We start from the raw sequence: 228,608 nt of genomic DNA on the forward strand, positions 1-228,608 counted from the left end.
CCGGTTCAGCAAGGGACACGAGGATTTTCGCCGTTTCGCCGAGATTACCTACACCGCGTTTCCCGATATGCGATTCGAGGCGACCGCCGCGCCACTGATCGCCTTGGACGGCAACCGCATCGTCATTCCGTGGCGGGGGTCCGGCACCCTCTCCGGTGGCATCTCGGGCTGGCCGCCGGAGCACCCCGAGCCGCCGGTCGCGGCAACCGGCCGCCGGTTCGATATGGAAGGCATGGATACCTACGAATTCCGTGACGGCAAGATCTGCTGGTGGCGCATCAGCTACGACAACTTCGAGATGTCCAAGCAGCTCGGGCTGATGTCCTGATGGTTCCCGCCGGACGCCGCGTGGGTGAACTCGCGCGGCGCCCGGCGCGGAATCCGATCGAGCAGAGCAAGGGATTCGCATGGCGGACAACCTTCGATTCGAAACACCGGCACGGCCGGATCAACGCAAATGGATCCGCCAGTTCGGTCCAGCCCCCGACGCCCCGGATCGGCTGGTGTGTTTTCCGTATGCCGGCGGATCCGCGACCTATTTCCATCGTTTGATGCACGCGCTGGCACCGGAAATCGACGCGGTCGCCGTGCAATACCCGGGACGGCAGGAACGCCGCACCGAAACCGTCATCGACGATATCGGCGAACTCGCCGATCACATTGCTTCGGCGGTAATTCCGTGGATCGATCGGCCCACGGCATTCTTCGGGCACAGCATGGGCGCGATCCTCGCGTTCGAAGTGGCGGCCCGATTGGAAGCTGCCGGTGTCGAGCTCACCGAGCTGTTCGTCTCGGGGCGGCGCGGGCCCGGTACCAGCCGGAACGAGACGACCTACCTGGCCGGTGACGAGGAACTGCTGGCCGACGTCGCCCGCCTCGGCGGGACCGAATCGACTGCGCTGACCGACCCCGACATCGCGGCGATGATACTGCCCGCCCTCCGCGGCGACTACCGCGCGATCGAACGCTATCGGTGGGCGGGTGGCCCGAGATTGCGATGTGGCATAACAGCTTTCACCGGAGAGGCCGATCCCAAGGCATCCGTCGAGGAAGTCTCGGAGTGGCGGTCGCACACGAGCGGCACGTTCGAGATGCGGCAGTTCCCGGGTGGGCACTTCTTCGTCAATCAGCACGCCGATGCGATCACGGCCGCGATCCGAGAGCGGGTCACCGGCCGTCCGGCGCGGACTCGATAATCGGTAGGTAATCGGGGCCAACAATTCGATACGCCGCGTACCGGACGGTCGCGGCGTATTTGTTGTGCGCGGAAGCCTCGGCCACCGCCTGTAACTCCGTAATTACCAATGGATTACCCGCTCGTGCTGAGCGAATTACCGAGTCGTGCCACATGTTTGGTTACGTTGAAGTCACGCCCTCGACGGCGAGAGTGTCAACCATATCCCGTGGCGACAAAGGGGAGAGTTGTTTTGAGTTCGACACCTGTAACCGACAATGCCGAAATCGCCGTCATCGGATTCTCGTGCCGCCTTCCGCAGGCCGACAGCCCGGCAGCGTTCTGGGAACTGTTGCGGTCGGGAACCAGTGCCATCTCCTCCTGGCCGCAGAACCGGATGGAGTTCACCGGCTCGGCGGACCGGCCGGAGCGGCGGGGGGCGTTTCTCGCCGACGTCGAGGGATTCGATGCCGCGTTCTTCGGCATTTCCCCGCGCGAGGCCGCCGCGATGGATCCACGGCAGCGACTGGTCCTCGAACTCGCCTGGGAGGCACTGGAAGACGCCGGCACCCTGCCCGACGACCTGCGCGGCAGCGACGCCGCGGTCTTCGTGGGCACCCACCGCGACGACTACGCGACACTGCTCGGGACGCTGTCCGACGATGCGATCACCCATCACACGCTGACCGGTGTGAGCCGGGGTGTGATCGCCAATCGGATCTCCTACTTCCTCGGGCTGCACGGGCCGAGTCTGACCATTGATTCGGCGCAGTCGTCGGCCCTGGTGGCCGTGCACCTGGCGTGCCAGAGTCTGTGCGCGGGCGAGGCGTCCGCAGCGCTGGTGGCGGGTGTGAACCTGCACCTGTCCGCGGCCGCCGCGGTGGCAACCGAACGATTCGGCGGCCTCTCGCCCACCGGCACCTCGGCCGCGTTCGACGCGCGCGCCGACGGTTTCGTGCGCGGTGAAGGCGGGGTCGTGCTGCTGCTCAAACCGCTGGCCGCCGCGGTGGCGGCCGGTGACCGCATTCACGGTGTGATCCGGGGGAGCGCGGTCAACAACGACGGTGCGACCGACGGGCTGACGGTACCGGGGCAGGCCGCCCAGGAGCAGGTCCTGCGGGAAGCGTATCGGCGTGCCGGGGTGACCGCCGAGCAGGTCCAGTACGTCGAAACGCACGGCACCGGCACGCCGGTCGGTGACCCGATCGAAGCGGCCGCACTCGGCGCGGTGCTCGGTGCGGGCCGGGCGCATCCGCTGCCGATCGGATCGGTGAAGACCAATATCGGGCATCTGGAAGGCGCGGCGGGGCTGGCCGGTCTGCTCAAAGTGCTGCTCTGCCTCCGGCACCGGCAGCTGCCACCCAGCCTGAACTTCTCGATGGCAAACCCGGCCATACCGCTCGATCAGCTCAATCTCGCTGTCCAGACCCGGCTTTCGGCATGGCCGGATGCTGACGCGCCGCTCGTCGCCGGGGTGAGCTCATTCGGGATGGGCGGCACGAACTGTCACGTCGTCGTCGGTGCGGGCCCGGAGGTTGCGGCGCCGCGCGAGCCGCGCCGCCCCCTAGCGGTTGTGCCATGGGTGCTCTCGGCGCGCACTCCGGAAGCGTTGGCGAGCCAGGCGAAACGGTTGCAGGACGTGGCCGTCGAGCACGAACCCGCCGATGTGGGATGGTCACTGGCGCGCACCAGGACGAACTTCGATCACCGCGCCGTTGTCACCGCGGCCGACGGCCCGGCGTTGCGCCGCGCACTGGCGGCACTGGCGGACGGATCGCCGTCCGCACAGGTCAGCACCGGCGCGGTCGAACCGGGAGAGCTGGCGGTGGTGTTCTCCGGCCAAGGCAGCCAGCGGACCGCTATGGGTATGCAGCTGTACCGCGAATTCCCCGTCTTCGCGGAGGAGTTCGATGCCGTCGTGGCGCATCTCGACCCGACTCTCGACCGGCCGCTGCGCACCGTCATCGCCACGGGCGACGGTCTCGATCAGACCGGCTACGCCCAGCCCGCGTTGTTCGCGCTGCAGGTGGCGCTGTATCGGCTGGTGCAATCATGGGGTATCACACCGGAATTCGTCGCGGGCCACTCCATCGGTGAGATCGCCGCGGCGCACGTGGCCGGTGTGCTCTCGCGCGCGGACGCGGCCACGCTGGTGGCGGCGCGCGGTCGGCTCATGCAGGCGCTGCCCAGCGGCGGCGCGATGATCGCGCTCGAAGCCACCGAGGCCGAGATCGCGCCACTGCTGGCCGGGACGCCCGATCTCGGGATCGCCGCGATCAACGGGCCGCGCGCGGTCGTGGTCGCGGGGCAGGAGGCGGGAGCGCTGGACATCGCCGCGCGGGTCGCCGAATGGGGACGAAAAGTCAAGCGGCTGCGGGTTTCCCACGCCTTCCACTCCCCGCTGATGGCCCCGATGCTCGACGAGTTCGCCGCGGTGGTACGAGCCCTGCGCTTCGAGCAGCCCCGCCTGCGGGCGGTGTCCTCGGTGACCGGCGGCGCGGCGGCGGAGTGGGCCTCGGCCGACTACTGGGTCGAGCACATCCGGCGGCCGGTCCGGTTCCTCGACGCGGTCCGGGCGCTGGAAACGGACGGCGTCACAAAGGTTCTCGAACTCGGACCGGACGGGGTGTGCTCGGCGATGATCGCCGACGCGGTGGTCCACCCGGAGCGGATGACCGCTGTGCCTGCGTTGCGGCAGGAGCGGGCCGAGCCCGACACCCTCGTGGCGGCCGCCGCGCACCTGCATGTGCGGGGCGTGCTGGTCGATTGGCCCGCACTGTTTTCCGGTGCGAACGCCCGAACCGTGGACCTGCCGACGTATCCGTTCCAGCGCCGCCGGTACCCCCTGGCTGCGGGTCCGGCCGGAAGCGGCCACGGTCCTCGGCGCACGGACGAGGGTGAGCGCCTCGATCGCCAGGCGACGCATGACGTCGGCGGAGACGGCCGCGAGCCGTTCGCGGTGCCTGCGTCCGCCGATGATCCGGCCCCCGCTGTGGCGGCCATCGATGTCGCCGCGCTGGTGACCGGCCACGTCCGGGCCGTCCTCGGTTTCGACGGTTCGGAACGAGTCGACACGCACGCCCGCTTCCGCGACCTGGGATTCGATTCGCTGCTCGGGGTGGAGCTGCGCAAGGCGCTCGTTCGCGCCACCGGCCTGTCCCTGCCGGGCGGGCTGTTGTTCGACTACCCGACCCCCGCGGCACTGATCGAGTACCTGGAAGGCAAGCTGACCGGGGCGGCACCCGGCGGCGAGCGGCCCGAGGTCGTCGCGGCGGTTGCCGACGATCCGATCGCCATCGTCGGTATGGCTTGCCGATACCCCGGTGGTGTCACCGGACCCGACGAACTGTGGCGGGTGGTGACCAACGGCGTCGACGCCATCACCGAGTTCCCCACCGACCGCGGTTGGGACGACGTGTTGTTCGACGCGTCACCGGATCGGGCCGGCGCCAGCTACGTCCGGCGCGGCGGCTTCCTCGAGGACGTCGGCCGGTTCGACGCGGCGCTGTTCGGCATCTCGCCGCGCGAAGCGCTCGCCATGGACCCGCAACAGCGGCTGCTGCTCGAAACATCGTGGGAGGCAATCGAACACGCGAGCATTGACCCGCAGTCGCTGACCGGGACGCGGACCGGGGTGTTCGTCGGCGCCACCACTTCCGACTACGGGCCGCGCATGCACGCGCCCTCGGCCGGCACGGAGGGGTATGTGCTGACCGGCACCGCGCCCAGCGTGATGTCCGGACGCATCGCCTACCAGCTGGGGCTGCTCGGGCCGGCGTTGACGGTGGACACCGCGTGCTCGTCGTCGCTGGTCGCCATTCACCTCGCGGTGCGGTCACTGCGCGCGGGGGAGTCGACGCTGGCTCTGGCCGGTGGCGTTGCCGTGATGGCCAACCCCGGGATGTTCGTGGAGTTCTCGCGCCAGCGCGGGCTCGCGCCCGATGGGCGCTGCAAGCCGTTCGCCGCGGCCGCCGACGGGACGGCGTGGGCAGAAGGCGTCGGTGTGCTGGTGCTCGAACGACTCTCCGACGCCCGCCGCAACGGACACCGCGTGCTGGCGCTGATCCGCGGCACCGCCATCAATCAGGACGGTGCGTCCAACGGCTTGACCGCGCCGAACGGTCCCGCGCAGCAACGGGTCATCGGTGCGGCGCTCGCCGATGCGGACCTGGCCCCCGGTGTGGTCGACGCGGTGGAGGCCCACGGCACCGGTACCGCGCTCGGCGATCCCATCGAGGCCGACGCCATCCTCGCGACCTACGGTGCGCACCGCGACGCGGGCACACCGCTGTATCTCGGGTCGCTGAAGTCGAATATCGGGCACACGCAGGCGGCGGCCGGTGTCGGAGGCGTGATCAAGATGGTGCAGGCCATGCGACACGGCCTGTTGCCAAGGACATTGCACGTCGACGCGCCCACCCCGCATGTCGACTGGTCGGCGGGCACCGTGGAGTTGCTGGCGCAGGAGCGTGCATGGCCGCGTGGTGACCGTCCGCGCCGCGCCGGGGTGTCCTCGTTCGGGATCAGCGGGACCAACGCGCATCTGGTTCTCGAAGAAGCCGAGCAGGAAGTACCCGCGACCGCGACCGAGCCGTCCGGCACCGCGTGGCCGGTGCCGTGGTTGCTGTCCGGCCGCGATCGCAACGCCCTGCGTGCCCAGGCGGGCAGGCTGGCGGAATTCGCTGCCGCCCGGCCGGATACGCCGGTCGGCACGGTCGCGCACTCGCTGGTGCGGACGCGGGCGCTGCTGCCCGAGCGTGCCGTCGTGCTCGGGCGTACCCACGCGGAGTTGCACGCCGGCTTGGCCGCGCTGCGCGACGGGGTCGACGCGCCACAACTGGTATCGGGACGAGCTGCCCGGCAGGCTCGCACCGCGTTCCTGTTCACCGGGCAAGGTGCTCAGCGAATCGGTATGGGACAGCAGCTGTATGAGCGTTCCGCGGTGTTCGCGGCCGCGTTCGACGAGGTCTGCGCGGCGTTCGAACCGTGGCTGCCGTTGCCGCTGCGCGATGTCGTGCTCGGTGACGCCGAAGCGCTCGACCGCACCGAGTACACCCAACCCGCCCTGTTCGCGGTGGAGGTCGCGCTGGCCGCGCTGTGCCGGCATGTCGGCCTGGTTCCGGATGTCGTCGCGGGTCATTCGATCGGTGAACTCGCAGCGGCGCACGTCGGCGGCGTCATCGGATCGGCCGATGCTGCGAAGCTGGTCGCCGCCCGCGGCCGGCTCATGCAGGCGGCCAGGGCGGGCGGGTCGATGATCGCGATCGGCGCGCCCGCCGACGAGGTGGCCGAGTCCATCGCCGGCCGCGCGGTCGATATCGCGGCGGTGAACGGACCCACCTCGGTCGTGATCTCCGGTGACACCGATGCCGTGACGGCCGTCGCGGACGAGTGGCGGCGTGCGGGCCATCGGACCCACACCCTGCGGGTCAGCCACGCGTTCCACTCGGCGCACATGGACGACGCCCTGGACGAATTCCGGCGGATCGCCGAATCGGTCTCGTTCAGCGAACCGGCGATTCCATTGGTCTCCTCGCTGGCGCCCGGCAGCGCCACGGTGACCTCACCCGAGCACTGGGTGCGCCAGTTGCGCGGCACCGTGCGGTTCCTCGACACCGTCCGCCACCTCGAACGCGAGGACGTCCGGGTGTTCGTCGAGATCGGACCGGACGCGGTGCTCACCGCCATGGCGCGGGAATCCTTCGAAGCACCGGCCTCGGTCGCGGTTCCCCTGCTGCGCGCCGGACGTGCCGAGGACGAGACCTTCGTGGCCGGTATCGCCACCGCGCACGTGCACGGAGCGTCCGCCGACTTGACCGTACTGCTCGAATCTCCCACGGCTCCCGTCGAATTGCCGACCTATGCGTTCCAGCGCAGCAGCTACTGGCTGCGCGGCGCCACCGAACGCGTCGAGGGACATCCGATCCTGACGACCCGGGTGGACCGCGCCGATCGAGACGAGGTGTTGTTCAGCGGCCGGCTGACCGCCGCCGAGCACGGCTGGTTGCGCGATCACGCCATCGCCGGGTCGGCGATCGTGCCCGCGACCGCGTTCGTCGATCTCGCGATCACCGCCGCCGATCGGCTCGGGGCCGATCAGGTGTCGGAAGTGGTGGTGGAAGCCGCGCTTCCGTTCGACGGAGCCGTCGACGTGCAACTGATCGCCGAGGCCGCCGATGCCTCCGGGCGGCGGGCCTTCACGGTCCACGCCCGGTCCGCCGACGACGGGGACTGGTCCCGGCACGCCTCCGGTTTCCTCGACGCCGAGGCACCGCCCGCGCGCGTCCTCGACGGTGCGTGGCCGCCGCCGGATGCCGTCGAGCAGCCGATCGAGCGCGCCTATGACGAACTCGCCCAGCGCGGTTACCAGTACGGTGCGGCGTTCCGTTGCCTGACCCGCGTCTGGCGGCGCGAGGACGAACTGTTCGCCGAGGTCCGCCTGCCCGACGGCTTCGATGATGCCGGGCGCTACGGGATCCACCCCGCCCTGCTCGACGCCGTCCTGCATCCGCTGGTACTCGACCTCGTCAGCGGGGCGAACCCCGGCGAGATGCTGTTGCCGTACGCGTTTTCCGCTGTGCGCGCATTCCATTCGGGCGCCCGCGCGTTGCGTGCCCGGCTGACCCGGACCGGCCCGGCCTCGGTCGAGCTCACGGTCGCGACCGACGATGCCGAGCAGGTCGCCACGGTCGGGACACTCGACTTCCGGCCGACGGCCACCACCGGCTTCGTCGCCCGGCCGCCGCTGTACGCCGTGGCCTGGCAGCCGTTGCCGGATACCGTCGGGCGGGCGGAGGATCGCAGCGTCGCCATCGGCGATCCGGGGACGACCGACACCGATGTCGTCGCCGTCGTGCTCGAGCCCGGCCACACCCCGGAACAGGTGCACGCGGCGACGGTGCACGCGACCGAATCGATCCAGCGCTGGCTCGCGCAGGAACGGCCCGCCGGGTCGGCGCTGCTGCTGATCACGCGCGGTGCGGTCGCCACCACCAGCACAGAGCAGGTCACCGACCTCGCCGGTGCCGCGGTGTGGGGACTCGGACGGGTCGCCGCCACCGAGAATCCCGGACGGATCCTGGTGCTCGACATCCCTGCCGAGACCGAGATCGGCGACTGGCCGCGCATCGCCGCGGCCACCGGCGAAAGCCAGCTCGCCGTCCGCGACGGCGCACTGCACATTCCCCGGCTGGCCACGCGGACAACGGAATTCGCGGAAGAATCGGTGCGATCCGACGGCACGGTGCTGATCACCGGAGGCACCGGCGGACTCGGCGCGCTGTTCGCCCGGCACCTGGCCGCCGAACACCGGATACGGCACCTGATGCTGGTCAGCCGCCGCGGTCCCGCGACGCCCGGGGTCGAGGACCTGATCGCCGACCTGCGCGCGGCCGGGGCGACCGCCGACGTGCTCGCGGCGGATATGGCGGATCCGGCGGCGGTGGCCGAGGTGCTCGCGGCGATCCCGTCCGACCGGCCATTGCGCGCGGTGATCCATGCCGCAGGCACACTCGCCGACGCGATGATCGATTCGCTCGGCGCGGAACAGATTCACGCCGTGCTGCGCCCGAAGGTCGACGCCGCCTGGCATCTGCACGAGGCGACGGCGGACCTGGACCTCGACGCGTTCATCCTGTTCTCCTCGCTGTCGGGCACCGTCGGCATGGCCGGGCAGGGCAACTACGCCGCCGCCAACGCCTACCTCGACGGGCTCGCCGCGCACCGGACCGCACTCGGTCTGCCCGCCCGCGCCCTGGCGTGGGGGTTGTGGGATACCGCCGTCGGAATGGGGGCGGGCCTGGCCGCCGCCGATATCGAACGCTGGAAACGCATCGGTGCCCCGCCGCTGACCATCGACCAAGGGCTGGCGCTGTTCGACGCGGCCCTGGGCAGCCCGGATGCGGTCGTCGTCGCGGCGACCATCGATTCCGGTGTGCCCGCCTCGGCGGCTCCGGTCGTCCTGCGTGCTGCGGCACGCCGGGCGAGCCGGAGCGCCGAAGGCACGTGGGCCGATCGCATCGCCGCACTCGAGGACGGCGAGCGCGCCGACGCGATCCTGGATTACGTGTTGCAGGCGAGCGCGGCCGTGCTCGGCCACGCCTCCACCGCCGACCTCGACGCCGACACCGCGTTCCGGGAACTCGGGTTCGACTCACTGGCCGGTCTGGAGCTGCGCAACCGCCTCGGCGCCGATACCGGCTTCGCGCTGCCCGCGACCATCGTCTTCGACCATCCATCGCCGACGGCGCTGGCCGGCCACCTCGGCAGCCTCCTGCGACCGCAGCAGCGCGCGGCCACCGTGGCGGCGACGACCACGACCGTCGACGACGACCCGATCGTGATCGTCGGCATGGCCTGCCGCTATCCCGGCGGGGTACGCAGTCCCGAGCAGCTGTGGCGGCTGGTCGCCGACGGCGTCGACGCCATCAGCGAGTTCCCGGTCAACCGCGGCTGGAACATCGACGAGCTCTATGACCCGCACGCGCAACGACCGGGCAGCTCGTCGACCAAGCACGGCGGCTTCCTGCACGACGCCGACCTGTTCGACGCGGAGTTCTTCGGAATCTCCCCGCGCGAAGCGACCGCGATCGACCCACAGCAGCGACTGCTGCTCGAAACTGCCTGGGAGGCACTGGAATACGCCGCGATAGACCCGGCGAACATCCGGGGCAGCCGCACCGGGGTGTTCACCGGCGCCATGTACGATGACTACGCGGTCCGCGTGCAGGGCGCGGCGGGCGAGTTCGAGGGCCTGCTGCTGGCGGGCAACCTCTCCAGCGTGGTGTCGGGACGGCTGTCCTACACCTTCGGTTTCGAAGGGCCGGCGATCACGGTGGACACCGCCTGCTCGTCGTCGCTGGTCGCCCTGCATCTGGCGGCGCAGTCCCTGCGCCGGGGCGAATGCGATCTCGCCTTGGCCGGTGGTGTGACCGTGATGTCCACCCCGAACACCTTCGTCGAGTTCTCGCGTCAGCGCGGCCTGTCGTCCGATGGCCGCTGCAAGGCGTTCGCCGCGGCGGCCGACGGCACCGGATGGTCGGAGGGCGCGGGTTTGCTGGTGCTGCAACGACTCTCGGATGCGAAGTCGGCCGGGCGGGAAGTCCTGGCGGTGCTGCGGGGTACGGCGGTGAACCAGGACGGCGCGTCCAACGGTCTGACCGCGCCGTCGGGTCCGGCGCAAGAGCGAGTGATCCGGGCGGCGCTGGCCGACGCGGCGCTGTCGGCCGCCGATGTCGATGTCGTGGAAGGACACGGGACGGGCACCCGGTTGGGGGATCCGATCGAGGCCCGGGCATTGCTGGCGACCTATGGAAGCGACCGGCCGGCGGAGCGGCCGTTGTGGCTGGGGTCGTTGAAATCGAATATCGGGCACTCGCAGGCGGCGGCCGGTGTCGGTGGCGTGATCAAGATGATCGAAGCCATGCGGCGCGGCATTCTGCCGAAGACCTTGCACGCCGAAGTGCCCTCGCCGGAAGTGGATTGGTCGGCGGGTGCGGTGGAGCTGCTGACCGAGCAGCGCCAGTGGCCCGACACCGGCGCACCGCGGCGAGCCGGAGTGTCCTCCTTCGGCGTGAGCGGCACCAACGCCCACGTCATCATCGAACAGCCACTCCCGCAGCCCGCGAACGCCGACACCCCCGACCAACCGGTGCCCTGGATTCTGTCGGCCAAGGACGACTCCGCCCTGCGCGAGACGGCCGCACGGCTGCGCGACCACCTAAACGAAACCGGCGCCGCCCCCGCCGATATCGGATTCACCCTGGCGACCGGACGGACCCGCCACGACGTGCGCGCCGCGTTCACCGGTGACCGCGCCGAGCTCGCCCAGGCACTCGACGATCTGGCCCACGACCGGCCGAATACCGCGGTGGTGCGGGCTCGGCGCGGATCGCGCACCAAATTGGGCTTCTTGTTCACCGGCCAGGGCAGCCAGCGGCTCGGGATGGGCCGCGAGTTGTACAACACCTCACGGACTTTCGCCGAAGCCTTCGACGCGGTCTGCGCGCATCTGGACCCCGGGCTGGTCCGCCCGTTGCGCGAGGTGATGTTCGCTCCGGTCGACTCCGCGGACTCGGCGCTGCTCGACCAGACCCATTTCGCCCAAGCCGCACTGTTCGCCGTCGAAACGGCGCTCTACCGGACGGTCGAAAGTTACGGCGTGCGCCCGGACTACCTGACCGGTCACTCGATCGGGGAGGTCGCCGCCGCGCACGCCGCCGGTGTCTTCGACCTGGCCGATGCCGCCGCGCTGGTCGCCACGCGGGGACGGCTCATGCAGGCCGCCCGATCGCACGGGGTGATGATCGCTGTCGAGGCCACCGAGGCCGAGCTCGACCAGACGCTGGCCGGGTACGGCGACGCCGTAGTGATCGCCGCGGTGAACGGTCCGCGCTCGACCGTGCTCTCCGGCGACGCCGACGCCGCGACCGCGGTTGCCGCCGAGTGGCGCGAGCGTGGCCGCAAGGTGCGGCAACTTCCGGTCAGCCATGCGTTCCACTCACCGCACATGGACGATGTCCTCGGCGAATTCCACGCCGCCATCGCGGATCTGCGATTCCACCCACCGGCAATCCCGTTGGTGTCCAACGTGTCCGGCGAGCTGGCCGACGCGGCGGACCTGACCGACCCCGGATACTGGGTGCGGCACATTCGCCGACCGGTCCGATTCCTCGACGGCATCAAGTGGCTGGAACGTGCCGGCGTCACCGACTTCATCGAGATCGGCCCGGACGGGGTGCTTTCGGCGCTCACGCAGCAGACGCTCACCGCGGCCGACGGAGTCGCCGCACCCGTGCTGCGCGGCGGCAGGTCCGAGCGGCGGACCCTCATGACAGCGCTCGCGACCGTCGGAATGCGTGGTCACCGAGTGAACTGGGACGCCATCTACCCCGGCGCCCGCCGGGTGGCGCTGCCCACCTATCCCTTCCGGGGCAAGCGGTATTGGCTCGAAGCATCCGGTCGGGCAACGAATATCGCGGGTCTCGGCCTCGGCGCCGTCGAACACGAACTGCTCGGCGCGGCCGTCCCGATCGCGAACCGCGACGAGATCCGTTTCACCGCCCGGTTGGGCGTCGAGTCGCTGCCGTGGCTGGCCGATCACGCCATCGACGGTGTGGCCGTGCTGGCGGGCACCGCGCTCGTCGATATGGTCCTGCACGCGGCGAGCCAGGTCGGCTGCGACGAGCTGGCGGAGCTGACCATCGGCGCACCGCTCACGCTGCCCTCCGGCGGGGTCACCGTGCAGGTCGGGATCGGCCTGCCCGACGACCAGGGACGCCGACCCGCAGAGGTTCATTCGCGCCGCACCCACGATGGCGAATGGGTCACGCACGCGACCGGTTTCGTGGTTCCCGCAGGCGAGGAGCGCACCGGTGCGCGGATCGCCGCGATCGCCGATTCGGAGATCGACCTCAGCGGCGTCTACCAGCGGCTCCACGAGTTCGGCTACCACTACGGGCCCGCGTTCCAGGGATTGCGGCGGGTGCGCCGCGACGACGACGCGGTGGTCGTCGAGGTCGAGCTCCCCGAGCCGAGGCACAACGACCGCGTGGACCTGCATCCGGCGCTGCTCGACGCGGCCCTGCACGCGCTGCTGCCCGGGGTCGCCGACGACAGTGCGCAATCCTGGCTGCCTTTCGCCTGGAGCGGTGTGCGCGTCCACGCCACCGGTGCGACCGCGCTGCGAGTGCGGATCGGCATCGACGAGGCGGGCACCGATTCGCTGCGGGTGTCATTGCAGGCCGACGACCCGGCCGGATCCCCGGTCGTCACGGTGGAATCGCTGGTACTGCGCCCGAGGTCCGCGGCCACCGCGGGCACCGAGGTCGACGGGCTGCTCGTCCCGCGCTGGCGGCCGGTGCCGACCGACCGCGACAGTGTCGGCGTGCAGGTCATCGAGGCGCCGACCGGTGGGCCGAAAGCGGTGCTCGGCGCGACCTTGGAAACCGTCCGCGACTGGCTGGCACGGTCCAAGGGGCAGCGGCTGGCCATCGTCACCGCGGCAGGGGAGCTGGGTCAGGCCGGTGTCCGCGGGCTCGTGCGGTCGGCGGCGGCGGAGAATCCGGGGCGGATCACCGTCGTCGAAATCGATGGCTCCGAGCGTTCGCGTGAGCTCGTGGATTCCGCCGCGCGATCCGGTGAACCGCACGTCGCCATCCGCGACGGTCACGTGGTCGCCGCCCGGCTCGAACGGGTGCGGCAGGTAGCCGGACCGGCGCCGGACTGGACCAGCGGCACGGTCCTGATCACCGGTGGCACCGGCGCATTGGGTGCGCTGCTGGCCCGTCATCTGGTCACTCGACATGGAGCGCGGGATCTGCTGCTGATCAGCCGGCGCGGCGACGGGGCACCGGGCGCGGCCGAATTGATCTCCGAACTCACCGCATCGGGCGCGCGGGTCGCCGTCGCGGCCGCCGATGCCGCCGACCGTGACGCGCTGGCGGCCGCGATCGGCGATCGCCGGATCGGCGCGGTCGTGCACACCGCCGGTGTCACCGACGACGGCGTCGTCACGGCCATGACCCGTGATCAGCTCGACCGGGTGCTGCGGCCGAAGCTCGACGCGGCATGGAATCTGCACGAGCTCACCCTCGACCACTCCCCGGCGGCGTTCGTGCTGTATTCCTCGGTCGCCGGACTGCTCGGCACGGCGGGTCAGGCGAATTACGCCGCCGCCAACGCCTATCTCGACGGCCTTGCCGAGTACCGGCACGGGCTGGGTCTGCCCGCGACCTCGCTGGCGTGGGGCCTGTGGACCGGGACCAGTGAGCTGAGCGGCCACCTGGCCGATGTGGATCTGCGGCGGCTGGCCCGCTCGGGGCTGCTGCCGCTGGATCCGGCCGAGGCGCTGGAACTGTTCGACGCCGCCGTGCGGACGGGGGAGCCGGTGCTCGCGGTGACACGGCTCGATCAGGACGCATTGCGCGCCAACGAATCCGGTGTGCCCGCGCCCTTGCGCGAGCTGGTCCGTACCCGGGTGCGCCGCGTCGCCGCCTCGACAGCCGAAGCGGATCTGCCGCGCCGGCTCGCCGGGCTCGAACCCGACGCCCGGACCCAGACGCTCGTCGAATTCGTGCGGTCGCGGGCTGCGGCGGTACTCGGCCACGGTGACGACACGATGGTCACCCGGGACCGGCCGTTCCAGGAGCTCGGTTTCGACTCGCTCATGGCCGTCGAGCTGCGCAACGAACTCGGCAAGGCGCTGGGTGTATCCCTGCCCGCGACACTGATTTTCGATCACGCCAACCCGGCGGCGCTGGCCGAGCATCTGCTCGGGCAGCTCGGATTCGACACGGAAACGCCGGAAGTGCCGGTGCTGGAACTGATCGACAAACTGCGGCCGTCCATCACCGCCGCCCTCACCGATACCTCGACCAGCGACGCGGCGGTCATCGCGACCCGGCTGCGCGAACTGCTGGGCATGGTCACCGCCGACACCGATTTCGATGGCGATCTCGATTCGGCGACCGACGACGAGCTCTACGCGCTCGTCGACGAGCTCGACTGAATTTCACCGACACACCTGCTCGTTTCTTTCGACGTGATGTGAAAGGCAATGACCGATGGCCGACCAGGCGAAGCTGCGCGAATACCTCAAGCGAGCGATCGCGGATTCTCACCAGGCACGCAAGCAGTTGGCGGCGGTCGAGGAATCCATGCGCGAGCCGATCGCCGTGGTGGGTGTGGGTTGTCGTTATCCGGGTGGGGTGGCCGACGCCGCGGGACTGTGGGACTTGGTGTCTCGGGGTGCGGACGCGGTATCGGATTTTCCGGTGAATCGGGGCTGGGATCTGGGGACGTTGTTCGACAGTGACGCCGGACGGCCGGGGCGGTCGTACTGCCGCGGCGGCGGATTCTTGCTGGATGCGGATTTATTCGACGCGGGATTCTTCGGTTTGTCACCGCGGGAGGCATTGGCGGTGGACCCGCAGCAGCGGTTGTTGCTGGAGACCGGATGGGAAGCATTGGAATCGGCCGGGGTGGTGCCGCGAACCCTACGAGGAACGCTGTACCGGTGTGTTCGCGGGAGTGATGTACTCCGATTACGGGATGCGGCCCGGGGTGGGCGGGGAATTCGAAGGGTATTTGTTCGCGGGGAGTGCGGGCAGTATCGCGGTGGGGCGCTTGGCGTATTCGCTGGGTTTGGAGGGCCCGGCGATCTCGGTGGATACCGCGTGTTCGTCGTCGCTGGTGGCGTTGCATCTGGCGGCGCAGTCGTTGCGCCGCGGCGAGTGCGATCTGGCGCTGGCCGGTGGTGTGACAGTCATGTCGACACCACAAGCGTTCGTGGAGTTCTCCCGGCTGCGTGGGTTGTCCGCCGATGGCCGGTGCAGGTCCTTCGGCGCCGGTGCCGACGGCACCGGATGGGCCGAGGGGGCCGGTTTGCTGGTGCTGCAACGGTTGTCGGACGCGGTGGCGGCGGGACGTGAAGTACTGGCGGTGATTCGGGGCAGCGCGATCAATCAGGACGGGGCGTCCAATGGCTTGACCGCACCGTCGGGTCCGGCGCAGGAGCGGGTGATCCGGGCGGCACTGGCCGACAGCCGATTGTCGGGAAGCCAGGTCGACGCCGTGGAGGGGCATGGGACCGGGACGCGGTTGGGTGATCCGATCGAGGCGCAGGCTTTGCTGGCGACCTATGGCAGTGACCGGCCGGAGGAGCGGCCGCTGTGGCTGGGGTCGTTGAAGTCCAACATCGGTCACGCGCAGGCGGCCGCCGGTGTGGGTGGGGTGATCAAGATGATCGAGGCGATGCGGCGGGGTGTTCTGCCGAAGACTTTGCATGCGGATACGCCGACTCCGGAGGTGGATTGGTCGTCGGGTGGGGTGGAGTTGTTGACCGAGGCGCGGGAATGGCCGGAGTCGGGTGAGCCGCGGCGGGCGGGGGTGTCGTCGTTCGGGTTCGGTGGCACCAACGCCCATGTCATCGTGGAGCAGGCTCCGGTGCCGGAGCCGGTGGAGCCGCTGTCGGTGTCGGTGGAGTTGCCGGTGGTGCCGTGGCTGGTCTCGGGCAAGACGGCCGCGGCGGTCGAGGCTCAGACGGCCAGACTGCGCGAATATGCGGCGAATTCGTCGGTGCGGGATCTGGATGTCGCGTACTCGCTGGCCACCACGCGCACCGCATTCGAACACCGCACGGTCATGTGGCCCGGTTCGGGGGTGGCCGAGTTCGATCCGGTAGTCGCCGGCGAGGGTGGTTTGGGGGTGGTGTTCACCGGCCAGGGCGCACAGCGGATCGGCATGGGAGCCGGGCTCGCCGAATGCTTCCCGGAGTACGCGGCGGCACTGGACGAGGTTACGGCGCTGTTGGATCCACTGCTGGGACGTTCGCTGCGAGAGGCCATCGCCACCGGTGAGGGGCTCGACGACACCGGTATGGCGCAGCCCGCGCTGTTCGCCGTGGAAGTGGCGATGTGGCGACTGCTGCGCTCGTGGGGCGTGAGCGTGCGCGCGGTTGCCGGGCATTCGGTTGGTGAGTTCGCGGCTGCTCATGTGGCGGGGGTGTTGTCGTTGCCGGATGCGGCGCGTTTGGTGGTGGCGCGGGGTGCGTTGATGCAGGCGCTGCCTGCTGGTGGGGCGATGGTCGCGGTGTCGGTGTCCGAGCAGCGGGTGTTGCCGTTGTTGGGGGAGTTGGTGTCGGTGGCGGCGGTGAATGGTCCGGAGTCGGTGGTGTTGTCGGGTCCGGAGGCGGCGGTGCTGGCGGTGGTCGATCAGCTGGGGTGTCGTCACAAGCGGCTCACGGTCAGTCATGCGTTTCATTCGGCGTTGATGGAGCCGATGCTCGATGAGTTCCGGGCGGTGGCGGAAAGCGTTTCCTATTCACCGTCGACGATCCCGTTCGTTTCCACCCTCACCGGCGAGATCACCGAACCGGCTGGCGCCGACTACTGGGTGAATCAGATCCGGGGATCAGTCCGGTTCGCGGACGCCGCAACGACACTCAGCCGACTCGGCGTCACCGCGATCACCGAGATCGGGCCCGACGCCGTACTCACTCCGCTTCTGGACGCCGTCACCACCACCCCCGCAATAGCATTGCAGCGCCGCGACAGCTTCGAACCCGAAGCGTTGATCAACGCCGTCGCGCACCTGCACTCCCATGGCGTCGGCGTCGATTGGGAGAGCTTCTTCGCTGGCACCGGTGCGCGGCGCGTTGCGTTGCCCACCTATGCGTTCCAGCGTGACCGGTACTGGCTGCACCCGAACATCACCTCCACCACGTCGGGTTTCGACCCGGTCGAGCATCCGATCCTCACCGGTGTGCTGCCTCTGCCCGACACCGACAGCGTGCTGCTGACCGGCGTGCTGGACCCCAACACCCAGTCGTGGCTCACTCAGCACACCATCGGCAACACCACGATCGTCCCGGGAACGCTGCTGCTCGAGCTCGCTTTCCGGGCGGCCGGTGAAGTGAATCCGGAACTGGACCGGGTCGAGGAATTCACCATCGCCGCGGCACTGGAACTGACCGATCAGCCGGTGACGGTCCGGGTCAGCGTCGCCGCCGCGGACGATGCGGGCCGGCGGCAGCTCGACATCCGTTCCCGGCGCGCCGGCGAGCAGGAGTGGCGATTGCACGCGACGGGGGCGCTGGCCCCCGCGGACGAGGCCACCGAACCGGACCCGATCCGGGAGTGGCCACCGCAGGGCGCCCGCGAGCTCGACCTGGACGGCGCCTACGACACCGCGGCGAACCACGGCTACGACTACGGTCCGGCATTCGGCGGACTGCGGCGGCTGTGGCGGCGCGGCGAGGAGTTGTTCGCCGAGATCGCGCTGGCCGAGGAGTACGCGACGGGCGCCGAGCAGTTCACGCTGCACCCGGCTCTGCTCGACGCGGCGGCACACCCGCTCGTCCCCGGTATCGCCGACACCGACCGGCCCGCGTTGCTGCCGTTCTCGTGGTCGGGAGTGACGATTCCACGCGTGTCGGCGACGGCACTGCGCGTCCGGATCACTCCGGCCGGTCAGGACGCGGTCGCGATGGTCCTGGCCGACGAATCCGGGACCACCGTCGCGGCCGTCGACGCGCTGGCCCTGCGTCCGCAGGCATCCGGCCCGGCATCGGACCAGACGCTCTTCGAGCTCGAATGGTCCGAAATCACCCCCACGGCAACCGAATCCGATCGCACCGGCTGGGCGGGGATCGGCCAGGACGTGCCGAACCTGCCGACTCGGTACGCCGACCTCGATTCGGTCACCGGAACCCATTCCGTCGTCGTCACCAAAATCCGGATGTCCGGCGCGGACGAACACATCCCCGTCGCGACGCACGATCTCGTTCAAGATGCACTCTCGGTCGTGCGCACCGCGATCACCGACGAGCGGTTCGCGGCCTCCCGCGTGGTAGTCGTCACCGAATCCGCGGTCGGTCCCGGGGCGGGGAACCTTCCGCACGCCGGTGTGTGGGGATTGGTCCGTTCGGCGCAAACCGAACAGCCCGACCGATTCCTCCTCATCGACATCGACGCGGACCCGCGATCCTGGGACAGCCTCGATGCCGCGGTGGCCAGCGGCGAACCGCAGGTGGCGATTCGTGGTGGCGCACTGTACGTCCCGCGTCTCGTGCGTGCCCGCACCGCGACCGCGCCCGTCGAGAACCCCTGGGCACAGGGCAGCGTTCTCATCACCGGCGGCACCGGAACCCTCGGCGCCGCCGTCGCGAAACACCTGGTCGAGGAGCGCGGCGCCCAGCGGCTGCTGCTGCTGAGCAGGCGCGGTCCCGACGCGCCGGGTGCGGCCGAGCTCCAGCGGGAACTGCGTGAGCGCGGCGCCGAGGTCACCCTCGTGGCCTGCGACGTGACCGACCCGGCCGACCTCGCGGCGGTGGTGGCCGAACACCCGGTGCACACCGTCGTGCACACCGCGGGCGTACTCGCCGACGGCATCGTGCAATCGCTGACCAGCGAACAGGTCGCGAGCGTATTGCGCCCGAAGGTCGACGCGGCCTGGGCTCTGCACGAGGTCACCCGGGAACTCGACCTCGGTGCGTTCGTGCTGTTCTCGTCCCTGGCGGGGATCGTCGGAACAGCAGGCCAGGCGAACTACGCCGCAGCCAACACCTTCCTCGACGCACTCGCCGGGCACCGGTCGTCGCTGGGACTGCCCGCGGTGTCGATCGCCTGGGGTCTGTGGGAGCAGGCGAGCGGAATCACCGACGAGATGCGCGCCGTCGATCGCGAGCGTATCCGCCGCATCGGCGTGCGTCCCCTGTCCACGACCGCCGGGCTGGGCGCCTTCGACACCGCGACGAGTCTCGATGTCCCGGTGCTGGCCGCCACCGGCCTCGACATGACCGCACTGCGGTCCTCCGGCGCCGAGGCCCCCGCGGTGTTCCGCCGTCTCGCGCCGCATGCGCGGACTCGGCGCAGTCCCCGCAGCGCCTACGCCGCGCGGCTGGCGCAGTTGCCGGATGCCGAGCGCGATGCGGCACTGCTGGACTTGGTCCGCGTCAACGCCGCTGCGGTGCTGGGGCATTCCACCTCCAGCGCGGTCGGCACGGATCGGTCGTTCCAAGATCTCGGGTTCGATTCGCTGACCGCGGTCGAACTGCGCAACAGATTGACCGAAGCCACCGGTGTGCGATTGCCCGCGACCCTGGTCTTCGACTACCCGACGCCGACCGCACTGTCGGCACGGCTGTCGCGCGAGCTGATCGGAACGAAGAAGCAGACCCCTGTCACCAGCATCGTGGCGGCTGACCGCGACGAGCCGATAGCGATTGTCGGTGTGGGTTGCCGTTATCCGGGCGGTGTGAGCGATGCGCGCGGATTGTGGGATCTGGTGTCGCGCGGTGTTGATGCGGTGTCGGGATTTCCGGTCAACCGCGGCTGGGATTTGGGTGGTTTGTTCGACGGTGATGCGACGCGGGTGGGTCGTTCGTATAGCCGGGGCGGTGGGTTTTTGATGGACGCGGATTTGTTCGATGCGGGGTTCTTCGGGTTGTCGCCGCGGGAGGCGCTGGCGGTGGACCCGCAACAGCGGCTGCTGCTGGAGACCGGATGGGAAGCATTGGAATCGGCCGGGGTGGTGCCGGGGGCCTTGCGGGGTTCGCGTACCGGTGTGTTCGCGGGGGTGATGTATTCGGATTATGGGTCGCGGCCCGGTGTGGGTGGAGAGTTCGAAGGGTATTTGTTCGCGGGGAGTGCGGGCAGTATCGCGGTGGGGCGCTTGGCGTATTCGCTGGGTTTGGAAGGTCCGGCGATCTCGGTGGATACCGCGTGTTCGTCGTCGTTGGTGGCGTTGCATCTGGCGGCGCAGTCGTTGCGCCGCGGCGAGTGTGATCTGGCGTTGGCCGGTGGTGTGACGGTGATGTCCACGCCGCAGGCGTTCGTGGAGTTTTCGCGGCTGCGTGGTTTGTCGGTTGATGGCCGGTGCAGGTCCTTCGGCGCCGGTGCGGATGGGACGGGGTGGTCGGAGGGAGTGGGTCTGCTGGTGCTGCAACGACTCTCCGACGCGCGCCGGGAGGGCCGCGAGGTGCTGGCCGTGCTGCGCGGCTCGGCCGTCAACCAGGACGGGGCTTCGAACGGATTGACCGCGCCCAACGGGCCGTCCCAGGAACGCGTCATCCGCGACGCACTGGCCGACGCCGCACTCACGGCAGCCGACGTGGACGCCGTGGAAGGGCATGGGACCGGGACGCGGTTGGGTGATCCGATCGAGGCGCAGGCTTTGCTGGCGACCTATGGCAGTGACCGGCCGGAGCAGCGGCCGCTGTGGTTGGGGTCGTTGAAGTCCAACATCGGTCACGCGCAGGCGGCGGCGGGTGTGGGTGGGGTGATCAAGATGATCGAGGCGATGCGGCGGGGTGTTCTGCCGAAGACTTTGCATGCGGATACGCCGACTCCGGAGGTGGATTGGTCGTCGGGTGGGGTGGAGTTGTTGACCGAGGCGCGGGAATGGCCGGAGTCGGGTGAGCCGCGGCGGGCGGGGGTGTCGTCGTTCGGGTTCGGTGGCACCAACGCCCATGTCATCGTGGAGCAGGCTCCGGTGCCGGAGCCGGTGGAGCCGCTGCCGGTGTCGGTGGAGTTGCCGGTGGTGCCGTGGCTGGTCTCGGGCAAGACACCCGCGGCGGTCGAGGCTCAAATCGACCGGCTGCGCGAGTTCGTGGCGGGATCGTCGGTGCGGGATCTGGATGTCGCGTACTCGCTGGCCACCACGCGCACCGCATTCGAACACCGCATCACGGCGGTCGGCCGAAGCACCGACGAATTGCTCGCCGGTCTGACCGACGCGGTGCCGGTCGCGGCGCATGCGGGCAAGACCGCGTTCGTGTTCACCGGCCAAGGTGCGCAGCTGCGCGGCATGGGAATGCGGCTGTACGAACGCTTCCCCGTATTCGCCGCCGCATTCGACGAAGCCGCCGCGCACCTCGACCCGCTGCTGGACCGGCCCCTGCGGGAAACCATCGCCACCGGCGAGGGGCTCGACGACACCGGTATGGCACAGCCCGCACTGTTCGCCGTCGAAGTAGCACTGGCACGCCTGCTGGCGCACTGGGGTATCCGCTGCGATTACGTTGCCGGGCATTCGGTTGGTGAGTTCGCGGCTGCTCATGTGGCGGGGGTGTTGTCGTTGCCGGATGCGGCGCGTCTGGTGGTGGCGCGGGGTGCGTTGATGCAGGCGCTGCCTGCTGGTGGGGCGATGGTCGCGGTGTCGGTGTCCGAGCAGCGGGTGTTGCCGTTGCTGGGGGAGTTGGTGTCGGTGGCGGCGGTGAATGGTCCGGAGTCGGTGGTGTTGTCGGGTCCGGAGGCGGCGGTGCTGGCGGTGGTCGATCAGTTGGGGTGCCGTCACAAGCGGCTCACGGTCAGTCACGCATTCCATTCGGCGTTGATGGAGCCGATGCTCGATGAGTTCCGCGCGGTCGCGGAAACCGTCACCTACTCACCGTCGACGATCCCGTTCGTCTCCACCGTCACCGGAGAGATCACCGAACCCTCCACTGCGCAGTACTGGGTCGATCAGATCCGTCGGCCTGTCCGGTTCGCGGATGCCGCAACGACAATTGCCGACCTCGGTGTTGCCGCGATCGCCGAGGTCGGGCCCGACGCCGTACTCACACCACTGGTGGACGCGGTGACCACTACCCCCGCGATCGGCTTGCAGCGGCGCGGCACTGATGAAGCCGAGACGCTCATCGCGGGTGTGGCGCGGCTGCATTGCCATGGCGTCGGCGTCGATTGGGAGAGCTTCTTCGCTGGCACCGGTGCGCGGCGCGTTGCGTTGCCCACCTATGCGTTCCAGCGTGACCGGTACTGGCTGCACCCGAACACCATGTCCACCACGTCGGGTTTCGACCCGGTCGAGCATCCGATCCTCACCGGTGTGCTGCCTCTGCCCGACACCGACAGCGTGCTACTGACCGGTGGCCTGGACCCGAACGCGCTGCCCTGGCTTTCCCGGCACACCACCGCCCTGACCACTTTCGTACCGCCGGCGGTACTGGTCGAAATGGTGCTTCGAGCCGGTGACGAGGTGGGCGCCGACCACATCGAGCACCTGGAACTCACCAGACCGCTGGCGGTCCCGGACGGGCACGAGGCCCAACTGCACGTGGTCGTCGGCGCGTCCGACGACACGGGCCGGCGCACCGTCGGGGTGCGCGTCCGATTCGGGGGCGGGCAGTGGACGACCGTCGCGACGGGCACGCTCGCCCGCGACGGCGAATCGGTAGAGCCGACGCCGGACGAGCCAGCCGTCGAGCACCGGCTGCCCGCCGAGCTAGCCACGCAGGCAACCGATTTCGCGCTGCACCCGGAGCTGCTCGACGCGGCCCTGCCCAGCACCGCCGGTACGAGTTCGGTCCTGGCACCGGTCATCTGGCGAGGAGTTCGCCTGCACGCGACCGGCGCCGACGAGATCCTGGCCCGCGTACGGCCGCTGGCCCACGAATCCGTCACCGCGCACCTGGCCGACCGGGCCGGCAATCCGGTGCTCACCGCCGCCGCCGTGGAGTTCCGCATGCTGAGCCTGGGCGAGGACACCGAAACCGATGGCGGCACAAAGCGATTCATACCGACACGCCCTGCCGCCGTCGCCGCGAACGCCGCCGAGGTCCTGCGGGACCGTTTGACCGATCTCGGCGAGCAGCAGCAGCTCGCCGCCGTGGCGGACGTCGTACGAGTCCAGGTCGCCGCGGTCCTGGGTATCGCCGACCCGGTGAGCATCGAGGACGATCGCCCGTTCCAGGAACTCGGCTTGGATTCCATGACGGCCGTGCAGCTGCGCAATCGGCTCGCGGCGGCAACCGGAACCACCCTGCCCGCCACGGTCGTCTTCGACCGGCCCACGCCGACCGCTCTCGCCGCGTTCGTGCTCGACGCCCTGCGCCCGCCCGCACCCGCCGACGTGCTGTGGGCGGAACTGGATCGATGGGAACAACTCGCCGACGGAATCGGCGATGCGGAACGCGAGCGGGTCGCCGAGCGACTGCGCGACTTGGCGAGCCGATGGTCGGCGACGCCGGCCCAGGCCGCCGAGAGCGTCGACGCGCGCATCCAAGCAGCCTCGGCCGACGAACTGCTGAGCTTCATCGACAGCGAACTCGGCCGCATCCCCGACCACGATCTCGGCTGAAGAAGGGACCTCAGCAATGTCGGAAGACACCAAACTGGTCGAGTACCTGCGGTGGGCGACAGCCGAACTCACCAAGGCCAAGGGCCGTATCGCCGAGCTCGAATCCGCCACACCCGAACCCATCGCGGTGGTGGGAACGGCGTGCCGTTATCCGGGCGGCGTCACCTCCGCGGCCACGCTGTGGAACCTGGTCGCCTCGGGCACCGACGCGATCTCCGAATGGCCCGCCGACCGCGGCTGGGATGTGGAGACGCTGTACGACCCGGACCCCGATCACCTCGGCACCTCGACCACCCGCCACGGCGGATTCATCGAGGACGCGACGAATTTCGACGGCGGACTGTTCGGCATCTCCCCGCGTGAGGCGCTCGGCATGGATCCCCAGCAGCGAGTGCTGCTGGAAACCGCGTGGGAGTTGTTCGAATCGGCGGGCATCGACCCGATGACGTTGCGCGGCAGCGGCACCGGCGTCTTCGTCGGAGCGGGCGAACAGAGCTACCTCGACCTGGCCGCCCCGCCGGAACTCGAAGGCTATGCCATGACCGGGCGGCTCGGCAGTGTGGTCTCCGGCCGCCTGGCCTACACCTTCGGGCTCGAAGGTCCCGCCGTCACCGTGGATACCGCGTGTTCGTCGTCGCTGGTGGCCCTGCATCTCGCGGCGCAGTCCCTGCGCCGCGGCGAATGCGATCTGGCGGTGGCGGGCGGGGTCACCGTCTACGGACATCCGGGCGGCTATATCGAATTCTCCCGTCAACGCGGACTGTCGGCCGACGGACGGTGCCGGTCGTACGGCGCGGGCGCCGACGGGACGGGATGGTCGGAGGGCGCCGGTTTGCTCGTGCTGCAACGGCTCTCCGACGCCGTGGCCTCGGGCCGCGAAGTGCTCGCGGTACTGCGGGGTTCGGCGGTGAACCAGGACGGGGCATCCAACGGGTTGACCGCACCCAACGGTCCGTCCCAGGAACGCGTCATCCGCGCGGCACTGGCCGACGCGAGATTGTCCCCGGCCGACGTCGACGCGGTGGAAGGGCACGGGACCGGAACCCGGCTGGGCGACCCGATCGAGGCCCAGGCACTGCTGGCAACCTATGGGCGAGAACGGACTTCGGATCGTCCGCTGTGGTTGGGGTCGCTGAAGTCCAACATCGGCCATTCGGTCGCGGCGGCAGGTGTCGGCGGCGTCATCAAGATGATCGAAGCCATCCGCCACGGCATCCTGCCCAGAACCCTGCACGCCGACACACCCAGCCCGGATGTGGACTGGTCCTCGGGCACGGTGCGCCTGCTCACCGAGCCACGGCCGTGGCCCGACACCGGCGCGCCGCGCCGCGCCGGAGTGTCCTCGTTCGGCGTGAGCGGCACCAACGCCCACGTCGTCCTCGAGCAGGCACCGAAGCCGGAACCTGCTGAACCACAACCGGTCTCGGTGCGTCTGCCGGTGGTGCCGTGGCTGGTGTCGGGAAAGACGGCGGCCGCGGTCGCCGCCCAGACGGCCAGACTGCGCGAATTCGCCGCCGACTCCCCGGCGCGGGATCTCGATGTCGCGTACTCACTGGCCACCACACGCACCGCGATGGAGTTCCGGGCCGCGGTGCTCGGCCGCGACCGCGACGAACTGATCGCCGGGTTGACCGACGCCGATCCGGTCGCGGCGCGTGCGGGCAAGACCGCGTTCGTGTTCACCGGTCAGGGTGCGCAACGCCTCGGCATGGGAGTGCCGCTCTACGAACGCTTCCCGGCCTTCGCTGCCGCATTCGACGAAGTCACCGCCCACCTGGACCCATTGCTGGAGCGGCCGCTGCGCGAGGAGATCGCATCCGGCGACCGGCTCGACGACACCGCCGTCACCCAGCCCGCCTTGTTCGCCGTCGAATTCGCCCAGGCACAGCTGCTGGCGGACTGGGGCGTCCGGCCCGACTACCTGGCCGGCCACTCGGTGGGCGAACTGGTCGCCGCCCAGGTGGCGGGCGTGCTGTCGCTGGCGGACGCGGCCACCCTGGTGGCGGCGCGAGCCCGCCTGATGCAGTCGCTGCCGCGCGGGGCCATGCTCGCGGTGCGCGCGAGTGAGGACGATGTGCGGGCGGAACTTCCGGACACGGTGTGCGTGGCCGCAGTGAACGGACCCGCCTCGGTGGTGCTCGCCGGTGCGATCGAGGATCTGGAAGCGGTCTCGGCCGCCCTCGAACGGCGTGGGCTGCGCACCAAACGCCTCACGGTCAGCCACGCCTTCCATTCCCACCACATGGACCCGATCCTCGGCGAATTCGGGAAGGTGGCCCGCGGTTGCGAGTTCACGCCCGCCCGTATCCCGATCGTGTCCAACGTGACCGGAGCCGTCGCGGCACCGGGCGACCACACAGACCCCGACTACTGGGTGCGCCACATCCGAGAGACCGTTCGTTTCGCCGACGGCATCGAGGCCATGGCGGCGGCGGGGGTGACGAAGTTCGTGGAGATCGGCCCGGACGCGGTATTGAGCGCACTGGTCGACGAAACCTTGCAGGACCGTCCGCACCTCGCGATTCCGGTGCTGCGCCGCGCCTCGAGCGACGACGTGGCCCTGCTCAGCAGCACCGCCACCATGCATGCCAACGGCGTGGGCGTCGACTGGGAGCGCGTGTTCTCCGGCACCGGCGCCCGGCGAATCCCCCTGCCCACCTACGCTTTCCAGCGCTCCAGGCATTGGGCCGACGATACGGCGACGAAGGCGACCGGAACCGGGTCGGCCGTCGGCCATCCCGTTCTCGATGTCGCGATCGATCTGGCCGACAGCGAGGCCGACGGGCTGGTGGCCACCGGCCGGCTGTCGCGGCGGCAACGGTGGATCGCGCCGGGCGCGGTGGTGCCCGCCACCGTGCTGGTGGAGCTGGCCATCCGCGCAGGCGACGAACTCGGCTGCACAGAGCTGTCCGCATTGACCATCCTCACCCCGCTCAGGATGCCCGCTCGAGCGGATCTGCACATTCAGGCACGGGTGGGCGGCGTGACGGACTCCGGTGAGCGACCGGTGTCGATCCATTCCAGAACCGCGGGATCGCCCGGACCGTGGACCCTGCACGCCCGCGGGATGGTACGACTGCGGATCGGCGGCGCCGATTTCGACCTCGCGCAGTGGCCGCCGACGCTGTCCGAGCACGAGCGGTGCACCGAGGTGGCCCTCCCCGACGAGCTGGCCGCCGAAGCGGCCGCCTACCGCTTGCACCCGGTCCTGCTCGACGCCGCGCTCGCGGCCGCCACGGCCGACAATGTCGGTGCAATGCGGGATATCCGGCTGTATTCGACCGGTGCGACGGCCCTGCGGGTGCTCGCGCGCACCGATGCCGACGGCTCGACGGCGTTGCTGCTCGCCGACCGTACGGGCGCGCCCGTCGCAGCGATCGGCGCGCTGACCGGGGCCGCCGCCCGACCGCCGGAATCGGATTCGCCACGGCCGAAGGTCGACGACATGGCGTTCACGGTCGACTGGGTGCCCGCCGCGACCACCGGACGCCCGATCCGCTGGGGCGCGATCACGGGCACCGAACCCGTGCTCGAGATCGGCGAGACGACCCTGTTCGCGGATCTGGCGGACGCTGCCGACGCCGACAAGCCGGTCGACGCCATTCTGGCGACGATCGGAGCCGCTCAGTCAGCGGACCCGGTGTCCAGAGCGCATGAACTCGGCCGCCGAGCACTGTCCCTCGTTCAGCAATGGACGGCCGTCGCGGACCGGACAGCCGCCCCGCTCGTCGTACTGACCGAGCGGGCCGTGGGGCCCGGCGGCACCGACATCGCGGCGGCGAGTGTGTGGGGCTTGGTGCGCTCGGCCCAGTCGGAGTTGCCGGGCCGGATCGTGCTGGTCGACATCGACGACGACCCCGCCTCCAGCGCAGCGCTCTCCTCGGTCGTGACGGCAGGCGAACCGCAGATCGTCGTGCGCGGCGGCCGCGTCTTCGTGCCCCGATTGCACCGGACCGCCCTACCGGCATCGACGCCGATCCGGCGGTCCGGCGAATGCGTTCTGATCACCGGTGGCACTGGTTCGCTCGGCGCGATGCTGGCCCGCCACCTGATCGCCGTGCACGGTGTGTCGCGGCTGGTGCTGCTCAGTCGCCGTGGCATGGAAAGCCCTGGAGCACGGGAGCTTCAGGCCGAGCTGTCGGCCCCAGGTGCGCAGGTGACCATCGCGGCGTGCGATGTCACCGATCGGAATTCGCTGGCCGAGGTCCTGTCCGCGCACCCGGTCACCGCGGTGGTGCACACGGCGGGCGTGACCGACGACGGATTGATCACCGACCTCGATCCGGCCCGGCTGGCGGCCGTCATGCGTCCGAAAGCAGACGCGGCCTGGCACTTGCACGAACTCACCCGGGAGCGGGACCTCACGTCGTTCGTGCTGTTCTCCTCGGTGGCCGGAATCATCGGCGGCCCGGGCCAGGCGAACTACTCCGCCGCCAATACCTTCCTCGACGCACTCGCCGCCCACCGCACCGAATCGGGTCTGCCCGCGACTTCGATCGCCTGGGGCCTGTGGGAGCAGGAAGGCGGAATCAGCGGACACCTCGACGAGGCCGACAAAGAGCGGATCGCGCGTGGCGGCTTCCCGCCGCTGCCCGCGGACGCCGGGCTTGCGCTGTTCGATAGGGCCGAGGGACTGGGCGGCTCGCTCCTTGTCGCCACGCCGCTGAACATGTCCGCCGTGCGCGCCCGGCCGACGAAGCTCCTGTCCGGTCTGCTGCCCACCCAACGCACGGTCGCGGGCAATTCCGAAGCGGCCCCCTCGGTCGTGGACCTGCTGGAGGGCCGGTCACCCACCGAACAACACGGGATCGTGGTCGAGACCGTGCTGCGGGAGGCGGCCGGGGTACTCGGCCATCGAAGCGCCGAAACACTCGACCGAACAAGGGAATTCAGCGAATCGGGCTTCGACTCGCTGGCCACGGTGGAGTTCCGCAATCGGCTGCAAGCCGCGTTGGATATGCGGCTGCCCACCACCGTCGCCTACGACAACCCGACCCCCGATGCCTTGGCGTCGTTCATCCTGGACCAATGGCGCGACGGCCGGGTCACCGACGCGGTCGACTATGGCAGCGAAGTCCGTCTGGCCGATGACATCCGGCCTGCGAGCACCGTCATCCGGGTCGTCACCGATCCCGAGCACATTCTGCTCACCGGTGCGTCGGGTTTTCTCGGCGCGTTCCTGCTGCGCGACCTCATGGCCACCACGAATGCCGTGGTGCACTGTCTGATTCGCGGCGCGGATGCGGCGGCCGCGACCCGGCGGCTGGCAGCGAACCTGGCTTTCTACCGGGTGGCCGACGAGGTGGACCTGAATCGGGTGCGGATCGTCGTGGGCGATCTCGCCGCGCCCCGGCTCGGACTGTCCGAAGCCGATTTCGACGAGCTGGCCCGCCGGGTCGACGTGGTATACCACGCGGGTGCGACCGTGCACTGGCTCCAGCCGTACCAACAGCTACGGGCCGCCAATGTCGGTGGTACCGAGGAAATTCTGCGGCTCGCGGCCCGGCACCGGACGGTCCCGGTGCACCATGTGTCGACGGTCGGCGTCTTCGCCGGCGCACCCGCCGATGGCAGTCCACTCGCGGTGGATCATCCTACCGGTCCGGCGGAGGCGTTGCCGAGTGGCTACCTGCGGACGAAATGGGTTGCCGAACAATGCATCACACTGGCGCGGGAACGCGGGCTGCCGGTGTCGGTATATCGCGTCGACGTGATCTCGGGGGATCAGCGACACGGCGCGTGCCAGACCCGTGACTTCGTCTGGCTCACCCTCAAGGGCATCATCCAGGCGCGGGCGGTTCCGCCGGTCGGCGGCGGGTTCTTCCATCTGGCCCCGGTGGACTTCGTCAGCGCGGCGATCGTCGATCTGGCCCGGCGGCCCGAGGCCGCCGAGCGGACCTTCCATCTGCACAATCCGGCCCGCGTCGCGTTGCCCGAGCTGGTGAACAGACTGCGGTCGATGGGCTACGCGATCGCCGACCGCGACCGGACGGCCTGGCTCGACGCGGTCGGCTCGGCCGGCGACAACGCCCTGGTCCCATTGCTCGACGCCTTCGAGGCGATGATCGCGGACACCGAGGCTTTCTATCCGGCCATCGACGTTTCCGACACCGAGGCGTTGATCGCGGGCAGTGGCATCGCGTGTCCTCCGGTGACCGATGAACTCTTCCGTACCTACGTCCAATTCTTCATCGAGTCGGGCCATTTCCCGGCGCCGGAACGGAGTGAGCGCTGATGACCGAACTCGTCGAGCATCCGGCCGCCGACGTGCCACCGAGGTTGCGGTCCCGGGTCGCCGAATTGCACGGTGTGAAGCACGAAGCGGTGCACGGCATTCCGCCGAACGCCACCGAACGGCAGCACACGATCGGCAAACTCACGGTGCGGGAACGGTTGGACCTGCTGTTCGACGAGGGCACCTTCCGCGAAGTCGATCAGCTGCGCCGGCACCGGGCCACCGCGTTCGGCATGGCCGACCGTAAACCGTACACCGACGGCGTCGTCACCGGGTGGGGAAAGGTACACGGCCGTACGGTATTCGCCTACGCCCACGATTTCCGGCTCTTCGGTGGATCGCTCGGCGAGGCGCACGCGGAGAAGATCCACAAGGTCATGGATATGGCCGAGGCAGCGGGAGCGCCGCTGGTCGGTCTGAACGACGGTGCGGGCGCCCGGATTCACGAAGGCGTGACCGCACTCGCCGGCTACGGCGGCATCTTCCGCAGGCATGTCCGCGCTTCGGGTGTGATCCCGCAGATCAGCGTGATGCTCGGCCCGTGCGCGGGCGGTGCGGCGTACTCGCCCGCCTTGACGGACTTCGTGTTCATGGTTCGGGGGATATCGCAGATGTATGTCACCGGCCCGGATGTGGTGCGCACGGTGACGGGCGAGCAGGTGTCACACGATGAATTGGGTGGTGCCGATATCCACGCGTCCGGTTCGGGTGTGGCGGGATTCGTGTACGACACCGAGGAGGATTGCCTCGACGACGTTCGCTATCTGATCTCGATGCTGCCTGCGAACAACCGGGAGCGGCCGCCCGCCTCGGAGCTGTCGGACCCAGCCGATCGGCCCAACGACGCACTGGTGGATCTGGTGCCCGCCGATTCGAGCCAGGCCTATGACATGCGAGCCGTGATCGAGGAGATCGTCGACGATGGAGAGGTTTTCGAGGTGCACGCGCAGTGGGCCCGGAACATCCTCTGCGTGTTCGCCCGCCTGGGTGGTGAGGTCGTCGGGATCGTGGCGAATCAGCCCAGTGTCCTGGCCGGCGTGCTCGATATCCAAGCGGCCGAGAAGGCGGCCCGTTTCGTGCAGACCTGTGACGCGTTCAATATCCCGATCGTGACGCTTGTCGATGTCCCCGGTTTCCTGCCCGGAACAGATCAGGAGCACGCGGGCATCATCCGGCACGGCGCGAAATTGCTGTACGCCTACTGTGCGGCGACCGTCCCCCGGATTCAGGTGATCCTCCGCAAAGCGTTCGGCGGCGCCTACATCGTCATGGATTCCCGGTCGATCGGCGCCGACCTGTCCTTCGCGTGGCCGTCCAACGAGATCGCGGTCATGGGTGCGGAAGGGGCGGCGCAGGTGATATTCCGTCGCGAGATCGGTGCCGCTCCGGATCCGGAACTCGTTCGGGCACAACGGATCAAGGAGTACGAGCAGGAGCTGATGCATCCGTACTACGCCGCCGAGCGCGGTCTGGTCGATGACGTCATCGACCCGGCGGACACCAGGGCCGTGCTCATCGACAGCCTGGCGATGCTGAGCGCCAAGCACGCGCATCTGCCGCTGCGCAAGCACGGGAATCCGCCCGCGTGAACGGGGAACAACCGGACCTGGTGGTGGAGTCCGGGAGGCCGACCGATGACGAACTCGTCGCGTTGGTACTGGCCTTGATCGGTCTGCCGCGGCCTCCGAAGCGGGCGGAGGCGGTCAGAGCGGCGGTCTGGGCCCTGCCGGTACCCGCGGAGGAGCCGCCCACGTCATGGTGTCTTCGGGAACCAGGGCGCTGAGGTGAGGTTTCGATGGGCGACAGCGTGGTCGCCCATCGAAACCATGACTTCAGGCCGGTCGGATCGACAGCCGGTGCGAGAACACGTCCCGCGGGTCCCATTTCGCTTTGGCGGCTTGCAGGGCCGGGTAGTTGTCCTTGAAGTAGAGGCTGTGCCAGGCCACGCCCGAGCTGTTGTAGGCCGGGTCGGCCATATCGGCGTCGGCGTAGTTGATGAAACAGCCGTCGGTGTCCTCACCCGGAACCGGTACGCCGCCCGTCGCCGCATAGACGTCGGCATAGCATTCGCGCACCCAGCGATCGTGCCGGTCGTCCTCGCCCGGGTCGGTCCACAAGGTGACGTACATCAATTTCAGAATCGAATCGCGTTGTGCCGCGGCGGTCGCGCCCGCTGGTACCGCGTTGATCCTGCCGCCGTAGCTGACCAGGGCGACCATAGCGTACGGGTGCGGATAGTCGTCCCGGGTCAATTGCCGGTACAGCGCGTCGATCTGCGGCGCGGGCAGGGCCCGGCGCATATACGCGGACTTCACCTTCCAGCGGGCCACCGCGGCTTCGACGAACCCGAACCATTCCTTCACGGCGTAGAACCACGGGACCCGGCTGCGGTCGTTCACCGTGTAGGTCGCACCCGTGCCCGCGCCGACCTCGGCGAGGAAGGTGTCGAGAGTGCGTTCCGCGTCCGGCTCGCCCGCGTCGATCTGGGTGCTCATCCGGAACGATCCCGCCGAACGGTGCTGGATCTTCAACTGGCTGTAGAGGCTCAGGTGGGCGGCGTCGGGCCCGGCGTGCCGTTCGTGCCATTCGCCGAAATTGGTCACCAGGCGGGCGAATCCGGCCTCGTCGAGGGTATCCCATGCCCACGAGACATCGGAGACGATCAGCTCGGTGGGCGGCGTGGGCAGCAGCCCGGTGGGATCGTCCCCCGCGGTCTCGGGTGAACGGAACCAATACCGGGTCACGATGCCGAAATTGCCGCCGCCGGCACCGGTGTGGGCCCACCACAGATCGCGGTGCGGATCGCCGGGTTCCCTGGTCGCGACGACCGCTCGCGCCCTGCCGTCCGCGTCGACCACGACCACTTCGACGGCGTAGAGGTGATCGATGATGAGCCCGTGCAGCCGCGAGAGCGCGCCGTACCCGCCACCGGCGATGTGGCCTCCCGCGCCGACGGTAGGACAGGTACCGCCGGGCAGGGTCACCCCCCAGCCCTTGTAGAGCGTCGCGTAGACCCGGCCGAGGGTCGCCCCCGGGGCGACGGCGAACGCGCCCATCGCCGCGTCGAAGTACACCGCGTCCATTCCCGATACGTCGATCACCACCCGGACGTCCGCGTTCGCCGTGAAGTCCTCATCGCAGTGTCCGCCACTGCGCACGACGACTCGGCGGTTCGCGTCGACCGCCTGCTGCAGGGCGTCGACGACCTGCTCGGTGGACCACACCAGTCGGATGTAGTCCGGGGATCCCACCCACCGGGTATTGGAACCGGATGTCAGCCCGCGGTAGCGCGCATCGTCGGGCCGGATGGTCAACGGTTCGGTCATCAGGTCGTTTCCTCTTCCATTCTGGTTAGGCCACAGCGGACAGCTCGGCTCAGCTCGCGGCGATTACCGTCGCGGGCCGGTCGGCATCGGTGGTGCGGGTATTCGTCTGCCTGCGATCGGCGGGTTGCCTGCCCGGTCCGATATCGCAGGTGATGAGCGTGGATTCCCTCGTGCCCGTAATGCGCGCGAACCGGCTGCGGGCCAGCGAACCCTCACCGGTCAGGACGACGAGCAGCGGGGCGTGTTCGGCACGGTCGAGCAGTGTTTCGAGGAAGTCCAGGCTCGCCTGATCGGCCAGGTGGGCGTCTTCGAAGATCAGCGTCGTCGGCTGCAGTCCGGCTTTCGCGCACAGCAATTCGGTCCAGGCGGCGAACATCGTGCGTGCCTGGATCGGATCGGTTGGCCCCGTCGAGGTGGCCAGCGGATACAGCGTCTCGGCGAGCTGGCGTACCGCGTTCGGTGGGCGTTGTGGGTGGCGTGCCGCGTCGGCGAGTTTCGCCGAGATCTCCGCGGGCGGGTCATCGGCCCGGAATCCGCACACGTCGGCCAGCATCGTCCGATGCATCTCGAGGTGATCGGCACCGCCGAACCGGGCACACAGGATCAGGTCCGAATCTCCCTGTCCCAGCAGGATATTGCGGTACTCGCCAGCCACCTGCCGTGCACACGCCGCGGCGGGCGCGACCACCGCGACCAGATGCGACACCGCCCGATGCCGGACCCGCTCACGCAGCCCGAGCAGCATCCGGACGTCCGGGTCGGGTTCGCCGCTGGAAGCGTGGGCGTCGCCGGACGCGACGCCGATGCCCAGCGCATGCCAGTGCCCGGTCGGATGCCGCAGGTAGCGGATCACGTGCTCGCTCTCGCGCCGGGCGCGCCAGCTGACCGTCACCACACCGTCGGGCGCTTGGAACAGTAATCGCTCGCAGTCGTCGAAGAGATCGCAGTACATGCTCTTATTGCGGAGGTCGGCATACGTCTTCGGCAGCCGTCCTTCGCACTCGCCGGTCACCACCGCGGCCCGGAACCGCGGCGCGATACCCGAAGCGATTTCCGTCCGCACCGCGGTGACCCAGCGGTTCAAGTGAATCGCCGCGGCCACCACGTCGTGCACCTCGCACGGTGCGGGAAACACCGTGATGACGGTGGAGCAGATGACGCCGACAACGATGCCGCCGAGCGATTCGACCGTGGCTCGAATGGTCGGCAGGAACCGATCTCCGATCATGGGGGTGTCGGCGATCGGACCCGGTGTACTGTCCGCCTGGTCGACCTGGATGAACAACACAGTGGCGTGGGTGACCTCGGCAGCCGGTGCGACCACCCGACCGGCCCGGTGGGACGACAGGTCGGTAGCCCCGTTCGGTCCGGTGCCGCCGCGGTGTTCGGGTGGCAGCGCGGCTTTCGACGCGGCGCCGGGCAGCAGTAGCGACGGGCTCTGCCGCAGAATGGCTTGCTGTAGCTGCTGCAGTTCGGAACCCGGTTCCAGACCGTGATTCTCGATGAGGTTGTTCCGCCACGCCGTGTAGACGGCGAGCGCGTCGGATGGTCGTTGGTTGCGATACAGCGCGAGCATGAGTTGCCCGCAGGATCGTTCGCGCAGCTGGTTGGACTCGGCCAGCGCGCTCAGCGCATCGACTACCTTGGCGTGGTTACCGCGCCTGAGTTCGATCTCGAAGTAGTCCTCCGACACCGACATTCGGGCATCCTCGGCGGCGGCCAGCTTCGGCCAGTCGACACCGTGCTCGGTGAGATCGGACAGCGCCGAACCGCGCCATAAGGACAGGGATTCACCGAGCCGGGCGGCACCCGCGTCCAGATCGCCTGCCGCCGCGGCGGCACGACCGAGGTCGGCGAGCCGGTAGAACCGGTAGAGGTCGATGCGGTCGGTGTCGACCTCGAGCATGTACCCCGGCGGTCGGCTGATCAGTGCGATCGGTTCGCTGCTGTCGCCGGGGAAGAGATTGCGCAGTCCCCAGACCGCATTGTGCAAGATTTTCCGGGCCGAGGTCGGCATCGCCTCGTCGGGCCACAAGGCATCGAGCAGCTGACTGGCCGGGACGACGGTATTGGGATGAAGGAGTAGGTACGCGAGAGTTGCCCGCTGCTTCACGCCTCCGAGGCGCAGCGGCTTTCCATTGTGGTGAACCTCGAGAGGCCCGAGAACGCTGAACAACACGGTTCCCCCTGATCAACAGGTAGCTGATTGTGCTGATTCACGGACGGCCCAGTTCCGAATCCCTTTCCCGGCAACATCTTTCGTTGATCTGCCGAGCAGGCGACGGAACGGATCGGGCTCGTGGGACCCGATGCCGGGACCCCACTGTCCGCGCGCCGACGACATTGGAGGCGCTGGTGCGGTGCCTGTCCCGGGAGCGGAGTCCTCCCCAGATCCGGCAGATGGGACATGAGCGGCCCGCACTGGAGGCGGGTCGCGGCACACGCGATTCGAACGATCGGGCCACTATCCGTCACCGCTCGACTCCCTCACTTCGGTGGCCCGTGCTGGTCGTTCGGCACCATTGTGGCGAATCGTGCTTCGGGTCTGCTTCGGGCTCACTTCCGAAGTGTCCGTAGCTTTTTGGGTCGCGAGGTTGCTGATCGGTGTGAGTAGGATTGGGGCGTGCGTTTTGGGGTGTTGGGCCCGTTGGACGTCGCAACGGATGACGGCGACACGGTATCGATACCGGAGTCGCTGGTCCGGGCATTGCTCGCCGATCTCATCGCCCATGTCGGTGTGCCCGTGTCCACGGACCGGCTGATCGATGACCTGTGGCCGGGGTCCGCGCCCACCAACCCGACCAGGTCGTTGCACACCAAGGTGTCGCAATTGCGTCGCGCACTGGAGGATGCCGAACCGGGGGGTCGAGAATACATCGTGACGACACCTGCTGGCTACCTTCTGCGTGCCGAACCGCACCGCCTGGATTCGACGCGGTTCCTCGAACTCATCGCGCGGGCCCAGGCTTCGATGGATCTGCGGGTGCGGGCGAGCCTGTTGCGGGAGGCATTGGCCCTGTGGCGCGGTCCCGCTTTCGCCGACTTCGTCGACCTGCCGTTCAGCGCGGAGGCCTCGGCCCGGCTCGACGAGGCGCGGATCGCGGCACGCAGTGAGCTGGCGGAGGTTCGGCTGGAACTCGGCGAGCATCGGATGCTGATCGCGGAGATCAACGAGCTGGTCCGGGAGCACCCGTTGCGCGAAAGGCTGCGGTCGATTCAGATGCGCGCGCTGTATCGGTGCGGCCGTGCCGCCGACGCCCTCGACAGCTTCAACGAGCTGCGCACGTTGCTCGCCGAGACCCGGGGAGCCGACCCGAGCCGGGAGCTCGTCGAGCTGCACCGGGCCATCCTGGAACAAGATGCCGGACTCCGGCCCGAACCGATATCACTGGGGGGCAAGGCACTCGGTCACAATCTCCCCGAGCCGCCGAACGCGCTGATCGGCCGGGACTCGGCGGTCCAGGAGGTGATAACGCGCATCGGATCGGACCGGCTCATCACCTTGGTCGGTCCCGGCGGTGTCGGAAAATCCCGCCTCGCCCTGGCCGTCGCGAGCAGCATGGTCGACAGCTTCGCCGACGGTATCTGGTTGGTCGAATTCGATGCCCTCGATCGCTCGCACGGGCCCGAGGTGCTGGCCGACGCGGTTCTCTCGGTGTTGAGCATCGATGTGAACGTCCCACCGGGACCACCGCCACAGGCACGGCTGAACTCGGTGGACCGGGTCGTGGCGTTCCTGCGCTCCCGGCGCGCGATGCTGGTTCTGGACAACTGCGAGCATGTCGTCGACGCCGCGGCCGCGCTGGTGGAGGCCATTCTCGCGGAGTCGGCGGACTGCCGGATACTGGCGACCAGCCGGTCGCCGTTGGCGGTACGCGGTGAGACGATCAGATCCGTCGATCCGCTCGAACTGCCTGCCGCCGATACTGCGCGCCCGGAGCTGCTCAGCGCGTCGAGTGCCGCGCAGCTGTTCGCCGCGAGGGCACCCGGTCTGCGCTTCGACGAGGCCAACTTCGAGGACGTCATCGCGATTTGCCGACGGCTCGATGGGATTCCGCTGGCATTGGAACTCGCCGCGACGAAGGTCCGGGTCCTCGGAGTGCACGAATTGCTGATCCAGCTCGATCGCCGCTTCCAGGTTCTCGCGGGCGGATTCCGGGATGCGCCGGACCGGCACCGAACCCTGCGCGCCGCGATCGACTGGAGCTGGGAACTGTTGTCCGGCGCCGAACGTGACGTATTGTGCTGGCTGGCGATTCACGCTGAAGACTGCTCGCTGCCCGCCGCGCTGTCATTGGCCGGCGATCCGGCCGAAGACCACGAGATTTTCGGTGCGCTGACCCGATTGGTCGACCAGTCGTTGGTGGTCATGCAGGAAGCGCAACATGGACCTCGCTACCGGCTGCTGGAGTCGATAGCGGCGTACTGCGTCGAGCATCTGGAGACGGCGGGGATGCTCGTCGAACTGCGGTTGCAGCATGCGACGCATTACGCCGAGCTCGGCGAGCGTGCCGGTGCCGAGCTGCGTGGCCCCGATCAGCGTCACTGGCTCGAATGGCTCGACGTCGAATCGCCCAACATCCGCAAGGCGGCCGATTTCGCGATCGGCCGCCGCGACGCCCGGCTTGCCATGCGGCTGGTGAACTCGCTGACCTGGTTCGGATTTCTCCGCGGCAGGCTTACCGAGGCACATCGATATCTCCGCGCGGTGAGCGCGATGGCCGGGGAGTTGCGCCCGGTCGAGCGCGCGACCATCCTGCGGTGGCAGGCGGGCATGGCGTTGCTGATCGGGGAAGCCGATCAGCTGGTCAGTCCGTCACCTGCGCTCACCGGTGACGAGACAGCCGCTGAGCTGTGCGCACTCGCGCGCGGCGAATGGTTTCTCGGCTACGCGCAATGGTATTCGGGTGCGTTGCCGGAAAGCGAGGATCGCGTCGGACGCGCCTTGGCGACGTTCCGGTCGCTGGATGACAGCTGGGGGATCGCGGCGTCGCTGAGCCTGCGCGCCGCTCAGGGTACGGCGCGCAGCGAATTGGCCGTGGTGCGCGATCACGCGGAAACGAGTGCGGCGATCTTCGACGAAGTCGGCGATCGATGGGGCCGGCTCAAGGCCATCGAGGCGCTGGCCGTGCTCGCCGAGTTCGAGGGGCGCTACGACGACGCGAACGACCTGCACCATGAAGGGTTGCGGATCGTGGAGGATCTCGGTCTCTGGACCGAAACAGCGCACAAACTCGCCTTACTCGGGCGGATCGCGTTACTGCGGGGAGAGTTCGCGACCGCGGACGAACTGCATCACCGTTCCTTGCGGCTGGCCGCGAGCCACGCCAACCGGCTCGGTGAGGGTTTCGCCGAGATCGGGTTGGGATTGAGCGCGCGACGCCAAGGGCGGTTGGACGACGCCGAGAAACACCTGACTCGATGGCTGGGCTGGCTCGCCGCGATAGAGGCACACAATGGAGTGGCTCTCGTGCTGGCCGAGCTCGGATTCATCGCCGAATTGCGCGGAGATCTCGAGTCCGCGTGGAAACTGCACGCCGAGAGCCTGTCGGCGGCATCGGCGACAGGCGACATCCGGGCGGTTGCCCTCGCTGTCGAAGGTTTGGCGGGGGCCGCGGCACTGGCCGACCAGTTCGACCGGGCGGCTCGGCTGCTCGGCGCGGCGACGAGGGCGCGTGCTTCGACGGGCGCGCCGCTGGCGAGTGGCGAGCGAATGGATGTCGAACGGATCTCCGCGGCCGTGCGCGGTGCGCTGGGTGATGAGCGGTTCGCCGCGGAGTTCCAACGCGGCGGGCCGGTGATCGTCGACGACCATGGTGTGTCGGTGACCGACTTCGCCCGGACGGTCGCCGACCGGCAGATCCGGCGTATTATCATCGACGCGGTGATGGGGAGGCCACCGCCGCTGACGGACGGCGCCCCGTTTTCCGACCGAACACCTCCGGTCGCCGACTCGGTCCGGCTCTTATGAACTAGTGCAAACACACCGTACTTCGTCCACTCTCGGCCGCAATGGCGACGGAGAGTTGGCGGGTTGACGAATTTCGAACAGGTTCGACCGACATCTCGCAAGGAGATCGCATGTCCAGTTCTTCGCCCCTCATCGACTCGAACTCCGACTTCGGCGTGAAAGTGTCCAAACGCCTCACGCAGGAGGCCATCATCTGGCTCACCACCGTAAGCCCGAGCGGCACACCGCAACCCAATCCGGTCTGGTTCCAATGGCGCGACGAGGCGTTCCTGATCTTCACCCAACCGGGTACCCCCAAGCTGCGCAATATCGCCGCCGACCCGCGTGTTTCGCTGAACTTCAACAGCACGGCCACCGGCGGCGACGTGGTCGTGTTCACCGGCACGGCCCAGGTCGATGCCGCGGGTGCTTCCGCCTCCGAACTCGATGCTTTCGTCGAGAAGTACACCGAGGGATTGGTCGATATCGGGATGACCAGGGAGCAGTTCTTCGCCGACTACTCGGTTCCGGTTCGCATCGTCCCTGACCGGCTTCGGGGATTCTGAGTCGGCGTCGTCGGCCAGCCTTGCTTGTGAGGGCGTGATCGCAGGGGTGACCCGCGCGGTCGCGCCGTTCGCAGGAAGGACACGGATGAGGGCGTCCTATATCCGGCAATCGGTCTGAGCGTTCCCGAAATCCGCCGCGCCGCGGACGAATTGTGCGAAGCACCGTGACGGCTCCGAAACTGCCCCGATCTGCACGAACGAAGCCCGCTTTCCCGACGATGAGCGGTCGTCGATCGAGACCACCGCACCGGGCCGAACCCCCTGCGGCGTGGCCTACTGCAGGGGCACATATCTGAGATGGGTGCGCTCCATCCCCGAACTGTCGGGCCGGGAGCGGATAGTCGGATCATATTGCGGCACAATATGAATCGCAGGCGTTCGCAAGGGGTGGCCATGCTTGTCCATGAGTTCAGCACCTTAGGGTTGCCGAGGGCGGACCAGCTGGACTGCTGGTTCGACCTTATGGATCAGGGGTTCGTTCCCCTTCGGCTTCGCAGCGCCACCGGTAACGGCTTCCCTGCCTCAGCGCGGGTGCTGGCATGGGACGGCGTGCAGGTCTCCGCGCTGGCAAATCCGTCCGTACACGCCCAGCGGACTCCGAAGCTGATCCGAAAATCCGATCCGGAGTCCTACCAGGTCAGCCTTGTTGCCGAGGGTGAGACCATGATCCGCCAATCGGGTAGGGAAGCGCACTTGTCGGCCGGTCAGTTCACTGTGCTCGACACGTCCCGCCCGTTCGAGAGCCGGCGGAGTTCCAGCCGCCTCGACAGCCCGTCCATCAGCCTTCTGCTCAGCCGGGCGTTGCTGCCGTTGCCCGCCAACCGGATCGACCGGCTCACCGCGGTCCCCTTCAGCGCGCATCACGGCGTCGGCGCATTGTTCGCTCGGTGGCTGGTGGACCTCACCGCACGTGCTGGTGAGTTCACGCCCGCGGACGCACCCACACTCACCTCGGTCACCGTGGACCTGTTGTCCGCCGCGCTGGCCGCGCCGCTGGAGGCGCAGGAGATCCTGCCCCCTGATTCGCGGCGACGCTGCCTGCGGTTACAGATCGACAGCTTCATCGAACAGCGACTCGGTGACCCAGCCCTGACGCCGAAGGCGGTCGCGGATGCCCATCACATTTCCCTGCGTACGTTGCAGAAGCTGTTCGCCGCGGACGCCACAACCCCGGCGGCCTGGATCCGGCGGCACCGCCTGGAACGCTGCCGCCGCGACCTGGCCAATCCGCTCCTACGGTCACGCCCCATTCACGCGATCGCCGCCCGGTGGGGGTTCACGGACCCGGCCCACTTCAGCCGCGTGTTCCGTACGGCATTCGGCCTGCCACCCAGCGACTACCGCCACATCACTTTCTCGCGCGATTGAAAACACAACGGTTATCGCGGCTCGTTCGGCAGGTGCCCACCCACGCCAATCGAAGGGCGATAGGTAGCGATGCTGGTGACCGAGTTCAGCACAGAGAGCCTATCGAGCGAGGACCAGTTGGCGTGCTGGCTGGACCTCATGGATCGGGAACTCATTCCAACCCGGATGCGCAGCACCACCGAGGAGGGCTTTTCCGCCCGGGCGCGGACGGTGACCTGGGAAGGCGTGCAGATCTCCGCGATGTCCTACCCGTCGGTGCAGGTTGCGCGGACTCCGAAGCTGATCCGGCAGTCCGATCCGGAGGCCTACCAGGTCAACCTTGTGCTAGACGGTGAGGCTGCGATCCGTCAGGCGGGCAGGGAGACGATCTTCGGTGTCGGTGAGTTCGCCCTGTTCGACACCTCCCGCCCGTTCGAAGGGTGGCGTTCTTGCGGTCTCGGTGGTCGATCCATGACGCTGCAGATCTCCCGGGCGCTGCTGCCGCTGCCCGCCGACGGGATCGACCGGCTCACCGCCATTCCCTTCGGCGCACACCACGGCATAGGCGCTGCATTCGCCCGCTGGCTGACCGATCTCACCACTCGGGCCGACGAGTACAGCCCCGCCGACGCACCCACACTCACCTCCGTCACCGTGGATCTGCTGTCTGCTGTGCTCGCCGCACCCATGGACGCCGAGGAGATGCTGGCACCCGATTCGCGTCGACGTGCTCTGCGATTGCAGATCAACGGCTTCATCGAACAGCGACTCGGTGACCCCGCCCTGACGCCGAAGACGATCGCCGATGCCCACCACATCTCCCTGCGCACGCTGCAGCAACTGTTCGCGACGGACGAGACCACCCCGGCGGCCTGGATACGCCGACGCCGATTGGAACGCTGCCGCCGCGATCTGGTCAACCCGTATTTGCGCCGCCGACCCATTCATTCGATCGCGGCCCAGTGGGGGTTCACCGACCCGGCGCACTTCAGCCGCGTCTTCCGTAAGGCATTCGGCCTGCCGCCCAGCGACTACCGCCATAACGCCCTCCTGCGCGAATAGGCAAGTCCGCTGCGCGAATGGACAAGGACCGACACTTCCCGTCCCGACATACTGAACTCGGTACCAACGTTTCCGATCCAGGGGGTGATCGGAGCCGGACGGGTTCGCAACGGCGCGAACCCATTCCGGCGTGTCAGGAAACCAAGGGGATGATTCGATGCATACAACCATTCGAAGGATCGCGGCATCGGCCGCCACGACCGCTGCCGCGACAGCCTGCACTCTCTTCGCCGCAGCGCCCGCTCAGGCCGACGCGGCTGAATGCGTGTGGTATCTGGAAAGTGTCGGCTACGTTGCCGGCGAAAGGACATACAACGCGTGCCTGAGTGGCGAGGGCGCCGTCGGCACCGCCCTGTGTCTTCAGGCTCTTTACGACCTTCGGGTCGCCCAAGGACACGCGAACGAGGCGTGCGGCCGGGCACGGTGGTGAGTTGGCCACCTCGGCGGCCAAGTGCCGGTGACGAAAGGCGCGCGGCAGCTCGCTCGGGCCGAACGCGCGGAGGTCGGCCCGCACTCCGGTGAGTAATTCGACCTGAACGGAACATTCGATGAGAAAGGGCCTCCCGAGAATCGCCGCGGTGGCTGCCACGGCCGTCGCGGCTTCCGCGCTCGCCGTCGTCACGGCGGGCCCGGCGCAGGCGGATACGGCTGACTGCACCTGGTATCTCGACCACCTGGGTTACTCGGTCGGAGACAAAGCCACCGACGCGTGCACCAAGGCGGCAGCCAACTATGGGGGCGATGGCTGGGCGTACTGCGACAACGACCTGCGCGCCCTCGGTGTCCACCCGAACCACTCGGCCGAAGCATGCTGGCGCGGACAGAAGTGGTAGACACGAATCCTCGGCGTCTGTGACGAGGCATCGTATCCAACCGACCCCACAGCTCGTCGACCGCAGCCGAAACAGTCCGTGGCACAAACAATCCCGATCCGCGCAACCCGAGTTACATCGACTCGAGAGGCGATCAATCGCCTGAATCAGCAATGCAACAATCGGTCTGAAAGTGATCTGCCCCCAATTCCATTGTCATGACCCAATGCTCGACATTTGCAGAATCTCGCGTCGAGCGGAGTTGCAGCGCAGCTGGGAGCGCTTGTGACAAATGAACACCGGCAGAATAGCAAATATTCGGCCGACTCGATGCTCAGGTCGGCATAGTTGCACTGTGGGTGCTCGTTCAGCGGACATACATCACAGAGGAGGTCCGCGGGGGATGTCCAATGACGACGGCCGGGATGCTCTCTATGGTTTGATCGAAAAGAGGGACCCGAATCCCAGACCGGTCAGCCCGAAACAATGGGCGGACAGCCCGCATTATGTCGAGATCCGCACCGTCGACGGCGCCGACGAAGTGGTGTTTTCCGACTGGGAGCGCTGGGAAAGGAGCGATTGGCCATGACGGTCGAGAATGGCCTCGAGGACAACCCATCACCCAGCCGGTGGAGGTCGACGATCGACGTCCTCGCCGCCAGCCTCGCCACTCACCTCGGCGAGCAGGTCACCGTGGTCAACGCGAGCGAGCTCGAGGACGGGTTCTCCTGTCTCGTCCGAGGTCCTGAGCCGTCCGGTCCATCCCTCCAGGTGGCGTGGGAGGGAGTACTCGGTATGCAGTACATCGACGGACAGCCGGACATCAGCGTGTCGCTGTTCCTGTACAGCCGACGCCGCCGCCTGCGGCTCGACGACCAGCCTGGCAGCTACCTGGAAATCGTCTATTCGGGCCCCCTCGACGGCACGGGGACCTGGCGCGACCTGGGCTGGCTACAGGACGACTTCGGCGAGTTCGAGACACACGACCATTACGGCGACTGACCGCCCACCGGTGGCGCATGGACACGTTCGATGCGCGAGGCGCCTGGACCGAATCGGCCCGGGCGCCGTCCGGCCCGCGCCCTACTTCAACCCTGACCGCACGAACGCATTCACGATGTGGCGTTGCAGCAGCAGATACATAAGCAACACGGGCAGGCAGGCGAGGCTGGCTACCGCCATCATGGGCCCCCACTGGTCGCCCTCGGTGCCCATGAAACTGCGTAGGCCCAGTTGCAGCACGCTGTTGGATCGACGTAGTACGATGGCGGGCCAGAAGTATTCGTTCCACGCGTTGATGAACAGCAGGATCCCCAGCGCCGCAAGCGCGGGTCGTAGATTCGGCACGACGACGGTCCATAGGATCGACCATGAGGAGCGGCCGTCGATTTTCGCCGCGGCGACGAGTTCCTTCGGGAAGTTCGCCATGTGCTGGCGCAGCAGCAGGACCGCGAGTGCAGAGCACAGCGTCGGGAGCACCACGCCGATCAGGGAATTGAGCAGGCCGAGTTTGGTCAGCAGCACGTAGTTGGGCAGCATGGTCACCTGGAACGGAACCAGCCAGGTGCCGACGAAGGCCAGGTAGAGCATCCGCTGGAACGGGAAGGTGTACATCGCGAACGCGTACGAGGCCAGCAGTGCGACGAGCAGTTGTCCCGCCGCCGACAGCGCCGCGACGAAGAAGGTGTTGCCGATCAGGCCCAGCACGTCGACCTTGCCGGCCGCGTCGCCGTAGTTGGCGAACGAGATCGGCCAGGGGATCGGCGACAGCGAGGTCACGTCCTCGGGCCGCCGCAGCGATGTGGCGAACAGCCAGTAGATCGGAAACGCGCACAGCACGGCGGCGGCGGTGAGCAGCAGGTGGCTGCCAGCGGTGCGCAGGCGGTCAATCATCATGGAAGGCAACCTTTTCCGAGATCCACACCAGGATTCCGGCGATCACCCCGAACCCGGCGAACAGCAGCACACCGGCCGCGGCGCTGAGTCCGGCGTCGAAGCTGTGGAACGCGTAATCCCACAGCAGGTAGTAGATATTGGTGGTCGCTTGTGCCGGGCCGCCCTGCGTCATCGAGTCGATCAGCGGGAAAGTCAAAGTGGGACTGAGCAATACCGTCGTGAGCACCAGGAACAACAGCGTGGGCGACAGCAGCGGCAAAGTGATCCACCGGCGGATCTGACCGGGGCTCGCACCGTCCACCCGGGCGGCCTCGTCGTACTCGCCGCTGATGCCGGCCAGCCCGGCCCACACCACGAGCACCGCGAATCCGAGCAGCTGCCACCCGGTGATCACGATGATCACCTCATGGGCTGTGCTCGCGTCGTAGACCCAGTTGCGGTCGGAGCCGAGGACCTGGTCGACGAAGCCGCTGCCGGGGTGCAGCAGCCAGCGCCACACGGCTGCCGCCGCGACGGGCGCGACGAGGAACGGCGCGAAGACGAACGCGTGGTAGACCGTGCGCGCCCGGCCGTGCACCCGCCTGCTGGCCAGCGCGATCAGCAGCGGAAGCAGCACGGTGAACGGCAGCATGCCCGCGATCAGCACCGCGGTGCGGCCGACCGAGTCCCAGAAGGCCGGAAGATCCAGCAACCGTTGGTAATTGCCGAAGCCGACCGGTTTCATCGGTGCGGTCGGCAGCAGATTCCAGGAGTAGGTGGACAGCTCGAACGCTTGGACCAGCGGCCGATAGATCCACACGACCAGCAACACCAGCGCGGGCGCCAGATACAGGTACGGCACGGCGTGCCGCCCCGCCCGGCGGAACCGGGCGGGGCGGCGCGACGACGCGACCGGATCGAACGCCTCCGCGGTTACCAGGTCCGCGGCACGGACCACGGGGGATTCGACGACGAACATGCGGTCACCCGGCCTCCGCGGCCAGCGCGGCGAGCTGTTCGAGCACGTCCTGCTCGGGCCGGTCGTAGACGGTCTCGGCGGGCGTCGCCTCGATGGCGGTGGCCACCAGTGTCGAGCCGAGCAGATCGATGCGGCTGTAGCCGAAACCGGTCAACCCCCGATGCCGACCGGCCGGAGCGATCGGATCGATCCGGTAGGACAGCGCCGGACCGATCCAGACCGGAATCCCCGCGAGCGCCGCGGCGCCGGTGAGGTGGTTGTGCCCGCAGATGATCAATCGCACGTCCGAGCCCGCCAGCACCTCGGCGAGCAGCTCCGGTCGTTCCAGCCGCAGGTACTCGGTGGCCGCGACCGGCGAGCGGATCGGCGGGTGGTGCAGCACCAGCAGCGTGCCGTGCCGCGCGCGTTCGCGCAGCTGGTCGGCGAGCCAGTCCAGCTGCCGCTCCTCCAGCCGTCCGTCGTGCCGCCGCGGCGTCGTGCTGTCCAGCGCGATCACCCGCAAGCCCGCCACATCGACCACCTGATCGTGTGTGGCTTCGGGATCGACCGCCGCGGCGTCTTTTCCGAGCAGCTCGGTGGCGAAGGCTCCGCGCTCGTCATGGTTGCCCATCACGTAGACCGTCTTCGCGCCGAGCTCCTCGGCCACCGGCTCGACCGCGCCGCGCAGCCGCCGATACGCCTCGGGCGACCCGGTGTCGGTCAGATCGCCCGAGAGCACCAGGGCGTCGATGCGCTGTCGCGACGCGCGCAGCTGCTGCAACACGTGGGTGAGGTTGGCGTAGGTGTCCACCATCCCGTGCACCATTTCCCCGGCGGGCCGGATATGGGTGTCGGTGAGCTGGACGATCGTCGCCACGCTCATGACGCCGGAAGGAGTTCGGCGCCCTGGTCCCGAGCGGCGGTGAGGGTGGACTGCGGGTCCTTGCCCTGGAACACGATCGCCTCGACGGCTTCCATCATGCCGTCGCGGATCTGCAGGTAGTTGGTGCCGGGCATGGAGATCCACGGCTCCATCGCGGCCAGCTGGGCGACGTTCGGCGCCAGCAGCGGGTTCTGCCTCGACCACGCCTGCAGTCCGTCCGGATCGTCCATCAGGCCGGTGCGCAGCGGCAGGTAGCCGATGCCCTGCGAGATCTTGGTGTAGGCCGGTTCGCTGGTGAGGAACTTGATCAGCTCCCATGCGGCGCGCTGCTTGGCCGGGTCGTTGGACAGGATGTGCAGCGAGGCACCGGAATTCGTCGGCACGGTGGGCTTGCCCGCGAAGCTCGGCATCGGTGCCGACCGCAGATCCCACTTGTCCTTGGCGCCCGTGACGAACGTGCCCTGGATCGCGCTGGTCTCCAGGATCATGCCGATCTCACCGCGGGCGAACGCCTCGTAACCCTGCTTCTGGTTGAACTTGGGCATGGCGCCGGAGTTGACCAGCTGCTGGCTCATCGCCGTCACCTCGACCGCGGGCGCGTCGGCGAAGGTGAGCTTGGTGCGATCCTCGGAGATCACCCGGCCGCCGTTGGAACGCACCAGCGACTGGAAGCACCAGTCCTTGGCGGTCTTGGTCAGGCAGTCGATGTAGACGCCGCCCTTGCCGGTCTTGCCGGTGATCGCCGCCGCGGCCTCGGCGACCTGCTGCCAGGTGGCCGGGGGCTTCGCGGGATCGAGGCCCGCTTCGGCGAACAGCGAGGCGTTGTAATACAGCACGGGAGTGGAGAACACGAAGGGAACGCCGTAGGTGTGGCCGTCCCAGTCGGCCAGCGTGCGGGCCTTCGGGGCGAACTGGTGCTCGGCGCCGTCGAAGTTACGCTCCACCTCTTGCTTGCCGACCAGCGTGTCCAGCGGCTTGGCGCCGAGCTGGTGAATGGTGAAGTCCAGCTCGCTGAAGCCGAGCTGCGCGACGTCCGGCGGCGCACCGGCCACCATCTGGTTCTGGATGCTGGAGACGGTGTCGGTGGCCGGGTTGGGGCTGTTGCCCTGCGGTTTCTGCGCGGTCACCGTGATGTTCGGGAACTTCGTGCGGAAATCGGCGATCAGGGAGTTGAAGGTGTCGGTCCACGCGCCGGCGAGTCCGTAGTTGTAGGACTCGAACACGATCGACACCTGCTGGTCCGGCTTCAGTTCCGGGATCAGCGCGGTGTCGGTGTTCGCGTCGGTGGTGGTGCTCCCGAGTCCGCCGCAGGCGCTGAGCGCGACGGTGGTTGCGAACACCAGGCCCAGAATGGGCGCGGTGCGTTTCACGGTGTGTCTCCTCATCGAGTCGGGATGTTGCTGGTTCAGGCGACGGCTACGGGTTCGTCCGCGCTGTCGATTCGGGCGTCCTGCCGCGGCTCCTGCCAGGTCAGGCGCAGTCCGGAGGCGGCATGGAACAGATGGATGTGCGCCGGATCGACCCGCAGCGCGATGCTGTCGTCGGCCGCGACGCCCGCGGGCCGGGGCGCACGGGCGCAGAGGGTGCGATCGCCGGTGGTGAAGTGGATGAGCTCTTCGCTGCCCAGGTTCTCCACCATCGTGACTCGGCCGCGAATGTCGGAACCGCTGGGATCCAGCCGCAGCTGTTCCGGGCGGATACCGGCCACCACCTCGACGCCATCGCCGAAATCCCCGGCACTGATGGCCAATTCGGTATCGATGCCGTCGGCCACCACGCGCAGTGCGCCGTCGCGTTCGGTGACGACGGCGGGGAACAGGTTCATCGGCGGCGCGCCGAGGAAACCGGCGACGAAAGTCGAACGGGGCCGGTCGTAGAGCTCGGTCGGGGTGCCCACCTGTTCCACCCGGCCCTCGTTGAGCAGCGCGATCCGGTCGGCCATGGTCATCGCCTCGACCTGGTCGTGGGTCACGTACAGGAAGGTCGCGCCGAGGCGCCGGTGCAGAGCGATCAGTTCGGCGCGGGTCGCGCTGCGCAGTTTGGCGTCGAGGTTGGACAGCGGCTCGTCCATCAGGAACGCGCCGGGATCACGAACCATGGCGCGCGCCAGGGCCACTCGCTGCCGCTGCCCGCCCGACAGCGCGGCGGGCCTGCGGCGCAGCAGCTCGGTGAGACCGAGTATCCCGGCCACCTCCGACACCCGCTCGGCGATCTTCGCTCGAGGCGTGCGCCGGGCGCGCAGCGGGAACCCGATGTTCTTCGCGACGGTCAGGTGCGGGTAGAGCGCATAGCTCTGGAACACCATGGCCAAGTCGCGCCGCTGTGGTGCCTGGTGGGTGATGTCGTTGTCGTCCAGCAGGATTCGGCCGCCGGTCGGGTCCTCCAGACCGGCGATCATGCGCAGCAGCGTGGATTTGCCGCACCCGCTGGGGCCGAGCAGCACCAGGAACTCGCCGTCGGCGATGTCGAGACTCACCTCGCGCACCGCGTGAGTGGCGCCGAATTGTTTCGACACCGCTTCGATTCGCAGTCGTGCCACCGATACCCCTCAGCCCGGCAGCTCGCCCGCGACGATCCAGGTCGCCACCCTGGCCGCGATCGCGGGCGAGTCCTTCACCCAGAGGAAGTGGTCGCGGTGATCGACCGGCGAGTTCTCGTCGATGTGCCACTGGGTCACCCGCGCGTTGGGCATCCGGGAGACCAGGAAGTCGACGTTGGACTTCGGGCCGAGCACGTCGTCGGACAGCGAGATGGCCAGCACCGGCGCGGTCATGGTCCGCAGCAGCGTGTTGTACTGCCGCTTGCTGCCCTTCGGGCGGTAGTAACTGGTCAGCGAGTGCATCGACCAGTCGCGCATGACGCCGCCCGGCATCGGGGCCGGAATGAGCACGCCGCCGGGCCAATGGCCCTTCCAGCGGGAGACCAGGCCGATCCACTGGATCTGGCTCAGCGCCTCCCACCATCGGCGGGCGCCGAACGCCCACCAGAACACGGTGCCGGTGCCGATGACGGTGACGCCCGCGATCCGCTCGGGTTCGGCCGCGGTGAACAGCAGCGCCAGCTGACCGCCGAGGCTGTGCCCGAACAGGTGGATCGGCGCTTCGGGAAAGCGTTCCCGCACCGCGGCGACCAGTGCGGGCAGGTCGGTCTCCAGCATCTCCCGGTAGCCGAAATCGCGGTGCAGCCCCAGCTCCGGCTGGGCCTCGCCGTGCGCGCGCAGGTCGGTCATCGCGACCGAAAGTCCTTGGGCATGCAGCTCTTTCGCGAGCGGAAGGTAGTTCTTCGCCTTCATGGCCATGGCGGGCAGGATCAGCACGACCGGCGCGCCCGCCTTCTTCGCGGGCAGGAAGCGGACGGTGAAGGTGACACCGTCGGCGGTGCCGACCTTGGTCGACTCCAGCGTGGTGAACTCCGAGCGATTGTGCGGTGCCGTGGTGGTCATCGGTCGCCCTCCGGAATGGTGACGTCGCAGACGTAGTCGAAGGTGAACTTGGCGACGGCCACGTCGCCGTCGTCGAGCAGCGTCGCCTTGCCGGACAGCTCGAACCGGTTCGATGCCCTCGCGGCGAGCACGTCGGCGAGCTCGCGCTGGTCGACGGTGGCGACAGCGCGGATGCGGCCGACGGCGGGCTTGCGGTAGGTTGCGGTTCCCCCGCGCAGCACCAACCGTTCGACGCTGCGCAGACGGCTGGCCGCGGCGCCGACGAACGCGGCCGCTCCGCCGATGTCGGCGGCGGTGAACAGCGCACCGGCGTGCACGGTGCCCATGTGGTTGCGCACGGTGCCGGTGGCGGGGATCTCGACGACGGCGCGTTCCGGGCCGATCTCGGTGATCACCGTGCCGACGTGACGGCCGAACGGAACCAGCTCCTGCGACACCGCCCGCAGGTATTCGTAATCCACGGCGGCACAGTCGAGTTCGGGATATGCCGCCGCGAAACCGGTGATCTCACGCGTGGTCATGATGTCTCCTTCAGCGTTCGGTGCGCAGGGCGCGGCGGGCGATGGACCAGCGCAGGACCTCCGACGGGCCCTCGTAGATGCGGAAAGCCCTGGACTCCACCAGGAATCGGGCAACCAGGTGGTCTTCGCAGACGCCGAGTCCGCCGTGCAGCTGCACCGCACGGTCGAGCACCCGCCAGACCGCCTCGGAGACGAACGTCTTGGCGATCGACGCCTCGTGCCGTGCCTGCGAGGACGTCGGCCCCTGCGCGTCGATGGTCTCGGCGGCGGTGCGGATCACGCCGCGAGCCGCGGCGATGTCGATCTCGTTGTCGGCGATCAGTCCTTGCGCCATGCCGTGCTCGGCGATCGGGACGCCGAACGAGGTGCGGGTGCCGATGTGCTGGATGGTCAGCCGGTGCGCGCGCACGGCCAGCCCGAGCCAATTCATGCAGAACACCAGACGCGAGGGCGCGAGCCGGACCTGAGCGAGCGTCAGGCCCTGGCCGACCTCGCCCAGCACGGCGGAATCGGGCACCTCGCAGTCGGTGAAGGTCACCTCGCAGTGGCCGCCCGGCGCGCTGGTGTGATCGAGGGTCGGCATCCGGCGCCCTACCCGCAACCCGGGGTTGTCCTGGTCGACCAGGAACATCGTCGGTCCGTCGCCGGTGCGGGCGACGCAGATGGTGAACGCCGCACCCTGCGCGCCGGTGGTGAAGTGCTTGGCGCCGTTGATGACCCAGCCGGAGTCGGTTTCCTCGGCGACGGTCCGCAACATGCCGGGGTCGGAACCGGCGCCGGGAGCCGGTTCGGTCATCGCGATCGCGGACCGCACGTCGCCCGAGGCCAGCGGCGCGAGGTAGCGCTCCTGCTGGTCCTCGTTCGCCACGTGCGCGAGCAGGTGGATGTTGCCGTCGTCCGGCGCCCACGCGTTCAGCGCGATCGGTCCGAGCAGGCTGGCGCCCGCGGCCTCGAGCACCTGCGCCTGGGCGCGGGTGTCCAGGCCGAGTCCGCCGTACCTCGGATCCGACAGCGGGCCGAAGACACCGGCCTCTTTTGCCTTCTTCTGCAGCTCGAGCCGCAGCGCGTCGTCCATCACCCGCCCGTCGACAACGACCTCGCGTTCCACCGGAACGACGTGGTCCCGAATGAACTGGGTGGTCTTGTCCACCAATTCCGCCACAGTGGTCATGGCGTCAGTCTCCGTGCGGCGTGCGGATGCGGGCGGGGGCGATAGTCAACGTCGATTGTGCGAATCGACTGCCCGTTCGTCCGCTGCGGACGCGCCCCATCTCGGCGACGGTGATCGCGGAGACGTTGCCGGACCAGGGGACGGAAATGACTGACACAGCGGTACGAGTCTGGCGCCGCCGCGACGAGGCCGTGGGCGTGTTCTCGCTGGATCTGGCGGCCGTCGACGGTGGTGAACTGCCGTCGTGGACGCCAGGTGCGCACATCGACGTCGCGGTCGGCGCGGCAGGGGTGCGGCAGTACTCGCTGTGCGGCGACCCCGCTGACCGGTCGCGCTGGCGCATCGCGGTGCTGCACGAGCCGGACGGGCGCGGTGGCTCGGCCTATCTGCACCGGGCCGCGCAGCCCGGATCGGTGCTGCGAGTTGCACAGCCGCGCAACAACTTCGAGCTTGTTCCCCGCGCGAGTTACGTGTTCCTGGCCGGGGGGATCGGGATCACCCCGATCCTGCCCATGCTGGCCGCCGCGGAAGCCGCGGGCGCGCGCTGGTCGCTCTACTACGGCGGCCGCACCCGGCGGCACATGGCCTTCGCCGACGCCATCGCCGAGCGCTACCCGCAAGCGCACCTGCTGCCGCAAGACGAGCACGGCTTGCTGCCGCTGGCGCGGATACTCGATGGCCTCCGCGACACCGCCGTGTACTGCTGCGGACCCGAACCACTCCTGGCCGCCGTCGAAGCCGAAGGGACGCGGCGCGGTCTGCCGGTGCATCTGGAGCGTTTCGTGCCGCGACGGGTGCAGTTCGCCGCCAACGAGACGTTCGAGGTGCGGTTGGCCGCCAGCGGACGGACATTCCAGGTCGGGGCGAACGAGTCCATCGCCGACGTCCTGGAATCGGCCGGGATAGGCATCGTCACCTCATGCCGCGAAGGCGCCTGTGGCAGCTGCGAAACCGCTGTTCTCGCAGGCGATATCGAGCACCGCGACACGGTGCTCACCGCGGAGGAACAGGCGCGCGGCGACACGATGATGCTGTGCGTCTCCCGGGCCGGGTCGGGCCCGCTCGTGCTCGATCTCTGACCTGCCGGCCGTGATCCGCGGCAGGCGTGCGGCGCGTGCGACGTGGCCGCTTCCCCGAGAAAACCCGAGAGGAAAGAAACAACGATGAGGAAAATCGTTGCGGTGGCCGCAGGTCTGGTCGCCGCAGTCGGGATCGCGTCCGGCTCGGCCGGTGCGCAGCCCGAGACCGAAGACGCGGTCGACTTCACCGCCTACGCCACCGACACCCAGTCCATCGTCACCACCGACGCCGGCTCGATGGTCGTCGAGAACGGTGTCTTCAAGATCAAGGCCGCCAACGGCACCGTGCTCACCGGCATGCCGCTGAAGTTCCGGGTCGACGACTTCGAATTCCCGATCGCGGCCGACATCGCCGGTCGCACGGCGACGCTGACTCCGCAGTTCGACGTGGGGCACGCGACCTACAAGCCGGTTGCTCTGCCGTTCGAGGACAAGGCGCCCTGGAAGACCGAATACGACCGGGAGCAGGCCGCCTGGTCCCGGATGACCAGCACCATTTCGATGGGCGCGACGCTCGGAACCCTGGTCGGCGGCATCGGCGGCGCGGCGGTCGGCTGCGTGCTGGGCGGCATCGCCGGCGCGACCGTCGCCTCGGCCGCGATCGTCGGACTGTTCGGCGCGTTCATCCCGGCCGCGGCCATCGGCTGCCTCGGCGGCATCGTCGCGATCGGCGCCCTCGGCACCATCGCGGGCCAGCTGCTGGTCACCGCCCCGGTCGCCATCGGCGCGGCCATCCAATACTTCTCCACTATCAACCAGCCTCCGCCGGCCCCGGCGAAGTAGATAGTGGCGAAGAACCCGACGTCTCGTTCGTTGGGGGACACCCGACCCCGTTCGGCCACCCGGCCGAGCGGGGTCTTCGGCGTTGCACGCCATGCGGTCGTCACACGCACCTGCTTTACCCGCGAATGCTCCCTTGCGGTCTAGTACTCCAGCATCACGTGATGCTGGAGTACTAGTTCTACAACGACATCTACGCCGCCAGAATCGATCACGATCTGGTGCTGCTGTCCCAACTCCAAGCCGATGGGTTGCGGCGACTGTCGAGCCGCGCCTTCGACCTGTACGTCACCATGACCTACCGCCGGATCGAGCCGATCAGCCTGATCGAGTTCGATCTCGCGTGCACCGACGCGGCAGGGGGACACGCACCCCTGGCGGCCTATCTGTCCCTGGACAGACTGACCACCTTCCTCGAGCAGGGCTAGGGCCTAGTCGAGGGGGCGTAGGCCGATCATGGTATGTGAGTCGGTGTAGGTGTATGTGCCGCTGTTCTTTTCGGTGAGTTGGCCGCCGCCGGTGATGCCGGTCGGGGCGTCGGTGACGGCGCGGAAGGGGATGTCCCAGACCGTGTTGCCGGTGTGGGGGTCGATTGCCCACAGTCCCTCAGCGTCGGAGAGGACGGCGACGCGGCCGTTCCAGGTGTGGACGGTGCCGACGCGGCGGGTAGTGGTCTTCCAAAGCTGGTGGCCGGTGCGGAGATCCACGCCGGTGGCGGTGAATGCGGTGTAGTTGAAGAGCACAGCGGTGTCGCCGAGGGTGGCGACTCGCAGCGTCGTGTCGTGGGTGACCAGGTCGGGGTTGGTCCAGCGGACAGTGCCGTCGCGGCGGTCATAGGCGGTGTCGGCCAGCAGGATGGGAATGGTGTCGTCGGTGGGGCGATCGACTTCGACATCCTGCACTGCCGGGCTGTCGGTGCTGGCGAGGATGCGGCCGGTGCGGTCCAGGATATCGGCGCCGGTGCGGCCGTTGCTGCCTTCCAGGCGGGACCCGGTGCGCACGACGAGAGCATCGAAAGTTGTACGGGTGTAGGGCCATCCGTACAGTTCGGCGGTCCAGGTCGGATTGCCGGTGCGCAGGTCGAAACCGGCGAGGTCTGCGCCGAGTTCGAACACGCCCTGGCCGTGTGCGACATCCAGGGGTCGGCTGTAATCGCTCTCATACGAGGCGCCCATCGCGAAGGTGCGGGACCAGTGCGCTTTCGGGTCTGCGAGGGTGCCCGCGTGCACGCGCACGTCGTCGGATTCGACGTCGCCCTCCGCGACGTAGAGGCGATCGTGGTCGGCGGCGATGCCGAATGGGTACTTCCACTCGACCGGGGTGCGGGTGACGGCGCCGCTGTCGATGTCGAACCCGACCAGGGCGGGAGTATCGTCCGACAGGGAGGTGAAGCAGACGAGCTTGCCGTCGATCGGCACCTCGGCACAACCGCCCAACTTGGCGGCAGGCGCGCGCCAGCGCATCGCACCGGTTCGCGCATCGATGCCGTACATCTGCGGGTCGCGGAGCGACGACTCGCCCGGTGTGCCGATCACGGTGATCATCGTGTTTCCCGCGTCGATGAAACCGACACTGCCGTAGTCGTATTCGGTGCCGTCGACCGGGGTGTGGAACTTCGCGGACGCCTGGCCGGAGAGCTCGGCGGCCGTGCTCGACCACGCGAGACCTGGTGCGGCAGCGTTGGTTCCGGTGATCTTGCGGATGCTGTCCTCGGGGTGCAGCAGCACCGCGACCGCGCCCGCGCTGGTGCCGACGGCGAGCACCGCGGCGAGCACCAGACCGCGCACACCTGGCGCCCATGCCATCACTTCACCTCCAGATCGGGGGTCGACGCTATCGCCTCGAGTTGGGCGGCGCTGAGCAGTTCGGGTGCCGACTTCGCGGTGGAAGACACCTCCACCTCGGTGCCCGAGGGGTGTGTCACGACGACGGTCCGCGTCACCTGAGGTGAGTTCTCCCCGGTCGCCACGCCGGAACCATCAGGTTCCTGAGTCTCGATGACCGTCCCGTCCGGCAACGTCCGGGTGCTGGTCCGCGGGTCGCTTCTCGACGGCTGGGTGGATTCCGTTGGGCGCGTTGGTTCGACGGTGATCACGATGCGCAGCTCCGACTGTTGCCCGGTGGCGGTGACGCGAACCGCCTGGCATACGCCGGGTCCGTACGAGCCCGGCCGCAGGGCGCCCAGCGGCCGGTCGAGGACGAGGCCGTCGAGCTGTATCCGCGACAGCACCGAATCCAGCCTGCGGGCAGTTGTCTCGTCGATCGGAGTAGACGCCTTTTTTGGCGTTGGCCAGTAGCGGCAGGGCAGGGGCGCGTCCGGCGTTCCCGGCGGAACCGGTGTGGTGACACGGACGCCGGGCGCAGTCGCCAGCGCGACCAGTTCATCGATGGTCATCGGCACCTTCCCGGAGGGGAAGCTGGTCTCCGACGAGTCATCGGCGGACGCGTAAACCCTGCTGCCGTCGGGCGCATAGGCGGTGGCGCTGCGGCGGAGCGTGCGGACGCCATCGGTTTCCGACCAGGTGTCGTGGGTGTCGACGGTCGTGCCGTCGGGGAGGATGCGGCGCGCATCGAGGCTGCCCGCTACACACGCCGGGATCGGTTCGGTGGATTGCTCGACCGAGACAAAGAGCGAGCCCGTCTGGCCGCCCCGCGTCAGCGTCGCGTGTGCGGTCGTGGAACCACCGAATCGCGCGGCGTCCGCCGGGTCTTCGGGACTGTCGATGGGCTGGAAGACCAGCGAGTCGTCGAGGGACGCGAAGCCGAGAGCGACGCCGTCGGGCAGCGCGTCCAGCGCCGCCGCCGACATAGCGACGGCCTTGGGCCCGGAGAACCAGGGGTACGCCGGGTTGTCGTAACTGGGTCTTCCCTCCGAGACCATCGAGAACCCTTCGTTCTTGCCAGGTGGTTCGACCGTCGCACAGCCAGGAATCTGCGTCGGGTACGTGACCGGCGGGGTGACGTAGGTGTGCTCCTTCTCCGGCTTCGGCTTGGTGGTGGTCACCGGTGCGGTCGTCAGTTCGTGTTCCGGATGGTGCAAGAGTCCGCCGACGATCACTCCCCCCGCCACGATCGACAGGCAAAGCAGCCCTAGCGTCCACGCGGTGACGGCCCGCGACGGCTTGTCCGATGGTGTCTCGATGTCGTCCGACACGATGTTCCCTCCCGATGTCGATAGCACAGTATTGGGCGGTCGCGGCGCAGGGTGTACCGGGGTGCGCTCGCCTGCCGAGATCTGTTATAAGACAACGGAATTACGGACTGGCTGGCCAGCATTGCAGGGGGCGTCGGCACGATCCTCGGCGCGCTGGCCCACGGCCTACCCATGGTGCTGTGGCCCCAGGGCGCCGACCAACCCATCAACGCCGCCCGCGCCGTCGCGTCGGGAACCGCGATCACAGTCGATGCCGCGACCGCGATCTCCGCGGCGGTGACGGAGACGCTCGACGACGGCGCATACCGTGACCGGGCCCGCGCGATCGCGGACGAGATCGCCCAGCGTCCCCGGCCCGCCCACGGTGATCGAGGAGATCACGAACTCTTAGCACGCTGGGCAACAGAGTAGGGGCCGGTTGTGACCGGGCTACCCGGCGGTCCTCAGCTGACCGGAGTAGGCGTCGACCTGCACCTCGTAGTCTTCGTCGGCATTGCCGGGACTATGGATGTCGAACTCGTACTCGGCCGAGTTGCCCCCACCCTCGAGCTTCCACTTCTCGACACGACCGGCGGTGGGTCTCCACCCGCGCGAATCGTGAGCCGATCCGCCGAACCAGGTTCTCGAATTCCCGCCGCCACCGGACCGGGTCCACCCCGTCACCGACCGCTACCAGTTCAGTTGGGTTGCGCACTGTTTCCTCGCGCCCTCATCACCCGACGCCGCGAGCACCGCTCCAGCCGCTGCGTCGCACGCAGACCTCAGTGCTGCTTGTCGAGATAGGTGTGCAGCGCTTGTCCGAACCAGGTGAACACCGGTCCCAGATCCGGAAGCGGCGGCCAGCCGTTGATGATGGCGACCAGCTGCCAGTACCGCGCCACGCGAGGGTCGTTGGCGACCGCGAGCCGCTCGAGCACCCACCGCCGCAGCTGGTCGTCATCGGCCCGACCGAAGGTCTCGGCGTACCGTGCGGTCAGCGTGTCGACAATGTCGGCCGCACTCGCCGAATCCGGCGCGATATCCGCCGCGAGTGCCCGACCGACTTCCTCACACACAGTCTCGGTCAGATCGTGATGCAGGCCCGTGGTGTCGCCCTCGGCGCGTTCTTTGGCCTGATATTCGGCCATCCGCCGCACTGCCGTACGGAAGTCGTTGTCCTGCACCAACTCTACGAGCTCCATCCATGCCCCGACCTGCTCGGGCGTGGGGTCGTCCGGAAGTTCCGGCATGCTCGAGCGCAGCAACTCCACCATGGCCGGATTGGCATCGACGCCGCCGAAGGTGTCGTCGATGAAGTCGTGGATGAAGCGGTGCCGTTCGGCTTCCGACAGATTCACCAGTTTGTGCATCAGATCCATCTCCTGTGGGTTCGAACCCCGTTCGGCTACCGCTTGCAACACCGCACGCCGAAGACGCAGCACGCGGATCTGCACGTCGAGGGCCGCTGCGTGTGCTCCAGCGACATCGGTCACCGAGATCTCGCGAACCAGGATGCGTCGGATTGTGGCCAGATCGATATCCAGCTCACGCAACGTCCGGACCAGTTCCAGGCGCGCCAAAGCGTGCACGTCATAGAGGCGGTAGCCAGCCGGGCTGTGACAGGTCGGCGGAACGATCCCCTTGTCGGAGTAGAACCGGATCGTCTTGACCGTCAAACCGGTCCGCTCGGCCAAAGCCCCGATCGTGAGGAGGTTCTCGTCGTCCATGCCCACAAGCTTGATGTCTCCCCCCGATGGAGACTCAACCCGACACCGCAATCCACCCCACAGCACCATTCTGACCAGCACCAACACCAACGATCACGAAGTCGCGCTGGAGTACTAGCGATGCGGTATATCGATCCGGTTGCTGTACATAACCGTTCTCGCGATCGCGGAAAAGATGTTGTATGCCGTTCTCGAAAATCCTTCTGCGAGTATGATTATCGTATGGATCTCGGATTCTGTCGTACTCGTCAGGCATGGCAGCGCCAACCCCGGAATATTGCGATGCCTTCAGGTTGAAAGCGTTGAGCTACGCACCGTCGCGTGACGACGCGTATTCGTCGGCGAATTCGCGCAGCATTTCGGCCGTGCTGGAGAACATGCCACCGTCGGCTGGGTCATAGTCGTCGATCATGAGTTTCATCAATCCGTACGCGGTGTCGCCGTCGGTGTCGAAGCCATATTCGAGCAACGGATTGACGTGATCGTAGAAAGAATTCTGGCGACCGAACCATTGATAATCCTCCCAGTGTGCGCCCGCGAACCTGATGAAGAGTTCGCCCAGAAAACATATGAAGGCGTCGGCCATGTCGGCGTTCTCGGGAGCCGTAGCGGTAGCCATATCAGGAAACAGTTCGGCTACAACGGCGTCCAGCCTGGACAATTCTGGAGCCCCTTCGGGCCACGGCTCAGATGGAATGTCGCGCAATCCCGCGTAATCGAGGAACTTCCGCACCTGGGCTGACCGCCGATTCGGGTCGACCCATTTTCCCCATTCGGTCTGCTCGACGGGTACGCCGAGATCCATCGTCATCTGCTCGTCATTCCCCACGTCTACCTCCTTCTCGTCATGGTCCGAACAGGTCAGTTGCGCTACAACGAATCCCGCGAACTTCCCGCATGCGATGTGATCTGGTTGACCGGGCGAATAGGTACTCGCGCGGAGGAAGCCGGTAATGCGATCAGTTGGCGGCGGCCATGACGAGATCGCGATAGGGCAGGTTGACGACGGGGTGGTCGGCTATGCGGAGTTCGAATTCGATCTCCTGGAGGTGAAGGGTCGCTGCCTCGGCGTCTGCGGCGGTGACCTCGGTCTCGACGTAGGTCCCGGCATCCTTCACGGCATCGATGCTGACGATGATGTCGTCGTGGTCAGGGTGCTGGTAGATGGTGCGATCTTTCTCGACGCGCACGAGTTGGACCATGCCGATTGCGGAGAGCAGTTGGTTGGCGGCGTCGGCTTGGTCCGGACCGTTGAGCGTGACGTTGGTTTCGCGTTTGGCGATCACGTTGGTGTCGCTGTGGGTGGCGGCGTTGGACGGCGGCTTGTAGGTGATCTCCGCGAACCCGTCGCGACACCGAATGCGAAGGCACTCAACAGTTTTCATGTAATCGACGTCTGGTCGGCTGTAGTAGGTGTCCACCTCGGCGAGGTGTCCGGCCTCGCGGTAGCCGAGTTCGGTGAGTCGTTGGCGCAGGGTGCTGGGGTCGGCGAGTTCGCGTTTACGCTCGACTTCGATCAAGTGCATGTGCTGGATCATCCTCTCGTGTGGATAGCGGTGTGAACACGGGCAAGGCTGGGCTTGGCGCAATGTTGCTGGATGGTGAACCGTCCCGGGTTTGGGGCCGTTTTGGGCTGTCCTGATGTTCTGTCCGCCGGTTGTGAGATCCCCATCCCCGACAGGGGCCGACCACACTGTGAGCCGATCGAGCGCGGACGGTTATCGGTCGCGGGATAGTCCGCGCGTGCGGTCCTGTCCGTGTCCGGTACCGCCACGCACAACGCCCGGCGCAGGACCAAGCGGCTCCCGCGCCGCCGCTGACGGTGGTTGTGCCTGGCCGAGCCCGAGAAGCTCGACTACGTCCGGGGGCAGTCCGCGGGCTTGGAGTCGTGCCAGTTCTTCCACGCGTTCCTTGTCGGCTGCCTCGCGTGCAATGCGGGCATCTTCGCGCGCTTTCTCCTCCGCAGTGCGGGCTTCGGCTGCTGCGCGCTCTAGGCTGGCAGCATCGGCCACGTCTCGGGCCGCCTGTTCCCCAGCGTCGACGGCTTCCCGTACCTGAAACTGTTCAGGCACCGGGAATTCCAGCGCCACCCGTTCGGCAGCCGCCCGTTCAACCTGCGCACGCTCATCGGGTCCCCGTGCCTGCCTGGCTCGCTCAGCTTCTTCCCTGGCCTGCCGACCACGTTCGATCTTCTGCGGGGCATCCGCCCGTCCGCGTGAAGCGGCTTCCCGGAACCGCAGCATCTTCCCGAATTTTTCGGCTCGCGCACGCGCTCGCGCCAGCAACGCAATTTTATCCCGCCGCTTCTGTAGAGCCTGAGCCTTCTCCTGCCGAGCTTTCTCCCGGATACCCGGCAATTCGAGCTGCTGCGCTTTACCGCGCTCCAGGGCGAGACCACGCGCCCAAATTTCGCGGGCGTCGGCTCGCGATATTACATTATGCTGAAATTGGTTCGGGAAATCACGGATCAAGCCGTCTATCAGTTTTTGCAGGTCTTTCGCTACCGTCTCACCTTCGACGGATCGCAAAATGTGCTGGTGGTTCGGATTCTCTTTAAGAATCTCTCGCATCGCCTCCAGCTGCTTTTTGTCTTTCTGCCCTTCGATTCGACCGGATTTATCTTCTATGGTGAATGTCCGTGCGCCGACTTGTTTGGAGTGGTCGACCCGGATTCGCCCCTTCGTGGTTTCGTATACTCGCGACCCTGGAACATACCCGTTCTCGCGGTCGCGAAAGAATCGGTCGATGCCGTTCTCAAATATCCTGCCGCGTTCATGATTCGGGAACTTGTCGCGGTCTCTGTCGTATTCGTCCATCGCTGGACACACCCCCCGGTGTGCGGAAAGCCCTTGTCAAGGAGGTTGTTTGGTTAGCCTTCATCGAGCAGTCGAGGCTTCTTCGTCAAGCTTCTCTTGGTGATACGCTGCATATTCACGGAAGATGGCAGTCATTGTGGAGAACATCCCGTCATAGACATCAGGGTCGAATCCGATCATGCTGTCCATCAGTCCCCATACGGTGTCTACGTCTTCATCCAACGTGTCAAATTGCAGGGCCGGATTCACGTGGTCATAAAATGAATGATCGCGACCGAACCATTTGTATTCGATCCACTCGGCACCTGCAAACTTGGTAAAGCACTCACCAATGAAACAGATGAAAGCGTCGGCCATGTCCGCGTTCTCGGGAGCCATCGCTGTAGCCATATCTGGGAACAGCTCGGCAATAATCGGATCGAGCCGCTTAACCTCCGCTGAGTCTTCCGGCCACGGCTCCGAGGGGATCTCACGTATGCCCGCATAGTCCATGAACTTCCGGGCTTGCGCCTTGCGGCGGGCCGGATCAACCCATTTCCCCCATTCGGTCTGCTCGACGGGTACGCCGAGATCCATCGTCAGCTGCTCCTCATTCCCCACGTCTACTCCTTCTCGTCATGGTCCGAACAGGTCAGTGTCGCGCCCGCACGTGTCACCGGGCAAGCGGGCGGGCTGGGTGTCGCATCATCGCTCGACATACAACTGCTCACACGGCAAACGGGGCAGGCGATCAGCCCCGCCACTGGCGACGCACACGGCGTCGGTGCAACGGCGGATACCTTCGTCTTGCACAAACACCAGAGCCGCCGTCAAGCACGCCGCGTAGTGCAGCTGGTAGCCGCGAATCCGCACAATCAGGTGCACGTCGGGTTCGTCCGGGAGTGGTGAAGTCATCACATGCCCCGGTCCTGGAAGCATCGGTGTTCGTCGCGAGAGAGGATTCCTGCCGAGGAGTGGTGCGGTTCGGCTGTGTAGGGTTGCATGTGAGGGCCTTCCGTGAAGGTTCACCGTGGCGTGAATGCTGCTGTGGTGCAATGAATTCGGAGAGCGGGGAAAGGCTGGCGGGCGGGTTCGGTTGGGCAGACCGAAGCGGAGCCCCGTCCGCGCAGCCTTCCCCCTTTGGGTGCCCCGGCACGTGCGTGCTCCCTCTGGTGCAAAGGGGGGACCAGCGGGCGCGTATCCACGCCGGGGCGGTCTAGGTGGTTCAGGTGCGGTGGATGTGCTGGCCGACGATCGCGGGGATCAACAGGTCCAGAAAGGTGATGTCGTCGGTGTCGGGGATGTTCTCGATGATCGGGTCGAGCAGCGGTGCCGCGTACAGGCGGCCGGTGTGGGGTGCGGCGGCGGTGCGGGCGCTGCTGATCAGTTCATAGATCACCATCGCCATCACACGAACGCGGGTGGTGTCGCTCATCCCGTCCCGCGCGGCATCCGCGGTGGCGGCTACCAGGGTGCCGATCACGTCGGTGAGGACGTCCAGCTCGGCGGAGGCGCGCTCGGCGTCCTGGTCAGCGGTCACCGACCGGCCTGCGGCGGCTGCGCCGGTGGTGGGCAGGCTGGGGAGTGAGTTCGGCGTATCGGGTGCGGTCGAACACGATGCGGATACCGATCCACGGGCATTTCTGGCCTCCGAGTGCGATGTCCATCGGGGAGTCGTGGTCGGCCATGCGGCCGTTGACGACCTTGACCATCTGCCCGAAACAGTTCATGGAGGGGCACTTCACCGACAACACCTCTCCGGTGTCGTGGTTGAAGGTGAACAGGCCGCATTGCTCGACGGTGATCCACGGTGCACATGCCGGGCCGCACCCGTACGGCACGGGGGCCGTGGTGGTTTCAGGCATACGCCCTCACCACCCGCCGCTGCCGCGCCCGCTGAGCGACGCATCCCCGGATCGCCTCGACCACAACCCGCCCCGGCGGCCGGTAAGCGTCGCGGGGTGGTTGTACCCATGCCCGGAACAGGCCGGGGCGCTGTCCGGGGCCGGGCAGAGCGATGTCTCCGGCGCGGAGAATCGAGACGTTCAGCCGCGACATTTCCGCGAACAACCGAATGTCGTCCGGCAGGTCCGGCCCGGTCAAGAATGTCCAGTGCCGCGAGCGCGGATGCGTCAGTACCGGCCCGGCCTGCTGGCCACGACGGTGCATCCATGCTTTGACGTCCGCGCCGATGAACGCGGGCATCATCAACCCGCACACCCGACCCACGCGCAGCGTGATTCGACCCAGATGCGGCGGATCGACCTCGGCGGGCAGGTCACACACCGTCCGGTAGAAGTGACACACCGACAATGGTGTGTGCCCAGGCTGTTTCGATGAATCCACAAACGACTCCCTGCTCGATGCACTGGTGTGCACCCGCCGCCGGGGAGCCGATGAGGGGCACCGCATCAACCCGGCGGCGGGGCTACCTCCAGCCTGGTCATGCTCGGTATGTATTCCCAGGCACCGAATGCGTACGGAGGCTGTACTCTTCCCGTACGGACCGTCGCAGGCGCGGGCAAGGGGTGGCCAATGTTCGTTATCGACAAATGGACGCGAACCGAGGTTCGAGCTTTGCGCGTTGCCGCTCTACGGATTACGCAGGAGGAGTTTGCCGAGACGCTCGGGTTCAACGTCGAGACGATCCAGAAATGGGAACGGAAGACAAGGGCCGATCGCCCGGTCGTACGCAAGTCGGCAGCGGCGCTCGACGAGCAACTTCGGCGGCTCGACGCCAGTCAGCTCGAACGGTTCCGGTCGGCACTCGCGAATGCACCCGCACTCCAGGACAGGCATTCTGTACGCAGCGGCACTGTGATCTCGGGTGCAGACGAGTCGCCGCGGATAGGAGATCTTGGGACTGTTGCGTGGGAAGTCGAGGACGACGTGAAACGGCGTGAGTTCGGCAAGCTGGCCACGGCCGGAGCGGTTGCGATCTTTCTCCCTGAAGGCCGCGGCCGGATCGGCAAGAGCGACGTCCAACGGCTCTTGGCTGGTGTCGACGCACTCGATCAGGAGGATCAGCGCACAGGCGGAGCCCAATTGGTTGATGTTGCCGTCGAAAAGCTGGCGCACGCCATAGACTGGCTCGAAACCGGTGCATTCGACCCGGCTACTGGGAACGCATTCACCAGGGCGACCGGAGAACTTGCGGTGCTCGCTGGGTGGCTCGCCTACGACGCGGATCGGCACCCGCTCGCGCGCCGATGCTTCGCTGACGCCATGGCGCTCGCCACCGAGGCCAACGACAGTGACCTGATCGCACACACTTGCTTGTATGCGGCGCTTCAATCCTGCTCTCTTACACGTGCCGACCTCGGCGGAAGCCCCTATAAGGCGCTGCAACTGTCCAATCGGGCCCGCGACCTGATGCGTGGTCGGCCACCAGGTCGAATCCATGCGTTGATCGCCGTTCGTGAGGCGCAGGCGTACGGTTTGCTCGGTGACCGAGCGGCATTCGGCCGGGCCATTGCGACAGCATGGCGTGAGTTGGACCAAGCCATGCAATTCGAGCCGCTGGAGGAAGTTCCGCAATGGCTGCGATTCGTGACATATTCGGAAATCGCCGACCACGAGGCCCGCGGCTACGCTGACCTGGGTGACTTGCGTCGATCTGTCGAGTTGTATGCGACTGCCGTGGACCGACCCGCAGGAGTGCGTAACGCCACGATCGTGCGCGCATGGTCGGCTGCAACCAGGGCTCGCCTCGGCGACATCAGTGGCGCACTCGAGCATGGGTTCCCGGCGTTGGTGGACCTGTCCGCCATGGCGTCGACACGCATACTGCGTCGCCTCGAGCCGGTTCGGACAGCGGTCGATCAACTGCCCGCCGGTGTGGATTTCCGCGACCTGTACGACTCCCTGGCTCAGAAAGCGATAACCGCATGACCGGTTTGCCGGACGGCCTGGAATTCGAGCACTGCACTGCTGCCGAAGCACGTTCTCGACGCCAAATGGTCGAGGATATCTACCGCCGTTCATATGTCGATGCCATCGCCTCCGGAGACCCGTTCGACTCGCCCTCGGAATTCATGCGCCGGTTCGATTCCTACACCGAGCCCCGTAACAGCGGATTCGCGTATGTGCTTGCGCGAGTTAACGGTAAGCCCGCAGGCCAGATCTGGGGCTGGCCGCTACCCCCGAACGCGCGATGGTGGACCGGATTGCATCTCGACAGCGGCGACCTCGAGGAGTTCACTGCCGAGGGCGGCACACGCACGTTCGGGCTCAGCGAGATCATGGTGTGCGCCGAGTATGCCGGCCAGGGCATCGCACACGCTCTGCATGACGAATTGCTCAGCTCCAGAACCGAGCAGCGTGCGACACTCCTCGTCGAAGCGGACAACGACCGCGCCTACGAGCGCTATCGGCGATGGGGCTGGAAGAAGGTCGGATGGCGGCGCCCATCCTGGCCCGACGCCCCACATTTCGATGTGCTGATCCGCGAGTTGCGCTGACCGAAGAACCCAACGTCTCGTTCGTTGGGGACACCCGACCCCGTTCGGCGACCCGGTTCGGCGACCCGGCCGAGCGGGGTCTTCGGCGTTTGCCGGCCGGGACGTTGTCGCTGGAGCGCGATCGTGCTTGTGCGGCGCTCGCCGGTCCAGCCACGGAGGGGACGCACATAGTTAATATTTGGCTAATTCGCCTCGGCTGATTGTGGTGGCTGCGTATCGTAACCGGAACAAGGCTTTGGCGCCGGTGATCCCGGGGGTGGTTATAGTGGCGCAAGCTACTGGCAAGTACCTGGCAAATGCGCGGAGTTGCTTCTCGGCAGATCAGCCGTGACACCGAAAAGGAGCCCTATATGCCTCAGCTTCCGAACCCTCCCGAACCGGTCCTGGAGCCGGAGGCCCGGCGACTTGCCGAGGCTACCTCGGCGCACCCGCGTATCTACGAGGTTCCGCCCTCGCAGGGACGTGACATTCTCGCCGATCTACAGTCCGGAGAAGGTGTCCACAAACCTCCGATCGATGCGGAGTGGGTGTCGGTTCCGGGTGGTCCGACGGGATCGGTGCGCACCCGCATCGTCCGGCCCAAGGGCCTGCGTGGCCGCCTGCCGGTGATCCTTTACATCCACGGCGCCGGGTGGGTTTTCGGTGACGAGAACACGCACGACCGGCTGGTCCGCGAACTGGCCGACGGCGCCCAGGCTGCGGTGGTGTTCCCCGTGTTCGACCGGTCGCCGGAGGCCAAGTATCCGACCGCGATCGAACAGAACTGGGCCGTCGGAACCTGGGTCGTCGAACACGGCGCCGAACACGACCTGGATGGTTTGCGGATGGCGGTCTGCGGTGACTCCGTCGGCGGCAACATGTCGGCGGTGTTCGCGTTGATGGCCAAGGACCGCGGCGTGGTGAACCTGTCGGCGCAGGTGCTGCTGTACCCGGTGACGAACGCGGATTTCGACACCGCCTCCTACCTGCAGTTCGCCGACGGCTACTACCTGACTCGCGAAGGCATGCAATGGTTCTGGGATCAGTACACCACCCACCCGCAGGAGCGTAAGGAGATCTACGCCGCGCCGCTTCTGGCGAGCCCGGACCGGTTGCGCGGCCTACCGACCACGCTCGTGATCACCGGCGAGGCCGACGTGCTGCGGGACGAGGGCGAGGCATACGCGGCCAAGCTGCGCGAAGCCGGGGTCGAGGTGACCGCGGTACGGGTGCTGGGCATGGTGCACGACTTCCTGATGCTCGACAGCCTGCGTGAATGCCACGCCACCAAAGTCGCTCGCACGCTCGCCGTAGAGGCGCTCGCCGAGGCGCTGCACGGCGCCAATGCCCGGGCTACGATCCCGCACTGGTTCCACACCCCGGCGCACGTCTGAGTTGGCAGCATGGCCGGGGTCGCCGACTCAGGACTTCCCTGCCGCACGCCGCATCTGGTCCTCCGCTTGATCGGGTGGGGTGCCGGCGGGGATGACGAGGAGACACACATGGGTGTCGTTCGTGCCGATCAGGTGCATGGTGCCGGGTGGTTGGCCGGCGTCGGGTCCGTGTACTTCGACGCCGTCCTGGTTGTCGATGCGGCGTTGGCCGAGACTGACCGCGTTCCAGTCGAAGCTGACGCGAGCGGTGGGGCCGAGGCGTGGGGTGAGGGCGCTGATCAGGTCGTGCAGTTCGGCGGTGAGGTTGTTCGTCCATGGCCACCAAGCGCCGTCGACGCGCTCGGAGTGGGTGCCGGGTTCACGTAGCAGGAGGCGTGGGGTGCGGGTCGGTGTTCCGAAGGGTTGCCGGTTGGGTTCGGGCGGGCCGGTACTACGGCTCATGTCGTGGTGGTTGGTGATCGGGCGTTGTCGAACGATTCGGGGCATGTCTGTTCCTCTGCTCATCGGGGTGTGCGAGTTGCCGATTCGGGGGTGACGGCGGCCATCAGGGCCGTGTGCGCGGTGTCGTAGGCGGTCGACGATGGGATCACGCGGAGCACGATCAGGTCGCTGTCGCGGCCGAAGACGTACAACGTGTTCCACAGTTCGAAGGGGTAGGGGTCGAGGCGGACTGTGTGACCTTTGACGGTCGTCTGCCGGGGCGTGTCCGACCAGCACGCGGGGTCGTAGACGACTCGCCAGATGGGGCCGAGTCGTACGGTCAGGACGGCGAGGAGATCTGGCAGTTCGGTGGTGAGTTCGCGGGATCGGGGCCACCACGCGCCGTCGATGTATCCGCCGCGTTGGGTTTTCGGCTTCAACCTCAAGCGGGGTGTGAAGTCGGGCGGAACGCGATGCCGGGCGTACTGCGGGCGCATCTGTTCGGGCGCCATGGTGGTGCTGTCGTTTCGGCGGTGGAATCGCATTTCGAGTCCTCTCGGGGCGCTGTTCGCGAATGGTCGCGCCATGGCGTGGGTAGCCGCCGGCGCCGCGCGTATGACCATGCGGCGGCGGTCAGGGTGGCGTCGCCCGCGACCAAGTGGCCATTGGTGCCCGCGAGCATGAGCACCGAACCGACGGCGACGATGACTGCGGGCATCATGATCCGCAGGTCGCCGATGCGAAATCCGATCATGAGACGCCTCAGCGGAGGGTCATGAGCCGATACCTGATTTCGGTCCGGATCGGCGACGTGCATACCGGGTAGTCGCCCTGTATGTCCAGTACACGCCGTTTCCCTCACGTTGTCAACGTTGTAGGTCTACACTCGTAACTTCATCGGAGATTCCGAGGACGATGGAGGCATCCGAGATGGCCGAAGTTCCGAACCGGCGGCCGGACCGCGCCAATACCGGCCGGGGCAGCGGTCCGGTCACCAGGGCGGCCGTGCTGGCCGCGGCGCTCGAGATCATCGATCGCGATGGGGTCGACGGGTTGTCGATGCGGCGGCTGGCCGAGGCGGTGGGCCGGGACCCGATGGTGATCTACCGCCATGTGCCGAACAAGGCGGCTGTGCTCGATGGTGTGGCCGAGATCGTGTTCCAACAGCTGTCGGTCGATATCGCCGCCCCGGACTGGGCGGCGCAGTTGCGGGTGGTCGCCCGCGATTTCCGCCGGCTGGCTCTGGCTCATCCGCGGGTGGTGCCGCTGCTGGTCACCCGGCCGCTGGCCACACCGTTGGGGTTGCGCCCCTCTGCGGTGGTCCGTCCGCTGGAAGACATCCTCCAATTGCTCACTCGCGCCGGGTTTTCCGGTGCCGACGCGCTGCACATCTACCGTGCGGTGTTCGGATTCCTTTACGGGCACGTTCTGAACGAGTTGCAGGAGATCGTGGAGCGTCCCGAGGAGACCGACGACGTGCTGCGGCTCGGGCTGCACCGCCTGCCGATAGGGCAGTTCCCGTTGTTGCGTGAACTCGCACCGGTCCTGGCCGCCTACGACGGCGCAGCCGAACTCGAACGCGGTCTCGACATCCTGCTCACCGGTCTCACCGCCACGCTGCCCGACCCCGGGCGATGACGTGTCGCTCGGTCTGCGTCGACGGCCCCGCCTTCGAAATCCCAACATTGCTGTGCGGCAATCCTTTCGGCGTCATGGTCGACGCTCCCATTTCGGCCGCGCGGCGGCCGGGATCAAGGTCTCGGTGAGACCGGTGATCAGGATGTCCAGGCCCCGTTCGAGCTCGGCTCCGCCGTCGTAAGCGGCCAGATCCGAGGCGAGACCGCGAAGTAAGGGAAATTCGCCGACCGGCAGGCGATGCAGGCCGAGACGCAGCAGGTCGGTGGTCTCTTCCGGGCGTTCGACGATTTCCTGGAGTTCGTCGAGGACGTGGCCATAGAGGAATCCGAACAGCGCGCGGTAGATGTGCAGGGCGTCGGTCCTGCTGAATTCGGCTCGGGTGAGTAGCTCCAGGGTCCGTTCCAGCGGCCGCAGCATCCCGAGTGGCCGCAGTCCGAGCGGGGTGGACAGCGGGTGAGTGACCAGCAGGGGAACCACGTTCGGGTGGGCTACGGCCAGCCGGCGGAAGTCGCGGGCGACGATGCGCAGTTGACGGCGCCAGTCGGGGTCGGTGGGGTCGACAGTCAGTTGCTCGAGCACGATCTCGGCGACACCGTCGAGGAGTGCGGCTTTGTTGGCCGCGTGCCGGTACAGCACCATCGGGTCGCGGCCGAGCGCCTGGCCGAGGCGCCGCATCGACAGGTGCTCGACACTATCGCGATCGATGATCTCGAGCGCGGCCGCCAGCATCGCGGACCGGGTCAGTGGGGTGTTCGTGGTGTTCCCGCGGTCGGCGCGACCTGCTGAGACGTCGGTGGAAACGATGGGTTCGGCCTTGATTCGGCTCATCGGATCAGCGCCTCCTCTCGGTCGGACGCTGTCATTGTTACCGTTGTAAGTCTACGCTGTAGACAGACGGCGTATCTAGACCCTAAGCTGGGTGCGACCGGTTCGCGCATTTTGCTGGTAGGCCGATGCGAAGGAGTTCGTGGCCGAACTGCGCAACCGGGAGATTGGAACGTTCCGATGACGATCAAGAACAAGATCGCGCGCCGGGCCCGGTCAGGGCGGGTGAGGTTGCGGACGCTGCTTGCCAAACCCGACGAAGACAGCCGCCGCCGGACGGACATCGGCGGCAGGCGTCCCGACGGCCCCATCGAACGAGTCGTGGACAAACTGAGGCAGGCCTTCAAACACTGACCCGGTGTCGGCGCATTCCCTCGGCGCGGACTGCGCACCGCGCTGAGCCTCGCACGCCGGTTTCCTTCCTCGCGAGGCTCGGACTCCTGGTGCACTGGTGCGGAGCGGCCGACTTCACGCGCTCATGGTGCTGAGGCGGGTTACAAGTTGTGCCCTCACCGGCTCGGGCAGATGGTGCGGTAGGGCAGGTCGGGCGCGAGGATGGCCCATTCTTCGGTGCTGAGTTCGCGGCCCGCTGTTCGGCAAGCCACGGTGACGGGGTCGGCGACGATTTCGGTGATGGAGCCTATGTCCCACAGGACCGGGGTGTCGCCGGTGCTGACGGCGAGGGTGTGGCGGTCGGGGCTGAACGCGATCGTGCGCACGGACTCCGGGTTTCCGGCGAGGGTGGTGAGCTGGCGGGGGCGTGTGGGGTCGCTGACGTCCCAGAGAATCGCGGTCTTGTCGTAGCCGCCGGTGGCGATGATCCGTCCGTCCGGGCTGTAGCTGATCGCGTAGACCGAGCTGGCCTGACCGTGCATGGTCGCCAGGAGTCGGGGGCGGGAGCGGTCCGTCAGATCCCAGAGTGTCGCCTTGCGGCCATCTTCCGCCATGGCCAGGATGCGGCCGTCGGGGCTGAAGGTCGCGAAATAGAACGAGTTCGTGTCCTGGATCTCGCCTATCGGACGCGGCTGGGTGGGGCCGGTGATATCCCAGACCACGGCGGTCTGGTCCGCACTCGTGGTGACCACGGCGCGCCCGTCCGGAGTGAAGGGCACAGCCGACACCAGATAGCGGTGGTTTCCGACGGTAGCCCTCCGCACCGGTTGGGCAGGCTGGGTGATATCCCACAGGCCCATGGAGCCGTCCTCGTTGCCCAGCGCGACCAAGCGGCCGGTGGGGCTGACGGACGCGGCGGTGATCGTGCCGCGGTGTTCGGGCAGCACCGACAGCCGGTTCGGCCGGGTGGGATCGGTGACATCCCAGAGCGCGGCAATGCCGTCCAGGCTGCCGGTGAGGAGCGTGCGCCCCTTCGGCCCGAAGGCGTAGGGGAACATCCCGGTGAGCGTCGCCAGTCGCCTGCGCCCGGCCACGTCCCAGAGGATCGTGGTGTTGTCGTCGCCACCGGTGGCGAGGATCTGACCGGTCGGGTCGAACGCGCTCCCGAAGATGCTCTTGCTGTGCCCGGCCAGGTCGGCCGATCTGATCGGCGCCGCGTCACCGACCACGTTCCACAGCACGGAGCTGTGGTCCGCGCTGCCCGTGGCCGCTCGGCGGCCTTCCCGGTCGAAAGCGACCGAGAACACCGGTTCAGCATGGCCGCCAAGGGTTTTCAGCAGTGCAGGGCGTTGTGGATCGGTGACCCGCCACAGGATGGCGGTGTGGTCCTCGCTGCCGGTGATCACGGTCTGCCCGTCGGGGCTGAAGGCCGCCGCGCGCACCGTGCCGGTGTGCCCCGTCAGGGTGCTGAGGCGCGTCGGGTGTGCCGGGTCGGTGATGTCCCAGAGCAGCGCCGTGCGGTCTGCACCCCCGGTGATCAGCAGGTCACCGCCGCGGGCGGTGGCCATCGTCCAGATCGAATTGCCGTGGTCGGTCATCGTGGCCAGCGGCCGGGGTGCGGCCGGGTCGGCGATGTCCCACAGCCGGACCGCGCCGTCGTCGCTGCCGGTGATCGCGGTGCGCCCGCCGTTGCCCAGTGCCACCGCCCGTACCGGGCCGGTGCGGCCGGGCCCGCCGACCAGCGTGGAACGCAGCTTCGGACGGGCCGGGTCGGTCACGTCCCACACCGTGGCCTTGTTCCGGTCGCTCGCGTTGTCCCAGCTGGCCACAAGCAGTGTGCGGTTGTCCGTGCTCAATGCCAGCGACGAGGTCCAATTCAGCGCACCGGCCAGCGTGGCGAGCACGCGCGGACGCGCCGGTGTCGTCATGTCCCACAAGGTCACCAGGCCGGTGGTGCCCGCGGTCGCCATCATGCGGCCGTCGGAGCTGAAGACGATCGCCCAGACCTCGCCCTCGATCTCGGTCGGCATGGCCAGTCGCGCCGGGTGCGCCGGATCGGCGACATCCCAGATCACCAGTGGCGCATCACCTCCGCCGGTGACCGCGATCGGTCCGCTCGGGCTTAATGCCACGGCGGATACCGGGATACGCTGCCCCTCCAGCGTGCCCGCGTAGTGGTTGCCGAGCAGGGTTGTCAGCAAGCCCGCACGGGCCTCGGGGCTCGGGTGCACGGCCATCGCGGCGATACCGAGCCGCAGTGCGGTGCCCGCCTGGGTGTCGCGAGTCGCCGCGGCCTGCGACAGCAGGCTGTGGCCACCCGCGACCACGCGCTGCCGCTCGGCATCGCGCCACTGGCTCAATGCCACCGCGGCGGCGGCGACGCTCGCCAGGGTCAAGGCCGACAGGACTGTGAATGCGATTATGAAACGCCGAGTGCGCCTGCGCTTTTCCGACTTCACCCGATCCTGGGTCGCGGTCAGGAATTGCCCGGCGTCCACGGACAGCACCACCGCCCGTGGATCGCCGAGGGCGAACTCGGCCGCGGTCAACTGGTCGCTGGTCCACAGCAATCGCGGCTGCTTCTGGCCGCTGACCCACTCCCGCGCGGCGAGTTCTACCCGCCTGGCGGTGTGCAGCGCCTGCAACGACGTGGTGACCATCGCCGCCAGCGGTGGCCACGCGGTGAACAGCGCCTCGTGCACGAGCTCGGCCCACCGCGTGCCGCCGTCTCCCGCGGTGGTCAGCAATTTGGCCTCGACGAATACGTCGAGCGCGCGGCGCAGCTGCGGATCGATCGCGTCCAGATCGACTCTGGCACGCACCACGCGCGGCTCCTCCTCCAAGAGCTCGGCACGGACCAGTCGCACCAAGCCGACGAGGACTTGCTCCTCGGTCAGCCCGCTGACGTTGCGTGCTTCGACGAGTGCGTTGTCGGCGTAGTGCACCAGCGCCTTTTGCACCCCGCCGATCTCAGGATCCAGATAGGACTCCAGAGTCAGGGTGTCGCCGGGAGTGCGCCCGTCGGCGAGGCGCTCCAAAGTGAATGCGAGCAGCGGCAGTGCTTCGCCGCTGCCGGTGTCCTCGACCAGTTTGCGCACCAGCGCGTCTTCCAGCTTCAGGCCCGCGGCCTTGGCCGGTTCGGTGATCACGACCCGCAGCATGTCCCGAGTCAGCGGCCGCAGCGGGAACACACCGGGCTCCACCTCGATCAGCGCGATCAACTGGTCCTGGAACTCCGAGCGGGCGGCCAGCACTACGCTGACCGGCCCACTCAGCGCCGCTCGCACCAAGGCGGCCAATCGATCTCGCTCGGCTTCGTCCGCGCGCAGCAGTTCCTCGCCCTGATCGATGATCAGCAGCAGCCGCTCCTTGGAACCGAGCAACCGCCGCGCCACCGCGGTGAGCCCGTCCTCGCCGCTCAGCAACGCCGCGATCTCGGCCTCGGTCAGCGACGCGCCGACCTCCTGCGCCGTGTCGGCCAGCGCGGTCACCGCCGCTGCGATCGGGTGGGTTCCGGGAGTGAACGGCTCGGCCACCAGCCAGCTCGGATCGGCGGCCAGCACGGCCGCCACCCCGGCGCGCACGAAAGAAGACTTCCCGCAACCGGATTGCCCGCTGACCAGCAGCAGCCGATCGCTGGGACGATCGCCCAACGACCGCAATCGTCCGGCGGCCTCCAACGACTCCTCCGACCGGCCACGGAACATCGGCGCGGCCTCCCGCTGGAAGGCATGCAGTCCGGGGTAGGGCGGCAGATCGACCGCCGCGGTCGACGGGTCCAGCGCGACGGCGATCGCCCGCAGCCACCGCCCATCGCCGTCGAAGTCGATCCGGTGGTATCGGTCCAATTTCGGGGCCTTCACCCCGGCCTCGCACCGCAGCGGAAGCAGCCGCCTGCCGGAGGCCTTGGCGAGGACGAGTTCGTACGCACACCACTTCGACTCGAGATAGGCGGAGGTGACTACGCACAGCATCGCGTCGGCCCGATGCATTTCTCGGTAGATCCGCTGCTCCCAGTCCTCCCCGAAGACCATGCCGTGGTCGGGGGAGCGATCGAAGAACACCTCGTATCCCGCGGCGGACAGCCGGTTGTACACCATCTCGGAAATAGCGGAGTCCGGTCCGGCGTGACTGAGGAAAATTCGTTCCATGACTACCGCCTCGCAGCGACGACAGGTGTCACCGAGATGGTCGGCGGTGCGGCGCTTACCGTTACGTCATAATTGGCCGAATTTGACTGTGCGGCCGAGCTTTCCAGAAAAATTCGCGTACCGCGCGGTGTGTTCTGGGAATTCGTTGACGGGTTGCCGTGACGGGACTCTAATGAAAACCATGAAGCTGTTCCGGAGCCGGTCGGCCTTCGTTCCGCTCCTCTCGACCGGATTCGCCATCATCGCCCTCGTTCTCGGCACGGCCACCGCGTCGGCCGACCCGATGCAACGCGCCGAGCCGCTGCTGACCGCGAACTGCACCTTCGCCCAGGCCGATGCCGCACTGCACGTCGAGTCACCCCAACTGGCCGCAGCACTCGATTCGTATCCCACGTTCAAGGCCGATCTGCGGCGCAAATTCGATCAGCCGGTGGAGCAGCGGCGTGCCGCCCTGCGGCAGATGATCGAGCAGAACCCCGAGCTGGCGCGTGAGCTCGACGAATCGCCGCGCTGGGCGCACCTGCGCAACGCCGTGTTGGCTGTGGCGGTCACCTGCGCGAACTACTGACCGAGGCGGGCATTATCCGGCGTCCAGGCTGCATTTCGTCGGATTGGTGTGCCTGCCGAACGCATTCTCATGCCCGAATTCACGGCACGGCGCCCGGTGTGCGGGAATCCTTCCCGCGCACCAGGCGCTCGCGTATCCTCAGTTGCTCCCGCGTCTCCAAGCGGTACGCCAGCGTCTGCCGAACCCGTTATCGGCGTGCGGCGTTCGCGGCCGTGATGAACTCGATCTGGGCGGGTGACGGTCCGCAGAACTCGCTCTCGATCCGGTCGGCCTCGCCGGCCTGCATCTGGTACAGGCTGTCGCGCAGGCCCGTGTCACCACCGTGGAACCCTTCCAATAGCTTCATCCACTGCGCCGCCAAGTGCTGCGCCTCGGGTGAGGCCGGGTCCATTCCCACTGCGATCGCCGCGTCGACCTTTGGGATGAGCTCACCCCATTCCGCTTCGGCTTGCCGGATGTGCTGTTCACCGAGCTCCTCCCGACGCCGCGCGAGCTGCGTCAATTGCTCTCCGGTGAAATACTCCTTGAAGGTGTCGTCGACCATGACGGTCCTCCTGATCAATTCCAGGAAGCGATCCGCGGATGCGTCCGGCCTGCTCTCCGCCGTAGCGGCCAGTGCCGCGACCAAGGCATGAAGTTCCTGGGTCGCGGCCAGTTGCGCGGCCAGAAAGTCGCGATGAGCAGACAGCACCTGCGTCATCGCCACAGTGCCCTCGAGCAGGTCCGTGATCTGGTCCAGTCCCAGGCCCAGTTGACGCAGGGCCAGCACCTGGTACAGACGCTCGACATCGCCGGCGGTGTAGAGCCGGTGTCCGGTGCTGGTCCGCTCCGCAGGATGTACCAACCCGATACGGTCGTAGTGATGCAGCGTCCGCACCGTCAGCCCGGCCTCGCCCGCGAGTTCACCAACCTTCCATACGCGCTCGGTTCCGTGCTGGTCCATCCGTTTCATCCCACTTCCACCGACGCACCTTGCGCCGGTGTCGCCGACGGTAGAACCTGACCTTACGTCAGGTGCAAGCCGAAACACGTCTGTCGAATCCAGCAGTCACGCTGTGTCGACACATTCTCACCAATGGCTACGAGGACACAGAACCTAGCCGTGCACTGGTCAAGACAAGACCCAGCCCGCGATACGGCGAGGTCAGCCGAGTTCGCGCGGCTGATGCGCTGAGCCCCATTGCGCATTCGACTGTGCGACAACGCTGTCCAGCCGTTCGGCGAGCACCTGCCGCGCGTCGGCGCCGTCGTAGGGGACGAGTGCGGCGAGATAGCGGACCTTCTCCTGTTTCAGCGCCTCCGTGGTGGCGCGATAGGTGAGCCAGTTGGCATGCCATTGGAACAGCTGTTGGGCGCCCTCGGCCACGACGACGATCGCCGACAGCGTGGCCGTGATCACCGCGGGCGCCGACAGGGCCGCGACGACGGGCACCGCCCCGCCGACGACGATCTGGCCGAGCTTCACCCGCTTGTAGGCGCGTTGCATGGACGCGCTCTTCTTGCTGTACCAGTTCAGTTGATCGACGAACCGTACCCACACCGGGTCGGTGTCGTCGGGTTGTCGCGCGATGGATGTTTCCGGCAACGTGCCCCTGCCCGCCTACGATGGTCAGCGCTGTACAGCCAGGAATTGCTTCAAGGCCACATGGTCCGGAATACCGGCGTTCCCGAACGTCGCGCACTTCTGAGCCGCCGCCCAGGACGCGATGTCCAGCGCCGCGTCCACCGGTGCGCCCGCTGCGATCGCCCAGGCCAGCGCCCCGTGGAACGTGTCGCCCGCACCGCAGCTGTCTTCCACCGTGACCTCGAACGCTCGATAGCGGTGCGTACCGGTCGCGTCGAGGTAGACCCCACCCCGCTTGCCTTGCGTCGCCACGAGGACTTTCGGCTCGAAGTCGGCGAAGGCCCGCGCCATGGCGCTATCCAGCGGCTCGCCCGGGTGCCTGCGGGTGAAGAACTTCTCCGGAGCGGCGATGTAGTCGACGCCGTGCAGGAATTCCTCGCTCGACTCCTTGTACCCGCCGGTGTCGATCACGATCGGAACACCCAGCTTTCGACACGACTCGATGGCCGCCTTGCTCAGTGCGGGGTCGGTGCAGTCGAGCAGCGCGGCGTCCGCCCCGGTGAACGCCTCCGCCAAGGTGCCGAGCATCGCCAGGTCGGCCCGCGGTTGGGGCGTCCAGATCGTGGTCCGGGTTCCGCGATCGGCCGCGATGATCACCGCGGAGTGCTGGCTCTCCTCGGCGCGCTCGAAGAGGACGAGCTCGAGCGGTTCGCTCGTCAACTCGCGTCGCAGCACCTCCGCGTGAATGCCGGTGCCGCACATCGCATAGAGGCCGACGCCGCCTCCGCCCAGTCGTGCCGCGGTGATGGACCCTCGACCGGCCGGTCCGCCTATCACGACCGTGTGCCTGCGGACCGGATTCTCGCTGTCCTCGGCCGGGTGGGTGTCCAGAACGTAGAGGTAGTCGATCGTGGCCATGCCGACGACCGCCACCTTCGGCATATCCTTCAGGCGAATCTGCTGACGATCCATGCGCTGCCTGCCTCCGCTGACTCCGGAAAGTGGATGTTGTCGAGTTCTGCCGCTTCGGCGATGGGGCGAGTGGTGACGACGACCGCCCTGGGGTTGCGGCGCAACAGGGTGGCCGGTACTCCGGCCGTCTCGGGGAAGTGCGTCATCTGGTGGATGATCCGGGCCTTGGTCTTGTCGAAGGCCAGCACCATGAGGCCGGAACATTCCAGCGCCGAGGCCAACCCGATGGTCAGCACCGAGCGTGACGGCTGATGCGGATCGATGTACCGGCGGCCGTGTTCGCTCAGTTCCACGATCCGGCAGCCGTCGCTGACGATCTCGTCCGGATCGGTATACGCGCCGACCTCGTATCCCAGCACCTCACCCGCCGGTGATATCGAAATCCCATGCACCGCCGGTGGGTACAGGCGAAGAATGCGCTGTGTTCGCAGCAGTGGATCCTCGCGCTCGGAGATCTGGCCGGTCAGCAGATGCAACTGATCGGAGGTGGGGCCGAGCCCGCGTTCGGTCAACGGTTCGATCAACGTCTCGACCACATGCCTGGTGCGGGAGGTGTGGTGACCAGGGTGGACACCGAAAGTCTCGGTGTCCGAGAGGATATGCGCCTCACCGAACGGTGCGGGCGCGTAGCGATGTGCGATCCGCAGCATCCCACGGAAGACCTGCGTCGCCGCGCGTCCCGTCGGAAGGACCACGCTCCGGTCGGAGGCGTCGCGAGCGATCCGGAAGTAGACGTGCGCCGCCGCCTCCGCCGCGACGCGTTCGTTCTCGAAGACGGCGACGCCTGCGGGCCACCCGGAGACCGGTACGGGTTCGGCGGGGCGCGGCGTCGCGTCGGTATCCAGTGCGCGACCGCTGAGGCCGGGTCGTCGCAGGTCTTTGACGAGCGAGTCCAGAGTGGTATCGCGCCGGTCCAGCCAGTCCACCCACTGTGTCGGTGACAGGTAATAGCCGAGCCGTTCCGGCTGAACCTGCTCCAGCCGGACCCAGTAGATCGGGATCTTCGCCTTGTCCGCGAGATGGACCTCCCGCTTGACGTGGACGCTCGAATCCGCCGAGGCGCAGAACAGCAGGACCAGTGCCTTGGAATTCTTGATCGCACGCGAGATCGCCTCGTCCCAGTCCGACCCCGGTGGTACGTCGCGCGGCGCCCACCACGTCGAAATGTCATGGCGGGCAAAGTATGTGGCGATATGTTCGACGACGGGCCGCTTGCTGCTGTGATAGCTGATGAAGACGGCCACACCCCTCCTCCCCTCGAGTCAGTCGATATCCGTATCGTATCGACTCCGGCGCGTGTGTAAGTAGTTTCACGGCGGATGTCCCGGACCGTAGCGGCGGCCGGCCCCGCGGGGAAGTGGAGTTGGCGCCGAGCCCTCTAGGTCTAGGCCAGGGACGCCTGTCGCTCGTGCTCGTTAAGACCCGGCGCGGGACCCGGAACGTCCCGCGGAGTCGCTTCCCGTGTTCGTGCCGGAATCGCTGCCCGTACTTCCGCCCGATTGTCTCGACGCGTTCGTTCCGGAATGGCTTCCTGCGTTTCCGCCCGAGCGGCTCGATGCACTCGCGCCGATGCTTGCGTTGGAGTCGCTTCCCGTGCTGGCTCCGGTCTGACTCGATGCCCCGGTGTGGGAGTCACTTCCTGTGCGGCTCGATGTTCCTGCGGCGGCTCCTGTACTTCCGCCGGACCGGTTCGATGTACTCGTGGCGGAGCGACTCTCCGGCCCTCCACTCGCAGCGCTCGCCGTACTCATGGATCCACCCATCGCGGACACCCCCGACCGACCAGACGCGTTCGCCGTGGAAGCGATCGGTGTACCCGCGCTCACAGTTCCGAGGTCGAACACGGTCGGCGCCTCCGAGGGCCGAAGACTCCCGACCGTCGGTATGGGGAGTTCGGCGGGCAATTCGGCGGTTTCGCCCGTTCCCGGTCGCGATCCACCGGATCCCGAGGTGTCCAGCCGGACCGGCATCTGCGGCGTGTCGGAGGTGGACGATTCCACGATGTTCGCGCCCGGCGTCGGTATGGAATGCGACGGTACGAGCGGCGCGTCCGGACGTCCGGAGGATGTGGCAACCATGGCGTGGAGCGCCGAATTACGGTAGCCGACAAAGTAATCGGTGATAAGCCAGCGCGCGGTATGCGGCCGGGTCGAGCCAGGACGGTCCGCATGCTCACCGTCCTGCCCGGCACTGTCGGGAACGAAGGGACCGAGCGGGGCAACCTCGCGCACATCCAGCGCTTGGACCTGCGGGCCGCTCGATTCGGCAGGATTCACGCCATGCATCGCGACTACACCCGCCGCAGCAAGGACGGCAGCGGCTCCGGCCAGCGCCGCGACGCCTTTCGCTGGATGACCGGTCCGTGGTGGCGGGACCAAGAGTTCGGCGCCGCCGACGCCGCGTGCGGCGAGCGCCGCCGTACCGGTGGCGATGCAGTGCGCGGGATCTGACGCCGTGACGACCGGACAGTCGAGTTCGTCCGCGAGCACCCGGGCTACCTCGGCGGGCCGGGCCGCGCCGCCCACCAGTAGGACTCGATCGATATCCGCGAGTGTGCGCCCCGCGGACCGGATGCATTCGTGCAGCAGCGGCATCGATGATCGGACGAATTCGGCTCGTAGCCCCGCCACCGCCGCATCCGGTAGGTCACCGGGAAGGCCGGGTGATGTCGTGCCGGCAGCGAGATCGTGGGCGTAGTGGGCCAGCAGCGCGCTGAACGCCCGTCCGCCGAACGCCGACGAGCGCACCGGGCGGCCGACGATCCGGGCACCCTCATCGGGATCGATCCGCAGCAACGTGATGTCGAGACCACCGCCGCCGAGGTCGTAGACCAGTATCACGACGGATTTGTCTGGCTCCCATTGCATTTGGAGCCAAGTCGCAGCGGCAACCGGTTCGGATGTCAACGCGATTCGCGCCAACCCTTCGGCATCGAGCGCCGCCCGCAACGCGGTCAATTCCTCGACGGAATATATTGCCGGACAGGCCAATATCGCATCGGCGTCCGAATCCACCGCGTCGATCAAATATCTCGCCATCGCGGCGACGATTTCGGCATCGGACAGGATAGGGTGACGGGCAACCGGTTCCGCACCGGCGTCAGCAGCGGAATTCTGGATCGCGGCCATGAACGGCAAACCACCGTTGACTCCGAGCGGAGCGACCGGCGTACGGCATATCCGTATCCCTTTCTCGACTCCTTCGGATACGACGGCCGCCACCGAGTTCACCGTGCCGACACTCAAACCAACACCACATGACATACCCATTCCCATCGTGTTCAGGTCGTGCCGTCCCTCATCCGGCACGACCTTTACCCGACCCGAGAGGGTAGTTTAGCCTGTCCTAACTCATTTGTTCGCACGATATCGTTCGGAGGAATCCGTGACCGGAATCCCGCTCGTCGACACTCCCGGCCCGGCGGTCGCTCCCGTTATCGTGGTGCTGCCGGGTCCGCGGGCCGACACCGTGCGATGGGGCGAGCACCATACCGGCGCCCGGCTGACGCGCGGTAGCACGCGGTGGCCGGTGGCGGAGCCGGAGAAACCGCTGAGCCTGCACGATTCGTGGTGGATCGTGGCCGCTGCCGGCGTGCTCGCGGCGTCGGTGCTGGCGGCGGCCGTCTGGATCTCCGTCCACCTGGTCGTCCATCCGGTCCTGCACACCGCCGGGCTGTTCGTGCACCTGGCGGCACTGGTGGTCGGCTTCGGCGGTGTGCTGATGGCGGACTACCTGGCGCTGCGCTGGCTGGCCGGCCGCAGCACCTTCACGGAAGCGCTGCACGGCGCCAACCGGCTGCACGCGCCGATCTGGGCCGGACTGGTGGGCCTGATCGCCAGCGGCTGCGTTCTGGAGCCGAACCTCGCATCGATACTGACCCGGACCAAACTGGTCTTGGTCCTCGTTCTCACGCTCAATGGACTCCAGGCCTTGATGCTCAGCAAGCGACTCGACCAGCACTGGTCGGCCGCGCTGCCCCCGCGCGTGCTGATCTGGGCGGCGGCTACCGGAGTGATCTCCCAAATTTGCTGGTGGGGAGCCGTTCTCATCGGCTTCTGGAACGCCGAGCAGTGACGGCGGGGTGCCCGCTGTGAACCTTGGTCCAACCGCATCCGGCGGCGTCCGTGCCCTTGTCGGCGGGGATGCTGTCGTCCGGACGCGATCCGTGCTATCGAGGACGGATGACGCCGACACGCTCCTCCTACGATGTGGTGATCGTCGGCGGCGGCCACAACGGTTTGGTGGCGGCCGCGTACCTGGCGCGCGCCGGGCGATCGGTGCTCGTGCTCGAGCGGCAGCGGCACACGGGCGGCGCCGCGGTGTCGGAGCGGGTGTTCGCGGGCGTCGACGCGCGGTTGTCGCGGTACTCGTACCTGGTGAGCCTGCTGCCGCGGTCGATCGTGGACGAGTTGGGATTGCGATTCGCCACGCGCCGGCGCCAGATCTCGTCCTATACGCCGGTCGGTGACGGTGGACTGCTGGTGTCCGCGGAGCAGGCGCGGACCGAGGCGAGTTTCGCGCGGCTCACCGGGGCGGATCGGGAATTCCGCGCCTGGCAACGGTTCTACGGCGCCACCGGGCAGCTGGCGCGGCGGGTGTTCCCGACGCTGACGCAGCCGCTGCCCACCAAGGACGAGCTGCGGCATCTGGTGGATGACGCGGCCACGTGGGAAGCGCTGTTCGAACGGCCGTTGGGCGAGACCATCGAGTCGACCTTCGACGATGACACCGTGCGCGGCGTGGTGCTCACCGACGCGCTGATCGGCACGTTCACCCATGCGCACGATCCCGCGCTGCGGCAGAACCGCTGCTTCCTCTACCACGTGATCGGCGGGGGCACCGGCGACTGGGACGTGCCGGTCGGCGGCATGGGCGCACTCACCGACGCACTGGCCGAGGCCGCGCGCACGGCGGGCGCCGAGATCGTCACCGGCTGCGAGGCAACCGGCATCGAAACCGACGGTAGCACAGCCCAAGTCGGTTATCCGGACGGAAAGGTCGGCGCGCGCTACGTTCTTGTGAACGCCGCGCCGTACCTACTCGCCGAGTTGCTCGGCGAGCCGTTGCCGCCGAAACCCGAAGGCGCGCAACTGAAGGTGAACATGCTGCTGCGCCGGTTGCCGCGCTTGCGCGACACCGAGGTGGATCCGCGCGAGGCGTTCGCCGGAACTTTCCACATCGGCGAGTCATATGCCCAACTCGATCGAGCTTATGGCGAGGCGGCGATAGGTCGTATCCCCTCCGCCCCGCCCGCCGAAATCTACTGCCACACCTTGACCGACCCGACGATCCTGGCGTCCGATCTCGCTGTGCGGGGCGTGCACACCCTCACGTTGTTCGGTCTGCACGCCCGGGCGAAACTCTTCGCCGCCGATCCCGAGGGCGCGAAGGCGGAGCTGTTGAAAGCGACACTGGCGCAACTGGATTCGGTGCTCGCCGAACCGATCGCGGACTGCCTGGCGACGGACGCGAACGGCGCGCCGTGCCTGGAGGCGAAGACCCCGCCCGAACTCGAGCGCGAGGTCGGTCTCCCCGGCGGGCACATCTTCCACCGCGATCTGGCCTTCCCTTACCTCCCCGAGGATGCCGATCCGGCCGATCCCGCCGCCCGGTGGGGCGTGTCGACCGGCCATCGCAACGTGTTCCTGTGTGGTGCGGGTGCGATCCGGGGTGGCGGGGTCAGCGGCATCCCCGGGCACAACGCCGCGATGGCCGTGCTCGACATCGCTCAGGCGGACTGAGCTTTCAACGCGATCTTCGCGTTGCGCCCCGGCGTCTCGGTGGCGACCGCGGCCTCGGCGGCGGAATCCAGTGGATAGGCCGCCTCGATGGCCAGCTTCAGCACACCGCGGGCGGCGAGGTCGATCAGCTCGCCGATCAGCCGCCTGCGCTGCTCGCCGCCGATCTCCTCGATCCGCTTGGAGCCCCAGAAGCCTTTGACCACAGCCTGTTTGAAGATGAGACCGCCGGGATCGAGCGACAGCGGCTGGCCCGACAGCGCGCCGAAGGAGATCAGCTCGCCGCCCGGCGCGAGCAGCGCCAGTTCGTCGGCCGCGGCGCGACCGCCCACCTGATCGACCGCCCGCGCGATCGGCGCGCCCGAGGTTACGGTTTCCACTCGGTCGCGCCAGCCCTCGCTCTCGGTGTCGAGCACCGGCTCGAAACCGAGTTCGCGCAGCGCCGCGACCGAGGCGGGCCCGCGCACGAGGTTCAGCACGTGCAGCCCGCGCTGCCGGGCGAAGATATTGACCTGCCTGCCGACCGCGCCGTTGGCGGCGTTGATCACCAGCCACTCGCCGGAGTTCAGACCGAGGTCCTCCACCAGCATCAGCGCGCTCAACGGCATGGCGAGCAGCTGTGCCGCGGTCTCGTCGGACACCGAGTCCGGTACCGGAATCACCTGCCGGGCCGGGACCACGAAGTACTCGGCCCACACGTTCTGCGCACCGGAGACCGTGACACGCTGGCCCACCGACAGTCCGGTGACGTCAGGTCCTACCGCGTCGACACGGGCGACCGCCTCGGTGCCCGGGATGGCGGGCAACTCGGGCCGGTAGCCGTACACGCCGCGCACGATGGCCAGGTCGTGGTTGTGGATCGGCGACAGGATCAGCGCGAGCCGCACCTCGCCCTGGCCCGGCTCCGGGGCCGGCCGTTCGGCGGTGGTGAGCACGTCCTTCGGTTCGCCGAATGCTTCGATGACAACGGCACGCATATCCGCTCCTTCTCGATCAGTCGTCGGCGACAACGACGTCGACGTCGATGTTGCCGCGGGTCGCGTTGGAATACGGGCACACCTGGTGCGCCTTGTCGGCGAGCGCCTGCGCGTCCTCCCGGGACAGATGGGGAAGCGAGACCTCCAGGGTAACCGCCAGACCGAAGCCTCCAGCGCCGTTCGGGCCGATGCCGACCTTCGCGCCGACCGCGGAATCGTCGATGTTCGCCTTGACCTGCTTGCCCACCAGGCGCAGCGCCGAGTGGAAGCACGCCGCGTAACCCGCCGCGAACAGCTGCTCGGGGTTGGTGCCCTCGCCGTTGCCGCCCAGCTCCTTCGGCGCGGACAGCTCCACGTCGATCTTGCCGTCGGTGGTGCGTGCGTGGCCGTTGCGTCCGTCGCCGCTGGCCAGGGCTTGGGCGGTGTAGAGGATCTGCATGTCTACTCTCCTTCGTTCAACTGGGACATCAGCGATCGCGTCAGTCGCCGCAAGGTGTCGCGCAACGCGAGGAACTCCGCCGGGGCCAGGCCACAGGCCTCGGCCATCTCGGCCGGGATGTCGCCCGCCTCGGCGCGCAACGCGCGCCCGCGCTCGGTGAGCTGGATATCGACGCGACGTTCATCGGCCGCCGACCGCCGCCGCTCGACCAGACCCGCCGTCTCCAGCCGCTTGAGCAGCGGGGACAGCGTGCCGGAATCCAGAGCGAGCGCGTGGCAGACGTCGCCGACGCTGCGTCCGTCGCGTTCCCACAGCGCCATCATCACCAGGTACTGCGGATAGGTGAGCCCGAGTCGTTCGAGTTTCGGGCGGTAGACCGCGGTCATCGCCCGGGACGCCGCGTACAGCGGGAAGCACAGTTGCTCGTCGAGGGTGAGGTGATCGGTCATGAGCAATAATGTAGTGGACAACTATGTTGTGCACAATCAATATGCTGAGTTGTGGTCGTCACAGCACGTCCCAGGATGTCCGGCTCAGCGAGCTGGGAAGCGGAGCACGCGATCCTCGCCGGGGTCGACATCCCCGCGGCCATCGGTGTCGGAAGTAGTCAGCCACAGCGCACCGTCCGGCGCGACGGCTACCGTGCGCAAGCGGCCGTAGCGGTCGTGCAGCTCCGCACGGGGAGTGCCCGAGCGGCCGTCTTCCAGCGGTACGGCCCAGAGCCGCCGGCCGCGCAGCGCGGCGGCGTACAGGGTGTCCGCGGCGATCGCGATTCCCGATGGGGAGGCTTCGGCGGTGGTCCACGTGACCAGCGGATCGGTGTAGCCGCGGTCGGTGCCGCCCGCGCCTTCGACGGCGGGCCAGCCGTAGTTGCGGCCCGGCTCGATCAGGTTGATTTCGTCGAACCGGTCTTGGCCGAACTCCGCCGCGAACAAGCGGCCGGCCCGATCCCATGCCAGTCCCTGCACGTTGCGGTGGCCGAGGCTGTAGACCGGTGAGCCGGGATCCGGATTGCCCGGGGCGGGGCGGCCTTCGGGAGTCAGCCGGAGGATCTTGCCGTTCGGGCTCGCCGGGTCCTGCGACCGGCGGGATTGCCCGGCATCGCCCGTTCCGGCGTACAGCATGCCGTCCGGCCCGAACGCGATCCGCCCACCGTTGTGGTTACCGGCCTTCGCGATGTCCGCGACCAGCACTTCCGGCTGGCCGTCGAGCCGGAACCGCACGATTCGGTTGTCCGCGTCGGCGGTGAAATAGGCGTAGACATAACGGGTTTCGGCATAGTCCGGCGGGACGGCGAGTCCCAGCAGCCCGCCCTCGCCGCGTGCGGCGACGCCGGGCACTTGGTACACCTGTTCCGGCGCGCGTCCGGGAACCAGTCGCAGTATCCGTCCGGTGTCGCGCTCGGCTACCAGCGCGGCGCCGTCGGGAAGAAACGCCAATCCCCATGGGACGTCGATATTCTCGGCCACCTGCTCGGGCGCACCGAGATCGGGTTGCCCGGTCGGGCTACTCGGCGAGGTGGTGCCCACTCCGGTGGGTAGCGGCGGGACGCTCGGATCGGCCGGGTTCTCCTCGGCGCATGCCACCATCGCCCCCGCGATCAGCAACCCGGCGACAGCCGCGCGGAACCATGGCATGTGGGGCCGCGGCTTTCCCATGGACGACTCCGCCATCAGCCGAGATACGTGCTGTACCAGTCGAGTACGCGCCGCCACGCTTCGGTGGCGGCCGTGGCGTTGTAGCGCGGGCCGGTGTCGTTGAAGAAGGCGTGGTCGGCGTCCGGTGCGGTGAAGACCTCGTACGGGTTGCCGTTGCGGGCCAGCGCCGCCTCCGCCGCGGGACGGGACGCGTTCACGCGGGCGTCGGCCGCGGCGTAGATCCCCAGCACCGCGGCTTTCGACGCGGAGAGATCACCGTTTTCCGGGAACGGTCCGTAAAAGGGTGTCGCCGCGGCCAGTTGCGGCGCGCCGGTGGTCAACAGCAACCAGGTCAGGCCGCCGCCGAAGCAGAAACCGGTGGCGCCCAGCTTCTTTCCGTCGACTCGGCGCTGGAGTTCGTCCAGCCCGGCGACCAAGTCGGCCAGCAATTGCTCCGGCGGAATACGGCTCAGCTCGGCGGTCGCCGCGGCCGGATCGGTGAACGTCGCGGTGCCGCCGCGAGAGGACAGCAGATCGACCGCGAGCGCGGAGTATCCGGCCCCCGCGAATCGCCCGGCCACCGAGCGAATGTGGTCGGTGAGGCCCTTGTTCTCATGGATGACCAACACCCCGCCGCGCGGCTGCGGCGCCCCCGCCCACGCGGCTTGCAACGGCGTCTCGCCCGGCCCCGCGAACGTGATGGCGGTAGTGGGGATCGCGTTGGCCGAGCCGGGCGGCGCCGAGGGAGCCGCAGGCGCGGAATCCCCGTCGGTGATCGTGGTGTCGTTTCCTGCGCACGCGGCGAGCAGCGCGACCGCGGCACTGGCACCGACCCCGAGCAGCGCCAATCGGCGCAGCGCCTCCCGCCGGGGCAGAATGCCGTCGGCGTGATCGGCGGCGATCTCCTCCGCGATATAGCGCTGCAACGGCGTCATAGGCCCAACCATAGGCCGGATCGGCCCGGCTCGCGGCCGTTCACCAGCTGGCCGCCCCGCGACAACCGGCCCGGCCATGGTTCCCGCACAATCCGTCACGTCCAGAGAGCGTGCGGACACGGCGAGCCGGTCGCAGGGCGGTCCGGATGGCGGCCGTGGCCGCCGTGCGCACTCAGAGCTGCGATTGCACCTGTGTGGCGATCAGTTCGAGGTGATCGAGGTCGGACAGATCGAGGACCTGGAGATAGATCCGGCTGGTGCCGATCTCGGTGTACCGGCCGATTTTGTCCACCACCTCGGCGGGCGAACCGGCCAGGCCGTTGGTCTTCAGTTCGTCCACCTCGCGTCCGATCGCCGCGGCTCGGCGCGCCACTTCGGCGTCGGTCGCGCCGACGCACACCACCAAGGCGTTCGAGTAGACCAGGTCCCCGGCCTTGCGGCCGTACGATTCGGCGGCGTCGCGAACCCGATCGAACTGCCGCGTGCTGTCCTCGATCGAGGAGAACGGCATGTTGAACTCGCTCGCGTACTGTGCGGCCAGCCGCGGGGTGCGGGTCGCGCCTTGGCCACCGATCAGCACCGGTATCGGGTCCTGCACCGGCTTGGGCAGGGCGGGAGAGTCGGTGAGCTGATAGTGCTTGCCGTCATAGCTGAAGGTGTCGCCGGGCTTGGTGGCCCACAGCCCGGTGATGATCGCCAGCTGCTCTTCCATCCGCGCGAACTTGTCGGCGGGGAACGGGATGCCGTAAGCGGCGTGCTCTTCGGCGAACCAGCCGGTGCCGATGCCGAATTCCACTCGGCCGCCGGACATCTGGTCCACCTGGGCGACCTGGATGGCCAGCGGGCCCGGCAGCCGGAAGGTGGCCGCGGTGACCAGGGTGCCGAGCCGGATCCGCTGGGTCTCCCTGGCCAGCCCGGCCAGGGTGATCCAGGCATCGGTCGGACCGGGCAGGCCGTCGGTGTCGCCCATGCTCAGATAGTGGTCGGAGCGGAAGAACGCGTCGAAGCCCAAGTCCTCGGTGGCCTTCGCAACGGTGAGCAGCGTGTCGTAGCTGGCGCCCTGCTGCGGCTCGGTGAAGATGCGTAGTTCCATATCTCCGACACTAGCCGGTGGGTTTTCGGCGGCTCCCGGCCTGTCGGGGCGCGTACCTGGGCGCTGGGGATTGCGGGGAAAGAGTTCACATCACACGGGATTCGCGCTATCGCGAGGTCGCGGTCATTGAAATCTGAAGCCTGGTGGCTTCGATCGTCACTGCACGGGTAGACGAAGTAATGGTCCGCCAGGTTGTTGCCGATGACGAAGGTTTGCGGGATACGGACAGGATGGAGTGGTCGAGTGCACGATCTACCGGTGATCGTCGTCATGGGTGTGTCGGGTTCGGGGAAGACGACAGTCGGCACCCGCCTCGCGGACGCCTTGGGCGTCGAATACACCGAGGGTGACGACTTCCATCCACCCGCGAATGTCGCGAAGATGGCGGCGGGGACGCCCCTGGATGACGCCGACCGCGCCCCATGGCTGGACGCCCTGGCCGCCGCGATGGCCCAGCGGTCCGAGCGGGGCGCCGTCGTCACCTGTTCGGCCCTCAAACGGGCCTACCGCGACCGGCTGCGCGCGGCCGCGCCCGATGCTTTCTTCCTGCATCTGGACGTGCCGCGCGACGAACTCGAGCGCCGCATCACCAACCGTCGCGGACACTTCCTGCCGCTGAGCCTGCTCGACTCCCAGCTCGCCACGCTGGAGCCACTGGACGCCGACGAGAAGGGCATCACCGTCGATGCGACCCGCACGCCCCAGGAGTTGGTCGGTGAGGTCGTCGCGGATTTGGGTAGGTGACCCACGCGGCCTGGGAGGGACCGGCAGAATTCCGCCTCGCGAACCGTCAGCCGTGCGGGCGGGCCGGGTGGCGCAGAGCTGAATCCTTGTGGTTGCCGATGATGTCACCGAGCCGCAAGACCTCGCGCGGGTCCGGCAGCAGATGCCGTTGGACGAAAACGCCGACACGGGCGATTCCGCGAACCGCGGACGTGAAAGCTCTAGGCGGCACGGCGAGTCGAAGCGTCGAAACAACATGATCTTCACATAGCGCGAGGGCCAGCCATCGGCCGAGCCGCTGGAGCGGTCGAGGGAACCAGCGGGTGGCGAACTGGTCGATCAATGCGTTCGCCAATCGTTGCCCTTCGGGTGAGTAAGCGAAATCCGGGCCGTGCTCATAGCTCTCGAGATAGGCCTCGGCCTCCTGCCAAGTGCGGGGCAGCTCGGCGATGCCCATTCCCTCCGAGACCCTGATCCAATGCGAGTACTGGGCGCGGCGCTCCGTCTCGGTCAACCCCGGTGCTCCCGCGACCTTTCGCAAGAGCCGGTCGTAGAAGAGAGCGAAGACGACCGCGCTGTGCAGGAAGGTATGCGTCGGCATCGGCCAGCCGCGCGCGACCGACGAATGCCAGTTGCGCACGTAAGTCATGCTTTCGGCGGACTCGCGGCTGGTCACGCCGTCATCGATCCAGGAGAACAAGTGGAACATGGTCTCGTCGGCACGCCGGATACCGTGCTCGTAGAGCATTCCGGCGCCGTCGCGATCCACCGGCGCCGCCGCTTCCGGTGGCCCCGCGAAACGGACGAAACCGATCGTGTACAGCAGGTGCACCACCATCAGGCTCCGGGGCAGGAGCTGGGCGGTGGTCAGCCGCACGATGCGCTCCGCGTCGACGTCCGGATCCAGCCGCGCGATCTCGGCGCGGATCCATTTGTAGCCATGCCTTCCAGCTGTCATGGCTGCCTCCATCCAGGTATCGGGATCGGTGTACCGGCACGCTCGTCCATTGCGGGGCCGCGCGGCAGCGCAGCCACTCTTTCGCTGGAGTTGCGGTCTAGTGAAAATATTTCATTAGAGTACCGGTCTAGTCAAGGGGTGGCGAGATCGCGAGCAAGACCGGCATCCCCAAGACATCGCTGCACCGCTACCTCACCCCAGCCGAGGACCAGCTGCCTGGATCCGCTGTTCGGTTCAGCGGGCTCGCCAGGGCCGTAGTTTCTCCGGGTTGCGGATCGCCCAGATGCGAGTGATCCGGCCGTCGGCGATGTCGAAGGCGTAGACCGAGACGATGGTGTCGGCGAGCTGCGCCACCAGGCCGGGTTGACCGTTCACCGTGCGCTCCAGCAGGGTCACCTCGGGGGCTCGGGCGGCGATTTCGATCCAGGCGCTGGCGATCTGCTCGCCGCCGGTGATCGGGCGGCGGAACGCCGGGGTCAGGCCGCCGCTGTCGGCGGTCGCGGTCGCCTGCGGATCGAGCAAACCGATCAGGGCCTCGATATCCCCTGTCTCCCAGGCTCGCTTGAAGTTCCGGACCACCTCGGCGCGCTGGGTGCTCGACGGGCCCTGCGATGTGTGGATGCGGCGGCGGGCGGAGGAGGCGAGCTGGCGGCAGGCCGCGGGGGTGCGCCCGACGATGTCGGCGACCTCGGCGAAGGAGTAGCGGAAGACGTCGTGCAGGACGAACGCCACCCGCTCGGCCGGCGTCATGGAATCCAGCACGACGAGGAAGGCCATACTGATCGACTCGTCGAGGGTGACCCGGTCGGCGGGATCGTCGGGGGCGGGACCACCGAGCCATTCGGAACGGTCGGGTAGCGGCTCCGGGATCCATTCACCCACATAGCGTTCCCGCCTGGTTCGCGCCGAGCCGAGCAGATCGAGGCAGATCCGGCTGGCGACCGTTGTCAACCAAGCCCCGGGCGCCGCCACATCCTGCCGCTGCCGCTCCGGCAACGCGTACCAGCGCGCGTAGGTCTCCTGCACCACATCCTCGGCCTCGGCCAGCGAGCCGAGCAGCCGGTAGGCGAGGTTGATCAGCTGACGGCGTTCATTGATCACCGAGCGTAGGTGCGGATCGGTCATGGTGTTCGACTCCTTCGGTCGGTGCGTCCCTCACCGAAATCGACGAAACAGCGACCCGAAATGTGAGCGACGCGAAGCGTCTCGATGAGGGGTGGTGGTCGGGCGACGGGTGGGCGAGGCGGCCTGACATTCCGGCCGGCTGCGTCGTCGGAAGGTTGTGACAGTTTTCCGCAGAGCAGGAGTTCCGGACATGATCAGAATCGGCATCATTCTCGGCAGTACCCGGCCCAACCGTAACGGTCCGCAGGTCGCCGGGTGGGTTCTGGACACGGCATCGCGTCGCGGCGACGCCGAGTTCGAACTGATCGACCTGCGCGACCACCCGCTACCGCATCTGGACGAGCCGGTGGCGCCGATGTTCGGCCCCTCCGTACATGAGCACACCCGCGCCTGGGCCGAGCGGATCGCCCCGTTCGACGGGTTCGTGATGGTGACCCCGGAGTACAACGGCGGCGCCCCCGGGGTGCTGAAGAACGCCATCGACCACCTGTGCGCGCAGTGGGCCGACAAGGCGGTCGGATTCGTCTCCTACGGCGTGAGCGGCGGCGCCCGCGCGGTGGCGCAGCTGCGGGTGGTCTGCGGCACGCTGGGCATGGCCGACGTGAGCCGCCCGGTGGAGATCTCGGTGCTCACCGATTTCGAGAACCACACCACCTTCACACCGGGCGACCGCCACACCACAGCGCTGAATACCTTGCTGGATCAGCTCATCGCATGGAGCACCGCCCTGGCGCCGCTACGGCGGCCCGCCACCGATACCCCGCACACCAACTCCGAAGGAAGCAATCACGATGACGCCGAAGGACTTTCAGTCGCGCACTGACCGTGTCGAGGCCGCTGAAGCGGAGATTCGCCGCCAAATCGACAAGGTGGTCGAGGGACTGCGCGCCAAGGATCTCGACGCACTGAAACAGCTGTACACGACCGACGTCGTGTCCTTCGATGTCGAGCCGCCGCTCCAGCATGTCGGGATAGCGGCGAAACTCGCGAACTGGGCGAGAGTCTTCCTGTTCTTCGAGAGTGTGACCTATGAGGTTCGCGACCTGGCGTTCACCGTAGGCGATGATGTGGCATTCGGGCACGCCTTCGCTCGTCTCCGCGGCACACTGAAGAACGGGGCCGCGACGAGCGGTATGTGGGTCCGGGTCACCTACGGCATGCGGCAGATCGACGACACCTGGTTGATCGCGCACGATCAGGTGTCGGTGCCGCTCGACATCCCCAGCGGCAAAGGCGTGGTCGACCTCGAGCCCTGACGGGCTCCGGCCACCCGTCGTCCGAGCCGATTGGATGAGCCGGTCGATCCGCCCGGGCGTGGTCGGCTCGATCCGCTCGGCCCGGCAGCGAACCAGCAGGGGAGTCGCCCTCGCGCTCGAGGTGCGAGTCGGCTAGAGACCGCCGAGGTGGGACAGCACTGCGAAAGCGAGATCGAGGCCGCGCCACAGGGCGTCGATCTCGGCGGTCGCTGTGGGCGCCAGGGCCGGGTCCCGCAGGGCCAGCCCATTACCGAAGATGACGACGTTGGCGCCCGCGTCGGCGAAACGAAGCAGCGGGCCGGTCGCGACGCCTTGTCCGAGCAGCGCGTCCAGGCCCTCGCCGACGAAGTAGAAGCGCCACAGTGGTCCGAGGTCCGCACCGTAGACCGCGTTGGTTGAGCCGACGATCAGGGCGCCCTGCTGGGCGATCGCGTCGACGATGCGGAAATAGTCGGCAGCATTGGCCGGTGTGCTGCCGACCGCCGCGACGGAGTAGGACAGGTCGACGGTCAGGTGTGCGTTGTAACCTGCCATCGCGACGCGTGCGGGGGACAGCTCGCAGCGGCGGGCCAGGCCGAAGTAGTGCGCCCACTGCGGTTCCGCGGGTGCGCCGGTGAATTCGGCATGCACATTGCGCAGGAATCGTGACAGCAGCTCGAGACTGATCCGGTGTGCCCACTCCGGGTCGGCGAACGACGCGGGGTCACGCTGCAACGGCAGCACCGCGGCGTGTTCGACCGCGTCGAGCCCGAATGCGAACAATCCGCGCCAGTCACGATGACGGACCAGGATTTCGGAGATCCGCTGATGATTGTCGATCGCCTGTTCCAGGCGCCGCAGTGACGAACCGGTCAGCGTCGTGGTGTCGGAGAACATTGCGATTTCCGCGGTTTCAGCGGCCGTCAATGGTGTGCCGCAGGCCGCATGGATCGGTGCGGCGGAGGCGGTGCTTCCGTCCAGCACGCCCGTGAGGAAAACCATCGTGACGAGCGGGATCATCGAAAGGCGCTGGCGCAGAAATGCTGTGCGCGCACGGGTGTGCATCGTCGTCGCTCCGGATGTCGTAAGTGCTGGCATCGGGACGCCCGAAGCGACGTTGCTCGGCGTTGTGCCCCGCGGCGTGGCGGCGGCACAGGGCGGGTTTCGAGCCTAACCGAGCTGGCCTGCCTGCGCCGCGCGGGCCGCGCAGTCAGCGCGGCGCCGAGGCCGCAGATTTCGAGGAAGAGGTCCTACGGTGCGTAGAACGTTGCAAACCCGGGGGTGTAGACGCCGCCCGGATTGAGGACGAGTAGAACTTGCCCGACGCCCGTGTGCAGTGTTGCCTCGGGCGGCAATCCATGGAGCCCGTCGGACATCTGCGCGGTTCCAGTCGCACCGGTGGAGAGGTTGACCCAATGTACCGGCGCGGACACCGAACAGCCCCAACGGCCGGGGTTCGCTCCGGTGACGACCACGACGCCGGACTGTTCGCCGACGACGGCAACGCAGCGGCCTGATCCGACAAGATCGAAGCTCCCGTTCGGATTCCCGAACGGAGCCGCGTTGACCTGGAACGGAATCGTCGTGGCTGCCGCAGCTGTCCCAGCTGTCGACCACCCCGGAACGGCGAGCACCATCGCGCAAATGACAAGCCTACGAACGAACTTCATGAGCGAGATCTCCTGCAGTGCTGACGAAACGCGAACTCTTCCTTACAGATCAATCGAGTATCCACAACCCGAGCCTGGGCACAAGATCTCGTTGGTCGTTTCCCATGGCGCCCGCGGCGCGGAACAGTGCTGCTCTCGAACACCGGTCAGGAACCGGAGGACACCGTCGGCAGGCTGAGTTCGGCGATGTCGGAGATCAGCAGGCCCGCGCCGAGCAGCAGCGAACCCACCGCGATCGCGCCGAACACGAAGACCCACAGCAGGCCGGGCAGCCGCGTGAGCCGCGCGAGTTGATCGGCGTCGGAGTCGACCTCGTGATACCGGGAACGCTGCTGGCGGGAGCGGCTGCGTTGCAGTTCGGCCACCGGACGCGCCCCGGCGAACAGCAGGAACCATGCGCCCAGGTACGCGAAACCCGCCTGGAGGGTGTCGGTTCCGAACCAGGACACCACGAAGACTGCCCCGCCGAGACCGAGCACGGTGATGCCGCCGTAAATGTTCCTGATCTTGATCAAGAGTGCCGCCAGCAGCGCGATCGCGGTCCAGAGCATCAGCGTGATCCGGCTACCGCCGAGCAGGGCGGCGAACCCGAGACCGAGCAGCGGCGGCGCCGGGTAGCCCGCCATCGTGGTGAGGATCATCCCGAGGCCATAGGGTTTTCCGCTCGACACCGTCAGGCCCGACGTGTCCGAATGCAAGCGGATGCTGTTGAGTTTCCGTCCGGTCAGCAGCGCCACCACGGCATGCCCGCCTTCATGCGCGATGGTGACGATGTTGCGAGTCAACCGCCAGATCGGGGTGTAACCCACCAGCACGAGCGCCGCCACCGCGGCCGCCGCCACCAGCCACCACGGCGGTTGCGCCTGCGTCGTCGTCAGACGGTCGGCGATGGAGGCGCCGCGCTCGACAAATTCCGCTCTATCCACCGCCGCACCTTAACCGCCCGCACACGCCAGCGCTCGGGCAAGCGTTCCCGGCCGGGACACCGGCTGTGACCGCCTCAACTCTTGCGGAGCACGCCTTCGATGTTGCCGACCCCTCCGGAAGTGCTGTAGGACAGCGAACCATCGGGCCGTAGCGTGACGGTCGAGGTGGAGCCGTCATCCCAGCAGCCGGGGGAGCCGCCGGACAGGCGCGCGACGAATGCGATCTGGGTCTCGGTGGCGCCGGTCAACCTCTCCGCACGCTCACAGCGCTCTCCCCACAGCTTGCCGGTGTTCGACGACTGCGCCACTTCCTCGCCGACAGCGCCGTCGCGGATGGTCAGCACGATGTCGAACGTGGCGAGAGCGTCGCGGGCAACTCCTCGCCATTCGCCGACGAACGCTTTCGGAACCGTGGTGACGGGGGAACCGGTCAGCGTCCGGGACGCCGTTGTCGTCGTGACCACGCTTGCGGATTGGGTGGCGGTGGCCGCGGTCGAGTCGCTGCCGCGCAGCTGGGAGCCGACCGCGAACGCCGCCACCGCGACGGCGACGGCGAACACGAGCGCGCCCGCGATCAAGATCGCGCGGTGCGTGCCGCGCGGAGTAGATGTCTGCGCAGGTGGTCCGAACTGGGGCGAATGCTGTTGCGCGGGTGAATAAGTCGGTTGTCCGGCGGGTGGGTGGCCGAATTCGTGGGAGGGGTGCGGGCCTGGTTGCCACGTTTGTGTCGGCACCGAATGCTCGACGTTGCCGCTCCGGGTATGCGGTGGCGGAGTCGTCGGGCGGGCAATGGTGTCGGCGGTGCGCGCAGGATCCGGCGCGCCGGGCATCGTGCGGTCCGGCCGGTCGATCGAGCCGGGCGCTGCAGCGTGCGGCGAGTTGGCCGGACTAGGCGTCGGAGACTGCGGCCCGTCGATCGAGCCTGGCGTCGCAGAGTGCGGCCCGTCGATCGAGCCCGGTGCCGGAAAGTGCGGCCCGTCGACCGACCCAGGTGTCGCAGAGTACGGCCGGTGGACCGGACTGGGTGTCGGAGAGTGCGGCCCGTCGACCGAGCCAGGTGCCGGAGAGTGCGGCCTGTCGACCGAACTGGGCGTCGGAGACTGCGGTCCATCGACCGAAGCGGGGGTCGCGGACTCCCGCCGGTCCGGCGGACCGAGCTTCGTGGGCTCGAGCCGGTCGATCGTTCCGGAGTCCAGGTCGAGCAGTTCTATCGCGCGCCTGCTGACCTGCTCGAGCAGTGGGCCGGGCAGCCAGCCGCCGCGGTCGGGGATGCCGAGTGCGGTCAGCTGCGTGAGTAATTGGCCCAGGGTCGGGCGCGCCGCGGCGTCCTTGGTCAGGCAGGCCGCCACCAGCGGACGCAGCCGTTCCGGCACGTCGTCGAGGTGGGGCTGCTCGTACACCACCCGCCACAGCATCTGCAACGTCTCGCCGACGCCGAACGGCCCGTGACCGGTCGCCGCGAACACGAGCACGCCGCCGAGCGCGAAAATGTCCGCGGGCGGACCGATCGGATCGCCGGTCACCTGCTCCGGGCACATGAATCCCGGTGAGCCGATGACCTTTCCGGTCGTGGTGAGCTTGCTGTCCTCGATGGCGCGTGCGATGCCGAAATCGATCACCTTCGGGCCGTCGAGGGCCAGCAGGACATTCGACGGTTTGAGGTCGCGGTGCACCACGCCCGCCTGATGGACCGCCATCAGCGCCTCGACCAGCCCGTGCGCCAACACGAGCAGCGAATTCTCGGTGAACGGACCGTAGGTGTCGACCGCGTCGGCCAGCGCGAAACCGGCCACGTAACCGGTGGCCAGCCAGGGCGGATCGGCGTCGACGTCGGCGTCGAGCACCGGCGCGGTGAACCGTCCGCCGACCCGGCGCGCCGCGGTGACCTCGCGCCGGAAGCGCGCGCGGAATTCGGCGTCGATCATGTCCGGACGGATGACCTTGACCGCGACGGTGCGCCCGCCCGCGTTCCGCCCCAGATAAACCCGCCCCATGCCGCCCGCGCCCAGCACACCGAGCAGCCGATAGTCGCCGATCCGCGCCGGATCGCTCGCACCGAGCGGTTGCATCGCGCTGCTGGCTCCCTTCGAATGGCATCGACCCTCCGAAAGGCTACTCAGTGGGCGAGTCCGTGTCCGGATCGCCCGGTACCGCCGCTAGCTCGCCATGCTGGGCTCCGGCGTGCTCCGGTCCCGCCGCGCCCGCCTGGCCAGCAGATATGCCGCGAGCGCTGCGGGGATGTTCATCAGCACGCCGTATACCGCGCCCGGCACGGCCATAGCGTCCTCGTGCAGAACCGAAGCGGCGACGGCGATCGCGATCGCCCCGTTGTGTATGCCGATCTCCATGGCCGAAGCGATCGCCTGGTCGGTGTCCACCCGGAACAACCGGGGCACGAAGTAGCCGATGGTCAGGCTGAGCACCGCGAACGACAGGCAGATCGAGGCCAGCGTGCCGATGTTCTCGGTGAGCGTCTCGAAGTTCTTGCCGACCGCCGCGGCGACCACCAGCGCGAGCACCACGATGGACAGGATCTTGACCGTGCCGCGCATCCGCTGCGACCACGCCGGGAACCGGCGGTGCACCAGCATGCCGATCGCGACCGGCACCAGCACGATGGCGAACACCTGCGCGAACTTGTCCGGTCGCAGTCCGAGCGATCCGTCGCCGTCCAGGAACAACGTGTAGGACAGCGCGACCACCACCGGCATGGTGAACACCGCGAGCACCGAATTGATCGCCGTCAGCGTGATGTTCAGCGCGACATTGCCGCCGGCGATGTGGCTGAACAGATTGGCCGACGCCCCGCCGGGCGAAGCGGCGAGCAGCATCATGCCCACGGCCAGCGCGCCGTCGAGGCCGAACAGGTAGACCATGCCGAGACACAGTGCGGGCAGCACCACCATCTGGCACACCAGCGCGATCAGCGCCGCTTTCGGAAACCGCAGCACGCGCGCGAAATCGTCCACCGTCAAGGTCAATCCGAGCCCGAACATCACCAAGGCCAGGGCCAGCGGCAGGAACACCGCGAAAACCGTTGAACCCATGCGGATCTCCTCTCCACCCGACCGGCCCCGCCCGGGCCGACCTCGCCAGATCGACGTTATCGAGTCGCGGCCTGGGTGGCCAGCCCCGGTCAGGCGGTGACGGTCACACCCGCGGCGGCCGATTCGCGCGCCTTCGCCAGCAGGCGCACGGTGGTGATGGCGTCGCGCGGGTCGACCGGAACCGGCGCGCCGTCGAGTACGGCGGCGGCCATCGCGGAGTAGAACGCGGGGTAGTCGCCCGGCGCTGTCGGTAGCGGCGCGAAGTCCGGTTCGGCGCCGAGGACGCCCCAGCGCTCGGGTTGGACAGTGCCCCATGGCAATCCGTCGTCGGGGCGGCGACCGGACCGCAGCGCGTCTTCCTGCGGGTCGAGCCCGTAGGTGAGGTAACCGGCTTCGGAGCCGAGTACCCGGAAACGCGGACCGAGTTGCGGGGCAACAGCATTCATCCAGAGATGGGACCGGACGCCACTGCTGTGGGTGAGCGCGACGAACGCGTCGTCGTCGGTGGTGATCGCCTCGCGCCGCCGGTCGAGTTCGCAGTACACCGAGCGCACCGGGCCGAACAGCGTCACGGCCTGGTCCACCAAGTGGCTGCCGAGATCGATGAGGATGCCCGCGCCCTCCTCGTCGGAGCCGATCTCCCGCCAGCCGCCTTTCGGGACCGGACGCCAGCGCTCGAACCGGGACTCGAAACGGCGCACCACGCCCAGCCTTCCGGTCCGTACGAGTTCGTGCACGGTACGGAAGTCACCGTCCCAGCGCCGGTTCTGGAAGACCGACAGCGCGAGCCCGGACCGCTCCGCTCGCGCGACGAGGTCTTCGGCGTCGGCCACCGACACCGCGAACGGCTTGTCCACCACCACCGGCAACCCGGCGTCGAGTGCCTGCCCGGCCAGTGGCGCGTGCGTGCGGTTGGGCGTCGCGATCACGACCAGATCGATGCCGGTCGGCGCGCCGAATAGTTCCTCGGCGTGCGAGACCACGCGCACACCCGGGTGCTCATGGCGCGCCTGCTCGGCGCGTTCGGCCGATGAGGTGACCACCGCCGCCACCCGCATCCGAGGCTCGGCGGCGATCAGCGGAGCGTGGAACACCGACCCGGCCAAGCCATAGCCCACGATGGCGACGTCGAGGATGCTCATACCGCGACGCTACCGTCGCCGGATAAACGCTGCGGTCGTCTTGCCGACGCCGCTTCTGGCGCTTGCGCGGAGCGGATCAGGGCCCGCATCCGGGCAGCGCCCGAACCGGCTACGCAGCCACCGCGGGTGCGCGGCCGCACGATATGGACGGTTCTCGGTGGCGGAAGCTCAGTTCGGTTCGTCTCCGGCTTCGGCGGTCCAACGCTGGACCCAGACCTGTAGCGGCGCGAGTGCGGCGACCAGATCTACTCCGTCGCCGCTGAGGTGATACCCGTCCGTTCCCGCGACGACGACGTGCGCCGCACGCAATTCGCGCAGCCGATCGTTGAGCACGCTGGCCGACACGCCATCACACCGCGCCTGCAACTGGCGAAAGGTGACCGCGCCCCCGTCGCGCAGTTCCCACAGCACCCGTAGCGCCCACCGTCTGCCGAGCAGATCCAGCAGAACCATGATCGGGCGCCCCGAGTGCGATCCGCGCACCGGCGAGCCGACCGCCGGCACCTTGCCTGCTTCGGATTCCGAAGCTACCATCGTCACCATCCTTGCTCTGATTTCCGAAGCAAGGATACCTACATCGAGAGGCCGGACCATGACCGCGAAACAATCCCGCCCGCGCATCGCGCCGCTGAGCCCGCCGTACCCGCCCGGCATCGAGGAACAGCTGCTCAAATGGATGCCGCCCGGCGCCGCGGTCGAGCCACTGGCGCTGTTCCGCACCCTCGCGATCCACGAGGAACTCTTCGGCCGGATGCGTCCACTCGGCGCGGGCATCCTCGGTCACGGTCGCGTCCCGCCGCGCGACCGCGAGATCGTCATCCATCGCATCTGCGCCAGGGCGGGTGCGGAATACGAGTGGGGTGTGCACGCCGTCGTCCAGGCGCCCGAGGTGGGTTTGACCGTCGAGCAGACCGACGCCACGGTGGCCGGAACCGCCGATGACCCGGTGTGGTCGCCGCAGGACGCCGTGCTCGTGCGGCTCGCCGACGAACTGCACGACACCGCCGACATCTCCGATGACCTGTGGCCGGAACTCACCGCCCGCTACCGCGACGATCAGATCCTCGAACTCGTCACCATCGCGGGCTGGTATCGACTGCTCAGCACCGTGCTCAACGCCGCGCGGACTCCGCACGAGCCGTGGGCGCGGCGATTCCCCGTCCGCACCGCGTGAACGACCGCGGCGGGCCGTTCCTTCAGCGCTGCGTCGCCGCGGAGTACTCCTGCTCGGGCCGTCCGGTGCTGCCGTAGCGCAGGCGCATGCGCACGGCGCCGCTCGAGACGAGGGCGGCGAGATAGCGTTGAGCGGTGGCTCGGGAGACGCCGATGGCGGTGGCCACCTCACCGGCGGACAGCGGCATGCCCGCTTCGCGAATAGATTGCAGGACAAGCTCTTTCGTGGGTGACTGCGCCACCGTGGCCGACGTGGTCGTGGTGGCGGCGGGGCGCAGCGCGTGCAGCGCGGCGGACACCCGGGTGTTGTCGATCTGTGGTGTGGCGAGGATGCGCCGGTAGCGGGCGTACGCGGCCAGCCGCGCGGCCAGTTCGGTGTGCGGAAACGGCTTGATCAGATAGGCCAGCGCACCCGCCGCGATCGCAGCCCGCACGGCGTCGCTCTCCGTGGACGCGGTGAGAATCATGGCATCGCAATGGATCTCGCGGACGAAGTCGATGCCGGAACCATCGGGAAGGTAGACATCCACCAGGGCGAGATCGATCGGTTTCGCCGCGACGAGTTCCCGCGCGGCGGCGAGAGTGTTGGCGGTGCCCGCCACGGTGAATCCCGCGATGGACTCGACGATTCCGGCGTGCAGGTTGGCGACCCGGAAATCGTCGTCGACGACCAGGACGGTCAGAGCTGCCGCGGCCATGGCACCTCGCTCTCCACGAGCACTCCGGGGATGCGGGCGATGAATTCGGCGCCGGTGAGCGGCGGCTGCCCGCCACCGGGGCTGGACAGGCGTACGTCGCCGCCGTGGGCGCGCGCGATCTGGCGGATCAGGGCCAGACCCACTCCGCGTCCGCCGGGTACGCCGTGGTCCTCGCGGGTAGAGGTCCCCTCGGTGAACAGCGAATCGACCAGATCGGGCGCCACCCCGTCGCCGCTGTCGGCGACGGTGATGTGCAAGGTCGAATCCTCTTGCATCAGTTCTACTTCCACCTGCCGCACCGGGTGGTCACGATCGCGGACGGCCTCCATCGCGTTGTCCAGCAGGTTGCCGAGCACGGTCGTCACGTCCACCGGATCGGCGAGGCTGCCCTCGACCCAGGTGTTGGGTCCGAGCACGAGTTCGACGCCGTTCTCTCTGGCGTGCGCCGCCTTGGCGGCCAGGAACGCCTGGAGGTACGCATCGTGGATGGCGTCGATGCCCGGTGTCGCGGGGCCGAGCGGCCCCGCGCCGATCAGCTCGTCGATCGATCGGGACGCCTCCTCGACTCGTCCGCTGTGCAGAAGGCCGCTGATCAGGTGCATTTTGTTGGAGAATTCGTGCCGCTGGGCGCGCAGCACCGTGCTCATCGACTGCACCGCGTCCAGCTGCCTGGTCAGCGACTCCACGTCGGTGCGGTCGCGCACGGTGAGCACCGCGCCGAGATCGCGCCCGTCCCGGCTGACCCGCCGCGCCGAGACGATGACGATGTGCGAGCCGACCGTCGCCGGCGCGGGCTGTTCGTCCAGGTTGCGGAACGCCTCCAGCACCCGAGGGGTCAGGCCGATCTGGTCCACCGGTCGGCCGATGTCGGCTGCGATGCCGAGCAGCCTGCGCGCCTCGTCGTTGACGAAGGTCGTGCGCCACGACGCGTCGACGGCGAGCACGCCACCGCCGATGCCGTGCAGCACCGCGGCCTGGCCGCGGACCAGTTCGGCGAGTTCGTCCGGCTCCAGCCCGAGCGTCAGCCCGCGCCACCGCCGGGCGAGCAGGACCGAGCCCACGATGCCGACCAGCAGCGCGGCGCCGACCAGCAGGCCCGCGGTACGCAGATCGGCCAGCAGTTGGTCGTGCACCGCGTCGGTGGAGATGCCGACGCTGACGGCGCCGACGACGCGGTCGGAATCGGCCGCGAGCACGGGCACTTTCGCGCGGACCGAGTCGCCCAGGGTGCCGCGTTCCTCGGTGATCGATTCGCGGCCCGCGAGGGCTTCGGACGGGTCGGTGCTGACGTGTTCGGCGAGTCGAGTCGGATCGGGGTGCGCGAGGCGGATGCCCGCGTCATCGGTGATCACCACGAACAACGCCTCATTGCGCTGTGTCGCGTCCACCGCAAGCCGTTCCAGGGGGCCCGAGGCGAGCTCCTGGCGAACCGCGGGGTCGTCGGCAACCGCGCCGGGCGCGTACCGGGCCACCTCCGCGCGCACCACCGGGTCGGCGGCGACGGTCCGCGCGATGGCCAGCGCACGCTGGCCGTAGGTGTCGCGCAGCCGCTGATCGCTGAGGTAGCCGAACACCGCGAACGCGACACCGAGCGTCAAGGTGACGACCACGATCTGCGACAGCAAAACCTGGGTCCGCAACCGCACGGCCCGCGCGCCCTCAGTGGCCATAGGCGCAGCTTAGACCACTTACCGACCGGTGAGCAGAATGCGCAAAACCTGCGAATCCCGCGTTTGTGGCGGTTGTGCGCACAAGCTCCGCGGTGTGACGCGGGACACGTACGGTCGCCCTATCCCGATCTCGCAGGAGTAGGAAGCAATGACGCAATCACTCATCGAGCTGCGGAGCGCGACCAAGCGTTTCCCCGGCAGCGGCGGCGGAATCCACACCGCCGTGCGGAATTTGAACCTCGAGGTGCGCCCCGGCGAATTCGTCGCCGTGGTCGGCCCGACCGGATGTGGGAAGTCCACCACGCTCTCGCTGGTGTCCGGGCTGGAACCGGCCTCGGCTGGGCGGACGCTGGTGCGCGGCAAAGACGTCCACGGCATTCCGGACGGGATCGGCTACATGTTCCAGCAGGACGCGGTGCTGCCGTGGAAGAGCGTGCTGGACAATGTCGCACTCGGTCCGCGTTTGCGCGGCGCGTCCAAATCCGAGGCGCGCGAGAAGGCGTCGGCCTGGGTGCGCGCGGTCGGCCTGGCCGGGTTCGAGCGCTACTACCCGCACCAGCTGTCCGGCGGTATGCGCAAGCGCGTCGCGCTGGCGCAGACCCTGGTCAACGAGCCGGAAATCCTGCTGATGGACGAGCCGTTCAGCGCGCTGGACGTGCAGACCCGCCAGCTCATGCAGGACGAGCTGCTGCGGGTCTGGGCGGGCACCAACGCGGCGGTCATCTTCGTCACCCACGACCTGGAGGAGGCGATCGTGCTCGCCGACCGGGTGGTCGTCATGACCGCGAGCCCGGCCACCATCTGCGGTGACTTCACCGTCGGGCTCGAGCGGCCGCGCAGCGTCGAGGACGTGCGGCTGACCGCCGAGTTCCGCGACATCTACAAGGAGATCTGGGAAACGCTGCGCGACCAGGTCGAGGCGGCGCGAGCGAAGGGAGCCTCCCGTGTCGCATGACGTGCTGGTCAAGGACGCCGCCGTAACGCCGGTGGTGGAGCACGAGACCGAAGAGCAGATCCTGGCCAGGGTGCGGACCAACGCCCGCCGCGCTCGTCTGCGCACCTGGGGGCTGCGCGCGGCTCTGGTCGCGCTGTGGCTGGGCGCGTGGGAGCTCACCGCGACGGTGTGGATCGACCCGTTCTTCTACTCCAAGCCGTCGCTGATCTGGGCCCGGCTGGTCGAATGGTTCACCGAGGGCACCCAGTTCGGCTCGATCTGGCTGCAGATCTACACCACAGTGCAGGAGGCCGTGCTCGGCTTCGCGATCGGCACGGTGGCCGGTGTTGTGCTCGGCGTGCTGCTGGGCCGCAGCCGGTACTGGGCCGAGGTGCTCGCGCCGTTCATCAAGGCGCTCAACGCGGTTCCGCGCATCGTGCTCGCCTCGCTGTTCATCATCTGGTTCGGCCTCGGGCTGAGTTCGAAGGTGGCGACGGTGGTCGTGCTGGTGTTCTTCGCGGTGTTCTTCAACGCGTTCACCGGCGCGCGCGAGGTGGACGGCAACGTGATCGACAACGCCCGCATCCTCGGCGCGAGCCGCAGGCAGGTGCTGGTGTCGATCGTGCTGCCGAGCGCGACCACCTGGATTCTGTCCAGCCTGCACACCGCATTCGGCTTCGCCCTGATCGGCGCGGTGGTGGGTGAATACGCCGGTGCGAGCAAAGGTTTGGGCCTGCTGATCAGTAATGCGCAGGGCACCTTCGACTCGGCGGGCATCTACGCGGGCATGATCATCATCACCGTGATCGCTCTGATCGCGGAGTGGGGGATCGGCATGGCGGAGAACCGGTTGCTGAAATGGCGGCCTTCCCAGGCGAACTCCAACCACGGGATCTGATCATGAAGCATCGCAAGCATTGGGCACTCGTCGTCGTCGCGATCGCGGCGCTGCTGCTGACCACCGGATGCCGGGACTCCCGCACCATTCCGATGGCCAATGGCCGCCCGCAGATCACCATCATGGTGGGCGGGCTGGAAAAGGTGATCTACCTGCCCGCCATGCTCACCCAGCAGCTCGGATTCTTCAAGAGCAACGACATCGACGTGAAGCTGCTCGGCGAGCAGTCCGGCGCCACCGCGGAAACCGCATTGCTGAGCGGCGACGTGCAAGGTGTGGTCGGGTTCTACGACCACACCGTCGACCTGCAGGCCAAGGACCAATGCATCCGCTCGGTGGTGCAGATGTCGGACGTGCCGGGCGAGGTGGAACTGGTGTCGAAGGCCGACGCGGCCACCATCACGTCGGTCGCCGACCTGCGCGGCAGGAATCTGGGTGTCACCTCGCTCGGTTCCTCGACCGACTTCCTCACCCAGGCGCTCACCGGCAAGGAGGGCATGACCACCGCGGACTACACCCGGGTGAAAGTCGGTGCGGGACAAACGTTCATCGCGGGCATGAACCACGACGGCATCGACGCGGGCATGACCACCGACCCGACGGTGGCGCAGATGGTGAACTCCGGCGAGGCGCGGATCCTGGTCGACATGCGCACCGAGGCGGGGACGAGGGCCGCCCTGGGCGGCTTGTATCCGGCGACGTCGCTGTACATGAGCTGCGCGACCGTCGATGCCCACCCGGAGATCGTGCAGAAGCTCGCCACCGCGTTCGTGCAGACGCTGCAATGGATCAAGACGCACACCCCGGAGCAGATCGCGGAGAAGATGCCACCGCAGTACGCGAGCGCGGGCAAGGACCTGTACGTCCAGTCGATCCGCGACTCGATCGGCATGTTCAACGGCGACGGCCTGATGAAACCCGAAGGCGCGCAGAACGTGCTGGACATTCTCGGCAAGTACTCGAAGAACGTGCGCCCCATGCGTGACCGCATCGACCTGTCCGAGACCTACACCACGAAGTTCGTGGAGGAGGCGTTGCGCGCGCCACGACAGTAGCGCGCCGCAGCGGAATCCGATGGCCGGGCGACTGTGATCCAGTCCGCCCGGCCGTTGGTGTGGTCAGATCTGGCTACGTCTTGCCAATCGTGCCCGACGCGGGCTGTCATCGATGGCAAGGGCAACGGCCGCCAGGCTGCATGGGTTGCTAGACCACTACCAGCCGCACGGCGGGGTCGAGCGCGGTCAAATCGTCCGGGTCGGAGGTGACCACACGATCGGCCCGCAAGGTGCGGGCGGTCACGATCACGTGAGCGTCCACCACGTCGGCGGTGCCGGTCGCGGCGAGCGCCGCGCCGACAGCGATGGCGGTGGCCTCATCGAGCGCGGCGACGGTCACCGTATCGGTCTTCAGCAACCGCCGAATCGGATGCTGACGGGAATCGTTGCGCCACGCCTGAGCCAGCACCGTAGCGGGGACGACGATCCGCGTTTTCCGGCGGGCGGCTTCCTCGAGTAGTCCGATAGCGCGCGGCTTGCCTTTCTCGAGTCCGATCAAAGCGCCGGTGTCGAGCACGATCACGCGGCGCCGCCAAGGGCGTCGGTGTGCTCGGCGTCGATCTCGTCGAACACGCTGGCGGCCCATTCGCGATCGGCGTCCGTGACACCGGCCTCAGCGGCCAGTTCGGCGAGAATGTCGGCGGCGGCGGCCCAATCGGGTTCGCGGCGGGCGAGGTCAGCGAACCACGCGGACACCGAGGACGCGTTGCCGGATTCGACGGCGCGGGCGGCCTTGTCGGCGATCTCGTCGGGGATGCTGATCGTGATCTTCTTCACGAGGCCAGTCTACCAAGGGCGGTATTACCGAGTCATACCGTTTGTTGGTTCGTGGAGGAGTCACTGCGCGCGCCGCGGCAGCATCGCGTCGTCCCGATGCCCGAGGGCCGTACTGTCTTAGGGCGGCTCGGCGCTGTACCTGCACATATGTGTCGCGGTCGATGTTCCGCGTATCGCCGCCGCTTTGGTGGGTGGACTGGATGGCGTGCGGCATGTCCGGATCTGTGGGGCAGATGTCCTTGCGGACAGGACCCAGCGGCTCGAGACTGGGCTTATGCAGGCAAGTGGTGACGTCGTGGTCGCGGTGTCGGACGGGGTGCTGATGCTCGACGTCGCCGGGCCGGTGCAGGTGCTGCACTGGGCTGGACACCGAATCCGGTTCGCCTCGCCGGACGGCGCGGCCGTGCGCACGGACGTGGGAGTGCCGTTGGGTGTCGACGGTGCACTCAGCGAATTCGGCGGACCGATCGAGACGCTGTTGGTGCCGGGGTACGCGCCCGAGGATCGGGTTCCGGACGCACTCGTGGACGCGGTGCGCGCGGTCGGCGGGGCCGCTCGCCGGGTGGCGTCGGTGTGTACCGGGGCGTTGGTGCTCGCGGAAGCGGGACTGCTCGACGGTCGGCGCGCCACCACGCACTGGATGGCGTGTGCCGAACTGGCCCAGCGGTTTCCGCGCGTCCGGGTCGACGCGGACGCCATCTACGTGCGGGACGGGCCGATCATCACGTCGGCGGGCGTCACCGCGGGCATCGACATGGCGCTGGCGCTCGTCGAGGAGCAGCACGGCGCCGAACTCGCGCGCAACCTGGCCAAGCACCTCGTCGTATTCCTGCACCGGCCGGGCGGGCAGTCGCAGTTCAGCGTGCGCACCAGCATCCCGGCTCCGCGCACCGGCGGTGTGCGCCAGGTAGTGGACGCGGTGGTCGCCGACCTGTGCGCGGACCACAGCCTGGCGGCGATGGCGGCCCGCGCCGCGATGAGCGAGCGCCACTTGAGCCGACTGTTTCAGCAGGAAGTCGGTATGACGCCGGGGCGCTATGTCAAACAGGCCCGGCTCGAAGCCGCGCAGGCGCTGCTCGAATCCGGTGACGAGCCGATGGCGGTGGTCGCCCGCCGCTGCGGGTTCGGCTCCGAGGAGACGATGCGCCGCACTTTCGTCGAATTGCTCGGCACCGCGCCGAGCGACTACCGCAGGCGCTTCCGCGCGTCCGCGCGCTGATCGCACCACCACTCACCAGGGAGTCGACCATGTCGATATCACGCCGTGCCGCCATGGGCGCGGGAATTGCCGCGAGCGCCTACGCCGTTGCCGCGAAACCCGCGACGGCGCAACCACTTTCGTTGAATCTTCCGCCGACCGAGTTGGCGGGCAAGGTGGGCGATCTGATCGCCACCCACCTCGCGCCGTTCCTGCGCAACCACAGCGTGCGGGGCTTCCTCTTCGGACGCGCCATCGCCGAACGGCAGGGCCTGCGGCCCGGGGTCGACTACGACGAGGAGACCTTGTACCTCATCTGCGCGCTGCACGACATCGGCTTGGCCGACATCGCGAATGGAGACCAGAAATTCGAGGTCGATGGCGCCGACTATGCCGCGCGATTCCTCGAGGACAACGGAGTCACCGATGCAAGGGTGGACACGATCTGGGACGCGATCGCCGCGCACACTGCGGGTTTCACCGACTCGCCGGTGTGGCGCCGCCGCCGACCGCCGGAAACCTGGATCGCCGTGGAGGGCATCGGTCTCGACGTCGGTGGCGCGCCGACCGACCTGCCGCCCGGCTTCGCCGACCTGGTGCACGCCGCGTATCCCCGGTTGGGCGGCAGCCGCGCACTCGGTGACGCGATCGAAGCGCAAGCCCTGGCCAAGCCGCAGAAAGCGCTGCCAGGGAGCTTGGCCGGTGTGCTCCTGCAGCAACGCCACCCTGAGCTGCCGTCTCTGACCTGGGAGGGGATCTTGGAGCAGAGCAGTTGGGGCGACTGACCGCATCGTGCCTGCCGAAGCCACTGTGCGACAACGCGGTGGGCGTCCACAGAACGCACACCGGTGGCGGTTCAGCTGGTGGCCGGTGCTGCCTCGGCCGCGTTGAATTCGGCCTTCCACTCCCGGAAGCCTTCCTCGGTGCGGCCGCGGCGCCAATAACCGGAGATCGACGCGGCCCACTCGGCGGACACGCCGCGCTCCCTGCGCACGTAGCGGCGCAGGTCCTGCATGACCGCCTTGGCCTCGCCGTGGATGAACACCTGGACCTGTCCCGGCGCCCACGGCGCCTGGCGGACGGTCTCGGCGAGCAGTTCGCCCGGCGGCCGGACACCGCGGTGCAGCCAGGTCAGCTCGACGCCGTCCGGCTTCTGCAGCGGAAGCTCGTCGTCCGGCCCGGCGACCTCGACGAACGCGAACCCGGTCGCGTCCCCCGGCATCGCCTCGAGCGCTGCCGCGATCGCGGGCAGCGCCGCCTCGTCTCCGGCCAGCAAGTGCCAGTCGGCGTCCGGACGGGGCGAGTACGCGCCGCCGGGACCCTGCAGTTCGATCGTTTCGCCCGGCTGGACCGCGGCCGCCCACGGTCCCGCGATTCCTTCCGCGCCGTGGAAGACGAAATCCACGGCGATCTCCCCGGCGATCGGGTCCACCGAGCGGACGGTGTAGGTGCGCAACACTTCGATCCCGTCGCGCGGGAAGATGAACTTCACATACGAGTCGGTGTACTCGCTGGGCGGGAACGCGGCGAAGCCGGGGCCGCCGAGATGAACCCGGATCAGATGCGGGGTCAGCCACTCGGTGCGTTGCACGGTGAGGGTGGTGCGAGGGCGGGCCAAGGGAACCTCCGATACGAGAATAATTAGGATTGCCTTACTTACCCTACCTGTGTTCGGCTCAGGCTGCGGGCAACCACTGGCGGCGTGCCGCCCGGGGGCACGGATGACCGCACTCGGGGAGCTGCGCACCGGAAGCCCAGCGTGCGCACGTGGGCAGTCCGAGCACCGGAAGCGCGGAACTGTATGCACGGCAACCACTCTCGCATACTTGGACCAAGCGCATGCTGGCCGGTCTCGCCCCGGAGGCCAGTCTCAACGGCAGACACCGGCTGCGCGAATCGCTTGCCAACCACGGCTGCGGCCTGCATCGGCTCACCGGCTCCGGCGACGTCTGCCGATGCTCAAGCGGCGACCTTCTCTTTGAGCAGTTCGAACGAGCGCACGCGGTCGTCGATGTCGTAGACCAGCGTGTTGATCATCAGCTCGTCGGCCTCGGTGCGCCGCAGCAGCTCGGTGAGCTGAGCGCGCACCGTCTCCGGCGAGCCGAGCAATTGCCCGGCCCGGCGCTGCTGAATGAACGCGCGCTCATGGTCCGACGGCTGGAACGCGGCGGCCTCCTCCGGCGTCGCCAGCGCCTGCGGTGTGCCGCGGATCAGATTCAGGAAGGCCAGGTCACGGGGTACGGCGAGGGTTTCGGCGCGCTCGTCGGTATCGGCGCAGATGGCGGCGACCGCCACCATCGCGTGCGGCTGCGTCAGCCGTTCCGAGGGCCGGAAATGCTCGCGATACAGCGCCAGCGCGGGCTCGGTGTTATCCGGGGCGATGTGGTGGGCGAAGGCGAACGGCAGACCCAGCACGGCGGCGACCTGCGCGCTGTAGCCGCTGGAGCCGAGCAGCCAGATCTCCGGCTCCTCGCCGCGGCCCGGCGTCGCGGCGATGCCACCGGGATCGGCGCCGCGGAAGTAGCCGAGCAGCGCGGCCAGTTCCTGGGGGAACGACTCCGCCGACAACCCGTTCTCCGTCCGCCGCAGCGCGCGGGCGGTCGCCTGATCGGTTCCCGGCGCGCGTCCGATGCCCAGGTCGACCCGTCCAGGGTGCAGCGCGTGCAGCGTGCCGAACTGCTCGGCGACCACCAGCGGAGCGTGGTTGGGCAGCATCACCCCGCCGGAACCGACCCGGATGCTCGAGGTGGCGGCCGCCAGATGGGCGAGCAGCACGCTCGGCGCCGAGCTGGCGATGCCCGGCATGTTGTGGTGTTCGGCGACCCAGAACCGGTGATAACCCAAAGCCTCGGTGCGCCGGGCCAATTCGGTGGTCGCGTCGAGCCCCTCGCCGACGGTGCGGCCGGACTGCACCGGCGCGAGATCCAGTACGGACAACGGGACGTCGATCATGGGTCTCCTCCAGAGTGCCGATCACCGGTCCCAACGCCCCGCATGCCCGGTGTATTTCGAGGCCGTCTCACCCGCGTGCGATCGCGCGGAACACCTCGACTGTCTCCTGCTCGTCCTGCGTGGTCCCGTGGTCGCTGAGCTTGACGATGACCGTGCCGCTCGGCGGGTCGACGTAGACGTACTGCCCGTAGACCCCGACGGCGGTGAGGTCCACGCCGTCCCCGCCGGTCGGATGCCACCACTGCGCGCCATAACGCCAGTCGCCGACCGGGTGCGGAGCCGGGGTGCGGATGCGCTCGATCCACGCGGGCGGGACGATCTGCGCGTCGCCCGCGCGTCCGCCGTCCAGCACCAGCTGGCCGATCTTGGCGAAATCGCGGGCCGTGGCGTTCAGGCAGCAGAACGCTTTCTCTTGGCCGCCCGCGCGGTCGAGGTTCCACAGCGCGTCGTCCTGGGCGCCGATCGGACCCCAGATGTCGCGCTGCAACACCTCACCCAGCGGCATCCGCTCGACCTTCGCCACCGCCATGCCGAGCAGTTGGGTGTCCACACTGCGGTACTCGCCCGCACTGCCGGGCTCGAATCGCAAGCTCCGGTGCTCGCGGATGAATCCGGCCAGGTCCTCGGTAAGATACATGCGGGCGGTGCCGGTCAGCGGCAGGTACTTGTTGTAATTCTCCCCGACGTCGACGCCGGAGGCCATGTCCAGCAGGTCGCGGATGGTGACGCGGTCGTAGGGGCCGCCCGTGGCCAGCTGCGGGAGGATGTCCACCAGGCGATCGTCTTCGCGGAGTTTCCCAGCGTCGATGGCCCGGCCCGTGAGCAACGACACGATGGATTTCGCCACCGACCACGAGGACTGGCGAGTGGTCGCCGCGACGCCGTCGCGATACCACTCGTGGGTCAGAGCGCCGCCGCGCACAACCAGGAACGAATTGGTGTGCGTGATGCGGAGGAAGTCGGCGACCGAGACCTGCCCGCCCTTCCACGGAACCCGGTCCGGCAGCGGCCGCGTCGCGACGGGGAACGGACGCGGGGTGGCGGAGGCGGCCACCGTCCGGCTCTCGAACAGTGCGCCCTGGGTGGAGGGCGGGTCGACCATGAGGTTCAGCAATGTCGGCGGCGCCGGGATGCGGAGAACCGCCGTCGTCACGACCGCCGCGCCGATCAGGACGGCGACGACCGCGACAATGGCAACCGCGGTGCGGAGGGCGTAGCGGCGGAGCCGCGGCCGCCGCGTTGGTTGTTCAGTCATGAAAACGCTCATCAGTGGGAGGGAAACCGATGATGGCATGCCGGCCGGCGGGTCGGGTAGCCACCGATAGTCATGGCCTGACGGCCCGCAGGCCGTGCTGTGTCGCGGGGTTCGGTAGCGTGTCGAGCTGATCCACTGCCGACCATGCGACGATCCGGCGTCGTGTGTGCGTCGCACCGACCGGCGGTACCGCCGTCGCGTCGCTGCCGAACGAGGGGAAGGCCGCCGTATGACCACCTCCGACCGCCACCTTCAGGACGCGGGTCCGCTGGAAGCCAGCGACGACTCGGAAGGTTACGCACGGGGCCTGAACCCGCGCACCATCCAGATGATCGCCATCGGCGGCGCGATCGGCACCGGCCTGTTCTACGGCGCCGGCGGTGCGATCGAGCAGGCCGGACCCGGTCTGATCCTGGCCTATCTGGCCGCGGGCCTGGCCATCTTCGTGATCATGCGGGCACTCGGCGAACTGCTGACCTATCGCCCGGTCTCGGGCAGCTTCGCCGAGTACGCGCACGAGTTCCTCGGCCGCTTCGCCGGTTTCGTCACCGGCTGGTCGTACTGGGCGGTGTGGGTGGCCACCTGCATGGCCGAGATAACCGTGGCGGGCAAGTACGTCCAGTACTGGTTCGACATCGCACCGTGGATCACCGCGCTGGTCGTGCTCGCGGTGATGTTCGCCGCCAACCTGATCTCCGTGCGGCTGTTCGGCGAGGGCGAGTTCTGGTTCTCCACCATCAAGGTCACCGCGATCATCGGCATGATCCTGCTCGGCATCGGTGTGCTGCTGTTCGGATTCGGCCACGCGGCCGACCCGACCGTGACCAACCTCTGGGCCGACGGCGGCGTGTTCCCCAACGGCATCGGCCAGTCGCTGCTGGTGCTGCAGATCGTGCTGTTCGCCTATGTCGGTGTCGAACTGGTCGGCGTCACCGCGGGGGAAGCGCGCGAGCCGCGCAAGACCCTGCGTAAGGCGATCAACACGCTGCCGTTCCGGATCGGCCTGTTCTATGTCGGTGCGCTGGTGGTGATCATGTCGGTGTCCAGCTGGCGCAACTTCCACGCGGGCAAGAGCCCGTTCGTGGAGGTGTTCGAACAGATCGGCATTCCCGGCGCGGCGGGCATCGTCAACTTCGTGCTGCTCACCGCGGCGCTGTCGTCGTGCAACTCGGGCATCTACTCGACCGGGCGCATGCTGCGCACCCTGTCTCTGCACGGCGAGGCGCCTGCCCGGCTGAGCAAATTGAGCCCGAACGCGGTGCCCTACGTCGGCATCACCGCATCGGCGGCGGCGATGGTGATCGGCGTGATCGTCAACGTCATCTCCCCGGACAAGGCGTTCGCCTACATCACCTCGGTGTCGACGATCGGCATCATCTTCGTCTGGGGTGTCATCCTGGTGTGCCACCTGCTCTACCGCGCCAAGGTCGCCCGCGGTGAGTTGCCCGCGAGCGACTACCGGCTGCCCGCCGCGCCCTACACCACGGTGCTGGCGCTGGCGTTCCTCGGATTGGTGGTCGTGCTGCTGTTGTTCACCGAGAGCGGCCGCACCGCTGTCGTCGTCGGCGTCGTGTGGGCGGTGCTGGTGTCGGGCGGCTATCTGGTGCTCGGCAAGCTCGCCAAGTCCAGCGCGACAAGCGAATCCGTGCTGCGCTAGACCCCGCTAAACCGTCAGGAACAGCGCGGTGGCGCCGATCGCCTCCACCGCGCCGTAGAACCAATTGGGATAGAAGGCCGTTCGCTCGTCGAGCATGGCGGAGACGACTCGGCCGAGGGCCATGCCCGCCAAGGCGGCGCCGACGGCGACCATGATCCCGGCGCGCAGTGCTCCGACGTCCACCGCGGCCACGGCGAGCACGGCCGCCATCGCGACGCCGAAGCCGCCGTAGACGGCGCGCACTTCATAGCGTGCCGGTGGTTCGGTGAGCTGGACGCCGAACGGCCGGATCAGTGCGGCGGGCGCACCGAGCGCGTAGCCGCCCATCCCCAGAAAGCACACCCCGATGATCGCGCAGACGGCTACCGCCACTGTTTCCTCCAAGTCCGGTTCGGTCAGGAAGCCCAGCATCCTTCGGAGGGTATCGGGAGAGCTTCCGAAAACCGGCTATCCTCGCGCGTCAATCGCTCGACGAGCGGCCCGGCATCATGGCCGACGCGAGCACCATCACCACCGCCATCGCCGCGATCGTGCCGAAAACCAGGTGCACCGCCGAGGCGAGCGCCGCGGGCTGCGGGTGATCGGTATGACCCACCCGGGCGTTCACCATCGCCCCGAACACCGCCACGCCCACCGCGCTGCCGATCGAGCGGGCGAACATATTGGCCGAGGTGACCACGCCGCGCTCGGTCCATTCGGCGCTGGTCTGCGCCGCGATCAAGGTGGGAGTGGCGACCAGGCCCATGCCGGTGCCGATCACGAAACAGGACGCGGCGACCTGCCACAGCGTCGAGCTCTGCGTGATCAGCAGCGTGCTGGCGGCTCCGACCGCGGCCAGCCCGCTGCCGATCAGGGCACTCGTGCGAAAGCCAACGCGCAGGTACACCTTCCCGGCCTGCGAGGCAGCCAGTGGCCACCCGAGGGTGAGCGCGCCCACCGTGAGTCCCGCGACCAGCGCGCCGGTGCCGAGCACGCCTTGGGTGAAAGTCGGGACGTAGGAGGTCAACCCGAGCAGGACGGCTCCGATCAGCACGGACACCAGGCTGCTGGCTATCACCACCCGGCGGGTGAACACCCAGAGCGGCAGAATCGGGTTCCGTGCCCTCCGTTCCACCAGCCCGAACAGCACGAGCACGACCGCGCCGCCGCCGAAGATCCCGATGCTGGTGGGGGAGGACCAGGCCCACGCCTGACCGCCCTCGAGCAGTCCCAGGATCAGCGCGCCCGCGCCGAGCGTGAGCAGGGCCGCGCCGAGGTAGTCGACGCGCTGCATGCGCCGCGGCGCGCTCTCGGTGAAGCTGCGCACCAGCATCCAACCGGCGAGCGCGGACAGCGGAAGGTTGATCAGGAAGATCCAGCGCCAGCTGACGTATTCGGCGAACAGGCCGCCCAGCAGCGGACCCGCCACGCTCGACATGGCCCACACGCTGGCCAGGTAGCCCTGCACCCTGGCGCGCTCGGACAGCGTGTACAGATCGCCCGCGATGGTCATCGTCATCGGCTGGATCGCCCCGGCGCCGATGCCCTGCACCGCGCGGAAGATGATCAGCGCGAACATGCTGGTCGCCACCCCGCACAGCAGCGAACCCAGCGCGAACATCGCGATTCCGAACAGGATCACCGGCTTGCGGCCGACGGTATCGGCGAGCTTGCCGTAGATCGGCACGGTCACCGCTTGCGCCAGCAGATAGACCGAGAAAAGCCACGGGAACTGCGCGAAACCACCCAAACTGTCGGTGATGGTCAGCACCGCCGTGGCGATGACCGTCGAGTCGAGCGCGACCAGCCCTGTCGCCAGCATCAGCGAACCGAGGATGGCGCCCCGTTCGGAGCGGAGCCCGACAGACGCCGTCACAGTCTCGGTCGCCACCGCGGCCCCTCTCGTTCGCTTATCTAATCATCTCGGACGACCGTATCCGCTCCTCAGTTATTCCCGCATGGAATTTTTTTCGCGCCGCGCTCGGGAAGGGCGGGCTGCTCACCGAGGCGGCGTTTCGGTGAGCAGCCCGGTCGGTGCACCGGTGCCGCCGTATCCCGCAGTCGGCCGGTGCCCCGGTCACTGGGGCTGGTCGGCCCCGGTTCGTGGCGGATGCGCGTCGAGGAAAGCCACTTCCTCGTCGGTGAGCAACCGCGAGCGGATCAGGAAGCGCACGCCTTCGGGTGCTTCCAAGGAGAACCCGCTGCCGCGTCCCGGCACCACGTCGACGGTGAGGTGGGTGTGCCGCCAGTACTCGAACTGGTCCGCGCTCATCCAGAACGGCGTGTCCGCGTCGAGCTGCCCGAGCAGCACGTCCGACGCCCCGACCCGGAACTCGCCGCGCGGATAGCACATCGGTGAGCTGCCGTCGCAGCAGCCGCCGGACTGGTGGAACATCACCGGGCCGTGCTGCTGGATCAGCCTGTGCAGCAGCGCTTCCGCGGGCTCGGTGAGCTCGACGCGCCGGACCGGATCGGGCATCAGAAGAATCCGAGCTTATCCGGGGAGTAGCTGACCAGCAGGTTCTTCGTCTGCTGGTAGTGGTCGAGCATCATGCGGTGGTTCTCGCGTCCGATGCCGGACTTCTTGTAGCCGCCGAAGGCCGCGTGCGCGGGATAGGCGTGATAGCAGTTGGTCCAGACCCGGCCCGCCTTGATCTGCCTGCCGAGCCGGTAGGCGGAGTTGATGTCGCGGGTCCACACTCCGGCGCCGAGACCGTAGAGGGTGTCGTTGGCGAGCTTCAGCGCCTCGTCGGTGGAGTCGAACGTGGTCACCGACACGACCGGCCCGAAGATCTCCTCCTGGAAGATCCGCATGTCGTTGCGGCCGGAGAAGATCGTCGGCTCCACGTAGTAGCCGCCGGGATAGCCCTCGACCTTGCGCGGACCGCCGCCGGTGAGCACCTGCGCGCCTTCACGGCGTCCGATGTCGATGTAGGACAGGATCTTCTCGTACTGGTCGTTGCTGGCCTGCGCGCCGATCATGGTGGTCTCGTCCAGCGGGTCCCCGCCCTTGATCGCTTTGGTCCGCTCGAGGCACCGGGCGATGAACTCGTCATAGATCGAGGAGTGGATCAACGCGCGCGACGGACAGGTGCACACCTCGCCCTGGTTGAGCGCGAACATCACGAATCCCTCGATGGCCTTGTCCAGGAAGGCGTCGTCGGCGGCCATGACGTCGGGCAGGAAGATGTTGGGGCTCTTGCCGCCCAACTCGAGTGTGACCGGGATGATGTTCTCGCTCGCGTATTGCATGATCAGTCTGCCGGTGGTGGTCTCGCCGGTGAAGGCGACCTTGGCCACCCGCGGGCTGGCGGCCAGTGGTTTGCCCGCCTCGACGCCGAAGCCGTTCACCACGTTCAGCACGCCGGGCGGCAGCAGATCGGCGATCAGCTCGACGACCTTCAGGATCGAAGCCGGGGTCTGCTCGGCGGGCTTGAGCACCACCGCGTTGCCCGCGGCCAGTGCCGGCGCGAGCTTCCAGGTGGCCATCAGGATCGGGAAGTTCCACGGAATGATCTGCCCGACCACCCCGAGCGGTTCATGGAAGTGGTAGGCGATGGTGTCGGCGTCGATCTCGCTGATCCCGCCCTCCTGGGCGCGGACGGCTCCGGCGAAGTAGCGGAAGTGATCGACCGCCAACGGCAGGTCGGCGGCCAGCGTTTCACGGACCGGCTTGCCGTTCTCCCAGGTCTCGGCGACCGCGAGCGCCTCGAGGTTGTCCTCGATCCGGTCGGCGATCTTGTTCAGGATGTTCGCGCGCTCGGCGGCCGACGTGGCGCCCCATGCGTCGGCCGCCTGGTGCGCGGCGTCCAACGCCAGGTCGATGTCGGCGGCCGACGACCGCGCAACCTCGCAGAATGTCTGTCCGTCCACCGGTGAGGGATTCTCGAAGTAACGGCCCTCGACGGGGGCGGTCCATTCGCCGCCGATGAAATTCTCGTAGCGCGTGGCGAATTCGACGACGCTGCCCTCGGTTCCCGGCTTTGCATAGCTCATGGCGGGTAACTCCTCGCTGGTTGCGGACGTGAAGCGCACGGCGATCCGGCCGTGATGCAGGTCACTATGCCCCGCGAGGGTTGACGAAACGTTGAGGCGCACGGGTGCGGCTGAAGCGCGGTCCGGTGGTGGCGTGCGGCGGTGACTACCGGGCAGCGTGGCGGCCGATGCCAGAGGGACCGCGACGCGTTCGCCGAGCGCGCGTCATCGTGGTCCGGTCCGCTGTCACAGCCGGAGACCGGCGCCGGCCCGCAGCAGGCCCGCCGCGACGAGCGCGGTCCGTGACTCAGCCGTGCAGCGCGCTGTGCAGCCGGGCCGCCGCGAGCGCGCGCCGACCGTCATCGGCGGGCAACAGGCGCAGCGCGTGTTCGTGCACTGCGATGTCGTGGGGCGCGTGCTCGCCGTAGCGCAGCGCGTGCTCGGCGGTCGCGCTGGACAGCACCGCGGTGCGCACGCCGACCTCCAGATACTCGCGCCACCGCACGATTCCCGGAGTATCCGAGTCGGGCAGCAGCGGCCCGCGATACAACTCGACGGCCGTGGCGGTGTCGCCTGCCTCGAGCGCCGCGAGCACGTCCACCGCGTCGCAGGACAGCGGGCTGATCAGCTGATAGACCCGGCTGGTGATATCACCGCCGGTCGCGCGCCGCAGATGGGACATCTCGGACTTGAGTGTGCTCGCGCCCACCGGCCGATCGCCGTACACCGCGAAGTGCAGGCGCTCATGCGTGTAGCCCTCCGGCTCGAGCGCCAACAGAGCCAGGATCTCCAGCTGCCTGGGGCGCAGCCGCACGGGAGAGCCGTCGCGGGTCAGGCGGCCGGTGCCGAGGCAGGTCAGCCGGACGCCCGGCGCGGCCATGCGGTGGTGCAGCTTGGTCTCGATGGCGCTGACCAGGGTGCGCGCGGTGGCCATGGCCAGCGGATGGGCTCGGTCCCAGGTCGTGGACAGGTCGAGCACGCCGAGCTGATGTCCGTCCGCGGCGCGGATCGGCGCGCAATAGCACACCCATCCGTGCAGGGCCGCTACCAAATGCTCGGCGGAGAACACGGTGTGCGGCCGTTCGGTGCGCAGCGCCAACGAGAGGGCGTTCGTGCCCATGTGCGCCTCGTCCCATCGCCCGCCCGGCGCGAAGTTCACCTGCTCGGCGCGGCGGCGCATGACCGGGCCGCCGTGCGACCACAGGATGGTGCCGGTCTCGTCGGTGATCGCGGCGACGTAGCCCGCGTCCTCGGTGACGCCGCGCAGCTGGTCGGTGAGCTCGGATACCGGTGTGCGCAGCGGGGACTCGGCCCAGCGGGCGGTGACGTCGGCTTCGGCGAGGGGAGCGTGCTCACACGCGGGATCGACGGTGCGCAGCGATCGCAGCCAGGATTGCGCGACCTCGCTGCGCAGCGCGGAATCACCCTGGGGTGTTCCGGCGGGTACCCATCGGGACCACTCTTGTTCCAGTGCAGCGCGTTGCCGCGCGAGGGAACCGCCCTGTGCCATCTCGCGTCCTGTGCCGTCGCTCCGATCGTCTCCGTGCTCTCTCATCATGCCGCAGTGAGCGCCTCGGGCATTCCGTTTTGCGCGCGGCTGCGCGGAGTCGAGGGGCGGCAGCGGAGATCGGCTGCGGGTGAAGTGAGATGTCGGTTGGACGGCTCGGCTCCGTGGGCTGGACGCCGCCGATCCGCCTGCTGCGACCGGTGTTCGGTGTGCGGTCGTCCGAGCGGCGACCGCACACCTGAACCAGCCGGATTACGGGGTGGCGAACCCGATCAGCGCACCGATGCCCGCTCCGATCGGAACGGTGACCAGCGCGCCGACGCCGCCGAGGAAGAAGCCGATGACGGCGCCGATTCCCGCGCCGATCAGGGCGCCGACTCCGGCGTTGTGCTGCTTGCGCGCGAGCGTTTCCTGCTCGTTGACGAACTGGTTGAGCCGCTCGGTCGCCGCGGGCGCGCCGACCGGAGTCACCGTGAGGGTGCGGCCCGCGTCGGTGATCGTCGGGGCAAGCCCGTATGTCGCGCCGGAGGACTGGAAGGCCAAGGGAAGGGTCGTGATGACCTGCCCCGCGCCGTCCCGGAGTTCGACGGCTTCGGCGTCGGCGGTCAAGGCGAAGCTGCCCGCCTCGACGGTGGTGACCACCGCGCTGCCGTCGGGGGCAGGCGCCGAGGTGAATCCGACTCCCTGTTCGACACCGTGCACGCTGACCTGCGCGGGGTCGGCGGGTTGGGCGTTCGCGACGCCCGTCGCAATTCCGGTGGCTCCGACCGCGAGTAGGGCGGTGGCGGCGAATCTGTTGACTCTCATCGTATTTCCCCACATAGTCGTGTCGGCCACGAGTGCCGACGAATCCCCGAAGTGCCGGTTCTCGGCCCTACCCATTCTGGCCGGACGGCTGTGCCGAAGCAATCGTTCTGCGAATTTCACTGAAAAATAACCATGTCGCTCCATCGGTACGCACACGCGAATTACGAAGGGACCGTGCCGGTTTCGTCCGGATATTTCGATGGATTGCCGAATATCTGCTGAATCGGCCGATGTGGCAAGTAATTCGATCGCTCGAATGACGAATTTCTTCGAAAATTCCAGGCGCGAGCGCATAGTGATGACGAGCGCACCGGTGGTGCTGCCTCGATGCTGCTTCGGGGTGGCTGTGGCGTGTGGCGAGGCGGCCACGGGGTGACGAGCTCCTACAGCTCGGGCGGTCGCGTTGTGCCGTACCACGATTCGAGGACGCCGTCATGTTGCGGATTTACGTCTCGCCGGGACGGTCGCTTCGCAGGCGCGGGTTCACGCGGGCGGCGGGGTCGGCCGTCGAGGACCGATGTCTGTTCGGCGACAGGCGATTTCCGGCTCCGCGGTGGCGGAGTGCGCGAGGTCGCTACCCCGAAGCGCTGCCGCGGAGCCGGAATCACCTGGTCATGTGCGCTGATGCTCAGAACGCGCTTCCGGTGCCGAGCAGCGGCACGAAGAGTCCGGGCCAGATGCCGAACGGGCTGCCCCAGAAACCGTACGGGCTGCCCCAGTAGCCGTAACCGCCCCAGCCGCCGTAGCCGCCCCAGCCGTGGCGGCCCCACCCGCCGTGGTGATGCCAGCCGCGTCCGTGGATCTCTTCGGCCTGATTCGTCTGAGCGACGGTCGGCTGCTGCGCCAGCGCGGGCGCCGCGGTCGCGGCGACCGGCGTCAGTGCGAGCGCGGCGACCATCGCCACGCGGACAACCGTTCGCCGTGCGCGTCCGGCCTTGTGGTCGTGCATCATCGGTACTTCCTCACTTCGGTACGTAGTCGTCCGGTCGGTGACCCGGGTGAATCCGCCGGACCTGATCTCGCCATCGAATATCGTACCGTCATATAACGGCACGTTCAATGTGGTGCGATCGTGCGAGAATTTCGGCTCGCCGGCCGCGCCGACGCTCGTGCGGGGCGGTCGCGCTGGGTACCGTCATGGCACCGGACATCGAGAGGAGTCGACGATGGCTACGAGTGCCGATGTGCTGACCGATGCCTACGAGCGGATCAAAGAGACGGTGCACGAGGCGGTGGACGGGCTCGGGGAGGACGACCTCGTCCACCGAGTCGATCCAGGAGCCAACTCGATCGCGTGGCTGGTGTGGCATCTGGCCCGGGTGCAGGACGACCACATCGCCGATGTGACGGGCATCGAGCAGGTATGGACCGCGCAAGGCTGGTACGACCGGTTCGGCCTGCCCGTCGGCAAAACCGCGACCGGATACGGCGACCGGCCCGCCGACGTGGCCGTCGTCCGCGCCCCGGCCGAGCTGCTCACCGGCTATTACGACGCCGTGCACGAGCAGACGCTGCGTTTCGTTCGTGAACTCGAAGACGGCGACCTGGACCGCGTCGTCGACACCCGATGGGACCCGCCGGTGACGCTGGGCGTGCGGCTGGTCAGCGTGATCGCCGACGATTTGCAGCACGCCGGTCAAGCCGCCTTCGTGCGCGGTGTGCTCGAGCGGACGAGATGACCGGCAGCGGGAACCCGGCACGGCGCGCGTTGTCGATGCCGTGACGTAAGTTGGTGCCGCGCATCCAAAAGCTTACAGAGAGTGCCGCCAGTGGTTGTTGTGCTTGTTGCCGTCGGAGCCGTCCTCGCGGTGCTCGGCGTCGTCGCGGTGTTCGGCGCGCTGCACTGGTACCTGTGGCGGCGCCTGGTGCGGGACACGACCATCGAGGGCTCCTGGGGGCGACGCCTCGGGACCGCGGTCGTGCTGGCGGGTCCGCTGCTGCTGGTCGGGGCGACGGCCGCCGAAGTGGCGTCCGCTCCGTTCGCGGTGGTCCGGATCATCGCCTGGCCGGGCTATCTGTGGGGCGCGCTGTTCGTCTACCTGCTGCTGGCGCTGCTGGTGGGTGAGCCGATCCGGCGCCTGCTGCTGCGCTGGGTCGATCACGACCGAGTGGTGGGGGCACCGGCCGCCGTTGTCGAGGCGGAACCCGCGTCCGCTCTGCATCCCGAGCACGATGAGTCCATTGCGAGGGAACCGGGCGCCGCCGTGGTTCATGCGAACTCGGCGCTCGCGCCTGATCCCGTGCCGGAGAAGCTTGTCGCGACGGGATCGGGCGCCGTCGTGGAGGATTCGATCGCTACGCTCGCGCCGAGTCGTCTGCCGGATAAGCGTGTCGCCAGGGAGCCGGGGGCCATCGTGGACGACGCGGGCTCCGCGCTCGCCCCGAACCGTCTGCCGGACAAGGCAGTTGCGGGTGCACCGGGCGCGGCCGTCGTCGATGTGGAATCGGCGGTCGAGCCGGAACTTGTGCCGGACAAGCCTGTTGGGGCACCGGCCGAGTCCATGGCGAATGCGCCGACCACGTCCCCGGTCACTCGACTACCTCGACGCGTCTTCGTCTCGCGGGTGGTGGGCGGAGCCGCCGTGGCGGCCGCCGCGACCACGGTGGGCCTCGGAGCGTATGGCGTCCTCAACGGACCCAGCGTCAAGCGTGTGGCCGTGCCGCTGGCGAAATTGCCGCGCGGTGCCGATGGATTCCGCATCGCGGTGGTCAGCGACGTGCATCTCGGCCCGATCCTGGGCCGCGGCTTCGCCGAGCGGGTGGTCCGGACCGTCAACGACACCCAGCCCGACCTCATCGCGGTCGTCGGTGACCTGGTGGACGGCAGCGTCGAGCACCTGCGTTCGGCCGTCGAGCCGCTCGCCGGGCTGCGCGCCCGCCACGGCGCGTTCTTCGTCACCGGCAACCACGAGTACTTCTCCGGCGCCGAGCAGTGGATCGAGCACGTCCAGGAACTCGGCATGCACCTGCTCGCGAATGCCCGCACCGAACTACCCGGATTCGACCTCGCCGGAGTGAACGACGTGCAGGGCGAACGGATCGGGCAGGGCCCGGATTTCGGCAAGGCACTCGGCGACCGCGACCGCGCCCGCACGGCGGTGCTGCTGGCGCACCAGCCGATACTGATCGACGACGCGGTGGCGCACGGTGTCGATCTCCAGCTGTCCGGCCATACCCATGGCGGACAGATCTGGCCCGGCAATTACCTTGCGGGCCTGGTGAACCCGACCGTCGCCGGGCTGGAGCGCTACGGCGACACCCAGCTGTACGTCACCAGGGGAGCCGGGGCGTGGGGTCCGCCGGTGCGCGTGGGCGCACCGTCGGACATCACTGTCGTGGAGCTCGTTTCGCTCCGGGCATAACGTCGCGCTACCCGAACAGACCGCCCAGCACGCCGCCGCTCTGCCCCGCCTCCTGGCCGCCGCCGGTGCCGCCGAGGAAGCCGCCGGGCGGAAGCTCCGAGGGCTGCACGATGACGAAACCGCGGCCGGAGAACGACAGCGTGAGCCCCTCGCCGGTGCTGCGCCCCATCAGCCTGCCGAGGCCGAAGGAGTCGTTGCGCTTGATGCCGGTCTGCAAGCTCGACGACCACGCGACCGCCGCCTGCGGATCGGCGTAGGTCGGCTGATCGACGTTGAGCACCACCGGTGTGCCGTGCGTGGTGATGGCGATGCGGCCGCGGCCGGTGAAGACGCAGTTGAACAATCCGGCGTTGCTGGCGAATCCGGCGGCACCCTGCACCATCCGGATGTCGTAGCGCAGGCCGGAGTCGAACGCGAGCACGTTGGCGCCGTTGATGGTGAGGCCGTCGGTGCCGTCCAGATCGATGGTGTGCACGTCGGCGGCGCCGCTGGCGACGAACAGGTCGCCGTGGCCGGACACCTTCATCAGCGGAACGCCTTCACCGGTCAGCCGCTGCTGGATCGCCCGCCCGATACCGCCCGCGCCGAGCGCCTGGAAATGCAGGTCGCCCTGGTAGGCGACCATCGAGCCGGCCCGCGCCATGACCTCGCCGTTGACGGCGACCTTGATCATCTTGCCGCCCTGCTTCTGGATGCCGGCGCCGGTGACTTCGGCGTGGCTGGGGGCGAACAGTTCGCTCTGCATCGGCAGCGCTCCTTGCTGAGGTGAAGGCATCGGTGGTAGCGGCACCGCGGCGGGCGCGGAATAGGAGGGTTGCGGCGGATAGGCGGGTTGCGGCGAATGGGCCGTTTGCGGGGGATAGGCCGGTTGCGGCGGAGGCGATGGATAGGCCGGAGGCGGGGTATAGGCGGACTGCGGCGCGGGCTGATACGACGGAGGCACCGGAGCCGCTGGGCGAGATACCGGCGGGGAAGCAGGAGCAGGCGCTGCGGCGGGCTCGTCGTCGATGTTCACGCCGAACGCCGTCGCGATCCCGGCCAAGCCGTTGTCATAACCCTGGCCGACCGCGCGGACCTTCCATCCGCCGCCGCGCCGGTAGATCTCCACGCAGACCACGGCGGTCTCGGTGCTGAGACCGGTCATCGGGAAGGCCAGCGTGCCCGAGGGGGACGCGATGGTCGCGCGCAGCGAGCCGGCGGCCGCGAAGGTGGGCGGCCCGCTGCCGTCCAGGCTCGCGGTGACGACGATCCGGTCGACATCGGAAGGCAACGCGCTGGTCTGGATGTCCACCACGTCACCGGCGCCCTGACCGTGCCGGTAGGTGACGCCGGGCGCGACGGGCTGATTGAAGAACACGAAGTCGGCGTCGGAGCGTACTCTCCCCGCGGCGTTCAGCAGCAGCGCCGAAACGTCGACGGGAGCCGAACACGTGACGGTGACCGTCAGCCGATCTCCGGGCGCGGGGCGGTTCTCACCGCGAGCGAGATCGGTCACGGCAGGCCGCCCAGTGCGCGGGCGCGCGGTCGGTTTGACATGCGATTCACGGCCTCCAGTGTGTCGTGCGGCCGGAACGCGCGCCACAGGCGGGGCCCGAGTACGCCGCCACCAGCCTGGCATCCGGTACTGCAGTCCGGCCGCGGCGGCGTGACGGCCGCGGCTGACACGCGGCGAGAGCCGGACCGAACCGATCGGTCTCTCGCCGCAATTCACCTGTCGTTCAGAGGACTTCGGCGTACATGATGCCGTCGAGAATGCCGAATTCGACCTGCCCGGGGAACAGCGGTGGTGCGCCTGCGGCGTGCGTGGCGTGGTTGAGCGCGATGGTTTCGGTCGCCCACCGGTGCAACGGCTCCGGTAGGCGCAGGACTCGGTGGTCGGTGCAGCGAATGTAGGGGTAGGTGATCTCGCCGGGGGCGGCGAGGGGGTTGTGGATGCTGAGGGTGGCGATGTCCAGGACCAGTCCGGTGTGCTTGGGGGAGGCGACGGTCGGTGGCTGCAGTTCGATGTCGTCCATGACCGAAGACGGTAGCTCCAAGGATGCCCGAAGCGCGTGATTCCACGCGAATGTCCGCGGGATTCAGGGGAAAGTGGGGAACGGCGAGGTTCATCTAGTCGGGTGAACCCCACCGCTACCACCAGCAATCGCGGCCGGATTGGGCGTACCGGTTCCGCGTGGATGTCCCGGAGCCACCGGGACAGCGCTGAGCCTAGGCGACGCTGAACGTTCGCGGTGGTGTTTCCACCGAATCGGTGCGCGCCGTGTTCCCGGCCGAATCGGCGCGAATGGTGAGTGGGGTCACCCGACCTCGGCCTGCCGTGGGGACCGGCTCGGTTTAGGATGCGTTCGACGTGAAAAGAGCTGTGCGCGTTGAGTATCCGGCACGGCCGCGTCGGCGATTCGTTTTTTTCTCAGGAGGGTGTTAGACGTGCTGTATGGAGTCATAGCCGCCATAGTCATAACGTTGCTGGCGGTGGCGGCCGCGGCGATGGTGTGGGATCCGCGCCGTCGCGAGTTCGACGAGTACGAATTCGACGTGGAGGAGACCGACGCTATGTCGCAAGAGTACGCCCGCCAGGGCAGTGTCGAATGGCCGCGGAAGGAGATGTCCGAGCGGTGGTAGCCCCGCGATAGGCGGCGGACGAAACGGTGCCCGGTCGAAGGCGACCGGGCACCACGTGTTTTCGGACTCGATCAGTCGACGGTGAAATTCCGCCAGCACCCGTGCAGGCCCTGCCCACGCAGCGAGGTGCTGCGGCCGTCCTCGATCGGATGCAGCGTGATGATGCCGAACCCGATCTGCACCGTCTCGGGCAGTTGCGGAGCGTAAGTGCGGTATACGGGCGAGTCGTCGACGTACCAGCCGACGGTGTCGGCAGCCCGGTCGATGGTCACGGCGTAGCGGTGGAACTCGCCGGGTTTGATGTCGACGCCCGCCAGCGGCGCGTGCACCACATGAGTGAATGCCTGCTCTTTCGGGACGACACCCGGCACGAACAGCCGTTCGTGGATCGCATAGGCGTTCTCGCCGGTCGCGATCAGGTCGAACACCTGGGCACTGCCCATATCGAGAACGTTGAAGGCGGCGAACCCGTCCCGGTAGTCCTCACCGGTCACGCCGATGTTCTCGGCGGCCATCTCCACCGCGAAGGTGCGTGATCCGGCGGTGAGATCGAACGCCTCGGTCGACACCAGCAGGTGCTTGGGGTTGTCGAGGATCTGGACGTCGGCATTCGACCGGGTGAACGCGCCGATGCGGACCGACACCGTGCCGTCCCCGATCTCGGTCTCGGCGGCGGGGTCGGCGTAGCGCCAGGTCCGGTCTTCCCCGAGCGGGACCTCCAGAAAACGCCACCGGTCTTCGCGGAGATCTGGTCCGTTCAGGTCGTCGTACGTCATCGCGGCATTACCTCTCTGCCGACTCGTCATCGGCGGAACCGGGTAGATCGTTCTTGCTGGTCGAGCGGCGGCGTAACGGAGTCACGACACCGTTGGTTGAGCCCGCTTTGAATCCGACCCCGCCCAGCAGGAGGCGTTCCTCGGTCAGGCGTGGGCGCAGCGCGGGACCCATCGGCCACCAGTCGTCGAGTTCCACCAGGCCCGGCTCGATCAACTCCAAATCGCCGAAGTACGAGGCGATCTGCTCGCGGGTGCGGTACCAGCCCGAACCCAAGCCCATTTCGGTGAAACGTCGTTGCAGCTCGATGGCCATATCGTGGGCTTCGGATCCGTCGGCGGGATCCCAGAAGTGGGTGATCGCCACATAGGAACCCGCCGGGAGCGCGTCGATGTACTGCCGCATGATTCCGGCGGGATCGAGCGCGTCATCGACGTGATGCAGGATGCCGCACAGGATCAGCGCCAGCGGGCGGGTGAGGTCGAGATGCGGCGTGACCTCCGAGTGCGCCAGCAAGGTCTGCGGCTCGGTCAGATCCGCGGGCACGAAATGGGTGTACTCGTTGCGTTCGAGCAGCACCCGGCCGTGGATATTGCACACCGGGTCGTTGTCGACGTACACCACGCGCGCTCGCGGATTCTGCTGTTGCGCGATCTCGTGGGTGTTGCCGACCGTCGGCAAACCCGCTCCGACATCGAGGAATTGGTCGATGCCGACGGTATCGGCGAGATATCGCACCACGCGGTGCAGCCAGCGGCGGTTCATCCAGGCCACATCGCTCTGTCGCGGCGCCACCTCGGCGACCTTGTCGCGGACGAAGCGGTCGACTTCGTAATTGTCTTTGCCACCCAGGGTCGCGTCGTAGACGCGGGCGATGCTCGCGCGTGTCGTGTCCACGCCGACCGGCACCCTGACGCCGGTCCGGGGAGCGGTATCGGACATGGAGACCTCTCTCTGCGTTTCCGTGGCCTGGCTCATCAGCGTAGAGTCCCTCGAATTCCCGGGCAATCGTGCGGATGCGTTCGGCCAGAGACGATTTCGTCTGGTTCGCGGCTTATACGCCCGGCCGGTGCAGCACGCGTCCTGGCAGCAAACCACCCTGCACGTGGGTGACCCGCCACCAGTCGACCTGCACCACCACCGCCTCGATCGGTGTGGACAGGAACGGTTCGATCCGCGGCTCCTTGCGCAGCAGGGCCTGGAAGGTCTCCTCCCGCTCGCTGGATTGCGTTCGCACCGCAGCGGTGCCCAAACCCTGGGCGAACGGGTTGAGGAATCCGTCGGGGACGACTTTGACTCCGATGCTCGGGTTCGCGCGCAGCCCGGCCAATGTCCGTCCCCCGGACTCGAGCGCGAGCGTCAAGCGGAACGGATCGCCGTCCAGCTCGGCGAAGAACGCGTTCGAGCACCAGTTGACGCCCTCCTTGGAGGTCGCGAGGTCGATGCTGGTGAAACGGAGGACCTCGGACAGCGTGTCCTGGATGTCCTGATCGCTGATCTGCACGTCGTTCGATGTCATATCGCGCTCCGTGGTGGGGGAAGGGTTTACGGTTTGCGGCCGAGGCCGCCGATGATGAGACGTTCGTCGGGCCACGGCGTGCGCAGCGCGGGCCCGCCGGGCCACCAATCGTGCAGCTCCACCAGTCCGGGTGGAACCATGTCCAGTCCCGCGAAGAACGCCTGGATCTCCGCGCGGGTGCGCCACCGGCCGGTACCGAGCCGCTCGTCCCGCAGCGCCCGCTCGGCCTGCCTTGCCAGCCCGTGCAGGTACTCGTCCTCGTCGGCCGGATCGAAGAAGTGGCTGATCATCACGTACGAGCCGGGGGCAAGGCGCTCGACGTACCGGCGCATGATGCCCGCCGGGTCCTGATCGTCGTCGATGTGATGCAATGTGCCGCATTGCATCAGCAGCAAGGGACGGTCCAGGTCGAGGAATTCGCCGATCGCGGGGTTGCCGAATACGTCGGTGGGCCGGGTCAGATCGAGGCCGAGGAAGTGGGTGCGTTCGTTCGCCTCGAGGAGTTCCCTGCCGCGCGTGGCGCAGACCGGGTCGTTGTCCACGTAGACCACCGTGACCTCGGCGTCGAGTTCCTGGGCGATCTCATGGGTGTTCTTCTGCGTGGGCAGTCCGCTGCCCAGATCGAGGATCTGATCGATGCCCGCCGAGCGGGTGACGTACCGGACCACACGCTCGAGCCAGCGCCGGTTGGCGGTGCCGACGTCGTCTTGGTGCGGCACCACCTTCTTCAGGTGCTCGTAGGCCTCCCGGTCCACCTCGAACCAGTTCGTCCCGCCGAGGGCGTAGTCGTACACGCGTGCGATGCTCGGGGTATTCGGGTCGACTCCCGCTAGCCGGGTCGACCCTTCTGCTGACGTCATGGCTCTCCTCCTCCGCGCGGCCACCGTCGGGGGCGACTCTACGCACACCGGTTCCGGCTTGCCCAGCCTTGCGGTCAAGATATTGCGTTGCCGCTCTTGCGAATACATGCACGCGCACCGAAGTTTGCGGTTCGTCGTCGCATCGTGATCGGGGCCGGGGGTACGTCCGAGTAGGATCAGCAGCCGACGTCGAGTGAGCTGTAATGGTGGAGGCATCGCGCCCCGCGGTCTACCCCGCATCGACCGGAGGCACCCATGATCAACGATGAGGACGGCGGCGACACCGCGGAATTCCCTGCCGCAGAACGCGGTCCGACCGTTCTGCGGATCGCGCTCGGCAGCCGGTTGCGTCAGCTCCGCGAGGGCTGCGGGATCACCAGGGAGGCCGCGGGCGACTCCATCCGCGGTTCGCATGCCAAGATCAGTCGTCTGGAGCTGGGCCGCACCGGGTTCAAGGAACGGGATCTACGCGACCTGCTGACCCTGTACGGCATTGTCGACCCCACTGAACGCGAAACGTACTTCGAACTGGCGCGCCGCGCCAACGACCCGGGCTGGTGGCAGCGCTACAGCGATCTGCTCCCGACGTGGTTCGAGACCTACATCGGCCTCGAACAGGCCGCCACCACGATCCGCACCTACGAGGCGCAGTTCATTCCGGGCCTGCTGCAGACCGCCGACTACGCGCGTGCGGTGATCCAGCTCGGTAACAATGACGAGACCGAGCGCCGGGTCGCCATCCGCATGCGCCGTCAGCGGATTCTCGACCGGGCAGCCGCTCCCACCCTCTGGGCGGTCATCGACGAGAACGCGCTGCGTCGGCCGGTCGGCGGGACGCGAGTTCTGCGGGAGCAGATCGAGTACCTGGTCGAGATGGCCGCCCGCGCGAATGTCAGGATCCAGGTCCTGACGTACGCGGCCGGAGGGCACTCGGCCGCGGGAGGACCGTTCAGCATTCTCCGATTCCCGGAGCCCGAACTGCCCGACATCGTCTACACCGAGCAACTCACCAGCTCGCTCTACTTCGAGAAACGACGCGACGTAGAGGTGTATATGTCCGTCATGAACCGGCTCAGCGTGGAAGCACTGTCGCCCGCGGACAGCGTGCGCTTTCTGCGCGCGCTGCTGTCGGAGAACCTCTCCGGTTAGCGGAACGCCTGATTTCGCTCTGGATCGGCTCACCCGGCGAGTCGGCACGCTGTGCCGTGCTCCGCGGTGGCGGGTAGCTGGCGCCGGGCGTTAGCTCATGAGTGCTTCGTCGCTGTGGCGGTCCTGAGGTGCGGCATCCGCTTCGTACGCGTAGCGGCCACTCGGGCAGCCGTGAGAGCGGGATGAGCGCGGTGCTTTTGACGAATCAACCAGGAACAGACGGCAATTGCTCCGAGGGAACGCGAATGCGATTGTTGTCGAGGCCAATTGGCTCGAGCCCTGGCTGTGATAGACAACAGTTTGGTATCGGGGACCATTCGCTGATGCCGATTCGTTATCAATGTAGCCGTCTCGACCTCGATTTCAGAGGATCTCGGGTCCGCTGTTGTCCATGCACATGCACGCGCGCATGTGCGTACCGATGGACGATCATCGCAGCGACGCCGTCGAAACGATGTGGCAGTATCCCTGTCGAGGTCGGGGTCTGAGGATCGACTCGGGCACAGGCTGGTTCGGCCGCGGCGGCCCCAATATTGGTTGGGGCCGCCGGCGGAGCCGACGTGACCGCATGGAATCACCGGATTGCCGAGAGTTCACGGCGACACGACGATGCTGTGGTCGCTCGTGAAATCAAGGCCTCCAGGTGATCCGGCCGCCCTGGAAGTCTTGGGCTTTGCCGTTCTGGAAGTCGTATTCGTCGCTGGTGGGATAGCCGTAGCGGCCCGCTTCGCCGCCCGCGGCTTCCCAGGACTCACGGATCGCTCCCCAGATGACGTGGGCGTCGGTCAGCGGAGACCAGTAGATGGCGCCGCCGCCGAAGAGGTTGTAGCGGCCGTAGCCGGCGCGCGCGGGTGATTCGTCGGTGATGGGAAAGCCCAGCGGGCTGTTCTCCCACCCGTAGGAGCCCCACTTGTCCCGGATCGTGCCGCCGATCTGATGAGCGGCGGTGCCGATCGACCAATAGATCGAGCCGTTCTGGAAGACGTTGTAGCGGCCGGGTTTGGACGGTGTCGCTGCTTCGCGGATGACGGGGTAACCGAGCAGCCCGCCCTCGAAGCCGAGGTCGCCCCATTTGTCGCGGATGGCGCCACCGATTTGATGGGCGCCGGTGTCGGGGTGCCAGTAGATGGAAGAACCGCGCTCGAAAGCCTGGTAGCGGCCGCCGCGTGCGGCGGCGGATTCGGGGGAGACCGGGTCGCCGAAGAACGCGGGTCCACCGGCTCGGTCGTATTCGACCTCGATCGCTCCGCCCACGTCGAAGGGGCCGATGGGGCGTGCGGCCGCGTCGGTTCCGATGCCGGTCAGCAGGATGCCGATCATGGCGGCACCGGCGGCTACGCCACGAGTGCGCGATCGGTGCGAACGACGGTGCCGTGCCAAGTGAACTCCTCGAGCATCTGGTATCGGGTGCGAGGTGGAGCTGAACCTGTGGTCGCCGTGCGGAATCAAACTACCTCTCGACAGGCCGAGACGGCCGGATCGGACGTGCGTGAACCGCCGAGTGTCGTGGCGGGTGTCGCCCGCGGCCGCCGAGTCGCCGCACCGAAAGTCCATCCACCCTTCGCCCGACTCCGAATCACCTTGCGGTGCTGCCGTGCCCACGGTCGCGCCTTCTCGGATACGGCGTCGCCGGGGTGGGAGTGCTCGCACTTCTGGCCCGGCGATGTCAGGGGCCGCGAATGTATTGCCGGGAAACGAAGCTCAGCGCAGCACGGCTGCGGCCGCGGCGGCGATGGTCGCGGCGACGGCGCCGAGGGCGGGGGAGTCCAGGCGCCACTGCTGCCAGTACAAGGGGACGTCGATGACGACGCCGGGATCGATCGAGACCAGGCGCCCGGCGGCCTGATCCTCTCGCGTTTGCAGGTCGGGCAGCATGCCCCAGCCGAGTCCGAGACGGACCGCCTCGGCGAACCCGGTGGACGAAGGGACATAGTGGCGCGGCGGGTTCAGCGGTTTGCGGCTGCGCCGGCGCAAAAGGCGATCTTGCAGGTCGTCTTTGCGGTCGAACAGCACCACCGGTGCCGCCGCGTAGGACTTCGCCGTCGCGCCGTCGGCGAACCAGGTCTCGGCGAACTCCGGACTGGCCATCGGCCGATAGCGGATTGCGCCGAGACGATCCACCTTGCAGCCTTGCACCGGTTGCGCGGTGGACGTAATCGCGGCCATCACGGTGCCGTCGCGCAGCAACCGCGTGGTGTGCTCCTCGTCCTCGCGATGGATCTCGAAGCACACTCCACGCGGCGCGCGGCCGAGCGCGGGCATCACCCAGGTCTCCAGCGAGTCGGCGTTGACCGCGATCGGCACCCGGATCGGACCGTCCGAGGGGTGGCCACCCAGCTCGCGCGCGGTGTCCGCGGCCAGCAGCTGGATCTGCCTGGCCAGCCGGAGCACGGCGAGGCCGGATTCGGTGGCACGCACCGGTTTCGTACGTTGCACGAGAATCCGTCCCGCCGAGTCCTCCAGTGCCTTGATCCGCTGACTGATCGCCGACGGGGTGACGCTCAATCGCCGCGCCGCGGCGTCGAACGTCCCCTCGGTGATCGCGGCGTCGAGGGCGCGGAGCTGGTCGAGCTGAACATCCATGGTTAAGAGATGCTAATGACAAGTAAGAATCTTTAGCTTGTCTGGGTATGGTGCCCGGCTTAGCGTCGCTGGATGTGAGTATTTCTTCCGCGGCGGTGGCGGCCGCGTCCGGTTTGGGCTTCGGCCTGTCACTGATCGTGGCGATCGGTGCGCAGAACGCGTTCGTCCTGCGGCAGGGAATCAGCGGCAGGCACGTGCCGGCGGTGGTTATGGTGTGCGCGGTCTCGGACATCGTGCTGATCGCGGCCGGGGTCGGCGGGTTCGGCGTGATCGTCCAGGCCGCTCCGGCGGTGCTGGTGGTGGCGCGCTACGCGGGCGCGGCGTTCCTGATCGGCTACGCGGTGCTGGCGGCACGGCGAGCGTTCGACTCGACCGCGCTGACCGTCGAATCGGCGCGGGCCACCGCGGCATTCGGTGCCACGGTGGCCACCTGCCTGGCATTGACCTGGCTCAACCCGCACGTCTACCTGGACACCGTGGTGCTGCTCGGCTCCTTCGCCAGCACCTATGGCAGTCCGGATCGCTGGTTCCTCGGTGCGGGGGCGATGCTGGCCAGCGTGCTCTGGTTCACCACGCTGGGATTCGGCGCGCGACTGCTCGGCCCACTGTTCGTTCGCCCGTCCGCGTGGCGGGTGCTGGATACGGTGATCGCGGTGGTGCTGCTCAGCCTGGGCCTAGGGCTGCTCTTCATTGGGTGAGCAGGGTATTCAGCTGTTCCTTGATCTTCGCGGCGAACTCGTAATCGGCGCGCCACTCCGCTCCGGAGGGAGCCAGGATGACACGTTCCGCACCCGCGTCCGCGTAGGCGGCCAATTGGTCGGCGGCGTGGCCGGGATCGGTTGCCAGCGAGGGCGCGACGACTGTGACGGTGGGGGGACGACGGCCGTACTCATCGGCGAGCGAAGCCAACTCGGCCTTGCTCGCCCGCACCTGATCCGGTTCGAGACCGATCCCGACCCAGCCGTCCGCGTAGGCGGCGGCGCGTCGGCGCGCCCGCGCACCGTCGCCGGCCACGAGTACCGGTGGCATGGCCGCGCCCGGTGACAGGGTGACCACGGTCCCGTCGGCGAGCGTCGTCGGCTGCCCGGCGACCAGGTCGGGCAGCACGCGCAATGCCTCGTCTGTGCGACGGCCGCGCTCGGCGAACGGTGCTGCCGCCGCGCGCCATCCGACGTCGCCATGCGCCGGGTTGCCCGTGCCGACACCGAGGATCAGCCGGTCGCCGGAGACGTACTGCAACGTGGCGATCTGCTTCGCGGCCCAGGCCGCCGGGCGCAGCGCCAGCAACAGCACGCTGTAGCCGATGCGGATGCGGTCGGTCACGGCGGCGGCGGTGGCCAGCACCACGGTGCTGTCCAGGATCGGTGCACTGGCCACGAGATGATCGGTGGACCACACCGAGTCGAGGCCGATCTGTTCGGCGAAACGGGCGCTCGCCCGCACGTCGCCGAGGATGGGATGGGCGGGATCGGGCGTCGAGGTGGGCAGGATGGTGCCGATTTCCAAGGTCATGGTTTCGACGCTACGAAGCCGCGGTTGCCCCGCCAATGTTCCCGTCGCTCATCTCGATGTCACGGACGCTCACGTCGATCCTGCTGGTCGGCACTCGGTTTCGTTACCGGGAAGCGGTTTCGACGACGGCCGCTTGGTCACGGGCCAGACGCTGGAGGTGAACGGCGGCTCATTCCTCGGGCGGAGAACGCCGTCCTGGTGATCGCCGGACACGCGCGGGCGCGCACTCTCGGCGCCCGCGCCGCGCGGCTAGGGTGAGCGGCATGGTCGAGTCGACACGGATCGTGCTTGCCTCCCGGCCGGTGGGTGCGCCCACGCCGGAGAATTTCCGGACCGAAACAGTGGAACTGCCCGCTCCGGGCGAGGGAGAAGTGCTGCTGCGAACGTTGTATCTGTCCCTCGATCCGTACATGCGCGGCCGGATGAGCTCGGCGAAGTCCTACGCCGAACCGGTGGAGATCGGTGGGGTGATGGTCGGCGCGACGGTGGCCGAAGTCCTCGAATCCCGCGACCCGTCGGTGGCGAAAGGCGATCTGGTGCTGGCGTATTCGGGCTGGCAAACGCATGACGTCGCACCGGCGCGTGGCCTCCGCGCCCTGGATCCGGCGACGGCTCCGGTCTCGACCGCGCTCGGTGTGCTCGGCATGCCGGGATTCACCGCGTACGCCGGACTGAGCAAGATCGGCAGGCCGCAGCCCGGCGAGACACTCGTGGTCGCCGCCGCCACCGGGCCGGTGGGCTCGGCCGTCGGCCAGATCGCCAAGATCAAGGGTGCGCGCACCGTCGGCATCGCGGGTGGGCAGCGCAAGGTCGCCTACCTGAACGAACTCGGTTTCGACGTCGCACTCGACCACCGTGCGCCCGATTTCGCGGAGCAATTGGCGGCGGCGGTCCCCAACGGTATCGACGTCTACTTCGAGAACGTCGGCGGCGCGGTGGCCGACGCGGTCTACCCGCTGCTGAACACCTATGCGCGTGTGCCGGTCTGCGGCCTGATCGCCGACTACAACGTGACCGGCGTTCAAGAGGGGCCGGACCGGCTGCCCGCCTTCTACGGCCGCATCCTCACCAAGAGCCTCACCGTGCGTGGATTCATCCAGACCGAGTTCGTCCGCGAGCTGTATCCGGACTTCCTGCGCGAGATGGGCGAATGGGTCGCCGACGGTCGCGTCCGCTATCGCGAGGACGTGGTGAACGGCTTGGCCGCCGCCCCCGAAGCCTTCATCGGCATGCTCGAGGGCCGGAACTTCGGCAAGGTCGTGGTGCAGGTCGCCGACTGATCAGCTCGCGGCCGCGCCCCCGCCGATGCCGAGGTAGACCACCATCAGGACGAACAGGAACCAGCCCGCCCCCTGCCAGATCGGCCAGGCGCGGCCGCGGCGCCACTGGAGGAAGGTTTCGACGAAGGCGCCGATCCCGCCGATCAGCAGGACGGCCGACGGTCCGATCACCACGGCGGTTTCCGCGGTGGTGTCGCACAGCAGCGTGTCCGCGTCCACACACTCGCTCTGCGCGGCCCACAGCAGGATGAGCAGGAAGACGAGCGTGGCCGTGGCGATGACCGAGGCGACATAGCTTGCGGCACGGCGGAACATCCGCGGATCGTGCCAGCGCTTCTCGACATCGTCGACCATTGTCACCTCGCCGTACTCGGCCGTTGGGTTCCCTCGTCGTGATTTCCGAACGGCGACGGCTCAAACGTCATCGCCTGCCCGGGTCCCGTGGCGAACCTGGCCGCGATCTCCCGCGCGGTGACCTACGCGAGCCCGGATTCTGGGCCGGTCAGTGCAGCGAGGGGTCCGCGCGTCCGCCGTGTCGTTCGGTGGAGCGCAGCTCGAACCAATAAGCCGCGATAGCGGTGGCGTAACCGGCCACGACAGCCGTGGCCGTGACAATCAGCAGTGTGATGAGAAGTGGAATCAAGAAAGCGGTGTGCATTGTGCCCTCCCCGCGGTCACGGTGATGTCTGCGGTAGGGTCGGCGCCGCACTGCACCGACATCATGTCAGCCCCTGCACTAGTGAAATCCTAAAGGTGACAGCCCCGCTCGGCACGGAGCGACGCTGTGACTCGCGTCATGCGCGGTGCGGTGTGTCGCGGGGAGTACACCACCGCCATACGTTCTAATCGATCTTGTCACGAGTTTGCCGCTCAGCAGCTCCGCTCTTTTCTCTCGAACTTGTCTCCGGCATTACCTTCGGCATGCGAAAAAGGAGCACGAACGTGAGCATGATTCTCGCCGCGCTACACGAGACAGTGGTGGCGCAGTTCGAAAATCCGACTCCGGAAGAGCCGCCGATGGCGGACAAACTGATGCAGCTGGGTCGCTACTTCACCTGGCTTGTCCAGCTCTCCGGCATTACGGCGATCACATACGGCGGTGGCAGGTTCGCATGGGAGAAGTGGAACGGCGGCACCCTGCAGTCGCCCAAGATGGTCGCCAGCGCGATGGCGGGCGGCGCGGTGGCGACGAGCGCGGGCACGATCATGAACGCCATCATCGGCTGACGGGCGGCCGTGACTCGTGACCACCGGCTCGACGGATTCCCGTCGGGCCGGTTCTTGGCGTCGTCCACCTCGACTACGGCCCGGCTCGAGCCTGACACCCCGCCGCTGGGCGGTCCTGTGGACCGCCCAGGCCATTGCGCCCGGCCTGCTGATCACTCGGGCGGTGCGGCGTGGCGGATTTCGTCCGCCACCGAGCCACCCGCGACATCGGCCGCGACGCCGAGTTCCTCCTCGTAGCTGTGCTCGACGGGCACCTCGTCGCTGTCGGACGTGATATCCCTGAGTTTCTCGGTGTCCTCGGCTCCCGGCTCCCCGCCGGGGTCGACATCGGGCTCCTCCTCGGCGAGCCGGTCTCCGATCGGTCGAGGATGGGCTTCCTCCCAGTGCGTCATGCCGTACCGGGTGGCTCCCGACCAGTGCTCGGGCGGGTCCATCCCGGCCTCGAGCGGATCGGAACGCAGCCGGTCCTCGTCCAGATCCTCGGCGCTGCTGAGGGCGGCCGGATCGGATTCCGCCGAGTCGGGCGCGCCCGTGTCCTGGGGTGGGTCGTAGGTGTCTTTCGGTTCGGTCATTGCCGGCTCCTCTCCTACATCGAGCGACTTCCCGCCACCGTGGACACCAAACACCGCAGGTGAGCTGCCATATTTTCGTCGTCGCGCCCGGCCGGTGGCATTCGCCACAGGCACATCGCGACGATCGGCGCCGAAAGCGGGTATGCGACTCCCCGACGCAAGCCGACCGAAGGAGGATGTCATGTCCGTTTCGGCCTCGCGCCCGCCGTACCGCGCCGGTCGACGCCGTTATCGCGGCGATTCCGATGCGGAGGGTTCGATCCGTCTGACCGTCGCGGCATGGGTGCTGATGGTGTGCGTGCTGAGTGTCGCGCTGGTTCTGCTGTGAGGGCGGATGCGCTGACCCGATCCGAGCGCTGCGGGCAGGCGGACGGTCTGCGGCAATGCGTGCGGACCCGAGTCTGTAGCGGCTGACCGAGTACGAGAGCGCTGCGCCGGGTCGCCCTGATCAGGGCGACCCGGCGCAGCGGGTCGAAGGGAGTCCTGCTCAGCGTGGCTTGGTGATCATGTCCTTGGCGCGATCCATCATCGCCGCGAACGGACCGACGAGAGCGTTGGCCGCGGCCGACTCGACGCCGGGATGGGGGCGGGTCGGTGCCATGGCTTCGGCGAGTTGGACCGTGCTGCGCATCCGTTTCAGGGACTCGGGGTCCATTTCTTGGCGCAGACGGTTGAACTCCTCGGTCTCCTCGTGGTCGGCGTGCGCCAGTACGGCCCGGCGCAACCCGTCCAGCTTCACCTCGAACTCCACCGAGCCGATGTCGAGCTCTTCGAGATCCGCCAGCTGCTTCTTCGCCTTGTTCTCCTCTTCGAGACGCGCCTCGACGATGCCGGCGCCGTCGCCGATCTCCCGGCGTGCGCGCGGGTGGATGATCTCCTCCTCGGCGGTCTCGTGCACCGCCAGGAGCCGTCGCAGCTCGAAGAACTTCTTCTCACGCTCCTTGACATCGGATGCCTGAGCGGTTTCGACGAACAGCTGCCGGATCCGTCCGTGTTGCTCGACCAAGAAGTCGACGGCGTCCGAGGTCGAATTGATCGTTGCAGGCGACATGCTTGTTCTCCTTCCAGGATGGCCGCTTCATCTCGCCGCCGACCAGGTATGAAGCCAGCGGCTACCGGTGCGATACAAGCGCCTTCGCACAGCGCATTCCCGCGCCGGGGCTTACGAAACCCGACGTCTCGGCCGCGATACAGCACCGGCCTCGCGGCGGATTCGCCGAGTCCGGCGGGCCACCGCTCGGTGGAGTCGCCGGCGAGGGCGACTCCCCGCCGGGCTCTCCCGGCTCGGCGTGCATCGGACCTCGAATGATGGGTATGCGCGGCCATGACGGTGATGCCGTGTGGCGCACCGGTGCGAGATATCCGATCGCGTGCTCCGGGAGGGCTTGTGTCTTCGTTCATTTCGTTTCTCACGCTCATGCTCATGCTGCCGGGTTTGGCAGCGGCCGCGGCGTATGCCACGGTGGCGGTGAGTGTGTGGCTCGAGGGCCGCCATACGGCCGGTGACTCGGCCGTGCGTCCCGACGTCCGCAGCCCGGCAGATCGGGACACCGACATAATTGGTCAGATGACCATGACATAAATCGGCACGCGAGCCGTGACCCGATTGATGACTGATTCTCAGCAGTTACACGGGGGCCTCTGGCGAAGCGCACGGATTGGGCCGGTGTCCTGAAGAGGCGCGCCGATCGGCGGCACCACCCCCAGCCCGAGGAGAGCCATGCCTTCCGCCACCACCCCGAGCATGCCGCGGATCCGGACGCTCGGGCTCGGCGGCGCACGCTGCGGATCGGTGAGCCGGCGTGGCGAGCGGTCGATCAACGCGGATGCGGTGGCCGTCGAGACGGACCCGGTGACGGGGGCGACGGCGTTCGTGGTCGCCGATGGCGTCGGTGACCATCTCCTGGCCGCGAAGGCGGCGCGCACGGCGGCATCCGTGGCGGCGCGGGTTGGCGCGCGTCGCGGGGCGCGGGCGGCAATCCTTGCGTCGCAACGGGAATTGCGGCAGGCCGTCCCGGAGCCTTCGGCCGACAGCGTGTTGGTCGTCGCGGTGCTGCCCGCCACGAGCGGGCCCGAGGGGCCCTGCGAGGTGGCCTGGGTCGGTGACTGTCGCGCGTACCGGTGGAACGGGCGTGTACTGCACCAGATCACCACCGACCACACCGTCGAGGAGTTGTGCCGAGCCCGCGGGCTCGTTCCTGCGCGACGGACGAGTCATCTCGTCACCACGTCGGTGCGCACCGTGCGACCGGCCGAGATCGGCTACGCCGTGACCGGATCGAGCACGGGCAGGCTGCTGCTGAGCACAGACGGAGTGCACAAGCGACTCGGCATCGCCACGATCAAAGCCTTGCTCGCAGCGGGCGGCACGATCGAAACCGTCGCGAACACCCTGGTGGATACCGCACTTCGTGCCGGGGGGACCGACAACACCACCGCACTTGTCGTGGACGTACCGTCCCGCATGGACGAGGAGACCGGGGCCGCGGACGCGAACAGCTGAAAGGCTCCGCATGCTGGACTCGCCTGCACGGTGACCGATACCACGTCCGCCTATGTGATCCGATCAGCAGCGGAGCAGTGCCATTTCAGTACGCTGACGCAGGTGTCCGAACCTGTGCCACTGACGAGGCTCCTCGATGACGCGGGATTGCTGTCGCTCGAGCATCGCCTCCATCTCGAAGAAGTGCTGGGCGAGCACGTATGGCACGCGGATCTGGACGCACGGCGGCTCGAATTCGTCGGCGAAACGGGCTCCTTCGTATGCACCAAGGTCCACCTGATCGGCACGGCCGACGCCGAGTCCTGGCTGTGGGGATGGGCCAACCCATGGGGTTACCCGCCGGCGCTGCTCCGGGCCGCGGAAATGGTGCGCGAGTTCGGTATTCGCTACGGCGTCGCCGAATTGTGCTCGGCGGAGCTGCCGGTCTCCCTCGCGGGCGCGGCGCCCGAGCCGCACCAGGTCGCCGGGTTGCTTGCGGACGCCGCGAAGATCGTCTGTGGCCGCTGGAGTTCCTACTGCGGTGTCACCGACGGCACGTGCGTGGCGTTTCTCGTCGAACATCCGGCGTTCCTGCTGCCGCCGCCCACGGCGTCCAGCCTCGCGCGCGTGTTGGCCTTCGGTGTCGGTGCCGTGCCGCTGAGCGATCATCGACGCGCCGTGCACAGCTACCTGACCCGGCGGGGCCTGCGCACCGAATTTCTCGATGATTACCGGTGGCTCGAATTCAGTGGCCACGGTGTCGCGGGTGACATCGAATTCGACGACGGCGGAAATGTCGCCGGTCTCGATGTTCGCGTGGACCTGGATCGGGACGAGCCGCCGTCCCTTCCGAAACCACCGTCCGCGCAATCGTGCCGAGCATCGGTGTCGCGCGGCCGGCGGCCCGCGGCTGGTCACCCGGGACTTTCGCCAGGGTCGCGGGTCACGGACCTGGATCTCGACCCACCCCGCCGCTGACCGGCCGAGCGTGACACAGGCGTCGATCGGCGTCGTGCTCGAGGTTCGCGGTCGAACGGGGGCGGGCGCCGCCGTCATGGTGCAGGGCGCCACTGTGCGCGGCCTCTCGCGGCTCTTTCGGTACCCGGCGTCGCGGGATCGGCCCAGGCGGGCTTGCGCCGTGCTCACAGCGAGTCGACGACCTTCCTGGTGTCGGGGGTTGCCGGTGGGCCCGCTCGGCGCCGCGCACGGCCGGGAAGCTGTGGTGTGCGGACAATCCATGCGCCGCTATGTGTCTGTTGATTCTGTGCAATATGAGCATTTAAACACTGGTAAATAGGGATTTTGTAACCGCCTGTTCGCGCGATGTGATACAACGCTACCAGCGGATACGGAGGGTACTGTTCGATATGGAACCAACGGCCAAGCAGCGCGCCGCGCTGAGCATCATCTGCGACACCTTCAACCCCGGCGACGGGCTGGCGCTGCCCGGCGCTAGTGCGCTCGGTGCGGTCGATACGGTCTTCCGACTGCTTGGCCGTAATCCCCGGCAGGCCGAGAAGAAGCAGTTGGCCATGTTGCTGGACTTCTGGGACTCACCGCTGACCGGCTTGCTCACCGGCAGCGGCCCCCGACGGTTCTCGAGCTTGTCGCAGCAGCAGCGGGAGCGGGCGCTGCTACGGCTCGCCGATTCGCGCTTCGCGTCGGTGCGCGTGATCTTCCAGGCGCTCAAGCAAGCTTCGCTGCTGTCCTACAACATCACTCCCGGCCCCTCCGGCGCCAACCCACTCTGGAAAGAGATCGGCTATCCCGCCCCCGCGGGCCCGCTGCCGACGGCGCCGGAGCCCTCGTTGAATCCACTGCGATGCGGCGAGAACACGGAGTTGTCCTGCGATGTGGTGGTGGTCGGCTCGGGCGCAGGTGGGGGTGCCGCGGCCGCGGTGCTGGCCGAAGCGGGTCTCGACGTCGTGCTGCTGGAACGCGGAAACTATTACGACGACCGGGATTTCGGCACCGGCGAACTCGGCGCGCTACAGCACCTGTACGCGCCGGGCCCGTCCGCATCCGCGGAAGGTCAGATCACTCTTGTCGCGGGTACCTGCCTGGGCGGCGGAACCGTGGTCAACTGGAGCACCTCCTTGCCCACGCCCGACGACGTCCGGACGGAGTGGGCCGCCCTGGGTGCCCGGCAATTCGCCGGGGCCGAATTCGGCGACGCACTCGACGCGGTGCGGCGGCGGCTCGGCGTCACCGACGGGCGCTCGGCGCTGTCGGCGCGCGACGGCATCCTGGAGCGCGGTGCCCTGGCGCTGGGCTGGGACGTGGAGACCTTGCCACGCAACGTCTCCGACGCCTGCGATGCCGGTGTGGAGTGCGGCCGATGCGGTTACGGATGCCGGTTGGGTGCCAAACAGTCGGTGACCAAGACCTGGCTCGCGGATGCGGCCGAACGGGGTGCGCGACTGGTCGTGGACGCCGACGTACGGCAGATCAATCGCAAAAATGGTCGTGCGCACGGTGTTTCGGCACGCACCTCGGATGGCGTCGAGATCGAGGTGCACGCTCGTGCGGTGGTGGTCGCGGCCGGTGCCATCCAGACGCCCGCGCTGCTGCGGCGTTCCGGACTGCGTAACAAGAACATCGGCCGCTACCTGCGTCTGCATCCGGCCGCTGCCGTGTTCGGGGTGTTCGACGAGGAGATCCGCCCATGGGAGGGCGGCATGCAGACCCGCATCTGCCGCAGGCACCGCAATCTGGACGGCAACGGCTACGGCGTCATCTACGAAACCGGACCGGTGCATCCCGGCCTCGCCACCGGATTCATGAGCTGGCGCGGCGCGTCCGACCATCGTGCCGTCATGCTCGACTTCGCGCGGACCAACGCCATCGGCATCATCACGCGCGACCGTGATCCGGGTACCGTTTCCATCGATCGCAGCGGTGAGCCGTTCGTCGAATACCGGCTGTCGGACTATGACGCCGCCCATATGCATACCGGAATCGAAGGAGCCGCAAGCATTCTGGAGGCCGCCGGGGCACGCCGCATCTTCTCCGGACACCAGGCGGGCATCTCCTACGAACCGGGTAAGCGCGGCTCGCATGCCGATTTCGCCGCCGCCTGCCGGTCCGCCGGATATGGGCCGGGACAATGCTCGATGGGTGCCCTGCACATCATGGGCTCGGCCCGGATGGGCGGCTCACCGGACATGTCGGCCACCAACCCCGACGGCGCCACCTGGGAGGTGCCGAATATCGTCGTCGCCGACGCCTCGTCCTTCCCGACCGCATCAGGGGTCAACCCCATGGTGTCGATCGAGGCGATCGCCTACATGAACGCGAAACGGCTGGCCGCGCAGCTTCGTTGACGTGACGGCAGGGCGGTTGTCAGATCGCTCGAATTCCGTTCAGCACGGCATGGAGCAAGCCGAGGTCCGAGTTGGCCTCCACCGTCGACCGCTCCGGCCGGCAGACCAGCCGGCCGTCATCGATCAGGTCGCCGACGAGAACCTTCGTCATCGTCAAGGGAAGGCCCAGTCGCGCCGCCACCTCGGCCACCGATTGCGGGGTGCGGCACAATTGGACGATGGCGGCGTATTCCGGTTCGGTGCGCCGCAGTACGGCACCGTCCCCGGCGTCGATCACCAGGGTGGCCACGTTCAATTCCGGCCGCACGGCACGACCCCGGCCGCGGGTGATGGCGTAGAGCCGGACCAGCGGGCCGGCGTCCTCCTCATACCAGGGTTCGCGCGGATAACTCATGGCTGTGTCGAAGCGGGCGGGTGCGGGCGCATGTCGACCGACAGATGTGTGCCGACCCGCTGTACCGTCTGATTCATCTGGTAGGCCACCATGCCCATGTCGGCGTCCTCGGACGCCAGCAGCGCCAAGCAGGCGTTGGCGCCCGCCGCGGTGACGAACAGCACCGCGCGGTCGAGTTCCACCACCGTCTGGCTGACCCCACCGGCATCGAAATGGTGGCCCACGCTGCGCGACAGACTGTGCAGCGCCGACGCCATCGCGCAGAACCGCTCGGCATCGGTCCGGTCCAGCTGATTCGAATGGCCGAGCAGCAGCCCGTCCGAGGACAGCAGGACGGCCGACCGCGCTCCGGTCAGTCCGTTGACCAGCTCGTCGAGCAGCCAGCCGAGGCCGGTTGCCGGGGAAGTAGTCATCGTCGCCTTCTCGTGGTGAGTTTTCGTCGCGGTCTAGTCGACGTCGGGCTGTGTCCGGCGTCCCTGGCGGGTGCCGTTCTCGATGGCACTCATCAGATTGCGTGCCTCGTCGGCGGTTCGCTGCCGCACCGGCGCGACGTCGGGCGTCGCCGTCTCCGTCGCGGATTCGGACTGGCGGCGGCGTCGCGGTAGCGGTGGCCGGGAATCAGGTGCTGCCGGGGAGGACGAGCCCTGTTCGGAGTACGGTGTGAACCATGCCGATTGCCGCGCTACCGGTGACGGCTGAGGTGTCGCGTCGTCCGGCGCTGTGGTGCCCGCGGCCTCGATCGGCTCGAGCTCGTCGTTCTCATCGTGGGATGGGCTCTGCGGCTGCAGGAGTGCGGTCGGGATGAGCACCACCGCCCGGACACCGCCGTAGACCGATTCGCCCAACCGCACCGAAATGCCGTGGCGATTGGCCAGTTTCGCGACGACGAACAACCCCAGCCGGGTGTCGCTGGACAGCGACACCACGCTGAAGTCCGGTGGATTCGACAGCAGGTCGTTGCGCGCGGCGAAGTCGGCCTCCGACATGCCCAGACCCTGATCGATGATCTCGACCGCGACGCCGCGCCCGACCACGACGCCGGATACCTCGACGCGCGCCTGTGGGGGTGAGAACGCGGTCGCGTTGTCCATCAGTTCGGCCATCAGATGGATCAGGTCGGCTACGGCGTTGCTCGACACCTGCGCCTCCGGCATCCGACCGGTCTGGATCCGGGCGTAATCGAGGCTTTCCGCGACGGCGCCGCGGACCAGCTCCAGCAGCGGAACCGGCTTACGCCAACGGCGACCGGGTTGCTCGCCACCGAGAATGATGAGGTTCTCCGCATTACGTCTGGCCCGGGTGGCCAGGTGGTCGAGCTGGAACAGCAGCTCGAGCTGGTCGGCGTTCTCCTCCTTGCGTTCGGCCTGGTCGAGCAGTGCGAGCTGGCGATGCACCACGACCTGGCTGCGATGGGCGATATTGAGGAACACCGCGTTGACGCCAGCGCGCGTCTTCGCCTCGGCGACCGCCGCGCCCACGGCCGCGACATGGGCCCGGTTGAAGGCGTCGGCCACTTGGCCGAGTTCGTCGGTGCCGAAATCCAGACGCGACGCCTCGGCCGTCGAATCGATGTTCTCGCCCTGACCGAGACGGCGCATCAGATCGGGCAGCTGATGGTCCGCCAATTCCAAGGTGTCGCGGCGCAATCGGCGCATGCGCCCGATGAAGCGATTGGCCAGCACCAATGCCGCCAGGAAGGCGAGGGTGGTGATAAGCAGCACCGCTGCGCCGCCGAGCAGCGACTGTTGCGCGGTCCGCTCGCCGTGTTCCCGTGCGATGTCGTGAGCGTCGCGGCTCTGGTCCTCCCAGAGCTTCAGCAGGGCCGAGACCACCTGACCGGATGCCTCCTGCCAGGCCGCGACGCTCATGGGGAGCGGGGCGGTTGTGGACGTGGAGCGAGAGTCCTGGGACCGTCCCGTGCCGTCGCTGGAACGAGTGGACTCGTCGGAGGCGGTGTCGTTCGCCGACACCGGACCGCGCAACATCACCGCGTCCTGCATCGCGATCACCTTGCGATAGGCCGGTCCGGCGGTGATCTCGTTGAGCTGAGCGAGCCTGGCGCCCTTCAGCACCCGCCCTGAATAAGCCACCTCACTGCGGAATTCGCCCACCAGCCGGTTGAATTCGGTGAGCTGCGCGGGAGTGTGTTCGCCGAGGGTCAGCGCTACCGCGCCCAATGTATCCGCCATCGACAGCGACTCGGCTGCTCGCAGCGGATCGACGCCATAGCCCAGTTCGACGGCGATGTCGGCCTCCGGCGCTACCCTGGCGGCCAGCATCGACGCGGCGATGATCGTTCCGATGACCTGGCTGAAGAATTCGAACACCTGATTCGGCGGGACCTGCTGCGCGTCGACCCCACCGCGCAACGTCGGAACCATCTGGAACAGCTTGTTGTAACCCTCGATATCGCTGGCGGAACCGCCGGGATTGAGTTTGCGGGCGGCATCACCCTTGGCCCGCACCGCCGCCAGCGCCGCGTCCGAGCGTTGGCGCGCGGCGGCAAGCCCCTGCGCGAGTTCGGCATCGCCCGCCAGATACAGCAGCGACAACCGCCGCTCCTCTTCGAACGCTTGCACCATGAGAATGGCAGGTCCGGTGGTGCTGCTGGCCAGCTCCGCCCATTCCTTCGACGCCCGGCTGGAATTCACCAGATAGCCTGCCGCGCCGACGCCGATCGCGAGGAGCGTGACGCTGGAGATGAGCACGATCGCCAACAGCCGCACGCGCACACCGACTCGACCACGGACGTTGCGCTGGCTCGACCTCGCCAGTCCCACAGCGGATTTGCGCAGCTCGGCCCACTTGCTCACGCGTAATGCCTACCTCCGACGCGGCCCCGTCCAGCCCGGACGGCGCCTCACCCAATACCCGCGCAGAGCGTAACGAAACTATCCCGCCACAACCGCGGATCGTGCACAGTTGTGACAGGTAACATCGCCCTGGTCGAGCTCGTCAACCCCGCCGTATTGTCGCTCGTGGCGGGCGAGAAGTACGCCGGTGCCGCCGGGCACGGCGCAAAATCGCCGCCGGGACCACGGGCAGTGGCAGCGCGGGGCTGAGCACTCAGCGTGCAGCGCGGCCCAGTGCGTGGTTGCGAGCTTGTCCGCGGTCTCAGTATTTCGCCATCAGGTAGGAGCCGACGATGATCATGGCGCAAGCCGCGACGCGTCGGGCACTGATCCGGCGACGCGGGAAGCCCAGCACTCCGAAGTGGTCCATCGCCGCCGCGACGAACATCTGACCGGCGATGATCAAGGCGTTGAACGTGCCGACTCCGACGCTGGAGGCGAACGCGATCATGGCGAAGATCGCCGCGCCGCCGGTGAGGCCGCCGAATGGCGCCCACTTGGGCATGGCCACGAGGTCGGCTCGGGTGGGCCACTCCTGGCGGCGCCAAACCACGAGCGAGGCAAGGAGAATCGCGCCGACGCCGGTGAGGGCCACAGCGTAGGAGATCACCCCGCACAACCAGACGTCCTTCAGCGCCAGCTTCAGCGTGTTCTGGCATCCGGCCTCGACGGACCGCAACGCGCCGCCGACCAGCATGAGCACGAAGATCAGCACCATCGTCGAGCGCGCCGGTGTGGGACGTTTCTCCGCGGTGGTACCGGTAGCGGTCGTGGTCATCGGGAAATCCCCTCGGCTGTGGCGGTGTTGAGTGAGGCGGGTGCTTGTTCCGGCGAGTCGCTGGCCATCAGGTAGACCGCTACCGTGATCAACCCGACGGCGACCAGGCGGGGCAGGGTGATTTCCCTGGTGTCGAACCCCATCAGCCCTAGGTGATCCATCACCAGCGCGACCACCATCTCGCTCACGATGACCACCGCGTTGAAGGTCGCCACGCCGACGTACTTGGCAACGGTGATCATGCCGACCACCGCCACACCGCCGATCAAGCCGCCGAACGGCGCCCACCACGGCATCTGCCGCAGGTCGTCGAGACTCGGCCACGCCGACGGCGCGACCACCTTCGACACCGCCAGGAAGATCGAGAAGCCGGCCAGCGCAACGGCATACGAGAACACCGCGCACAGCCACACGTTCCGCACATAGATTTTCTGCGTGTTCTGGAACCCGACCTCGACGGACCGCAGCCCACCGGACACGAAAATGAAGAGGAATACCAGCCCGAGACCGATGAAGGCCATGACCCGTCCTTCTGTTCAGGAAGCAGAAGCCAGTACGAACTCGGCGACGGGCGCTGAGGCCTGTTGGGTTCGCGGCACCTGGCGTGACCTGAGTAACGTACCGTTGGCCAACGGTACCGTCAATAGCGGCGGATACTTCCGCGGCAGCTCTGGGTCCCGGTACCTTGTTCCGAAAAGTGTTGCGGGAAGCCGCTGTTGGACGTCTCAACGGTCGGGCTTCGCCTCCTGCGCGGCGATAACCTCCGGCAACGGGCTTCAGCTTGGCTTCAGTGGGTTCGCCTGGGGCTGGGGGACATACGGACGCGGACGATGGTGAGGACGGTGACCACCAAAATCGTCATCAGCTTCATGAGGTTCCAGGCGATCGGGTCTGCGGTCGGTTCGGCCGCTTTCAGGTCCCTTGGCCGCTGGCGGTTTTGCGGGGGCACCTCGGCGAGAGGTCGCTCCGCCTGGAACGGCGGTGTCTGCGTGATGACGGTGGCTGGGAACGGAATGAATTCGGGGCGGGCGGGCCGAGTTGAGGGGGCTCATAGGTACCGGCGGGGCGGCGGGAATCAGGAGTAGGCAGGTCAGCAACGCGCTGCCGGTGGCGGCACTACCGACGGCGGCGCTGCCGAGCGCCGATCCGTTCGATCCCGGGCCGATGAGGCTCGACCCGAACGAGCCGAAGCCGCTGCCGGTGGCCGATCCGAGCATGAGCAAGGCGCTTCCGGCCAAGGCGCTTCCGGAACACGCCATCTGGACGCTGCCCGTATCGAGTTGCAGTGCCTCGGCTGGACTACCTGCCATCCCGGTCGGGCGGGGTGCCGCATCCGCGGTGGCGTGTGTGCCATTACCCGTTCCGGCAAGGCCGAGGCCAGCGCTATCAGGATCGGCACTGCCGGTGGCGAGATAGCCGGGGCGAGCGCTCCCAGAACCCGCGCTGCCGGAAGGCGTACGAATTGGGCCGAGCCCCAAAGGCCCACCCGAAGGCGGGCCCTCAGCATCGGAACCGAAGGCGCTGCCGGATGGCACAGCGCCGGGGCCGAGGCTCGAAGCGCTGCCTGCGGACGTGCCCGCCGGGTTGGCGCCGCTTCCCGGGCCCGAACTTCCGGTCGCGAGGTCGCCGAGGGGCAGCCACGGTGGCGCCTCCGCGGATGCTTCTCTCGGCCCAGCCGCGAGTGCGACGATGGTCAGTGGGAGCATCGCCGCGGCGAATCCCTTTGCGAGTTCTCGGGTTCGAGTTGCGCCTCGATTGCGTCGCATGTGCAGTCGCCTCGTCGTTTCGAAACTTGGCCGGAGATCAGGTCGTGTGCTGGTAGCGGGACAGCGCGAGTTCGAAGGCGTCTTTCGGGACCAGATTCCCGCCCGAGAACGGCTCGTCGAGGTTGTAGATCGCCCGGATCACGGCACCGACGATGGCGCCGAGCAGCGCGGTCGTCACGACACTGCGTTTGGTCACCTGGACGCCGGAGAGCACCACGCTGAGCAGCAGCAGGACCGTGCTGACCCACATAGCCACGTAGAGGAATCCGGGAACTCGGTAACCGGCGTCCAGCGCACGATCGGCGCGGGACTGGGCTACCGCCTCCAGGCTCGCCAGGGCACCCGCGCGAAGGGTGTCGATCTCGGGGTCCGCCGCGTTCACCGACGCCACCGCGTCGCGCAGTGTGTCGAGGGTGTCCTGGGTGGATTGACTGAGCCGGCCGTGGTCGGCCATGACGGCCCACTCCTCGGTGAGAACCTGTGCGGTGTAATCGCGTACCAGACCTTGGATTTGCGTGTGGTCGGGTTCCGGCATACCGTGCGCCGCCCAATAAGTATCGATGAGTGCCTTTGCTTCGGCGATGGTGTGATTGCGTGCATTGTCGTATTGCTGCCAGGCGATCACGACGATGAATGCGACCACTGCCATGAAGATCGTGTTGATCAGGTTGAGCACCAATGCGCCCACGGTGTCGTCGTCGGTCTGTCGCCACGTCTTCGGATGTAGGCGGTCCCCGGCCATGAGTACGGATACCGCGACCAGCGCGGTGAGAGCAGGCACGAGAAACTCGAAGGCCATGCGGAGACTCCGTTCTATCCGGATGGATCTCGCGACCGCGGCGTCGGCAGCGGAGCGCGCGGCCTGGCGCACTGCGGGAAAGGGGTGAGTCTGCGTGTTGTCGGATCTGATGGGTGGTGCAACAGCAAATCGGTACGCGCACATCAATCTGGGCAAACCAGGCGTCGTTGAATTGTCTTACACGGCAGTCCGTTTGAGTCGAGACTGATAGTAGACGTCGAATCAGCCTGCGAGTTGCGGAATTTCGGAGATTGCGATTCCCAAAAATTCGGATGGTAACGACACGCGCACGATCAGGACCGTGCCGATAACATCCTGGGATGAAATGTCGAGCGCCGGACCGAAGTTTGATTGCACGGGCATCCGTGTGCCTGTAGGCCTCCGAGCTCAATAAGGTCGGGTCTGTCGAGCACCGAGTCATTCGGCTGTGGTGCTACGGCGTCGGTGGCCGTGCGCCGACCGGGCCACCGCACCGGTCCGGTCGGCGCCCCCGGCAGTGCCGACGCCACAAGGCCCCATCGCACCCCCGGCGCCACCGGGCGCCCCGGTACAGGGCCGCTCGCGCAGTGACGCGCTGCCAACACGTTTCGGGGGGCGATTTCGTTCCAGTAAGGTGTCCTGATGTCCGATGCAGCGCATCCTTCTTCAGCGGTGCGTGTCGACCCGGCCGGGGCGCCCGTCACCGCACGAGACGCGGACCACGACCTGCTCGCGCTCGCCAACCAGTTGTGTTTCGCTCTCTACTCGACCTCGCGGGCGATGACCGCCGCCTATCGGCCTTTCCTGGACGCGATGGAGGTCACCTATCCGCAGTACATCGCCCTGCTCGCGCTGTGGGAGAGACCGGGCATGACCATGAAGGAGCTCGGCGAACAGCTGCGGTTGGACTACGGGACCGTCTCGCCGCTCATCCAGCGCCTGCAGGCGCGCGGTCTGGTCGAGAGCGTGCGCTGCCCGCATGACCGCCGATCGGTCGAGTTGCGTTCCACCGAGGCCGGACACGCGCTGCGGCGGCGAGCCAGGGAGATGGTCGAATCGGTGTTGGCGTCCGTCGGGTATCCCATCGAATCCGTTGTCGCCCTGCGCGATCAGGTCAATGCGCTCGGCGAGCGTTTGGACGCGGTGGCGTTCGAACAGCATCGGCGTTGAGGCGGGTTACGCGTCGAGCACCCGCGCTCGGCGTCGCGCCACCGGTGGCTCGGTGGACCAGGGGAAGTTGATCCAGCGGTCGGTGCGTCGCCAGACGTACTCGCTGTCGACCTCCGACCACGGCTTCTGGTAGATCACCGCGCAGCGCACCTCGGCGACCTGGCCGGAGCAGAAGTCGCGGACCAGCTTCAGGGTGGCGCCGGTGTCGGCCACGTCGTCGGCGACCAGCACGGTGGCGCCGGCCAGGTCCACGGCCTGCGGGACCGGCGGCAGCATCACCGGCATGTCCAGGCGCTGGTCGACACCGGTGTAGAACTCCACGTTCATCACGTGCAGGTTCTTCACATCCAGCGCGTAGCCGAGCGCGCCCGCGACGAACAGCCCGCCACGGGCGATCGAGAGGATCAGGTCGGGCTCGAAGCCGTCCTCCGCGATGGTCGCGGCGAGTTCCCGGCTCGCCGCACCGAACATCTCCCAGGTCAGCACTTCCCGATCTGCCACCGGCTCTCCTCTCCTGGACGCGACGCAGTGAGCATAAAGCGGACGCGGCCGCAGGTATGCCGCCAAACGCTCGCGCGACGGGTTCCGGGCAGCGCCACGGGCTGCGACTGCCGATCACGCCGCTCTGCGCCGATAAATCTCTCGCCCGCGGCCGACCACGGTGACAGGATCGGCCTGTGCCCGCCCACGTCACGCTCGAATCCCTCGATGAACAGCTACTTACCGAGCTACTGCACGCCGCCGTGGCGGAGGCCGACCCGGGCGAGGTGATGCCGGTGGAAGGACCGCGCGCGGGCTGGAATGCCCAGCGGGAAGCGGCGTTCCGAGAGTTCCATCGCGGTAGGGCACTGGCAGATCCGCCGATCGAATCGACCTACTGCATTGTCGCGGACGGTGCGGTGGTCGGGGCCGCCCGGTTGTGCCCGGTTGAAACGGGTGTCGCTGAAGCCGGGGTGTGGGCCGGCCGTTCCCATCGTGGCAGCGGCATCGGAACCGCGGTGTTCACGCAGTTGATCGAGCGGGCAACCGGCCAGGGCTACACGTCACTGTTCGTGAGCACAACGACGGAGAACACCGCGGTGCTGCGCATGCTGACCAGCCGTGGGATCGAATACTCGGTGAACGGCGACGAGGTCACCGCCCGGGTGGGCTGCCGCTGACTCTGCGGCGCGCGTGCTTCGCCCGCTCGGACGTGTGCTGGGCCGTGAACGACGTCGGTCGGGCTCGCACGCTCACTCACGACTCTGGCCCGCGCACCGCTCCATCGCGCGCGACCACGCGCTGTGTCCTCGCTCTACCCGCCGACGCTCACTCCCGACTATCGGCCGCGCACGGCTCCGTCGGGCGTGTCGACGCTTCGCTCGCGGGGGCTCACTTACGACGCGTCAGCGACGATCACGACGCCGCTGGAGGCATCCAGCAGCGGGATGGTCCGTTCCGCGGCGTCGTCGACGTGCACGCGCGGGTGCGTGGGCAGCTCGGTCTCGTAATAGGTCCCGGGACCGTAGAACTGGCCGTACTTCACCACCACGCCGTCGATATCCAGCACCGCCGCTTCGTGCTCGCGGATCACCGCGCCCCGCCCGGCGGGCGGCTCCCAAGCAATGCTCTGCGCGAGAAAACGTTTCGCTCCGGCGGCCCGCGCCGCGGCGATCAAGTTGCGCGTGCCTTCGGTGCGAATGCGCGCGTTCGCCTCGGCCCGTTCCGGAAGCAGCGCCGCGTCGTCCGGCAGATCGGTGAGTTGGTGCATCACCATCTCCGACCCGAACGCGACCACGGCCGCGGTCAGCGCCTCCGAGTCATAGACGTCGCACACCACCGGCTCGGCCCCCGCAGCCCGCACCTGCGCTGCCTTCGCCGCCGACCGGGTCATCCCCGCGACTTCATGCCCCGCCTCGACCAGCAGCGGAAGCAAGCGGACGCCGATCACGCCGGTGGCACCGGCCAGGAAGATGCGCACAGTGTTATCTTGCCGGACGTCGTCGCGGCGTGTTCGCTGCACCCTTGTCGATGAAGTCGCTCGATCTCCGCGCGGGCAGCCAACGTCGGCGAGTGAACCGAGGACACACCGCGTGGTCGCGTGCGATGGAGCTGTGCGCGGGGGAGCTGTAGTTGTGGGGGAGTGTCGGCGAGTGAACCGTGGATACAGCGCCCGGCCACGTGCGACGGAGCCGAACGCCAGCGAGGTGTAGTCGTGCGCTACGTGGCGCACGGGCCGGTGTCGACGGGCCGGTCGGAGAGCCAACCGTAATCGAGTCGATCGAGAACTTCCGGCAGACTCGTGGCGAACCCGACGCTGTCGTTGTTCTCGTCCACGCCGAAGACGATGCCGAGCACGCGGCCGTCGAGGTCGACGAGCGGTCCGCCTGAATTGCCGTGCTGGATCGAGCCGTCCAGAGTGTAGATCTCACGTTCGCCGAGACCGGTGCGGTAGATGTCGCGCACCTGGCGTGCGGCGCGGCTGCGCACGCGGGTCGCTACCGCGGTGTACGACCCGCCTCTCGGGTAGCCGAGCGCGACCGCGTCGGCACCCGTTCCGGCGGGCCGGGGCGCGACGGTGAGGGCGGGCGCGGTGAGACCGGGGACGGCGAGCACCGCGACGTCCATGGTCGGATCGAACTGCACGACGATCGCGGTGAGCGGCCCGTCCGCGGCGTCGACGGAGACCCTGGTGGACCCCGCGACGACGTGGGCGTTGGTCAGCACCCGCTCCGGCGCGATCACGAATCCGGATCCGGATTGACGAACTCCGCAGATCGGCGACAGATCCTGGATGCGAAGCACGCTGGTCCGCAACTCGGCGGGCATGGGTCCGTTGGCGATGCCCGGATCGGGCGGCGCCAGCGGTCGGGCCAGCCCGGCGTCCGCGATCGGCGCGGTGAGTACCTCGGACAGCCCGGACAACCAGAACGGCGCGATATCGTCGACGGTCCGCACGGTGGTCGAATTGCGTACCAGGGCCGCCGATTCCAGCGGCGCGGCGAACAACCACACCACCAGCGGAACGGCTAGCGCATGGACGATGCATCCGCAGACGGCGTCCGCGCGCCGCGCGGCGCGCGTGGACACGGCCGTGCGCGCGGTACGCCCCGCCCGGTGCCCGGCGATCGCGCCGAACGCGACCAATCCGGTGATCACCATCAGCACGAGCAGCAGCCGCACGGCGCCGGGGGCGAGATTCGCGAGCGCCGTGGCCGACAGCGTCGCTCCGAGAATCGCACCGGCCAGCGCGCCCGCCAATCCGAGCAGCGCCACGATCGCGCCGCGTCGCCAGCCGAGCGCCGCGGCGCCGACGAGTGCGACGAGCACGGCGAGATCCAGCCAGTTCGGCAAGGTCAACGCCACACTCCCGTCGCTGATCATCGAGAACGCCGGCGATTTCCTCGCCTGCGGCCGGCGTCGCCGCCCCGGTTATGACTCAGCTAGCGGATCGGCAACGGTCGAGCCGCTAATCTAATCAGCGATTCGAGCTGCGGCAACCAGCTTCCCCTAGGCGGTGGGCTGGGGGGCCAGCGCCCGCCGGGCATACGCGCGGACATCGGCGTCGGTGTCGTCGATCGCGCCGCGTAGCGCGTCGCGAGCGGCGGGCAGGTCCGGCCACCCCGCCAGCGACAGGACCGCCGCCTTGCGCACGTCCAGATGTGGATCGCCCAGTGCCGCAGCCAGGATCGGCACCGCGAGGTCGGGGTCGGCCGCGGCGAGTCCGCGCGCCGCGCCCACGCGGATCTGCCAGGCCGAATGGCGCAGCGCGGCCTCCAGCGCGAGGACGTCGTCGGACTCGGCGCCGAGTTGGGCGAACGCGGTGAGCGCGGCGGCGCGGACCAGCGGGTCCGGGTCGTCGGCCAAGCGGCGGATCACGTCGGCGCCGCCGCCGATCGCGGCGAGTCCTTGGGCGACCGCGATGCGCACCTCGCGATTGTCGTCGTCGGCGAGGGTGGCGACGCCGTCGCGGTGGTCCAGCGAGACCAGGGCGCGCACCGCCTCGATGCGCACCCGGTGGTCCACGTCCGTGAGCGCCTCGCGGTAGTGTTCGGCTGCTCCGGCCCGCAGGGCGCGCAGCAGATCGATCACTGTGGCGCGAACGACCGGGTCGGGCGAGCCGAGCCGGTCGGACAGCCCGGCTGCCGAGGGCAAGACCTCCACCAGTTCGCGCAGGCTCGCCGCGGCCGCGCGCCGGACCGAGGCCACGTCGTCGTCGAGCGCATCGATCAGGGCGGCCGTGAAGCCGTCCGGTGTGTGTTCGGTCAGTACCGAGATCGCCGCCGCCCGCACGCCCGCGTCCGGATCCGTCAGATAGGCCGACAGCTGCGCAACGGTCGGCTCGTCGAGCGCGAGCAACGCGACGATGCGGGGCGACGGGGGAGTGGCCGGTTGCTTCCCGGCGCCGGAGCCGTGCTCAGCGGCGACGCCGGTGTGCGGCGCACGGCCTGCGGCCGGTTGCGGCTGGTGCACCGGTACCGCCGCGACATCGGCCGAGGGCAGGTCGTCGAGTCCGGGCACCGCAACCAGGTACGGGGCCACCGGCCGCTTCAGGAATGCCATGGTTCCGTCGGGGTTCTTGCGGAGGTTGAGGTGGTATCGCCATTCGACATCGTCGCGTCCGGGGAGGTCGGCGCGCTCGTGGTAGAGGCCCCAACGGGATTCGGTCCGGGTCAGGGAGCTGCGGGCGGCCATTTCGGCGCAGTCGCGGATGAACGACACTTCGACCGCGCGCATCAGCTCGTGCGGGGTGCGGGCGCCGATCTCCTCGATCTCGCCGCGCATCCGCTCGAAGGTTTCCAGCGCGATGGCCAGTTTCGTGGCCGTTTTGGGTGGCGCCACATAGTCGTTGACGAAGCGGCGCAGTTTGTATTCGACCTGCGGCTGCGGCGGCCCGTCCGGATGACGCAGCGGGCGGTAGATCAGTTCGTGTGCCGCGGCCAGTTGGTCTTCGGGTAGCCCACCCGGCGCCGCGACCTCATCGAGCGTGGACGCGGCGTGCGCACCCGCCAGATCGCCGAAGACGAACGCGCCGATCATGTAGTTGTGTGGCACGCACGCCAGATCGCCCGCCGCGTACAAGCCGGGCACCGTGGTGCGCGCATGCTCGTCGACCCACACGCCGGAGGCGGAATGCCCGCCGCACAAGCCGATTTCGGAGATGTGCATCTCGATGTCGTGGGTGCGGTAGTCATGGCCGCGGTTGGCGTGGAAGGTGCCGCGGGTCGGGCGCTCGGTGGTGTGCAAGATGCCTTCGAGCGTGCTCAGCGTCTCGTCGGGCAGGTGCGAGACCTTGAGGTAGATGGGTCCGCGCGCGGATTCGATCTCGCGCTTCACTTCGGCCATCATCTGACCGGACCAGTAGTCGGAGTCGACGAAACGTTCGCCCTTGGCGTTGACCTGGTAGCCGCCGAACGGATTGGCGACATACGCGCAAGCCGGGCCGTTGTAATCCTTGATCAGCGGGTTGATCTGGAAGCACTCGATGCCGCTGAGCTCGGCGCCCGCGTGATAGGCCATCGAGTAGCCGTCACCCGCGTTCGTCGGATTCTCGTAGGTGCCGTACAGATATCCGCTGGCGGGCAGCCCGAGCCTGCCGCAGGGGCCGGTAGCCAGGATCACCGTCTTCGCACCGACGGCCACGAACTCGCCGGTGCGGGTGTGCAGTGCGGCGGCGCCGACCGCGCGCCCGTTGTCGGTGAGCACGCGCACGGGCATGAGGCGGTTCTCGATGCGGATCTTCTCGCGCATCGTGCGTTGCCGCAGCACGCGATACAGCGCCTTCTTGACATCCTTGCCCTCGGGCATCGGCAGGACGTACGAGCCGGAGCGGTGTACCCGGCGCACCGCGTACTCGCCGTACTCGTCCTTCTCGAATTTCACGCCGTAGCGTTCCAGCCGCTGCACCATGGCGAAGCCGCGTGTCGCGGTCTGGTACACGGTGCGCTGGTCGACGATTCCGTCGTTGGCCCTGGTGATCTCGGCGACGTAGTCCTCCGGTTCGGCCTTGCCGGGAATGACGGCGTTGTTCACCCCGTCCATGCCCATGGCCAGCGCACCGGAGTGCCGTACGTGCGCCTTCTCCAGCAGCAGCACGTTCGCACCCTGCTCCGCCGCGGTGAGCGCGGCCATGGTGCCCGCGGTGCCGCCGCCGATGACGAGCACGTCGCAGTCCAGTCGAATCCGCTCCGTCAGCGGCGGAATGTTCACAGGTTCTCCAGGATCTCGGCCTTCGTCGCGGACCGGTCGATCGCCTCGCGTGGGCTGGGCACCGGTACCAGCGCGCGCAGGGTGCCGCCGCCCAGCACGGCGATGCGGTCGCCCAGCAGCAGGGCCTCGTCGAGGTCGTGGGTGACGAAGACGACGGTGGTGGGATGGGCGCGCCAGGTTTCGATCAGCAGGCGCTGCATGGTCTCTCGCGTCTGCGTGTCCAGTGCGCCGAACGGTTCGTCCATCAGCACGGCGCGCGGTGCGGCGGCAAGGCTGCGCGCCAGCTGGACCCGCTGCCGCATGCCGCCGGACAGGTCGCGGGGCAGATAGTCGGCATACCCGGTGAGCCCGACCTCGTCCACCCAGTGCAGTGCCGTGGTCCGGCGTTCGGCGCGGGGCGTTCCGCGCAGGCGCAGGGCGAGTTCGATGTTCTGCCGCGCCGTGCGCCACGGCAGGAGCGCGTCGTCCTGGAACACCAAGGCGCGGTCGGCGGCGGGTCCCGTGACCGCGGCGCCGTCGGCGAGAATCGCGCCGCCCTCCGGAGCGCGTAGTCCGGCGAGTGCGCGCAGCAGTGTCGACTTGCCGCAGCCGGATTTGCCGACCACCACGAGGATTTCCCCCGGCGTGATGGTCACGTCGAGCCCGTCGAGCACCGGCTCGCCGCCGTAGGTGATCCGGACGCCGTCGAGGGTCAAGCGCATTCCGGTCGACGCCGGTGCTTCGATCACTGTGGTCATGCCTCGACCTCCCTGGGCAGCCAGCGGGTGATGCGGCGGCCGGCCAGCTCGACCAGCCCCGATGTCGCGAAACCGAGCACGCCGATGGAGATCATGCCGACGAACACCGCCGGGTAGTCCACGATGGTGTACGCCTGCCAGGTCCGGTAGCCGACGCCGAGGCGTCCGGAGATCATCTCCGCGGAGATCAGGCAGATCCACGCCACGCCGACGCCGACCGACAGGCCGCTGAAGACGCCGGGCAGGATGCCGGGAAACACCACGCGCGCCAGTACGTCCAGCCGGGACGCGCCGAGGGTGCGCAGCGCGTCCTCCCAGATGGTCGGCAGCGCCCGCACCGCGTGCCGCGTGCTGACCAGCACCGGGAACAGCGACGCGGTGAAGGTGATGAACACGATGCCGGACTCGTCACTGGGGAACAGCAGGATCGCGACCGGCACCAGCGCGATCGCCGGAATCGGTCGCACCAGTTCGGCGAGCGGGCCGAGGGTGCCGGCGAGCAGCCGGGATCGGCCGAGGCCGATGCCCGCGATCACGCCGACCACCGCGGCCAGGCCGAAACCGGTGACGATCCGCAGCAGCGACTGGGCGATATCCAGGTAGTACTGGTCGGCGCGCAGCTGCGTGCCGAATTCGGCGATGATCTCGGTGACGGTGGGCAGCGTGTCGAAGCGCAGGCCCGCCCGGATGTTGTTGATCGTGAGCAGCTGCCACACACCGACCGCGGCGGCGACGGATGCCACCCGCAGCAGGCGCGAGCGCCACACCGATGGCGGCGTCGAGGCCGACCGGGTCGCGGTCGGCTCCGACGTAGTGACCTGTGCCGAGGGGGTGGCGAGTTCGCTTGTCATCCGCGTACTTCCGTGACGGCCTGGTCATAGCCGACCGGCGTGGCCGACGGGTGTGACTGCCGGTAGCGCTGTGCCGCGGCGGCCGTGGTGAAAGGCAGGTAGGTCGCGCCGTCGCGCAGCCACACCGCCTTGTCGGCGAACCAGCGCGTGCCCAGTTCGGCGTCCGGGACGTACGCGGCACGGATCGTCTTGCCCTGTGCCTTCGCGGCCTGGATCGCGCGCAGCAGGCAGGTCGGGTCGGCGGCAGATTGCGGCTTGTCCGCGCCGTCGAGCCACAGCTCCCCGGCAAGCGCGGGGTTCTGCGCCGCGGTGCCGCAGACGGGATCGGTGCCGGTGACCCGCGCGGGGTTGGCTTTGTCCGCCAGTTCGCGGTCGTAGTCGCGGCCGGTCTCGGCGAAGGCCTTGCGCAGCGGGGCGTCCTCGACGAACCGGTCGATATCGAGATCGGCGAAGTCTCCGATCGACTTCAGGTACGCCACATCATCTTTCAGCGCCGCGATCAGGCTCGGCTCGAGCGTGGTGTCGAAACTCGTTCCGCCGGGGCCGTTGTAGAGGTACACCACCTCCTGCGGCAGGCCGGAGCCATCGGCGACGATCTCGGCGGCTTCGAACGGCTTGTCGCGCAGGAACTGGGTGGCGTCGAGCTGCGCGGCGAGGAACGCCTGGAGCACTTCCGGATGATCGGCGGCGTACGCGCGCCGGGCGACCACGCCGTGGAAGGTGGGCACGCCGAGTTCGGCGCCGTCGTAGAGCAGCTTGGCCTTGTTCTGGAAGACGAGCAGACCCGGCCACGCGACGAACTGCGACAGCGCGCTCACCTGGTGGGATTCCAGCGCGGTCGCGCCCACCTGCGGCTGCTGGTTGAGCACATCCACGCCCTTGGCCGGGTCGATCCCGGCACGGGACAGCGCCTGCACCAACGTGCCGTGCCCAGCCGAACCGACGCTGGCGGAGATCTTCAGCCCGGCCAGATCGGTGATACCGCTCGCCGCGGAATCATTCGGCACCACGACCATGTTCAGCGCACCCTTGGAGTTGTACCCGGTGACCGACACGAGTTCGGTTTTCGCGCGCTCGTTGGCCTGGGTGCGGGAGCCGTTGATCAGCAGCGGGTAATCGCCCATCGAGCCGATGTCGATCTTCTCGGCCACCATCTGCGCGGTGATCGGCGCGCCTGTGTCGTAGTCCTGCCACTCGACCTGGTACTTCGCGCCGCCGTTGTCGGTGATCTTCTGTAGCCGCTGCTCCAGGTAACCCTGCGCGCGCAGCAGGGTACCCGCGGTGACGGTGTTGATGGTCTTGGATTGGTAGCCGATGACCACCTTGACGGTGCCCGCCGGGGTGGCGTCGGTGTTCTCCAGGGAGCAGCCGGTCAGCGCGAGCGCGGCGGCGAGCAGGACGGGGACGAGTTTTGCTTTCATCGGTCTTCCAGATCAGCGGAGCAGGTAGGGCATGTTGACGGTGACGGCGCCGGTCGGGCAGCGGGCCGCGCAGGGACCGCAGTACCAGCACTCGTCCACGTGCATGAAGGCCTTGCCGTTCTCGGGGTTGATGGCCAGCGAGTCCAGCGGGCAGATCTCGACGCACAGCGTGCATCCCTGGATGCAGAGCGACTCGTCGACGGTGACGGGGATGTCGGCGCGCTGGTTCGCGAGTGCCATCTAGAGGACCTTCCATTCGGGGGTGCTGCGGGTCAGGCTGCCGCGCAGGGTGATCCGGTCGCCGCGCATGCGGATGTACTCCAGGTCGACCGGGCGGCCGTCGTCGAGCCGGGTCAGCCGTTCCAGCATCAGCAGCGGCGCGCCGCCGGGGACGTCGAGGGTGGAGGCGGTGTGCGGGTCGGCGGGCACGGATTCCACAGCCAGATCGGCGGAACCGAGCGAATGGCCGCTGATGCGTTCCAGCAGCACGAAGACGTCGGTGTGCTCCAGATCGTGGCCGAGCACCTCGGTGCCGATGTCGGGCGCCAGATAGGTGAGATCGAGGCTCAGCGGCAGATCCGCGAGGTAGCGCAGCCGCTCCAGATAGACCACGCGTTCGCCCGGTGCGAGACCGAGGCGGCGCGCGACGGCGGGCGGTGCGGTGACGTGCATCGCGGCGCGCACCTCGTTGCGCACGGTGCCGTGGCCTTTGAAGGTCTCCTGCAAACCGAGCAGCGCGTCGAGCCCGTGGTCGTATTTACGGGTGGCCACCCGGGTGCCGACCTTGGGCGCGCGGTCGATCAGGCCCTCGTCCTTCAACAACGCCAAGGCGTCGCGAACCGTGTTGCGGGAGGCGCCGTACTCGACGGCGAGCTCCTGTTCGCTCGGCAGCGTGCTGTCGAACGCGCCCGCGTGCAGCTGGTGGCGCAGGATATCGGCCACCCGCCGCGCCTGATCGGCGCGCAACTGCCGCACGGGAGTGGGTTCCGCCGCCACCGCCTCCACCTTTCTATCTCTGACCTGCACGGATAGCGACGATAATGCGGCCGTGACCACCCTCGGGCCCGCGTCGAGGCCGCCGGAAAAACAGGGGACGTTATTGCGCCGATCGGTACACGGCGAGACCTGGCACTTTGCGTGGCGGCCGAGGCAATACGCCACCTCCCACCACGGACAGCGGATTCGGATCACGCCGATCCGAATTCCACGTGGTGCGGGGGGTGACCGGTCGTTCTACTCGGCAAGCTCCGCTCCGGCGTCGAAAGGCACGGATACTCGCGTTGTGCGGGTCGTCGTGCTGCCGTGCGCGGCGAATGTCTCGTCGGGCACCGATCATCGAGACCCTGTGCAACCGGTAGAGCTACCGCGGGCGCGGCAACGCCCACAGTTTCCGGTGTCGGGTGCCGACCCACGACGAGAGGGCCGCTACGACTCGATCACCCGCGGGGATACTGAGCGACGCCGTCGGTACTTCGTGCGGGCGGTTTCGCTCGTCCGTTCAGTGAGCCGCTGGGCGCGGTCCATAGGTGTTGAGGAATAGCACGGGACCCGCGCCGAGGGCATCTGTGGTGTCCAGGTGGAGCAGCGCGGCCAATGCTTTGGCGGTGTAGACGGTCTCCAATCGCAGCCCGGCCGCGGCGGCACGCTGTTCGGCGTCGCGGGCGGCGGGCGTGGTGTGGCCGTAGCCGGGGCCGAGCCAGTCGGTGGTCATCGTGACGTCCTCGGGCCGCAATCCAGCCGGGGTAAAGCGGGCTCCGCGCGAACGAAGCAGGTTTTCGGTGCGCTCGGCGAGGCGGACGATGTGCGCGGCGTCGAGGGGCAGCGTGTCGTTCACGACGACCCCGACAACGCGCGTGCGCAATCCGGCCAGGCGCAGCCCGAGCGCGAGACCGGCCGCGGTGCCGCCGGATCCGACAGCGGTGATGACGTGGGTGGGTTCGGGGAGCTCTCCCGCGTCGATCTGGGCCGCGAGTTCATACGCCGCCTCGACGTAACCCAGTGCGCCGATCGGCGACGACCCGCCCGCGGGCAGGAAATACGGGCGCGTGCCGCCACGCAGGTGACGCAGATACAACCAGGGCGCGGCGAGCATCGTGCGCAGCTTGCTGTGCGTGAAATGCAACGTGGCGCCGGAGGCTTCCAGCCGCCGCAGCTGCGCGCGAACATGGTCGTCGACCGGCTGGTCGACCAGGGCGAGAGCGGTATCGATGCCGTTGGCGCGGCCGTACAAGGCCGTGGCGAGGCCCCAGTTGGTGCCGGTGCCGCCGACGGTCAGGATGGTGCGCGCGCCGCGGCGCCGCGCCTCGGGCAGCAGCCATTCCAGCTTGCGTACTTTGTTGCCACCCCAGCCGCCGTCGCCGTATCCGCTCTCGTCTTTGCACCACAGCTCGGCCGCGGTGCCGAGGTCATACCTGCGTACCGGCGTCGGAGCGGTGCCGAGCCGGATGAACGGCACAGTGTCGGCCACCTCGGGGAAGCGCTGGTGTAGCAGCGCCCTGGTCATGGCGTGATCGCCTCCGGTATGCCCAGCAGCGCCGCCTGTACTTCGTGCAGGCGGTCGATGTCGCCGCGGATGCCCGCGACGTTGTCGTTGTACAGGAACGCCTCGCCGAGCCGGACCAGCGCGTAGGCGAGCAGGGCGGGCTCGAGCGGCGGGCGATACCCGTCCTCCTGCGCCGCGCGCACGATCAGCTCCCGGACGGTATGGACGATCAGCGGCTGCACCGGTCCGTCGCTCGCGGTGAGGATGCGCAGCCCGGACAGCGGCTCGTTCTCGAAGTAGCGGCGGAACGGTTCGTTGTCGGTCATCCAGCGGTTGACCCGGTAGAGCACGTCCAGGATGCGCCGGGCGCCGGTGGAGCGGCGGCGTGCGTCGGCGCGGCTGAGCAGGGCCTCGAACTCCCCGGCCAGCACCGCGCCGAGCACGCCGTCGCGGGAGCCGAACCAGCGGTAGACCGAGGCGCGGCTGAGCCCGAGCTGCCCGGCGATCGCCTGGATGTCCACGCGCTCACCGGCCAGGAACGCCTTGCGGGCGTGTTCGATGACCTGTTCCCTGGTCGCGGAGGCCGGTCGGCCGGGAGGGCGGGTGGTCCGCTGACTGGAATCGATCACCGAGAAATGATACATCCTCTAGAGCGTGTATCGAAACAGGCCATGCTCAGAACCAGGAATCTTGCATCTGCAGCGTAGTCCGGTCCAGGCGGGCGAGCAGATCCAGTGCCGGTGCGGTCTTGGGTAATTCGAAATGATAGAAGAACCGCGCCGCATGCCGCTTGCCATTGTAGAAGTCGCCGGAACGGTCTCCGGTGGCGAGGAACTGCTCGAGCCAGATCCACGCCAGCACGATGTGCCCGAACGCCTCCAGGTACACCGAGCTGTTGGCCAGCGCGGCTTCGATGTCGCCGGACGCGAACAGCCCGGTGGTCACCTCTACCAGCCGGCGCCACGCCGCATCCAGCTGGGCGGCGAGCTCGGCCGCCTCGCCACCCGCCGTGCGCGCGGCGGCGATGGTCGCCTCGACCCGCCTGCCCAGGGCCAGCAGGCTGGCGCCGCCCTGCTGGGTCACCTTGCGGCCGAGCAGATCCAAACCCTGGATACCATGTGTGCCCTCGTGGATCGGGTTCAGCCGGTTGTCCCGGTAATGCTGCTCGACGTTGTACTCGCGGGTGTAGCCGTAGCCGCCGAGCACCTGGATGGCGAGGTTGTTGGCCTCCAGGCACCACTGCGAGGGCCAGCTCTTGGCGATCGGGGTCAGGATGTCCAGCAGCAGGTTGGCCGTGCGGCGGTCCTCCTCGGACTCGGCGGTTTTCTGGTCGTCCACCAGCCGGGCGCAGTACAGCACCAACGCCAGTCCGCCTTCGGCATAACTCTTCTGCGCCAGCAGCATTCGCTTCACGTCGGCGTGCTCGATGATCGGGCGCTGCGGCGCGGCCGGGTCCGCGGGCAGTTTGGCCCGGCCCTGGGTGCGGGTGCGGGCGTAGTCGAGCGACTCGAGATAACCGGTGTAGCCGAGCGCGGCGGCGACCAGGCCGACGCCGATCCGCGCCTCGTTCATCATGTGGAACATGTAGCTCAGCCCGCGATGCGGTTCGCCGACCAGGTAGCCGATGGCGCCGGGCGCGTCGCCGGGCGCCCAGCGGCCCTCGCCGAAGTTCAGCACGGTGTTGACCGTGCCGCGGAAGCCCATCTTGTGGTTGAGCCCGGCCAGTGCGACGTCGTTGCGTTCGCCGATCGCGCCGTCGTCGCCGACCAGGAAGCGCGGCACCACGAACAGTGAGATCCCCTTGGTGCCCGCCGGTCCGCCGGGGATCTTCGCCAGCACCAGGTGCACGATGTTCTCGCCGAGTTCGTGATCGCCGCCGGAGATCCACATCTTCGTGCCGAACAACCGATACGTGCCGTCGTCCTGCGGCTCCGCGCGGGTGACGATGTCGGCCAGCGACGAACCGGCCTGCGGCTCCGACAGGCACATGGTGCCGAAGAACCGGCCCGCGAGCATCGGACGGACAAACTTCTCCACTAGCTGCCGATCGGCATGGGCGACCAGCAGATTCGCGTTGGCCACGGTGAGGAACGGATAGCCCGCGGTGCCCGGGTTGGCCGCCTGGAACCACGCGTAGCTGGCCTGCGCGACAGTGGCGGGCAGTTGCTCGCCGCCGAGTTCGTAATCCATCGCCGCCGAGGGCAACCCGGACTTGGCGAAGGCTTCCAGCGCCTGGCCGACCTCGGGGATGATGGTGACACGTTCGCCGTCGAAGGTCGGTTCGTTGGCGTCGCTGAGCTTGTTGTGCGGCGCGAAGTACTTGGTGGCCAGCTGCTCGCTGAGTTCGAGCACGGCGTCGAAGGTCTCCCGCGAGTGCTCGGCGTACCGCTCGCGTTTGGTCAGCCCCTCCGCGTCGAGCCACTCATAGAGCAGGAAATCGAGATCGCGCCGGGACAGCAAGGTCGACCGCATCAGCCCGTCCTTTCGAGACATGTTCGAGCCAGTGTATCTAAGGACCGTAGCCGGTGGGTGATCCGTCGGCAACGAGCAGTCCGCGGTCCCGCGCGATCGCGGCCGCCTCGGTCCGGGTGGCCGCGCCCAGCTTGGTGAGGATGCGCGAGACGTGGACGCCCGCGGTATTGGCGCTGATGAACAGCTCGGCCGCGATCTGCCGATTGCTCGCGCCCGTGGCCACCAGCCGCAGCACGTCGAGTTCCCTGGGCGTCAGGCCCGCCGTGCTCGGCCGCTGCGCCACGGGTGCCCGGTCGGCGGGTCCATCGAGAACGATCCCGGCGCGGTCGGCCAGGTGCTCGGCTTGCTCGCGGAGCGGCGGCGCCTGCAATTCGCCCGCCAGCTCCAGGACGGTTCGCAATGCGGTGCGCGCCGCCGAGCGATCGCCGGTGGCGAGTTCGGCTTCGCCGGATTCCAGCAGGCTGCGCGCCAGCTCGAATGGCCGGCGCAGGGCTCGCCAGGAAGACACCGCCGCCGTCCAGTCGGCGGGACGGCCACTGCGCACCGCGCGGCAAGTGTTCCGGTGGGCGGCGTCGACCGCCGTGGTCACCGGTAGCCTTTCTATGACGGCGTCGAGAACCATTGTCGCGCAGCGGGTTCGCGCCACCACAGCGGCCAGTGCCCATGCCTCGTGATGATGTGCGGCAAGGTCGTCGGCGGTCAGGGTCGCGGCGCCGATCTCGGCGGCGCGCTGCGGGTTGCCCGCCGCATGCGCGATCTCGGATTGCACGGCGTGCAACTGGATCTGGTACTGCCTGGCCCATCGGCGGTCGCCGAGCAGGGGCTGCGCGGTTTTCGTGCTGGTCGCCGCGGCGTCCGTGTCACCGCGCGCCAGCATGATCTCGGCGTGGCACAGCAGCAGCGCGGCGGTGCTCAGCGGCGGCAGCCGCTCGGTCAGCGATTCGTCGATGAGGTCGAGCGCCTCGTTCCAGCGGCCCAGCGCGGTGAGCGCCTGTGCCCATTTGACCAGCAGAATCGGCCCGGCATCGACGAAACGGTAGGTCTCGTGCGCGGCACGCAGCCCCTGCTGGATCGCGGCGATGGCCGCCTCGTTCGCGCCCGACGCGACCAGCAGGGCCGCCTCCCACAGCACCACCGTCAGCAGCGTTTCCGGATCGCGCGCGGCCGTCGCGGCGGCATGCGCCCGTTCGAAATGCGCCATGGCCTCGGGGCGGTCCGCGGTGGCCAGCCCCAGATACGCGTAGGCACGCGCGGCCAGTCCCCGATCGCCCAACTGTTCGGCAACATCGACGGCGGCGCGCGCATCGCTTTCGGCGGCGGCCGAGTCGCGGCTGAATACGCGCGCGGCGGCGAGTTCGGCGAGCACTTCGCCGCGCAGCACCGTCGGCCGGTCCGCGGGAAGCAACGCCAGCGCCGCGAGCAGGTCGTCTTCGCCGCCGCTGCTGCTCTGATTGCGCAATCCGGCCCGATAGTGGTGCAGCCGCGCGGCACGCTCCGGTTCGGCTGTCGCATCGATGGCGGCCAGCGCCTCGTCAGCGGCCGTGATGCCCCGCTCGATGACGCCACCGCGATGGCATGCCGCCACGATCGCTTCCAGCACGCCGAGGCGATCGGCGTCCACCCGGCTCGCGGCTTCCGGTGTCCGATCCCAGAGTTCGAGCACCCGATCCAGGTGATGTACCTGATCACCGTGTGCGCCAGCGTTTTCGGCGTCCGCCGCGGCATGCCACGCGGCTTCGAGCGCGAGCGGTAGGTCACCAGCCGCGTACGCGTGATAGGCCAGCTCGCTGGACCGGTCGGCGCCGCGCTCGGCGGCCAGGGCCTGGGAAAGCTTGGCGTGCAGGTGCTTTCGTTGGGCTGGCAGCAGATCGTCGTAGACGGCGTCGCGGATCAGAATGTGCCGGAACTCGTAGCCGGTGTCGGTGGCGACCAGCAGTTGCTGGTCCACCAGCTGGTGCAGGGCGGAGGCGAGCGCGTCCTCGGCGAGGTCGGTGGCGCCCTGCAGCAGTGTGTGGCGGATCGGTGACCCGGCCACCGCCGCGAGCCGCAGCACCGAACCGGTGTGGTCGGGCAGGTCGGAGAGGTACCCGAGCAACAGCTCCGACAGGTCGGCGGGTGTGTCCTCGGGTGCGGGGCCCAGTGCCTCGACGAACAGCGGAATTCCCTTGCTGCGCTCGAAGACTCGTGCGATCGCCCCGGGTTCCGGCTCCCGGCCCAGCAGTGCGGCCAGCTGTCTGCCCACTTCGTGCTTGGTCAGCGGCGCCGGAGTCAGCAGTCGGACGCCGGGGTCGCGGCGCCACCCGGCGACCAGTCTGCGCAGTGGTTCGGAATCGGCGGGCCGATAGGTGCCGACCAGCAGCAGATCCCGCTGAGCGAGGTTGGCCACCAGGAAGGCGAGCAGCTCGAGGCTGGCGTCATCGGCCCAGTGCAGGTCATCCAGGACCACCACCACGGGCTTGACCGAAGCCAGCTGTTCCAGCACGGTCAGGATCTCACCGAACAACCGGATCCGATCCGTGTCGGCCTGCGCCGCCCCCGACCGCGCGGCCAACTCGGGAAGCCACCGCGCCAGCGCGGGCTGGGCCACCGGAAGCAGGGCGGCCAGCGCGTCCACCCCTTGGTCCCGCAACAGCGCTCGCATGACCGCGACGAACGGCGCGAATGGCATCCCCTTGGCGCCGAACTCCGGACAGCGTCCGCGCAACACCACCGTCTGCGCGCCGACCCGCGTCGTGAACTCCGCGATCAGCCGCGACTTGCCGATGCCCGCCTCGCCCGCGACCAGTACGGTATGCACCGCCGGGTCCCGGTAGGCGTCCTGCAATGCCGCGACTTCGGCGGCCCGCCCGACAAAGGCACCGCACACGGGAAGGCTCACCACGGGCGCGATCATGCCCGGAACGCGCGGTCGCTGCCAAGTGCCGCGGGTAAGAACCGCGGCGGGTAAAGAGACATTCGGCGGCAAGATAACGAATTCTCGTGATTCGGCGACCCCCTCGTTACCCGAAGTATTACTGCCATGACGAACACCGAAATCCGCCCCTTCCGCATCGACATCCCACAGGCCGACCTGGACGACCTCCGCCTGCGCCTGGCCCGCACCCGCTGGATCGACGACCTGCCCGGCACCGGCTGGGAACGCGGCGTGCCGACCGCCTACCTGAAGGAGTTGGCCGGGTACTGGGCCGAGAAGTTCGATTGGCGGGCCGTCGAGGCGGAACTGAACACCCACCCACAGTTCACCACCACCATCGCGGGCCAGAACGTGCACTTCCTGCATGTCCGCTCGGCCCAGAAGGACGCCACCCCGTTGCTGCTGCTGCACGGATGGCCCAGTTCGGTGGTCGACTTCCTCGACGTGATCGGCCCGCTCACCGACCCCGCCGCGCACGGAGCACCCGACGCCCCGGCCTTCCACCTGGTCATCCCGTCCCTGCCGGGACACGGCTTCTCCGGTCCGATCACCGAGACCGGGTGGAACGACGGCCGGATCGCGGCCGCGCTCGCCGAGCTGATGGCACGCCTCGGGTATGACCGCTACGGCGTGCAAGGCGGCGACCACGGCGCGTTCATCGCCCCGGCGCTCGGCCGGATCGACACCGAGCACGTTGCCGGCGTGCACGTCAACGCGCTGGTCACCTTCCCGACCGGCGACCCCGCCGACATGGCCGCACTGACCGACGCGGAGAAGGCGCGGCTGGGCGCGATGAAGAAGTTCCAGGACGACGGCTCGGCCTACATGAACCTGAAGGGCTCGCGCCCGAACACCATCGCGCAGCTGCTCGCCGACTCCCCGGCGGGCCAGCTCGGCTGGATCGCGGAGAAGTACCAGGAGTGGACCGACTCCTCGCACGAACTGCCCGAACAGGCCGTGGACAAGGACCGGCTGCTGGCCACGGTCAGCATCTACTGGTTCACCGACACCGCCCGCAGCGTCGCGAACTTCTACTACGAGCGCTTCCACGACGCGAGCATGTTCGCGCCGAAGCCGAAGGGCACTGTGCCGACCGGTGTCGCGGTGTTCAAGGACGGCGACTACGCCATCCGCCGCTTCGCCGAACGCGCGCACAACATCACGCACTGGTCGGAGTTCTACTCCGGCGGCCACTTCCCGGCGCTGGAGGTGCCGGACCTGCTCGTCGGCGACATCCGCGAGTTCTTCCGCACGCTCGGCGACTGATTCCAGCGGCACCCGGAGGGCAGGTGCTGGTCGCCTGCCCTCCGCCGACTACTGGTTGAGCGAGCGTAGTGAAAGGGTCGCTATCGACCACCGGCCAGCCGCCATTTGCCTACCGTCGCCAACTCGCTCCTGGCCAGGATGCGCTTCACGCGAAGACTATTGCCAGGAACCCTGCGACGTAGGCGAGACCGAAGAGAACCGGGATCCATTGCTCGATGTGGGTGAGAGGCCAATACCGTGCCCGGTCCTTCCCTTCACCCAGGGCCCACCATTCGGCCTTCCAGAAGGGTGAGGCGGGAAGTCGTTCTTCGAGGGCGCCGATGACCTGGTACTTGGCACTGTTCAGGAGACGGTAGCTGCGTACCAGGTAGAACCATGCGAAACACTGGCCGAGGATCCCGACCAAGGGGATCGCCAGCCACCATTCCTTGGTGTCCGGTGGGTTCTTCCCGAAAGTGGCGACGAGGGTGAAGATGCCGGTATTGAGGGTCAAGAAGAACGAGTTCGTCAGGCCGCGTCGTGCGCTGATGCGGTCGGCCATCTCCACGTACAGCCGGTACTGGTCGAGGACCACGCTGTCGTAGGTGGTGGCGCGGCCGAGCCCGGTCTTGTCTTCCGGGTCGTTCCAGAGTCGGTGGCGAAGCTCGGACTGGCGATCGTTCTGGGGCACGGTCCACCTTTCCCTGGCGTGTCGCTGTGTGCTGCTAACGGATTCCTTCGTTCGAGCGAGCCCGTCCGTTCGGACTCCGGCGATCGGTAGTGGCAAACCGGTGTCTGCTTACCTTCACTTCTCGGCCGTGTCGTCGTCCGGGGCAATCGGTAGTTCGGGGCAGACCTGGATGTAGCCGATATCGGGCGAGACCCACTTACGCCATTGTTCGTGGCTGATGTTGCGAGTGAGCTTGCTGCACAGATTCTTTTTCCACTCAGCGAGCGTTGCCTCCCATATCCATATGCTGCCGTTGTCTCCGCCGGACACGATGTGCTGCCCGTCCGGGCTGAACGCGACGCTCCACACCGTGCCGGGGTGTCCGGTCATAGGAGGGCCGATGGGTTCGCCGGTGGCCGCGTTCCACAGCCGCACAGTGGCATCGGTGCCGCCGGAGACGATGCGCTTCCCGTCCGGACTGAACACCGCTCTCCACACAATTCCCTGGTGCGCGGCCCTCGGTTCGCCGACCGGTTGCCCTGTGGTCGCGTCCCATAGCAGCATGGTGCCGTCGGCGCCGCCGGAGACGATGCGCGTCCCGTCCGGACTGAATGCAACACTGGGTATCTTGGCCACGTGTGCGGTCATCGGGCTGTCGATGGGTCGGCGGGTGGCCGTGTCCCACAGCCGCACGGTGCTGTCGGCGCCGCCGGAGACGATACGCCGCCCGTCCGGGGCGAACGCCACACTCATCACCCAGTCTCCGTGTCCGGTCATCGGTTCGCCGATCGGTGCTCCGGTGGTCGCGTCCCATAGCCGCACAGTGTTGTCGGCGCCGCCGGAGACGATGCGCCGCCCGTCGGAGTCGAACGCCACGCTCATCACGTAGCCCTGGTGTCCGGTCATCGGTTCGCCGATCGGTGCTCCGGTGGTCGCGTCCCATAGCCGTATGGTGCTGTCGTCGCCGCCGGAGACGATGCGCCGCCCGTCCGGGCTGAACGCCACGCTGCGCGCCGCGTCTTGGTGTCCGGTCATCGGTTCGCCGATCGGTGCTCCGGTGGTCGCATCCCACAGCCGCACATCGTCGCCGCCGGAGACGAACCGACGCCCGTCCGGGCTGAAGGCCACACTCAGCACGTCGCCCGGGATGGTCGGTTTGCCCGTGGTCGCCTCCCACACTCGGACGGTGCCATCGGCGCCGCCGGAGATGATGCGCTGCCCGTCCGGGCTGAACGTCACGCTCCAGACCAGGCCTCGGTGTCCGGTGATCGGTTCGCCGATCAACGCTCTGTTGTTCGTATCCCACAGCCGCACGGTTCCGTCGGACCCGGTGGAGGCGATGCGCTGTCCATCCGGGGCGAACGCCACGCTATTCACCGCGCCTTGGTGTCCGGTGATCGGTTCGCCGATCGGCGCTCCGGTGTTCGCGTCCCACAGCCGGACGGTTGTGCCACGACTGCCCACGTCGCCGGAGACGATGCGCTGGCTGTCCGGGGCGAATGCCACGCTCGTCACTGCGCCCCGGTGTCCGGTCATAGGAGGGCCGATGGGTTGGCCGCTGGCCGCATCCCACATGCGCACTGTTTCGTCGGAGCCACCGGAGACGATGCGCCGCCCATCCGGGGCGAACGCCACGCTCATCACCTCGCCCCGGTGTCCGATAATCGGCTCGCCGATGGGTTGCCCGCTGGCCGGGTCCCACAGCCGCACAGTGTTGTCTTCACCCCCGGAGACGATGCGCCGCCCATCCGGGGCGAAGGCGACGCTCCGCACCCCCTTCTGGTGCCTGGTCATCGGCTCGCCTATGGGTTTGCCGGTGGCTGCGTCCCACAGCCGCACGGTGCGGTCGCTTCCTCCGGAGACGACGCGCCGACCATCTGGGCTGAACATCACACTCCATACCGGGCCTTGGTGTCCGGCCATTGGTTCGCCGATGAGTTTGCCGTTGGTGGCATCCCACAGCCGCACGTCGGCGCCGCCGGATACGATTCGCTGCCGGTCCGGGCTGACCGCAACGCTGAACACCTGCGCGGTGGTCTCGATTATCGAGAGCAACTTGCGCCGCTCGAGCATGGCGCCGAGCAGCGCGCCCTCGTCCGGCCGTGACGCGACCGACTGCGCGGCCAAGATCTGCGTCAGCGCGCGTACATCACTGCCGAAAGTGACGCCGGCGAGCATGGCCTGGCCTTCCGACACCAGTCGCCGTGCTACCGCTTCGTTGCGTTGGCGTACGGCCTCTTGTCGTTGCACGAACGCGATCGCCGCCGCGGTGACCGCAAGAGCGGTCAGGACGACCAGGCCCGCGATGGCGGCGCGCCGTAGCCGCCGGAAGCGACGCTGCTCCCGCAGGTCCTCGCTGGCCAATTCGTACTTGGGTTTGCCGTGGATCGGGGCGGCCAGGTCGGTGACCTTCTCCCGGAACAACGCCGCGCGAGGATCCCACGGCGCGTCCTCGCTGACGTCGACGTAGAACGGCTCGGCGGTGAGCGTTCCCGGCTCGGTCAGTACCGGTAGGGCCACATCGGAGCGTTCCGGGTCGAATCGTCCGGTGGCTTCGTCCCAGGTCAGGTGTCCGTCGGCGACGACGAACAGCAACCGGTCCGGGCCGCGGCGCTGCAGCCAGTGGGCAACTTCCTTGTTGACCCAGCCCGAGGCGACCGAGTGTGGCGAAAGCACCACGATGAAATAACGTGCGCGATCGATCGCGTCGCTGACCTTGCCCCACAGATCGGGACTGGCGGTGAGATCGGTGGCGTCGCGGAATACCCGCAGGGCATGCAAGTGACCCATTCGCCGGCCGATGCGGTGCAAGCCTTTCTGGATTCCCGCGGCGACCGGCCGATCATCGTGGGCATAGGAGATGAAGGCGTCGTAGTCGAACGACTCCTCTTCTGCACGAGCCTGCTGCTCCAGAGTCTCCGGAGCCCGAGCACACATCGGTTATCGCCCCGCTCTCCAGATCGAGACGCATGAACTGGACAATCCGAGCCTTTCGCGCCCGAGTCCGGATGACGCGCGTAGTCCACTACTCGACTTCGCGGAACGTTTGCTGGGTTCCTTGCATGCTGCGGCGGTCCAGGCCGGATCGGCGATCGGGCCCGTGGGCACCAGCCGGCCGCCTCCGGTCGGTGTGCCAGTTCTTCGGCACCAACATGATCTGCTCGGCCAAGACTTTCGCTGAAGTCGTCTGCACGAGCACCACATAGTCAGGGGTTGATGGTGGAGCTGTCGAGTCGGCGGTGTAGCCATGCCGCCACCCGCCTATTTCGGGGGTGTCTCGGATGTGGGTATCCATGTGCCGTGGAAGCCGTTGGGGACTCGCACGGGCAGGTGGACCTCGGCGACCGGCGCGGCGGTGAGGTCGGTGGCGTCGAGGATCAGCAGGTAGCCGGTCCCGCGGGCGCGGTCGTGGGCGAAAGTGAGCAGATATCCGTCGTTCTCACCGGTGGCGGAATGACGTGGGACGAAGACGGCCTCGCCGCAGGTGTGGCCGTCGGGTAGTCGATGGGTGTGGCGGGTGACGCTGTGGGTGAAGTCGTAGCGGTGGATGCGGGAATGCGACGGGTGGGCGTCGAGGGAGAAACTGGTCACGTATCCGAAGCGGTGCGCGTGCCCGATCACGGTGTCGGCCACTCGGGGGTATTCCACAGCCTCGTCGTCGATCTGCTCCTCGGTGACCGTGCCGTGGGTCAGGTTCAGCCTCCACCGGTGTAAGCGGGGCAACCCGCCGTTGATGTCGGCGCTGCCGCCGCGCCACAGACTCGGCACCCGGGTACCGGTGAGAGTGAGGATGTCGTTGGTTTCGAAAGCATTGAGGGTGTGCCAGACGTAGCAGGGCGCCACCTCGAACCACCGGACCGGGCCGCCGGTGCGCGCCATCACCCCGAAGCGGGCCCGATGCGCATCAGACCACTGCCACCCCGGCCCGCCCGGTGCAGCCGGGTCGAACACCACCGGCAGATCCATGAACACCACGTGGTGTTCGGTGATCGCGAAGTCGTGCATCATCGTCGCGCGCGGGATCTCGACCACCTGGGCCTGGAGAATCTCCCCCGCCGGGGAGGCCCGGTAGTACGTCAGGTACGGCGGTCGTAGCCGCGTCCCGAAGAACAGCAGTTCCCCCGTCACGGGGCAGACCTTGGGGTGCGCGGTCATCGGGGTGGCCAGCGCGCCGCCGAAAACGAACGGTCCCAGGGTGTTCAGGTCGGGGGTGAGCTGGTAGGGAAAACCGCCCTCTTCGAGGGCCAGCAGTCGGCCGGCGTGGGCGAGCAGGTGAGTGTTGGCGGTGGTGACCCGGTAGTCCATCGTCGCGGTGGCGGGGTCGAAGGCGAGGTCGGCGCGGGATCGGCCGGGATTGGCATACAGCGGGGTCCGCACGTAGCGGTTGCGGTACCAGCGGGCGCTCCCGCCGGACAGGGCTACCGCGTGGACCATGCCGTCCCCGGCGAAGTAGTGCGGTGACCACCCGGTGCGCGGGTTGGGGCCGTTGCGGACGAACATGCCTTCCAACTCGGGCGGGATTCGCCCGGCCACCCCGGTCGGTTCCACAGTCACTTCCTCGGTGACCGGTGCGTTGTTCCCGGCCAGATGCAGCGGTGTATCGGCGTCCGGTGCAGTCGTCATCAGCGGTTCTCCCATCTCGGTCGGCCGTGCCAGGATGCCGAGATATGCGGGAAACAAACAGTCTTGTTTTCACCACCCCCTTCAGCCGCCCATCGAACACCCAGCTCACGGCTGTGCAAAAATCCGACATCGGCCCTCACCGGATCCAGCCGCGGTCCCCGGCTGCACTACCGCGATCCAGCTCCAAGCCGCGCGCACGTGGGTCGACTGCCACCACGCCCGACCAGGCGACCGGATTCCACTCGCGTGGGCTGGCATTCGAGTTCGCGAACGCGGCGGCGTTAGTGGAATGGCGGTACGACACGCCGTGGCCAACCGCCTTTCGACTACCTTCGCGGACCCGTCCATACGGCGGCGGTTACAGCAGAAGCTGCATTAGACCCCGACTAGCGCGCGGTGAATTCGACCGTGCTCGCCCGCCTGGCCTGTCGGAAACCGAAGCCGGTCCCGAACTCGACGGTTCAACTCGGCTCCGACAGGCAATCTCGACAGCATCGCCCCTCGGCGATCCATCAGTGAACTGTCAATCCAATTGGGCGACGGCAGCCGTGCCGATCTTGTGGTCAGTGATCGAGGAGGCCGCACCGGACACACCCAGCGCGCCGATAACCGTGCCGCCGACCCGGATGATCACGCCACCGCCGTTGGGCACCAATGAGTGCGTACCCGATTGCTGCGGCCCGCCGACCAGCGGCTGCCCCTGCGGTGTGGCGGTGGTCATGTGCACGGTGTCGAATCCCAGCGCAATGGCCGCGTCTGCCTTGCGTTGTGCGATCTCGATTGAATACCGGGGTGCACCGTCCATCCTCGCGAAGGCCACCAGATCGCCGCTGTCCTCCACGACCGCCAGCGAGACGGTCTCCCTCAGCTCGGCTGCCGCCTTACGCGCGGCCGAGATCACCGAGTCGGCCTGGTCCAGCGAAATAGCCATCGGCATATTCTCGCTCACCCCAGCATCCATCGGCTTGCCGGTCGGCATTCGTGTCCTGTGCCAGGGCGAGAACTCGCGCCCGAATACCACCGCGGTTTCGGGCTCGACATCACGTTCTCCGTTTATTCCAGTCCGCCAGCGATTTCGAGTTCTCATGCTGAGCCCAATCGACCGGGATCCGCTAGTGCAGCTCGCGGATCAAGACATCGAACGTCGGCGCGTCCGGCCAGCTCGGCGTGAGCACTCCGACTCTCGCCCATCCCCAACGGCGATAGGTGTCGTATGCGCGGCGATTGTCCGGCTGGACCAGCAACGTCGCCCGCTGTTCGGGTCGCCTGCCCAGAAGATCGTCGTGCAGGGCGCGAGCGATTCCACGGCCGGTGAACTCCGCCCGAACCATGATTTCCGACAGTGCGAAGGTACGTGTGCCGTTCTCCGCCGTGAATGCGGCGAGGTCACCGGCGTCCAGCCGCAATCCGTTCCACCACTGGCTTTGCGGTCCGAGCGGCCAACCCCACGTCTGTCCGACCGCCAGCCTATCGATTCGGGCCATGACCAGCTCGAACCCACTGGATCGGCTGGGATCGGTGTAGGCGTCGAAGCGGTGCATGAACGCCTCGGGCGACTCGAACTCCGCTCCGGAGTCGATCGCCTCGACGTAGGAAGCTCGGAAGATGTCCTCGACCTCGGCGCGGTGGTCTCGCGCCTCCGCGGCGGACATTCGTTGAAAGACAAGGTCCTTCACCGCCACTGGATCCTTCATACCGCCGTGGCCCTCCGCACCAGATCGTCGAAACGCTGATTGAACGAATCATCGTGCATGCCAGTCGCCGCCCGCACGGGTTCGAGTAGTTTCAGTGTGCGTGTGGAGGACACCTGTTTCTCCAGCTCGGACAGCACCGCGCTGGCCTGGATGACCGCGCCGCCGATGTCCCCGACCTTCGCCAGAGCGGCAGCCCAACCGGCGCGGTAGGCGGCGGCATTGCGAGCTCCGGCCTGTTCGAGCGCAAGACCGGACGACAGCACTGCGGACTTCTCGAGGTCGCCGAGATCACCGATACCGCGTGCTTCATGGCAGCGGATCTCATTGGGGCTGACGAACCGCAGCCATTCCGGGCACTCGTCCATGGATTCATGGCTGAGAGCGGAATCGAGCTCGCGCCAGGCGGTCGCGATTGCGCGGCCGAACGCCGGTCGGTCACCCAGCACCGCGTGCGCTTGCGCCTCCCGGATCGCGATCAGCGCGTGGATTCGGCCGGGCGGGTGGCCGCGCGTTAGATCCTTTGCGCGGCCGATGAGTCCGAGCGCGCGATAGGGGCTGCCGTTTCCGGTACGGGAGAGATTGATTGTCTGGAGAGCGGCAGTGAGGCACACGTGCGCCGTCAGTGTGTCGTCATCTGCTTGGTTGGCGAGTGCGAATGCGTCCGCGTAGCAGCGGCCGGCCAGGGAGTGCAGGTCGGCGTCATAGGCTAGCCATCCCGCCAGGCTTGCCAGCTCGCCGGTGGCGGACATGAATGCGCGCCCGGCAGCCCCATCGAATGCGCAACTCTCCAAGGCAGCCATGGCGACCCGGAGGCCAGCCACTGCCTCCTGGACGAGCGTGCCCCCACCTACTATTTGGTCACGCTGGCCCAGTTCGATGACATTGTTCGCCAGACGCTGTGCGTCTGCGATGCCGATGCGGTTGGGGACCACATCGGAATTGATACCGGACGCCACCAACGTGGCCCCGAGCAAGAATCCGAACTTCCGCCGTTTCAACTCGTCCTCTTCCCGCACATCCTGGTGGACTTCAGCCGCCGAGCTGACGACATCGGCGGTCATGGCGCTACTACCAGCATGCGCCACCACACGGTGTCGCGCATCGGCCACGGCGGCGCAAAACCGCTGTCGCTGCTGGGCGTCGAGCCCGGCGAGGGTGGTATCCAAGTCCAGAGCCGACTTCCCACGCACCGGACGCGCGGCCGTGGCGCGCTCCCACTTCCTGACGGTCGGAGGTTGGTAGCCGGTCGCCTCGGCGAACTCTTCCTGCGTCATCCGAAGAGCCGCCGTGCGAAGGGCTTTCACCTCTATGCCCGTCCACGTGCTGACAGTGATCATTGCCGCCCCCTGCTCGCGTCGTGCAACGCCTCATCGGAAGCGTATCGGTTGCATGCGGTCCCGTACCTGGGATTGAAAGCGCTGGTCGGTGAAGCTCAGAACCGGCCTCGGCGCAGGGTGAGCGCCCGCTTCTCGACGGGCACACCACCGGCGTCTATGGCGTCGCCGGGAGGGTCGCGAGGTCCCCTGCGCCGGGTGCCGCACCACACGAATCGAGCAAGGGGTGGACATGGCAGAAATCGCGATCGGCTACATCCGGCTGGACCAATCCGGCAGTGACCACGCAGGGGAGGAGCGCGCGATTCGCGCTCTGGCCAGGCGGAAGGGCTACCCGGAACCGGAAGTGCTGGTTGTGGATCGTGACGTGTTGATGCCGACGCTTCTACTCGCGCAGGCCATCCGCCGGGTCGGTGCTTCGGTTGTCATTGCCCCGACCCGCGAGCATGTCTGGACCGCTAGGCGCGGACTGACCGAAGTTGTGACCCTGATTGTCGTTATGCCCGAGGAGATTTGGGAACGCGGGCATCGGTGGGTTCCGTTCGGTCCACCTGCGAGGGGGGTGCGACCTTGATGTCCGACTGGTCCGAGTTCAGTACAGCCATTGTCGTGGCGACGGCGGTGGTCGTGGTGGTGCTCGGAGTCTTCTTCGCGGCGAGTAGATGGTGGCGAAGGCCGTTGCCTGGTCCGAGTGTGTATGACATCGCGAAACGCGTGGGCCATCAGCAGTTGTGCCTGCTGGGCTGGCCGCCTTTGGGTTGGCCAGCGGTGGAGCCGGTGGACGGCCCGGAGTTCAGTCCCGCCGACGCCCACGCACTCATGCAGGTGCATCGCGAGTGCGACGCGGACGAGTGCTCGTGGAAAGGCGCCGCCGTCGAGACATTGCGCGTCACCGGCCGGATGCGCCCGAGCAAGTACCCACGTCGACCAAAACGCTCCTAGTGGTGCGTGGTTGGGCTTGACGAGCCTACACGGAAACAGTTACTTTGTGCGCCAAGAATTTGTACGCAAATCATCAGAGGCGGTCATGAACCTGGTACCGAACGACACGCTGATCACGGCGACGCCGAGCGAAGGTCGAGCTCTGGCGATCAAACTGGCCCGGCTGACGGTGAAGGCGACCCAACCGGAGGACTCCATCCGTGAGCGGCTCCGCCCCGAGTATGCGGACAGCGCGGCCGGGCTGCTGGCAGTGAGCCAGGTTGTCGCGACCGAGTTCGCGACGATCGCCGCCGCGAACAACTATTGGCGCTGACGGCCGGCCGTCGCTGGGACAATGGCCTCGTGGATCCCCATCGCCTGTCCGACCAGCCGTGCTTCACGGTGTACAGCACCGCGAACGCGATCGTGCGTGCCTACCGGCCTTTGCTCGAGCCGCTCGGGCTCACCTACCCCCAATACATCGTGATGATGTCACTGTGGGAGGCCGACCAGGTGGACCTGCGTACCTTGTCGGTGCACACCCACCTGGACGCTGGCACGCTCACCCCGATCGTCAAACGACTGGCGGACAAGGGATTCCTGGAGCGAACCAGGGTCAGCGGCGACGAGCGACGCTTGTGCATCACCGTCACCGCTGCCGGGCGCGAGCTCCAACGCGCCGCGGCGCACGTCCCGGAGGCGATGCTGTGTCAGGTCGGTATCAGCCCGGCCGAGGAAAAACAGCTGATGCGGGTCTGCGGCCGTATCCAGGCCGCGCTCAGCCCGTGACATGGCCGGTCCGGGCGGAAGTGGCCGGTCCTCCCGGCGGAGCCGCCCGGGGTGATCAGCGCCAGATCGGTGTTACCGAGTGCGGATCCAGCACCGGCAGATGCCGTCTGGAGTGGTTTCACCTTTCCTTACGGTGACGAGCCGTGCGCGTGAGGCTGGTTGCGGCAACTCACGTTGCCGCAACCAGATTCTGGCGAGCGCTACTCGGCGAGGAGGTCGAGTTGGCGTTGGATTCGGTCGGCGTCCTCTTGCGCTGTCTGCCTGCGAGCGCGAATTGATTCGATGACGTCGGTGGGTGCTTTGGCCAGGAATCCGTTGTTGCTCAGCTTCTTGGCGGTGCTGTCCAATTCCTTCTGCGCGGCGGCGAGAGCCTTCTGTAAGCGGCGTCGTTCGGCGTCGACGTCGATGGCCTGGGACAGATCGAGGCTGATCCGGGCTCGGCCGATCGTCAGCGTCGCGGTAGGCGTGAAACCCTCGGCGGCGGGTTCCAGGCGCAGCAGTTGCCGGATCCCGGGTTCGTGTGAGCGCAGCGCGGATGTGAGCTCGAGGTCGGCAGGTACCGGTTGGCTCGTGCGGACGCCTTGTTCGGAGCGAAAACGCCGGACCTCGGTGACGAGCTGTTGCAGTTCGGCGATTTCGGTTTCGGCGTTGTGGTCGCGATATCCGGTATCGGTGGGCCAGGAGGCGATGACCACGGATTCCTGCCCGGTCAGGGTGGTCCACAGCTTCTCGGTGACGAACGGGACGATCGGATGCAGCAGCCGCAGCAGGTTGTCGAGGACATGTCCGAGGACCCGCCGTGCGGCGTCGGCGGCTGGCCCGCCCGCAGCGTAGGTGGCTTTCGACAATTCGAGGTACCAGTCGAATACTTCGTCCCACGCGAAGTGATACAGCAGCTCGGTGAGCTTGGCGAACTGGTAGTCGTCGAAAAGGGTATCGGCTTCGGCGATCACGGTGTTCAGCCGCGAGAGGATCCACCGGTCGACCGCCGAGAGCATCGCTGGGGTGGGGAGTGGTCCGCTGGTGGTGGCGCCGTTGAGCAGGGCGAAGCGGGTGGCGTTCCAGATCTTGGTGGTGAAGTTGCGGGCGCCTTCGACGGATTCCTCGGCGATCGGGGCGTCGGTGCCGGGGTTGGCGGCACGGGCAAGCGCGAAGCGGAGCGCGTCGGTGCCGTAGGCGTCCATCCAGGTGATCGGGTCTACGACGTTGCCAAAGGATTTCGACATCTTTTTGCCGTGCTTGTCCCGAACCATGCCGTGCAGGGCGATCGTCGTGAACGGCGGCTGATCGGTGGCGTACAGCCCGAACATCATCATCCGGACGATCCAGAAGAACAGCAGATCGTAGCCGGTGAACAGCACCGAATTGGGGTAGAACCTGGCGAGGCTGTCGGTCTGGTCGGGCCAGCCCATGGAGGAGAACGGCCACAGCGCCGCGGAGAACCAGGTGTCGAGCACGTCGGGGTCCTGCACCCAGCCTTCGGGTGCGGTCTCGTCCGGCCCGACGCATATCGTCTCGCCACCGGGGCCGTACCAGATCGGGATGCGGTGTCCCCACCACAGCTGGCGGGAGATGTTCCAGTCGCGCAGATTGTCGACCCAGTCGAAATAGCGGCTGGCCAACTCGGGCGGATGAATGGAGACCCGGCCGTCGCGGACGGCGTCACCCGAGGCCTTGGCCAGCGGCGCGACCTCGACCCACCACTGCATCGACAAGCGCGGCTCGATGACGGTGCCGCAGCGCGAGCAGTGCCCGACCGCATGCCGGTATGGGCGCTTCTCGGCCACGATGCGTCCCTCGGCACGCAGCGCGGCGACGACGGCGCTGCGCGCTTCGAGGCGATCGAGCCCTTGGAACGGGCCGGGCGCGGTGATGATCGCCCGCTCATCCATCACCGTCAGCGCGGGCAGGTTGTGGCGTTGACCGATCTCGAAGTCGTTCGGGTCGTGTGCCGGGGTGACCTTCACCGCCCCGGTGCCGAACTCCGGGTCGACGTGGGCGTCGGCGACGACCCGGATACGGCGGCCGGTCAGTGGCAGAACAATCTCGCGACCGGCGAGTCGACGGTAGCGGTCATCGTCGGGGTGCACCGCGACGGCGGTGTCACCGAGCATGGTCTCCGCGCGGGTAGTCGCGACCACGATCGAATCCGGTCCGTCGCCATAGCGGATCGACACCAGCTCGCCGTCGAGCTCCTGATGGTCGACTTCGATATCGGAGATCGCGGTCGTGCAACGCGGGCACCAGTTGATGATGCGTTCGGCCCGGTAGATCAGCTTGTCGTCGTAGAGCCGTTTGAAGACCGTCTGGACAGCACGGGACAGACCCTCGTCCATGGTGAACCGCTCGCGGTCCCAGTCGACACCGTCACCGAGGCGGCGCATCTGATCGGAGATAGCGCCACCGGATTCGGCTTTCCACTGCCACACACGCTGCTCGAATGCTTCGCGGCCCAGGTCGTGCCGGGACAAGCCTTCCTTGGCAAGCTCACGCTCGACGACGTTTTGCGTGGCGATGCCCGCGTGGTCCATGCCCGGCTGCCACAGCGTCTCATACCCCTGCATGCGCTTGCGTCGGGTCAGCGCATCGATCTGAGTGTGCTCATAGGCATGACCCATGTGCAGGCGGCCGGTGACGTTGGGCGGCGGAATGACGATCGCGTACGGCGGCTTGTCGCTGTTGGCGTCGGCCTTGAAATAACCGCGCTCTACCCACCGTACGTACAGCTCACCTTCCAGCTCCACCGGTACGAATGTCGTCGGCAGGATCGTGGGGTCGTTGCTGTTTCGGGGGTGGGTTTCGGTCACAGTCGCCCAGCATATTGCTGACCCCCCCAAGGGCGGGATCCCGCTAGCGCAGCTCGCGGGTCAAGACATCGAACGTCGGTGCGTCCGGCCAGCTCGGCGTGAGCACCCCGACGCTGGCCCATCCCCAACGGCTCACGCGCGGTCGATGCCGCACCAGGCGGCAAAGCCGCGCACGCTCTCGTTGCTTCGAGCGTCGTCGCGGGCCAGGACGCGGATGGTTTCGTGGACCATGGGGTGGTAGCGGGTTTGTGTCGGCGCGATCTCCTTGGCCTTCTGAAGCGAGGCGAGGGCTTTCGTGCGGTCGCCGTGGAGAAGGTATCCCCTGGCCAAGTCGATGTAGTGGTGGCCAGCACGCTCCCGTTGCGTTGTGGCCGGAAGGTGCACGCGCTGGGCGCGTTTCACGGCCTCGGTTCCGTCCATCATCTCGACAGCCAGGCCGACCGACCAGATGTCGACATTCGTGACGCCGAAGCACAGCCGGTAATCGTCACGATCGACACCGATGCGCTGGGCGGTTTCCCGCGCTTCGGCGAGGTGCTCGTCGGCGAGGTCGCGGCGACCTGCGCGGGCGGCGGCGAGACCGGATTTCAGATGGAGGTTGCCCCACATGCTGAGGACGACTGGATCGTTGCCGCCGACGTCGGATTCGATGGTCGCCCGGCTTGATTCGAGGAAGCGGAGAGCTGTTGACCAGTCGGCCGCGCCGATCAGTTCGCCCGCTCGCTGATAGTCGCCAACGAGGACGGCCAGCGGGTCACCGGACTGTGCGGCTGCCCATTCGTATCGGTCGACGCATAGCGAGGAAAGATCGATATAGCCGAGCTTGTACACAACCTGTCCGGTCGCTGCGAACGCTTCTGCGAGAAGCCCGAAGATGCGCTCGCGTTCGGCTCCGGTGGCGCAGTGCCATGCGACGCGGAGGTCTGCCAGCAGACCGGGCAGCAGTGTGCCGAGGTCGCCGAGGTTGACGGAATGCCGCAATTTGGAGGCCCTCGCGACGTCAGCGGCGAGTTCGTGCTCGGGGCGGGCGTTCATGGTGCCGTCGGGCTCGATCTTGTACGCGGCCAGCTCGCGGCGGATCTCGGGCACTCCGGCGTGCACTCGCAGTTCATCGCGGGTCTGCCGCGGATAGGGCTGCTCGAGGAGATCCGCGAGGTTCACTCGCAGAGCGCGCGCACATGCCGCGACGAATGCCGGTGATGCCGGCGCGCGGCCGCGCTCGACCTTGCGGACCAAACTCGCCGAGAAGTTGGCTTCCCGCGCGAGTCTCTCCTGGCTCCAGCCCGCGAGCTTCCTAGCTACACGTACCTTCTCACCGACACCGGATTCCTGGGTCATCGTCATCACGGATCCATTCCACAGATTTCCTTATCCCAAGAGTGACAAACCTTTTGCCGGTTCGCGGTGTTGTTCGTCGTCACAGTCATGTTCCGGGCCCGGCGCAGGGTGAGAGCCCGTTCCCCATCAGGGCACACCTCTGGCGGCGATGGCGTCGCTGGGAGGGTCGCGAGGTCCCCTGCGCCGGGTGCCGCACCACACGAATCGAGCAAGGGGTGGACATGGCAGAAATCGCGATCGGCTACATCCGGCCGGATGCGCCGTGCCGTCGACCACCCATGCCGCCGCTCTGCCCGACCTGATCGAGGCGCTGCTCCCGCACTGGGGCGCGGCCCTGGCCGACCCCAGGTATCGCCTGCTCGCGGCGCGCCTGCTCGGAGCAGGCCCCAGCCACCCGGCACTGCTGGATGCCTACTGGCACCACCATGTGCTGCCCCGGCGCGAACGCTCCCGCGCCCTGCTCCAGCAAGCGCAGGCCGCGGGCGTCCTCACGCCAACCGCCGACCTGGACATCCTGCTCGACATGCTCAACGGCGCCATCATCCACCACCTGTTGCTGGAACCCGCCCGATCCCCCACAACCGAAGGCCCGCAACCATCCGACCTGACCGCATACCTGCGCAGCCTCCTGCGCCAAGCCGGCTTCGCGCTCCCCGGCACCACCGACCGCTCAGATCACGCGAAATAGCCGCTCCATCGCCACGTTCAGGCAGCCTGCGATACCGTCGAGCAGGTGCCGCACTCAGTGGACAATCCACGGCGAGCGTCTTGTGGACGAGAACCGCCATATGGCTGTCCACCGTGGATGTGGAGCTACCTGACGGAGTCGAGTTCACGCAGTACGTCGCGCGAATGCCGCGCTGTGCGATGACATCGCGACTCTGCGCGCTGGGGCCAGGAGTCAGCTGGTGGTGGTGAGGCGGAACTCCAGTAGGCAGCGCTGGTCGGTTAGGTCGGTCACGGTATCGAGGACCAGCCCGTGGGCCGAGGCGAGGGTGCGGAACTCGTCGACCCGGCGTTCGCGACCGCCGAAGATCACGAGCATGGCCAGGTCGAACTCGGTGTTGGCGCGTCGTCCGCCGACCGGTTCGATAACCAGAATGCGGCCGGTGGGGTGGACGGCTTCAACGCAGCGGTCGAGAATCCGGTGCGCGTGTTCGTCGTCCCAGTCGTGCAGGATGTCGCACAACAAGTAGGCTTGTGCCCCTCCTGGGAGGGGGTCGAAGAAGCTACGCGCGGTCACTTGGGCTCGGTCCTCGACACGGTGCGCGGTGAAGGTGCGGCTGGCCTCGGTCGCGGTTGGTTCGAGGTCGACCAGATGGCCGCGGACGCTGGGATGGGCAGCCAGAATCGCGGCGAGGAGGGTGCCGTGACCACCGCCGACGTCGACGATGGTGGAGAAGCGGTGCCATTCGTAGCCTGCGACGATCTGCGGGATCTGTTCGCGGAATCGATGCGTCATTTGCTGGTCGAACGACTCACGCAGATGCGGGTATTGGGCGAGATCGGCCCAGAAATCCTGCCCGTAGCGGCGTGAGTAGCCCGCGTCGCCTGTGGTGATGCTGTGCAGGAGTTCGACGACCGCCAGCTCGGCGCGGCCGCCGGCCATGTCCAGGTGCAGGAAGTTGGTCAGGCCGTTGTCAGCGTCGCTGCAGAGCGTCGCTCCGTAGTCGGTGGTCCGGTAGCCGGTGGATGCACGCTCGATGATCCCGAGGGTCGCAAGGTGACGCAGAAGGAGTTCGAGCGCTATCGGTGACACATTGAGCTCTGTTGCGACGTGCTCTACGGCGGCACCATTACTGCGCAGTCGGTCCGGCAGGCCCAGGGTTACCGCCACACGCAGAGCCATCGGTGTGACCAAGCCTGCGAGATTTCGGATCGCGGCGATGTTGTGCTCGTTCACGAAGGCAAGGGTGGCATGCCTGTCGATGGGATATCGGTTTCGGTCGGCGCGACCGAGCGGCGGGCACTGCCTGCACGAGCGGTTTGAGCGCGTCGGCGTCGTTGATGTTGGCCGCCGAAACACCCACGGCCGGACACAGTCCCACGCGGTCGGACAAGTACAACGTGGAGTGCGTGAGGGCAAAGCTGATACGTTCGATGCAGACCGTAAGCTGCTCCTGGCTGCGGCGGCGAGTCTGGGGGAGGACATGTTTCGGGTGCGTCGTCAACTGGTTCGCTCTACGGCGAAGGTCTGACGTGGTGTTTCACGCGGAGGTCATCGGTTGCGGCATCGGAGGGGCATGCGCGGCACTGGCGATGACGAAAGTCGGTGGCCGCGTGCATGTCTACGAGAAATCGGCGCGCACGGCCGAGGTAGGTGGCTGGGTCACGCTCGGGCCTGCGGCGTCGACCGCGCTCGATCAGATCGGTCTGGGTGAAAAAGTCAGGGCGGCCGGGTTCCCGGTCGTGAGTGTCAGCACTGCCGACACGCGCACTGGGCGGACGAAATCCTTTGCCCGGACCGAGCCGGGGCACCGCTGGTCGAGTATCCATGTGTGGCGCAAGGATCTGTTGGCCTTGCTGCGTGAACGCCTGGAGCAGGCAGACATCCCCTGCGATTACGGAACTCGGGCCGACCCCAGCGCGCGTACAAGCGATCTGCTGATCGGCGCCGATGGCGCTCGTTCAGCTACCCGGCGTTTGCTCGGTAATCCCCATGAGCCGACGTACACGGGACAGCTGATCCGCTACGGACATTGCCCAGTTCCGGTGCGTGGGCTACCGACGGGCGTACTGCACTTTTGGTCGCACTCGGATGGTGTAGCGGGGTACGTGGGGGATGACCGCGATGGCTCGTTCTGGTTCAGCAGGCGAAACGCCGAGTCCGCGGCTGCCTCGATCGACCCGGACGTGTTTCTCGAGGCGCTGCGGGCAACGCGGGTGGTAGAGGTGCTGGAGCGTTCCGAGGTGAGTGCACCGATCGCACTGTATGAACTCGAGCCCGAAGGGCGCTGGCACAACGCGGACACCGTACTGATAGGCGATGCGGCACACGCCGTTTCGCCGTCGGCAGGGCGGGGAGCGACCTCCGCCATCGAGGATGCGATCGTCTTGGCGAAAGCCCTGCGTAGTGCAAATTCCATTGCCGCGGCGCTGGAGTCCTACACGGAGATTCGTCGCCCGATAGCGCAAGCGACCTATCGGCCGGGATCGAGACGGCAGGCTCCACGAGTCTCTCCGGCAGACCTGCAGCTTTGAGGCCCGCCCTCGGCGACAACAGTTCCGGCAGGTTTCGCACTACTCTGGTTCGGTATCGACCGCGGTCCGCACGGTCGGATGGATCCAAGCGTTCGTGGCAGCGCCTTCGTCATTCTCCGGACTTACTGAGATCGCGGTCGGCGGAGTGACTTTCGCGTCCTATGTTCGAACTCACTGCTGGTCAGCCTCTGGTGTTCGGCGTCGGTTGGCATTGAAGCGCGCTTTCTTCTGACGATTCCCGCACGTGTTCATGTCACACCATTTGCGGGTGCGACTTTGGCTGGTATCGAAGAAGGCGGCTCGGCAGGTCGGTGATGCGCACAAGGCCAATTTTCCGTCTCGTTCGCCTGCGATGATGCTGATCGCGTCGGCGGCGATTACGCCTAGGGCATCTTCTACGCAGGAAGCCGAGCTGAGTCGCCATTGACGACTGCCCTCGGGCGTCAGGATGGCCGCCGCCCGACCCTGAACGCTGCAGTCATTGATGACTCGAACAGCGGACGCAGGAAGAGCGTCTCGGATCGCGGCCGCTGTCGCGGCGGCGTGAATCGACTCCCTCAGTTCCCAGGCGAGTTCGAGCTGGGCGGTGGTGCAGGAGTCCACGCCTAGGCCGTTCACGGCCAGCCAGTCGACGAGTCGCTGCGGCGTGGGAATGCGTTCCACTGGGTCGCCATGACGCTCCGACAGAGTCCCCGTGAAGCTGGTCGCTAGCACGTTACCGAGGCGAAAGTCAGGGAACCCAGCAGGCATGGAACCACCTTAGCGGGTTGCAGGCTGACGCCGAAGCATGCTAGAACCGTCTTAGCCGGTTCTCAATAGGCTGTAGCCGGTTCCGCGATGAGCAGGAGGTCTCATGCCCGCACTTGGCCACCCCAATCCGGTTTTCACGCCCGACCCCGTCGTTGTGCATCCATTCGAAGCCCACGCAACTGACGCTGACCTCGACGATCTGCGCGCGCGGCTGGCCGTAGCGCGGCTGCCGGAAGCCGAGACGGTCTATCCCGCCGCGCCCGGCCCTCGCCGATGGGACCAGGGCGTTCCGCTCGCCGACCTCGTCGATGTCGTGAACTACTGGCGCACCGGGTACAACTGGCGCTCGTTCGAAGATCGCCTCAACCGGATCGGCCAGTTCCGCACGACCATTGACGATCTGGGAATCCACTTCCTGCACCGCCGATCAGCGCGCGCAGACGCCACTCCTCTGATCTTGACGCACGGCTGGCCGGGCAGCATCGCCGAGTTCGTCGATGTAGTAGACGAGTTGGCAGATCCGAAAGATGCAGACGCGCCAGCCTTCCACGTCGTGGTCCCATCGCTACCAGGATTTGGTTACAGCGACAAACCGGCCACCACCGGGTGGGGAACCGAAAAGATCGCGGCCGCATGGGTGGAACTGATGGGAAGGCTCGGCTACAGCAAGTTCGCAGCCCACGGCGGCGACTGGGGAGGAAATATCACCACGGTTCTCGGCGGCAGGTTCCCGGCGCACGTTCTCGGCATCCACACCACGTTCGCGGAGGCACCGCCCGGGTTGACAACGGACGGGCTGACGGCGGACGAGCGCAAATGGACCGAGGAAACCCGCGATTTCTGGCGCCACCGCGCGGCGTACGCGAAGCAACAGGCGACCCGACCACAGACCATCGGCTACTCGCTCGTCGACTCACCGGTCGGGCTTCTTGCCTGGATCCTTGACAAGTTCGCTGAGTGGAGCGATACCGAAGACAGCCCGTTCGAGACGATTTCCAGAGACCGCGTTCTCGACGATGTCACCCTGTATTGGCTGACGCGGACCGGTGCATCGTCGGCCCGCATTTACTACGAGAGCCACAACTCGCTCGATCCCGAACTTCGGGTCGACGTCCCGACGGCAATCAGCATGTATCCCCGCGACATCGAGAAGTATCCGCGTCCCTGGGCGCAGCAGCGGTACCGACAGATCGTCCGATGGAAGTCGCCCGAAATCGGGGGACATTTCCCGTCGCTGGAGGTTCCCGAGTACTTTGTCAAGGACCTGCAAGAAGGCCTCGCGGCAGTGCTGGCTGCCAATCGGTGAACGCGACTGGGTGGCGTCCGTAGGTGCTGGAACTGCACCTGCCCGACGCGCCCACCATCGTGGCTGGCGGCTCCGTGGACCCGTGATTCAGACCGGGGCGACCTCCCACGCGAACCCGTCCGGGTCGGCGAAGGTCCCGATTCCGCCACCGATGATGATCCGGTGCGACCCGGTGCCCTCCGGCGGGACGCCGGCGTCCTTGGCGGCGGCACGGCGCCCATAGAGCGCCAGCTTGATCGAGGACGCTGGGGCGTCGAACTCGACGTACTTGCTGCCGAAGCTCTTCGCCACGGTCAGGCCGCGGTCGACGTAGAACTGCTTGGTGGCCTTGACGTTGTCGACGCCGAGGAGCACCACGAAATCGTCGACCTCCCGGGTGGCCGGGCCGGTGTCCTTCTTCGACGACGTCGCGATCTTCCAGATCGCCCCGTCCGGAGCCTGGACGACGCCGCCGTACCCCCAGAAGCTCTTCTTGGCAGGCTTCAGCGTCGTCGCGCCCGCGTCGACAGCGGTGCCGATGAGGCTGTCGACGGTGCTCGGCTGAGACACCACGAGCGACAGTATGAAGCCGCGAAAGCCGGTCGTCGGCGCCTCGGACGCGCGCACGCGCACCTTGTCGCCGAGGCCGAACGCGGTGGCGTAGAAGGCCGCGGCGGCCGCGGGATCGGGCACCTCCAGGATGACGGATTCGATAGTGGTCTGATCAGCGGTGATGTTCATGGCAGTAACGCTATGTGCCGCTCGGTGACCGGCGCTTCTCGATTCCTGATCGGTCTGCTCACCTGTTCGGGTATCGGGATGAACGACATCCGCTCGGCCGAGTCGAGCCGGGGTCAGGCCGGGGTGACGATCTGGATCAGGTTTCCGCAGGTGTCGTCGAAGACCGCCGTGGTCACCGGCCCTGCCGCCAGCGGTTCCTGCGTGAACGTCACTCCCAGCCCGCGCAGTCGCTCGTATTCCGCCTGCACGTCCGTGACCTGGAACGAGGTGGCCGGAATTCCATCGGCGACCAGCCCTTCCTTGTACGGCTTGACCACGGGGTGCCCGTCCGGCTCGAGCAAGAGTTCGGTGCCCTCGGGGTCCTCCGGTGAGACGACTGTCAGCCACCGGGCCTCGCCCAGCGGGATGTCGTGCTTCGTGGTGAAGCCGAGTACCTCGGTGTAGAAGTCGAGAGCTTTCTGCTGGTCGTCAACGAACACGCTGGTGATGTAGATCTTCACGGCGCTTGTCCTTTCCTGGTGACCGGCCACCGCTCGAAGATGGCGGCCAGGGGAGTGGTGTCGAGGTGATGGAACTTGTACCGCCCCTGCTTGCGCGTCGTGATCAGCCCGGCCTCCTCCAGCACCGCCAGATGCTGGGATACGGCCTGCCGGGTCAGGCTCAGCTGATGTCGACTCGTCAGGCGGACGCAGATCTCGAACAGGGTCTGACCGTCGCGCTCGGTCAGCTCATCGAGAATGGTCCGCCGGGTGGGATCGGCGAGGGCCTTGAAGATATCGCCCATGAAGCGACAATAGGCAAGCAGTCACTTGCCTGTCAATGTCGGTGAGGTCTGGTCTACTGTCATCGGCCGGACTCGCTCGGCCGGAGGAATCGATGGACAGTGGCCGCGAACTGCCGCAACAGTTCACCAGCCTCCAGATCGGTCACCGTCGTCGCTGTCCAGGAAGTCGAGGGGCCGGACTGCCGACGCCATCACTGTCGGCCATGACTCCGCCAGCGAGGAATCGACCGCCACGTGTCCGGATCCATGCCCCGGCTGTGCGTGTGCTTTCCGGCGAGTCCGACGAAAGGTTGACGATCGTCTTGCCCGGCAGATGCTCGGCGACAGGCTCGTCCCCTCTTGGCCGCGGCCGGCGCGCGGCCGTCTTCAGCATGCCTGCGACGGTTCGATCGCAAAACTGGAACAACATGCTGACTCATCAACTCGCTACCGGTGTCCTGGAGATTTCCCAGAAGTCGGCATAGCGCCCACCGCGGCGCAGCAACTCGTCGTGGCTGCCTTCTTCGACGATCCGGCCGGCGTCCAGAAAGACGATGCGATCGGCGCGTTGGACGGTCCGCAGACGATGCGCCACCATCACCACCGTCCGGCCCGCCATCAGGCGCTCGATTCCTTCGTGGACGGCCGCCTCGTTCACCGGGTCGAGTGCTGAGGTCACCTCGTCCAGCAACACGATGGGCGCGTTCTTCAGCAGCGCTCGCGCGATCGAAACGCGTTGGCGCTCACCGCCGGACAGCAGTGCGCCGCCCTCACCGACTTTCGTCGCCCATCCGCCGGGCAGTCGCTCGATCACTTCGTCCAACCGCGCCGCGGTCGCGGCCGCTCGCACTTCGGCGTCGTCGGCGTCGGGACGGCCGAGACGCACGTTCTCCTCGATCGTGCCATCGAACAGATAGACATCCTGGAAGACGATGGCGATCTGCTGCATCAGCACGTCGGTGCTGATCGCGCGCACGTCCACACCTCCCACGCGCACCGCGCCCTCGTCCACGTCGTAGAACCGCGCGAGCAATTGCAGCAAGGTGCTCTTACCCGCACCCGAGGGGCCGACAACGGCAAGCCGCCCTCCCGCGGGCACGGACAGCGATACGTCGTCCACCACCGTGCGGCCGCCGTGCTGGAAGGTGACGGACTCGAATTCCAGGTCGTGGCCTACCGGCTGAATCGGTTCGGGAGCTTCCGGCAGCGGCTCGGTGCGCAACACCGTGTCGAGTCCGGCCAGCCCGACACGTGCGCCGCGCAGTTGGCCGCCGATTTCCGACAGCGACAGCAGCGGATCCGCGCAGCGGGCCGTCAGCACCAGGATCGCCAAAACCTCTGCTACACCGATATTTCCGCCGAGCGCGAGGTAGGCGCCCAAGGCCAGCAGAGCGGTGAACATCGCCTGCACCGTGAGCGTCAGGCCCACTATGCCGGGCAGCGCCGACAGCATGGAACGGCGGGACGCGCGCTCGAGTCCCGACAGCGAATCGTCGAGCAACCGGAAGCGTTCGGCAGTTCGGCCGCCGGCGCGCAGCACCGGCTGAGCCTGCAGATATTCGATGACTCGCCCGGTGGCCTCCTTGGCGCGTTCGGTACGCTCCGCGTCGGCGGCGGCCATCGACCGTCCCGTCCAGATCTGGATCGCCGCCACGACCGGTACGGCGGCCAGCGCGGCCAACCCCATGTGCCAGTCGAAGGCGAGCATCACGACAACGATCGTCAGCGGAGTCACGCTGGCGGAGATCAACGGTGCCAGCAGATGCGCGATCACGCTCATCGCCTGCAGCACACCCTCGCTGGCGAGGACCGACACCTCCCCGACACGACCGGCGGTGAACCAGCCGAGGGGCAATCGGGCCAGACGATCGCCGAAACGGTGATAGACACCGCGCAGCAGCGTGGTCCCCACGAGGAAACCGGACAGATCGCTGCGATAGCGCAGCGCCGCATAGCCGGCGACCGCCGCCCCGAACGCGATCAGCCAGGGCGAGGCATCTGCGGGCGTGCTGCCGAACAGTGCCCGCAACACCGGAACCAGCAGTGCGTAGGACAATCCTTCGGCTACTGAGGTTGCCGTCATCAGGGCCACGGTGCGACGCACGGGCTGGGCGTACTCGTGTCCCAACACGCGCAGCAGCATTCGAATCATCGGGGCTCGTCTCCTTGCACAGTGTCATCGGCGACGTTCGCGGGCCTCTGCCGCTGCCTGAGCTCACGCTCCAGTACGCCACCGTGGGTTTCGATCTCGTCGGCGAGCACGGATCGGTGAGATTGCCAGAATTCGGCGAACTTTCCGTTCTGTGCCAGCAGTTCGGTGGGCTTGCCGCGCTCGACGATCGAGCCGTTCTCCAGCAGCACGACGGTGTCGGCGTCGGCGATCGTCTCCAGACGATGAGCGATGACCAGAATCGTCCGATCGCCCTCCAGCGTCGCCAGTGCCCGGCGCACCGCCTGTTCGGTGTGCGGGTCGGCGAAGGCGGTCGCCTCGTCGAGCACGAGAATGGGCGCCTCGGCGAGAAGAGCGCGTGCGATCGAAATCCGTTGCGACTCACCGCCGGAAAGTTGGACGTCCGCACCGAGCACCGTGTCGTATCCGCGCGGCAGCTCGAGAATTCGATCGTGAATATTCGCCAGCCGGGCGGCGTGAACCACGTCGTCGAGGTCGGCATGCGGTACCGCCAGCGCGATATTGTCCGCGACCGACGCGCGTAGCAGGCGAACATCCTGGAAGACGAAGGAGACCATCCGGTACAGCTCCCGGCTGCCGAGCTCGCGCAGATCGACACCGCCCAACCGGACCGAGCCGTGAGTCGGGTCGAAGAACCGCGGCAACAACTGCACCAGCGTGGACTTTCCGCTTCCCGACGGACCCACGATCGCGGTGACCGTCCCCGGCTCGAGCACCAGGTCGATCCCGCGCAGCACCTCGTGATCGACTTCGTACCCGAATCGAACGTCACGCAGTTCCACCCGATGCCCCTGTGGTGTGACCGGACGCGAAGGCTCCGGTAGCGGTTGCACCTCGAGCACTTCCCGGATCCGGCCGACCGCGCGCCGGGCGGCCTGCAGATCGTCGAAGCCGTGGCCCAGCGCCGCCACCGGAGCGGTCAGGCCAAGTCCCAGCAGCAGGAACGGCAGCAGATCCGCCGGGGCCAGAGAACCGTTCGTGATCAGAACCGTGCCGCCGATAAGCACGACCAGTAGCACGAACGGCGGCGAAAGCACCACCTGCATCCCCGCGGCGATTCCGGCGAGACCGTGCACCATGCGGAGAAAGGAGTCCGCGAAATCATCTGCGGCCGTGCGGAATTTCCGGTGGGCGCGCTCTCCCGAGCCGAACGCCTTGACCACCGCGATACCCTGCACGAATTCGACGGCCGCACTCGCGATCCGGCCCATCCCCGCATCGAACTCCTTCTGCTCTCGCAGCCGGGTCGGGGTCATCATCAACGGGACCAGCGCCACCGCCAGCACCACCGGTACCAGCGTGATCAGTGTGAGCCGCCAGTCGATGGTGAACAAGTAGATCAGCGACACCAGCGGCACCACGAATGCGGCGATGAGATCGCCTGGGGTGTGAGCGATGAACGGGTGCACGGCACTCACGTCCTTACCCACGATCTTCGCCAGCTCGCCGGTGCTGCGCCGGGAGAACCAGCCGATCGGTACCCGCCCCAGCCGCGCGGCCAGTTGCCTGCGAAACGACAGTTGCACCTGGCTGTCGAGAAGATGTCCGATTCCGGACGAGGCGGCGGTGAACAGCAGCCGGATGAACAAGCCGACCGCACCCGCGATCACGACGATCCAGACATGACCGTGATCGATCGGACCGGGCGACAACAGAGTTCGACCCAATTCGACAACCGCGAGCAACGGCGCGAGACCAGCGACAGCGCCGATGATCTGCAGGACGACAACGGCGGCGAAACCGCCTAGATGAGGGCGCAGCAATGCTGCCACGCTCGGTTCCGCCGAGGAATCGACGTCTGCTGGGGGTGCTGTGGAATGCTCCCTCGCCTCGGCGAGGTCGATGGTGGTCATCGTTCTCCTGTCTTCGTCAATTTCGTCGCGACCACATCGCGGCCAGTTCGAAAGCGGTCCCGTGCGCGCATGAATCGAGCCGGCCCCGGCCGCAAATCTTGACAGTGGCAAGATAGGTCGGTGTCGGCAAACTTGTCAATGTCTAGATGGTCTGCCGCCATAGACGTGGGTCGAAAATAGCTACCGCCCCGGCGGATCGCCGACCGCTATCTCACCGGTGAAGACCGCGGCTACTCCCCGACGAGGGCGCGGCGCAGGGCAGCGGCGAGTTCGGCATTCTGCCGCTGTGACACCTCGGCGGACAGGATCGCCTGCGATCCGTGGAACGTGCCTGGCCACTGGTGCAGCTCGACCGGCACTCCCGCCTGCATCAAACGCAGTGCGTAGTCGATGTCTTCGTCGCGGTTCGGACAGAACTCCGCGGTGGCGATGTAGGCGGGTGGCAGGCCGGACAGATCGATGGCCCGCGCCGGTGCGGCGTACGGCGTGGCGGGCGTGGATCCCAGGTAGTGCCCCCACATTTGGGCGACTTTGCCGCGAGTCAGGAAGGGCGTATCGGTGAAATGCCGCGCCGACCATGTCTGCTGCCGGTCATCGAGGACGGCTTGGTTGAGCAGCTGGAAGCGGATCGGCGGCCCTTGTTGGTCACGCGCCCGCAATGCCACCGCGGCCGCGATCCCCGCGCCGGCGCTGTGGCCTCCGATCGCTATCCGCGCGGGGTCGATGCCGAGCTCGGACGCGTGCTCGGCCGTCCAGGTCAGCACCGCGTAGATGTCGTCATGCGCGGCGGGGAACGGATGTTCCGGCGCCAGGCGGTAGTCCACCGAGATCACCGTCGTGCCGGAGTTGTCGGCGAGCAGCGTGGCCCACGGATGTTCGGTGTCCAAATCACCCATGACGAAGCCGCCGCCGTGCAGCCATAGGATGGCGCCCTGAGCCCCGTGCGGCCGATAGATCCGTATCGGCACATCGGAATCGCCGGGGACAGTGCGATTTTCGATCTCCAGGTTCGCGGTGTCCGGTGCCGGTATCGCCGCGGCCAACTCGGCGAGGTTCTTGCGGGCGGTGATCGGGTCGCTCAGGTCGGCCGGGGGGAACATCGGGACGAACGCTTCGAGTTCGGGATCCATGATCATGCCGTCGATGGTCGCGCCGATCAGGCATGCTCCGCTTCCGGCGAGGGGAGTCGCCGTCTACGTGAATACGCGTACGAAGATCGCGATCGGCTGCGACGGTCGTCGTAGCCGATCGGTCGTTGCGGGCGCTGAGCGCATCGTGCTCATGGATGCCGGTTCCGCTGGGGAGCGGATGAACCCCTCGCTACGAGGTGAAATCACTCAGCCCGGTCTGGTAGGCGATCACGACCAGCTGCGCGCGGTCGCGCGCACCCAGCTTCACCATCGCGCGGCTGACATGCGTGCGTGCGGTCGCCGGACTGAGGAACAACGCGGCACCGATCTCGTCATTGCTCATGCCCTGCCCCACCAGTGCCAGCACTTCGCGCTCACGGTCGGTCAGCACCGCGAGCCGGTCCTCGGCGGACTTGGCAGCCCTGCGCTGCGCGGTGAATTGGCTGATGAGGCGGCGGGTGATCCGGGGTGCGAGCAGCGCGTCACCGGCGGCGACGACTCGGATCGCGTGTAGTAGTTCGGCTGGGCCCGCGTCCTTGAGCAGGAACCCGCTGGCACCCGCCTGCAAGGCATCGAAGACGTTCTCGTCGGTGTCGTAGGTGGTGAGGATAAGGACCTTGACCCGCTCCATCCCGTTGGCCTCGGCGATCTGCGCGGTGGCGCGTATTCCATCCAGCCGTGGCATGCGGATGTCCATGAGGACGACGTCGGGGCGGGTGGCGCGGGCAAGTTCGACAGCCTCTGCGCCAGTGGTGGCTTCACCGACCACCGTGATGTCGTCTTCCAGGTCGAGCAGAACTTTGAAGCCGGAACGGACCAGACGTTCGTCGTCGGCGAGCAGCACCTTGATCGGTGGTGTGGAGTTCACAGGCGCGATCCGACCGGGGTAAGGGGAAGGCGAGCAGTGACCTCGAACCCGCCATCGGGACGCGACGTCGCGTCGAGTTCACCGCCGAGCAGTTGGCAGCGTTCGCGCATTCCGACGATCCCGCGGCCGGTAGTGGGGGAGTCGCCGGTGCGAACCGGAACGTGAGTGGAGCCGCGGCGGCCCTCGTCGATTACCCGTATCCGCAAGGCGTCGATGCCGGGTTCGAGCGCCACCGTCACGCGGGTCGGGCCGACGTGCCGGATCACGTTGGTGATCGACTCCTGCACGATGCGGTATGCGGCGCTGCCTACCGCGCTCGGTAGCGGCGTCACCGGCGAGGTCTGCTCGAAAGCGATGTCGAGCCCGGCGGCACGGGCCTTGCCGACGAGTTCGTCGATCTGGGCGAGACCGGGGTAGGGTTCGCGCTCATCGCCATCGCGCAGGACACCGAGGATGGCACGCATCTCGCGCAGTGCCCGCGAACTGGTCTGCTCGATGGTGCGCAATGCTTCGCGGGCCTGTTCCGGTCGCTTGTCGAGCACGTGTGCGGTGACGCCGGACTGCACGTTGATGATGGCGATCGCGTGGGCGACGGTGTCGTGGACTTCGCGGGCGATCCGGAGCCGTTCGGCGTCGACTCGCGCCCTGGCTTCTTCGTCGCGGGACCGTTCCGCCAGTTCGGCCCGTTCTTGTGCATCGGCGGCGATGACCCGGCGGGATCGGACGGACTCGCCGAGTATCGTGCTGATCACCGACGCGCCGATCCGGAAGAACACCCAGCCGATGGCCACGACCGGCTCGACATCCGCTCCGGCGATCAGCCAGCCGACGGCGAGGACCGTGATGCCCGCACCGGCGATCATCAGCGATCGCCGTCCGTCGCCGTAGGCGGCGAGGGTGTACAGGGCGACGAAGAGTGCGAGATAGGAAGCCCGGTCGGGGAAGTCGAGACCGAAATAGATCAAGCTGGCCACCGCCGTGACCAGGAAAACCAGGACAGGTTGCCGACGGCGCGCGGCGACGGCCACGCCACTCACGATCAGCAGGGCATATCCGAAGGCCGAGACCGGCTTCGGGACCGGCTCGAGCGGCACCGGGATCATGGCACTCTGCACCTGGATCGCGGTGACGAACAGCGCCAGCAGGACATCCGGCAACCAGGCAGGCCGACGCGAGAACCAGACAGACAGCTGTCGCGACACCGCCCGCAGAACCATGCCGTGAGAGTACGGCATCCGCGGATGCTCGTGCTCCGCCCCGGGCGCGCGATCGGCTACGACGACCGACGCAGCCGATCGCGCGTTTCGTACGCGTATTCGCGTAGACAGCGACTCCCGTCGCCGGAAGCCGAACCTGCCCGGCCGCCGCGACTATCGACCGCATGAAAAAAGCCTTCACCGGCCTGGCGGCCCTGCTGCTGCTCGCCGTCATCGCCCAGTTCTATCTGGCCGCCAGCGGTGCGTTCGACACCGCGCCCGTCGAGGAATCCTTCCAGCCGCATCGCACGCTCGGATACGCGATACTCGTCTGCGCGCTCGTGATCACGATCGCCGCCGCCGTCGCCCGGATGCCGGGACGGCTCGTCGGGCTGGCCGGCCTGGTCACCGGATTGGTGATCGGTCAGTCGGTGATCCGGGAAGTCGCCACATCGTTCGGTGCGGGCTCGAGCGGCAGCCATTTCATCTTCGGCCTGCACGCGATCAACGGGCTGGTCATCATCGGCGTGATCGGGATGATCGTGCGGCAATCGCAACAGATTTCGTGGAAGTCGGCCGAATCCGCGCGAACGGCGTCATGACGACCGCAACCTGGATCATCGCGGACCATGCCCTCGCGCTGCTGAGCGTCGCCGCGTGGTTCGCGGCAGGCGTCACCATGTCGCTGCGACGAGCCAGGCTCGCCCTGGCTCTCCTGGCCGTGGCACTGCTGGTGACGGCGGCCAGGGCGGCGTCGGTGACGGTGCTGGCCGATCGGGGCTGGTGGTTCGTCCAAGAGAAGGTGCTGCTCGGACTGCCGATGCTCACGGTGGCCGCGCTGGCCGCCACGGTGCTGGCCGGACCCCGGCTGCTCGTGCAAGTCACGAGTGATCGGCGGCCGGAAACCGTCGATGCCGCAGGCGTCGTCGCGCTGCTCACCGCCGCTTACGCCGCGTTGGCAGGTTTCCTGGTGACCTTCCTCGTCGGATACCCCCTGACCTTCGGTACCGTGCTGATCACGATCGCGCTGGTGTTCGCGGGCGCGCTGCTGACCGTGCGAGTGCTCGCGACACCCGACGCGGACACGGCCGCGGAACCGGACACCGATTCGGACCGGCCGGAGGTTTCGCGCCGCCGCTTCCTCGGCGTTGCCGGTGGTGTGGTCGTGGTCGGTGCGGCCGGTACCGGCGTCGGCCTGTCGGTGCGGCCCGCCGCGTCGGTGACCGACGGAGGTGGTCCCGGTCCGGCGTCGCACGCGACTGTATCGGTGACCGACCTGCGCGGCGCCGACACACCGGCACCGGGCGGTGCCCGGCGCAAACACCTATTGGTCGCCCGGAAAGCCACCGTGCGCTCGGAGTCCGGACGCGACATCGACGCGTGGACCTTCGATGGCACGGTGCCCGGTCCGACGATCACGGCCACCCAGGGCGATCTCATCGAGGTGGAACTGGTCAACCACGACATCGGCGACGGAGTGACCCTGCACTGGCACGGCTACGACGTGCCGTGCGGGGAGGACGGTGCCGCGGGCGTCTCCCAGGACGCCGTGGCACCCGGCGGCGAGTTCGTCTACCGGTTCCGCGCCGACCAAGCGGGAACCTACTGGTATCACACCCATCACGCGTCTCACATCGGCGTACGCCGGGGACTCTACGGTGCCCTCGTCGTGAAACCTCGCGAGGAATCCGACACGGAACAATTGGATCTGACTCTGCTCGTACACACCTTCGACGGCACCGCCACGATCGCGGGCGGCACCGAACACATCGCACCGCCGGGCACCGCGGTGCGGCTGCGGCTGATCAACACCGATTCCGAGCCACACACGTTCGCGCTGGCAGGCACCTCGTTCCGGGTGGTGGCCGTCGACGGCCGCGACCTCGAGCAGCCGGGCGAGATCAGCCGGACCGGGCTGCGGCTGCCCGCAGGCGGGCGCTACGACCTCGTGTTCGTCATGCCGAGCACATCCGTGGCGCTGGCACTCGACGACATCCGCTCCGCCACAGTGTGGTTGCGGCCCCAGGCCGGAGCCTCCGACGGCGAGCCATCCACGCAGGACACCACAGGATGGCCCGAACTCGACCTGCTGACGTACGGAACCCCGGCCCCGGTCACGTTGCGCACCGACGCTGTCGACCGGCACTTCACCCTGGTTCTCGACCGCGGGGTGGCCATGGTCGACGGATCACCGGCGTACGCGCACACCGTCAACGGCCGCGGACATCCATCAATCCCCGATCAGCTCGTCGCCGAAGGCGACATCGTCCGGTTCACCGTGGTCAACCGGAGCCGCGAGACCCACCCCTGGCATCTGCACGGCCATCCGGTGCTGATCCTGTCCAGGGACGGGACGCCGTCGTCGGGCAGCCCACTGTGGGTCGACACCTTCGACGTTCGTCCCGGACAGGTATGGGAGGTCGCCTTCCGAGCCTCGAATCCGGGCATCTGGATGAACCACTGCCACAACCTGCCACATGCTCATCAGGGGATGATGCTGCGTCTGCGCTACGACGGTTTCACCACCCCATTCGGCGGTATGCACCACGTCAGCTCGAGCCACAACCGCTGAAATGTCTTCTGCCGGAGTCTGAGGGCTTTCCTCGGGCCTTCACTTATCAGCTGTGGGGAGGCATTCGGCCGTCCGCAGCCTTCCTCGAATACCGGTGGTGACTCCGGTCATATCGCACCTCGCGTGGGCCGTCGCGAACTGGCAGATTACCTGAACGTATGTAACTGGCCTGGAAAGTGCGTACTTGCTGGAATTACTGAGACGCGCAGACACTCGCTGCACATTGTCTGTGATTGGAGTCGCAATGATCGATCAGGAACGCACCCCCGTGACCGTGCTCGGCACCGGTTCGATGGGCCGCGCGCTCGCTGAAGCCTTCCTCGCGGCAGGGCATCCGACCACCGTGTGGAACCGCAGCCCGCACCGAGCGGCTCCGTTGGTGGCCGCGGGCGCGAACCAGCAGCTCGCCATCGCCGATGCCATCGCCGCCAGCCCGGTGATCATCGCGTGCATGACCACGTTCCGAGCGACGCACGACAGTGTGGCTACGGCAGGGGCGGAGCTGAGTGGGCGCACTCTCATCACCCTCAACAGCGGAACACCCGCCGATGCACGGGAATTCGCCCAGTGGGCGGCCGATCAGGGAGCGCGTTTCCTCGGCGGTGCGATCAAGAACGTGCCTTCGGCCGTGGGCAAGCCGGACACGTTGCTGTATTTCGGCGGCGAACAGGCGGTCTTCGACGAGCACGCGGCAACGCTGCGGGCCCTCGGCGGTGACCTCGTCCACTTGGGCGCCGAACCGGATCTGGCCGCTCTCTACGAATCCGCCGTCGGCGCCACATTGCTGCCCGCGCTGCTCGGCTTCTTCGAAGGCGCGGCCATCCTGGCCGCGCGCGGTCTGGCGGCACGCACGATGGTGCCTTATTCAGCCCAGTGGCTACAGATGATCGAGTCGCTGCTTCCACTCATGGCCGAGGAGATCGATGCCCGGGACTACACCCGGCTCGGCTCTTCGATCGCACTGTTCCACGCCGCGATCGACAACGACGAGCAGCTCGAGGCGGAGTCTGGTGTCGACATGTCCTGGCATGCGCCGATGCACGACCTGCTGCGTCGAGCGATAGCCGAGGGCCGGGGTGAGCAGAGCATCACGGCACTGATCGAGCTGCTCGCAAAACCGGCTACTGCGCGATAGGGCCCTGCAGAGCAGCCACACCCGGCAACCCTCGAGACACCGGACGACCCGAGCCGGATGCAGGGGTGGCGAGCGCTACGACCCGAACAACCTGCATTCGCTGTGCCGCCCAAGACATGAGGCGAACACTATTGGCGAGGCCCTCGGCCCGCGCTGGGCGTACCTGAATTGCCGCCGATCCTGCTGCACTCGCGACGTCCTCTGAATGGGTTCGGGCTCCGCGACTTCGGAGTCTCCTACCGGACCCACACGATTTCTCCACATTTGGTAACCGGATCGGACACAATTGGTCGATACGATGACCGCGTGTTTGCTCGTGATACATCGTGGAACCGCTTGAACCTTCTCGCGTACATATTGCAGGTCGTTGCCGTCGGCGCGCTGGCTGTGGCGTGGGTGGCGATCGGGCTCGGACTGTACTCGGAGCCGGGAGCGGATCCACGGTTCGAGCTCGAAGCGGGCGGCCGCTTCGCGGCCAACCTCATGGTCTATTGGCCGTTCCTGTTCGTGATCAGCCCGGTGCTGTTCGTCACTGGCATTTTCGGGCTGATGCCATACCGGTTCGCGCCTGGCGGCACCATCGCGGGTGGGGTAGTTGCCAGTTTGTTCGCTCAGTGGGTGGGAACCGAGCTGTACTTGTCCGATTACAAGCCGGAGTTATCCGGACACCTCGACACGAGCATCGTCGCGGCGTGCTTCGCACTTGCCGCAGCGTTCGCGGCAGCCTTCTTGCACTTGTATGGCAACCGATCCGGTCGGACGCGCGCCGCCTCGATGCGAGGCGGAGCAGTGCTGGTAGTTGCCATTCTCGTCAGTGTGGTGGTCACGATTCCGCCGCTGATCGCGGGCAGCGGCACCCCGTCCGGTGTCCTGGCTCGGCTCGTCACCGACCCCCATTGCGGCAGGAACTTGTCGGACTGGACCGACGAGGGACAGACGACCGTCTACACGGGCGGCGCGACACAGTCGTATCCGCCGAAGGATGTGCCCGACAACGTGTTCGGGGTCGTGGTCACACTGCGTAACGGCACAGGCAGCGTCGAAACTACCCCGCCGACCGCGATCTCGTTCCGAGACGAGCTGCCATTACGGTCGGGTCCGCCGGGAACCGAAGTGATGCTGTATCAGCCTGGTACAGGCAACGAGTTCGCGTTTACTCACCTGCGCGCTCCGAATTGTGAGGCTGGCAGTAGCCGGGTGGTTTCGGCGACCTACAAATATGCGGATTACGGCGGAACGAGCACGTCTCAGATTCAGGGCACGGTATCTCGTAGCGACTAACGCGCTGGCAGGGGTGTTTGATAGCCGTCGCTGATCTGGATGCCCGCACATGCCGCTGAGCGAGCGGTCGCACGCGAGAAGCGTCGGTCTCAGAGCATCCTGGATTAGCTGACTATATGCTGTCATCGGAGCGGCGCGGTAATTCGGTCGGTGAAATCCCACTGGTTGCCGGGGTCGAACGGCAGAATGTGGCCATGCGGACATTTGCCCGATTGTTGCAGGCTGTCGTTGCTGGGGCGCTGATCGTCGCAGCTGCACCCGCCGCGAGCGTCGCCCATAGTCAGTTGCCGTGGCTGGCTCCGGAGCCGGACGGGGTGCAGGCGCTGGGGGCAGCGCTGGCAGAAGGAATCACCGGCACGGTGCTGTGGTCGCGGCAGCCGAACACCCCGGTCCCGATAGCCAGCATTGCGAAGGTGATGACGGCACTGGTCGTGATCAACGCCGGCGACCTCGACCGGGCCATTACCGTGCCGCATGAAATCATCGCCTACTGCACCAAGTACGACGGAAGCAACGCAGGCCTGGTCCCCGGCGAGGTGCTCACCGCGCGACAGCTCCTGTACGCGATGATGCTGCCGTCAGGCTGTGACGCCGCCTATACCCTTGCCGAGGCCTACGGGCCCGGCCAAGACGGCTTCATCGCCACAATGAACGACACCGCGCGTCAAATGGGGCTGGCGGGAACATATTTCACCGACCCGAGCGGACTGCCCGCACCCACCGACCACTCCACATACTCCACACCCGCGGACCTGGTGGCCCTCGGCCTGCGCGCGATGAGCCTGCCGGTGTTCCGCGACATCGTCAGCTCGCGCAGCTATCACGTGCCCGCAGGCCCGGGCAACCGCGCTCACCTCTGGAAGACCACGAACTTGCTGCTGCGCGACTATCCCGGCACCATCGGCATCAAAACCGGATGGACCGACGCTGCGGGAACCTGCTTACTGTTCGAGACGGTCAGGGCAGGAATACCGCTGATCGGTGTGGTCCTGCACAGCTCACTCGACAGCGACGTCGCCGCAAAGGACGACGCCGAACGCATGCTGAATTGGGCCTACGACCCGATCCTGCGGTTGCTGCCGATCAGTTAGCGCCCGCACGTCTTCCGGACGTAGCCGGGATCACTCGGAGTGGAGACGTCGACGTCCCTGAGCACGATGCTCAGCCTGCTTCCGTAGCCTTGGCACGCCGCCGACAGGCCTGGTTCGGTGTATTCGATATCGATGACGTGGTTGTCGAATGCCGTCGCGTAGTCACCACACTCCGCAGTGTCACCGCATTCTTCGGAGATCGCGAAATCCAGTCCGGCAGCGGTCCTTTTGTCCACGAGTTCGGCCGCGTTCTTCTGGCCGATGGCCAGGCCGCGGTCGTGCGAGTGCTTGGCGAGCATGGCGATGAAGGTGACCGCTTGGTCGGTGGTCAGCAGCTCCTTCGATCGGCTGTAGCTGTCGTAGTTGTCGATCTCGACGGCATCGAAACGCTTGTTCGCGCATTCGTCGATCCACTGGTTGACTTTGTCCGCGATACGGGTGCGCTTGTCGGCTGTGCGGATATCCAGCACCGCCTCCTTCCACTCCGTGTCGTAGACGACCTTGCCGTCCTTGTCGCGCAGCAACAGGTCCTCCGGCCACTCGCTCTCCGCACCCGGCTGGACCTGAAAGCCGTTCACGTAGCAGATGTTGTACAACCCGTCGGCCCGCTCGGCGCTGTGATCGCGACTGACGACCGTGACTCCCGCCGGCGGATCGTAAGGACTGGTGATCTGGTAGTCGAACTCGGCATGTATCGGAGGCAGGGTTATCGCCGGTGCGGCGCTCGCGATACCGGCCTGCTGCGCAACGATGCTGGTGGCCGCGGCGACGAGCGCTAGTGCGGTCGCCGAGCGGCGACGAATGCGTGCGATGGAAGTGGTGATCACAAGACTCTTTTCGTTCCTCGAGGACAGCTTCGGTCCGAAGGGCTTGACCGGCCACTGCCCACCCCACACCGTGCCGGAAACCCTTCAGGCACAGGCAAATACAACCATCACCGGCCAGCTCCGTCAAAGCCCCGAGATCGGTGGCAGCTCGACCGCTATGGTGTAGCCAGAGGGGAGCAGGACCAGGAAACGACGGTGTCGCGCTTGCTGGGCTGCAAGCCAAAAATGTTGCGGGATGCCAGCTGGCCGGTCCCGAACCCGTGACGGTTCACACCGTCTCAGCGTGCGGCGCGGATCTGGGTCAGGAATTCGGGGTTGGTTCCGGTTTGCCTGAGGCCGGTCAGCAGCAGTTCGAGCGCTTGCTGCGGGTCGCGGCACGAGAGGGTCTTTCGCAGGGATCGAGTGGCGGTCAGCTCAGCGGGGGAGAGCAGCAGTTCCTCTTTGCGTGTGCTCGATCGGCTGATGTCGATCGCGGGGAACAAGCGGCGGTCGGCCAGGTGCCGATCGAGCTTCAGTTCGGCGTTTCCGGTTCCCTTGTACTCCTCGAAGATCACGGTGTCGGCGAGCGAACCGGTCTCGACCAGGGCAGTGGCGATGATGGTGAGTGAGCCGCCGTTCTCGATATTGCGAGCGGCGCCGAGGAATTTCTTCGGTGGCGCGAGCGCCGCGGCGTCGACGCCACCGGAGAGGACGCGGCCGGACCCGGCGGCCGCCACGTTGTAGGCACGGGCCAGCCGGGTCAGCGAATCCAGCAGCACGACCACGTCGTGGCCCGTTTCGACGAGGCGTTTGGCGTGTTCGATGGCCAATTCGGCGAGCGCGATGTGTTCGTGGGCCGGCTGGTCGAAGGTCGCGGCGGCGACCTCGGCCGGTACCGCGCGGGACAGGTCGGTCACCTCTTCCGGGCGTTCCCCGACCAGTACCAGCATCAGCTGGCATTCGGGATGGTTCTTGGCGATGCCGTGTGCAATGGACTGCAGCACAGACGTTTTGCCCGCCTTGGGCGGTGCGACGATCAAAGCGCGCTGGCCTTTGCCGATCGGCATGACCAGATCGGTGGCGCGTGTGGTCAGCTCATGCGGCTCGGTCTCCAGCCGCAGGCGGTCCTGCGGATAGATGGGGATCAAGTCGGAGAAGTGCGGTCGCGCCTTGGCATTGCCAGGTGGCAGGCCGTTGATGCGGTCGACTCGGACCAGCGGTGCGAGTTTGACGCCATCACGTTCGGGTCCGACTGTGCCGGTAACGGTATCGCCGCGGCGGAGTCCGTGCTCGCGGACCAAACGCGTCGGCACATGAGCGTCGCGCGGTCCGGGCAGATAGCCGTCGACCTGCAGCGAGGCGTGGTTGCCGGTGATGTCGAGGATGCCGGTGACCGACGTCTTCCGGCTCTCTCCGGTTGCGTTGTCTTGTACCTGGATAGTGTTGTCCTGCATGGGGTTTTCTCCTGGAGGTGAGTTGTGGATGCGGCGGGTCGCCGTGAATGCCGCCTGCTGGGAATGACGCTCGCTGCACGCGCCGACGTGATGCGTGGCCGGAATCCGTCTAGTCCGAACACGGTGCCGAGTGCACGGAATACGAGACCGCCGTGGCGAATGTGGAGTCTTGTGGGAGGGAGATGTCACCTACATCCACAAGATGAAGACCGCACCTACAGTAGCGGCACTGGGCACAACACGCAACAGTGCCCGGTTGTGCCAACGCTTCTACAATCCCCGGGTGACGCTCACCCTCGCCGACGTGATCGGCTACACCGACCGCGGCCTCGACGCCGATCTGGCGCAGTGGTTCCCCGATGCCACACCCGTCCACGTACCGGAGCAAACCCGTCCAGTGGCACCGTTTCTCGCGCGCCTGGCGCCCGCCGATGCGGCGGCGCTGGCCGCATTCGACCGACGGGTCCGCTCGCGTCGGATGCCGCAGTTCTTGGATATCTTCTCCTGGTCCTACGGTTTCGAATTCGCCTCAAACGACTGCGGCATACGCGATTCGGATTACACGACCGAGCTCACCGACGACGATGTCTACTCGATCGGCGCCGACGGCGGCGGCAATCTGTACGTCGTGCTCACCAACGGCCAAGTGGCCGTGTGGTTCCATGAAGAAGAGGTGCTCGAAGGCGGCACCCGCTTCGACAACCTCGACGTCTTTCTCTGGTCGTTCGTGCGCTACCGCGCGGTGCGCGCGGGAAAACTCACGCGCTCGGCCGTGGAGGCAGACTTCGTGGCGCTCGGTCAGGATGGCGCTCTCGAACCGAATCTCGGCCTGCTGAGCCTCATGAAGTAGATGCCTGGCCGTCGATCGAACAGGGCTCCGCGGTCCGGATCAATCTGGTCTACCTGGTCGCCATGATCAACGCGGCCAACCGGCTCGGCGTGATCGTGCGCATGCAAGGAGGTTCCTACCAGCCCGGCATGTTCGACAGCATCGCGAACTGATCGGCGGGCGAATCGCGGCCCGGCCCGGAATCATCCGGGCCGGTCCGGGTGGAGTAACGCTGGGAGAGTCTTTGCGGCCGCGGTGCCCAGGGATCGGGTCCTCGCACCGGCGGCGGTTTCAGATCAGTCCATCCGGGTCAGTCGCGCGATGACGGACGCGGCCATCGAGGCGGGGTCGCCGTGGTCGGGCCGCAGGACGATGTCGGCGTTCACCGGCGCCTCGTAGGGGTCGTCGATGCCGGTGAAACCGCGGATTTCGCCCGCGCGCGCCTTGGCGTACATGCCCTTCGGGTCGCGGGCCTCGCAGACAGCGAGCGGCGTGTCGACGAACACCTCGAGGAACGGGATGCCCGCTTCCTCGTGCGCGGCCCGCACCCGGTCGCGGTCGGCGCGGTACGGGCTGATCAGCGAAACGACCGCCACCACACCGGCTTCGGCGAACAGTCTGGCCACCTCGCCGACCCGGCGGACGTTCTCCACCCGGTCGGCCGCGCTGAATCCGAGATCGGCGTTGAGCCCGTGGCGCAGGTTGTCGCCGTCGAGGAGGAATGCCGGGCGGCCCGCGGCCACCAACCTGCGTTCGAGTTCCACTGCGACGGTCGACTTTCCGGAGCCGGACAGCCCGGTCAGCCAGACGGTCAGGCCGCGGGTGGCGCGCTCGTCGCGCCCGACCGCGGTGGAATGCCAGACCACCCGGGCGGATGGCAGGGTCGGGCCGGTGATCATGCCCGCGGCGACGGTGTTGTTGGTGGCCTCGTCGACCAGGATGAAGCTGCCCGTGGCGCGGTTGCGCCGGTACGGGTCGAACAGCAGGGGCTGGCGGGTGCGCAGCTGGACGCGGCCGATCTCATTGAGCGACAACGACTCCGCGTCCTCATCGCGGTGCAGGGTATTGACGTCCAGTCGGTAGTCCAGGGAGCGGACCTCGGCTGTGGCGGCGCGGGTGGTGTGCCGGATCGTGTAGGTCGCGCCAGGAGTGAGCTGGGTTTCCTCGGCGAACCAGCACACCATCGCGTCCAGGTCGCGGCCCGTGTTCGGGCGGTTGTTCGGACGGCAGATCAGGTCGCCGCGGGAGATGTCCAGCTCGTCGGCGAGCTGGATGGTGACCGCCTGCGGTGGAAAGGCCTCCGCGACGGGTGTGCCGCCAGGACCCCAAATCGCGGTGACCGTGGTGGTGAATCCGGAAGGCAGCACCGCGACTTCGTCACCCGGCTTGAACACCCCGCCCGCGACGGTGCCCGCGTAACCGCGGAAATCCTCGGCGTGCCTGCGCGTGACGTACTGCACCGGGAACCGGGCGTCGATCAGGTTGCGGTCCGAGGCGATGTGCACCTCTTCGAGGTGGTGCAGCAGGGGAGTGCCCTCGTACCACGGCATGCTGGCGCCGCGGTGCACGATGTTGTCGCCGTGCAGCGCGGACACCGGCACGAACGTGAGATCGGAGACGTCGAGTTTGGAGGCGAATCGGGCGAATTCCTCGCGGATTTCCTCGAACCGCTCCTGCGACCAGCCGACCAGATCCATCTTGTTCACGCACAGCACCAGGTGCGGGATGCCGAGCAGGCCGGCCAGGAAGGCGTGGCGGCGGGTCTGCTCGATCACGCCTTTGCGAGCGTCCACCAGGATCAGCGCCAGATCGGCGGTGGATGCGCCCGTCACCATATTGCGGGTGTACTGCACGTGCCCGGGGGTGTCGGCGATGATGAATTTCCTTCTGGGCGTGGCGAAGTACCGGTGCGCCACATCGATGGTGATGCCCTGCTCGCGTTCGGCGCGCAGGCCGTCGGTGAGCAGGGCCAGGTTCGGGTAGTCGTCGCCGCGGTCGCGGCTGGTGCGCTCCACCGCGGCGAGCTGGTCGGTGAAGAGGGTCTTGGAGTCGAACAGCAGTCGTCCGATCAGGGTCGACTTGCCGTCGTCGACGCTGCCCGCGGTCGCGAGGCGCAACAAGGTGGTGGTCGTCATCAGAAGTAGCCTTCGCGTTTGCGGTCTTCCATACCTGCCTCGGAGATGCGGTCGTCGGCGCGGGTGGCGCCGCGCTCGGTGACCCGCGCGGCGGCGACCTCGGCCACCACTTCGGCCGGGGTGATCGCGGTGGATTCGACGCAGCCGGTGCAGGTGGCGTCGCCGACGGTGCGGAATCGCACGGTGGCCTCGTAGGGCTGCTCGCCGTCGAGGAGTTGGAGAAAACGGGTGTGCGCCAAAAGCATTCCGTCGCGTTGCAGCACCGGCCTGCGGTGCGCGTAGTACAGCGCGGGCAGCTCGATGCCTTCGGCGGCGATGTAGTTCCAGATGTCCAGCTCGGTCCAGTTCGACAGCGGAAAAACCCGGATGTGCTCACCCGGCCGGTGCCTGCCGTTGTAGAGGTTCCACAGCTCGGGGCGCTGCCTGCGCGGATCCCACTGGCCGTACTCGTCGCGGAAGCTGAACACCCGCTCCTTGGCGCGAGCCTTCTCCTCGTCGCGGCGCGCGCCGCCGAAGACCGCGTCGAACGATCCCTCCTGGATCGAGCGCAGCAACGTCGTCGTCTGCAACCGATTGCGCGAGGCGCGCGGCCCGGTCTCCTCGACCACGCGTCCCGCATCGATGTCGTCCTGCACCCGCCCGACCACAAGGCGCAGCCCCAGGCGCGCCACCGTGGCGTCGCGGTAGGCGATCACCTCGTCGAAGTTGTGCCCGGTATCGATGTGCAGCACCGGGAACGGCAGCGGCGCGGGCCAGAAGGCCTTGGCCGCCAGGTGCAGCATCACCACCGAGTCCTTGCCGCCGGAGAACAGCAACACCGGGCGTTCGAATGTTGCTGCCACTTCCCGGAATATGTGCGCCGACTCGGCCTCGAGCGCGTCCAGATGGGGCAGCTCGTAGGTGCTCGCCGTCGACTTCGCGTACTGGCTCACACCGCAAAACTAGAACATGTTTCGGTTATCGGTCAATGGTTTGTGGCCGCCCGAGCTCGCCGTCACCGCGTCGGCGGCGGCCACCAGCGCCGCGCCGCGCCGCGCGATCTCGGCGCCGGTGATCGAGGCGCCGACGTACATGGTGAGCACCATGTTCTGTCTGCCGTCGCCGTCGTAGGTGGGCGCGGCGAGCAGGCTCACGGCGTGCTCCTTGCGCGGCCGCAGATCCGACCCCAGATAGACCCGCTCGCCGAGACTCGTCACCAGCTCGGCGACAAGTTCGCGCAGTTCGGGTGGTAGATCACGATCGGCGACCCCGGCCAGGAGCGAGTACAGCCGCCGTCCGGCGGCGGTCATGCTCTCCACCAGGAACCCGCGCTCGCGGCACTCGGCGACCACTTGGCGCAGCCGCGCCTCGTCCTGTCGCAGCGGCACCGCCGGCGGCTTGGCCAGCCAGGCCTCGAAGGCGGCGTCGGTGTCCCAGAGCACGTACATCAGGCCGACCGGCGGCGCGAAATGGTAGGCCGCGCCCACCTTGACCAGGCCGGGCCCGGTGCTTTCCAGCACCATGATCTGCTCGCCGACCACGGCCGACGCGGTGCAGGTCGTGCGGTAGCGCGCGGTGAGTTTCTCCAGCTCGACGCGGGCCAGCGCGGAGATCGCGAAACTGTCCTGCGCCACCCGGCCCGCGGCGATCAGCGCCGGTCCGAGCCCGTAGGTGCGGGTATCCGCGTCGCGCACCAGGTAGCCGCCCGCGGTCAGTTCGGTGAGGATGCCCAGGCAGGTCGGCTTGGCCAGGTCGAGCTCGCGGGCGAGCTCGGAGAGCCCGAAGCGTTTGCCGCGCTGCTCGACGAAGAAATCCAGGACCTGAACCACCCGGGCGGTGGGCGCGGACCGACGGCCGACCATTGACCACTCCTAGAACACGTTCTAATCTTTCTCATATCGAAATGTACCAGAGTGGTACATATTTGGAACACCGGAGAGAGCCTCTTGCTGACACAGCCGTTCGCGGACGCCATCGCCGCCGCCGAGCAGATCATCACCGGAGCCGCGCACATCCGTACCGAACAGGACCTCGTCGAGGGCTACGACTATCTGGCGGGCAGCATCCGTGCGTCGCTGCAGATGGCCTGGGCCTATGAGCGGGACTTTCCGTTCTTCGTGCAGTCCACGGGGCCGTACACGAAGATGGGTTTGGACAATCCGGACACTCTCTATTTCCACTCCTACCTGCGGCCGGATGCGGAGTACGTGGTGACCGGCACCCGTGGCACCACCCGCGACCTGAGCTTCCAAGTGCTCAACGGCAACTATTCGCCGGTGGACGTACCCGACAGCCTCACCGCGTTCGACGATCGCGAGCTCGAGATCGGCGCGGACGGGTCCTACGAGCTCCGGTTCGGTCCGAGCGAGGCGCGCCCCGGCTACGTGCACCTGAGCCCCGACGCGGCGATGCTCGTGGTCCGCGAGGTCTACAGCGATTGGTCGACCGAGAAGGCGGGCACGATTCGCATCCAGCGGGTGGACCGGATCGGCGACGCTCCGCCGCCGCTGACCAGGGACGTGCTGACCAAGCGGTACGACGTGGCGGGCAAGATGCTGGTGTCGCGGTTGAAGACCTTCCTCGCTTTCCCGGAGTGGTTCTATCTGAACCTGCCGGTGAACACGCTGACCGAGCCGCGCTCGACGCCGGGCGGGCTCACCACGCAGTTCTCCTCGGTCGGCCATTACGACCTGGACGACGACCAGGCCATGATCATCACGGTGCCGAAATCCGACGCGCCGTACCAGGGCTTCCAGCTCGGCAGCATGTGGTACCTCTCGCTGGACTACATCAACCACCAGACCAGCCTCACCGCCGACCAGGCACACGTGGACCCGGACGGGATGATCCGGCTGGTGGTCAGCGAGCGCGACCCCGGCCTGGCCAACTGGATCGAACGCACCGGCCACCCCAGGGGATATCTGCAGTTCCGCTGGCAGCGGCTGTCCAGGGACATGAAACCCGACGACGGGCCGACCGTGGAGATCGTTGCGGTCGCCGACCTGCCCGAGCGGCTGCCCTTCTACGACCAGGCGCGCGTCACGCCGGAGCAGTGGCGCGAGCGGATCGCGGCGCGGCAGGTGGCCGTCGCGGAAAGGATGCTCGGCTGATGTTGTTGCAGGACAAGGTCGTTGTTGTTTCGGGTGTCGGGCCGGGACTGGGTCGCGCCATCGCCGTGCAGAGCGCGAAGGCGGGCGCGGACGTGGTACTCGCCTCGCGGACGGAGTCCCGCCTGACCGAAGTGGCCAAGGAGATCACCGAACTGGGCAGGCGCGCCGTCGTCGTGCCGACCGACATCAACGACGAGGCCGCGGCGGTCAACCTGGTGGAGACCGCGCACAGCGCGTTCGGCAAGGTCGACACACTGGTCAACAATGCCTTCGCCATCCCGCCCATCGTCGATCTCCTCGATGTCGACCTCGATCAGGTACGGGCGGGCTTCGAGACCAACGTGCTGGCCGCGCTGCGGCTGACCAGGCTGTTCGTGCCCGCGCTCACCGAGACCAAGGGCTCGGTCGTGATGATCAACTCGGCGGTGCTGCGCCACTCACGGCGGACCTTCGGTCCGTACAAGATGGCGAAGGCCAGCCTGCTCGCGCTCGCGCAGAGCTTGGCCACCGAACTCGGGCCGAAGGGCATCCGGGTGAATTCCGTCGCGCCCGGCTATATCTGGGCCGACAACCTGAAGTGGTACTTCAACTACTTGGCGCAGCAGCGGGGGATCACCGCCGAGGAGGTCTACGCCGAGACCGCGAAGACCATAGACCTGCGCAAACTGCCCGAACCCGACGAGATCGCCGACGCGGTCGTGTTCTTCGCGTCCGCCCTGTCGCGCGCGATCACCGGCGCGTGCCTGGACGTCAACGGCGGCGAATACCACCACTAGGAGATGACCGTGATCGGTAGGGACGACGTCGGGACCATCGACGATCTGCATGCCTCGGCGACCAAGGTGGTCGGGCTGGACGATTTCGGTACCGATGACTATCGCGAAGGGCTCGAGGTGCTGCTCGAGTCCTACGCCAAGGACGCCGAACTCACCCCGTTCGGCAACAAGGTGAATCGCGCTTTTCTGCGCGGTGCGCTGATCGCCCGGCTGCTCAGCGAGGCGGCCTGGCAACGTTTTCCAGAACACGCCGACGTGGCGATCGAGCGTCCCATCTTCGTGACCGGGCTGCCGCGATCGGGCACGACGGCGGTGCACCGCCTGCTCAACGCCGACCCGGCGCACCAGGGGCTGGAGATGTGGCTGTCCGAGATGCCGCAGCCGCGCCCGCCGCGGGAGACATGGGCGAGCAACCCCGTGTACCAACGCCTGGCGGCGGCCTACGAGAAGCACCACGTGGAGCACCCGGAATTCATGGGTGTGCATCACATCTCGGCCGACCAGGTCGAGGAGTGCTGGCAGCTGCTGCGGCAGTCGGCGATGTCGGTGTCGTACGAGTGCCTGGCCTACCTGCCCCGCTATTCCGAATGGCTGCGCGACCGAGATTGGACCCCTGCCTACCGCAGGCACCGGCGCAACCTGCAACTGATCGGGCTCCCGGACGCCGGAAAACGATGGGTGCTGAAGAACCCGAGCCACCTGTTCGCCCTGGACGCCATTTTCGAGGTCTACCCCGACGCGCTGATCATCCAAATGCACCGCGATCCGCGTACCATCATCGCGTCGGTGTGCAGCCTGAACGAACAGGCGTCCGCGGGCTGGTCGGAGAAATTCCGCGGCCCGGTGGTCGGCGCGGCACAACTGGACCTCTGGGCGCGCGGCGCGGAACGTTTCCTCACCGACCGCAAGCGACACGACTCGGCACAGTTCTGCGACGTCGACTACGGCGAGTTCGTCGCCGACCCGCTCGGCACGGTCGAGTCGATCTATCGTCACTTCGATCTGCCGTTGACCGAGGAAGCGACCGCCGCGATGACCGCGTTGCACGCCGAAAGCACCTCGGGCGCAGCACGTCCGGCGCATCGCTACACCCTCGATGATTTCGGCCTGACCGCCGAGCAAGTGGACGCCCGGTTCGGGGCGTATCGAGAGGCGCATTTCGCATCGCGCTGACGGTGGTGGTGCGCGCAGGGACCGGGGCCCCCGAATACCAGAATGCCGAGCGCAGCAGGTATCGGTAGGCCCGATGGCCAGAGCATGGCCGCCATCGCCGCGCCGGTCAGTGCCTGTCATCCACCGCTGACCCGCTCGGCCACCGGTGTCGCCGTCACGACCCGCACGACGTGGTACCCGGTCGTGACGGCGAAGACTCCGGAAAGAACCAACCGGAGCACGGTGGCGTCGACCATGTGGACGCGCGGCCCTTGGAGTCGGCTCGCGGCGGCCGTTGGTCGTTGGGGTTGTCCGGGTCAGGGTCGCCGAACCAAAGCGACGGCGTGTGCCGGCCGTATGCGTCGTGCCAGTCCCACCATTCGTAGGGCGGGGTCTGCGGGTACAGCGTGTCTCCCAGCCTGTGAGGTTGGTGGACACCGTCCTTCTCGGACGTCCTCGGCTCACACCGATACGGCGTGAGCGTTGGTTCCCGCGTCATTCGGGCGGGTTTCACCCACACGAGTGTGTGGGCCAGTGCCTTCCCGTCGGCGGACGTTGATGACCGGGGCTCGCGCTTCGGGCTCCCGGACCTGGGATACATGGTGTTTGTCGCCCCAGGTGGCGAGGTTTACCGCGGCATTGTGATCGCGGTCGAGTTCGTGTCCGTTTCCGCACCGGAAAACCCGGTCGGCGAGGGCCAGTTCACGGTTGCGGGTCCGGCAGCGTGAACAGATCTGGCTGGACGGATACCAGCGATCGGCGAGGACAACTGTGCCGCCGTGCCAGGACTGCTTGTAGCAGACCTGGCGGGCGAATTCCGCCCAACCAGCGTCGCTGATCGCCCGCGCCAGGTGCCGGTTGCGTAGCATTCCTGCGGTGTTGAGGTCTTCCAGGACGAGGCGGTCGTGGGTTTTGACCAGCTCGCTGGACCAAATGTGCAGGAAATGGTGGCGAATGTTGCGAACACGCGCGTGATGGCGACCCAGCCGGACGACTGCCTCTCGCCGGTTGTTGGAGCCCTTCGGTTTCCGTGACAACGCCCTTGCGAGACGACGTTGCTTGCGCATCCCGGCCACCAACGCTTTCGGTGGATCAGTGACTCGGGCGACCTCACGGCCGTCTGCGGTCGCGGCGACCAGGAACGCCGACAATCCTCGATCGATCCCTACCCAGCCATCGTGATCCCCATCCGTGCGGGGCGGGTGGCACAGATTCGGATGCAGCTCGGCGGCCTCCACATTCAGCGTGACCCACCACCGACCGGCCCGCTGGCCGAGGGTGGCGAACAGGATCTTCGCCCGACCGGTCGCCAGCATCCGCCGCAACCGGCGCGTGTCCTCATGCACCCGCACGGTCCCGATTCCCGGTAATGTCACCGACCGTGGACAGTCGTTGTCACCCACCCGGATCAACGGGCGACGACCCCCAGAATGCTTGTTGCGCAACCGGAACGATCCAGATGTCGCGGTCTTCTTCTTGAACCTAGGAAACCCGACCCGACTTCCCCTCCGGACGCCGCGACGTGAGTCCGCCCAGCCCGCCAGCGCCCGCCCACAATCGACTGCTGCTTCCTCGAACACCTGCTGGCACACCTGATCACGCCACACCAAACCGGTCACTACCACTGTGGCGGTGCCCTCGGTATCGATAGCGAAGACTCGCCCCGCGTCCTCGGACTTCTTCCAGCGGTTGAAATGGTTGATCAGATCGAACCCCGACCACGGCACTGACACTGCCGGATCGGCCTTGCGGGCATTCAACGCCGACTTCACTGCGGACAAGCACTCGTTGAACGCGAACCGCGCCGCCCCGGCATGCCGCGACAGCACCATCCGCTGCTCGACCGTCGGGTCGAAGCAGAAACGGAAAGACGTGTGCCGCACCACCCCGCCAGCATCCCACCGACCACCGACAACATATGCCCGCATGAACCTCACCGCGGCATTGGCCCTGGTGTCTCCCACTGGACTGGGTGCAGGCTCGGTCGGCTCCGATGCCGGTCTCGACCGGGACAGCCGATACCAACCTCTGGATGCAGCCACTGCCCGACGCGTTGACACGAGAAGCCGCACTTGTCGCCAGGGAAAGCATCCGGCTGGCCGTGGTGACTGCCATGCAGGAGCTGCCCGCGAGTCAACGATCCTGCGCGACGTCGCCCAGTTCAGCGCCGCCGAAGTCGCGGAACTGCTCGAAACCACCCCATCCGCGGTCAATAGCGCTCTGCAGCGGGCACGTGCCCATCTCGCCGACGTCGCCCCCACCGACGAAAACGTGACCGAACCGGAAGACGCCGAACGCCGCGAACTGCTCGACCGCTACTGCGCGGCATTCGAGAACGCCGACCTCGCGGCCCTCACCGAGCTACTGGCGACCGACGTCAGGCTGGAAATGCCGCCGGTGCCGCTGTGGTTCACCGGACGGGACGCTGTGACTCGGTTCCTCGCCAAGCGTGCCTTCGCCGAGCCCGGCGATCTCGTCCTGATCCCGACGGCCGCGAACGGACAACCCGCTGTCGCCGAATACCGTCGCGGCGCAGGCGGCGTCCTGGAAGCCCATTCGATACACGTCATCACCACCGGCGCCGACGGGGTCGCCGCCATCACCGTCTTTCTCGAACCAACGCTGTTCGCCGCTTTCGGCATGCCGCTGAACCATCCGGAGGAGCGCTCAGGCGAATGACTTATGGGCCGAGCGCCACCTCCGGCGAAGCGCATCGTTCAGTCGATGATCGCGGTCGCTTCGATCTCGACCAGATGCTCGGGAACGTCCAATGCCGCAACGCCCAGCAGCGTGCCCGGCGGGACCGGGGTGACCCCCAGCTTCGCGGCCGCCCGCGCTACCCCCTCCAGGAACAGGGGCATCTTGTCGGGGGCCCAGTCGACGACGTAGACGGTCAGTTTCGCCACGTCGCCGAAGGACCCACCCACCTCGGCCAGGGCCGTGCCGATGTTGAGGTAGCACTGCTCGACCTGAGCGGCGAGGTCACCTGCGCCGACCGTGACCCCATCGGCATCCCAGGCGACCTGCCCCGCGATGAAGACCAGCTTCGAGCCGGTCGCGATGGACACCTGCCGGTAGGCATCGACTTCCGGCAATCCGCGGGGGTTCACCAGGGTGATGGCCATGTTGCCTGCCTCCTTGTCATGAGAGCGTGCTCTCTTGTGGTTACTCGGGAACCGTAGGAGAGTGTTCGATGACATGGAAGAACGCACTTTTCAGTGACTGGGGAACCACATGGTGACCAAGCAGTTCAGCGGCTCGCCCAACGAAGCTGATCTGAGGCGCGCGGACTCTTTGGCGCGGGAGATCTTCTCCGACGTCGCCAACAAGTGGGCGCTGCTGATCATCGAGGCTCTGGGCGAACGCACCTTGCGCTTCGGCGAATTGCGGAACGAGATCGAGGGCATCAGCCACAAGATGCTCACCCAGAACCTGCGCATGCTCGAGCGCAACGGTCTGGTCGAGCGAACCGTGCACCCCACGGTGCCGCCGCGCGTCGAGTACACCCTCACCGAGCCGGGCCAAGCGCTCCGCGAGACAGTTCACCGAATGTGCGACTGGACCCACCACTACCTCGGCCACATCGAGGCCTCTCGCCTCCGCTTCGACCCGTGACGGGTGTGGTGCCGCAATCGGCCAGGCCGCGGTCGGCCCCCGTCCCTTCCTGCTCGTTCGACGTCTCGCCCTCCGTCGAAGGCGCGGTGAGGTCGAGCGGATCGAGAGGGCGATGTGCCCCGCTGTGCGGCTGACTGGCCGAATCGGGGCGATCCGGCCAGTCGCCGATGGGATGTCGTCTCGAGGGTTGGTCCAGAGGCTCCTGCACATATAGCTACTAACCTGTAGCTACTGTTGACTAGCTACGATTAAGTAGCTATATTTCCCGTGTGGACGCGACGAACCCCCCGGCGAAAGGTCGCCGCACCAAGTTCGAATTACGCGCCGACTGCCATGCGGCCGTCATCGCGGAGGCGGCTGAGACCGGCGTCGGCCGGCTGGCGATGGAGGGTGTCGCACGCCGGGCGGGTGTCGCCAAGACCTCGCTCTATCGGCACTGGTCGACGGTCGAGGATTTGCTGATCGAGGCGTTGGCGCAGGCGTATCCGGTGGAAGTGCCGTCCCCTGCGGGCGGCAATCTGCGCGGTGACCTGCTGCGGGCACTCGAGCAGTTGACGGAGTGGCTGTCCGGCCCGACCGGATCGGCGACGGCTGCGATATTGAGCGAGCGGCAGCGGCGACCGGACCTGGTCGAGTCGTTGTACCGCAACGTCTTCGACCTGCGCGGCGGACGGTTCACCAGGACGGTTCTCGATCACTACGCGGCGCTCGGTGAGATCGACGCCGGGTTGGTCACGCCGATCGTGAGCGATATCGGCGAGGCACTGGTGATCAAGCACCACATCGACACCGGGCAGTGGCCCGACGAGCGCATCAGGTCGGCCATCGTCGACGAAGCCCTCTTGCCCGCGCTCGGATTCCCACTTTCGACCAAGCGGAAGGCGAAATGACAAGCGCACCAGCGCGTTCGGTCCACGTGGACTGGGCCACGACCACCGGCACCTCATGCACCACGCTGACCACGCACCTGTGGACCGCACCCCCGCTGCGGCGCGGTTCACCGATCCACGACAAGGCATTCGACGCGTTGCGCGCGCTCGACGCCGACCTCGTTCGGTTCCTGCCGTGGTTCTCGCACCCGCGTATCGCTGTCGCCGAGCTGGCTGCGCCGACGGCGACCGAAACATACTGGGATTTCGACCTGCTCGATCCCCTGGTCGAGGACTTCATGGACGCCGCAGGGGGTCGGCCGGTCGTCGCAAACTTCGCGACCATCCCGGCCTGGATGTTCCGGACCGACGAACCGGTAGCCGTAGCGGAGGACCCTGATCAGATTCATTGGGACTACGAGCAGGGCACCGAATTCAGCGATCCGACTCTCGCCGAGGTCGCGGACTACTTCTACCGCGTCGCCAGCTGGTATATCGCGGGCGGGTTCACCGACGAACTGGGGCGCAGGCACGAGTCCGGCCATCACTATCGCTTCGCATACTGGGAAGTTCTGTGCGAGCCCGATCTCGGGCACCGGATCCCGCCGGAGCTCTACACGAGGCTCTACGACGCTGTTGTCGAGCGCCTCAGGCCATTGGACCCCGATATGAAGTTCGTCGGGCTGTCGCTGAGTCACATGCACCGCGACCCCGAATACTACTGGCATTTCCTGGATCCGGCCAACCATCGGTCCGGTGTCCCGGTCGACGCATTCTCGTACCACTTCTACGCGTCGCCGGAGATCGTCAACCCATTCGGCCCGGAGGGCAATGCGCCGTCCGCGCACTGGCGCGACATCTTCTTCGCGCGAGCCGACGGATTCCTCGAACAAGTGCGGTTCATCGATTCGATCCGGCGCAGGTTGGCCCCGGACATCAAAACGTTCATCAACGAGCTGGGTACCTACGCCCCCGATGTGATGAATCCCGCCCCCGAGATCCCGGACGAGTACTGGGCATTGAGCGCCGCAGTCCAGTCCTACCTGTGGGCCGAACTGGTCGCATTGGGGATCGATCTGGTCGGGATCGCCGAGTTCATGGACTACCCCGGCATGATCCCCGGCACCTCGCTCATCGACTGGGAAACCGGCGCACCGAACCCGCGATACCAGGCACTGGAACTACTGCTGCGCCACTTCGGCCCAGGAGACTCGCTCGCCGTCACCACCACCGGATTTCCCGACCCACGGATGCACGCCCAAGCCTTCGTCACCGGATCCGGTGAACGAAAGCTCGCACTGATCAACAAAACCGACGCGACGATCGCGGTCACCGTTGATTCCGGATCCGTCGTAGAGCAGATCGGCACCAAGGGTCTCCATACCGCGGTTATCACCGATCCTGTCGTGACACTCGACCCCTTCGCAACCGCGGTCGTCAGCTATCGACGATGACGTCGAGCTACGGCTGATGGGATCCCTTCAGGTGCCGCTCCACCGACTCGACCTTCGATGTGATCGCGTTTGCCGACCCGGGGCGCACATCGCCCTTGAGCACGATGCTGCAGCGTGGTGCTACTTCCATGACGGCGTCTATCGCTTGCTTGATGACCGCCATGACCTCATCCCATTCCCCTTCGATGGTAGTGAACAGGGCATTGGTCTCGTTCGGTAATCCACTGGCGCGTATTACGCGTACCGCTTCGGCCACTGCGGCACCGACACTTTCGCCCGTCCCTATCGGGGTTACGGAGAAGGCGATGATCACTATGACTCCTATGTTGCGTTGGTCATCGACTGCGCGGTCGTCAATATTTCCTTGATACCGAGCCGCAACTCGAGCTGACATACTCGTCGATTTTAACGAAACGACAACAGGCCGCGCGGTTACCCGGGCCTGTTTGTCTGTAGCAGTGACGGAATGGTTAGTAGGGAACCCTCACGAAGTCGGCCAGTTCTCGGACTTCTGCCGTCAACGTCCGTCGCTTCTCGATCATCCTTGCCAGGATGTCACGCGCAAACCGCTGCTTCACAAGCCATTCCGGCAGCTCTCGGCGAATCTGCTGAAGCACAGCCAACGCTTCGGCGTACTGCCGCATAGACGCGTGTGCTGCCGCGACGTCGAGGCGGTGACGTTGCCACGGCCACGGGAGCGGGTATTTCGTACCCTCCAGTTGTGCAGCAATCGCCAGTGTCACTTCTGGTTTATCGACGACCATCGCGTTCTCAGCCGCAAGCATTTGCACCGTGACCGGTCCAAATGCGTGCAGCAAACCATCCTTGGAGTCGTGCTCACCGTGACGGATCGCCATCCCCGCGACGCGCGCGAACGCCAGCGCGTCGTCAGCCTCACCGGGCCGGTTGTCACGTATCGCCGCCGTGGAGACGCGTTGCAGCATCAGTCCCCAACTGGCGAGATCTTCCCGCGAAGCCTTCGAAATCCGCCGCGGTTCGAGATCGTCCGCCCATTTGGTCGCTACCTCCCGCGCCTTGGCCAGATCGCCTTTTCTGATCCAGCGCCAGCAATCCGCATCCGCCAACGGCGCAGCCGTGCGGAGGTCCGGCGCATCATCCAGCGCCAAGGCGATAGCGTGATCAGCCGCCTCGAACTGCCAGGTTAGGCACATCTGCCATGCCACCATCTGGCGTATCCGCGACCGCAACCTACGTGCATCGGTTGTGCCCGAATCCGCCGCGGACACCAGATAATCCGCATCCCGCAGCATCGGCACAAGCTGTGGTGCAAGTTCAGCGAAGCGACCTCCGCGGAACAACGGCTTAGCTTCTGCGAACGTCGCACTGACACCTGCAATAGTAGGCGGCTCAGTGAACTGATCGACCGGGTAGATACCGGCCAAGGCTTGTCGAACTTCAGCCCACAGCTCGACATCTGTCGCTTCGGGATCGGCCGCATCCGGCTTGACGATCAAGGCGGACGTTTCAACTCGAAGGGCAGTCGCCAGCCGTCGCGCTGTCTCGGTTCTCGTCGATTCCTGTACTCGCTGCTCGAGCAGCCTGATCAGCTGAACCGACACACCGGATCGTTCTGACAGCTCGGTCTGAGTGAGCCCGCGCCGTTTGCGGATACTGCGCAGGCGGTCCCCTAGTTGTGCGCCCATACGCCAACGGTACGCGGGCACAAGCAACTCCGTGATACCTCGGAATTAGTAGTTTGCAGCATCGCTGCTCAGTACTGCCATTGTGGCTGCTAAGGCAAGCCCTGAGGCTGGATTTGGCCCCGCCGCCGGGTTGATATCGCGCCCGCATCGGCGCCGGGTGCCTACCACGTTGAATCAAGCACAGGGAGGGGCGTATGGATTCACCGGATCAGGTTGCGAACACCCCGTTGTCGGTGTGCCACTTCTATCGGCAGGTGTGTGGTCTGCCCGCAGAGGTCGAACCGGCGCATCTAGGCCGGATCGCGCTACGGACCGGCAGCGTCTGCGGTTTGGTGATGCCCGCCTTCGTCGGCTGGGAAGTCAAGGCGTGGATGCAGCGCCACGGCCACCGGGTGGGACCGGTCCTGACCCATCCACGCTCACAGCGTTGGACGTTCCTGACCGGCCCGGACTTGCCGAACGATATCGGCTTGTTCGCCGAGCTGTCCCGGCTGCACGTGTCCATCATCCGCAGCGGCGGCACCGTTGTTTTGCCTGGACCTGGCCAGCGACCGGGCTTGTTCCGTGCCTGGGTGCACCCACCGCGTGACGCGTTTCGGCCCTCCGGCTGCATCGTGGTCGGCGCGATCCGCGGATGCGTCCAGCGGCGCATGCAGAGGCGTCGGAGGGCGGTGGCCTATGCCTGAGCACACGACCAGCCCTGTTCCGCAGGGGTGCGGCCCGAAGTGTGAGCCGTGGATCAGCGTATTCCATTGCGGCATGGTGGCATTCAACGATGCGACCGGTGCTTTGTTGTGGGTGAAGTGCCCGTCGTTCCAGTGCTTCGGGCAGCGAGTGCCGATCATCAACGGACGTATGGCCTCCCACGACTCGCCGATGGACACGCCCTACGGCCAGAAATGCCCCTGGATCGGCATCCGGGTAGTCGATGACCGCGCCCCATACGGTTACCCCGCCGCAGGTCAGCCCTCGAATGACCCCCGCCTCGCCGCCCACCGGCCCCAGGCCCGCCAATGACCGACGAGGAGGACCGCGCCGCCGCCGAAATCGACGTCCTCACCGACGTGCTGACCACCGTCGTCTCGTGCACGGACGGTAAGGGCATGACCGGCGCCGCTCGTGTGCGTGTGTTCGCGCTGGTGATCTACGAACTGATCGCCAGCGCCCGAACCGTGCCCGCGCCGGACACCGGACGGCTGTACGCCGCGCCGATCCTCGATCCGATCCTCGACAGCGTGCCCGCCGCCGAGGAACTGACCGTGCTCGATCTACTCATACCGGTACTCGTCGCACAACACGACAACCCCGACCCCAGGTAGATACCCCCATCCCCAGACCGCCCCGGCGCGCAAGGCCCTTGCGCCCGGCGCTCATCCCCGGGGCACCAAGGAAGGCTGCGCACATGTGCGGGACCCGCTTCGGCATGCCCAACCGAACCCGCCCGCCTTCCCCACCCCTGGCCCCGCCATACCGAGCCGAGGAGACCCGTACCAGTGCTGGACCGCCACCACCGCACCGCCACACCGCCACGCGCCCCGACTCACCCAGTTCGGCCCGCGCGACGATCTCTGCATCCCGAGGAACCAGACGTGCATCTGGCGATCTCACTGCACGGCATACAGTTCGACTTCACCGCATGCCTCTCGGCCGCAATCGAGTTCGTTCACGAGCAGCAGACCCACCACTACGCCGACGCCGTCACCATCGACCTGCACGACACGCGCACATACCCGCGCCTGCCCAACGAGCGACTGTATGTGCAACCGTGACCTGAGACACTGACCTGCCCACACCCAGGTCTAAAGGGACAGTCGAGAGGAAAACCATGAGCGAACGGCCCTACACCGCAGCGGAACTCGAACGGATCGCAGCCGACCAGCAAGACCCGCGCTGGATGGAATGGTTGAGCCATATGTCCGAACGAATCGGCCAATTCCTTGATGTCACCGTGCCCGACATGCCGGAGAATCCATGGTCCGCCGCAGGATTGGATCATGCTGAAGCAGCCGCGCTTCGGATCTTCCCGACCATGGAATCGGTTGATCTGCTGGAAAACCGCGACATCGCCGACCAGTTCCATCGCTACCTCGGTGAGGTATTTCGCCGGAACTTCGAAGGCGAATGGCGCAACGTGCCGGACTACGACGATGACGACAACCCGAAGGGATTCGGCCCAGTCATCCGATTGCCCTACAACCCGGAATATTTGGCCGTCGTCCAGCTACTGACCGCCACCATGTTCCGGCGGACCGGAAACCAATGGAGTCGGATATTCGGCTACCAAGCCGAGGATTACGAGATATGGAAAGTCGGGAGAACCTCCCCGCAAGGGTGAGCACTCGCCCTGAGCAGGGGGAATCGTCGTGGACGACGAGCAGGAACGCTACAAGAAATATGTCATCCGCCAATGGTTCAAAGGAAAACGAGCACGCTCGATCGAAAACTGGCGGAAGGAAAGCAAGCGGAGGGGCAACGCGCGCGAATTCGGAAACCTGTTCCGCGATGGAATGACTCAGATTCTCGGCCGCACCGAGGACCGAGGCTGGAAAACAGAGGTATACCGAGCAACCGACCAAGGTCGACGCTATGACGACTCGGCACACAAAAAGCTCGCCCACTCTATGGAATTCAAAGCCGGGAAACTCGGCGCCGACGCCGTGCGGCAGCTCGAAAAAGACGAACACGGCCTCAAGACCGGTCGCACCATCGAATGGTACATCGCGCCTACATCCACGATCAGCCGAGAAGCGGCCGACAAAATCCAGGAACTGAAGACAAAGTACCCAGACCAGTTTCAGGTTATAGTCGTCTCTCGCGAGCAATTCGCGCAGGCGATCCAGATCGGCAAGGAGCTGGCAAAGGCCCGCGAGGCACAACAGCTCCAGATAGCCCGCGAGAACGAGATAGCCCGCAACCTCGAGGCGGGCAAGCAGCTCGAAGTCAAGAAGGCCGAGCTACGCAAGCAGGTCGAAGAACAAGCCCGCCAACTACAAGTAGCACGCGAACGCGGACGCGCTGTCGAGGTCGAACCACTGCGCGCGGCGCACGCGAAGATGCTCCAAGACCTCGAAAAGATACGCGAGGCCGAACGAGAGCAAGCCCGTGAAATGCTCCAGGCAGCCGGACACACCCCACAACAGATCAAGGCCATGGAAACGGTGCTCGAACAGGGCCGGGAGGACCAGCGGAAAGACGTGGTATAGGGCATCGAAGCGATCGCCGCCACGGTCGAACGCGAAGACCAGGCCCGCGCGGCCTCCCAGGCCGCCGAGCAAGCCCGCGCACAAGAGCGAGCCGCCCGTGAGGCAGCCGAGAAGGAACGCGCCGAATACCTCGCCCGCCTCCAACAGCAAGGCATCCCCGGCGAAGTCGTCAAAATCCTCGGACTAGGCCAAGCCGAAGCACCTTCTGCCGCCGTCCAGCGCGACCCGGACGGCCGAGCGCCACGAGTCCAACGCGGTGGCAGGCATGGACCCGAGCGAAGCCGCGGAATCAGCCGCGACCGCTGACAGGCATCACTGGCAACCGCATCATGCGGCGGCCTCTGTCTGGCGGCGCGCTTGTTCTCTTGAACCCTCCGCAGGTCAGGGTTGGCCGGGTTTGAGCACGACGAAAAGACCGTTGGCCTCCGCGCACAGGCGCTCGCCGTCGTGCAGGGTGGCGCGGACGTACACCTTGCGCCCTTCCTGGCGTTCGGCCCACGTGCGCACCTTCAGTTCGGTGTTCAGCGGGGTGATGGAGCGGTAGTCGACGGTGAGGGAGGCGGTTCTGGTTACCGCGCCCGCGTGGACGGCGGCGGCCATGCCGAGTAGGTCGTCGAAGGCGATGGCGATCTGGCCGCCGTGGGCGGCGCTGTTGCCGCCGAGGTGGAAGGTGCGGAAGGTGATGCGGGCGTCGACGCCGTGCTTGTCGACGTGGTCGATGAAGAAGGGTGGCAGCGTGATGTTGCCGCGGGCGGGCAGGTCGAAGCGGGTCCAGTTCGGGGTCGACCACTCGTCCACGAGGGCGTCGTCGAGCTTGTCGTTCAGCTGCTTGAGCAGGCCGATCGCCTCTACCGCCAAGTCGTCGGAGGGACTGGCCAGGCGGACACGGTCCATCAGGCCGCGGACCTGTTCGATGAACTGGCCGTAGTGGGGCCCGCCGCGGGAGATGTCGTCCTTGGCGGCCTCGTGGGCGGCGACGAGCTCGGTCATCGGGCGGAACCCGCCCTCGTGGTGCTCCTTGCTCGGCAGCGCGTCGCCGGTCTGCGGTTCGTTCATGAGAACACGTTATAGGTTGTGTGGTGAATGTTCGCTGGGTGGGTGCCGGGCCATCCAGTAGCGCGCTGTCGCCGCAGAACGGGCGCTGCCGGGGGCCGCCGGACTTGTCCATCTTCAGCGCGCGCCAGCCGAACGAAGGCGATGCGGCCGCCTAGGCTGGTGCGCTATCGGCTATCGCGTACCTCCCGGTGACGCGCGGTTCCGGCGGTCGAGTGCGGGACTCGACCTCGATCGACATCTTCGTCTGGTGAAAGGCTATGTGCCCATGGGTGTTACGGCGGTCGTCTTCGACATGGACGGCGTCCTGATCGACTCCGAGCCGGTGTGGGAGCGGGTGCGGCGCGCGTATGTCGCGGAAAAGGGCGGCCAGTGGCTGCCCGACGCCCAACGGCGGCTGATGGGGATGAGCACCGGTGAATGGTCGGAGTACCTCAGCGGTGAGCTCGGCGTCGGCGAGCCGCCGGAGACCGTCGCCCGTGAGGTTGTCGACCGGATGGCCGAGCGCTACGACGAGGGCGTCCCGCTGCTGCCGGGTGCGGTCGAGGCCGTGCAGCGGATCAGCGAACACTGGCCGCTCGGACTGGCCAGCTCGTCGCCCCGTGCCCTGATCGACAGTGTGCTCGCCCGCACCGGTCTGATCGAATTCTTCACCGTCACGTTCTCCACCGAGGAGGTCGATCGGGGCAAGCCCGCGCCGGACGTCTATCTGACGGTCGCGACGTTCCTGCGTCAGCGGCCCACCGACTGTGTCGCCGTGGAGGATTCGAGCAACGGGCTGCGCTCGGCTTACGCGGCGGGCATGCGCGTCATCGCGGCCCCGCGTCCGGAATACCCGCCCGCCTCCGATGCGCTGCGATTGGCCTCCGCGGTGATCTCCGATCTCGGTGAACTCACGCCCGCGCTGGTCGAGACGCCGAGGACCGGGGCGCCGGAGTAGTCAGCTTCGGTAGGAGGTCAGCAGGGTGCGGGCGGCGGCGGTCACGTCGTCTTCCAGCCATTCGGGCAGTGCCGGGGCGTGGGCGTGGCGACGCAGCGCCGCGTAAGGAAGGTCGACGATCGCGCGGGTGACCGCGTCGATTTCGCGCTCGCCGTCGCGGCCGAACAATGCGTGCGTGACGCGACGCAGATGCTCGATCAAGGGTGCGTTCATCTCGGCCAAGGTGGCGTGGAACTCCACGTCGGGGCCGCCGTCGAGCAGATCGCTCGGCCGCAGATTCAGCAGAAGCCTCGCGTCCTCGGGCAATTCGCGCCCGAACCGCAGGGCGGCCCGCGCCATCGCGACACCGGCCTCGACCGGGTCGGACTCGTCGGCCGCGGCGAGGGTGCGGTCCTGGAAACGCCGCAGCGCGCGCAACCATGCGGCGGTGAGCACGCCGTTGCGGTTGCCGAAGCGGTGATACAGCGTGCCCACCGGAGCGCCGCTGGCCTCGGCGATCGCCGACACGCTGGCCGCGCGGGGTCCGTCGGCGAGCACCAGGGTGCGTGCTGCGTCGAGGATCACGTCGGTGTCGTGCTTGCGGGGTGGTGCCATGTACTAGTACGTTCCTTCTATATGGAGCGGTTGTCCTATATAGATGAGCATGCCAGATCGGTCGACGCGAATCGGGATCGAGCGTGGAAAGCGGTGCTGAAAGTGGTCTGCAAAGATCCGCACGATCCGTCGTCGGTGGGCGGCGGATTCGCCCTGGAATCCGCCGAGGAGCCGCGTCGCTTGGCGCTGCGGGGCGAGCACTGGTTCTCGAAGTACCAGTTGATCTTCGAATTGGACGAGGAGGGTCCGAGCCGGACGCGTGTCCGCGCGCGGAGCTTCGCCGAATTCCCGGGACTGTCCGGCAAGGTCTATCGTGCCCTGGTCATCGGCACCGGCGGCCACCGCATGGCGGTGCGTGGGATGCTGCGTCGCATCGCGGCAGCGGCATGATCCCCGGGAGGGTGTGGGGCGCCACCGAGGCCGAGCGTGAGGCACCGCTACCGTGCGATGAACGGCAGCCCGGTGGATTTCAGGCCGACCGCGCGATCAGCATCGCGGCGCCGCCCGCGCTCGTTTTCGCCTGGCTGTGCCAGTTGCGCATCGCTCCCTACAGCTACGACCTGCTGGACAATTTCGGCAAGTCGAGCCCGCGCCGGCGCGATCCGGCACTCACCGAATTGGCAGTGGGACAGCGCTTCATGTCCCAGTTCGACCTGGACTCCTTCGTGCTCGGCCGGCACATCACGCTGATCACCGGCAGTATCTGTGTCACCTATGCGGTGCGTCCCGAAGGGACGGGGACCAGACTGGTGGTCCGGATCCGCTTCGGCGGACCCAAACCCGTCGCGGTGGCGCTGGCGCTCGGTGACGTCATCATGATGCGCAAACAGTTGCTGAACTTGAAGGAACTCGCCGAGGCCGAATACCGCTCCGGCTCGCCGGAGGACACGGCTCGGCACTAGGTCGCGATCAGTTGCACCGTTCGACCAGGTCGAACTTCATCTGCTCGAATCCCTCCGGCACGATGTCGCGCACCGACACCAGGGCATACGCCCAAGAGCCCAGGAGGGTGTGGTCGCCGACGGTGCGGCCGGTGTCCGGTGCGGGTTCCGCGGTGAGCAGAGGCAATGGGTGGATGCGATGACGGGCGTCGTTCTCCAGCACCGTCGCCTTGTCCACGAAGACCCGCAGGTCGTGATTGAGCAGGTAGCGGCCGACGGCGCCGTGCTCGGGCGCTACCAGTGCCGCGACGGAATTCGCTGTCCGGTAGAGGTTTTCGCCGTCCGGTTGACCTCGCGGAGCCGCCTGACCAGCCCACACCACCCGGGCGGGCGTTTCGAGCAGCCGCTCGACTCCTTGGACGAGGTGGTGGCCGATCCTGGCGTGTTCCATGAGCTTCGCGCCCGCCTCGACGTAGCCGAGCAGGCGATGGTCGTCGGTGCAGAGTACTGCTCGATAGAGCTGCCACACAGAGCTGGATTCCCTTCGGCGATAGGCGCTTTCGTTGCATGCTCACACGCCTTTGCGGTGTGGCGATTACAGCGGCGTTACCACCGTGGTGCGGCTGGGCGAGATCGGTTACTGCGACGGCCA

General features: G+C 67.6%; 200 protein-coding genes and 6 pseudogenes (2 of these 206 running past the window's edge). 83 read left to right on the forward strand and 123 right to left on the reverse strand.

All coding sequences use genetic code 11. The features are described from left to right. From ACWPXK_RS20530 to ACWPXK_RS20560, 7 genes and pseudogenes are all read left to right on the forward strand, one after another. On the forward strand, positions 1–328 hold the 3' portion of the coding sequence (locus ACWPXK_RS20530) for an ester cyclase (protein WP_454197772.1). 200 nt of this gene lie to the left of the window's left edge; only the last 328 of its 528 coding nucleotides appear in the window; its start codon lies beyond the left edge, outside the window; its stop codon occupies positions 326–328. A 79-nt stretch (positions 329–407) separates the two neighbouring features. Continuing rightward, positions 408–1,196 carry a thioesterase II family protein gene (locus ACWPXK_RS20535; protein WP_454197773.1) on the forward strand — a complete coding sequence of 263 codons (789 nt, stop codon included), beginning with the start codon at positions 408–410 and terminating at the stop codon, positions 1,194–1,196. 231 nt (positions 1,197–1,427) lie between these two features. Then, complete coding sequence (locus ACWPXK_RS20540) at positions 1,428–14,681, forward strand: SDR family NAD(P)-dependent oxidoreductase (protein WP_454197774.1); 13,254 nt, start codon at positions 1,428–1,430, stop codon at positions 14,679–14,681. 55 nt (positions 14,682–14,736) lie between these two features. Continuing rightward, a pseudogene (locus ACWPXK_RS20545) lies at positions 14,737–15,102 on the forward strand (beta-ketoacyl synthase N-terminal-like domain-containing protein); the annotation flags it as partial. Between the two features lie 121 nt (positions 15,103–15,223). Beyond that, positions 15,224–23,476 (forward strand): annotated as a pseudogene (locus ACWPXK_RS20550) (type I polyketide synthase); the annotation flags it as partial. 289 nt (positions 23,477–23,765) lie between these two features. After that, positions 23,766–29,984 (forward strand): thioester reductase domain-containing protein, encoded by a 6,219-nt coding sequence (locus ACWPXK_RS20555; RefSeq protein WP_454197775.1) that lies wholly within the window; start codon positions 23,766–23,768, stop codon positions 29,982–29,984. Then, positions 29,984–31,573: an acyl-CoA carboxylase subunit beta gene (locus tag ACWPXK_RS20560; protein ID WP_454197776.1), complete on the forward strand. Its 1,590-nt coding sequence runs from the start codon at positions 29,984–29,986 to the stop codon at positions 31,571–31,573. The genes ACWPXK_RS20555 and ACWPXK_RS20560 overlap by 1 nt, the downstream gene beginning before the upstream one ends. A gap of 243 nt (positions 31,574–31,816) precedes the next feature. Here ACWPXK_RS20560 and ACWPXK_RS20565 read toward each other — a convergent pair whose 3' ends face one another. Then, positions 31,817–33,310: an FAD-binding oxidoreductase gene (locus ACWPXK_RS20565; RefSeq protein WP_454197777.1), complete on the reverse strand. Its 1,494-nt coding sequence runs from the start codon at positions 33,308–33,310 to the stop codon at positions 31,817–31,819. A gap of 49 nt (positions 33,311–33,359) precedes the next feature. Further along, entirely contained in the window at positions 33,360–35,423 is a 2,064-nt protein-coding gene (locus tag ACWPXK_RS20570) for a BTAD domain-containing putative transcriptional regulator (protein ID WP_454197778.1), read from the reverse strand. A gap of 510 nt (positions 35,424–35,933) precedes the next feature. Here ACWPXK_RS20570 and ACWPXK_RS20575 point away from each other — a divergent pair. From ACWPXK_RS20575 to ACWPXK_RS20605, 7 genes are all read left to right on the forward strand, one after another. Continuing rightward, positions 35,934–39,281 carry a BTAD domain-containing putative transcriptional regulator gene (locus tag ACWPXK_RS20575; protein WP_454197779.1) on the forward strand — a complete coding sequence of 1,116 codons (3,348 nt, stop codon included), beginning with the start codon at positions 35,934–35,936 and terminating at the stop codon, positions 39,279–39,281. Positions 39,282–39,391: 110 nt separating this feature from the next. Then, a complete protein-coding gene (locus tag ACWPXK_RS20580) occupies positions 39,392–39,826 on the forward strand; it encodes a TIGR03667 family PPOX class F420-dependent oxidoreductase (protein WP_454197780.1) in 435 nt (144 codons plus the stop codon). A gap of 462 nt (positions 39,827–40,288) precedes the next feature. Further along, the gene (locus tag ACWPXK_RS20585; protein ID WP_454197781.1) at positions 40,289–41,194 is read left to right on the forward strand and encodes an AraC-like ligand-binding domain-containing protein; all 906 of its coding nucleotides are present in this window, start codon (positions 40,289–40,291) and stop codon (positions 41,192–41,194) included. Between the two features lie 75 nt (positions 41,195–41,269). Beyond that, the gene (locus ACWPXK_RS20590; RefSeq protein ID WP_454197782.1) at positions 41,270–42,235 is read left to right on the forward strand and encodes an AraC-like ligand-binding domain-containing protein; all 966 of its coding nucleotides are present in this window, start codon (positions 41,270–41,272) and stop codon (positions 42,233–42,235) included. 578 nt (positions 42,236–42,813) lie between these two features. Next, the gene (locus ACWPXK_RS20595) at positions 42,814–43,068 is read left to right on the forward strand and encodes a hypothetical protein (protein ID WP_454197783.1); all 255 of its coding nucleotides are present in this window, start codon (positions 42,814–42,816) and stop codon (positions 43,066–43,068) included. A gap of 382 nt (positions 43,069–43,450) precedes the next feature. Then, positions 43,451–43,636: a hypothetical protein gene (locus ACWPXK_RS20600; protein WP_454197784.1), complete on the forward strand. Its 186-nt coding sequence runs from the start codon at positions 43,451–43,453 to the stop codon at positions 43,634–43,636. Beyond that, a complete protein-coding gene (locus ACWPXK_RS20605; RefSeq protein WP_454197785.1) occupies positions 43,633–44,049 on the forward strand; it encodes a hypothetical protein in 417 nt (138 codons plus the stop codon). Before ACWPXK_RS20600 ends, ACWPXK_RS20605 begins: the two co-directional genes overlap by 4 nt. 81 nt (positions 44,050–44,130) lie before the next feature. Here ACWPXK_RS20605 and ACWPXK_RS20610 read toward each other — a convergent pair whose 3' ends face one another. The 8 genes from ACWPXK_RS20610 to ACWPXK_RS20645 are packed head-to-tail and all read right to left on the reverse strand — an operon-like array spanning position 44,131 to position 51,897. Then, positions 44,131–44,943, reverse strand: a complete 813-nt coding sequence (locus tag ACWPXK_RS20610; protein WP_454197786.1) for a carbohydrate ABC transporter permease — start codon at positions 44,941–44,943, stop codon at positions 44,131–44,133. Continuing rightward, positions 44,933–45,901 carry a carbohydrate ABC transporter permease gene (locus ACWPXK_RS20615; RefSeq protein WP_454197787.1) on the reverse strand — a complete coding sequence of 323 codons (969 nt, stop codon included), beginning with the start codon at positions 45,899–45,901 and terminating at the stop codon, positions 44,933–44,935. Before ACWPXK_RS20615 ends, ACWPXK_RS20610 begins: the two co-directional genes overlap by 11 nt. A gap of 4 nt (positions 45,902–45,905) precedes the next feature. Then, positions 45,906–46,763 (reverse strand): metallophosphoesterase, encoded by an 858-nt coding sequence (locus ACWPXK_RS20620; protein ID WP_454197788.1) that lies wholly within the window; start codon positions 46,761–46,763, stop codon positions 45,906–45,908. Further along, complete coding sequence (locus ACWPXK_RS20625) at positions 46,760–48,133, reverse strand: ABC transporter substrate-binding protein (RefSeq protein ID WP_454197789.1); 1,374 nt, start codon at positions 48,131–48,133, stop codon at positions 46,760–46,762. The genes ACWPXK_RS20620 and ACWPXK_RS20625 overlap by 4 nt, the downstream gene beginning before the upstream one ends. Positions 48,134–48,168: 35 nt before the next feature. Next, positions 48,169–49,302 (reverse strand): ABC transporter ATP-binding protein, encoded by a 1,134-nt coding sequence (locus ACWPXK_RS20630; protein ID WP_454197790.1) that lies wholly within the window; start codon positions 49,300–49,302, stop codon positions 48,169–48,171. A gap of 9 nt (positions 49,303–49,311) precedes the next feature. Next, positions 49,312–50,205 (reverse strand): alpha/beta hydrolase family protein, encoded by an 894-nt coding sequence (locus ACWPXK_RS20635; RefSeq protein WP_454197791.1) that lies wholly within the window; start codon positions 50,203–50,205, stop codon positions 49,312–49,314. Next, positions 50,202–50,726 carry a YiiD C-terminal domain-containing protein gene (locus ACWPXK_RS20640; protein ID WP_454197792.1) on the reverse strand — a complete coding sequence of 175 codons (525 nt, stop codon included), beginning with the start codon at positions 50,724–50,726 and terminating at the stop codon, positions 50,202–50,204. Before ACWPXK_RS20640 ends, ACWPXK_RS20635 begins: the two co-directional genes overlap by 4 nt. A gap of 10 nt (positions 50,727–50,736) precedes the next feature. Further along, positions 50,737–51,897, reverse strand: coding sequence for an acyl-CoA dehydrogenase family protein (locus tag ACWPXK_RS20645; protein ID WP_454197793.1), 1,161 nt, complete (start codon positions 51,895–51,897; stop codon positions 50,737–50,739). A 146-nt stretch (positions 51,898–52,043) separates the two neighbouring features. On the opposite strand from ACWPXK_RS20645, the gene ACWPXK_RS20650 reads away from it, so the two are divergent. From ACWPXK_RS20650 to ACWPXK_RS20660, 3 genes and pseudogenes are all read left to right on the forward strand, one after another. Then, the gene (locus ACWPXK_RS20650) at positions 52,044–52,976 is read left to right on the forward strand and encodes a PDR/VanB family oxidoreductase (RefSeq protein ID WP_454197794.1); all 933 of its coding nucleotides are present in this window, start codon (positions 52,044–52,046) and stop codon (positions 52,974–52,976) included. 84 nt (positions 52,977–53,060) lie between these two features. Then, positions 53,061–53,759, forward strand: a complete 699-nt coding sequence (locus tag ACWPXK_RS20655; RefSeq protein WP_454197795.1) for a hypothetical protein — start codon at positions 53,061–53,063, stop codon at positions 53,757–53,759. 176 nt (positions 53,760–53,935) lie between these two features. Further along, positions 53,936–54,040 (forward strand): annotated as a pseudogene (locus tag ACWPXK_RS20660) (transcriptional regulator); the annotation flags it as partial. A gap of 147 nt (positions 54,041–54,187) precedes the next feature. On the opposite strand, the gene ACWPXK_RS20665 reads toward ACWPXK_RS20660, so the two are convergent. Then, entirely contained in the window at positions 54,188–55,561 is a 1,374-nt protein-coding gene (locus ACWPXK_RS20665; RefSeq protein WP_454197796.1) for an outer membrane protein assembly factor BamB family protein, read from the reverse strand. Continuing rightward, the gene (locus ACWPXK_RS20670; protein ID WP_454197797.1) at positions 55,561–56,910 is read right to left on the reverse strand and encodes a hypothetical protein; all 1,350 of its coding nucleotides are present in this window, start codon (positions 56,908–56,910) and stop codon (positions 55,561–55,563) included. The genes ACWPXK_RS20665 and ACWPXK_RS20670 overlap by 1 nt, the downstream gene beginning before the upstream one ends. 120 nt (positions 56,911–57,030) lie before the next feature. Between ACWPXK_RS20670 and ACWPXK_RS20675 the strand changes: the two genes are divergently transcribed. Next, the gene (locus ACWPXK_RS20675) at positions 57,031–57,321 is read left to right on the forward strand and encodes a glycosyltransferase (protein ID WP_454197988.1); all 291 of its coding nucleotides are present in this window, start codon (positions 57,031–57,033) and stop codon (positions 57,319–57,321) included. Positions 57,322–57,339: 18 nt separating this feature from the next. On the opposite strand, the gene ACWPXK_RS20680 is transcribed toward ACWPXK_RS20675, so the two are convergent. The 9 genes from ACWPXK_RS20680 to ACWPXK_RS20720 all read right to left on the reverse strand — a co-directional run bounded on the left by ACWPXK_RS20680 (position 57,340) and on the right by ACWPXK_RS20720 (position 63,757). Then, positions 57,340–57,573: a PepSY domain-containing protein gene (locus tag ACWPXK_RS20680; protein ID WP_454197798.1), complete on the reverse strand. Its 234-nt coding sequence runs from the start codon at positions 57,571–57,573 to the stop codon at positions 57,340–57,342. Positions 57,574–57,671: 98 nt separating this feature from the next. Continuing rightward, a complete protein-coding gene (locus ACWPXK_RS20685; RefSeq protein ID WP_454197799.1) occupies positions 57,672–58,616 on the reverse strand; it encodes a MerR family transcriptional regulator in 945 nt (314 codons plus the stop codon). Between the two features lie 307 nt (positions 58,617–58,923). After that, on the reverse strand, positions 58,924–59,445 hold the full coding sequence (locus ACWPXK_RS20690) for a hypothetical protein (protein WP_454197800.1): 522 nt from the start codon (positions 59,443–59,445) through the stop codon (positions 58,924–58,926). Positions 59,446–59,575: 130 nt separating this feature from the next. Continuing rightward, entirely contained in the window at positions 59,576–60,142 is a 567-nt protein-coding gene (gene cyaB / locus ACWPXK_RS20695) for a class IV adenylate cyclase (RefSeq protein ID WP_454197801.1), read from the reverse strand. Between the two features lie 192 nt (positions 60,143–60,334). Continuing rightward, entirely contained in the window at positions 60,335–61,432 is a 1,098-nt protein-coding gene (locus ACWPXK_RS20700; protein ID WP_454197802.1) for a hypothetical protein, read from the reverse strand. A gap of 60 nt (positions 61,433–61,492) precedes the next feature. Continuing rightward, positions 61,493–62,032, reverse strand: a complete 540-nt coding sequence (locus ACWPXK_RS20705; RefSeq protein WP_454197803.1) for a hypothetical protein — start codon at positions 62,030–62,032, stop codon at positions 61,493–61,495. 604 nt (positions 62,033–62,636) lie between these two features. Beyond that, a complete protein-coding gene (locus tag ACWPXK_RS20710) occupies positions 62,637–62,951 on the reverse strand; it encodes a hypothetical protein (protein WP_454197804.1) in 315 nt (104 codons plus the stop codon). Next, positions 62,941–63,276 (reverse strand): hypothetical protein, encoded by a 336-nt coding sequence (locus tag ACWPXK_RS20715; protein ID WP_454197805.1) that lies wholly within the window; start codon positions 63,274–63,276, stop codon positions 62,941–62,943. The genes ACWPXK_RS20710 and ACWPXK_RS20715 overlap by 11 nt, the downstream gene beginning before the upstream one ends. Next, positions 63,269–63,757 carry a DNA-directed RNA polymerase subunit beta gene (locus ACWPXK_RS20720; RefSeq protein ID WP_454197806.1) on the reverse strand — a complete coding sequence of 163 codons (489 nt, stop codon included), beginning with the start codon at positions 63,755–63,757 and terminating at the stop codon, positions 63,269–63,271. The genes ACWPXK_RS20715 and ACWPXK_RS20720 overlap by 8 nt, the downstream gene beginning before the upstream one ends. A gap of 189 nt (positions 63,758–63,946) precedes the next feature. Here ACWPXK_RS20720 and ACWPXK_RS20725 point away from each other — a divergent pair, with 189 nt between their 5' ends. The 3 genes from ACWPXK_RS20725 to ACWPXK_RS20735 all read left to right on the forward strand — a co-directional run bounded on the left by ACWPXK_RS20725 (position 63,947) and on the right by ACWPXK_RS20735 (position 67,244). Then, entirely contained in the window at positions 63,947–65,302 is a 1,356-nt protein-coding gene (locus ACWPXK_RS20725; RefSeq protein WP_454197807.1) for a helix-turn-helix domain-containing protein, read from the forward strand. Further along, positions 65,299–65,871, forward strand: a complete 573-nt coding sequence (locus tag ACWPXK_RS20730; RefSeq protein WP_454197808.1) for a GNAT family N-acetyltransferase — start codon at positions 65,299–65,301, stop codon at positions 65,869–65,871. The genes ACWPXK_RS20725 and ACWPXK_RS20730 overlap by 4 nt, the downstream gene beginning before the upstream one ends. Positions 65,872–66,221: 350 nt before the next feature. Continuing rightward, complete coding sequence (locus ACWPXK_RS20735; protein ID WP_454197809.1) at positions 66,222–67,244, forward strand: alpha/beta hydrolase; 1,023 nt, start codon at positions 66,222–66,224, stop codon at positions 67,242–67,244. A 27-nt stretch (positions 67,245–67,271) separates the two neighbouring features. Here ACWPXK_RS20735 and ACWPXK_RS20740 read toward each other — a convergent pair whose 3' ends face one another. Next, entirely contained in the window at positions 67,272–67,685 is a 414-nt protein-coding gene (locus tag ACWPXK_RS20740) for a DUF5994 family protein (RefSeq protein WP_454197989.1), read from the reverse strand. Positions 67,686–67,744: 59 nt separating this feature from the next. Further along, entirely contained in the window at positions 67,745–68,209 is a 465-nt protein-coding gene (locus tag ACWPXK_RS20745; RefSeq protein ID WP_454197810.1) for a DUF5994 family protein, read from the reverse strand. A gap of 385 nt (positions 68,210–68,594) precedes the next feature. Here ACWPXK_RS20745 and ACWPXK_RS20750 point away from each other — a divergent pair, with 385 nt between their 5' ends. Then, complete coding sequence (locus ACWPXK_RS20750; RefSeq protein WP_454197811.1) at positions 68,595–69,302, forward strand: TetR/AcrR family transcriptional regulator C-terminal domain-containing protein; 708 nt, start codon at positions 68,595–68,597, stop codon at positions 69,300–69,302. 72 nt (positions 69,303–69,374) lie between these two features. On the opposite strand, the gene ACWPXK_RS20755 is transcribed toward ACWPXK_RS20750, so the two are convergent. Next, the gene (locus ACWPXK_RS20755; protein WP_454197990.1) at positions 69,375–70,031 is read right to left on the reverse strand and encodes a TetR/AcrR family transcriptional regulator C-terminal domain-containing protein; all 657 of its coding nucleotides are present in this window, start codon (positions 70,029–70,031) and stop codon (positions 69,375–69,377) included. Between the two features lie 276 nt (positions 70,032–70,307). Between ACWPXK_RS20755 and ACWPXK_RS20760 the strand changes: the two genes are divergently transcribed. Further along, positions 70,308–70,481 (forward strand): hypothetical protein, encoded by a 174-nt coding sequence (locus ACWPXK_RS20760; protein ID WP_454197812.1) that lies wholly within the window; start codon positions 70,308–70,310, stop codon positions 70,479–70,481. 155 nt (positions 70,482–70,636) lie between these two features. Here ACWPXK_RS20760 and ACWPXK_RS20765 read toward each other — a convergent pair whose 3' ends face one another. Then, positions 70,637–74,611: an nSTAND1 domain-containing NTPase gene (locus ACWPXK_RS20765; protein WP_454197813.1), complete on the reverse strand. Its 3,975-nt coding sequence runs from the start codon at positions 74,609–74,611 to the stop codon at positions 70,637–70,639. A gap of 181 nt (positions 74,612–74,792) precedes the next feature. Here ACWPXK_RS20765 and ACWPXK_RS20770 point away from each other — a divergent pair, with 181 nt between their 5' ends. Then, positions 74,793–75,179, forward strand: coding sequence for a hemophore-related protein (locus ACWPXK_RS20770; protein WP_454197814.1), 387 nt, complete (start codon positions 74,793–74,795; stop codon positions 75,177–75,179). Positions 75,180–75,366: 187 nt separating this feature from the next. On the opposite strand, the gene ACWPXK_RS20775 is transcribed toward ACWPXK_RS20770, so the two are convergent. The 4 genes from ACWPXK_RS20775 to ACWPXK_RS20790 form a co-directional block, all read right to left on the reverse strand. After that, positions 75,367–76,122 (reverse strand): MerR family transcriptional regulator, encoded by a 756-nt coding sequence (locus ACWPXK_RS20775; RefSeq protein WP_454197815.1) that lies wholly within the window; start codon positions 76,120–76,122, stop codon positions 75,367–75,369. Positions 76,123–76,323: 201 nt separating this feature from the next. Continuing rightward, a complete protein-coding gene (locus ACWPXK_RS20780) occupies positions 76,324–76,764 on the reverse strand; it encodes a DUF4231 domain-containing protein (RefSeq protein ID WP_454197816.1) in 441 nt (146 codons plus the stop codon). A gap of 24 nt (positions 76,765–76,788) precedes the next feature. Beyond that, positions 76,789–77,715, reverse strand: a complete 927-nt coding sequence (locus ACWPXK_RS20785) for a PfkB family carbohydrate kinase (protein ID WP_454197817.1) — start codon at positions 77,713–77,715, stop codon at positions 76,789–76,791. Further along, positions 77,691–78,959: a TIR domain-containing protein gene (locus tag ACWPXK_RS20790; protein ID WP_454197818.1), complete on the reverse strand. Its 1,269-nt coding sequence runs from the start codon at positions 78,957–78,959 to the stop codon at positions 77,691–77,693. Before ACWPXK_RS20790 ends, ACWPXK_RS20785 begins: the two co-directional genes overlap by 25 nt. A 217-nt stretch (positions 78,960–79,176) precedes the next feature. Here ACWPXK_RS20790 and ACWPXK_RS20795 point away from each other — a divergent pair, with 217 nt between their 5' ends. The 3 genes from ACWPXK_RS20795 to ACWPXK_RS20805 all read left to right on the forward strand — a co-directional run bounded on the left by ACWPXK_RS20795 (position 79,177) and on the right by ACWPXK_RS20805 (position 80,165). After that, positions 79,177–79,326, forward strand: coding sequence for a hypothetical protein (locus ACWPXK_RS20795; RefSeq protein WP_454197997.1), 150 nt, complete (start codon positions 79,177–79,179; stop codon positions 79,324–79,326). Positions 79,327–79,416: 90 nt separating this feature from the next. Then, a complete protein-coding gene (locus ACWPXK_RS20800) occupies positions 79,417–79,818 on the forward strand; it encodes a hypothetical protein (protein WP_454197998.1) in 402 nt (133 codons plus the stop codon). A gap of 65 nt (positions 79,819–79,883) precedes the next feature. Then, positions 79,884–80,165 carry a hypothetical protein gene (locus tag ACWPXK_RS20805; protein WP_454197999.1) on the forward strand — a complete coding sequence of 94 codons (282 nt, stop codon included), beginning with the start codon at positions 79,884–79,886 and terminating at the stop codon, positions 80,163–80,165. 9 nt (positions 80,166–80,174) lie between these two features. On the opposite strand, the pseudogene ACWPXK_RS20810 reads toward ACWPXK_RS20805, so the two are convergent. Further along, a pseudogene (locus ACWPXK_RS20810) lies at positions 80,175–80,990 on the reverse strand (Hsp70 family protein); the annotation flags it as partial. A gap of 109 nt (positions 80,991–81,099) precedes the next feature. Here ACWPXK_RS20810 and ACWPXK_RS20815 point away from each other — a divergent pair. Both ACWPXK_RS20815 and ACWPXK_RS20820 read left to right on the forward strand, forming a co-directional pair. Next, complete coding sequence (locus ACWPXK_RS20815) at positions 81,100–81,789, forward strand: hypothetical protein (protein WP_454197819.1); 690 nt, start codon at positions 81,100–81,102, stop codon at positions 81,787–81,789. Positions 81,790–81,896: 107 nt separating this feature from the next. Then, positions 81,897–83,456 (forward strand): phytoene desaturase family protein, encoded by a 1,560-nt coding sequence (locus ACWPXK_RS20820; RefSeq protein ID WP_454197820.1) that lies wholly within the window; start codon positions 81,897–81,899, stop codon positions 83,454–83,456. Here ACWPXK_RS20820 and ACWPXK_RS20825 read toward each other — a convergent pair. The 6 genes from ACWPXK_RS20825 to ACWPXK_RS20850 form a co-directional block, all read right to left on the reverse strand. Next, a complete protein-coding gene (locus ACWPXK_RS20825; protein ID WP_454197821.1) occupies positions 83,444–84,430 on the reverse strand; it encodes a zinc-binding dehydrogenase in 987 nt (328 codons plus the stop codon). The genes ACWPXK_RS20820 and ACWPXK_RS20825 overlap by 13 nt on opposite strands. A 16-nt stretch (positions 84,431–84,446) precedes the next feature. Next, complete coding sequence (locus tag ACWPXK_RS20830; protein WP_454197822.1) at positions 84,447–84,869, reverse strand: organic hydroperoxide resistance protein; 423 nt, start codon at positions 84,867–84,869, stop codon at positions 84,447–84,449. Between the two features lie 2 nt (positions 84,870–84,871). Then, positions 84,872–85,318: a MarR family winged helix-turn-helix transcriptional regulator gene (locus ACWPXK_RS20835; RefSeq protein ID WP_454197823.1), complete on the reverse strand. Its 447-nt coding sequence runs from the start codon at positions 85,316–85,318 to the stop codon at positions 84,872–84,874. An 84-nt stretch (positions 85,319–85,402) separates the two neighbouring features. Next, the gene (locus tag ACWPXK_RS20840) at positions 85,403–86,527 is read right to left on the reverse strand and encodes a PQQ-dependent sugar dehydrogenase (protein WP_454197824.1); all 1,125 of its coding nucleotides are present in this window, start codon (positions 86,525–86,527) and stop codon (positions 85,403–85,405) included. Between the two features lie 14 nt (positions 86,528–86,541). Then, positions 86,542–87,441, reverse strand: a complete 900-nt coding sequence (locus tag ACWPXK_RS20845; protein ID WP_454197825.1) for a dienelactone hydrolase family protein — start codon at positions 87,439–87,441, stop codon at positions 86,542–86,544. A gap of 172 nt (positions 87,442–87,613) precedes the next feature. Then, complete coding sequence (locus ACWPXK_RS20850; RefSeq protein WP_454197826.1) at positions 87,614–88,534, reverse strand: LLM class F420-dependent oxidoreductase; 921 nt, start codon at positions 88,532–88,534, stop codon at positions 87,614–87,616. Between the two features lie 270 nt (positions 88,535–88,804). On the opposite strand from ACWPXK_RS20850, the gene ACWPXK_RS20855 reads away from it, so the two are divergent. Next, positions 88,805–89,278 carry a gluconokinase gene (locus ACWPXK_RS20855; RefSeq protein WP_454197991.1) on the forward strand — a complete coding sequence of 158 codons (474 nt, stop codon included), beginning with the start codon at positions 88,805–88,807 and terminating at the stop codon, positions 89,276–89,278. A gap of 46 nt (positions 89,279–89,324) precedes the next feature. On the opposite strand, the gene ACWPXK_RS20860 is transcribed toward ACWPXK_RS20855, so the two are convergent. Continuing rightward, positions 89,325–90,215: a hypothetical protein gene (locus tag ACWPXK_RS20860; protein ID WP_454197827.1), complete on the reverse strand. Its 891-nt coding sequence runs from the start codon at positions 90,213–90,215 to the stop codon at positions 89,325–89,327. A gap of 234 nt (positions 90,216–90,449) precedes the next feature. Then, positions 90,450–91,340 (reverse strand): RNA polymerase sigma factor SigJ, encoded by an 891-nt coding sequence (sigJ, locus tag ACWPXK_RS20865; RefSeq protein WP_454197828.1) that lies wholly within the window; start codon positions 91,338–91,340, stop codon positions 90,450–90,452. Between the two features lie 190 nt (positions 91,341–91,530). Between sigJ and ACWPXK_RS20870 the strand changes: the two genes are divergently transcribed. Together ACWPXK_RS20870 and ACWPXK_RS20875 are read left to right on the forward strand one after the other, a co-directional pair. Then, the gene (locus ACWPXK_RS20870; RefSeq protein WP_454197829.1) at positions 91,531–92,163 is read left to right on the forward strand and encodes an NADPH-dependent FMN reductase; all 633 of its coding nucleotides are present in this window, start codon (positions 91,531–91,533) and stop codon (positions 92,161–92,163) included. Further along, positions 92,132–92,596, forward strand: a complete 465-nt coding sequence (locus ACWPXK_RS20875; protein WP_454197830.1) for a YybH family protein — start codon at positions 92,132–92,134, stop codon at positions 92,594–92,596. The genes ACWPXK_RS20870 and ACWPXK_RS20875 overlap by 32 nt, the downstream gene beginning before the upstream one ends. Positions 92,597–92,728: 132 nt before the next feature. Here ACWPXK_RS20875 and ACWPXK_RS20880 read toward each other — a convergent pair whose 3' ends face one another. The 6 genes from ACWPXK_RS20880 to ACWPXK_RS20905 form a co-directional block, all read right to left on the reverse strand. After that, positions 92,729–93,577 (reverse strand): DUF5995 family protein, encoded by an 849-nt coding sequence (locus tag ACWPXK_RS20880; RefSeq protein WP_454197831.1) that lies wholly within the window; start codon positions 93,575–93,577, stop codon positions 92,729–92,731. A gap of 814 nt (positions 93,578–94,391) precedes the next feature. Beyond that, a complete protein-coding gene (locus ACWPXK_RS20885; RefSeq protein ID WP_454197832.1) occupies positions 94,392–95,171 on the reverse strand; it encodes a M50 family metallopeptidase in 780 nt (259 codons plus the stop codon). Between the two features lie 74 nt (positions 95,172–95,245). Further along, positions 95,246–97,240, reverse strand: a complete 1,995-nt coding sequence (locus ACWPXK_RS20890) for a protein kinase domain-containing protein (RefSeq protein ID WP_454197833.1) — start codon at positions 97,238–97,240, stop codon at positions 95,246–95,248. Between the two features lie 87 nt (positions 97,241–97,327). After that, positions 97,328–98,218: a bile acid:sodium symporter family protein gene (locus ACWPXK_RS20895; RefSeq protein WP_454197834.1), complete on the reverse strand. Its 891-nt coding sequence runs from the start codon at positions 98,216–98,218 to the stop codon at positions 97,328–97,330. An 89-nt stretch (positions 98,219–98,307) separates the two neighbouring features. Continuing rightward, entirely contained in the window at positions 98,308–99,360 is a 1,053-nt protein-coding gene (locus tag ACWPXK_RS20900) for a Gfo/Idh/MocA family protein (RefSeq protein ID WP_454197835.1), read from the reverse strand. A 168-nt stretch (positions 99,361–99,528) separates the two neighbouring features. Further along, positions 99,529–99,894 carry a winged helix-turn-helix transcriptional regulator gene (locus tag ACWPXK_RS20905; protein ID WP_454197836.1) on the reverse strand — a complete coding sequence of 122 codons (366 nt, stop codon included), beginning with the start codon at positions 99,892–99,894 and terminating at the stop codon, positions 99,529–99,531. A gap of 58 nt (positions 99,895–99,952) precedes the next feature. Here ACWPXK_RS20905 and ACWPXK_RS20910 point away from each other — a divergent pair, with 58 nt between their 5' ends. Continuing rightward, a complete protein-coding gene (locus ACWPXK_RS20910; protein WP_454197837.1) occupies positions 99,953–100,534 on the forward strand; it encodes a carboxymuconolactone decarboxylase family protein in 582 nt (193 codons plus the stop codon). Between the two features lie 22 nt (positions 100,535–100,556). Here the strand turns inward: ACWPXK_RS20910 and ACWPXK_RS20915 are convergent, their stop codons facing one another. Continuing rightward, the gene (locus ACWPXK_RS20915) at positions 100,557–101,231 is read right to left on the reverse strand and encodes a response regulator transcription factor (protein ID WP_454197838.1); all 675 of its coding nucleotides are present in this window, start codon (positions 101,229–101,231) and stop codon (positions 100,557–100,559) included. Further along, positions 101,213–102,901 carry an ATP-binding protein gene (locus tag ACWPXK_RS20920; protein ID WP_454197840.1) on the reverse strand — a complete coding sequence of 563 codons (1,689 nt, stop codon included), beginning with the start codon at positions 102,899–102,901 and terminating at the stop codon, positions 101,213–101,215. The genes ACWPXK_RS20915 and ACWPXK_RS20920 overlap by 19 nt, the downstream gene beginning before the upstream one ends. 148 nt (positions 102,902–103,049) lie before the next feature. Here ACWPXK_RS20920 and ACWPXK_RS20925 point away from each other — a divergent pair, with 148 nt between their 5' ends. Genes ACWPXK_RS20925 through ACWPXK_RS20935 form a run of 3 tightly spaced genes read left to right on the forward strand, consistent with a single transcriptional unit; the run spans position 103,050 to position 105,788 of the window. Beyond that, positions 103,050–103,856: an ABC transporter ATP-binding protein gene (locus ACWPXK_RS20925; RefSeq protein ID WP_454197841.1), complete on the forward strand. Its 807-nt coding sequence runs from the start codon at positions 103,050–103,052 to the stop codon at positions 103,854–103,856. Then, positions 103,846–104,733 carry an ABC transporter permease gene (locus ACWPXK_RS20930; RefSeq protein ID WP_454197842.1) on the forward strand — a complete coding sequence of 296 codons (888 nt, stop codon included), beginning with the start codon at positions 103,846–103,848 and terminating at the stop codon, positions 104,731–104,733. The genes ACWPXK_RS20925 and ACWPXK_RS20930 overlap by 11 nt, the downstream gene beginning before the upstream one ends. 2 nt (positions 104,734–104,735) lie before the next feature. Continuing rightward, positions 104,736–105,788, forward strand: coding sequence for an ABC transporter substrate-binding protein (locus ACWPXK_RS20935; RefSeq protein WP_454197843.1), 1,053 nt, complete (start codon positions 104,736–104,738; stop codon positions 105,786–105,788). Positions 105,789–105,936: 148 nt separating this feature from the next. On the opposite strand, the gene ACWPXK_RS20940 is transcribed toward ACWPXK_RS20935, so the two are convergent. Together ACWPXK_RS20940 and ACWPXK_RS20945 are read right to left on the reverse strand one after the other, a co-directional pair. After that, complete coding sequence (locus ACWPXK_RS20940) at positions 105,937–106,311, reverse strand: PIN domain-containing protein (RefSeq protein ID WP_454197844.1); 375 nt, start codon at positions 106,309–106,311, stop codon at positions 105,937–105,939. Next, positions 106,308–106,565, reverse strand: coding sequence for a hypothetical protein (locus ACWPXK_RS20945; protein WP_454197845.1), 258 nt, complete (start codon positions 106,563–106,565; stop codon positions 106,308–106,310). Before ACWPXK_RS20945 ends, ACWPXK_RS20940 begins: the two co-directional genes overlap by 4 nt. Positions 106,566–106,839: 274 nt before the next feature. Here ACWPXK_RS20945 and ACWPXK_RS20950 point away from each other — a divergent pair, with 274 nt between their 5' ends. Continuing rightward, positions 106,840–107,784, forward strand: coding sequence for a GlxA family transcriptional regulator (locus tag ACWPXK_RS20950; RefSeq protein ID WP_454197846.1), 945 nt, complete (start codon positions 106,840–106,842; stop codon positions 107,782–107,784). Positions 107,785–107,813: 29 nt separating this feature from the next. Further along, a complete protein-coding gene (locus ACWPXK_RS20955; protein WP_454197847.1) occupies positions 107,814–108,548 on the forward strand; it encodes an HD domain-containing protein in 735 nt (244 codons plus the stop codon). Positions 108,549–108,619: 71 nt separating this feature from the next. Here ACWPXK_RS20955 and ACWPXK_RS20960 read toward each other — a convergent pair whose 3' ends face one another. The 3 genes from ACWPXK_RS20960 to ACWPXK_RS20970 form a co-directional block, all read right to left on the reverse strand. After that, positions 108,620–109,381, reverse strand: a complete 762-nt coding sequence (locus ACWPXK_RS20960) for a siderophore-interacting protein (protein WP_454197848.1) — start codon at positions 109,379–109,381, stop codon at positions 108,620–108,622. Positions 109,382–109,722: 341 nt separating this feature from the next. Continuing rightward, positions 109,723–110,715, reverse strand: a complete 993-nt coding sequence (locus ACWPXK_RS20965) for an LLM class flavin-dependent oxidoreductase (RefSeq protein WP_454197849.1) — start codon at positions 110,713–110,715, stop codon at positions 109,723–109,725. Positions 110,716–110,782: 67 nt separating this feature from the next. Continuing rightward, a complete protein-coding gene (locus ACWPXK_RS20970) occupies positions 110,783–111,970 on the reverse strand; it encodes a serine hydrolase domain-containing protein (RefSeq protein ID WP_454197850.1) in 1,188 nt (395 codons plus the stop codon). Positions 111,971–112,199: 229 nt separating this feature from the next. Here ACWPXK_RS20970 and ACWPXK_RS20975 point away from each other — a divergent pair, with 229 nt between their 5' ends. Further along, positions 112,200–113,627 (forward strand): amino acid permease, encoded by a 1,428-nt coding sequence (locus ACWPXK_RS20975; RefSeq protein WP_454197851.1) that lies wholly within the window; start codon positions 112,200–112,202, stop codon positions 113,625–113,627. A 6-nt stretch (positions 113,628–113,633) separates the two neighbouring features. Here ACWPXK_RS20975 and ACWPXK_RS20980 read toward each other — a convergent pair whose 3' ends face one another. The 7 genes from ACWPXK_RS20980 to ACWPXK_RS21010 all read right to left on the reverse strand — a co-directional run bounded on the left by ACWPXK_RS20980 (position 113,634) and on the right by ACWPXK_RS21010 (position 120,847). Beyond that, a complete protein-coding gene (locus ACWPXK_RS20980) occupies positions 113,634–114,038 on the reverse strand; it encodes a DUF4345 family protein (protein WP_454197852.1) in 405 nt (134 codons plus the stop codon). 49 nt (positions 114,039–114,087) lie between these two features. Continuing rightward, on the reverse strand, positions 114,088–115,497 hold the full coding sequence (locus tag ACWPXK_RS20985) for an MDR family MFS transporter (RefSeq protein WP_454197853.1): 1,410 nt from the start codon (positions 115,495–115,497) through the stop codon (positions 114,088–114,090). Between the two features lie 186 nt (positions 115,498–115,683). Further along, a complete protein-coding gene (locus tag ACWPXK_RS20990; RefSeq protein WP_454197854.1) occupies positions 115,684–116,085 on the reverse strand; it encodes a DUF779 domain-containing protein in 402 nt (133 codons plus the stop codon). Beyond that, positions 116,085–117,602, reverse strand: a complete 1,518-nt coding sequence (adh, locus tag ACWPXK_RS20995) for an aldehyde dehydrogenase (RefSeq protein ID WP_454197855.1) — start codon at positions 117,600–117,602, stop codon at positions 116,085–116,087. The genes ACWPXK_RS20990 and adh overlap by 1 nt, the downstream gene beginning before the upstream one ends. Before the next feature lie 286 nt (positions 117,603–117,888). Further along, positions 117,889–119,091, reverse strand: coding sequence for a transcriptional regulator (locus ACWPXK_RS21000; RefSeq protein WP_454197856.1), 1,203 nt, complete (start codon positions 119,089–119,091; stop codon positions 117,889–117,891). 249 nt (positions 119,092–119,340) lie between these two features. Next, on the reverse strand, positions 119,341–119,895 hold the full coding sequence (locus ACWPXK_RS21005) for a hypothetical protein (RefSeq protein ID WP_454197857.1): 555 nt from the start codon (positions 119,893–119,895) through the stop codon (positions 119,341–119,343). 628 nt (positions 119,896–120,523) lie between these two features. Next, on the reverse strand, positions 120,524–120,847 hold the full coding sequence (locus ACWPXK_RS21010) for a hypothetical protein (protein ID WP_454197858.1): 324 nt from the start codon (positions 120,845–120,847) through the stop codon (positions 120,524–120,526). 214 nt (positions 120,848–121,061) lie between these two features. On the opposite strand from ACWPXK_RS21010, the gene ACWPXK_RS21015 reads away from it, so the two are divergent. Both ACWPXK_RS21015 and ACWPXK_RS21020 read left to right on the forward strand, forming a co-directional pair. Next, positions 121,062–121,574, forward strand: a complete 513-nt coding sequence (locus tag ACWPXK_RS21015) for a mycothiol transferase (RefSeq protein WP_454197859.1) — start codon at positions 121,062–121,064, stop codon at positions 121,572–121,574. A gap of 90 nt (positions 121,575–121,664) precedes the next feature. Next, on the forward strand, positions 121,665–123,257 hold the full coding sequence (locus tag ACWPXK_RS21020; RefSeq protein ID WP_454197860.1) for a metallophosphoesterase: 1,593 nt from the start codon (positions 121,665–121,667) through the stop codon (positions 123,255–123,257). Between the two features lie 7 nt (positions 123,258–123,264). On the opposite strand, the gene ACWPXK_RS21025 is transcribed toward ACWPXK_RS21020, so the two are convergent. Together ACWPXK_RS21025 and ACWPXK_RS21030 are read right to left on the reverse strand one after the other, a co-directional pair. Further along, positions 123,265–124,752 carry an AIM24 family protein gene (locus ACWPXK_RS21025; protein ID WP_454197861.1) on the reverse strand — a complete coding sequence of 496 codons (1,488 nt, stop codon included), beginning with the start codon at positions 124,750–124,752 and terminating at the stop codon, positions 123,265–123,267. 223 nt (positions 124,753–124,975) lie between these two features. Continuing rightward, the gene (locus ACWPXK_RS21030; protein ID WP_454197862.1) at positions 124,976–125,272 is read right to left on the reverse strand and encodes a hypothetical protein; all 297 of its coding nucleotides are present in this window, start codon (positions 125,270–125,272) and stop codon (positions 124,976–124,978) included. Positions 125,273–125,684: 412 nt separating this feature from the next. Between ACWPXK_RS21030 and ACWPXK_RS21035 the strand changes: the two genes are divergently transcribed. Then, positions 125,685–125,879: a hypothetical protein gene (locus ACWPXK_RS21035; RefSeq protein WP_454197863.1), complete on the forward strand. Its 195-nt coding sequence runs from the start codon at positions 125,685–125,687 to the stop codon at positions 125,877–125,879. A 71-nt stretch (positions 125,880–125,950) separates the two neighbouring features. Here the strand turns inward: ACWPXK_RS21035 and ACWPXK_RS21040 are convergent, their stop codons facing one another. The 4 genes from ACWPXK_RS21040 to ACWPXK_RS21055 form a co-directional block, all read right to left on the reverse strand. Beyond that, positions 125,951–126,655: a DUF6081 family protein gene (locus ACWPXK_RS21040; RefSeq protein WP_454197864.1), complete on the reverse strand. Its 705-nt coding sequence runs from the start codon at positions 126,653–126,655 to the stop codon at positions 125,951–125,953. Positions 126,656–126,662: 7 nt separating this feature from the next. Next, positions 126,663–127,631 (reverse strand): SAM-dependent methyltransferase, encoded by a 969-nt coding sequence (locus ACWPXK_RS21045; protein WP_454197865.1) that lies wholly within the window; start codon positions 127,629–127,631, stop codon positions 126,663–126,665. 76 nt (positions 127,632–127,707) lie between these two features. Further along, entirely contained in the window at positions 127,708–128,172 is a 465-nt protein-coding gene (locus ACWPXK_RS21050; protein ID WP_454197866.1) for a hypothetical protein, read from the reverse strand. Positions 128,173–128,198: 26 nt separating this feature from the next. Further along, positions 128,199–129,032, reverse strand: coding sequence for an SAM-dependent methyltransferase (locus ACWPXK_RS21055; RefSeq protein WP_454197867.1), 834 nt, complete (start codon positions 129,030–129,032; stop codon positions 128,199–128,201). A 255-nt stretch (positions 129,033–129,287) separates the two neighbouring features. On the opposite strand from ACWPXK_RS21055, the gene ACWPXK_RS21060 reads away from it, so the two are divergent. Beyond that, positions 129,288–130,181 (forward strand): helix-turn-helix domain-containing protein, encoded by an 894-nt coding sequence (locus ACWPXK_RS21060; RefSeq protein WP_454197868.1) that lies wholly within the window; start codon positions 129,288–129,290, stop codon positions 130,179–130,181. A 630-nt stretch (positions 130,182–130,811) separates the two neighbouring features. Here the strand turns inward: ACWPXK_RS21060 and ACWPXK_RS21065 are convergent. After that, positions 130,812–131,501 (reverse strand): LGFP repeat-containing protein, encoded by a 690-nt coding sequence (locus ACWPXK_RS21065; RefSeq protein ID WP_454197869.1) that lies wholly within the window; start codon positions 131,499–131,501, stop codon positions 130,812–130,814. A gap of 381 nt (positions 131,502–131,882) precedes the next feature. After that, a complete protein-coding gene (locus tag ACWPXK_RS21070; protein WP_454197870.1) occupies positions 131,883–132,764 on the reverse strand; it encodes a LysR family transcriptional regulator ArgP in 882 nt (293 codons plus the stop codon). A gap of 80 nt (positions 132,765–132,844) precedes the next feature. Here ACWPXK_RS21070 and ACWPXK_RS21075 point away from each other — a divergent pair, with 80 nt between their 5' ends. Then, the gene (locus tag ACWPXK_RS21075; protein WP_454197992.1) at positions 132,845–133,462 is read left to right on the forward strand and encodes a LysE/ArgO family amino acid transporter; all 618 of its coding nucleotides are present in this window, start codon (positions 132,845–132,847) and stop codon (positions 133,460–133,462) included. On the opposite strand, the gene ACWPXK_RS21080 is transcribed toward ACWPXK_RS21075, so the two are convergent. Further along, positions 133,452–134,276 (reverse strand): LLM class flavin-dependent oxidoreductase, encoded by an 825-nt coding sequence (locus ACWPXK_RS21080; RefSeq protein WP_454197871.1) that lies wholly within the window; start codon positions 134,274–134,276, stop codon positions 133,452–133,454. The two genes, ACWPXK_RS21075 and ACWPXK_RS21080, sit on opposite strands and share 11 nt — an antisense overlap. Before the next feature lie 263 nt (positions 134,277–134,539). On the opposite strand from ACWPXK_RS21080, the gene ACWPXK_RS21085 reads away from it, so the two are divergent. Continuing rightward, complete coding sequence (locus ACWPXK_RS21085; RefSeq protein WP_454197872.1) at positions 134,540–135,556, forward strand: NADP-dependent oxidoreductase; 1,017 nt, start codon at positions 134,540–134,542, stop codon at positions 135,554–135,556. Here the strand turns inward: ACWPXK_RS21085 and ACWPXK_RS21090 are convergent, their stop codons facing one another. Next, on the reverse strand, positions 135,557–135,910 hold the full coding sequence (locus tag ACWPXK_RS21090; RefSeq protein ID WP_454197873.1) for a hypothetical protein: 354 nt from the start codon (positions 135,908–135,910) through the stop codon (positions 135,557–135,559). It abuts the gene before it with no gap. 148 nt (positions 135,911–136,058) lie between these two features. Beyond that, positions 136,059–136,214: a hypothetical protein gene (locus ACWPXK_RS21095; protein ID WP_454197874.1), complete on the reverse strand. Its 156-nt coding sequence runs from the start codon at positions 136,212–136,214 to the stop codon at positions 136,059–136,061. A gap of 290 nt (positions 136,215–136,504) precedes the next feature. On the opposite strand from ACWPXK_RS21095, the gene ACWPXK_RS21100 reads away from it, so the two are divergent. Continuing rightward, positions 136,505–136,783, forward strand: coding sequence for a hypothetical protein (locus tag ACWPXK_RS21100; RefSeq protein ID WP_454197875.1), 279 nt, complete (start codon positions 136,505–136,507; stop codon positions 136,781–136,783). A gap of 152 nt (positions 136,784–136,935) precedes the next feature. Here the strand turns inward: ACWPXK_RS21100 and ACWPXK_RS21105 are convergent, their stop codons facing one another. Then, positions 136,936–137,355 carry a hypothetical protein gene (locus tag ACWPXK_RS21105; protein ID WP_454197876.1) on the reverse strand — a complete coding sequence of 140 codons (420 nt, stop codon included), beginning with the start codon at positions 137,353–137,355 and terminating at the stop codon, positions 136,936–136,938. Positions 137,356–137,536: 181 nt separating this feature from the next. Between ACWPXK_RS21105 and ACWPXK_RS21110 the strand changes: the two genes are divergently transcribed. Next, on the forward strand, positions 137,537–137,683 hold the full coding sequence (locus ACWPXK_RS21110; protein WP_454197877.1) for a hypothetical protein: 147 nt from the start codon (positions 137,537–137,539) through the stop codon (positions 137,681–137,683). Between the two features lie 159 nt (positions 137,684–137,842). Here ACWPXK_RS21110 and ACWPXK_RS21115 read toward each other — a convergent pair whose 3' ends face one another. After that, positions 137,843–138,406, reverse strand: coding sequence for a hemerythrin domain-containing protein (locus ACWPXK_RS21115; RefSeq protein WP_454197878.1), 564 nt, complete (start codon positions 138,404–138,406; stop codon positions 137,843–137,845). Between the two features lie 669 nt (positions 138,407–139,075). On the opposite strand from ACWPXK_RS21115, the gene ACWPXK_RS21120 reads away from it, so the two are divergent. The 3 genes from ACWPXK_RS21120 to ACWPXK_RS21130 all read left to right on the forward strand — a co-directional run bounded on the left by ACWPXK_RS21120 (position 139,076) and on the right by ACWPXK_RS21130 (position 143,160). After that, positions 139,076–139,858 carry a PP2C family protein-serine/threonine phosphatase gene (locus ACWPXK_RS21120; RefSeq protein WP_454197879.1) on the forward strand — a complete coding sequence of 261 codons (783 nt, stop codon included), beginning with the start codon at positions 139,076–139,078 and terminating at the stop codon, positions 139,856–139,858. Between the two features lie 102 nt (positions 139,859–139,960). Then, complete coding sequence (locus ACWPXK_RS21125; protein WP_454197880.1) at positions 139,961–140,815, forward strand: DUF6882 domain-containing protein; 855 nt, start codon at positions 139,961–139,963, stop codon at positions 140,813–140,815. 389 nt (positions 140,816–141,204) lie between these two features. Next, positions 141,205–143,160, forward strand: coding sequence for an FAD-dependent oxidoreductase (locus tag ACWPXK_RS21130; RefSeq protein ID WP_454197881.1), 1,956 nt, complete (start codon positions 141,205–141,207; stop codon positions 143,158–143,160). Positions 143,161–143,179: 19 nt separating this feature from the next. Here ACWPXK_RS21130 and ACWPXK_RS21135 read toward each other — a convergent pair whose 3' ends face one another. From ACWPXK_RS21135 to ACWPXK_RS21160, 6 genes are all read right to left on the reverse strand, one after another. Beyond that, positions 143,180–143,554 carry a DUF742 domain-containing protein gene (locus ACWPXK_RS21135; RefSeq protein WP_454197882.1) on the reverse strand — a complete coding sequence of 125 codons (375 nt, stop codon included), beginning with the start codon at positions 143,552–143,554 and terminating at the stop codon, positions 143,180–143,182. Further along, on the reverse strand, positions 143,551–143,967 hold the full coding sequence (locus ACWPXK_RS21140) for a roadblock/LC7 domain-containing protein (protein ID WP_454197883.1): 417 nt from the start codon (positions 143,965–143,967) through the stop codon (positions 143,551–143,553). Before ACWPXK_RS21140 ends, ACWPXK_RS21135 begins: the two co-directional genes overlap by 4 nt. 33 nt (positions 143,968–144,000) lie before the next feature. Then, complete coding sequence (locus ACWPXK_RS21145; protein WP_454197884.1) at positions 144,001–146,367, reverse strand: nitrate- and nitrite sensing domain-containing protein; 2,367 nt, start codon at positions 146,365–146,367, stop codon at positions 144,001–144,003. 301 nt (positions 146,368–146,668) lie between these two features. Further along, positions 146,669–147,184: a DMT family transporter gene (locus ACWPXK_RS21150; protein WP_454197885.1), complete on the reverse strand. Its 516-nt coding sequence runs from the start codon at positions 147,182–147,184 to the stop codon at positions 146,669–146,671. Further along, positions 147,181–147,705: a DMT family transporter gene (locus ACWPXK_RS21155; protein ID WP_454197886.1), complete on the reverse strand. Its 525-nt coding sequence runs from the start codon at positions 147,703–147,705 to the stop codon at positions 147,181–147,183. Before ACWPXK_RS21155 ends, ACWPXK_RS21150 begins: the two co-directional genes overlap by 4 nt. 1,282 nt (positions 147,706–148,987) lie before the next feature. Further along, positions 148,988–149,749, reverse strand: coding sequence for a bestrophin-like domain (locus ACWPXK_RS21160; RefSeq protein WP_454197887.1), 762 nt, complete (start codon positions 149,747–149,749; stop codon positions 148,988–148,990). A gap of 621 nt (positions 149,750–150,370) precedes the next feature. On the opposite strand from ACWPXK_RS21160, the gene ACWPXK_RS21165 reads away from it, so the two are divergent. Next, the gene (locus ACWPXK_RS21165; protein ID WP_454197888.1) at positions 150,371–150,898 is read left to right on the forward strand and encodes a MarR family winged helix-turn-helix transcriptional regulator; all 528 of its coding nucleotides are present in this window, start codon (positions 150,371–150,373) and stop codon (positions 150,896–150,898) included. Positions 150,899–150,904: 6 nt separating this feature from the next. Here ACWPXK_RS21165 and ACWPXK_RS21170 read toward each other — a convergent pair whose 3' ends face one another. After that, entirely contained in the window at positions 150,905–151,399 is a 495-nt protein-coding gene (locus ACWPXK_RS21170) for a phosphoribosyltransferase (protein ID WP_454197889.1), read from the reverse strand. Positions 151,400–151,575: 176 nt separating this feature from the next. Here ACWPXK_RS21170 and ACWPXK_RS21175 point away from each other — a divergent pair, with 176 nt between their 5' ends. Beyond that, a complete protein-coding gene (locus ACWPXK_RS21175; protein ID WP_454197890.1) occupies positions 151,576–152,058 on the forward strand; it encodes an N-acetyltransferase family protein in 483 nt (160 codons plus the stop codon). A 215-nt stretch (positions 152,059–152,273) separates the two neighbouring features. Here the strand turns inward: ACWPXK_RS21175 and ACWPXK_RS21180 are convergent, their stop codons facing one another. From ACWPXK_RS21180 to ACWPXK_RS21235, 12 genes are all read right to left on the reverse strand, one after another. Next, the gene (locus ACWPXK_RS21180; RefSeq protein ID WP_454197891.1) at positions 152,274–152,858 is read right to left on the reverse strand and encodes an NAD-dependent epimerase/dehydratase family protein; all 585 of its coding nucleotides are present in this window, start codon (positions 152,856–152,858) and stop codon (positions 152,274–152,276) included. Between the two features lie 239 nt (positions 152,859–153,097). Beyond that, entirely contained in the window at positions 153,098–154,261 is a 1,164-nt protein-coding gene (locus ACWPXK_RS21185; protein WP_454197892.1) for a MarP family serine protease, read from the reverse strand. Between the two features lie 126 nt (positions 154,262–154,387). Further along, entirely contained in the window at positions 154,388–157,087 is a 2,700-nt protein-coding gene (locus ACWPXK_RS21190; protein WP_454197893.1) for a fumarate reductase/succinate dehydrogenase flavoprotein subunit, read from the reverse strand. Beyond that, positions 157,084–157,824: an ABC transporter ATP-binding protein gene (locus tag ACWPXK_RS21195; RefSeq protein WP_454197895.1), complete on the reverse strand. Its 741-nt coding sequence runs from the start codon at positions 157,822–157,824 to the stop codon at positions 157,084–157,086. The genes ACWPXK_RS21190 and ACWPXK_RS21195 overlap by 4 nt, the downstream gene beginning before the upstream one ends. Continuing rightward, positions 157,821–158,675, reverse strand: a complete 855-nt coding sequence (locus ACWPXK_RS21200) for an ABC transporter permease (RefSeq protein WP_454197896.1) — start codon at positions 158,673–158,675, stop codon at positions 157,821–157,823. Before ACWPXK_RS21200 ends, ACWPXK_RS21195 begins: the two co-directional genes overlap by 4 nt. Further along, a complete protein-coding gene (locus tag ACWPXK_RS21205; RefSeq protein WP_454197897.1) occupies positions 158,672–160,096 on the reverse strand; it encodes an ABC transporter substrate-binding protein in 1,425 nt (474 codons plus the stop codon). Before ACWPXK_RS21205 ends, ACWPXK_RS21200 begins: the two co-directional genes overlap by 4 nt. A gap of 12 nt (positions 160,097–160,108) precedes the next feature. Beyond that, the gene (locus tag ACWPXK_RS21210; RefSeq protein WP_454197898.1) at positions 160,109–160,336 is read right to left on the reverse strand and encodes a 4Fe-4S dicluster domain-containing protein; all 228 of its coding nucleotides are present in this window, start codon (positions 160,334–160,336) and stop codon (positions 160,109–160,111) included. Then, positions 160,337–161,092: a GntR family transcriptional regulator gene (locus ACWPXK_RS21215; RefSeq protein WP_454197899.1), complete on the reverse strand. Its 756-nt coding sequence runs from the start codon at positions 161,090–161,092 to the stop codon at positions 160,337–160,339. 502 nt (positions 161,093–161,594) lie between these two features. Continuing rightward, positions 161,595–162,599: a 1-aminocyclopropane-1-carboxylate deaminase/D-cysteine desulfhydrase gene (locus ACWPXK_RS21220; RefSeq protein ID WP_454197900.1), complete on the reverse strand. Its 1,005-nt coding sequence runs from the start codon at positions 162,597–162,599 to the stop codon at positions 161,595–161,597. Further along, complete coding sequence (locus ACWPXK_RS21225) at positions 162,596–163,207, reverse strand: QsdR family transcriptional regulator (protein ID WP_454197901.1); 612 nt, start codon at positions 163,205–163,207, stop codon at positions 162,596–162,598. The genes ACWPXK_RS21220 and ACWPXK_RS21225 overlap by 4 nt, the downstream gene beginning before the upstream one ends. Positions 163,208–163,253: 46 nt before the next feature. Then, positions 163,254–165,050 (reverse strand): acyl-CoA dehydrogenase, encoded by a 1,797-nt coding sequence (locus tag ACWPXK_RS21230; protein ID WP_454197993.1) that lies wholly within the window; start codon positions 165,048–165,050, stop codon positions 163,254–163,256. 37 nt (positions 165,051–165,087) lie between these two features. Then, complete coding sequence (locus ACWPXK_RS21235) at positions 165,088–167,931, reverse strand: ATP-binding protein (protein ID WP_454197902.1); 2,844 nt, start codon at positions 167,929–167,931, stop codon at positions 165,088–165,090. A 138-nt stretch (positions 167,932–168,069) separates the two neighbouring features. Here ACWPXK_RS21235 and ACWPXK_RS21240 point away from each other — a divergent pair, with 138 nt between their 5' ends. Continuing rightward, positions 168,070–169,230 carry an epoxide hydrolase family protein gene (locus ACWPXK_RS21240; RefSeq protein WP_454197903.1) on the forward strand — a complete coding sequence of 387 codons (1,161 nt, stop codon included), beginning with the start codon at positions 168,070–168,072 and terminating at the stop codon, positions 169,228–169,230. A gap of 145 nt (positions 169,231–169,375) precedes the next feature. On the opposite strand, the gene ACWPXK_RS21245 is transcribed toward ACWPXK_RS21240, so the two are convergent. From ACWPXK_RS21245 to ACWPXK_RS21270, 6 genes are all read right to left on the reverse strand, one after another. After that, positions 169,376–169,900, reverse strand: a complete 525-nt coding sequence (locus tag ACWPXK_RS21245) for a RipA family octameric membrane protein (RefSeq protein ID WP_454197904.1) — start codon at positions 169,898–169,900, stop codon at positions 169,376–169,378. Between the two features lie 114 nt (positions 169,901–170,014). Continuing rightward, on the reverse strand, positions 170,015–172,816 hold the full coding sequence (locus ACWPXK_RS21250; RefSeq protein ID WP_454197905.1) for a TIR domain-containing protein: 2,802 nt from the start codon (positions 172,814–172,816) through the stop codon (positions 170,015–170,017). A gap of 324 nt (positions 172,817–173,140) precedes the next feature. Further along, a complete protein-coding gene (locus ACWPXK_RS21255; RefSeq protein WP_454197906.1) occupies positions 173,141–174,502 on the reverse strand; it encodes a carotenoid oxygenase family protein in 1,362 nt (453 codons plus the stop codon). A gap of 523 nt (positions 174,503–175,025) precedes the next feature. After that, a complete protein-coding gene (locus ACWPXK_RS21260; protein ID WP_454197907.1) occupies positions 175,026–175,433 on the reverse strand; it encodes a GlcG/HbpS family heme-binding protein in 408 nt (135 codons plus the stop codon). A gap of 181 nt (positions 175,434–175,614) precedes the next feature. Beyond that, entirely contained in the window at positions 175,615–176,196 is a 582-nt protein-coding gene (locus ACWPXK_RS21265) for a GNAT family N-acetyltransferase (protein WP_454197908.1), read from the reverse strand. Beyond that, the gene (locus ACWPXK_RS21270; protein ID WP_454197909.1) at positions 176,193–177,533 is read right to left on the reverse strand and encodes a helix-turn-helix domain-containing protein; all 1,341 of its coding nucleotides are present in this window, start codon (positions 177,531–177,533) and stop codon (positions 176,193–176,195) included. Before ACWPXK_RS21270 ends, ACWPXK_RS21265 begins: the two co-directional genes overlap by 4 nt. A gap of 229 nt (positions 177,534–177,762) precedes the next feature. Here ACWPXK_RS21270 and ACWPXK_RS21275 point away from each other — a divergent pair, with 229 nt between their 5' ends. The 4 genes from ACWPXK_RS21275 (at position 177,763) to ACWPXK_RS21290 (ending at position 179,240) form a co-directional block, all read left to right on the forward strand. Next, complete coding sequence (locus tag ACWPXK_RS21275) at positions 177,763–178,104, forward strand: hypothetical protein (protein WP_454197910.1); 342 nt, start codon at positions 177,763–177,765, stop codon at positions 178,102–178,104. Continuing rightward, the gene (locus ACWPXK_RS21280) at positions 178,104–178,472 is read left to right on the forward strand and encodes a hypothetical protein (protein ID WP_454197911.1); all 369 of its coding nucleotides are present in this window, start codon (positions 178,104–178,106) and stop codon (positions 178,470–178,472) included. The genes ACWPXK_RS21275 and ACWPXK_RS21280 overlap by 1 nt, the downstream gene beginning before the upstream one ends. Positions 178,473–178,557: 85 nt before the next feature. After that, positions 178,558–178,785: a hexameric tyrosine-coordinated heme protein gene (locus ACWPXK_RS21285; protein WP_454197912.1), complete on the forward strand. Its 228-nt coding sequence runs from the start codon at positions 178,558–178,560 to the stop codon at positions 178,783–178,785. Between the two features lie 29 nt (positions 178,786–178,814). Next, positions 178,815–179,240, forward strand: a complete 426-nt coding sequence (locus ACWPXK_RS21290; RefSeq protein ID WP_454197913.1) for a MarR family winged helix-turn-helix transcriptional regulator — start codon at positions 178,815–178,817, stop codon at positions 179,238–179,240. A gap of 200 nt (positions 179,241–179,440) precedes the next feature. Here the strand turns inward: ACWPXK_RS21290 and ACWPXK_RS21295 are convergent, their stop codons facing one another. Together ACWPXK_RS21295 and ACWPXK_RS21300 are read right to left on the reverse strand one after the other, a co-directional pair. Then, positions 179,441–182,047, reverse strand: coding sequence for a valine--tRNA ligase (locus ACWPXK_RS21295; RefSeq protein ID WP_454197914.1), 2,607 nt, complete (start codon positions 182,045–182,047; stop codon positions 179,441–179,443). Between the two features lie 132 nt (positions 182,048–182,179). After that, on the reverse strand, positions 182,180–183,391 hold the full coding sequence (locus ACWPXK_RS21300; protein WP_454197915.1) for a helix-turn-helix domain-containing protein: 1,212 nt from the start codon (positions 183,389–183,391) through the stop codon (positions 182,180–182,182). Positions 183,392–183,647: 256 nt separating this feature from the next. Between ACWPXK_RS21300 and ACWPXK_RS21305 the strand changes: the two genes are divergently transcribed. Next, the gene (locus tag ACWPXK_RS21305) at positions 183,648–184,073 is read left to right on the forward strand and encodes a TetR-like C-terminal domain-containing protein (RefSeq protein WP_454197916.1); all 426 of its coding nucleotides are present in this window, start codon (positions 183,648–183,650) and stop codon (positions 184,071–184,073) included. A gap of 213 nt (positions 184,074–184,286) precedes the next feature. On the opposite strand, the gene ACWPXK_RS21310 is transcribed toward ACWPXK_RS21305, so the two are convergent. Then, on the reverse strand, positions 184,287–185,288 hold the full coding sequence (locus ACWPXK_RS21310) for a methyltransferase (RefSeq protein WP_454197917.1): 1,002 nt from the start codon (positions 185,286–185,288) through the stop codon (positions 184,287–184,289). 296 nt (positions 185,289–185,584) lie between these two features. Here ACWPXK_RS21310 and ACWPXK_RS21315 point away from each other — a divergent pair, with 296 nt between their 5' ends. Then, entirely contained in the window at positions 185,585–186,586 is a 1,002-nt protein-coding gene (locus ACWPXK_RS21315) for an FAD-dependent monooxygenase (protein WP_454197918.1), read from the forward strand. A gap of 171 nt (positions 186,587–186,757) precedes the next feature. Here the strand turns inward: ACWPXK_RS21315 and ACWPXK_RS21320 are convergent, their stop codons facing one another. After that, a complete protein-coding gene (locus ACWPXK_RS21320) occupies positions 186,758–187,336 on the reverse strand; it encodes a CGNR zinc finger domain-containing protein (RefSeq protein ID WP_454197919.1) in 579 nt (192 codons plus the stop codon). Positions 187,337–187,439: 103 nt separating this feature from the next. Between ACWPXK_RS21320 and ACWPXK_RS21325 the strand changes: the two genes are divergently transcribed. Continuing rightward, on the forward strand, positions 187,440–188,642 hold the full coding sequence (locus ACWPXK_RS21325) for an epoxide hydrolase family protein (protein WP_454197920.1): 1,203 nt from the start codon (positions 187,440–187,442) through the stop codon (positions 188,640–188,642). A gap of 87 nt (positions 188,643–188,729) precedes the next feature. Here the strand turns inward: ACWPXK_RS21325 and ACWPXK_RS21330 are convergent, their stop codons facing one another. The 9 genes from ACWPXK_RS21330 to ACWPXK_RS21370 all read right to left on the reverse strand — a co-directional run bounded on the left by ACWPXK_RS21330 (position 188,730) and on the right by ACWPXK_RS21370 (position 197,384). Continuing rightward, entirely contained in the window at positions 188,730–189,362 is a 633-nt protein-coding gene (locus ACWPXK_RS21330) for a glyoxalase (RefSeq protein WP_454197921.1), read from the reverse strand. A 113-nt stretch (positions 189,363–189,475) separates the two neighbouring features. After that, positions 189,476–189,862 carry a VOC family protein gene (locus ACWPXK_RS21335; RefSeq protein WP_454197922.1) on the reverse strand — a complete coding sequence of 129 codons (387 nt, stop codon included), beginning with the start codon at positions 189,860–189,862 and terminating at the stop codon, positions 189,476–189,478. Beyond that, the gene (locus ACWPXK_RS21340) at positions 189,859–190,146 is read right to left on the reverse strand and encodes an ArsR/SmtB family transcription factor (protein WP_454197923.1); all 288 of its coding nucleotides are present in this window, start codon (positions 190,144–190,146) and stop codon (positions 189,859–189,861) included. Before ACWPXK_RS21340 ends, ACWPXK_RS21335 begins: the two co-directional genes overlap by 4 nt. A gap of 59 nt (positions 190,147–190,205) precedes the next feature. Further along, a complete protein-coding gene (locus tag ACWPXK_RS21345) occupies positions 190,206–190,292 on the reverse strand; it encodes a hypothetical protein (protein ID WP_454197994.1) in 87 nt (28 codons plus the stop codon). 272 nt (positions 190,293–190,564) lie between these two features. Continuing rightward, the gene (locus ACWPXK_RS21350; RefSeq protein WP_454197924.1) at positions 190,565–192,277 is read right to left on the reverse strand and encodes an ABC transporter ATP-binding protein; all 1,713 of its coding nucleotides are present in this window, start codon (positions 192,275–192,277) and stop codon (positions 190,565–190,567) included. After that, a complete protein-coding gene (locus ACWPXK_RS21355) occupies positions 192,274–194,169 on the reverse strand; it encodes an ABC transporter ATP-binding protein (protein ID WP_454197925.1) in 1,896 nt (631 codons plus the stop codon). Before ACWPXK_RS21355 ends, ACWPXK_RS21350 begins: the two co-directional genes overlap by 4 nt. 230 nt (positions 194,170–194,399) lie before the next feature. Beyond that, positions 194,400–195,305 (reverse strand): alpha/beta hydrolase, encoded by a 906-nt coding sequence (locus ACWPXK_RS21360; protein WP_454197926.1) that lies wholly within the window; start codon positions 195,303–195,305, stop codon positions 194,400–194,402. A gap of 184 nt (positions 195,306–195,489) precedes the next feature. Further along, positions 195,490–196,167 (reverse strand): response regulator transcription factor, encoded by a 678-nt coding sequence (locus ACWPXK_RS21365; RefSeq protein ID WP_454197927.1) that lies wholly within the window; start codon positions 196,165–196,167, stop codon positions 195,490–195,492. Continuing rightward, entirely contained in the window at positions 196,164–197,384 is a 1,221-nt protein-coding gene (locus tag ACWPXK_RS21370) for a sensor histidine kinase (RefSeq protein WP_454197928.1), read from the reverse strand. The genes ACWPXK_RS21365 and ACWPXK_RS21370 overlap by 4 nt, the downstream gene beginning before the upstream one ends. Positions 197,385–197,548: 164 nt before the next feature. Between ACWPXK_RS21370 and ACWPXK_RS21375 the strand changes: the two genes are divergently transcribed. The 5 genes from ACWPXK_RS21375 to ACWPXK_RS21395 all read left to right on the forward strand — a co-directional run bounded on the left by ACWPXK_RS21375 (position 197,549) and on the right by ACWPXK_RS21395 (position 203,442). Beyond that, positions 197,549–197,965 (forward strand): DUF6220 domain-containing protein, encoded by a 417-nt coding sequence (locus ACWPXK_RS21375; RefSeq protein ID WP_454197929.1) that lies wholly within the window; start codon positions 197,549–197,551, stop codon positions 197,963–197,965. After that, on the forward strand, positions 197,962–199,935 hold the full coding sequence (locus tag ACWPXK_RS21380; protein ID WP_454197930.1) for a multicopper oxidase family protein: 1,974 nt from the start codon (positions 197,962–197,964) through the stop codon (positions 199,933–199,935). Before ACWPXK_RS21375 ends, ACWPXK_RS21380 begins: the two co-directional genes overlap by 4 nt. A 244-nt stretch (positions 199,936–200,179) precedes the next feature. Further along, positions 200,180–201,070 carry an NAD(P)-dependent oxidoreductase gene (locus ACWPXK_RS21385; protein WP_454197931.1) on the forward strand — a complete coding sequence of 297 codons (891 nt, stop codon included), beginning with the start codon at positions 200,180–200,182 and terminating at the stop codon, positions 201,068–201,070. Between the two features lie 306 nt (positions 201,071–201,376). Further along, positions 201,377–202,351: a hypothetical protein gene (locus ACWPXK_RS21390; RefSeq protein WP_454197932.1), complete on the forward strand. Its 975-nt coding sequence runs from the start codon at positions 201,377–201,379 to the stop codon at positions 202,349–202,351. Between the two features lie 194 nt (positions 202,352–202,545). Further along, positions 202,546–203,442, forward strand: coding sequence for a D-alanyl-D-alanine carboxypeptidase family protein (locus tag ACWPXK_RS21395; RefSeq protein WP_454197933.1), 897 nt, complete (start codon positions 202,546–202,548; stop codon positions 203,440–203,442). Here ACWPXK_RS21395 and ACWPXK_RS21400 read toward each other — a convergent pair. After that, on the reverse strand, positions 203,439–204,269 hold the full coding sequence (locus ACWPXK_RS21400; protein WP_454197934.1) for an endo alpha-1,4 polygalactosaminidase: 831 nt from the start codon (positions 204,267–204,269) through the stop codon (positions 203,439–203,441). The two genes, ACWPXK_RS21395 and ACWPXK_RS21400, sit on opposite strands and share 4 nt — an antisense overlap. Before the next feature lie 278 nt (positions 204,270–204,547). Continuing rightward, positions 204,548–205,702: a transcription termination factor Rho, short form gene (locus tag ACWPXK_RS21405; RefSeq protein ID WP_454197935.1), complete on the reverse strand. Its 1,155-nt coding sequence runs from the start codon at positions 205,700–205,702 to the stop codon at positions 204,548–204,550. A 283-nt stretch (positions 205,703–205,985) separates the two neighbouring features. Between ACWPXK_RS21405 and ACWPXK_RS21410 the strand changes: the two genes are divergently transcribed. Then, positions 205,986–206,552: a hypothetical protein gene (locus ACWPXK_RS21410; RefSeq protein WP_454197936.1), complete on the forward strand. Its 567-nt coding sequence runs from the start codon at positions 205,986–205,988 to the stop codon at positions 206,550–206,552. A gap of 275 nt (positions 206,553–206,827) precedes the next feature. Here the strand turns inward: ACWPXK_RS21410 and cysC are convergent, their stop codons facing one another. From cysC to ACWPXK_RS21425, 3 genes are read right to left on the reverse strand one after another with little or no spacing between them, the layout of a single operon-like run. Further along, positions 206,828–208,666, reverse strand: coding sequence for an adenylyl-sulfate kinase (cysC, locus tag ACWPXK_RS21415; protein ID WP_454197937.1), 1,839 nt, complete (start codon positions 208,664–208,666; stop codon positions 206,828–206,830). Continuing rightward, complete coding sequence (cysD, locus tag ACWPXK_RS21420; RefSeq protein ID WP_454197938.1) at positions 208,666–209,598, reverse strand: sulfate adenylyltransferase subunit CysD; 933 nt, start codon at positions 209,596–209,598, stop codon at positions 208,666–208,668. Before cysD ends, cysC begins: the two co-directional genes overlap by 1 nt. A gap of 9 nt (positions 209,599–209,607) precedes the next feature. Continuing rightward, the gene (locus tag ACWPXK_RS21425) at positions 209,608–210,507 is read right to left on the reverse strand and encodes a helix-turn-helix domain-containing protein (protein WP_454197939.1); all 900 of its coding nucleotides are present in this window, start codon (positions 210,505–210,507) and stop codon (positions 209,608–209,610) included. An 84-nt stretch (positions 210,508–210,591) separates the two neighbouring features. Here ACWPXK_RS21425 and ACWPXK_RS21430 point away from each other — a divergent pair, with 84 nt between their 5' ends. Genes ACWPXK_RS21430 through ACWPXK_RS21440 form a run of 3 tightly spaced genes read left to right on the forward strand, consistent with a single transcriptional unit; the run spans position 210,592 to position 213,704 of the window. Beyond that, positions 210,592–211,755: a hypothetical protein gene (locus ACWPXK_RS21430; RefSeq protein ID WP_454197940.1), complete on the forward strand. Its 1,164-nt coding sequence runs from the start codon at positions 210,592–210,594 to the stop codon at positions 211,753–211,755. Beyond that, positions 211,755–212,531: an SDR family oxidoreductase gene (locus ACWPXK_RS21435; protein WP_454197941.1), complete on the forward strand. Its 777-nt coding sequence runs from the start codon at positions 211,755–211,757 to the stop codon at positions 212,529–212,531. The genes ACWPXK_RS21430 and ACWPXK_RS21435 overlap by 1 nt, the downstream gene beginning before the upstream one ends. Before the next feature lie 9 nt (positions 212,532–212,540). After that, positions 212,541–213,704, forward strand: a complete 1,164-nt coding sequence (locus tag ACWPXK_RS21440; protein WP_454197942.1) for a sulfotransferase family protein — start codon at positions 212,541–212,543, stop codon at positions 213,702–213,704. A gap of 259 nt (positions 213,705–213,963) precedes the next feature. Here ACWPXK_RS21440 and ACWPXK_RS21445 read toward each other — a convergent pair. Both ACWPXK_RS21445 and ACWPXK_RS21450 read right to left on the reverse strand, forming a co-directional pair. Continuing rightward, positions 213,964–214,086, reverse strand: a pseudogene (locus ACWPXK_RS21445) (DUF899 domain-containing protein); the annotation flags it as partial. Between the two features lie 58 nt (positions 214,087–214,144). Further along, on the reverse strand, positions 214,145–215,611 hold the full coding sequence (locus ACWPXK_RS21450) for an RNA-guided endonuclease InsQ/TnpB family protein (RefSeq protein WP_454197943.1): 1,467 nt from the start codon (positions 215,609–215,611) through the stop codon (positions 214,145–214,147). On the opposite strand from ACWPXK_RS21450, the pseudogene ACWPXK_RS21455 reads away from it, so the two are divergent. Together ACWPXK_RS21455 and ACWPXK_RS21460 are read left to right on the forward strand one after the other, a co-directional pair. Beyond that, positions 215,610–215,915: pseudogene (locus ACWPXK_RS21455) on the forward strand (sigma factor-like helix-turn-helix DNA-binding protein); the annotation flags it as partial. The gene ACWPXK_RS21450 and the pseudogene ACWPXK_RS21455 overlap by 2 nt on opposite strands. Positions 215,916–215,954: 39 nt before the next feature. Beyond that, positions 215,955–216,362: a nuclear transport factor 2 family protein gene (locus ACWPXK_RS21460; RefSeq protein WP_454197995.1), complete on the forward strand. Its 408-nt coding sequence runs from the start codon at positions 215,955–215,957 to the stop codon at positions 216,360–216,362. Positions 216,363–216,400: 38 nt separating this feature from the next. Here the strand turns inward: ACWPXK_RS21460 and ACWPXK_RS21465 are convergent, their stop codons facing one another. After that, complete coding sequence (locus tag ACWPXK_RS21465) at positions 216,401–216,808, reverse strand: RidA family protein (RefSeq protein ID WP_454197944.1); 408 nt, start codon at positions 216,806–216,808, stop codon at positions 216,401–216,403. A gap of 109 nt (positions 216,809–216,917) precedes the next feature. On the opposite strand from ACWPXK_RS21465, the gene ACWPXK_RS21470 reads away from it, so the two are divergent. The 3 genes from ACWPXK_RS21470 (at position 216,918) to ACWPXK_RS21480 (ending at position 219,621) form a co-directional block, all read left to right on the forward strand. Continuing rightward, a complete protein-coding gene (locus ACWPXK_RS21470; protein WP_454197945.1) occupies positions 216,918–217,298 on the forward strand; it encodes a winged helix-turn-helix transcriptional regulator in 381 nt (126 codons plus the stop codon). A 269-nt stretch (positions 217,299–217,567) separates the two neighbouring features. Continuing rightward, positions 217,568–218,188: a TetR/AcrR family transcriptional regulator gene (locus tag ACWPXK_RS21475; RefSeq protein ID WP_454197946.1), complete on the forward strand. Its 621-nt coding sequence runs from the start codon at positions 217,568–217,570 to the stop codon at positions 218,186–218,188. Beyond that, on the forward strand, positions 218,185–219,621 hold the full coding sequence (locus ACWPXK_RS21480) for a hypothetical protein (RefSeq protein WP_454197947.1): 1,437 nt from the start codon (positions 218,185–218,187) through the stop codon (positions 219,619–219,621). The genes ACWPXK_RS21475 and ACWPXK_RS21480 overlap by 4 nt, the downstream gene beginning before the upstream one ends. A 7-nt stretch (positions 219,622–219,628) precedes the next feature. Here ACWPXK_RS21480 and ACWPXK_RS21485 read toward each other — a convergent pair whose 3' ends face one another. Both ACWPXK_RS21485 and ACWPXK_RS21490 read right to left on the reverse strand, forming a co-directional pair. Next, positions 219,629–219,934, reverse strand: a complete 306-nt coding sequence (locus ACWPXK_RS21485; protein WP_454197948.1) for an MTH1187 family thiamine-binding protein — start codon at positions 219,932–219,934, stop codon at positions 219,629–219,631. 157 nt (positions 219,935–220,091) lie between these two features. Further along, the gene (locus tag ACWPXK_RS21490) at positions 220,092–221,285 is read right to left on the reverse strand and encodes a helix-turn-helix domain-containing protein (protein WP_454197949.1); all 1,194 of its coding nucleotides are present in this window, start codon (positions 221,283–221,285) and stop codon (positions 220,092–220,094) included. A gap of 194 nt (positions 221,286–221,479) precedes the next feature. On the opposite strand from ACWPXK_RS21490, the gene ACWPXK_RS21495 reads away from it, so the two are divergent. The 6 genes from ACWPXK_RS21495 to ACWPXK_RS21520 all read left to right on the forward strand — a co-directional run bounded on the left by ACWPXK_RS21495 (position 221,480) and on the right by ACWPXK_RS21520 (position 224,488). After that, positions 221,480–221,971: a DNA-directed RNA polymerase subunit beta gene (locus ACWPXK_RS21495; RefSeq protein ID WP_454197950.1), complete on the forward strand. Its 492-nt coding sequence runs from the start codon at positions 221,480–221,482 to the stop codon at positions 221,969–221,971. Between the two features lie 73 nt (positions 221,972–222,044). Next, on the forward strand, positions 222,045–222,302 hold the full coding sequence (locus ACWPXK_RS21500; RefSeq protein ID WP_454197951.1) for a hypothetical protein: 258 nt from the start codon (positions 222,045–222,047) through the stop codon (positions 222,300–222,302). Further along, positions 222,299–222,604 carry a hypothetical protein gene (locus ACWPXK_RS21505; protein ID WP_454197952.1) on the forward strand — a complete coding sequence of 102 codons (306 nt, stop codon included), beginning with the start codon at positions 222,299–222,301 and terminating at the stop codon, positions 222,602–222,604. Before ACWPXK_RS21500 ends, ACWPXK_RS21505 begins: the two co-directional genes overlap by 4 nt. Positions 222,605–222,874: 270 nt before the next feature. Beyond that, entirely contained in the window at positions 222,875–223,054 is a 180-nt protein-coding gene (locus ACWPXK_RS21510) for a hypothetical protein (protein ID WP_454197953.1), read from the forward strand. A 56-nt stretch (positions 223,055–223,110) separates the two neighbouring features. Further along, positions 223,111–223,620, forward strand: a complete 510-nt coding sequence (locus ACWPXK_RS21515) for a hypothetical protein (protein WP_454197954.1) — start codon at positions 223,111–223,113, stop codon at positions 223,618–223,620. 28 nt (positions 223,621–223,648) lie between these two features. After that, entirely contained in the window at positions 223,649–224,488 is an 840-nt protein-coding gene (locus ACWPXK_RS21520; RefSeq protein ID WP_454197955.1) for a hypothetical protein, read from the forward strand. Positions 224,489–224,869: 381 nt separating this feature from the next. On the opposite strand, the gene ACWPXK_RS21525 is transcribed toward ACWPXK_RS21520, so the two are convergent. Continuing rightward, positions 224,870–225,544, reverse strand: a complete 675-nt coding sequence (locus ACWPXK_RS21525) for a PaaI family thioesterase (RefSeq protein WP_454197956.1) — start codon at positions 225,542–225,544, stop codon at positions 224,870–224,872. Between the two features lie 265 nt (positions 225,545–225,809). Here ACWPXK_RS21525 and ACWPXK_RS21530 point away from each other — a divergent pair, with 265 nt between their 5' ends. Next, on the forward strand, positions 225,810–226,481 hold the full coding sequence (locus ACWPXK_RS21530; RefSeq protein ID WP_454197957.1) for an HAD family hydrolase: 672 nt from the start codon (positions 225,810–225,812) through the stop codon (positions 226,479–226,481). On the opposite strand, the gene ACWPXK_RS21535 is transcribed toward ACWPXK_RS21530, so the two are convergent. Further along, positions 226,482–227,075 carry a TetR/AcrR family transcriptional regulator gene (locus tag ACWPXK_RS21535; RefSeq protein WP_454197958.1) on the reverse strand — a complete coding sequence of 198 codons (594 nt, stop codon included), beginning with the start codon at positions 227,073–227,075 and terminating at the stop codon, positions 226,482–226,484. A gap of 21 nt (positions 227,076–227,096) precedes the next feature. Here ACWPXK_RS21535 and ACWPXK_RS21540 point away from each other — a divergent pair, with 21 nt between their 5' ends. Both ACWPXK_RS21540 and ACWPXK_RS21545 read left to right on the forward strand, forming a co-directional pair. After that, positions 227,097–227,465 (forward strand): hypothetical protein, encoded by a 369-nt coding sequence (locus ACWPXK_RS21540; RefSeq protein WP_454197959.1) that lies wholly within the window; start codon positions 227,097–227,099, stop codon positions 227,463–227,465. Then, positions 227,462–227,977: a hypothetical protein gene (locus ACWPXK_RS21545; protein ID WP_454197960.1), complete on the forward strand. Its 516-nt coding sequence runs from the start codon at positions 227,462–227,464 to the stop codon at positions 227,975–227,977. Before ACWPXK_RS21540 ends, ACWPXK_RS21545 begins: the two co-directional genes overlap by 4 nt. 7 nt (positions 227,978–227,984) lie before the next feature. Here ACWPXK_RS21545 and ACWPXK_RS21550 read toward each other — a convergent pair whose 3' ends face one another. Both ACWPXK_RS21550 and ACWPXK_RS21555 read right to left on the reverse strand, forming a co-directional pair. Then, positions 227,985–228,485: a hypothetical protein gene (locus ACWPXK_RS21550; RefSeq protein WP_454197961.1), complete on the reverse strand. Its 501-nt coding sequence runs from the start codon at positions 228,483–228,485 to the stop codon at positions 227,985–227,987. Between the two features lie 108 nt (positions 228,486–228,593). Next, positions 228,594–228,608, reverse strand: the 3' end of a protein-coding gene (locus ACWPXK_RS21555; RefSeq protein WP_454197962.1) for an ABC transporter ATP-binding protein. It continues 795 nt past the right edge of the window; 15 of the gene's 810 nt are visible here — the last part of the coding sequence; the start codon falls outside the window, past its right edge — the gene reads right to left on this strand; its stop codon occupies positions 228,594–228,596.

Source organism: Nocardia sp. Marseille-Q1738 (assembly GCF_965283145.1).

What these genes read in the sequence shown, in the direction of transcription:
- ACWPXK_RS20535 (WP_454197773.1), top strand. Translation starts at nt 408, where the DNA reads ATGGCGGACAACCTTCGATTCGAAACACCGGCACGGCCGGATCAACGC.
- ACWPXK_RS20555 (WP_454197775.1), top strand. Translation starts at nt 23,766, where the DNA reads ATGTCGGAAGACACCAAACTGGTCGAGTACCTGCGGTGGGCGACAGCC.
- ACWPXK_RS20560 (WP_454197776.1), top strand. Translation starts at nt 29,984, where the DNA reads ATGACCGAACTCGTCGAGCATCCGGCCGCCGACGTGCCACCGAGGTTG.
- ACWPXK_RS20565 (WP_454197777.1), bottom strand. Translation starts at nt 33,310, where the DNA reads ATGACCGAACCGTTGACCATCCGGCCCGACGATGCGCGCTACCGCGGG.
- ACWPXK_RS20580 (WP_454197780.1), top strand. Translation starts at nt 39,392, where the DNA reads ATGTCCAGTTCTTCGCCCCTCATCGACTCGAACTCCGACTTCGGCGTG.
- ACWPXK_RS20585 (WP_454197781.1), top strand. Translation starts at nt 40,289, where the DNA reads ATGGATCAGGGGTTCGTTCCCCTTCGGCTTCGCAGCGCCACCGGTAAC.
- ACWPXK_RS20600 (WP_454197784.1), top strand. Translation starts at nt 43,451, where the DNA reads ATGTCCAATGACGACGGCCGGGATGCTCTCTATGGTTTGATCGAAAAG.
- ACWPXK_RS20605 (WP_454197785.1), top strand. Translation starts at nt 43,633, where the DNA reads ATGACGGTCGAGAATGGCCTCGAGGACAACCCATCACCCAGCCGGTGG.
- ACWPXK_RS20610 (WP_454197786.1), bottom strand. Translation starts at nt 44,943, where the DNA reads ATGATGATTGACCGCCTGCGCACCGCTGGCAGCCACCTGCTGCTCACC.
- ACWPXK_RS20615 (WP_454197787.1), bottom strand. Translation starts at nt 45,901, where the DNA reads ATGTTCGTCGTCGAATCCCCCGTGGTCCGTGCCGCGGACCTGGTAACC.
- ACWPXK_RS20620 (WP_454197788.1), bottom strand. Translation starts at nt 46,763, where the DNA reads ATGAGCGTGGCGACGATCGTCCAGCTCACCGACACCCATATCCGGCCC.
- ACWPXK_RS20635 (WP_454197791.1), bottom strand. Translation starts at nt 50,205, where the DNA reads ATGACCACCACGGCACCGCACAATCGCTCGGAGTTCACCACGCTGGAG.
- ACWPXK_RS20640 (WP_454197792.1), bottom strand. Translation starts at nt 50,726, where the DNA reads ATGACCACGCGTGAGATCACCGGTTTCGCGGCGGCATATCCCGAACTC.
- ACWPXK_RS20645 (WP_454197793.1), bottom strand. Translation starts at nt 51,897, where the DNA reads ATGACCACTGTGGCGGAATTGGTGGACAAGACCACCCAGTTCATTCGG.
- ACWPXK_RS20650 (WP_454197794.1), top strand. Translation starts at nt 52,044, where the DNA reads ATGACTGACACAGCGGTACGAGTCTGGCGCCGCCGCGACGAGGCCGTG.
- ACWPXK_RS20655 (WP_454197795.1), top strand. Translation starts at nt 53,061, where the DNA reads ATGAGGAAAATCGTTGCGGTGGCCGCAGGTCTGGTCGCCGCAGTCGGG.
- ACWPXK_RS20665 (WP_454197796.1), bottom strand. Translation starts at nt 55,561, where the DNA reads ATGGCATGGGCGCCAGGTGTGCGCGGTCTGGTGCTCGCCGCGGTGCTC.
- ACWPXK_RS20685 (WP_454197799.1), bottom strand. Translation starts at nt 58,616, where the DNA reads ATGGACGACGAGAACCTCCTCACGATCGGGGCTTTGGCCGAGCGGACC.
- cyaB (WP_454197801.1), bottom strand. Translation starts at nt 60,142, where the DNA reads ATGCACTTGATCGAAGTCGAGCGTAAACGCGAACTCGCCGACCCCAGC.
- ACWPXK_RS20700 (WP_454197802.1), bottom strand. Translation starts at nt 61,432, where the DNA reads ATGGACGAATACGACAGAGACCGCGACAAGTTCCCGAATCATGAACGC.
- ACWPXK_RS20715 (WP_454197805.1), bottom strand. Translation starts at nt 63,276, where the DNA reads ATGCCTGAAACCACCACGGCCCCCGTGCCGTACGGGTGCGGCCCGGCA.
- ACWPXK_RS20725 (WP_454197807.1), top strand. Translation starts at nt 63,947, where the DNA reads ATGTTCGTTATCGACAAATGGACGCGAACCGAGGTTCGAGCTTTGCGC.
- ACWPXK_RS20730 (WP_454197808.1), top strand. Translation starts at nt 65,299, where the DNA reads ATGACCGGTTTGCCGGACGGCCTGGAATTCGAGCACTGCACTGCTGCC.
- ACWPXK_RS20735 (WP_454197809.1), top strand. Translation starts at nt 66,222, where the DNA reads ATGCCTCAGCTTCCGAACCCTCCCGAACCGGTCCTGGAGCCGGAGGCC.
- ACWPXK_RS20740 (WP_454197989.1), bottom strand. Translation starts at nt 67,685, where the DNA reads ATGAGCCGTAGTACCGGCCCGCCCGAACCCAACCGGCAACCCTTCGGA.
- ACWPXK_RS20745 (WP_454197810.1), bottom strand. Translation starts at nt 68,209, where the DNA reads ATGCGATTCCACCGCCGAAACGACAGCACCACCATGGCGCCCGAACAG.
- ACWPXK_RS20750 (WP_454197811.1), top strand. Translation starts at nt 68,595, where the DNA reads ATGGCCGAAGTTCCGAACCGGCGGCCGGACCGCGCCAATACCGGCCGG.
- ACWPXK_RS20755 (WP_454197990.1), bottom strand. Translation starts at nt 70,031, where the DNA reads ATGCTGGCGGCCGCGCTCGAGATCATCGATCGCGATAGTGTCGAGCAC.
- ACWPXK_RS20760 (WP_454197812.1), top strand. Translation starts at nt 70,308, where the DNA reads ATGACGATCAAGAACAAGATCGCGCGCCGGGCCCGGTCAGGGCGGGTG.
- ACWPXK_RS20765 (WP_454197813.1), bottom strand. Translation starts at nt 74,611, where the DNA reads ATGGAACGAATTTTCCTCAGTCACGCCGGACCGGACTCCGCTATTTCC.
- ACWPXK_RS20770 (WP_454197814.1), top strand. Translation starts at nt 74,793, where the DNA reads ATGAAGCTGTTCCGGAGCCGGTCGGCCTTCGTTCCGCTCCTCTCGACC.
- ACWPXK_RS20775 (WP_454197815.1), bottom strand. Translation starts at nt 76,122, where the DNA reads ATGGACCAGCACGGAACCGAGCGCGTATGGAAGGTTGGTGAACTCGCG.
- ACWPXK_RS20785 (WP_454197817.1), bottom strand. Translation starts at nt 77,715, where the DNA reads ATGGATCGTCAGCAGATTCGCCTGAAGGATATGCCGAAGGTGGCGGTC.
- ACWPXK_RS20805 (WP_454197999.1), top strand. Translation starts at nt 79,884, where the DNA reads ATGCTCACCGTCCTGCCCGGCACTGTCGGGAACGAAGGGACCGAGCGG.
- ACWPXK_RS20820 (WP_454197820.1), top strand. Translation starts at nt 81,897, where the DNA reads ATGACGCCGACACGCTCCTCCTACGATGTGGTGATCGTCGGCGGCGGC.
- ACWPXK_RS20825 (WP_454197821.1), bottom strand. Translation starts at nt 84,430, where the DNA reads ATGCGTGCCGTTGTCATCGAAGCATTCGGCGAACCGAAGGACGTGCTC.
- ACWPXK_RS20830 (WP_454197822.1), bottom strand. Translation starts at nt 84,869, where the DNA reads ATGCAGATCCTCTACACCGCCCAAGCCCTGGCCAGCGGCGACGGACGC.
- ACWPXK_RS20835 (WP_454197823.1), bottom strand. Translation starts at nt 85,318, where the DNA reads ATGACCGATCACCTCACCCTCGACGAGCAACTGTGCTTCCCGCTGTAC.
- ACWPXK_RS20840 (WP_454197824.1), bottom strand. Translation starts at nt 86,527, where the DNA reads ATGGGAAAGCCGCGGCCCCACATGCCATGGTTCCGCGCGGCTGTCGCC.
- ACWPXK_RS20845 (WP_454197825.1), bottom strand. Translation starts at nt 87,441, where the DNA reads ATGACGCCGTTGCAGCGCTATATCGCGGAGGAGATCGCCGCCGATCAC.
- ACWPXK_RS20850 (WP_454197826.1), bottom strand. Translation starts at nt 88,534, where the DNA reads ATGGAACTACGCATCTTCACCGAGCCGCAGCAGGGCGCCAGCTACGAC.
- ACWPXK_RS20855 (WP_454197991.1), top strand. Translation starts at nt 88,805, where the DNA reads ATGGGTGTGTCGGGTTCGGGGAAGACGACAGTCGGCACCCGCCTCGCG.
- ACWPXK_RS20860 (WP_454197827.1), bottom strand. Translation starts at nt 90,215, where the DNA reads ATGACAGCTGGAAGGCATGGCTACAAATGGATCCGCGCCGAGATCGCG.
- sigJ (WP_454197828.1), bottom strand. Translation starts at nt 91,340, where the DNA reads ATGACCGATCCGCACCTACGCTCGGTGATCAATGAACGCCGTCAGCTG.
- ACWPXK_RS20870 (WP_454197829.1), top strand. Translation starts at nt 91,531, where the DNA reads ATGATCAGAATCGGCATCATTCTCGGCAGTACCCGGCCCAACCGTAAC.
- ACWPXK_RS20875 (WP_454197830.1), top strand. Translation starts at nt 92,132, where the DNA reads ATGACGCCGAAGGACTTTCAGTCGCGCACTGACCGTGTCGAGGCCGCT.
- ACWPXK_RS20880 (WP_454197831.1), bottom strand. Translation starts at nt 93,577, where the DNA reads ATGGTTTTCCTCACGGGCGTGCTGGACGGAAGCACCGCCTCCGCCGCA.
- ACWPXK_RS20890 (WP_454197833.1), bottom strand. Translation starts at nt 97,240, where the DNA reads ATGCAACCGCTCGGTGCGAGCGATCCGGCGCGGATCGGCGACTATCGG.
- ACWPXK_RS20895 (WP_454197834.1), bottom strand. Translation starts at nt 98,218, where the DNA reads ATGGGTTCAACGGTTTTCGCGGTGTTCCTGCCGCTGGCCCTGGCCTTG.
- ACWPXK_RS20900 (WP_454197835.1), bottom strand. Translation starts at nt 99,360, where the DNA reads ATGAGCATCCTCGACGTCGCCATCGTGGGCTATGGCTTGGCCGGGTCG.
- ACWPXK_RS20905 (WP_454197836.1), bottom strand. Translation starts at nt 99,894, where the DNA reads ATGGTAGCTTCGGAATCCGAAGCAGGCAAGGTGCCGGCGGTCGGCTCG.
- ACWPXK_RS20910 (WP_454197837.1), top strand. Translation starts at nt 99,953, where the DNA reads ATGACCGCGAAACAATCCCGCCCGCGCATCGCGCCGCTGAGCCCGCCG.
- ACWPXK_RS20915 (WP_454197838.1), bottom strand. Translation starts at nt 101,231, where the DNA reads ATGGCCGCGGCAGCTCTGACCGTCCTGGTCGTCGACGACGATTTCCGG.
- ACWPXK_RS20920 (WP_454197840.1), bottom strand. Translation starts at nt 102,901, where the DNA reads ATGGCCACTGAGGGCGCGCGGGCCGTGCGGTTGCGGACCCAGGTTTTG.
- ACWPXK_RS20925 (WP_454197841.1), top strand. Translation starts at nt 103,050, where the DNA reads ATGACGCAATCACTCATCGAGCTGCGGAGCGCGACCAAGCGTTTCCCC.
- ACWPXK_RS20935 (WP_454197843.1), top strand. Translation starts at nt 104,736, where the DNA reads ATGAAGCATCGCAAGCATTGGGCACTCGTCGTCGTCGCGATCGCGGCG.
- ACWPXK_RS20950 (WP_454197846.1), top strand. Translation starts at nt 106,840, where the DNA reads ATGCAGGCAAGTGGTGACGTCGTGGTCGCGGTGTCGGACGGGGTGCTG.
- ACWPXK_RS20955 (WP_454197847.1), top strand. Translation starts at nt 107,814, where the DNA reads ATGTCGATATCACGCCGTGCCGCCATGGGCGCGGGAATTGCCGCGAGC.
- ACWPXK_RS20965 (WP_454197849.1), bottom strand. Translation starts at nt 110,715, where the DNA reads ATGATCGACGTCCCGTTGTCCGTACTGGATCTCGCGCCGGTGCAGTCC.
- ACWPXK_RS20970 (WP_454197850.1), bottom strand. Translation starts at nt 111,970, where the DNA reads ATGACTGAACAACCAACGCGGCGGCCGCGGCTCCGCCGCTACGCCCTC.
- ACWPXK_RS20975 (WP_454197851.1), top strand. Translation starts at nt 112,200, where the DNA reads ATGACCACCTCCGACCGCCACCTTCAGGACGCGGGTCCGCTGGAAGCC.
- ACWPXK_RS20980 (WP_454197852.1), bottom strand. Translation starts at nt 114,038, where the DNA reads ATGCTGGGCTTCCTGACCGAACCGGACTTGGAGGAAACAGTGGCGGTA.
- ACWPXK_RS20990 (WP_454197854.1), bottom strand. Translation starts at nt 116,085, where the DNA reads ATGCCCGATCCGGTCCGGCGCGTCGAGCTCACCGAGCCCGCGGAAGCG.
- adh (WP_454197855.1), bottom strand. Translation starts at nt 117,602, where the DNA reads ATGAGCTATGCAAAGCCGGGAACCGAGGGCAGCGTCGTCGAATTCGCC.
- ACWPXK_RS21000 (WP_454197856.1), bottom strand. Translation starts at nt 119,091, where the DNA reads ATGGCACAGGGCGGTTCCCTCGCGCGGCAACGCGCTGCACTGGAACAA.
- ACWPXK_RS21005 (WP_454197857.1), bottom strand. Translation starts at nt 119,895, where the DNA reads ATGAGAGTCAACAGATTCGCCGCCACCGCCCTACTCGCGGTCGGAGCC.
- ACWPXK_RS21010 (WP_454197858.1), bottom strand. Translation starts at nt 120,847, where the DNA reads ATGATGCACGACCACAAGGCCGGACGCGCACGGCGAACGGTTGTCCGC.
- ACWPXK_RS21015 (WP_454197859.1), top strand. Translation starts at nt 121,062, where the DNA reads ATGGCTACGAGTGCCGATGTGCTGACCGATGCCTACGAGCGGATCAAA.
- ACWPXK_RS21030 (WP_454197862.1), bottom strand. Translation starts at nt 125,272, where the DNA reads ATGGACGACATCGAACTGCAGCCACCGACCGTCGCCTCCCCCAAGCAC.
- ACWPXK_RS21040 (WP_454197864.1), bottom strand. Translation starts at nt 126,655, where the DNA reads ATGACGTACGACGACCTGAACGGACCAGATCTCCGCGAAGACCGGTGG.
- ACWPXK_RS21045 (WP_454197865.1), bottom strand. Translation starts at nt 127,631, where the DNA reads ATGAGCCAGGCCACGGAAACGCAGAGAGAGGTCTCCATGTCCGATACC.
- ACWPXK_RS21050 (WP_454197866.1), bottom strand. Translation starts at nt 128,172, where the DNA reads ATGACATCGAACGACGTGCAGATCAGCGATCAGGACATCCAGGACACG.
- ACWPXK_RS21055 (WP_454197867.1), bottom strand. Translation starts at nt 129,032, where the DNA reads ATGACGTCAGCAGAAGGGTCGACCCGGCTAGCGGGAGTCGACCCGAAT.
- ACWPXK_RS21060 (WP_454197868.1), top strand. Translation starts at nt 129,288, where the DNA reads ATGATCAACGATGAGGACGGCGGCGACACCGCGGAATTCCCTGCCGCA.
- ACWPXK_RS21065 (WP_454197869.1), bottom strand. Translation starts at nt 131,501, where the DNA reads ATGATCGGCATCCTGCTGACCGGCATCGGAACCGACGCGGCCGCACGC.
- ACWPXK_RS21070 (WP_454197870.1), bottom strand. Translation starts at nt 132,764, where the DNA reads ATGGATGTTCAGCTCGACCAGCTCCGCGCCCTCGACGCCGCGATCACC.
- ACWPXK_RS21080 (WP_454197871.1), bottom strand. Translation starts at nt 134,276, where the DNA reads ATGACCTTGGAAATCGGCACCATCCTGCCCACCTCGACGCCCGATCCC.
- ACWPXK_RS21085 (WP_454197872.1), top strand. Translation starts at nt 134,540, where the DNA reads ATGGTCGAGTCGACACGGATCGTGCTTGCCTCCCGGCCGGTGGGTGCG.
- ACWPXK_RS21090 (WP_454197873.1), bottom strand. Translation starts at nt 135,910, where the DNA reads ATGGTCGACGATGTCGAGAAGCGCTGGCACGATCCGCGGATGTTCCGC.
- ACWPXK_RS21095 (WP_454197874.1), bottom strand. Translation starts at nt 136,214, where the DNA reads ATGCACACCGCTTTCTTGATTCCACTTCTCATCACACTGCTGATTGTC.
- ACWPXK_RS21100 (WP_454197875.1), top strand. Translation starts at nt 136,505, where the DNA reads ATGATTCTCGCCGCGCTACACGAGACAGTGGTGGCGCAGTTCGAAAAT.
- ACWPXK_RS21105 (WP_454197876.1), bottom strand. Translation starts at nt 137,355, where the DNA reads ATGACCGAACCGAAAGACACCTACGACCCACCCCAGGACACGGGCGCG.
- ACWPXK_RS21110 (WP_454197877.1), top strand. Translation starts at nt 137,537, where the DNA reads ATGTCCGTTTCGGCCTCGCGCCCGCCGTACCGCGCCGGTCGACGCCGT.
- ACWPXK_RS21115 (WP_454197878.1), bottom strand. Translation starts at nt 138,406, where the DNA reads ATGTCGCCTGCAACGATCAATTCGACCTCGGACGCCGTCGACTTCTTG.
- ACWPXK_RS21120 (WP_454197879.1), top strand. Translation starts at nt 139,076, where the DNA reads ATGCCTTCCGCCACCACCCCGAGCATGCCGCGGATCCGGACGCTCGGG.
- ACWPXK_RS21130 (WP_454197881.1), top strand. Translation starts at nt 141,205, where the DNA reads ATGGAACCAACGGCCAAGCAGCGCGCCGCGCTGAGCATCATCTGCGAC.
- ACWPXK_RS21135 (WP_454197882.1), bottom strand. Translation starts at nt 143,554, where the DNA reads ATGAGTTATCCGCGCGAACCCTGGTATGAGGAGGACGCCGGCCCGCTG.
- ACWPXK_RS21140 (WP_454197883.1), bottom strand. Translation starts at nt 143,967, where the DNA reads ATGACTACTTCCCCGGCAACCGGCCTCGGCTGGCTGCTCGACGAGCTG.
- ACWPXK_RS21150 (WP_454197885.1), bottom strand. Translation starts at nt 147,184, where the DNA reads ATGACCACGACCGCTACCGGTACCACCGCGGAGAAACGTCCCACACCG.
- ACWPXK_RS21155 (WP_454197886.1), bottom strand. Translation starts at nt 147,705, where the DNA reads ATGGCCTTCATCGGTCTCGGGCTGGTATTCCTCTTCATTTTCGTGTCC.
- ACWPXK_RS21160 (WP_454197887.1), bottom strand. Translation starts at nt 149,749, where the DNA reads ATGGCCTTCGAGTTTCTCGTGCCTGCTCTCACCGCGCTGGTCGCGGTA.
- ACWPXK_RS21165 (WP_454197888.1), top strand. Translation starts at nt 150,371, where the DNA reads ATGTCCGATGCAGCGCATCCTTCTTCAGCGGTGCGTGTCGACCCGGCC.
- ACWPXK_RS21185 (WP_454197892.1), bottom strand. Translation starts at nt 154,261, where the DNA reads ATGATCAGCGACGGGAGTGTGGCGTTGACCTTGCCGAACTGGCTGGAT.
- ACWPXK_RS21195 (WP_454197895.1), bottom strand. Translation starts at nt 157,824, where the DNA reads ATGACCACAGTGATCGAAGCACCGGCGTCGACCGGAATGCGCTTGACC.
- ACWPXK_RS21200 (WP_454197896.1), bottom strand. Translation starts at nt 158,675, where the DNA reads ATGACAAGCGAACTCGCCACCCCCTCGGCACAGGTCACTACGTCGGAG.
- ACWPXK_RS21205 (WP_454197897.1), bottom strand. Translation starts at nt 160,096, where the DNA reads ATGAAAGCAAAACTCGTCCCCGTCCTGCTCGCCGCCGCGCTCGCGCTG.
- ACWPXK_RS21210 (WP_454197898.1), bottom strand. Translation starts at nt 160,336, where the DNA reads ATGGCACTCGCGAACCAGCGCGCCGACATCCCCGTCACCGTCGACGAG.
- ACWPXK_RS21220 (WP_454197900.1), bottom strand. Translation starts at nt 162,599, where the DNA reads ATGACCAGGGCGCTGCTACACCAGCGCTTCCCCGAGGTGGCCGACACT.
- ACWPXK_RS21230 (WP_454197993.1), bottom strand. Translation starts at nt 165,050, where the DNA reads ATGCGGTCGACCTTGCTGTCCCGGCGCGATCTCGATTTCCTGCTCTAT.
- ACWPXK_RS21240 (WP_454197903.1), top strand. Translation starts at nt 168,070, where the DNA reads ATGACGAACACCGAAATCCGCCCCTTCCGCATCGACATCCCACAGGCC.
- ACWPXK_RS21250 (WP_454197905.1), bottom strand. Translation starts at nt 172,816, where the DNA reads ATGTGTGCTCGGGCTCCGGAGACTCTGGAGCAGCAGGCTCGTGCAGAA.
- ACWPXK_RS21255 (WP_454197906.1), bottom strand. Translation starts at nt 174,502, where the DNA reads ATGACGACTGCACCGGACGCCGATACACCGCTGCATCTGGCCGGGAAC.
- ACWPXK_RS21260 (WP_454197907.1), bottom strand. Translation starts at nt 175,433, where the DNA reads ATGGCTATTTCGCTGGACCAGGCCGACTCGGTGATCTCGGCCGCGCGT.
- ACWPXK_RS21265 (WP_454197908.1), bottom strand. Translation starts at nt 176,196, where the DNA reads ATGAAGGATCCAGTGGCGGTGAAGGACCTTGTCTTTCAACGAATGTCC.
- ACWPXK_RS21270 (WP_454197909.1), bottom strand. Translation starts at nt 177,533, where the DNA reads ATGATCACTGTCAGCACGTGGACGGGCATAGAGGTGAAAGCCCTTCGC.
- ACWPXK_RS21275 (WP_454197910.1), top strand. Translation starts at nt 177,763, where the DNA reads ATGGCAGAAATCGCGATCGGCTACATCCGGCTGGACCAATCCGGCAGT.
- ACWPXK_RS21280 (WP_454197911.1), top strand. Translation starts at nt 178,104, where the DNA reads ATGTCCGACTGGTCCGAGTTCAGTACAGCCATTGTCGTGGCGACGGCG.
- ACWPXK_RS21285 (WP_454197912.1), top strand. Translation starts at nt 178,558, where the DNA reads ATGAACCTGGTACCGAACGACACGCTGATCACGGCGACGCCGAGCGAA.
- ACWPXK_RS21300 (WP_454197915.1), bottom strand. Translation starts at nt 183,391, where the DNA reads ATGACGATGACCCAGGAATCCGGTGTCGGTGAGAAGGTACGTGTAGCT.
- ACWPXK_RS21320 (WP_454197919.1), bottom strand. Translation starts at nt 187,336, where the DNA reads ATGCCTGCTGGGTTCCCTGACTTTCGCCTCGGTAACGTGCTAGCGACC.
- ACWPXK_RS21325 (WP_454197920.1), top strand. Translation starts at nt 187,440, where the DNA reads ATGCCCGCACTTGGCCACCCCAATCCGGTTTTCACGCCCGACCCCGTC.
- ACWPXK_RS21330 (WP_454197921.1), bottom strand. Translation starts at nt 189,362, where the DNA reads ATGAACATCACCGCTGATCAGACCACTATCGAATCCGTCATCCTGGAG.
- ACWPXK_RS21340 (WP_454197923.1), bottom strand. Translation starts at nt 190,146, where the DNA reads ATGGGCGATATCTTCAAGGCCCTCGCCGATCCCACCCGGCGGACCATT.
- ACWPXK_RS21350 (WP_454197924.1), bottom strand. Translation starts at nt 192,277, where the DNA reads ATGATTCGAATGCTGCTGCGCGTGTTGGGACACGAGTACGCCCAGCCC.
- ACWPXK_RS21355 (WP_454197925.1), bottom strand. Translation starts at nt 194,169, where the DNA reads ATGACCACCATCGACCTCGCCGAGGCGAGGGAGCATTCCACAGCACCC.
- ACWPXK_RS21360 (WP_454197926.1), bottom strand. Translation starts at nt 195,305, where the DNA reads ATGATCATGGATCCCGAACTCGAAGCGTTCGTCCCGATGTTCCCCCCG.
- ACWPXK_RS21370 (WP_454197928.1), bottom strand. Translation starts at nt 197,384, where the DNA reads ATGGTTCTGCGGGCGGTGTCGCGACAGCTGTCTGTCTGGTTCTCGCGT.
- ACWPXK_RS21375 (WP_454197929.1), top strand. Translation starts at nt 197,549, where the DNA reads ATGAAAAAAGCCTTCACCGGCCTGGCGGCCCTGCTGCTGCTCGCCGTC.
- ACWPXK_RS21380 (WP_454197930.1), top strand. Translation starts at nt 197,962, where the DNA reads ATGACGACCGCAACCTGGATCATCGCGGACCATGCCCTCGCGCTGCTG.
- ACWPXK_RS21385 (WP_454197931.1), top strand. Translation starts at nt 200,180, where the DNA reads ATGATCGATCAGGAACGCACCCCCGTGACCGTGCTCGGCACCGGTTCG.
- ACWPXK_RS21395 (WP_454197933.1), top strand. Translation starts at nt 202,546, where the DNA reads ATGCGGACATTTGCCCGATTGTTGCAGGCTGTCGTTGCTGGGGCGCTG.
- ACWPXK_RS21405 (WP_454197935.1), bottom strand. Translation starts at nt 205,702, where the DNA reads ATGCAGGACAACACTATCCAGGTACAAGACAACGCAACCGGAGAGAGC.
- cysC (WP_454197937.1), bottom strand. Translation starts at nt 208,666, where the DNA reads ATGACGACCACCACCTTGTTGCGCCTCGCGACCGCGGGCAGCGTCGAC.
- ACWPXK_RS21425 (WP_454197939.1), bottom strand. Translation starts at nt 210,507, where the DNA reads ATGGTCGGCCGTCGGTCCGCGCCCACCGCCCGGGTGGTTCAGGTCCTG.
- ACWPXK_RS21435 (WP_454197941.1), top strand. Translation starts at nt 211,755, where the DNA reads ATGTTGTTGCAGGACAAGGTCGTTGTTGTTTCGGGTGTCGGGCCGGGA.
- ACWPXK_RS21450 (WP_454197943.1), bottom strand. Translation starts at nt 215,611, where the DNA reads ATGCGGGCATATGTTGTCGGTGGTCGGTGGGATGCTGGCGGGGTGGTG.
- ACWPXK_RS21465 (WP_454197944.1), bottom strand. Translation starts at nt 216,808, where the DNA reads ATGGCCATCACCCTGGTGAACCCCCGCGGATTGCCGGAAGTCGATGCC.
- ACWPXK_RS21470 (WP_454197945.1), top strand. Translation starts at nt 216,918, where the DNA reads ATGGTGACCAAGCAGTTCAGCGGCTCGCCCAACGAAGCTGATCTGAGG.
- ACWPXK_RS21480 (WP_454197947.1), top strand. Translation starts at nt 218,185, where the DNA reads ATGACAAGCGCACCAGCGCGTTCGGTCCACGTGGACTGGGCCACGACC.
- ACWPXK_RS21490 (WP_454197949.1), bottom strand. Translation starts at nt 221,285, where the DNA reads ATGGGCGCACAACTAGGGGACCGCCTGCGCAGTATCCGCAAACGGCGC.
- ACWPXK_RS21495 (WP_454197950.1), top strand. Translation starts at nt 221,480, where the DNA reads ATGGATTCACCGGATCAGGTTGCGAACACCCCGTTGTCGGTGTGCCAC.
- ACWPXK_RS21500 (WP_454197951.1), top strand. Translation starts at nt 222,045, where the DNA reads ATGGTGGCATTCAACGATGCGACCGGTGCTTTGTTGTGGGTGAAGTGC.
- ACWPXK_RS21505 (WP_454197952.1), top strand. Translation starts at nt 222,299, where the DNA reads ATGACCGACGAGGAGGACCGCGCCGCCGCCGAAATCGACGTCCTCACC.
- ACWPXK_RS21515 (WP_454197954.1), top strand. Translation starts at nt 223,111, where the DNA reads ATGAGCGAACGGCCCTACACCGCAGCGGAACTCGAACGGATCGCAGCC.
- ACWPXK_RS21525 (WP_454197956.1), bottom strand. Translation starts at nt 225,544, where the DNA reads ATGAACGAACCGCAGACCGGCGACGCGCTGCCGAGCAAGGAGCACCAC.
- ACWPXK_RS21530 (WP_454197957.1), top strand. Translation starts at nt 225,810, where the DNA reads ATGGGTGTTACGGCGGTCGTCTTCGACATGGACGGCGTCCTGATCGAC.
- ACWPXK_RS21535 (WP_454197958.1), bottom strand. Translation starts at nt 227,075, where the DNA reads ATGGCACCACCCCGCAAGCACGACACCGACGTGATCCTCGACGCAGCA.
- ACWPXK_RS21540 (WP_454197959.1), top strand. Translation starts at nt 227,097, where the DNA reads ATGGAGCGGTTGTCCTATATAGATGAGCATGCCAGATCGGTCGACGCG.
- ACWPXK_RS21545 (WP_454197960.1), top strand. Translation starts at nt 227,462, where the DNA reads ATGATCCCCGGGAGGGTGTGGGGCGCCACCGAGGCCGAGCGTGAGGCA.